The organism is Gordonia insulae (assembly GCF_003855095.1).
GTDB classification, from domain to species: Bacteria; Actinomycetota; Actinomycetes; order Mycobacteriales; family Mycobacteriaceae; genus Gordonia; species Gordonia insulae.
On the sequence record NZ_CP033972.1, the window covers coordinates 1,722,986 to 1,953,671 of the forward strand.

General features: G+C 67.7%; 198 protein-coding genes, 3 tRNA genes, 4 pseudogenes and 1 other annotated feature (3 of these 206 running past the window's edge). Of the genes and pseudogenes, 105 read left to right on the forward strand and 100 right to left on the reverse strand.

Annotated features, from left to right (window positions below; translation table 11 throughout):
- A pseudogene (locus D7316_RS07820) lies at window positions 1–957 on the forward strand (IS3 family transposase) (it extends 287 nt beyond the left edge of the window).
- Window positions 1–93, forward strand: a sequence feature (AL1L pseudoknot); it begins 9 nt to the left of the window's first position. It overlaps the preceding pseudogene by 102 nt.
- A gap of 412 nt (window positions 958–1,369) precedes the next feature.
- Here D7316_RS07820 and D7316_RS07830 read toward each other — a convergent pair.
- A complete protein-coding gene (locus D7316_RS07830; protein WP_124707785.1) occupies window positions 1,370–2,440 on the reverse strand; it encodes a 3-deoxy-7-phosphoheptulonate synthase in 1,071 nt (356 codons plus the stop codon).
- Between the two features lie 261 nt (window positions 2,441–2,701).
- On the reverse strand, window positions 2,702–3,148 hold the full coding sequence (locus D7316_RS07835) for an Lrp/AsnC family transcriptional regulator (RefSeq protein ID WP_124711189.1): 447 nt from the start codon (window positions 3,146–3,148) through the stop codon (window positions 2,702–2,704).
- 97 nt (window positions 3,149–3,245) lie between these two features.
- Between D7316_RS07835 and rocD the strand changes: the two genes are divergently transcribed.
- Together rocD and D7316_RS07845 are read left to right on the forward strand one after the other, a co-directional pair.
- Window positions 3,246–5,294 carry an ornithine--oxo-acid transaminase gene (rocD, locus tag D7316_RS27620; protein ID WP_124707786.1) on the forward strand — a complete coding sequence of 683 codons (2,049 nt, stop codon included), beginning with the start codon at window positions 3,246–3,248 and terminating at the stop codon, window positions 5,292–5,294.
- Window positions 5,291–5,932 carry a histidine phosphatase family protein gene (locus tag D7316_RS07845; RefSeq protein WP_124707787.1) on the forward strand — a complete coding sequence of 214 codons (642 nt, stop codon included), beginning with the start codon at window positions 5,291–5,293 and terminating at the stop codon, window positions 5,930–5,932. Before rocD ends, D7316_RS07845 begins: the two co-directional genes overlap by 4 nt.
- A 12-nt stretch (window positions 5,933–5,944) precedes the next feature.
- Here the strand turns inward: D7316_RS07845 and D7316_RS07850 are convergent, their stop codons facing one another.
- The 8 genes from D7316_RS07850 to mca all read right to left on the reverse strand — a co-directional run bounded on the left by D7316_RS07850 (window position 5,945) and on the right by mca (window position 13,057).
- Window positions 5,945–6,430: a TspO/MBR family protein gene (locus tag D7316_RS07850; RefSeq protein WP_124707788.1), complete on the reverse strand. Its 486-nt coding sequence runs from the start codon at window positions 6,428–6,430 to the stop codon at window positions 5,945–5,947.
- A gap of 10 nt (window positions 6,431–6,440) precedes the next feature.
- Window positions 6,441–7,745 carry an RNA polymerase sigma factor gene (locus D7316_RS07855; protein ID WP_124707789.1) on the reverse strand — a complete coding sequence of 435 codons (1,305 nt, stop codon included), beginning with the start codon at window positions 7,743–7,745 and terminating at the stop codon, window positions 6,441–6,443.
- Entirely contained in the window at window positions 7,714–8,100 is a 387-nt protein-coding gene (locus D7316_RS07860) for a YciI family protein (RefSeq protein ID WP_124707790.1), read from the reverse strand. Before D7316_RS07860 ends, D7316_RS07855 begins: the two co-directional genes overlap by 32 nt.
- A 142-nt stretch (window positions 8,101–8,242) precedes the next feature.
- Window positions 8,243–9,217 (reverse strand): SGNH/GDSL hydrolase family protein, encoded by a 975-nt coding sequence (locus D7316_RS07865; RefSeq protein ID WP_124707791.1) that lies wholly within the window; start codon window positions 9,215–9,217, stop codon window positions 8,243–8,245.
- Window positions 9,218–9,283: 66 nt separating this feature from the next.
- A complete protein-coding gene (locus tag D7316_RS07870; RefSeq protein ID WP_124707792.1) occupies window positions 9,284–9,787 on the reverse strand; it encodes a GNAT family N-acetyltransferase in 504 nt (167 codons plus the stop codon).
- A 3-nt stretch (window positions 9,788–9,790) separates the two neighbouring features.
- A complete protein-coding gene (locus D7316_RS07875; RefSeq protein ID WP_124711190.1) occupies window positions 9,791–11,809 on the reverse strand; it encodes a thioredoxin domain-containing protein in 2,019 nt (672 codons plus the stop codon).
- Window positions 11,810–11,819: 10 nt separating this feature from the next.
- On the reverse strand, window positions 11,820–12,158 hold the full coding sequence (locus D7316_RS07880; RefSeq protein WP_124707793.1) for a hypothetical protein: 339 nt from the start codon (window positions 12,156–12,158) through the stop codon (window positions 11,820–11,822).
- The gene (mca, locus tag D7316_RS07885; RefSeq protein WP_124707794.1) at window positions 12,155–13,057 is read right to left on the reverse strand and encodes a mycothiol conjugate amidase Mca; all 903 of its coding nucleotides are present in this window, start codon (window positions 13,055–13,057) and stop codon (window positions 12,155–12,157) included. The genes D7316_RS07880 and mca overlap by 4 nt, the downstream gene beginning before the upstream one ends.
- Window positions 13,058–13,105: 48 nt before the next feature.
- Between mca and D7316_RS07890 the strand changes: the two genes are divergently transcribed.
- From D7316_RS07890 to greA, 3 genes are all read left to right on the forward strand, one after another.
- Window positions 13,106–13,585, forward strand: a complete 480-nt coding sequence (locus D7316_RS07890; protein WP_124707795.1) for a DUF4307 domain-containing protein — start codon at window positions 13,106–13,108, stop codon at window positions 13,583–13,585.
- Window positions 13,582–14,337, forward strand: a complete 756-nt coding sequence (locus tag D7316_RS07895) for a queuosine precursor transporter (protein WP_232016817.1) — start codon at window positions 13,582–13,584, stop codon at window positions 14,335–14,337. The genes D7316_RS07890 and D7316_RS07895 overlap by 4 nt, the downstream gene beginning before the upstream one ends.
- Window positions 14,338–14,461: 124 nt before the next feature.
- Window positions 14,462–14,956, forward strand: coding sequence for a transcription elongation factor GreA (gene greA, locus D7316_RS07900; protein WP_124707796.1), 495 nt, complete (start codon window positions 14,462–14,464; stop codon window positions 14,954–14,956).
- Between the two features lie 84 nt (window positions 14,957–15,040).
- Here the strand turns inward: greA and D7316_RS07905 are convergent, their stop codons facing one another.
- Window positions 15,041–15,958, reverse strand: a complete 918-nt coding sequence (locus D7316_RS07905; protein ID WP_124707797.1) for a hypothetical protein — start codon at window positions 15,956–15,958, stop codon at window positions 15,041–15,043.
- 197 nt (window positions 15,959–16,155) lie between these two features.
- Between D7316_RS07905 and D7316_RS07910 the strand changes: the two genes are divergently transcribed.
- From D7316_RS07910 to D7316_RS07920, 3 genes are all read left to right on the forward strand, one after another.
- On the forward strand, window positions 16,156–16,476 hold the full coding sequence (locus tag D7316_RS07910) for a hypothetical protein (RefSeq protein ID WP_124707798.1): 321 nt from the start codon (window positions 16,156–16,158) through the stop codon (window positions 16,474–16,476).
- Between the two features lie 76 nt (window positions 16,477–16,552).
- Window positions 16,553–17,521, forward strand: a complete 969-nt coding sequence (locus tag D7316_RS07915; RefSeq protein ID WP_124707799.1) for an ATP-binding cassette domain-containing protein — start codon at window positions 16,553–16,555, stop codon at window positions 17,519–17,521.
- On the forward strand, window positions 17,521–18,354 hold the full coding sequence (locus tag D7316_RS07920; protein WP_124707800.1) for an ABC transporter permease: 834 nt from the start codon (window positions 17,521–17,523) through the stop codon (window positions 18,352–18,354). Before D7316_RS07915 ends, D7316_RS07920 begins: the two co-directional genes overlap by 1 nt.
- Before the next feature lie 18 nt (window positions 18,355–18,372).
- On the opposite strand, the gene D7316_RS07925 is transcribed toward D7316_RS07920, so the two are convergent.
- Window positions 18,373–21,663: a BTAD domain-containing putative transcriptional regulator gene (locus tag D7316_RS07925; RefSeq protein WP_124707801.1), complete on the reverse strand. Its 3,291-nt coding sequence runs from the start codon at window positions 21,661–21,663 to the stop codon at window positions 18,373–18,375.
- A gap of 60 nt (window positions 21,664–21,723) precedes the next feature.
- On the opposite strand from D7316_RS07925, the gene D7316_RS07930 reads away from it, so the two are divergent.
- A complete protein-coding gene (locus D7316_RS07930) occupies window positions 21,724–22,236 on the forward strand; it encodes an SRPBCC family protein (protein ID WP_124707802.1) in 513 nt (170 codons plus the stop codon).
- A gap of 51 nt (window positions 22,237–22,287) precedes the next feature.
- Here the strand turns inward: D7316_RS07930 and ilvA are convergent, their stop codons facing one another.
- The 3 genes from ilvA to D7316_RS07945 form a co-directional block, all read right to left on the reverse strand.
- Window positions 22,288–23,433, reverse strand: coding sequence for a threonine ammonia-lyase (gene ilvA, locus D7316_RS07935; protein ID WP_408610069.1), 1,146 nt, complete (start codon window positions 23,431–23,433; stop codon window positions 22,288–22,290).
- Between the two features lie 84 nt (window positions 23,434–23,517).
- Window positions 23,518–24,690: a cystathionine gamma-synthase gene (locus D7316_RS07940; RefSeq protein WP_124707804.1), complete on the reverse strand. Its 1,173-nt coding sequence runs from the start codon at window positions 24,688–24,690 to the stop codon at window positions 23,518–23,520.
- Between the two features lie 10 nt (window positions 24,691–24,700).
- The gene (locus tag D7316_RS07945; protein ID WP_124707805.1) at window positions 24,701–26,095 is read right to left on the reverse strand and encodes a cystathionine beta-synthase; all 1,395 of its coding nucleotides are present in this window, start codon (window positions 26,093–26,095) and stop codon (window positions 24,701–24,703) included.
- A gap of 99 nt (window positions 26,096–26,194) precedes the next feature.
- Between D7316_RS07945 and D7316_RS07950 the strand changes: the two genes are divergently transcribed.
- Both D7316_RS07950 and D7316_RS07955 read left to right on the forward strand, forming a co-directional pair.
- Window positions 26,195–27,133 (forward strand): SGNH/GDSL hydrolase family protein, encoded by a 939-nt coding sequence (locus D7316_RS07950; RefSeq protein WP_124707806.1) that lies wholly within the window; start codon window positions 26,195–26,197, stop codon window positions 27,131–27,133.
- Window positions 27,134–27,143: 10 nt separating this feature from the next.
- The gene (locus D7316_RS07955; protein ID WP_124707807.1) at window positions 27,144–28,367 is read left to right on the forward strand and encodes an acetyl-CoA C-acetyltransferase; all 1,224 of its coding nucleotides are present in this window, start codon (window positions 27,144–27,146) and stop codon (window positions 28,365–28,367) included.
- A gap of 78 nt (window positions 28,368–28,445) precedes the next feature.
- On the opposite strand, the gene D7316_RS07960 is transcribed toward D7316_RS07955, so the two are convergent.
- The 5 genes from D7316_RS07960 to D7316_RS07980 all read right to left on the reverse strand — a co-directional run bounded on the left by D7316_RS07960 (window position 28,446) and on the right by D7316_RS07980 (window position 35,436).
- Window positions 28,446–29,975, reverse strand: a complete 1,530-nt coding sequence (locus D7316_RS07960; RefSeq protein ID WP_124711192.1) for an MDR family MFS transporter — start codon at window positions 29,973–29,975, stop codon at window positions 28,446–28,448.
- 274 nt (window positions 29,976–30,249) lie between these two features.
- Complete coding sequence (locus tag D7316_RS07965) at window positions 30,250–31,122, reverse strand: Bax inhibitor-1/YccA family protein (protein ID WP_124707808.1); 873 nt, start codon at window positions 31,120–31,122, stop codon at window positions 30,250–30,252.
- Window positions 31,123–31,226: 104 nt separating this feature from the next.
- Window positions 31,227–31,916: a TetR/AcrR family transcriptional regulator gene (locus D7316_RS07970; protein ID WP_124707809.1), complete on the reverse strand. Its 690-nt coding sequence runs from the start codon at window positions 31,914–31,916 to the stop codon at window positions 31,227–31,229.
- Complete coding sequence (locus D7316_RS07975) at window positions 31,870–34,185, reverse strand: MMPL family transporter (RefSeq protein WP_124707810.1); 2,316 nt, start codon at window positions 34,183–34,185, stop codon at window positions 31,870–31,872. Before D7316_RS07975 ends, D7316_RS07970 begins: the two co-directional genes overlap by 47 nt.
- Before the next feature lie 42 nt (window positions 34,186–34,227).
- Window positions 34,228–35,436: an oxygenase MpaB family protein gene (locus D7316_RS07980; protein ID WP_124707811.1), complete on the reverse strand. Its 1,209-nt coding sequence runs from the start codon at window positions 35,434–35,436 to the stop codon at window positions 34,228–34,230.
- 188 nt (window positions 35,437–35,624) lie between these two features.
- On the opposite strand from D7316_RS07980, the gene D7316_RS07985 reads away from it, so the two are divergent.
- Genes D7316_RS07985 through D7316_RS07995 form a run of 3 tightly spaced genes read left to right on the forward strand, consistent with a single transcriptional unit; the run spans window position 35,625 to window position 39,485 of the window.
- Window positions 35,625–36,743, forward strand: a complete 1,119-nt coding sequence (locus tag D7316_RS07985) for a phosphotransferase family protein (RefSeq protein ID WP_124707812.1) — start codon at window positions 35,625–35,627, stop codon at window positions 36,741–36,743.
- Complete coding sequence (locus tag D7316_RS07990; RefSeq protein WP_124707813.1) at window positions 36,744–37,865, forward strand: hypothetical protein; 1,122 nt, start codon at window positions 36,744–36,746, stop codon at window positions 37,863–37,865.
- A gap of 48 nt (window positions 37,866–37,913) precedes the next feature.
- Window positions 37,914–39,485 carry a phospholipase C gene (locus D7316_RS07995; RefSeq protein ID WP_124707814.1) on the forward strand — a complete coding sequence of 524 codons (1,572 nt, stop codon included), beginning with the start codon at window positions 37,914–37,916 and terminating at the stop codon, window positions 39,483–39,485.
- Between the two features lie 35 nt (window positions 39,486–39,520).
- Here D7316_RS07995 and D7316_RS08000 read toward each other — a convergent pair whose 3' ends face one another.
- From D7316_RS08000 to panD, 10 genes are read right to left on the reverse strand one after another with little or no spacing between them, the layout of a single operon-like run.
- Window positions 39,521–47,131: a non-ribosomal peptide synthetase gene (locus D7316_RS08000; protein WP_124707815.1), complete on the reverse strand. Its 7,611-nt coding sequence runs from the start codon at window positions 47,129–47,131 to the stop codon at window positions 39,521–39,523.
- The gene (locus D7316_RS08005) at window positions 47,131–47,949 is read right to left on the reverse strand and encodes an ABC transporter ATP-binding protein (RefSeq protein WP_124707816.1); all 819 of its coding nucleotides are present in this window, start codon (window positions 47,947–47,949) and stop codon (window positions 47,131–47,133) included. Before D7316_RS08005 ends, D7316_RS08000 begins: the two co-directional genes overlap by 1 nt.
- Window positions 47,946–49,007, reverse strand: a complete 1,062-nt coding sequence (locus D7316_RS08010) for a FecCD family ABC transporter permease (protein ID WP_124707817.1) — start codon at window positions 49,005–49,007, stop codon at window positions 47,946–47,948. The genes D7316_RS08005 and D7316_RS08010 overlap by 4 nt, the downstream gene beginning before the upstream one ends.
- Window positions 49,004–50,053 carry a FecCD family ABC transporter permease gene (locus D7316_RS08015; protein ID WP_124707818.1) on the reverse strand — a complete coding sequence of 350 codons (1,050 nt, stop codon included), beginning with the start codon at window positions 50,051–50,053 and terminating at the stop codon, window positions 49,004–49,006. The genes D7316_RS08010 and D7316_RS08015 overlap by 4 nt, the downstream gene beginning before the upstream one ends.
- Entirely contained in the window at window positions 50,050–50,898 is an 849-nt protein-coding gene (locus D7316_RS08020; protein WP_124707819.1) for a siderophore-interacting protein, read from the reverse strand. Before D7316_RS08020 ends, D7316_RS08015 begins: the two co-directional genes overlap by 4 nt.
- Window positions 50,895–52,712 carry an ABC transporter ATP-binding protein gene (locus D7316_RS08025; protein ID WP_164473749.1) on the reverse strand — a complete coding sequence of 606 codons (1,818 nt, stop codon included), beginning with the start codon at window positions 52,710–52,712 and terminating at the stop codon, window positions 50,895–50,897. The genes D7316_RS08020 and D7316_RS08025 overlap by 4 nt, the downstream gene beginning before the upstream one ends.
- A 56-nt stretch (window positions 52,713–52,768) precedes the next feature.
- Window positions 52,769–54,499, reverse strand: coding sequence for an ABC transporter ATP-binding protein (locus D7316_RS08030; RefSeq protein WP_164473750.1), 1,731 nt, complete (start codon window positions 54,497–54,499; stop codon window positions 52,769–52,771).
- 7 nt (window positions 54,500–54,506) lie between these two features.
- Window positions 54,507–55,520, reverse strand: coding sequence for an ABC transporter substrate-binding protein (locus D7316_RS08035; protein WP_164473751.1), 1,014 nt, complete (start codon window positions 55,518–55,520; stop codon window positions 54,507–54,509).
- A 48-nt stretch (window positions 55,521–55,568) separates the two neighbouring features.
- A complete protein-coding gene (locus D7316_RS08040; protein WP_124707823.1) occupies window positions 55,569–65,504 on the reverse strand; it encodes a non-ribosomal peptide synthetase in 9,936 nt (3,311 codons plus the stop codon).
- 8 nt (window positions 65,505–65,512) lie between these two features.
- Window positions 65,513–65,920 (reverse strand): aspartate 1-decarboxylase, encoded by a 408-nt coding sequence (gene panD / locus D7316_RS08045; RefSeq protein WP_124707824.1) that lies wholly within the window; start codon window positions 65,918–65,920, stop codon window positions 65,513–65,515.
- Window positions 65,921–66,037: 117 nt separating this feature from the next.
- On the opposite strand from panD, the gene D7316_RS08050 reads away from it, so the two are divergent.
- Window positions 66,038–67,153, forward strand: coding sequence for an isochorismate synthase (locus D7316_RS08050; protein WP_124707825.1), 1,116 nt, complete (start codon window positions 66,038–66,040; stop codon window positions 67,151–67,153).
- A gap of 156 nt (window positions 67,154–67,309) precedes the next feature.
- Window positions 67,310–69,286, forward strand: coding sequence for a sigma factor-like helix-turn-helix DNA-binding protein (locus D7316_RS08055; protein ID WP_124707826.1), 1,977 nt, complete (start codon window positions 67,310–67,312; stop codon window positions 69,284–69,286).
- Between the two features lie 17 nt (window positions 69,287–69,303).
- On the opposite strand, the gene D7316_RS08060 is transcribed toward D7316_RS08055, so the two are convergent.
- Complete coding sequence (locus D7316_RS08060; protein ID WP_124707827.1) at window positions 69,304–69,978, reverse strand: hypothetical protein; 675 nt, start codon at window positions 69,976–69,978, stop codon at window positions 69,304–69,306.
- A 219-nt stretch (window positions 69,979–70,197) separates the two neighbouring features.
- Here D7316_RS08060 and D7316_RS08065 point away from each other — a divergent pair, with 219 nt between their 5' ends.
- The 5 genes from D7316_RS08065 to D7316_RS08085 all read left to right on the forward strand — a co-directional run bounded on the left by D7316_RS08065 (window position 70,198) and on the right by D7316_RS08085 (window position 73,528).
- Window positions 70,198–70,962, forward strand: a complete 765-nt coding sequence (locus D7316_RS08065) for a helix-turn-helix transcriptional regulator (protein WP_124707828.1) — start codon at window positions 70,198–70,200, stop codon at window positions 70,960–70,962.
- Window positions 70,963–71,149: 187 nt separating this feature from the next.
- Window positions 71,150–71,821, forward strand: coding sequence for an MspA family porin (locus tag D7316_RS08070; RefSeq protein ID WP_124707829.1), 672 nt, complete (start codon window positions 71,150–71,152; stop codon window positions 71,819–71,821).
- Window positions 71,822–71,832: 11 nt separating this feature from the next.
- A complete protein-coding gene (locus tag D7316_RS08075; protein ID WP_164473752.1) occupies window positions 71,833–72,522 on the forward strand; it encodes an MspA family porin in 690 nt (229 codons plus the stop codon).
- A gap of 140 nt (window positions 72,523–72,662) precedes the next feature.
- Window positions 72,663–72,736: transfer RNA gene (locus tag D7316_RS08080), tRNA-Leu, on the forward strand.
- Window positions 72,737–72,868: 132 nt separating this feature from the next.
- Window positions 72,869–73,528 (forward strand): NADPH-dependent F420 reductase, encoded by a 660-nt coding sequence (locus D7316_RS08085; protein WP_124707831.1) that lies wholly within the window; start codon window positions 72,869–72,871, stop codon window positions 73,526–73,528.
- A gap of 18 nt (window positions 73,529–73,546) precedes the next feature.
- Here D7316_RS08085 and D7316_RS08090 read toward each other — a convergent pair whose 3' ends face one another.
- A complete protein-coding gene (locus D7316_RS08090) occupies window positions 73,547–74,293 on the reverse strand; it encodes a LysR family transcriptional regulator substrate-binding protein (RefSeq protein ID WP_124707832.1) in 747 nt (248 codons plus the stop codon).
- A gap of 47 nt (window positions 74,294–74,340) precedes the next feature.
- On the opposite strand from D7316_RS08090, the gene D7316_RS08095 reads away from it, so the two are divergent.
- A complete protein-coding gene (locus D7316_RS08095; RefSeq protein ID WP_124711193.1) occupies window positions 74,341–74,721 on the forward strand; it encodes a DUF5997 family protein in 381 nt (126 codons plus the stop codon).
- Window position 74,722: 1 nt separating this feature from the next.
- Here D7316_RS08095 and D7316_RS08100 read toward each other — a convergent pair whose 3' ends face one another.
- A complete protein-coding gene (locus D7316_RS08100; RefSeq protein WP_124707833.1) occupies window positions 74,723–75,571 on the reverse strand; it encodes an SDR family oxidoreductase in 849 nt (282 codons plus the stop codon).
- Window positions 75,568–76,017, reverse strand: coding sequence for a VOC family protein (locus D7316_RS08105; protein ID WP_124711194.1), 450 nt, complete (start codon window positions 76,015–76,017; stop codon window positions 75,568–75,570). The genes D7316_RS08100 and D7316_RS08105 overlap by 4 nt, the downstream gene beginning before the upstream one ends.
- Before the next feature lie 406 nt (window positions 76,018–76,423).
- Between D7316_RS08105 and D7316_RS08110 the strand changes: the two genes are divergently transcribed.
- From D7316_RS08110 to D7316_RS08120, 3 genes are all read left to right on the forward strand, one after another.
- The gene (locus D7316_RS08110; RefSeq protein ID WP_124707834.1) at window positions 76,424–77,839 is read left to right on the forward strand and encodes an alpha/beta hydrolase family protein; all 1,416 of its coding nucleotides are present in this window, start codon (window positions 76,424–76,426) and stop codon (window positions 77,837–77,839) included.
- A gap of 270 nt (window positions 77,840–78,109) precedes the next feature.
- Window positions 78,110–79,534: an alpha/beta hydrolase family protein gene (locus D7316_RS08115; RefSeq protein WP_232016818.1), complete on the forward strand. Its 1,425-nt coding sequence runs from the start codon at window positions 78,110–78,112 to the stop codon at window positions 79,532–79,534.
- A gap of 63 nt (window positions 79,535–79,597) precedes the next feature.
- Window positions 79,598–79,807 (forward strand): hypothetical protein, encoded by a 210-nt coding sequence (locus D7316_RS08120; RefSeq protein ID WP_124707835.1) that lies wholly within the window; start codon window positions 79,598–79,600, stop codon window positions 79,805–79,807.
- Here the strand turns inward: D7316_RS08120 and D7316_RS08125 are convergent.
- On the reverse strand, window positions 79,804–80,715 hold the full coding sequence (locus D7316_RS08125) for an alpha/beta hydrolase (protein WP_124707836.1): 912 nt from the start codon (window positions 80,713–80,715) through the stop codon (window positions 79,804–79,806). The two genes, D7316_RS08120 and D7316_RS08125, sit on opposite strands and share 4 nt — an antisense overlap.
- Before the next feature lie 73 nt (window positions 80,716–80,788).
- Between D7316_RS08125 and D7316_RS08130 the strand changes: the two genes are divergently transcribed.
- Window positions 80,789–81,949: an MFS transporter gene (locus tag D7316_RS08130; RefSeq protein WP_124707837.1), complete on the forward strand. Its 1,161-nt coding sequence runs from the start codon at window positions 80,789–80,791 to the stop codon at window positions 81,947–81,949.
- Between the two features lie 5 nt (window positions 81,950–81,954).
- On the opposite strand, the gene D7316_RS08135 is transcribed toward D7316_RS08130, so the two are convergent.
- Window positions 81,955–83,121, reverse strand: coding sequence for a TDT family transporter (locus D7316_RS08135; RefSeq protein WP_124707838.1), 1,167 nt, complete (start codon window positions 83,119–83,121; stop codon window positions 81,955–81,957).
- A 90-nt stretch (window positions 83,122–83,211) separates the two neighbouring features.
- Entirely contained in the window at window positions 83,212–83,532 is a 321-nt protein-coding gene (locus D7316_RS08140) for a putative quinol monooxygenase (RefSeq protein WP_124707839.1), read from the reverse strand.
- Window positions 83,533–83,689: 157 nt separating this feature from the next.
- Here D7316_RS08140 and D7316_RS08145 point away from each other — a divergent pair, with 157 nt between their 5' ends.
- Window positions 83,690–85,114 carry an aldehyde dehydrogenase family protein gene (locus D7316_RS08145; RefSeq protein WP_124707840.1) on the forward strand — a complete coding sequence of 475 codons (1,425 nt, stop codon included), beginning with the start codon at window positions 83,690–83,692 and terminating at the stop codon, window positions 85,112–85,114.
- A gap of 165 nt (window positions 85,115–85,279) precedes the next feature.
- On the opposite strand, the gene D7316_RS08150 is transcribed toward D7316_RS08145, so the two are convergent.
- Complete coding sequence (locus D7316_RS08150) at window positions 85,280–86,689, reverse strand: carotenoid oxygenase family protein (protein WP_124707841.1); 1,410 nt, start codon at window positions 86,687–86,689, stop codon at window positions 85,280–85,282.
- A 134-nt stretch (window positions 86,690–86,823) separates the two neighbouring features.
- Window positions 86,824–88,026, reverse strand: coding sequence for a lipase family protein (locus D7316_RS08155; RefSeq protein WP_232016819.1), 1,203 nt, complete (start codon window positions 88,024–88,026; stop codon window positions 86,824–86,826).
- Window positions 88,027–88,287: 261 nt separating this feature from the next.
- Between D7316_RS08155 and D7316_RS08160 the strand changes: the two genes are divergently transcribed.
- The gene (locus D7316_RS08160) at window positions 88,288–89,814 is read left to right on the forward strand and encodes an alpha/beta hydrolase (protein ID WP_124707842.1); all 1,527 of its coding nucleotides are present in this window, start codon (window positions 88,288–88,290) and stop codon (window positions 89,812–89,814) included.
- 39 nt (window positions 89,815–89,853) lie between these two features.
- Here the strand turns inward: D7316_RS08160 and D7316_RS08165 are convergent, their stop codons facing one another.
- Both D7316_RS08165 and D7316_RS08170 read right to left on the reverse strand, forming a co-directional pair.
- Window positions 89,854–90,711 carry an alpha/beta hydrolase gene (locus D7316_RS08165; protein ID WP_124707843.1) on the reverse strand — a complete coding sequence of 286 codons (858 nt, stop codon included), beginning with the start codon at window positions 90,709–90,711 and terminating at the stop codon, window positions 89,854–89,856.
- 21 nt (window positions 90,712–90,732) lie between these two features.
- Window positions 90,733–91,140: a hypothetical protein gene (locus D7316_RS08170; RefSeq protein WP_124707844.1), complete on the reverse strand. Its 408-nt coding sequence runs from the start codon at window positions 91,138–91,140 to the stop codon at window positions 90,733–90,735.
- A gap of 104 nt (window positions 91,141–91,244) precedes the next feature.
- Between D7316_RS08170 and D7316_RS08175 the strand changes: the two genes are divergently transcribed.
- From D7316_RS08175 to D7316_RS08185, 3 genes and pseudogenes are all read left to right on the forward strand, one after another.
- Window positions 91,245–92,216 carry a pirin family protein gene (locus D7316_RS08175; protein ID WP_124707845.1) on the forward strand — a complete coding sequence of 324 codons (972 nt, stop codon included), beginning with the start codon at window positions 91,245–91,247 and terminating at the stop codon, window positions 92,214–92,216.
- On the forward strand, window positions 92,213–92,686 hold the full coding sequence (locus tag D7316_RS08180; RefSeq protein WP_124707846.1) for a MarR family winged helix-turn-helix transcriptional regulator: 474 nt from the start codon (window positions 92,213–92,215) through the stop codon (window positions 92,684–92,686). The genes D7316_RS08175 and D7316_RS08180 overlap by 4 nt, the downstream gene beginning before the upstream one ends.
- Window positions 92,683–93,416, forward strand: a pseudogene (locus tag D7316_RS08185) (pirin family protein). The gene D7316_RS08180 and the pseudogene D7316_RS08185 overlap by 4 nt, the downstream one beginning before the upstream one ends.
- A 1-nt stretch (window position 93,417) precedes the next feature.
- Here the strand turns inward: D7316_RS08185 and D7316_RS08190 are convergent.
- Window positions 93,418–93,945: an ester cyclase gene (locus D7316_RS08190; protein WP_124707847.1), complete on the reverse strand. Its 528-nt coding sequence runs from the start codon at window positions 93,943–93,945 to the stop codon at window positions 93,418–93,420.
- Between the two features lie 65 nt (window positions 93,946–94,010).
- Here D7316_RS08190 and D7316_RS08195 point away from each other — a divergent pair, with 65 nt between their 5' ends.
- The gene (locus D7316_RS08195; protein WP_124707848.1) at window positions 94,011–94,649 is read left to right on the forward strand and encodes a TetR/AcrR family transcriptional regulator; all 639 of its coding nucleotides are present in this window, start codon (window positions 94,011–94,013) and stop codon (window positions 94,647–94,649) included.
- On the opposite strand, the gene D7316_RS08200 is transcribed toward D7316_RS08195, so the two are convergent.
- Genes D7316_RS08200 through D7316_RS08210 form a run of 3 tightly spaced genes read right to left on the reverse strand, consistent with a single transcriptional unit; the run spans window position 94,642 to window position 97,123 of the window.
- Window positions 94,642–95,574, reverse strand: a complete 933-nt coding sequence (locus tag D7316_RS08200; RefSeq protein ID WP_124707849.1) for an LLM class F420-dependent oxidoreductase — start codon at window positions 95,572–95,574, stop codon at window positions 94,642–94,644. The two genes, D7316_RS08195 and D7316_RS08200, sit on opposite strands and share 8 nt — an antisense overlap.
- A 27-nt stretch (window positions 95,575–95,601) precedes the next feature.
- Entirely contained in the window at window positions 95,602–96,573 is a 972-nt protein-coding gene (locus tag D7316_RS08205) for a cation diffusion facilitator family transporter (RefSeq protein ID WP_269462491.1), read from the reverse strand.
- A gap of 49 nt (window positions 96,574–96,622) precedes the next feature.
- The gene (locus tag D7316_RS08210) at window positions 96,623–97,123 is read right to left on the reverse strand and encodes a mycothiol transferase (RefSeq protein ID WP_124707850.1); all 501 of its coding nucleotides are present in this window, start codon (window positions 97,121–97,123) and stop codon (window positions 96,623–96,625) included.
- Window positions 97,124–97,263: 140 nt separating this feature from the next.
- Between D7316_RS08210 and D7316_RS08215 the strand changes: the two genes are divergently transcribed.
- Window positions 97,264–98,652 carry an LLM class flavin-dependent oxidoreductase gene (locus D7316_RS08215; RefSeq protein ID WP_232017153.1) on the forward strand — a complete coding sequence of 463 codons (1,389 nt, stop codon included), beginning with the start codon at window positions 97,264–97,266 and terminating at the stop codon, window positions 98,650–98,652.
- Window positions 98,653–98,680: 28 nt separating this feature from the next.
- Here D7316_RS08215 and D7316_RS08220 read toward each other — a convergent pair whose 3' ends face one another.
- Window positions 98,681–99,469 carry an alpha/beta hydrolase family protein gene (locus tag D7316_RS08220; RefSeq protein ID WP_164473753.1) on the reverse strand — a complete coding sequence of 263 codons (789 nt, stop codon included), beginning with the start codon at window positions 99,467–99,469 and terminating at the stop codon, window positions 98,681–98,683.
- Window positions 99,470–99,581: 112 nt separating this feature from the next.
- On the opposite strand from D7316_RS08220, the gene D7316_RS08225 reads away from it, so the two are divergent.
- The gene (locus D7316_RS08225) at window positions 99,582–101,051 is read left to right on the forward strand and encodes a YibE/F family protein (RefSeq protein ID WP_124707853.1); all 1,470 of its coding nucleotides are present in this window, start codon (window positions 99,582–99,584) and stop codon (window positions 101,049–101,051) included.
- A 17-nt stretch (window positions 101,052–101,068) separates the two neighbouring features.
- Here D7316_RS08225 and D7316_RS08230 read toward each other — a convergent pair whose 3' ends face one another.
- Entirely contained in the window at window positions 101,069–101,947 is an 879-nt protein-coding gene (locus D7316_RS08230; protein ID WP_124711198.1) for a hypothetical protein, read from the reverse strand.
- Between the two features lie 145 nt (window positions 101,948–102,092).
- On the reverse strand, window positions 102,093–102,827 hold the full coding sequence (locus D7316_RS08235; protein WP_197718201.1) for a TetR family transcriptional regulator: 735 nt from the start codon (window positions 102,825–102,827) through the stop codon (window positions 102,093–102,095).
- A 121-nt stretch (window positions 102,828–102,948) separates the two neighbouring features.
- On the opposite strand from D7316_RS08235, the gene D7316_RS08240 reads away from it, so the two are divergent.
- From D7316_RS08240 to D7316_RS08260, 5 genes are all read left to right on the forward strand, one after another.
- Window positions 102,949–104,028 (forward strand): ferredoxin reductase, encoded by a 1,080-nt coding sequence (locus D7316_RS08240; RefSeq protein WP_124707855.1) that lies wholly within the window; start codon window positions 102,949–102,951, stop codon window positions 104,026–104,028.
- Between the two features lie 4 nt (window positions 104,029–104,032).
- Window positions 104,033–105,238: a fatty acid desaturase family protein gene (locus D7316_RS08245; RefSeq protein WP_124707856.1), complete on the forward strand. Its 1,206-nt coding sequence runs from the start codon at window positions 104,033–104,035 to the stop codon at window positions 105,236–105,238.
- 37 nt (window positions 105,239–105,275) lie between these two features.
- Window positions 105,276–105,722, forward strand: a complete 447-nt coding sequence (locus D7316_RS27400; protein WP_232016820.1) for a hypothetical protein — start codon at window positions 105,276–105,278, stop codon at window positions 105,720–105,722.
- A gap of 9 nt (window positions 105,723–105,731) precedes the next feature.
- Window positions 105,732–107,597 carry a DNA helicase RecQ gene (gene recQ / locus D7316_RS08255; RefSeq protein ID WP_232016821.1) on the forward strand — a complete coding sequence of 622 codons (1,866 nt, stop codon included), beginning with the start codon at window positions 105,732–105,734 and terminating at the stop codon, window positions 107,595–107,597.
- 67 nt (window positions 107,598–107,664) lie between these two features.
- Complete coding sequence (locus tag D7316_RS08260) at window positions 107,665–108,168, forward strand: DUF4395 domain-containing protein (protein WP_232016822.1); 504 nt, start codon at window positions 107,665–107,667, stop codon at window positions 108,166–108,168.
- Window positions 108,169–108,181: 13 nt separating this feature from the next.
- Here the strand turns inward: D7316_RS08260 and D7316_RS08265 are convergent, their stop codons facing one another.
- The 5 genes from D7316_RS08265 to D7316_RS08285 all read right to left on the reverse strand — a co-directional run bounded on the left by D7316_RS08265 (window position 108,182) and on the right by D7316_RS08285 (window position 112,700).
- Window positions 108,182–109,315: a Ppx/GppA phosphatase family protein gene (locus D7316_RS08265; protein ID WP_269462492.1), complete on the reverse strand. Its 1,134-nt coding sequence runs from the start codon at window positions 109,313–109,315 to the stop codon at window positions 108,182–108,184.
- A complete protein-coding gene (locus tag D7316_RS08270; RefSeq protein ID WP_124707858.1) occupies window positions 109,312–109,827 on the reverse strand; it encodes a DUF501 domain-containing protein in 516 nt (171 codons plus the stop codon). The genes D7316_RS08265 and D7316_RS08270 overlap by 4 nt, the downstream gene beginning before the upstream one ends.
- The gene (locus D7316_RS08275) at window positions 109,824–110,360 is read right to left on the reverse strand and encodes a septum formation initiator family protein (protein WP_124707859.1); all 537 of its coding nucleotides are present in this window, start codon (window positions 110,358–110,360) and stop codon (window positions 109,824–109,826) included. The genes D7316_RS08270 and D7316_RS08275 overlap by 4 nt, the downstream gene beginning before the upstream one ends.
- 157 nt (window positions 110,361–110,517) lie before the next feature.
- Window positions 110,518–111,801, reverse strand: coding sequence for a phosphopyruvate hydratase (eno, locus tag D7316_RS08280; protein WP_124707860.1), 1,284 nt, complete (start codon window positions 111,799–111,801; stop codon window positions 110,518–110,520).
- Window positions 111,802–111,944: 143 nt separating this feature from the next.
- On the reverse strand, window positions 111,945–112,700 hold the full coding sequence (locus D7316_RS08285; protein ID WP_124707861.1) for a lytic transglycosylase domain-containing protein: 756 nt from the start codon (window positions 112,698–112,700) through the stop codon (window positions 111,945–111,947).
- 152 nt (window positions 112,701–112,852) lie between these two features.
- On the opposite strand from D7316_RS08285, the gene efeU reads away from it, so the two are divergent.
- From efeU to efeB, 3 genes are read left to right on the forward strand one after another with little or no spacing between them, the layout of a single operon-like run.
- Entirely contained in the window at window positions 112,853–113,764 is a 912-nt protein-coding gene (gene efeU / locus D7316_RS08290; RefSeq protein WP_124707862.1) for an iron uptake transporter permease EfeU, read from the forward strand.
- A 13-nt stretch (window positions 113,765–113,777) separates the two neighbouring features.
- Window positions 113,778–114,986 (forward strand): iron uptake system protein EfeO, encoded by a 1,209-nt coding sequence (gene efeO, locus D7316_RS08295; RefSeq protein WP_124707863.1) that lies wholly within the window; start codon window positions 113,778–113,780, stop codon window positions 114,984–114,986.
- The gene (gene efeB, locus D7316_RS08300) at window positions 114,987–116,294 is read left to right on the forward strand and encodes an iron uptake transporter deferrochelatase/peroxidase subunit (protein ID WP_124707864.1); all 1,308 of its coding nucleotides are present in this window, start codon (window positions 114,987–114,989) and stop codon (window positions 116,292–116,294) included.
- Between the two features lie 27 nt (window positions 116,295–116,321).
- On the opposite strand, the gene D7316_RS08305 is transcribed toward efeB, so the two are convergent.
- The 3 genes from D7316_RS08305 to D7316_RS08315 form a co-directional block, all read right to left on the reverse strand.
- Entirely contained in the window at window positions 116,322–117,230 is a 909-nt protein-coding gene (locus D7316_RS08305; RefSeq protein ID WP_124707865.1) for a MazG family protein, read from the reverse strand.
- A gap of 67 nt (window positions 117,231–117,297) precedes the next feature.
- Entirely contained in the window at window positions 117,298–120,888 is a 3,591-nt protein-coding gene (gene mfd / locus D7316_RS08310; protein WP_124707866.1) for a transcription-repair coupling factor, read from the reverse strand.
- 19 nt (window positions 120,889–120,907) lie between these two features.
- On the reverse strand, window positions 120,908–121,417 hold the full coding sequence (locus tag D7316_RS08315) for a GNAT family N-acetyltransferase (protein WP_124707867.1): 510 nt from the start codon (window positions 121,415–121,417) through the stop codon (window positions 120,908–120,910).
- A gap of 89 nt (window positions 121,418–121,506) precedes the next feature.
- Here D7316_RS08315 and D7316_RS08320 point away from each other — a divergent pair, with 89 nt between their 5' ends.
- Window positions 121,507–122,301 (forward strand): dioxygenase family protein, encoded by a 795-nt coding sequence (locus D7316_RS08320; protein ID WP_124707868.1) that lies wholly within the window; start codon window positions 121,507–121,509, stop codon window positions 122,299–122,301.
- Between the two features lie 109 nt (window positions 122,302–122,410).
- Here the strand turns inward: D7316_RS08320 and D7316_RS08325 are convergent, their stop codons facing one another.
- Window positions 122,411–123,139 carry a TetR/AcrR family transcriptional regulator gene (locus D7316_RS08325; RefSeq protein ID WP_124707869.1) on the reverse strand — a complete coding sequence of 243 codons (729 nt, stop codon included), beginning with the start codon at window positions 123,137–123,139 and terminating at the stop codon, window positions 122,411–122,413.
- A gap of 46 nt (window positions 123,140–123,185) precedes the next feature.
- Here D7316_RS08325 and D7316_RS08330 point away from each other — a divergent pair, with 46 nt between their 5' ends.
- The 5 genes from D7316_RS08330 to D7316_RS08350 all read left to right on the forward strand — a co-directional run bounded on the left by D7316_RS08330 (window position 123,186) and on the right by D7316_RS08350 (window position 127,461).
- Entirely contained in the window at window positions 123,186–123,599 is a 414-nt protein-coding gene (locus D7316_RS08330; protein ID WP_124707870.1) for a nuclear transport factor 2 family protein, read from the forward strand.
- Between the two features lie 229 nt (window positions 123,600–123,828).
- A complete protein-coding gene (locus D7316_RS08335) occupies window positions 123,829–124,473 on the forward strand; it encodes an ABC transporter permease (RefSeq protein ID WP_124707871.1) in 645 nt (214 codons plus the stop codon).
- Entirely contained in the window at window positions 124,470–125,738 is a 1,269-nt protein-coding gene (locus D7316_RS08340) for an ATP-binding cassette domain-containing protein (protein ID WP_124707872.1), read from the forward strand. Before D7316_RS08335 ends, D7316_RS08340 begins: the two co-directional genes overlap by 4 nt.
- On the forward strand, window positions 125,735–126,472 hold the full coding sequence (locus tag D7316_RS08345; RefSeq protein WP_124707873.1) for an ABC transporter permease: 738 nt from the start codon (window positions 125,735–125,737) through the stop codon (window positions 126,470–126,472). The genes D7316_RS08340 and D7316_RS08345 overlap by 4 nt, the downstream gene beginning before the upstream one ends.
- A 41-nt stretch (window positions 126,473–126,513) precedes the next feature.
- Window positions 126,514–127,461, forward strand: coding sequence for a glycine betaine ABC transporter substrate-binding protein (locus tag D7316_RS08350; protein WP_124711201.1), 948 nt, complete (start codon window positions 126,514–126,516; stop codon window positions 127,459–127,461).
- Here the strand turns inward: D7316_RS08350 and D7316_RS08355 are convergent.
- Complete coding sequence (locus D7316_RS08355; protein ID WP_124707874.1) at window positions 127,454–128,119, reverse strand: TetR/AcrR family transcriptional regulator; 666 nt, start codon at window positions 128,117–128,119, stop codon at window positions 127,454–127,456. The genes D7316_RS08350 and D7316_RS08355 overlap by 8 nt on opposite strands.
- 95 nt (window positions 128,120–128,214) lie before the next feature.
- On the opposite strand from D7316_RS08355, the gene D7316_RS08360 reads away from it, so the two are divergent.
- Window positions 128,215–129,726, forward strand: coding sequence for a DHA2 family efflux MFS transporter permease subunit (locus D7316_RS08360; protein WP_124707875.1), 1,512 nt, complete (start codon window positions 128,215–128,217; stop codon window positions 129,724–129,726).
- Between the two features lie 81 nt (window positions 129,727–129,807).
- Entirely contained in the window at window positions 129,808–131,325 is a 1,518-nt protein-coding gene (locus D7316_RS08365; RefSeq protein ID WP_232016823.1) for an amidohydrolase, read from the forward strand.
- A 1-nt stretch (window position 131,326) separates the two neighbouring features.
- Here the strand turns inward: D7316_RS08365 and D7316_RS08370 are convergent, their stop codons facing one another.
- The 3 genes from D7316_RS08370 to D7316_RS08380 form a co-directional block, all read right to left on the reverse strand.
- Window positions 131,327–131,968: a chymotrypsin family serine protease gene (locus D7316_RS08370; RefSeq protein ID WP_124707877.1), complete on the reverse strand. Its 642-nt coding sequence runs from the start codon at window positions 131,966–131,968 to the stop codon at window positions 131,327–131,329.
- 163 nt (window positions 131,969–132,131) lie between these two features.
- Window positions 132,132–132,203, reverse strand: a tRNA-Gln gene (locus D7316_RS08375).
- Window positions 132,204–132,331: 128 nt separating this feature from the next.
- Window positions 132,332–133,087 carry an SDR family oxidoreductase gene (locus D7316_RS08380; RefSeq protein WP_124707878.1) on the reverse strand — a complete coding sequence of 252 codons (756 nt, stop codon included), beginning with the start codon at window positions 133,085–133,087 and terminating at the stop codon, window positions 132,332–132,334.
- Between the two features lie 177 nt (window positions 133,088–133,264).
- Between D7316_RS08380 and glmU the strand changes: the two genes are divergently transcribed.
- The 12 genes from glmU to D7316_RS08440 all read left to right on the forward strand — a co-directional run bounded on the left by glmU (window position 133,265) and on the right by D7316_RS08440 (window position 148,139).
- A complete protein-coding gene (gene glmU, locus D7316_RS08385) occupies window positions 133,265–134,743 on the forward strand; it encodes a bifunctional UDP-N-acetylglucosamine diphosphorylase/glucosamine-1-phosphate N-acetyltransferase GlmU (RefSeq protein WP_124707879.1) in 1,479 nt (492 codons plus the stop codon).
- Between the two features lie 29 nt (window positions 134,744–134,772).
- A complete protein-coding gene (locus D7316_RS08390; RefSeq protein WP_124707880.1) occupies window positions 134,773–135,750 on the forward strand; it encodes a ribose-phosphate diphosphokinase in 978 nt (325 codons plus the stop codon).
- 356 nt (window positions 135,751–136,106) lie between these two features.
- Window positions 136,107–137,696 (forward strand): SMP-30/gluconolactonase/LRE family protein, encoded by a 1,590-nt coding sequence (locus D7316_RS08395; RefSeq protein WP_232016824.1) that lies wholly within the window; start codon window positions 136,107–136,109, stop codon window positions 137,694–137,696.
- Between the two features lie 7 nt (window positions 137,697–137,703).
- On the forward strand, window positions 137,704–138,549 hold the full coding sequence (locus D7316_RS08400) for an SDR family NAD(P)-dependent oxidoreductase (protein WP_124707881.1): 846 nt from the start codon (window positions 137,704–137,706) through the stop codon (window positions 138,547–138,549).
- A gap of 39 nt (window positions 138,550–138,588) precedes the next feature.
- Complete coding sequence (locus D7316_RS08405) at window positions 138,589–139,962, forward strand: aromatic ring-hydroxylating oxygenase subunit alpha (protein ID WP_408610070.1); 1,374 nt, start codon at window positions 138,589–138,591, stop codon at window positions 139,960–139,962.
- Between the two features lie 45 nt (window positions 139,963–140,007).
- On the forward strand, window positions 140,008–141,843 hold the full coding sequence (locus D7316_RS08410; RefSeq protein ID WP_124707883.1) for a flavin-containing monooxygenase: 1,836 nt from the start codon (window positions 140,008–140,010) through the stop codon (window positions 141,841–141,843).
- Between the two features lie 39 nt (window positions 141,844–141,882).
- Window positions 141,883–142,818 carry an SDR family NAD(P)-dependent oxidoreductase gene (locus D7316_RS08415; protein ID WP_124707884.1) on the forward strand — a complete coding sequence of 312 codons (936 nt, stop codon included), beginning with the start codon at window positions 141,883–141,885 and terminating at the stop codon, window positions 142,816–142,818.
- Entirely contained in the window at window positions 142,799–144,505 is a 1,707-nt protein-coding gene (locus tag D7316_RS08420) for a thiamine pyrophosphate-binding protein (RefSeq protein WP_124707885.1), read from the forward strand. Before D7316_RS08415 ends, D7316_RS08420 begins: the two co-directional genes overlap by 20 nt.
- Before the next feature lie 36 nt (window positions 144,506–144,541).
- Window positions 144,542–145,975, forward strand: coding sequence for an aldehyde dehydrogenase family protein (locus D7316_RS08425; RefSeq protein WP_124707886.1), 1,434 nt, complete (start codon window positions 144,542–144,544; stop codon window positions 145,973–145,975).
- Between the two features lie 3 nt (window positions 145,976–145,978).
- The gene (locus D7316_RS08430; protein WP_124707887.1) at window positions 145,979–146,812 is read left to right on the forward strand and encodes a TauD/TfdA dioxygenase family protein; all 834 of its coding nucleotides are present in this window, start codon (window positions 145,979–145,981) and stop codon (window positions 146,810–146,812) included.
- Entirely contained in the window at window positions 146,809–147,552 is a 744-nt protein-coding gene (locus tag D7316_RS08435; RefSeq protein ID WP_124707888.1) for an SDR family NAD(P)-dependent oxidoreductase, read from the forward strand. The genes D7316_RS08430 and D7316_RS08435 overlap by 4 nt, the downstream gene beginning before the upstream one ends.
- A gap of 44 nt (window positions 147,553–147,596) precedes the next feature.
- Window positions 147,597–148,139: a carboxymuconolactone decarboxylase family protein gene (locus D7316_RS08440; protein ID WP_232016825.1), complete on the forward strand. Its 543-nt coding sequence runs from the start codon at window positions 147,597–147,599 to the stop codon at window positions 148,137–148,139.
- Window positions 148,140–148,169: 30 nt separating this feature from the next.
- Here D7316_RS08440 and D7316_RS08445 read toward each other — a convergent pair whose 3' ends face one another.
- From D7316_RS08445 to D7316_RS08455, 3 genes are read right to left on the reverse strand one after another with little or no spacing between them, the layout of a single operon-like run.
- The gene (locus tag D7316_RS08445) at window positions 148,170–148,931 is read right to left on the reverse strand and encodes an enoyl-CoA hydratase/isomerase family protein (RefSeq protein WP_124707890.1); all 762 of its coding nucleotides are present in this window, start codon (window positions 148,929–148,931) and stop codon (window positions 148,170–148,172) included.
- Window positions 148,932–148,935: 4 nt separating this feature from the next.
- Window positions 148,936–150,207, reverse strand: coding sequence for an acetyl-CoA hydrolase/transferase family protein (locus tag D7316_RS08450; protein ID WP_232016826.1), 1,272 nt, complete (start codon window positions 150,205–150,207; stop codon window positions 148,936–148,938).
- A gap of 45 nt (window positions 150,208–150,252) precedes the next feature.
- Window positions 150,253–151,428 carry a CaiB/BaiF CoA transferase family protein gene (locus D7316_RS08455; protein ID WP_124707891.1) on the reverse strand — a complete coding sequence of 392 codons (1,176 nt, stop codon included), beginning with the start codon at window positions 151,426–151,428 and terminating at the stop codon, window positions 150,253–150,255.
- A gap of 126 nt (window positions 151,429–151,554) precedes the next feature.
- Between D7316_RS08455 and D7316_RS08460 the strand changes: the two genes are divergently transcribed.
- From D7316_RS08460 to D7316_RS08480, 5 genes are all read left to right on the forward strand, one after another.
- Window positions 151,555–153,027: a class I adenylate-forming enzyme family protein gene (locus D7316_RS08460; protein WP_124707892.1), complete on the forward strand. Its 1,473-nt coding sequence runs from the start codon at window positions 151,555–151,557 to the stop codon at window positions 153,025–153,027.
- Complete coding sequence (locus tag D7316_RS08465) at window positions 153,024–153,803, forward strand: SDR family NAD(P)-dependent oxidoreductase (RefSeq protein WP_232016827.1); 780 nt, start codon at window positions 153,024–153,026, stop codon at window positions 153,801–153,803. Before D7316_RS08460 ends, D7316_RS08465 begins: the two co-directional genes overlap by 4 nt.
- A gap of 92 nt (window positions 153,804–153,895) precedes the next feature.
- On the forward strand, window positions 153,896–154,885 hold the full coding sequence (gene acuI, locus D7316_RS08470) for an acrylyl-CoA reductase (NADPH) (protein WP_124707893.1): 990 nt from the start codon (window positions 153,896–153,898) through the stop codon (window positions 154,883–154,885).
- Between the two features lie 14 nt (window positions 154,886–154,899).
- Window positions 154,900–156,111 (forward strand): MaoC family dehydratase, encoded by a 1,212-nt coding sequence (locus D7316_RS08475; protein ID WP_232016828.1) that lies wholly within the window; start codon window positions 154,900–154,902, stop codon window positions 156,109–156,111.
- 36 nt (window positions 156,112–156,147) lie between these two features.
- Complete coding sequence (locus D7316_RS08480; RefSeq protein WP_124707895.1) at window positions 156,148–157,878, forward strand: class I adenylate-forming enzyme family protein; 1,731 nt, start codon at window positions 156,148–156,150, stop codon at window positions 157,876–157,878.
- A gap of 341 nt (window positions 157,879–158,219) precedes the next feature.
- Here the strand turns inward: D7316_RS08480 and D7316_RS08485 are convergent, their stop codons facing one another.
- The 5 genes from D7316_RS08485 to D7316_RS08505 are packed head-to-tail and all read right to left on the reverse strand — an operon-like array spanning window position 158,220 to window position 163,423.
- Window positions 158,220–159,326, reverse strand: coding sequence for an acyl-CoA dehydrogenase family protein (locus D7316_RS08485; protein WP_124707896.1), 1,107 nt, complete (start codon window positions 159,324–159,326; stop codon window positions 158,220–158,222).
- Window positions 159,326–160,531: an acyl-CoA dehydrogenase family protein gene (locus D7316_RS08490; RefSeq protein ID WP_124707897.1), complete on the reverse strand. Its 1,206-nt coding sequence runs from the start codon at window positions 160,529–160,531 to the stop codon at window positions 159,326–159,328. The genes D7316_RS08485 and D7316_RS08490 overlap by 1 nt, the downstream gene beginning before the upstream one ends.
- Window positions 160,528–161,310, reverse strand: a complete 783-nt coding sequence (locus tag D7316_RS08495; protein ID WP_124707898.1) for an enoyl-CoA hydratase/isomerase family protein — start codon at window positions 161,308–161,310, stop codon at window positions 160,528–160,530. The genes D7316_RS08490 and D7316_RS08495 overlap by 4 nt, the downstream gene beginning before the upstream one ends.
- Window positions 161,307–162,278: an acyl-CoA dehydrogenase family protein gene (locus D7316_RS08500; protein ID WP_124707899.1), complete on the reverse strand. Its 972-nt coding sequence runs from the start codon at window positions 162,276–162,278 to the stop codon at window positions 161,307–161,309. Before D7316_RS08500 ends, D7316_RS08495 begins: the two co-directional genes overlap by 4 nt.
- On the reverse strand, window positions 162,275–163,423 hold the full coding sequence (locus D7316_RS08505) for an acyl-CoA dehydrogenase family protein (protein WP_124707900.1): 1,149 nt from the start codon (window positions 163,421–163,423) through the stop codon (window positions 162,275–162,277). Before D7316_RS08505 ends, D7316_RS08500 begins: the two co-directional genes overlap by 4 nt.
- Window positions 163,424–163,524: 101 nt before the next feature.
- Between D7316_RS08505 and D7316_RS08510 the strand changes: the two genes are divergently transcribed.
- Entirely contained in the window at window positions 163,525–164,328 is an 804-nt protein-coding gene (locus D7316_RS08510; RefSeq protein WP_124707901.1) for a FadR/GntR family transcriptional regulator, read from the forward strand.
- A 7-nt stretch (window positions 164,329–164,335) separates the two neighbouring features.
- On the opposite strand, the gene D7316_RS08515 is transcribed toward D7316_RS08510, so the two are convergent.
- A complete protein-coding gene (locus D7316_RS08515) occupies window positions 164,336–164,899 on the reverse strand; it encodes a hypothetical protein (protein WP_124707902.1) in 564 nt (187 codons plus the stop codon).
- 203 nt (window positions 164,900–165,102) lie between these two features.
- Here D7316_RS08515 and arsC point away from each other — a divergent pair, with 203 nt between their 5' ends.
- Both arsC and asnB read left to right on the forward strand, forming a co-directional pair.
- A complete protein-coding gene (gene arsC / locus D7316_RS08520; RefSeq protein ID WP_124707903.1) occupies window positions 165,103–165,444 on the forward strand; it encodes an arsenate reductase (glutaredoxin) in 342 nt (113 codons plus the stop codon).
- 132 nt (window positions 165,445–165,576) lie between these two features.
- Window positions 165,577–167,418: an asparagine synthase (glutamine-hydrolyzing) gene (gene asnB, locus D7316_RS08525; protein WP_124707904.1), complete on the forward strand. Its 1,842-nt coding sequence runs from the start codon at window positions 165,577–165,579 to the stop codon at window positions 167,416–167,418.
- Window positions 167,419–167,444: 26 nt separating this feature from the next.
- Here asnB and D7316_RS08530 read toward each other — a convergent pair whose 3' ends face one another.
- The gene (locus tag D7316_RS08530; RefSeq protein WP_124707905.1) at window positions 167,445–167,888 is read right to left on the reverse strand and encodes a limonene-1,2-epoxide hydrolase family protein; all 444 of its coding nucleotides are present in this window, start codon (window positions 167,886–167,888) and stop codon (window positions 167,445–167,447) included.
- A 292-nt stretch (window positions 167,889–168,180) separates the two neighbouring features.
- Between D7316_RS08530 and D7316_RS08535 the strand changes: the two genes are divergently transcribed.
- The 4 genes and pseudogenes from D7316_RS08535 to D7316_RS08550 all read left to right on the forward strand — a co-directional run.
- The gene (locus tag D7316_RS08535) at window positions 168,181–168,813 is read left to right on the forward strand and encodes a 50S ribosomal protein L25/general stress protein Ctc (RefSeq protein ID WP_124707906.1); all 633 of its coding nucleotides are present in this window, start codon (window positions 168,181–168,183) and stop codon (window positions 168,811–168,813) included.
- Between the two features lie 20 nt (window positions 168,814–168,833).
- A complete protein-coding gene (gene pth, locus D7316_RS08540; RefSeq protein ID WP_124707907.1) occupies window positions 168,834–169,400 on the forward strand; it encodes an aminoacyl-tRNA hydrolase in 567 nt (188 codons plus the stop codon).
- 20 nt (window positions 169,401–169,420) lie between these two features.
- Window positions 169,421–171,238 carry an SLC13 family permease gene (locus tag D7316_RS08545; protein ID WP_124707908.1) on the forward strand — a complete coding sequence of 606 codons (1,818 nt, stop codon included), beginning with the start codon at window positions 169,421–169,423 and terminating at the stop codon, window positions 171,236–171,238.
- A 158-nt stretch (window positions 171,239–171,396) separates the two neighbouring features.
- A pseudogene (locus tag D7316_RS08550) lies at window positions 171,397–172,398 on the forward strand (beta-ketoacyl-ACP synthase 3); the annotation flags it as partial.
- A gap of 264 nt (window positions 172,399–172,662) precedes the next feature.
- On the opposite strand, the gene D7316_RS08555 reads toward D7316_RS08550, so the two are convergent.
- Complete coding sequence (locus tag D7316_RS08555; RefSeq protein WP_124707909.1) at window positions 172,663–173,424, reverse strand: ABC transporter permease; 762 nt, start codon at window positions 173,422–173,424, stop codon at window positions 172,663–172,665.
- Window positions 173,421–174,446 (reverse strand): ATP-binding cassette domain-containing protein, encoded by a 1,026-nt coding sequence (locus D7316_RS08560; RefSeq protein WP_124707910.1) that lies wholly within the window; start codon window positions 174,444–174,446, stop codon window positions 173,421–173,423. Before D7316_RS08560 ends, D7316_RS08555 begins: the two co-directional genes overlap by 4 nt.
- Window positions 174,447–174,667: 221 nt before the next feature.
- Between D7316_RS08560 and D7316_RS08565 the strand changes: the two genes are divergently transcribed.
- The 4 genes from D7316_RS08565 to D7316_RS08580 all read left to right on the forward strand — a co-directional run bounded on the left by D7316_RS08565 (window position 174,668) and on the right by D7316_RS08580 (window position 178,913).
- Window positions 174,668–175,336 (forward strand): PadR family transcriptional regulator, encoded by a 669-nt coding sequence (locus D7316_RS08565; protein ID WP_124707911.1) that lies wholly within the window; start codon window positions 174,668–174,670, stop codon window positions 175,334–175,336.
- 51 nt (window positions 175,337–175,387) lie between these two features.
- Window positions 175,388–176,404 (forward strand): beta-ketoacyl-ACP synthase III, encoded by a 1,017-nt coding sequence (locus D7316_RS08570; protein WP_124707912.1) that lies wholly within the window; start codon window positions 175,388–175,390, stop codon window positions 176,402–176,404.
- A gap of 96 nt (window positions 176,405–176,500) precedes the next feature.
- Window positions 176,501–178,108 (forward strand): peptide chain release factor 3, encoded by a 1,608-nt coding sequence (locus D7316_RS08575; RefSeq protein WP_124707913.1) that lies wholly within the window; start codon window positions 176,501–176,503, stop codon window positions 178,106–178,108.
- A 7-nt stretch (window positions 178,109–178,115) separates the two neighbouring features.
- A complete protein-coding gene (locus tag D7316_RS08580; RefSeq protein ID WP_124707914.1) occupies window positions 178,116–178,913 on the forward strand; it encodes a hypothetical protein in 798 nt (265 codons plus the stop codon).
- Window positions 178,914–178,927: 14 nt separating this feature from the next.
- Here the strand turns inward: D7316_RS08580 and D7316_RS08585 are convergent, their stop codons facing one another.
- Window positions 178,928–179,932, reverse strand: a complete 1,005-nt coding sequence (locus D7316_RS08585) for an enoyl-CoA hydratase/isomerase family protein (RefSeq protein WP_124707915.1) — start codon at window positions 179,930–179,932, stop codon at window positions 178,928–178,930.
- Window positions 179,933–180,192: 260 nt separating this feature from the next.
- On the opposite strand from D7316_RS08585, the gene D7316_RS08590 reads away from it, so the two are divergent.
- The 3 genes from D7316_RS08590 to D7316_RS08600 all read left to right on the forward strand — a co-directional run bounded on the left by D7316_RS08590 (window position 180,193) and on the right by D7316_RS08600 (window position 183,527).
- Window positions 180,193–181,743 carry an ABC-F family ATP-binding cassette domain-containing protein gene (locus tag D7316_RS08590; RefSeq protein ID WP_124707916.1) on the forward strand — a complete coding sequence of 517 codons (1,551 nt, stop codon included), beginning with the start codon at window positions 180,193–180,195 and terminating at the stop codon, window positions 181,741–181,743.
- Window positions 181,744–181,782: 39 nt separating this feature from the next.
- Entirely contained in the window at window positions 181,783–182,529 is a 747-nt protein-coding gene (locus D7316_RS08595; protein WP_124707917.1) for an alpha/beta fold hydrolase, read from the forward strand.
- A 167-nt stretch (window positions 182,530–182,696) separates the two neighbouring features.
- Entirely contained in the window at window positions 182,697–183,527 is an 831-nt protein-coding gene (locus D7316_RS08600; protein WP_124711205.1) for an SGNH/GDSL hydrolase family protein, read from the forward strand.
- Between the two features lie 30 nt (window positions 183,528–183,557).
- Here the strand turns inward: D7316_RS08600 and D7316_RS08605 are convergent, their stop codons facing one another.
- Together D7316_RS08605 and D7316_RS08610 are read right to left on the reverse strand one after the other, a co-directional pair.
- The gene (locus tag D7316_RS08605) at window positions 183,558–185,375 is read right to left on the reverse strand and encodes an ABC-F family ATP-binding cassette domain-containing protein (RefSeq protein ID WP_124707918.1); all 1,818 of its coding nucleotides are present in this window, start codon (window positions 185,373–185,375) and stop codon (window positions 183,558–183,560) included.
- Window positions 185,376–185,426: 51 nt separating this feature from the next.
- Entirely contained in the window at window positions 185,427–186,539 is a 1,113-nt protein-coding gene (locus D7316_RS08610; RefSeq protein ID WP_124711206.1) for a lipase family protein, read from the reverse strand.
- A 123-nt stretch (window positions 186,540–186,662) separates the two neighbouring features.
- On the opposite strand from D7316_RS08610, the gene D7316_RS08615 reads away from it, so the two are divergent.
- Window positions 186,663–187,403 (forward strand): glycoside hydrolase family 25 protein, encoded by a 741-nt coding sequence (locus D7316_RS08615; protein WP_408609994.1) that lies wholly within the window; start codon window positions 186,663–186,665, stop codon window positions 187,401–187,403.
- Window positions 187,404–187,415: 12 nt separating this feature from the next.
- On the opposite strand, the gene D7316_RS08620 is transcribed toward D7316_RS08615, so the two are convergent.
- The 6 genes from D7316_RS08620 to D7316_RS08645 all read right to left on the reverse strand — a co-directional run bounded on the left by D7316_RS08620 (window position 187,416) and on the right by D7316_RS08645 (window position 192,919).
- The gene (locus tag D7316_RS08620; protein ID WP_124707919.1) at window positions 187,416–188,351 is read right to left on the reverse strand and encodes a 4-(cytidine 5'-diphospho)-2-C-methyl-D-erythritol kinase; all 936 of its coding nucleotides are present in this window, start codon (window positions 188,349–188,351) and stop codon (window positions 187,416–187,418) included.
- A gap of 66 nt (window positions 188,352–188,417) precedes the next feature.
- Window positions 188,418–188,987, reverse strand: coding sequence for a GNAT family N-acetyltransferase (locus tag D7316_RS08625; protein ID WP_124707920.1), 570 nt, complete (start codon window positions 188,985–188,987; stop codon window positions 188,418–188,420).
- A 6-nt stretch (window positions 188,988–188,993) separates the two neighbouring features.
- Entirely contained in the window at window positions 188,994–189,908 is a 915-nt protein-coding gene (gene rsmA, locus D7316_RS08630) for a 16S rRNA (adenine(1518)-N(6)/adenine(1519)-N(6))-dimethyltransferase RsmA (protein WP_124711208.1), read from the reverse strand.
- A complete protein-coding gene (locus tag D7316_RS08635) occupies window positions 189,872–190,990 on the reverse strand; it encodes a resuscitation-promoting factor (RefSeq protein ID WP_232016830.1) in 1,119 nt (372 codons plus the stop codon). The genes rsmA and D7316_RS08635 overlap by 37 nt, the downstream gene beginning before the upstream one ends.
- A gap of 142 nt (window positions 190,991–191,132) precedes the next feature.
- Window positions 191,133–192,020, reverse strand: coding sequence for a TatD family hydrolase (locus tag D7316_RS08640; protein ID WP_124711210.1), 888 nt, complete (start codon window positions 192,018–192,020; stop codon window positions 191,133–191,135).
- A gap of 44 nt (window positions 192,021–192,064) precedes the next feature.
- Window positions 192,065–192,919 carry a PhzF family phenazine biosynthesis protein gene (locus tag D7316_RS08645; protein WP_124707921.1) on the reverse strand — a complete coding sequence of 285 codons (855 nt, stop codon included), beginning with the start codon at window positions 192,917–192,919 and terminating at the stop codon, window positions 192,065–192,067.
- Window positions 192,920–193,136: 217 nt separating this feature from the next.
- Between D7316_RS08645 and D7316_RS08650 the strand changes: the two genes are divergently transcribed.
- From D7316_RS08650 to D7316_RS08675, 6 genes are all read left to right on the forward strand, one after another.
- Window positions 193,137–193,862 carry a GntR family transcriptional regulator gene (locus D7316_RS08650; RefSeq protein ID WP_124707922.1) on the forward strand — a complete coding sequence of 242 codons (726 nt, stop codon included), beginning with the start codon at window positions 193,137–193,139 and terminating at the stop codon, window positions 193,860–193,862.
- A gap of 57 nt (window positions 193,863–193,919) precedes the next feature.
- On the forward strand, window positions 193,920–194,630 hold the full coding sequence (locus D7316_RS08655; RefSeq protein WP_124707923.1) for an HAD family hydrolase: 711 nt from the start codon (window positions 193,920–193,922) through the stop codon (window positions 194,628–194,630).
- A complete protein-coding gene (locus tag D7316_RS08660; protein WP_124707924.1) occupies window positions 194,627–196,978 on the forward strand; it encodes a glycoside hydrolase family 65 protein in 2,352 nt (783 codons plus the stop codon). Before D7316_RS08655 ends, D7316_RS08660 begins: the two co-directional genes overlap by 4 nt.
- 61 nt (window positions 196,979–197,039) lie before the next feature.
- A complete protein-coding gene (gene metG / locus D7316_RS08665; RefSeq protein WP_124707925.1) occupies window positions 197,040–198,602 on the forward strand; it encodes a methionine--tRNA ligase in 1,563 nt (520 codons plus the stop codon).
- Complete coding sequence (locus D7316_RS08670; RefSeq protein ID WP_124707926.1) at window positions 198,599–199,786, forward strand: aminodeoxychorismate synthase component I; 1,188 nt, start codon at window positions 198,599–198,601, stop codon at window positions 199,784–199,786. Before metG ends, D7316_RS08670 begins: the two co-directional genes overlap by 4 nt.
- A gap of 142 nt (window positions 199,787–199,928) precedes the next feature.
- Window positions 199,929–201,203 carry a helix-turn-helix domain-containing protein gene (locus D7316_RS08675; protein WP_124707927.1) on the forward strand — a complete coding sequence of 425 codons (1,275 nt, stop codon included), beginning with the start codon at window positions 199,929–199,931 and terminating at the stop codon, window positions 201,201–201,203.
- Here the strand turns inward: D7316_RS08675 and rsmI are convergent.
- Window positions 201,136–201,935, reverse strand: a pseudogene (gene rsmI, locus D7316_RS08680) (16S rRNA (cytidine(1402)-2'-O)-methyltransferase). The gene D7316_RS08675 and the pseudogene rsmI sit on opposite strands and share 68 nt — an antisense overlap.
- Before the next feature lie 230 nt (window positions 201,936–202,165).
- On the opposite strand from rsmI, the gene D7316_RS08685 reads away from it, so the two are divergent.
- On the forward strand, window positions 202,166–203,686 hold the full coding sequence (locus D7316_RS08685; RefSeq protein WP_232017155.1) for a dolichyl-phosphate-mannose--protein mannosyltransferase: 1,521 nt from the start codon (window positions 202,166–202,168) through the stop codon (window positions 203,684–203,686).
- Here D7316_RS08685 and D7316_RS08690 read toward each other — a convergent pair.
- The 7 genes from D7316_RS08690 to D7316_RS08720 all read right to left on the reverse strand — a co-directional run bounded on the left by D7316_RS08690 (window position 203,622) and on the right by D7316_RS08720 (window position 210,701).
- On the reverse strand, window positions 203,622–205,298 hold the full coding sequence (locus D7316_RS08690; RefSeq protein ID WP_331852564.1) for a BCCT family transporter: 1,677 nt from the start codon (window positions 205,296–205,298) through the stop codon (window positions 203,622–203,624). The genes D7316_RS08685 and D7316_RS08690 overlap by 65 nt on opposite strands.
- Window positions 205,299–205,393: 95 nt before the next feature.
- Entirely contained in the window at window positions 205,394–205,765 is a 372-nt protein-coding gene (locus D7316_RS08695) for a GntR family transcriptional regulator (RefSeq protein ID WP_164473866.1), read from the reverse strand.
- Window positions 205,766–205,787: 22 nt separating this feature from the next.
- Entirely contained in the window at window positions 205,788–207,014 is a 1,227-nt protein-coding gene (locus D7316_RS08700) for an arginine deiminase (protein ID WP_124707930.1), read from the reverse strand.
- Window positions 207,015–207,105: 91 nt separating this feature from the next.
- Window positions 207,106–208,326 (reverse strand): MFS transporter, encoded by a 1,221-nt coding sequence (locus D7316_RS08705; protein WP_124707931.1) that lies wholly within the window; start codon window positions 208,324–208,326, stop codon window positions 207,106–207,108.
- A 10-nt stretch (window positions 208,327–208,336) separates the two neighbouring features.
- A complete protein-coding gene (locus D7316_RS08710; protein WP_124707932.1) occupies window positions 208,337–209,272 on the reverse strand; it encodes a patatin-like phospholipase family protein in 936 nt (311 codons plus the stop codon).
- Window positions 209,273–209,322: 50 nt separating this feature from the next.
- Window positions 209,323–209,769, reverse strand: coding sequence for a redox-sensitive transcriptional activator SoxR (gene soxR / locus D7316_RS08715; protein ID WP_124707933.1), 447 nt, complete (start codon window positions 209,767–209,769; stop codon window positions 209,323–209,325).
- Window positions 209,770–209,840: 71 nt separating this feature from the next.
- Window positions 209,841–210,701 (reverse strand): universal stress protein, encoded by an 861-nt coding sequence (locus D7316_RS08720; RefSeq protein WP_124707934.1) that lies wholly within the window; start codon window positions 210,699–210,701, stop codon window positions 209,841–209,843.
- Between the two features lie 171 nt (window positions 210,702–210,872).
- On the opposite strand from D7316_RS08720, the gene D7316_RS08725 reads away from it, so the two are divergent.
- Window positions 210,873–211,181 carry a hypothetical protein gene (locus D7316_RS08725; RefSeq protein WP_124707935.1) on the forward strand — a complete coding sequence of 103 codons (309 nt, stop codon included), beginning with the start codon at window positions 210,873–210,875 and terminating at the stop codon, window positions 211,179–211,181.
- Between the two features lie 67 nt (window positions 211,182–211,248).
- Here D7316_RS08725 and D7316_RS08730 read toward each other — a convergent pair whose 3' ends face one another.
- Both D7316_RS08730 and mrf read right to left on the reverse strand, forming a co-directional pair.
- Complete coding sequence (locus D7316_RS08730) at window positions 211,249–211,500, reverse strand: type B 50S ribosomal protein L31 (RefSeq protein ID WP_124707936.1); 252 nt, start codon at window positions 211,498–211,500, stop codon at window positions 211,249–211,251.
- The gene (gene mrf, locus D7316_RS08735) at window positions 211,490–212,884 is read right to left on the reverse strand and encodes a ribosome hibernation factor-recruiting GTPase MRF (protein ID WP_408609995.1); all 1,395 of its coding nucleotides are present in this window, start codon (window positions 212,882–212,884) and stop codon (window positions 211,490–211,492) included. The genes D7316_RS08730 and mrf overlap by 11 nt, the downstream gene beginning before the upstream one ends.
- Window positions 212,885–212,981: 97 nt before the next feature.
- On the opposite strand from mrf, the gene rpmB reads away from it, so the two are divergent.
- Genes rpmB through rpsR form a run of 4 tightly spaced genes read left to right on the forward strand, consistent with a single transcriptional unit; the run spans window position 212,982 to window position 213,977 of the window.
- The gene (gene rpmB, locus D7316_RS08740; RefSeq protein ID WP_124707938.1) at window positions 212,982–213,218 is read left to right on the forward strand and encodes a 50S ribosomal protein L28; all 237 of its coding nucleotides are present in this window, start codon (window positions 212,982–212,984) and stop codon (window positions 213,216–213,218) included.
- Entirely contained in the window at window positions 213,218–213,382 is a 165-nt protein-coding gene (rpmG, locus tag D7316_RS08745) for a 50S ribosomal protein L33 (protein WP_124707939.1), read from the forward strand. Before rpmB ends, rpmG begins: the two co-directional genes overlap by 1 nt.
- Window positions 213,382–213,687, forward strand: a complete 306-nt coding sequence (gene rpsN / locus D7316_RS08750; RefSeq protein WP_124707940.1) for a 30S ribosomal protein S14 — start codon at window positions 213,382–213,384, stop codon at window positions 213,685–213,687. Before rpmG ends, rpsN begins: the two co-directional genes overlap by 1 nt.
- Window positions 213,688–213,710: 23 nt before the next feature.
- Window positions 213,711–213,977 (forward strand): 30S ribosomal protein S18, encoded by a 267-nt coding sequence (gene rpsR, locus D7316_RS08755; RefSeq protein ID WP_124707941.1) that lies wholly within the window; start codon window positions 213,711–213,713, stop codon window positions 213,975–213,977.
- A 9-nt stretch (window positions 213,978–213,986) separates the two neighbouring features.
- Here rpsR and D7316_RS08760 read toward each other — a convergent pair whose 3' ends face one another.
- The gene (locus tag D7316_RS08760; protein ID WP_124707942.1) at window positions 213,987–215,795 is read right to left on the reverse strand and encodes a cation:proton antiporter; all 1,809 of its coding nucleotides are present in this window, start codon (window positions 215,793–215,795) and stop codon (window positions 213,987–213,989) included.
- 191 nt (window positions 215,796–215,986) lie between these two features.
- Between D7316_RS08760 and D7316_RS08765 the strand changes: the two genes are divergently transcribed.
- The 5 genes from D7316_RS08765 (at window position 215,987) to D7316_RS08785 (ending at window position 221,078) form a co-directional block, all read left to right on the forward strand.
- Window positions 215,987–217,003 (forward strand): AurF N-oxygenase family protein, encoded by a 1,017-nt coding sequence (locus tag D7316_RS08765; RefSeq protein ID WP_124707943.1) that lies wholly within the window; start codon window positions 215,987–215,989, stop codon window positions 217,001–217,003.
- Between the two features lie 46 nt (window positions 217,004–217,049).
- The gene (locus D7316_RS08770) at window positions 217,050–218,585 is read left to right on the forward strand and encodes a 4Fe-4S binding protein (RefSeq protein ID WP_124707944.1); all 1,536 of its coding nucleotides are present in this window, start codon (window positions 217,050–217,052) and stop codon (window positions 218,583–218,585) included.
- A gap of 57 nt (window positions 218,586–218,642) precedes the next feature.
- On the forward strand, window positions 218,643–219,143 hold the full coding sequence (locus D7316_RS08775) for a hypothetical protein (protein ID WP_124707945.1): 501 nt from the start codon (window positions 218,643–218,645) through the stop codon (window positions 219,141–219,143).
- Between the two features lie 3 nt (window positions 219,144–219,146).
- Window positions 219,147–220,085: an EamA family transporter gene (locus D7316_RS08780; protein ID WP_232016832.1), complete on the forward strand. Its 939-nt coding sequence runs from the start codon at window positions 219,147–219,149 to the stop codon at window positions 220,083–220,085.
- Between the two features lie 186 nt (window positions 220,086–220,271).
- Complete coding sequence (locus D7316_RS08785) at window positions 220,272–221,078, forward strand: maleylpyruvate isomerase N-terminal domain-containing protein (RefSeq protein WP_124707946.1); 807 nt, start codon at window positions 220,272–220,274, stop codon at window positions 221,076–221,078.
- On the opposite strand, the gene D7316_RS08790 is transcribed toward D7316_RS08785, so the two are convergent.
- Window positions 221,079–221,705: a helix-turn-helix domain-containing protein gene (locus tag D7316_RS08790; RefSeq protein WP_124711212.1), complete on the reverse strand. Its 627-nt coding sequence runs from the start codon at window positions 221,703–221,705 to the stop codon at window positions 221,079–221,081.
- Between the two features lie 10 nt (window positions 221,706–221,715).
- Between D7316_RS08790 and D7316_RS08795 the strand changes: the two genes are divergently transcribed.
- Window positions 221,716–222,453 carry an AzlC family ABC transporter permease gene (locus D7316_RS08795; protein WP_124707947.1) on the forward strand — a complete coding sequence of 246 codons (738 nt, stop codon included), beginning with the start codon at window positions 221,716–221,718 and terminating at the stop codon, window positions 222,451–222,453.
- Complete coding sequence (locus D7316_RS08800; RefSeq protein WP_124707948.1) at window positions 222,450–222,770, forward strand: AzlD domain-containing protein; 321 nt, start codon at window positions 222,450–222,452, stop codon at window positions 222,768–222,770. The genes D7316_RS08795 and D7316_RS08800 overlap by 4 nt, the downstream gene beginning before the upstream one ends.
- Before the next feature lie 116 nt (window positions 222,771–222,886).
- Here D7316_RS08800 and D7316_RS08805 read toward each other — a convergent pair whose 3' ends face one another.
- Window positions 222,887–224,314: a DEAD/DEAH box helicase gene (locus D7316_RS08805; protein WP_124707949.1), complete on the reverse strand. Its 1,428-nt coding sequence runs from the start codon at window positions 224,312–224,314 to the stop codon at window positions 222,887–222,889.
- A gap of 239 nt (window positions 224,315–224,553) precedes the next feature.
- Here D7316_RS08805 and D7316_RS27625 point away from each other — a divergent pair, with 239 nt between their 5' ends.
- Together D7316_RS27625 and D7316_RS08810 are read left to right on the forward strand one after the other, a co-directional pair.
- Window positions 224,554–224,676 carry a hypothetical protein gene (locus D7316_RS27625; protein WP_269462493.1) on the forward strand — a complete coding sequence of 41 codons (123 nt, stop codon included), beginning with the start codon at window positions 224,554–224,556 and terminating at the stop codon, window positions 224,674–224,676.
- A gap of 111 nt (window positions 224,677–224,787) precedes the next feature.
- Entirely contained in the window at window positions 224,788–225,282 is a 495-nt protein-coding gene (locus tag D7316_RS08810; protein WP_124707950.1) for an FBP domain-containing protein, read from the forward strand.
- Window positions 225,283–225,291: 9 nt separating this feature from the next.
- On the opposite strand, the gene D7316_RS08815 is transcribed toward D7316_RS08810, so the two are convergent.
- Both D7316_RS08815 and D7316_RS08820 read right to left on the reverse strand, forming a co-directional pair.
- Window positions 225,292–227,034, reverse strand: coding sequence for a putative bifunctional diguanylate cyclase/phosphodiesterase (locus D7316_RS08815; RefSeq protein ID WP_164473754.1), 1,743 nt, complete (start codon window positions 227,032–227,034; stop codon window positions 225,292–225,294).
- 189 nt (window positions 227,035–227,223) lie between these two features.
- Window positions 227,224–227,296, reverse strand: a tRNA-Ala gene (locus D7316_RS08820).
- A gap of 131 nt (window positions 227,297–227,427) precedes the next feature.
- On the opposite strand from D7316_RS08820, the gene D7316_RS08825 reads away from it, so the two are divergent.
- The gene (locus D7316_RS08825; RefSeq protein WP_124707952.1) at window positions 227,428–228,165 is read left to right on the forward strand and encodes a hypothetical protein; all 738 of its coding nucleotides are present in this window, start codon (window positions 227,428–227,430) and stop codon (window positions 228,163–228,165) included.
- A gap of 24 nt (window positions 228,166–228,189) precedes the next feature.
- Here the strand turns inward: D7316_RS08825 and sepX are convergent, their stop codons facing one another.
- The 3 genes from sepX to D7316_RS08840 form a co-directional block, all read right to left on the reverse strand.
- Window positions 228,190–229,431: a divisome protein SepX/GlpR gene (sepX, locus tag D7316_RS08830; RefSeq protein ID WP_124707953.1), complete on the reverse strand. Its 1,242-nt coding sequence runs from the start codon at window positions 229,429–229,431 to the stop codon at window positions 228,190–228,192.
- A gap of 149 nt (window positions 229,432–229,580) precedes the next feature.
- Window positions 229,581–230,240, reverse strand: coding sequence for an SIMPL domain-containing protein (locus D7316_RS08835; RefSeq protein ID WP_124707954.1), 660 nt, complete (start codon window positions 230,238–230,240; stop codon window positions 229,581–229,583).
- A gap of 53 nt (window positions 230,241–230,293) precedes the next feature.
- Window positions 230,294–230,686: the 3' portion of a GNAT family N-acetyltransferase gene (locus tag D7316_RS08840; RefSeq protein ID WP_124707955.1), read on the reverse strand. It continues 264 nt past the right edge of the window; only the last 393 of its 657 coding nucleotides appear in the window; the start codon falls outside the window, past its right edge — the gene reads right to left on this strand; its stop codon occupies window positions 230,294–230,296.

The window sequence follows — 230,686 nt, forward strand, 5'->3', positions numbered from 1 at the left end:
CGCCTCGGAGCTCGACCGGACCACGACGAGATGATCGCGTTCATCGACAAGTTTCGCGATCAGTTCGGGGTCGAGTTCATCTGCCGCACCCTGCGCGCGGCAGGCGTGGTGTTCCTCACCTCGCGAGGATATCGGGCAGCGAAATCCCGCGCCGCGTCGGCACGTTCGATTCGCGATACCGAACTCGTGGCGGTGGTCAAGCAGGTCCACAGCGACAACTATGCGGTGTACGGGGTCAAGAAGGTGCACGCCGAACTGCGCCGCAAGGGTCATGTGGTCGGCCGTGAGCAGACCCGCCGACTGATGCGGTGCGCCGGGGTGCGCGGGGTGCAGCGTTCGAAGAAAGTGTTCACCACCCGCGCGGACCCAGCCGCTGCGGTTCCGGAGGATCGGGTCAAGCGCACTTTTGTTGCCACACAACCGAATCAGCTGTGGGTCGTGGACATCACCTATGTGCGGACCTGGCAGGGATTCGCCTATGTCGCGTTCGTCACCGACGTCTGTACCCGCAAGATCATGGGCTGGCACGTCGCCTCGTCGATGCGGACTGAGGACCTTCCCCTTCCGGCGTTCGATCATGCTGTGTGGCAGGCGAATACCGATCTATCCGGGTTGACCCATCATTCCGACCACGGGTCGCAATACCTATCGCTGGCCTATACCGACCGACTGATCGAGTTGGGAATCACACCGTCAGTAGGGACCGTCGGGGACTCCTACGACAACGCGCTGGCCGAAAGCGTGAACTCGGCCTACAAGACCGAGCTGATCCGCCAGCGTGGTCCCTGGCGCACCGTGGAGCAGGTCGAGTTGGCCACTCTCGAATACGTGTGGTGGTACAACAACCAACGCCTGCACGAAGCCCTCGGCTACGTTCCCCCAGCCGAGTACGAGGCCACCTTGACCGGGGCCTCACACCCCAGCGAGCCAGCCGTCCCGGCCCTCGCAACCACATAGGAACTAAACCTGGGGTACTTCAGTCGATCCCACCGGACACGGCGGATACGAGCATCCACCACCGGGAGCACTGACCTACACCCCATCGCCACGACTACGCCGACACATCCTGTACACGGATCTGACCTGTCGATACCCGTGGTGCAGCAGACCCTCCCACGACTGCGAGCTCGATCATCTCGTCAAATTCCACCACGCCGACCCCCACGCCGGCGGCTGGACCATCGACGCCAACCTGGTACCGATCTGCGCACCCGATCACCACCGCAAACACCTCGGAATCTGGCTACCCACCATGCACACCGACCGCACCATCACCTGGCACAACCCCACCACCGGACAGGACGTGATCACCCACCCACGATGAGCACGCGCAAGATAGGCAGAGCGCCTGCCGAATACAGCTCGGGAGTCAGCTCCGGGCCAGCGCCGCCAGTACGCCGACGCTGGCCTCCCAGCCCATGCACTTGTCGGTCACCGACTGCCCGTAGGTGAGCGGCCGCGCGTCAGGCGACTGTGCACCGGGCTCGAGGAAGCTCTCCAGCATGACACCACTGATCGTGACCTGGTCGCCGTTTTCGCGGGCAGCCCGGACGGCTGCCGCGATCTCTTCGGCAACCTCGGCCTGGCGGACATGATCCTTACCGGAGTTGGCGTGCGAGCAGTCGATCATGACCTGTTGCGGGAGTGATGCTTTCGCGAGTGCAGCGACGGCCGTGGAGATCGACTCCGCATCGAAGTTCGGCCCTGCCGTACCACCGCGCAGGATCACGTGGCAGTCCTCGTTGCCCGCGGTCTCCACCACCGCGCCGTGACCGAAGTCGTCGACGCCGAAGAAGACATGTTGCGCCGCTGCCGCCTTCACACCGTCGATGGCGACCTGGATGTTTCCGTCGGTACCGTTCTTGAAGCCGATCGGCATCGACAGCCCCGACGCGAGTTGACGATGCACCTGCGACTCTGTGGTGCGCGCTCCGATCGCGCCCCACGCGACGGTGTCGGCGATGTACTGCGGGCTGGTCGGTTCCAGGAACTCGCACCCGACCGGCAGGCCCAGGTCGATGATGTCGAGCAGCAGTGAACGCGCGGTACGCAATCCGCGCTCGACGTCGAAGGTGCCGTCCATCCCGGGATCGTTGATCAGGCCCTTCCACCCGACGGTGGTCCGCGGCTTTTCGAAGTACACCCGCATGACGATCTTCAGTCGATCTGCGTACTCCTTCGCCAGCGGCGCAAGCCGTCGTGCGTAGTCGATCGCGGCAATCGGATCGTGGACCGAACACGGACCGACGACGACGAGGAGCCGGTCGTCGGCGCCGGCCAGGATGGCGGCGATCTCGTCGCGGTCGTTCTGAACTGTGATCGCGCGGCGCGCCGTCAGCGGCAGTTCGCTGCGGATGGTGTCCGGCGAGGGAATGGATCGGAAGGACTTGATCCGGCGGTCCGAAGTCGATTCGGCGGTCAAGTCGGGGATGGTGGTCACGTCATGCCTTTCGGGGTCAGGCCCGGTCGTTCTGGGTGGGCACCCCTGGTTGTCGCGGAGCTGATGCTCGTGATGTCCGGAGGCCCTGAAATGACGAAAGCAGCGACCACAGGTCGCTGCTCGGGCTCCGGGTGTTTACGCGCGCGAAGATCAGTACGTCATCGCGGCCCCACCCGGAGCCTCGATAAAGCGCCAATAGGCGCGCGCGGTGATCATCACGGCGACCAGGCTAGCACGACCCCCGGCGCCGACAAACCACCCTCACGGGTGGCCACGATCGATGAGCTGGCTGAGCACGATGATCGACTCCGAATGGTCGACCGGGCCGGCGCTGCGAATACGCTCGAGCGCCTGTTCGAGATGCCGGACGTCGCGAGCCCGCACCCGCAGGATCGCGTCCGCCGTACCGGTGATGGTGGCCGCGCTGACCACTTCGGGGATCGGCTCCCAGGCCTCCTTCAGCGCCTCGGGCAGGATGTTGCCGCGACAGGACACCTGCACATAGGCCTCCGTCGTCCACTGCATCGCGTACGGGTCGATGACGGCGGTGAACCCCTTGATGACGCCTTCGTCGAGCAGCCGGTCCACTCGACGCTTGACGGCCGGGGCCGACAGGCCCACCTCGTCACCCACCTGTGCGTACGTGGCGCGAGCGTCTCGCGTCAGGCAGGCGAGTACCTTTTCGTCCAAGTCATCGAGTCCGCGCAACATATCCCTACGGTAGACCACCGGAACATGACTTCATTGCATATATGCGCAATGAACGGCGATTGATTGCGTCAGGGCAGGAAGATAGCGTCGATCCATGACGATGACGAGCCCGGCCTTTGCGCCCGCGACCGCCCGGATGCCGCGCCTGCGCACCTATGCGATGACCCCGCCGATCCACTACACGGTGACCTACGCCATCAACCCGTGGATGGATCCGTCGACGCCGGTGGACACCGACCGCGCGATCGCCCAATGGCTCGCCCTCCGGGAGGTGTACGAATCCCTCGGGCACTCGGTCCACGTCGTCGACCCGCAACCCGGGCTCCCGGACATGGTCTATGCCGCCAACGGGGGCCTGAGCGCGGGCAACCGCACGATCGCCGCCCGGTTCGCGTTCCCCGAACGCGGCCCCGAAGGCGACCACTACGCCGACTGGTTCGAGGCCGGCGGACTCGGCCCGGTGCATCGGACCGACGGAATCCAGGAGGGCGAAGGCGACTTCCTCGTGATCGGCGACCGCATCCTGGCCGGCACCGGTTTCCGGACCCACCGCGACACCCACGCCGAGGTGGCGGCGATCACCGGAATGCCGGTGACGACGCTCGAACTGATCGACCCGCGCTTCTACCACCTCGACACCGCACTCGGCATCCTCGACGACGAGCACATCGCGTACTACCCACCCGCCTTCTCCTCCGCATCGCGCTCAGTGCTCGCCGACCTCTTCCCCGATGCGATCATCGCGACCGACGCCGACGCCGCGGTCCTCGGACTCAACCTGGTCTCCGACGGGCTGCACGTCGTGATGACCGACGCCGCCCCGGACCTCACCGCAGCACTGCGCGCCGCCGGGTACGAGCCGATCGGCGTCGATCTGTCCGAGCTGCTCAAAGGTGGCGGCGGCATCAAGTGCTGCACCCTAGAATTGAGGAGCACCGACAAGGAGGTCGCCGTGCACACTCTCGCCGAACCACATGTGGCACACAACTATTCACCGCTTCCGGTCACGGCGGCGTCGGCCGAGGGGGCCTGGATCACCGACGTCGACGGCCGTCGCTTCCTCGACTGCCTCGGCGCCTACTCCGCGGTGAACTTCGGCCACCGCAACCCGCGGATCGTCGCGGCCGCCATCGAGCAACTCGACCGCGTCACGCTGACCAGCCGCGCCTTCCGGTCCGATCGCCTCGAGCCCTTCTGTGCGGCGCTGGCGGCGTTGTGCGGCAAGGACATGGTGCTGCCGATGAACACCGGCGCCGAAGCGGTCGAATCGGCGATCAAGGTGGCCCGCAAGTGGGGCTACGACGTCAAGGGCGTACCGGACGGTCTCGCCAAGGTCATCGTCGCCGGCGGCAACTTCCACGGTCGCACCATCAGCATCATCAGCTTCAGCGACGATCCCGACGCCCGCAGCGGATTCGGTCCGTTCACACCGGGTTTCGTGAGCGTTCCCTACGGCGACGCGGAGGCTATGGCCGCCGCGATGGACGAACACACCGTCGCGGTACTCGTCGAACCGATCCAGGGCGAGTCCGGGATCATCGTGCCGCCGGACGATTACCTGCCCCGGGTGCGAACGATGTGCACCGAACGCAACGTGCTGATGATCGCCGACGAGATCCAGTCGGGACTCGGACGGACGGGCATGACCTTCGCCGTCCAGCACTGGGGTGTCGAACCGGATGTGTACACGCTGGGCAAGGCGCTGGGGGGCGGGATCCTGCCGGTATCGGCGGTGGTCGCGAATCACGACGTCCTCGGCGTACTCCACCCCGGCGAGCACGGCTCCACGTTCGGCGGCAACCCACTGGCGGCCGCGGTCGGGCACACCGTGGTGGAGATGCTGGCCGAGGGCACCTGGCAGGCGCGGGCCGCCGAACTCGGCAACCGGATGCACTCCGGGCTGCGCGAGCTCATCGGCCACGGGGTGATCGCCGTCCGCGGTCTGGGTCTGTGGGCGGGCATCGACGTCGACCCGGCACTGGGCAGCGGCAAGGAGGTCTGCCTGCGACTGGCCGACCGCGGCGTCCTGGCCAAGGACACCCACGGCTCGACTCTGCGCCTTGCGCCGCCCCTTGTCATCACCGAGGAGGAGATCGATTGGGCGGTCGCGCAGTTGGCGGACGCACTACGCTCGGAGCGGTGACCACCGCCGAACCAGTCGCAACCACCCGCCCGAACCGCCGCGTCCTGCTGATCCGCCACGGTCAGACGGAATGGTCGTTGTCGGACCGACACACCGGTCGTACGGACATCGATCTGACGGCCCGCGGCGAACAGGATGCCCGGGCACTCGTCGGCATCGCCGACCGTCTCGGTGTCGTCGATCCGTTCGTGTTCGCCTCGCCGCGTCGTCGTGCGCAACGCACGGCCGAGCTCGCCGGCGTCACCGTCGACGCGACCGACGACCGGTTCGCCGAGTGGGACTACGGCGACTACGAGGGGCTCACGCGCGCGCAGATCCACGCGGACGGCGATCCGGATTGGGCGATCTGGACGTCCGGTGGGCCGAACGGCGAATCGGTGGACGACATGACGCGTCGTGTCGATTCGGCGGTGGACGCAGTGGAGGAACGACTCGCGGTCTCCGATGTGATCGTCGTGTCGCACGGGCACTTCTCCCGCTCGTTCGTCTGCCGATTCCTCGGTTGGCCGATCCATCAGGGCGCGAACATCGACCTACGTCCGGCCGGTGCCGCGCTCCTGATGCAACTCGGCCAGGATCGACGCCTGTGCGCACTGGTCGGACCCGAAGGGGCCGCGGCAACGCATATGGCGATCTGATCGCCCTCGGGATCACCGATCACGGTTGAGCCACCACGTGCTCGTCGACAGCACGGTCGCGAACGCACACCAGGCGGGGTACGCCGCGAGCGCCGCTCCGCTACGAGCATCGACCTGTGCGGTGCGCCGCGCCAGGTCAGCGCTGCTCACAGCCAACGCGCCCGCGACGACGGATGCGGCACCAAGCCGATGAGCCCCGAAGTAGACCCAGGTCCACCCGGCGTTGAGCGCCAGATTGGCGCCCAGCGCGCCCAGATACGCGCGCCGGCCCGAGTCGTCGCCGGCGTCGTCAAGCCTGTCGATGGTGGCCGCCGACGTCACCGCGACGTCGGCGTACAGGGTGGTCCACGCCACCGGGAACACCCAGTTCGGTGGGGTGAAGGCGGGTTTGCGCAACGTCGGATACCACGTCTGCACCGCGGATTTGGTGACGACGCTGCCGAGCGCCGCGGCGGCGGCCGAGGCCACGGATGTACCGATCAATGTCGAGATACGCACATTCTCCGTTCTACTCCTCGACGTCGGTCTCCGACGGGCTGCACTGATCGATCCGGCGGCGCAGATGCCGACGCTCCGCGGGATTCTCCGCCAGCTCGAGTGCCCGGCCGAAGGCCGCGACGGCACCGCCGAGATCCCCTGACCGCGCCAACAGCTCGCCGCGTGCGGCGTGCCACAGGTGATAGTCGACGAGCCCGTCGATCGCGTCGAGCAGATGCAGGCCACGTTCGGGGCCGTCGACCATCGCGACCGCGATCGCATGGTTGAGCGCGACGACGGGCCCGGGATCGATACGCTCCAACATCCGATACAGATCCACGATGACCGGCCAGTCCGTCTCGGCCGACGTCGCGGCACGCATGTGAACCGCCGCGATGAGCGCTTGGATGCGGTAGACCCCCACGCCCGGCAGTGTGACGGCGCGGCCGAGGACTTCTCGCGCACTGTCGATCATCGTTGCGTCCCAGAGACTTCGGTCCTGGTCCTCCAGCACGACGAGATCGCCTGCGACATCGGTGCGGGTCACGAAACGCGCTCGGTGGAAGAGTTCGAGGGCCAGCAGACCGCGCACCTCACCGTCGTCGGGGACGAGATCGACCAGCTGCCACGACAATCGGATCGCCTCGTCGGCGAGATCGACACGGACAAGCGACGACGGCGACCGCCGGGCGAGATAGCCCTCGTTGAAGATCAGGTACAGCACACCGAGCACGGCACCCACCCGGCCGTCGAGATCGTCCGGGATGGTGAGTGGGATCCGAGCATCACGGATCTTGCGTTTGGCCCGGACGATCCGTTGGGCCAGAGTCGATTCCGAGACCAGAAAGGCGGCGGCGATCTCCGCGGTGCTCAGGCCGCCGACCAGGCGGAGGGTGAGCGCGATCTGGGTCTCACGATCAAGGGCGGGATGACAGCACAGCAGGATCAGGCGTAACCGTTCGTCGCCGATCTCACGGTCGTCCACCACGAGTGGTGTGCCCGGCCGCGGATCGGACTCGGGTATCAGCTCGGACGCCGACGCGGCGAGCCGGCGTCGGGAGGCCGCCCGCCGCCGCAGCTGGTCGATCATCCGGTTGCGCGACACCGCGTACAACCACGCGGCCGGATTGTCGGGAACCCCGTGCGTCGACCAGGTCTCGACCGCCTGGAGCAGTGCATCCTGCACACAGTCGTCCGCGAGATCGACGTCGTCGAACCGTGCGGCGAGGAGAGCGAGCACCCGCCCGCTCTCCTCACGCGCCACCTGTGTGATCGCGGCGCCGACGGTGTCGGTCACCGCGCGGTCACGACTGGGCCGGCGTCGGCGTCCCGTCATCGGCGGCGAACAGCGCCACCGGGCGGACCTCGACGACACCGAACGGCAGGGGAATCCGGCCCGCCCAGTCCAGTGCCGCATCGAGGTCGGGGGCATCGATCCGGTAGTAACCGGCCAACTGTTCCTTCGCCTCGACGTAGGGTCCGTCGGTGACCGTCGGCGAATGCCCCAGGGTCAGCCGCACCGTCGTGGCCGACCCGCTGGGAGTGAGGCTGGCGCCTTCTATCAACACCCCGGCCGCGGCGAGCGCCTTACCGTAGCCCGCCCACGCGGCCGCCGCCTCATCGAATCCCTCGTCACCCGGCTGCGGCCCCGGCACACTCTCGTCCACGGTGATGGTCAGCAGATACTGCATGTCAGATCCTCTCTCGGCTGCCTCGACGGCAGAGGATGGGGCCCGATTGCCGCCATCTGCCCCTATGACGCAGCGATCCTGCGGGATCGACAGCACTCACGAAGGAAATTCTGGCAGAAACTTCTCGCTTCACCCGGGAAAGTCAGGAACGCAGACCTTCGCGTTCCCGGATGTAGCGCACCAGGACCGCGGCGCTCGCGCGCTGCCCGGCGATCGTGGGGTGGTAGCTGCCGAGGATCCAGTGCCGGAACTGCAGTCCGTCGGGCGCGTGCTGCGGAGCCGCAACCCGCGGTCCCCACTCCCACGCATCCGCGGCACACAGGTCGTGTCGGTCGTTCCAGCCCGATCCCGGGCGGGCGAGGTCGACGAATGTCTCCCCCGCACGTCGCGCATTGTCGCGGGAGATCTCGTTGACCTTCCCGATGAAGCTGTTGAGCAGGCGCACCTCTCGGTCCGACAGGAACCAGCCACACCGCGTCCGATACTCCTGCCCGACTCGCGGGACCACCTGGGGCGCACCGAGGGTGTAGATGTGGGCACGCGGCGCCCGGGCCTTGACCTCCCGATAGATCCGGCGCTCGTGCAGGCGTTGGCCCACGTCGAGCACTCGCAGGGACTTCTCGACAGTCCGCGGATCGCACTCCCCCAGTTGGACACATCCGACGACCTTGATGAACTCCGGATTCCCGATCACCTGCATCACGACGACGTCGGAGTCGGCGGGCAGGTGGTCGATCTGACGGCCTTCGTCGAATTGCACCGTCTGATCGATGTGACGAGGCTCCGAGTTCGCACACGTGGCGTTGGTGAAGCGGGCACCGAGTTCGCGAGCGACCACCTCGACGGCCGCGTGTCTGCTGCGGAAACAGTAGTTGTCGGGCCCGGTGGTGCCGGCGCGATACGAGGACATGTCGGCCGGGATCGTCTGATGACTGTCCGCGCCCTGGCCCGAGAGGTACGAGTTGCCCATCGCGAACATGCGCAGCCCTGGCGAGGCATGACCCTGCGGCGCAACCGAAACCGTCACCACGGCGACGAGCGGGACCGCGAGGAGCACGCCGACGAGATGCACAAGAAGGGCGCGACGGGTTCCGGTACGCCCGGATTTTGACGCCATCCGGTCACGATACTGAGCGCCCGAACCCCGGGGCAATGGTCCGTCCGGACGACACCCCGGTCGACGTCATTGCAGCAACAACCCCATCTCGACGACGTCCCACAGCTCGCCGTTGCGGCGTCGGTAGTGGCCCCGCCGCACACCCTCACGCACGAATCCATGTGCGGTGTAGAGCCCGATCGCCGCCTCATTGTGCGGCCACACCTCGAGAATCACCTTGTGCGCACCGCGATCTCGGCTCCACGCCAGCACCGATCGAAGGAGGAGGCCGCCCGCGCCCTGCCGACGGGAGTCGGCCGCCACGTTCATCCCGAAAGCGATCACCCCGGGCAACACCGTGAACATCCCCGCGCTGCCCACCACGGTGTCGGCATCGTCGACGGCGACAACGGCGTGCGCACTGTCGTCGGCCAGCACGTCATGAAAGTTCCGGATCAGACCTTCGACATCGACCGGGGCCTCCATCCCGATCCAGCGCCCTTCGGCGGCCACCCGGGCGCGGAGTTCCGACACCGGCACGGCGTCGTCGGCGACGGCGTCCCGGACGCGGAAACGTTCGGCCGCGGACACCGGTCACTCCAGCTGCTGCGCCAGTGCATCGCCGTCGGTGACCGGCAGCCCACACACCGTTCCCCGGCACACGTACGCGGCGTCGGCCCCGTCCACCGGCCCCCGGCCGTCCAGAAGCGGTAGCGAATCCCGTTTGCCCGCAACGATGATCGTGCCGCCGGGCGCAAGGCGGCGCGCCTGTGCCGCGAGCGCACCCGAGCTGTCCACCCCCTGCGCGACCGCGATCTGCAACGGTCCCGACCACCGCGCCCACGCGACCGCCAGCCAGTGGCCGGCCGAGCGCGGCACCTTCGCCAGTAACACCACCGCACGGGCAAGGGTCTGGTCCAGCAGCTCGGCGTATCGGGTCGCCGGACCGAACGGCGCCAGCGCCGACGCGATCAGCAACGCCTCGGCGAGCAACGACGCCCCGGCCGGGGTGGCACCGTCGACCGGATCACGCGGCCGCGTGATCAACCCGTCCCCCGCGGCATCGAACCAGGTACCGGGCTCGGCCGGATCGGCGAACCGTTCGATCGTGTTGTCCAGCAACGTGAATGCTTCATCTCGCCACGACAGTTCACCGGTGGCCTGATGCAGGGCGAGCAGTGCGGTGACCAGGGCCGCGTGATCGTCGAGCGCAGCCATCGGCCGGCCGACCACGCCACCCAGGGACGAGCGGTGGAGACGCCCGTCGACGATGTGGTTGTCCATCAGCACTCGGGCGCACCACGCGCCCAACTCGACCCAGTCGGGACGGCCCAGCGCAGCACCGGCCTCCACCAACGCCGTGACCACGAGCGCATTCCACCCGGTCACCACCTTGTCGTCGCGAGCGGGTTGCGGTCGCGCGCCCCGCGCGGACAGCAGACGGTCGCGAACCGAGGCGAATCGGACCGGGTCGTCGGGGTCGCGGAGCAGCCGTAACGTCGACGTGCCGTGTTCGAATGTCCCCGCCGTCGTCACTCCGAAAATCTCTGCGGCCCAACGGCCATCATCGTCACCGAGCACCCGCGTCAGCTCGTGCGGCGACCAGACATAGGTCAGGCCCTCGACCCCACTGGTATCGGCGTCGAGTGAGGACGCGAAGCCCCCGGCCACCTGCAGGTCGCGGCGCAGAAAGCCGATCGTCTCCTCGGTGATGCGGAGCGCGAGTGGATCAGAGGTCCGGCGCGCGAGGTGTGCATAGACGCGCAACAGCTGCGCGTTGTCGTAGAGCATCTTCTCGAAATGCGGTACCACCCACTCGTTGTCGACCGCATAGCGTGCGAAACCACCGGCGAGCTGGTCGTAGATACCGCCCCGAGCCATCGCCGAGCACGTGCGTTGCACCGCATCGAGCGCCGTGCGGTCGCCGGTACGCTCCGACGCTCGGATCAACCCCTCCAACAGTGTCGACGGCGGGAACTTCGGCGCACCTCCGAAGCCGCCGGACACGGTGTCCTCGTCGTCGAGGGTCGTCGTGACCGCATGCGCGAGCAGCCGGTCGTCGATCGCCGCATCCGCGAGGGGCAGCGCCGCGGTGTTGGCCTGTAGATGTTCACGGACCTTGGCGCCCATGGCGTCGATCTCGGCACGCCGTTGCGTCCACGCCTCGGTGACGGCAGCCATGATCTGGACGAACGACGGCATGCCGCCCCGGGCCGTCGACGGGAAGTAGGTGCCGCAGTAGAAGGGATCCCCAGACGGTGCGAGGAAGGCGGTCATCGGCCAGCCGCCCTGTCCGGTCATCGCGACCGTGGCGTTCATGTAGACGGCATCGATGTCGGGCCGCTCTTCGCGGTCGACCTTGATGCAGACGAAATCACGGTTCATCACCGCGGCGGTCGCCTCGTCCTCGAAGGACTCGTGCGCCATGACATGGCACCAATGACACGCGGCGTAGCCGATGGACAGCAGGATCGGGACGTCACGACGGCGAGCCTCGGCCATCGCATCCGGACCCCATTCCTGCCAGTGGACCGGATTGCCGGCGTGCTGGCGCAGGTATGGGCTCGTCGATGCGTCGAGGGCGTTGCGGTGCGACGCCGATTCCGGTCCCATCACATCCGGGTCAGGTCTCGGCGGACTTTCGTTCATCGGCCTGCACCTCGTCCGGCGTCCGCGCTGTGCCCGACGTCGCCGGTGCCGCCCCGTCGCGCGGAGGCCCGGAATCGGGAGACACGGAGTCGGTTCCGTCGTCGAACGCCTGATCCGGCTCGGGATGCTCGCTGTCGAAGGTCTTCGGCAGCTTCTTCAGCTGCGAGTTCATCGACCTGATCAGCAGAGCTGTCGCGACCAGGAGCACGATGATGATGAGCAGCCCCAGTGGCGAGGCCTTGCCGAACTCCGGGCCTTCGGGTTCCTGCGCAGCCAGGACCTCCAGTCCGGCCGCGACGGTCATCGGGTTCATGGTTCCTCGATTCCGGCGAACAGATCGGATTCGGGTATCGACGTCTTCACCCGAGTCTTCGCCAACTCGAACTCCTCGGTCGGCCACAGACGCTGCTGCCATTCGAGGGGTACGGCGAAGAACACGCCGTTCGGGTCGATCTGTGTCGCGTGTGCGCGGAGTGCGTCGTCACGCTGGGGAAAGTATTTGCCGCAGTCGACCTGGGTGGTCACCCGTCCCATCAGGTCGCCACGACTCGGGTCGCGCTCCCACCGTTCGAGCCATTCCTTGAACGGGCTCTCCTGGCCGTGGCGCTCGAACTCGTCGGAGAACAAGACCATGCGGTCCTTGATGAAACCGTGCGTGTAGTAGAGCTTCGAGACGGTCCACGGTTCGCCGGCGTCCGGATAGGCGTCGGGGTCACCGGCACGCTCGTACGCGGCGACCGAGACCTCATGGTCCCGGATGTGGTCCGGATGCGGATAGCCGCCGTGCTCGTCGTAGGTGATCATGACGTGCGGCCGGAACTCCCGGACCACACGGACAAGGGCCTCGACCGCCTCATCGAGGTCGATGGCCGCGAACGACCCCTCCGGCACCGGCGGCAACGGGTCGCCCTCGGGCAGGCCCGAGTCGACGAATCCGAGCCACATCTGGTCGACACCGAGCGCCGCCGCCGCGTTGGCCATCTCTTCCTTGCGGATGTCACTCATCCGCTCCTTGACCCCCGGCCGGTCCATCGCCGGATTGAGGATGTCGCCACGCTCACCACCGGTGAGGGTGACCACGAGCACGTCATTGCCCTCGGCGGCATACTTCGCGGTGGTCGCGGCCCCCTTGCTGGACTCGTCGTCCGGGTGAGCATGCACGGCCATCAGACGGAGACCGGCGTGGGGTCCACCTGTGTGAGATTCGGTCACGCTTCCTCACCTTCGGATCGATACTCCTCCCATGGTAGGTATTGACGCGTGAACAGTTCAGACGGGGGCACCGGCGCAGCATCCGGCGCCGGCGAGGACCGGCCACGCAGCGGGCCCCGCGCCACCTACCCCACCGCGCAGACGGCATCGAGTCGGCGCGGCTGGTTCATCGTCCTGTCCGTGCTGGTCGTCGTGGTCGGCGTCGGCCTCGCATTCCTCGGGTTCACCAAGTTCGCCACGCCCGACGTCTCGGGGGAGGCGACCGGCTACCAGATCCTCAACCCGTCCACGGTGTCGGTGCAGTTCACGGTCACCCGCAGCGATCCCGGCCGGCCCGCGGCCTGCGTGGTGCGCGGACGCTCGCTCGACGGCGACGAGACCGGGCGCCGCGAGGTCCTGATCCCGGCCGGCTCGCAGGGCCAGATGGGTGTTCGCACGGAGGTGACCACCTCCAAGCCGCCGGTGATCGGTGAGGTCTTCGGCTGCACGACCGACGTGCCCGCCTATCTGACCTCCTCCGCCCCGTGACGACTCCCGTCCGTCAGCGCGCGGTCTTCGCGACCATCTCGACGCCGTACTACGCCTATCTGTTGGCGATGTTCGTCGGCGTCATGCTCATCAGCAACATCACCGGCACCAAGGGTGTCATCCTGTTCGACGATTGGCTGCACCTCTCCGCGGGACCGATTCAGCTGAACGGCCTGGTCACCGACGGCGCGTTCTACCTGTTCCCGCTGGCCTATGTCCTCGGTGACGTCATCAGCGAGGTCTATGGCTTCCGGGCCATGCGCCGCGCCATCTTCGCCGGGTTCGTGGTGCTGTTGATCGCGTCGATCTGCTTCTGGCTCACCATCGAGCTGCCCGCGGCCGACTTCTACGAGGGCCAGGAGGCCTTCCGGACCGTGGCCGGTGTCGTGCCGCAGTTTCTGCTCGCCGGACTCGCCGGCTACCTCGCCGGCGAGTTCCTGAACTCGTTCGTGCTCGTGAAGATGAAGGAGCGCGCCGGCGAACGCCGACTCTGGGCCCGGCTGATCAGTTCGACGGTGGTCGGCGAGTTCGCCGACACGCTGGTCTTCTGCGCGATCGCGGCAAGTGCCCTGGGCATCTCCACGTGGGGTGATTTCATCAATTACACCGTCGTCGGATTCGTGTGGAAGACGTTGGTGGAGATCGTCATCATGCCGGTGACCTACCTCGTCGTCGGGTGGCTCAAACGGGTCGAACCGAGCTATCAGGAGGCGCTCGACCACGCTCGGACAAACGGCACCGATGTGCTTTAGCTCTCAGTCACTGGTACCCTGTATCGATACACGGCTCCGCGAGGGGTCGTGTTGCTGCATTTAGAGCAGTCCATATGCCCAGGTGAAGAAATCGTCTGTGCGCGGACAACACGAAGGAGTACCGATGACCGACACACAGGTGACGTGGTTGACCCAGGAGTCGCATGACCGCCTGAAGGGCGAGTTGGATTCCCTGATCGCCAATCGACCGGTCATTGCTGCGGAGATCAACGAGCGACGCGAAGAGGGCGACCTCAAGGAGAACGGCGGCTACCACGCCGCCCGCGAAGAGCAGGGCCAGCAGGAGGCGCGGATTCGCCAGCTCCAGGAACTGCTGAACAACGCCAAGGTCGGCGAGGCGCCCACCCAGTCGGGTGTCGCTCTCCCCGGTTCGGTCGTCAAGGTCTACTACGACGGCGACGAGTCCGACACCGAGACCTTCCTGATCGCCACCCGCGAGGAGAGCGCCAAGGGCGGGTCCATCGAGACCTACTCCCCGAGCTCACCGCTGGGCGCGGCACTGATCGACGCCAAGGTCGGCGAGACACGCGAATACAACGTTCCCAGCGGCGCCGTGGTCAAGGTGACCCTGGTCAGCGCCGAGCCGTACCACGGCTGATCTGCGACAGTAAGACACTGCGGTAGCGGCCGATCTCGGGATGCCCGAGCTCGGCCGTTACGTCGTCTTCGGGTCGTCACCCACTCAGCTCCCCGACACCACCGACACCGACTCCACCGGTTCCAGTTCCGGCCAGCCGGCCTTCACGAAACTCTGTTTTGCCGCGGGAATCGCCTGCTCGCTGATCGACACACGGTCCTGCACATGAATCGCGGCGCAGAGTCGGCCGAAGAACGTGATGGTCGTCCAGAGTTCGGACTCGCCGTCGTCGGGTTGGAAAGGCGTACTCCACGGGAGGACGACCGACGCACCATCGACTGCGACCGGCAACCGCCAGGCGTCGTGCAGGTGATGGCGCACGTTGCGGGCGCGCGACAGGATGTGGAACACGAAGCTGTCGTCGATGTCCTCGTCTTCGGCCTGCTCGCCGCCGAAATCCTCGATCTCCGAGGGATCTTCGTCGCCGTCACTGTCGATCAGGTCATGCCGCGCGCGCCACCAGAAGATCCCGTCGATGTCGAGATCCACACTTTCGGGAACCGGCTCACCATTCTCGTCGAGGGGCCGAAACACATAGGTGCCCAACGGAATCTCGAACAGCGCGATGCCGCAGTCCACATCCGGGAGCAGCGCTTCCGGACTCTCCGCGGTGAACGGCTCTGCCGCGATCGCCGCCATCGCGGATCGGTCCACCCAGATGACCCCGCTGCCACCGACGAGTTCACCCTCCACCGTCGCCAGCGCCGCGTTGGCATCGTAGGCATCCAGTGTGTCCATGGCCTCGACACCGAGTTCGTCGAGGCGATCCCGCTCCGCATCGTCCACAGACGGGTCCAGGTTCTCCAGATCCTCGAAGAGCGCATCCACATCCGGCTCCAGTTCGGAGGTCAGCATCCGGTAGTCGCGTGCCAGCTCCGCCAGTCCGAACGCCAGCCCCGCCCGGATCTTCGCCGCGTTCTGCGGGCTCCAGGCAGGTTCTTGCTCGCGATTCCGACGTCCCATGTCGTGTGAGGCTACCCAGGTGCGTTCCGCGGAACGTCGTCATGCGACAGATACACCTACGGCGGACGCACATACCCGGAACGGTAGGCGCGATCGGCGAGTCCGACGGAGATCCATCCACACCCCCGCAAACCATCCACAGCCAACCCACAGCAATGCCTCAGACCGTCTCCAACCTGCGGCATCATCCTTGGATCATGAGAAAGAACACACGCACCCCCACCGTCCCCCTGATCGTTCTCGACGGCGATCCCGCCGTCCTCGACCACGCCCGCGCACTGTTCCGTCACGACATCCCGCTCGGTGTCGTCAGCAGTGAGTACTCCGGCGTCGTGCCGTTCATGCTCGGCAACAACGGCCACACCGTCGCGCTGGTCGCCGACGTCGACGACCCGGGCCAGCTCGCCGAGGCGATCGTGCTCGTCGAGCAACGACTCGGGCGCGTCAGCTCCGTCATCCGCTACCCCGCCGACCTCCCCGCCGGCACCGATCTCCGCGCCACCGCATCCGCCGCCTGACGTGCAGCAAGGCTCTGTGATCGCCGCGTAAGCCGCTGTAAGCCCGACGACAGCACCGCCGGGCAGTCTTCCCGGCATGACCACAATCACCTCGGCCGGCCTGGCGATAGAAGCGCATGGGCTGGTCAAACACTTCGGATCGACCCGCGCCGTCAACGGCGTGGATCTGGCCGTCCCGACAGGTTCGGTGTACGGCGTGCTCGGCCCCAACGGCGCCGGGAAGACCACCACCGTCAGCATGCTCGCCACGCTGCTGCGCCCCGATGCCGGCGCCGCGACCGTGTTCGGCTACGACGTCGTCTCCGATGCCGTCGCGGTCCGCTCACTCGTCGGGGTCACCGGACAGTACGCCTCGGTCGATGAGGACCTCACCGCGACGCAGAACCTCGTCCTGTTCGCGCGACTACTCGGATTCTCCCGCCCGTCGGCACGATCCCGCGCCGACGAGTTGCTCGAGGAGTTCTCCCTCACCGAGGCGGCCAACCGCCCGCTGAAGAACTTCTCCGGCGGAATGCGCCGTCGCCTCGACCTCGCCGCGAGTCTCATCGACACTCCCCCGCTGCTCTTCCTCGACGAGCCGACCACCGGCCTCGACCCCCGCACGCGCGCCCAGATGTGGAACACCATCCGCAATCTGGTCGAGCAGGGTTCGACGGTCCTGCTCACCACGCAGTATCTCGACGAGGCCGATCAGCTCGCCGACCGCATCGCGGTCATCGACCACGGCCGGGTGATCGCCGACGGCACCGCCGACGAACTGAAGCAGTCGGTCGGCTCGAGCACATTACAACTCGTCCCGGTCGACCATGCCGATGCACCGCAGGTGTGCCGGATCGTCGAGTCGGTGCTGGGCGAGACGGCGGTCCTCAGTCCCGAGGCCGCGCGGATATCGGTCGGATTGCAGCGACCCGACCTCGTCCCCGATGTGCTGATCAGCCTGCGCGAGAATCAGATCGCCATCGACGAGATCAACGTCCAGAAGCCCAGTCTCGACGAGGTGTTCCTCACCATCACCGGCAAGCCCGCAGAAGAGGAGGCGGCCTGATGACCACAACCATCGATCGCGGCACATCATCCGCGATCACCACCACAAGCGCTCGGCCCGAGGCGAAGACATCGGTCAGCCTCGCCGAGACGATCAAACAGTCCTTCTCCATGGCGTACCGGGGCGTCCTGAAGATCCGGCACAATCCGGAACAACTCTTCGACGTCACCATCCAGCCGATCATCTTCACCCTGATGTTCACCTACATCTTCGGTGGTGCGATCAGCGGTAACGTCCACGACTACCTCCCGGTCATCATCCCGGGCATCCTCGTGCAGACGGTGGTGATGACCTCGATCGTCACGGGCACCCAGCTTCGCGAAGACATGGACAAGGGCGTCTTCGACAGATTCCGATCGCTGCCGATCGCCCGGATCAGTCCGCTCGCAGGTGCCCTGCTCGCCGACGTGATCCGCTACCTCATCGCCACCGTGCTGACCATCGTCATGGGCGTGATCATGGGATGGCGGCCCGATTTCTGGGGTGCCGTCGCATCGGCACTGCTGGTCATGGTCTGCAGCTTCGCCGTCTCGTGGATCTTCGCCCTGATGGGCTGCCTGATGAGCAAGGCCTCTGCCGTGCAGGGCATCTCGATGCTGATCATGTTCCCACTCACGTTCATGTCGAACGCCTTCGTGCCGGTCGACACCATGCCAGGTTGGTTGCAGGGCTTCGTCAAGATGAACCCGGTGAGCCACCTGGTGACCGCGGTCCGTGAACTCACCGCGAACGGGCACGCCGGCGTGCACGTCCTGTGGGCGCTGCTCGGCGCGGCGGTGATCATCGTCGTCTTCGCGCCGCTGGCCGTCCGTGCCTATATGCGCAACACCTGATCCGCCCGGCGGGACGGTTCAGCCACGTCGCGGCGCCAGGAGCTTGCGGACCTCGTCCGTCGCCTGGCGTCGCGACAGCTGTGCCACCGCTTCGACGATCGACTCCCACTGTGCCGCAGGTAGTCCGGAGATCATCGGCATCTCGGTGTAGACGAAGTCCAGTCCCGGATGATCACGACGCGCCCCGAGTCGCCGGGACAACGCCAGCAGGCGCGGGCCATCCGGGTCGCCGTGATCCTGTTGGCACAGGGTGTATCCCGCGGCCATCGCCATGGTTCCCGCCTGCGGCTGATCGTGCCAGCCGATCGCACCGAACGTCGCGTTGACCCCGTCGGCCAGGAGCGCGAGGAAGTCGCCGGTACGGTCCGGTCGCCCGGCCCGCACCAGCCCGACCACTGCAGCACTGATGAGCATCACCATCCCCGGGTCCTGGGCGCCGAGTGGGTGGTCGGCCTTCACGAGTCGCGCAGCGCGCCAATAGATGTCCGCCGACCGCGCGATCCGCCCACGCGCGTATTCGAGCTCGGCGTAGCCGAGCATCATGCCCCCGATCACCTCGGGATTGCCTTGAGGGTCCGGATCGTCGGGCCCCCACCCGTCCGCGACGAGGGCGAGTTCGTCGCCTGCTTCGTCCAGCCGTCCGAGCGCGACGAGCGTCGCGACCAGGTAGCACCGGGCCTGCAACTCGTCGTCGCGGGCACCGAGTTCCACGAGATTGCCGATCCCCGTGCGGTAGAACCCGACTGCGGTTTCCCATTGCGCCTGCTGGCCGTAGAGGCTGCCGATCGTGACATGGGTCATCGCCGACATCCACGCGTTGCGGTGCCGGAACGCGATATCGCGCAGCGCCAATCCGTCCGACAGGGCCTGCGCGAGATCGCCGAAGTTCTCGCGCGCGTTCATGCGGATCGACAGCGCAGCGGTCCGGACCTCTTCGTCGTCGGCCCGCGTGGCGCGGGAGACGAGGCGCATCGCACCGAGCGGACCTCTGCTCAGAACGCAGGCCGACAGCAACTCGGTCGGCCTGTCGAAGATGTGGTCGGGGCGATGCAACAGCCTGATGTAGTAGCGCCCGATGGCGACCCCGCGCAGCTCCCGCCGCAACAGCAGGTGCGCCATCGACGCGAGGACGGTGAACTGCCAACGGCGTCGCATGGCGTCGTCGAGATCCACCGGCGGCTTCGACAGCGCGTAGAGCAGGCGCGCACCCCATGACATCACCTCCCCGTGCAGGCCACGGGCCATCCAGAAACCGCTCAGGGTCGGGAACACCGACACGATGGTCTCGACGGCGTCGGCGGAGTGCTCCTCCTCGGCGCGGCCGACACAGCGACGCAGAACCCACACGAGGTTGTCGGCGTCTGCCGCGATCCAGGTGAACAGCCGGTCGTCGACCGCCGTTTCGTATGCGGCCTCGGCCTCGGCGGCGAACCCACGGGCCCAACGCGACATCGCGCGGTCGACGTCGTCGGACTCGTCCGACTCGTCCGATCCCGCCGGTTCGGCCGACCCTCGCAGTTTGTCCTCACCGAACTCACGGACCATCTCCAGCATCCGATATCGGATCCGGTCGTCGTTCTCGGAGACGGTGAGCAACGACTGATTGACCAACGCCTCGAGGGTGTCGACGAGGCGGTAACCCCGCTGGCCGACAACCACCGCCGCGGCGTCGGCGGTGAAACCTGCCGGGAACCGGCACAGTCGCCGCATCGCCGACCGGGCATCGGTGTCGAGGAGATCCCAACTCCATTCGATCACCGCGTAGAGCGTGCGATGACGGTCCGGCGCAGTGCGATCGGCGCCACGGAGCAACGAGAAACGCTCGGCGAGCCGGGAGGAGATCTCCGCGACCGTCATCGTACGGATCCGGGCGGCGGCGAGTTCGATCGCCAACGGCAATCCGTCGAGGTGCCGGCACAGTTCGGCCACCTCATCTCGAGGCAGCCGTGCGGCCGGGCGGATCGCGCGTGCCCGCCGCTCGAACAACTCGACGGCCGCCCCACGCTCCCCGACGTCGAGCACCGGCAGCAGGTGAATCCGTTCCGCGGGGAGCATGAGTGGCGAGCGACTGGTGGTCAGGATCGACAATTGTGGTTCGGCGGCAAGGAGATCCGCGACGACCCGGGCGCAGCGTTCGATGACCTGCTCACAGTTGTCGAGGATGAGTACTGCCCGCTGACCCCGCACCGCGTCGACCAACCGGTCGCCGAGATCCCCGACCGCCAGTCGTGGACGACCGCCGCCACCGATGTCCGTCTCACCAACTCCGAGCGCCGCGGCGATCGCCGGGACGACATCGTCGCCGTCACGGATCGGTGCGAGCGACACATAGAACACCGGTCGGCCGGATTCCGCCATCACGTCGCCGATGCGATGCGCCACCCGCGTCTTGCCGACACCGCCGGGACCCTGGATCGTGACGAGTCGATGACCCTCGAAAAGGGTGACCACAGCTGCGATGTCGTCCTCTCGACCGACGAGGTCGGAGGCGTCGACCATGAGTCCGACGGTGCGCGCCCGGGCGGGACGCCCAACGCGCGCGGTGTCGGGAGACGCAGTCTCCGCAGCCGCAGGATCACGGTCGTCGGCCACCAGTTGCGCATTGAGAGCCACCGCCTGCGCTCCGGGGTCCACGCCGAGCTGCTCGGACAGTGCACGACGCAGTCGTGCGAACACCGACAGGGCGTCCGCGGTGCGCCCTTCACCCGACAGTGCCCGCATGAGGGCGACGTGCGCCGATTCATCCAATGGGTCTGCATGACAACGCCGGTCGGCGATCTCGCGGGCAGCGGCGAAGTCGCCGGACGCCAAAGCGGCCGCCAGACGTCGCTCGTCGAGCGCATCCCGGAGGCGGTCCGTCCGCGCGCGCAGGTCGGCGTCGAGGCCCGCTCCGGCGTCGTCGCCCAGATCGTCGCCGGGGGCACCACGCCACCAGCCGTCCGCCTGATGGAGAGCGTCCGGCCCGCCCCGTTCGATGAGTTCCGCGACGATGTCGAGGTCGGTCCGGCACCCGATCAGCCGATACCCGCCGGCGACACCCTCGAGACGACCGGCCCCGAGCAGGGGCCTCAGCCGCGAGATCTGGGTATGTAGGGCGGAGGCGGGCGAGCGCGGCGGCAGATCGCCCCACACATCGTCGATCAGCCGCTCCGCGGACCGCGTCCGCCCGTCCGCGAGAGCCAGCGACACCAGCAGGCGGCGCGCGCGAACACCCGGCACGGGCACCAGGAGCTCCGGCGTGCTGCAGTGGTCGCCGACCGCGACGGGACCCAGCAGGCCGATCACGGTCGCGCTGTCGGACGCGGACACCCAGTCAGGTTAGCGCCACACCGGTCCGGCGATCCGCGTCGGACGTGTAGAAATGTAGCCATGGCGCGCAGCTACTCCCTCGAGGCGATCGACGTCGACTTCTTCGAATCGGCACCGGTCACCTATCGAATCGACGTGAATCTGCCGGTGACACCCCAACGGGCATGGGCCGAGTTCACCCGGCAGAACACGCTGAACTGGTGTCGGGCAATCAAATCCATCGAGTTCACATCGCCCCCACCGTACGGGGTGGGCACCACCCGCAAGGCATCGCTCGGGCTCGCCGGGCTGTCCGAGCACTTCTTCGTCTGGGACGAGGACGCCACCACCGGCAACTACCGCAACGCCTTCCACGCGGTCACGGCCACCACCCCCGGCCTCAAGCGATTCGGTGAACTCACCGAGATCCGACCCGCCGATGTGGGCTGCCGATTGATCTGGCTGTTCGCGCTCGAACTCGCGACGTCGGCCAAGGCGGTCACCGCCTTCTCCGGCCCCACCGCCGCAACCGTGTTCAAAACGGTCGAAACCGACACGGTGCGGCATTTCGCGAAGTTCACGCCCCAGAGCTGATTTCACCCCCAGAGCTGATCACTCCAGAGCTGATCACCGAGACCGGTTCTCTCACTCCCGGAGGAAACCCGCCTCGGACAGCGCGCGACGGACCTCGCGCTGGTGCTCGGGACCGCGGGTCTCCACGCTGACGGTCACCTGCACCTCGTCGAGGTAGAGATCGTCGGCGACCCGCGAGTGGACGACGTCGACGACGCTGGCACCCCGGTCGCGCAGCAACTCCAGCAGCGCGATCAATCCGCCGGGCCGATCAGAGACCGTGGCGGTGACGGTCAGGAACCGCCCCGCAGCGGTCAGACCGTGCGTGGTGACATGGCTGAGCAGCAGCGGATCGATGTTGCCGCCCGACACGACCACACACACCTTGCCGGCGAGTTCGAGACGACCCGCGGTCACCGCGGCGACCGCGGCCGCTCCCGCCGGTTCGACGACGAGCTTGGCCCGCTCGAGCATCAGCAGCAGGGCGGTGCTCAGTGACTCCTCGCTGACCGTCACGACCGAGTCGACCAGTTCGCTGATGTGCGCGAACGGGACGTCGCCCGGCCGGGCGACCGCGATGCCGTCGGCCATCGTGTTCATCGAGATGGCGGCCACCGGATGTCCGTCGGCGAGCGATCGCGGCCAGGCGGCGGCCTGGGCGGCCTGCACGCCGATGATGGTGACGTCGGGGCGCTTGCGCTTGACGGCCGCGGCGATGCCCGCGAGCAGACCGCCGCCGCCGAGAGGGACGACGATCGCATCGACATCGGGCATCTGGTCGAGGATCTCCACGCCGACCGTCGCCTGGCCCGCGACGATGTCGGGGTGGTCGAACGGATGGATCAGCACCGCCCCGGTCTCCTCGGAGAACCGTCGTGCGGCGATCAATGCCTCGTCCACGGTCGAGCCCTCGAGGACGACCTCCGCGCCGTAGGCCTTGGTCGCGGCGATCTTCGGCAGCGCCGCCCCGGTCGGCATGTATACCCGCGAGGTGATGCCGAGTTGCTCGGCCGACCACGCGACGCCCTGTGCATGGTTGCCCGCACTCGCGGCGACGACCCCGCGGGCCCGCTCCTGCCCAGACAGCCGTGAGATCCGCAGGTACGCACCACGGGGCTTGAATGAGCCTGTGCGCTGGAGGTTTTCGCATTTCAACCACACATCGCAGCCGATCTTCTCGGCGAGCACCCGCGAGGCGATCATCGGGGTACGGCGCATCACGGTGGACAGCGCGGCGGCCGCGTTGTCGATCTCACCTTGAGTCAGCAACACGGCGTCCGCCGATCCGTCAGCACCGATCCGTCAGCTCAGCGCGTTCTCGAGATCACCGAGCAGATCGGCGATGTCCTCGATCCCGACCGACAGCCGGACGAGATCCGCCGGAACCTCCAGCAGCGAACCTGCCGTCGATGCGTGGGTCATCGCCGCCGGATGTTCGATGAGGGATTCGATGCCGCCCAGGGACTCCGCGAGGGTGAACACCTCGGTGCGGGCGCAGAACTCCTGGGCCGCGACCTGTCCGCCCTTGACGCGGACCGACACCATGCCGCCGAAACGTCGCATCTGCTTGCCCGCGACCTCATGACCCGGATGGGTCGGCAGGCCCGGGTACAGCACCGAGTCGACCTTGGGATGCGTGGACAAGAAGTCGACCACCTGCTCGGCGTTGTCGCAGTGGCGATCCATTCGGACCGCGAGGGTCTTGATACCGCGCATGGTGAGGTAGGCGTCGAACGGGCCGGGCACCGCGCCCGCCCCGTTCTGCAGGAACGCCACCGCATCGTCGAGCTCTTCGCTGTTGGTGACCAGCGCGCCGCCCACGACATCGGAGTGGCCGCCGAGGTACTTGGTCGTCGAGTGCAGCACCACGTCGGCGCCCAGGGTTATCGGCTGCTGCAGGTAGGGCGACGCGAAGGTGTTGTCCACCACCAGCTTGGCGCCTGCCTCGTGCGCCACGGCGGCGAGCGCCTCGATGTCGCCGACGTTGAGCAGCGGATTCGTCGGGGTCTCGATCCAGACCAACTTGGTCGCGGGCGTGATGGCTGCCCGGATCGCGTCGACATCGGAGACCGGCGCCGCGGAGTAGGTGATGCCCCACTGCGAGAACACCTTGTCGATCAGTCGGAAGGTGCCGCCGTACGCGTCGTTGGGGATCACCAGGTGGTCGCCGGGGCGCAGGGTGGCCCGCAGCAATGCATCGGTCGCGGCCATGCCCGAGGCGAAACCTCGCCCGTAGGTGCCTTTTTCGATCGCGGCGAGGTTGGCCTCGAGTGCGCGGCGGGTCGGGTTCCCGGTGCGCGCGTACTCGAACCCGTCGCGCATCCCCCCGACACCATCCTGCGCGAAGGTGGAACTCGCGTAGATCGGTACGTTCACCGCACCGGTCTGCGCATCGGGCTCGTAGCCGGCGTGGATCGCCTGGGTGGAAAAACCTTGCCAGCGGCTCGAATCCGCGGCGCTGCGGTGCTCACTCATGGTCGCTCTCCTATCCGACGATGGGGTGGGTGCTGACGAAGGCCAGCAGATCGTGCCGGGTGATCACGCCGATCGGCTTGCCGTCCTCCACCACCATCAGCGCATCCGATTCGGACAGTGCCTTGGTCGCGGCCGTGACCGGTTCACCGGAACCGATGAGCGGGAACGGATCACCCATGTGCGCCGACACCGGGTCGGCCAGGTTGGCGCGGCCCTCGAACACGGCACTGAGCAGGTCACGCTCGGTGACCGCACCGGCGACCTCGCCCGCCATCACCGGCGGTTCGGCGCCGACCACGGGCATCTGCGAGACCCCGTACTCACGCAGGATCTCGATGGCGTCACGCAGCGTCTCCTGCGGGTGGGTGTGGACCAGATCGGGCAGTGCGCCGGTCTTTCCGCGCAACACGTCCCCGACCAACGACTCGCGCGCCTTCCCGTCGAGCGGGCTGCGCAGGAATCCGTAGCTGCTCATCCACTCGTCGTTGAAGATCTTGCCCAGGTAGCCGCGGCCACCGTCGGGCAGGAGCACGACGACGAGCGAATCAGGCCCCTCACGCTCGGCCACCTGGAGTGCCGCGACGACCGCCATGCCACACGAACCACCGACCAGCAGGCCCTCCTCGCGGGCGAGGCGTCGCGTCATGTCGAACGAATCGGCGTCGGAGACGGCGATGATCTCGTCCGGGATCGACGGATCGTAGGCGGACGGCCAGAAGTCCTCACCGACACCCTCGACGAGGTACGGCCGACCGGTGCCGCCGGAGTAGACGGAGCCCTCCGGGTCGACGCCGACGACCTTCACCTTTCCGTCCGACACCTCCTTGAGGTAGCGGCCGGTACCCGTGATGGTGCCACCGGTACCGACGCCCGCGACGAAATGCGTGATCTTGCCGTCGGTGTCCGCCCAGATCTCCGGACCGGTGGTCTCGTAGTGGCTCTGCGGTCCGGCGGGATTCGAGTACTGGTCGGGCTTCCAGGCGCCGTCGATCTCGCGAACCAACCGATCGGAGACGCTGTAGTAGCTGTCGGGATGGTCGGGGGCGACCGCGGTCGGACACACCACGACCTCGGCACCGTAGGCACGCAGGACGTTGCGCTTGTCCTCACCGACCTTGTCGGGGCACACGAATACGCACTTGTAGCCGCGCTGCTGCGCGACCAGCGCCAGACCGACGCCGGTGTTGCCCGACGTCGGCTCGACGATGGTGCCACCCGCCTTCAGCGCACCGGACTGCTCGGCGGCGTCGACCATCCGCACGGCGATCCGGTCCTTGCTGCTGCCGCCCGGATTGAGGTATTCGATCTTGGCTGCGACCAGGCCAGAACCGGGATTGGTCACCGAGTTGAGCTTGACCAGCGGGGTGTTGCCCACCAGGTCCACGACATGATCTGCGATGCGCATGTGTCCATCGTCCCAGAGGCGCGGAATCGGCGAGAACCCGGACTAAGCTGGCAGCCGTGCCCGAGTTCAGGTCGCCAGGTTTCGGATAGTCGGCCCACCATGGACAACAATCGCCTCCTCCGTGACGTCGGTGCGACCGTGGCGGCCACCGCCGCCAGCGCGGGCGCCTCATGGGCTGCCTACAACTATCTGAACGGTCAGGCGGCCGAGGCGCGCACGGTGATCCCGCACCGCACCGACGACGCCCCCAACGGCGACGGCATCTATCTGCCGGACGGCACGGGCCCGCATCGATACACCCGGGACAGCACAGTCGACCTGCACCTGGTGGTCTTCGGCGACTCGACGGCCGCGGGTCTGGGCGCGGACACGGCCGATCAGACACCGGGGGTCCAGGTGGTCCGGCGCGTGTCCGCCGAGACCGGCAAGGTCATCCGCTACGGCAACAAAGCGATCGTCGGCGCGACATCCAAGGGTCTGGTCGCCCAGATCGAGGCGATGCTCGTCACCCGTGAACGCCCCGACGTCGCGGTGATCCTGATCGGCGCCAACGATGTCACCGCCAGCAACGGGATCCGGTCGTCGGCACGACGCCTCGGTGAGGCGGTCGCCCTGCTCGTGGAGAACGGCGCGAAGGTCGTCGTCGGTACATGTCCGGACTTCGGGGTGATCACCGCGATCCCGCAGCCGCTGCGCAGTGTGCTGCGCCGGTGGGGGTTGCAGCTCGCCTCGGCTCAGCGGGGTGCCGTGCGCGCGGCCGGCGGTCGGCCGGTCCCGATGGCCGATCTGCTGGCCAAGGAATTCCTGGCGAAACCCGAGCACATGTTCTCGCCGGACCAGTACCACCCGTCGGCGGCCGGCTACGCGCTGGCTGCGGACATCCTGATCCCCGAGGTGCTCGAGGCGATCGGCGAATGGGGTCCGGCGCCGCTCCCGGAGCCGCCGGAGGTATCCGAATCGGTGGAACAGAATCGACTGGTCAGTCGGCTTCGCCGCCTGGTGGGACGGCCCACTGACCAAGCAACTGCTAGGGAGTAATCTGACGCTCATGCCTGAAGCAGTCATCGTCGCCCATGCCCGCTCCCCGATCGGCCGTGCCGGCAAGGGGTCCCTCAAAGACATCCGCCCGGACGAGCTCTCCCGCCAGATGGCGGCCGCCGCGCTCGCCAAGGTGCCCGAGCTCGACGTCGCCGACATCGAGGACTTCCACTGGGGCATCGGTCAGCCCGGCGGTCAGGGCGGCTACAACATCGCTCGTGTGATCGCCGTTGAACTCGGCCTCGACCACGTCCCCGGCGTGACCGTCAACCGCTACTGCTCGTCGTCGTTGCAGACCACACGGATGGCGCTGCACGCCATCCGCTCCGGCGAAGGTGATGTGTTCATCTCCGGTGGTGTCGAGAGCGTGTCGAGCTTCGGCATCTCGGGGGCTGCCGACGGCGCACCGAACTCGAAGAACCCGGTGTTCGACGAGGCGCAGGCCCGCACCGAACAGACCACCCAGGGTGGTGCGCCCGCGTGGACCGACCCCCGGGGGCAAGGCCTTATCCCGGATGTCTACATCCCGATGGGTCAGACCGCCGAGAACGTCGCCAGCTTCACCGGCATCTCCCGCGAGGACCAGGATCACTGGGGCGTCCGCAGCCAGAACCGCGCGGAGGAGGCCATCAAGTCGGGCTTCTTCGCCCGCGAGATCGATCCGGTCACCCTCCCCGACGGCAGCATCGTCGACACCGATGACGGCCCGCGCGCGGGCACGACCTACGAGAAGATCTCGCAGCTCAAGCCGGTTTTCCGGCCGGACGGTACCATCACCGCCGGCAACGCCTGCCCGCTCAACGACGGTGCGGCCGCGCTCGTCATCATGAGTGACACGAAGGCCAAGCAGCTCGGCCTCACCCCGCTCGCCCGCGTCGTCGCGACCGCCGCGACCGGCCTATCGCCGGAGATCATGGGCCTCGGCCCGATCGAGGCGATCCGCAAGGTGCTCAAGGTGTCCGGCATGTCGTTGTCGGACATCGATCTCGTCGAGATCAACGAGGCCTTCGCCGTGCAGGTACTGGGCTCGGCGAACGAACTCGGCATCGACCACGACAAGCTCAACGTCTCCGGCGGCGCCATCGCGCTGGGTCACCCGTTCGGGATGACCGGCGCGCGCATCACCACCACCCTGCTGAACAACCTGCAGACCCACGACAAGACCTTCGGCATCGAGTCGATGTGTGTGGGTGGCGGTCAGGGCATGGCGATGGTGCTCGAACGCCTCAGCTGAGACCACTGGAATCGAGAAGGGCCGGCCGGAGTTCGCTCCGGCCGGCCCTTCTCGTCGTGTGCGGTGCAGACCCGCCCGTCAGACCGGATCCGGCTCCCGGAGATCGACGTCCGACGCATCCGCTCGTGTCTCGGCGGCGACCGGTGCGGGGATCTCCTGCCTCTCGTCGGCGTCCGGGCGTCGCAGGAACAGGACGATGACGATCAGCGCGAAGCTGAGGAAACCGGCGACCGTGAAGACGCGCTGGACACCGTGGCTGATGGCCTCGGTCTCGGCGACACCGGCGTCCTGGTCGGCGGTCGAGACCACGGTCATCACCGTGATGAACAGGGCCGTGCCCGCGGCGCCCGCGACCTGCTGGAAGGTGCCCAGCACTGCGGAGCCGTGCGAGTACAGGCGGGGTTCGACGGACCCGAGCCCCAGCGTCATCAACGGCGTGAACGTCGCGGCCAGACCGAGGCACAGCATGGCGTTCGCCCCGAGCAGCCACCACACCGACGTCGACGGGCTGACGAACACCAGCATCCACACCGCGGCGCTGACGATGATCGCGCCCGGGACGGCCAGGATCCGCGGGCCGCGCAGGTCATAGATCCTGCCGACGATGGGACCGGCCAGACCCATGATGAGACCGCCGGGAAGAGTGAGCAGTCCGGTCGTGAGCGGGTCCAGCTGGAGCACCGTCTGGGCGAAGTACGGCACCACGATGAAGGTGCCGAGCATGGTCCCCATCGCGACCACCATCGCACCCATCGCGAGGGAGAACTGCCCCGACCGGAAGACCCGGAGATCGAGCAACGCACGGTCGTGTCGTTGCAGCGCCAGTTGTCGGCCGATGAACGCAGCCAGGGCGAGCACGCCGACGGTGAACGGAATCCACACGGGCACACCCGAACCGTCCTCGGCGGACTCGCCGATCCCGGCGAGCCCGTAGACCAGTCCCCCGAATCCGAGAATCGCCAACGGCACCGACACATAGTCGATCGGGGATTTGATCCGCTCCCCGACCGGCCGGATCAACACACCCCCGACGATCAGTGCGGCAAGGGCGATCGGGGCGACGAAGCCGAAGATCCATCGCCAGCCGAAGTGATCGAGGATAAACCCGGACACCGTCGGGCCGAGCGCGGGTGCCACCGCGATGACGACCGAGATGTTGCCCATCATCACGCCGCGGCGGTGTTCGGGAACCACCGTCATGATGGTGGTCATCAGCAGCGGCAGCATGATCGCGGTACCGATCGCCTGGATCACCCGCGCACCGAGCAGCACCTCGAATCCGGGTGCGGCGAAAGCGATCACCGTGCCGGCGGTGAACGCCGACATGGCGAACACGAACAGCGTGCGGGTGCCCGCCCGCTGGATGAGGAAACCGGTCAGTGGGATGACGACCGCCATCGTGAGCATGAATGCGGTGGTCAGCCACTGACCCACACTCGGCGGGACGCCGAGATCGCGCTGGAGCACCGGGATGGCGATGCTCATGACGGTCTCGTTGAGGATGACGACGAACGAGGCGACCAGCAAGACACCGATGACGACCAGGTTCTCGCGCGACAATCGGTCGTCGGCGGGTGCGGGATCGGACGGCACAGCGGGATCGGACACAGCGGGATCGGACACAGGTTGGTTGGCAGCGGTCACGGAGGGGTCCTTCCGGGAAAGTGCATCGGGCGCTCTGGCACTGGCGTCGGTTCGATGCCGTTGGTTGATCTGACTCGAATGGGCGACCGATCTCATCGGTTGCCGTGCCGCTGCTCACCACATGGGGACGAACGCTACCAATCCGGTCGGACACCGCGCGAGTGATTTTCTCCGTGGCCGACAGAGACCGATGGCCCCGCGCCCAGGTGGGTGCGGGGCCATCGGCCGGTGAAAACGTCTAGTCGGAGTTGAAGTAGCTCAGCAGACGCAGGATCTCGACGTACAGCCAGACCAGGGTGACGGTGAGGCCGAGAGCCACACCCCACGCGGCGCGCTCGGGCGCTCCGGCCCGGATGAGCCGGTCCGCGGCGTCGAAGTCGAGCAGGAAGCTGAACGCGGCCAGGGCGATGCAGACGAGCGAGAAGATGATCGCCAGCGGACCACCGTTGCGGAGTCCGAAGCCTTCGCCACCATTGAACAGACCGATGACGAGGTTGCCGAGCATCAGCACGATCACGCCGATCATGCCCGCGAAGAGCATCCGGGTGAAGCGAGGCGTGACGCGGATGGCGCCGACCTTGTACACGAGCAGCATGCCGAAGAACACGCCGAAGGTACCCAGGACGGCCTGCCCGATCAGTGCGCCTGCCGACGTGTCCCCGGCGACCACCATGTTCGCGAAGACGAACGAGATGGAGCCGACGAACAGACCCTCGAAGAGGGCGTAGGCGAGCACGATCGCGGGATTGTCCTGCTTGCGACCGAACGTGGCGACCAGCACCAGGCCCAGTCCACCGAGGGCGCCGACCAACATCAGCGGCATCGCCAGGCTCGTCTGAGCAGCCTCGGTCGCCCGACTGCTGATCGCGAAGTAGGTGATGATCGCCGAGATGGTCAGCACGCCGAGCGTCATGGCGGTCTTGGTGACCACGTCGTCGATCGTCAGCTGACGGCTGACCGGTGGGGCCTGGGTGTACGGATCGGTCTGCTGCCCCTGCTGACCCCACATGGCACCCTGACCGGCGGCGGCCGCTCCGGCGCCGAAACCGGCGTAGCCGGTCTGGTTATCGCGGACGACACCGCGCATAACCGGATTGCTGCTCTCTCGCACCTAGTGCTCCTTTTGCTTGTTGTATCTGCGTTGTCAACGAGAACGGTGGCTGTCGAGTTCCGACTTTACCTTCTCTTGACTTTGGTGTCGTGTGACAGCAGGAGTCACGGCCGCGTCGTGCGCTGTTCGCGCAGCCACGCCCGCACATCGCCGGCGTCGTGGCGCGCACCGAGGAGGTCGCGCGTCGCGCGGCCCAGGCACACCGAACGCATCAGAGATTCGGCGAGAGCGAGGTCATCACCCCAGGGCAGACCCGGTTTGGCCAACATCAGCGAGGCGACGCCGTGTGCCGCCGCCCAGAACTCGAGCAGCACCTCGGTGACGTCCGAATCCGGGAAGAAGCCCTCTGCGGCGAGTTCGGCCACCGTCGCCGACATCCGGTTGAACGCCGACGTCGCGAGCACCTCGTCCACCTTGGACGGGCCGTCGGGGCCCGACTGCCGGAACGCGATGCGATAGAGCACCGGCGTGGTCACGGCGAACCGGACGTAACCCAATCCCTGCTGGAGTGCCCGCTCGAGTGGATCGTCGATCCCGGCCGACACCTCGGCCATCACGCCGTCGAGCTGCTCGAAGTATCGCGCGCACACCGCGTCGAGCATCGCGTCCTTGTCGGCGAAGTGGAGGTAGATCGACGGCGGGGTCACACCGACCCGCGCGGCGACCGCGCGTACCGACACCGCGGCATCGTCACCGTGCTCGAGCAGCAAGGCGTTGGCCGCCTCGATGATCTCCTCGGCCAGCAGCTCACCGGAACCGCGGGGCGACCTGGTCCGTCTCGTCGTGCTCGACACGGCTCTCCTCGTCGACTGAGGTTCCGGCCGGGGCCGGAACGGATGGTCGGGTGCTGATCGACTCCGACAGTCCGATGCGATCGTGGAGTCGTCGGAGGGGTCCCGGCGCCCACCAGTTCGCACGCCCGGCGAGGCGCATGAACGCCGGGACCAGCAGCATGCGGATCAGGGTGGCGTCCATCAGGACGGCCAGGGTCAGTCCCACCCCGAACATTCTCATGAACGACACCTCCGACGCCGCGATCCCCGCGAACACGATGCTCATCAGCAGCGCCGCGGCGGTGACCACCCTGCCGGTTCGTGCGATGCCCACCGCCACGGCGTGATCGCTCCCTTCCCTGCTGCCGTCGGAGTCGAGCCATTCCTCGCGGATTCGGCCGAGCAGGAACACCTCGTAGTCCATCGACAACCCGAACGCGATGCAGAACATCAAGACCGGGATGGTGGCCACCAGGTATCCGGTCGCGGTGGTGCCGAGCCCGCCGAGATGCCCGTCCTGGAAGAACCAGACCATCGCACCGAAGGTCGCGGACAGCGAGAGCACGTTGAGGACAAGGGCCTTGAGCGGCAACACCACGCTGCCGGTGAACAGGAACAGGAGGACGAAGGTCGCGAGCGCGATCATCGTCAGAACCCACGGCAGGTGGTCGTAGATGGCGTTCACCGTGTCCTGGTTGGTCGCCGCCAGCCCGGTGAACAGGACACCGACACCGGCCGGGACCGCGACGGCGCGCATCCGGTCGAGTTGGGCGAGCCCCTCGTCACGCATCGGCTCGAGATCGGTGGACACCGAGATGAGTGAGGTGGTGCCGCGGGTGTTCGCCGGGTCCCCGGGGCCCACCTGTCGACCGTCGACGAATGTGCCCGCCGACGACGACGCCGAATCCACCTGCTCGACCTCGGACAGCGCGGCGGTGTATCCGGCCAGCGTCGGGCCATCGGGAAGCCCGGACGCGACGACCGTGACCGACGCGGACATGTTCTGCGCGAAGTCGTCCCGGATCTCCTGCTGGATCGCATGCGATGACGCCGTCGGCGGCAACACCCGGTCGTCCGGGAACCCGAAGCGGATCCCGAGGAAGGGCGCACCGAGGACGAGGAGCAGGGTCGTCACCACCAGGGCCACCGGCAGCGCGTGCCGGAGGACGAACTGCACCAACCGATACCAGCGGGTCTCCTCGACGGCACGCGGCGCCGGCGTTGGTCGGCGGAAGATCCTGCGCAGGGGACGACGGACATCGAGCGCGTCCACGCGCGGTCCCAGGACCATCAGGATCGCCGGTGTGAGGACGAGCGCGGCGAGCGATGCCACGATGACCACCCCGACGCCGGCGTAGGCGAACGAGCGCAGGAAGTACATCGGGAAGATGGCGAGCGCCGCGAGGGACAACGCGACGGTGACCGCCGAGAACGCCACCGTCCGACCGGCGGTCGCCATGGTCGTCGCGATCGCGGCGGGACGGGGGGCGCCGCCCGTGACCTCCTCGCGGTAGCGCGTCACGATCAGCAACGTGTAGTCGATCGCAAGGGCCAATCCCAGTGCCGTGGTGAGGTTCAGCGCGAAGATCGAGACGTCGGTGAATTCCGCGATGAGGCGCAGCAGTGCGAAGGTGCCCACGATGGCGACGATGCCGATGACGACCGGTAGAGCAGCCGCCACCAGACCACCGAACACGACGATGAGCACCACGAAGCTGATCGGGATCGCGATCCCCTCGGCGACCGCCAGGTCCTTCGTCGTCTGCGCGTTCACCTGGCTGAACACCAGGCCCTGACCTCCGACGCGGACGGAGATCCCCTGTCGCTCACCGGTGAAGCGCTCGTCGATCTGCTGCGCGTACGCCGGTGCGTCATCCTCGCCCCCGGCCAGCGTCAGCACGATCAGCGCCGATGAGGAGTCCTCGCTGACCAGCGCCGGCGCCAGGTCCGGGTTCTGCCAGACCGACAGGATGGGTCGCTGGACGTGGTCGACGGTCTCGAGTTCACCGACGATGCCGGTGCCGACCTCCCGCGCCGTCGGGTCGGTGGCCATGTTCATCCCGGCGGGTCCGTCGAGCTTCACCACCACCTGCAGTCCACCTCGGTCGAAGGTCTCCTCGAGGACGCGGTCGGCCCGTGAGGACTCCGATCCGGGGTCGCTGTAGCCACCGGCGAGCAGGTGCTGCGCGGCAGTGGCGCCGTAGAGCCCGGCCAGGATCAGCACGAGAAACGCGACACCCAGCACCGCCCGGGGCATCTTCAGGATGAATCTGGTCAGTCTCGCCGGCATGCGCACTCCCCACAGTCGCTTATCGGCGTTAAGTTACCAGCATTAACCAACAGCGGTCAATTGATCGTTCCCGGCGTCGGGCAGGCCCAGACCACGACGGACCGTGCGCAACTCACGACGGACGACGGCACGCTCCGACCCCAGCAGACCCGTCGCCCGCAGCACCTCCCTCAGCCGCACCGCCGGGCGGGCGACGTCGACGAGGTGATGGAGCGGCGTGCGCCGCAGACCCAGCGCACCCGCCGCGGACTCCTCCATCCAGCGGGTGCTGATCGACGAGAACGACGTGGAGAGAACGGGTTTGATGACCACGCCCATCATCGTGACCACGGGCCCCGGCAGCGGGATCGCATCCCGCAGGTCGTAGCCGTCTCGCAACAGGGCGTGCGTCAGGCGTTTCGACACGGCGTCCGGCTCGAGTTCGAACTCGGCGGCGATCGTGAACAGTTCACGTGCAGCGGCGAAGTCGGCGGGCAGACGCTCGTCGTCGACACCGATCACCCAACCGATCCAGCGCCACAGGTGCGTGATCGCCGCCCGCTCGGCACTGCTGTACCGGATGCCGAGATCGCGGGCGATGGTCAGCGGCAACACCAGGAAACCGCCGCTGATCGTCAGCGCCGAGTACGTCTGGTTGATCGGCACGCCCCAGGCGTCGACGTCCCAGACGTCGCCGGAGCCGGCACGGTCCCGGAGGAGGTGATCGCGGATCAGTGCGTGGAGCAATCGGATACGTATCGTGGCGACCCAGCCGGGCGCACCCGGCCGCATCGAGCCCGGAGTGGTCGCCTCCGCGACCCACCGCGCCGTGTTCTGCACACGTTCGAGGGTGCCCTCCCCGAGCCGCCCGGTGGCGGCGAGCGGACGGACGAATCCCTGGGCCTTGTATCCGTAGATCAGAGATTGATAGAGCGTCGACGACTGCAGTGTGCCGAATCGCCACCACGCCCGGGCGCCGGCCTCGGCGAGCGACGGGTCGAACCATGCCGGTGGCGTGCTCGCCGATCGGATCAGCGCACCGAGCGCCGGCGGCATCGCCGGGTCGTCGGGGTCGTCGGGGTCGTCGGGGTCGTTGCCGACCATCGCCAACAGTTGCGTCCAGCCGATCCGCCGCTCGTGCATCTCGGCGATCACCGCGTCGGCGACTTCGTCGGAGCGCGCGAGTCCGTCCTCCAGGCGTGCGACGACCTCGGGGTGACGCTCGGCGACGGCATCCCAATTACGCGCACCGGTGATCGACGCGGCATCCATGCCTCCATGGTGGGCGCGGCATGTGCGCTGGTCAAGCACCACTCTGCCGCCCGGCACGCGATGTCGTGTGGGACGTTCGGTGCAGACGTCCGCCCCAATCCCGATCCCGCGGAGTCGGCACGCCGTCGAGGTGAAACGTGTTCTAATTCACCTCCGTCAACACCCGTACGAGTCCGATGGATGTCCTGATGCCGAACAACGATTCCCTGAACGCCAACGAGGTCGCGCGGCCCACGTCGTCGCGACGCGACCCCGACTGGCTCCGCGGCCGACTCGCCGATTGGCTGCCGACCGTTGTCGGCGCCCCGGCCACCATCACCCGCCTCGAGATCCCGTCGGCCAACGGGATGTCGAGCGAGACCATCGTGGTCGACGCCGAATGGGAGGGCGTCGCGCATCCACTCGTCGTCCGGGTGGCGCCGATGCCGGAGAGCGACCCGGTGTTCCCCAGCTACGATCTCGATCGTCAGTTCGCGATCATCGGCCACGTCGCGTCGAGCACCTACGTCGCGCTACCGTCCCTCTACTGGTCCGAGCCCGACCCTGCGCGTCTGGGTGCGCCGTTCTTCGTCATGGGACGTGTCGACGGGCTGGTTCCACCGGACGTGATGCCCTACACCTTCGGATCCTGGGTCACCGAGGCCGGTGCCGAGCAACGGGCCACGCTGGCAGAGAAGACGATCGAGACCCTCGCGATGATCCATTCCGCGCCGCCCCCGATGGAATCCCTCGACCTGCCGGCCCCCGGCGAGACACCCTTGCGGGCGCACGTCCGACGACTGCGCGAGTTCTACACGTGGGCCAGTGCGGGGCGAGCCGGCTCCGGCCTGATCGAGCGCGGATTCGCCTGGGTGGACGCGCATTTCCCCGTCGAGTCGGATGCGGTACTGACCTGGGGCGACGCCCGCATCGGGAATGTGATCTACCAGGACTTCACACCCGCGGCGGTGCTCGATTGGGAGATGGCGGCCTACGGTCCGCGCGAGCTGGACGTCGCATGGCTCATCTTCCTGCACCGGTTCTTCCAGGACCTCGCCGAGATGGCCGGCCTGCCCGGATTGCCCGATTTCCTACGGCGCGACGACGTCGCCGAGGCCTACCGGCGCACGTCGGGCCACGAACCTCGCGACCTCGATTTCTACACCACCTACGCAGCCCTCATCCACGCGGTGGTGATGTTCCGTATCCAGTCACGCGCAATCCATTTCGGTCAGGCGGAGGAACCCGCCGACACCGACGACATGATCCTGCATCGGGCCACACTCGAGGCGATGCTCGCCGGGACGTACTGGGAGAAGGTGCGATAGATGCTGTCACCGATGGACGACCACCCCATTCACCAGGTCGCCGAGGTCATCCGCCACGTACAGACCTCCGACCGCAACTTCTACGACCGCTACTACTTCAACTGCCATGGTCCGGAAGAAGATTCACCGTGGCTGATCTTCGGCCTCGGTGTGTACCCGAACCTGGGTGTCACCGACTGTTTCGCCGTCGTGCGCCGTGGCGATGATCACATCGTCGTACGCGCGTCCCGCGCACTCGGCGCCGACCGCACCGACATGCGGGTGGGGCCGTTCACCCTCGAGGTCCTCGACGGTCTGCACCGACTCCGCGTCGCCCTCGAGCCCGGGCACGGCGACCTGTCCTTCGATCTCACGTTCACCGCGACGAGCCCCGCCGCCTTGGAGCCGAGACACTTTCAGCGCCAGATCGAGCGGGTGACCTTCGATACCCAGCGGTTCGTCCAGACCGGGGACTGGTCGGGCGAACTGACGGTCGACGGTCGTCGATTCGGGGTCGAGCCCGGTCCGTGGCGCGGCAACCGCGACCGGTCGTGGGGTGTGCGCCCGGTCGGTGAGGCGGAGCCGCCGGGCCGCAGAGCCGACGCGAAGATCTCCGGCACGTTCTTCTGGATCTACTCGGTCATGCGCTTCGCCGACTTCTCGGTGGTCGTGGTGGTGCAGGAGACCGAGACCGGCGAACGGGTGATGGACGATGCCCGGCTCATCTGGGACGACCCCGCACACGAGCCGGAGTGGCTCGGGCACGTCACCCACGAGATCACCTTCATCCCCGGTACCCGTGAAACCGCCGAGGCCACTCTGCGTTTCACACGTCCATCGGGCAAGGTCGTCACGGTCACCTGCAGTCCGCAGCTGGCGAACCACCTTGCCTTCGGCACCGGATACGGGCTCGAACCCGACTGGCGGCACGGCATGTGGCAGGGCGAACTCAAGGTCGAGGATCTGCATCTCAAGGTCTCCGAGCTCGACCCGACGATGAAGATGTTCTGTGTCACCGACCATTTCAGCCGTTTTGTCCTGTTCGACGGAGAGAACGAGTCCTTCGGCGACGGATTGTTCGAATTCGCGGCGATCGGACCACACGAGCAGTACGGTTTCGCCGAGTACACTGACCCCGCCTGACCGCCCAGCAGGCGCGTCATCGGCGCAGTCGTCATCGCCAGGAGATCCATGTCGAACACACCGTTTGCCGGTCTGTCCCGTCGCGAGTTCCTCACCCGGGTGGGTGCTGCCGGTGGTGGGGCGCTCCTGACGTCGTGGGCCGCGCCGATCATCGACAACGCCTATGCCTCCGCTGATCCGGCCGGTACCGGGTCGCTCGAGGACATCGAGCACATCGTCCTGTTCATGCAGGAGAACCGCTCGTTCGACCACTACTTCGGAACCTATTCCGGCGTCCGCGGATTCGGAGAGCAATCGGCAGCATGGAAGCAGCGTGGCTGGGCGCCAGGAGTCGGCCCCACCCGCCGCGGCCACACCCTGCCGTTCCGGCTCGACACCGCCCACGATGCCAATCTCGACGGCGAGTGCATCAACGACCCCGACCATTCGTGGGAGGGCATGCATCAGGCGTGGAACCGGGGGCGCAACGACGGTTGGCTCCCGATGTCGATCCGGTCGGTGGGGCCCGCCAACGCCCCCGCGCTGATGGGTTACTACGAACGCGAGGACATCCCCGTCCACCGGTCGCTGGCCGAGGCGTTCACGCTCTGCGACAACTACCACTGCTCCGTTCTCGGCCCCACCGACCCCAACCGTCTGTACTGGATGAGCGCCAACCTCGACCCGGGCGGCACCCATGGCGGGCCACTGCTCGAAACCCCCACGCTGATACCCAAATTCGTGTACACCTGGCGCACCATGCCGGAGAATCTCCGCGACGCCGGGGTGAGCTGGAAGATCTACAACAACCGCGACCTCGGGCCGGTGTCCAGTGTGGTCCTCGACGGCATGATGGGCTGTTTCAAGCAGGCCCAGAACCCGAACTCCGAGCTGGCCCGGCGTGGGATCGCACCGACCTACCCGACCGATTTCGCCGCAGATGTGGCCGCCGACCGGCTGCCGAAGGTGTCCTGGGTGATCCCGTCGGCACTGAACTGCGAGCATCCCGCGCTGCCCGCCGCGCTCGGTGCCGTGGGTATCGTCGAACTCCTCGACATCCTCACGTCCAATCGCAAGGTGTGGGAGAAGACCGCATTGATCATCTCCTACGACGAGAACGGCGGATTCTTCGACCACGTGACGCCGCCGACCCCGCCGCCGGGTACCCCAGGCGAGTTCGTCAGCGTGCCCGACATCACCAAGGTCTCGGCATCCAAAGGCATCCGCGGTCCGATCGGGCTCGGCTACCGGGTGCCCTGCTTCGTGATCTCCCCGTACAGCAGAGGCGGGCTGGTGGCCTCCGAGACGTTCGACCACACATCACAGCTCCGCCTCATCGAGGAGCGCTTCGGCGTCGACGTGCCCAACCTCACGCCGTGGCGTCGCGGGGTCGTCGGGGACATGACCTCCACGTTCGACTTCGCGCGCCGACCGAATCCGGCGCGGCCACGTTTCGGCGATCCCCTCCCGGGCGCCCAGAACGCCCTGATCCAGTGCGGACCGAATGTCGCCGCGGGCACTCTCGGCAGGGGTCGGCCGTACCCGGTGCCGCCCAACCGGATGCCGCGCCAGCAGCCCGGGAGCCGACGGGCGCCCAGCGGGGTCGTCGCCGCGGCAGAACCCGGCGGCGGGGCATCCTGAGTCCAGATCTCCGGCGGTCGCCGGTGACAGGAGCGTCACCCGCCGACGCTGTCCGCGACCGCTCCCACCCATCCGCCGACCAACTCGCGCGCGGCCGCGGCATCGGGCGCGATCACCGTGAGCTCGGATTCGCCGGTCGCCGGATCACGCCGGAATCGGGCGACGGTAGCGTGATCGCGCTCCCCGCCCTCTCGACAGTCGGAACGCGCCACCTCGCCGAAGACCTCGGTCAGTAGAACCGGGGCGTCGCGGAGGCGCTTGAATGCCTTGCGTACCGCACGATCACCATGTCGGAGCACGGCGAACCACTCCCCTGACACGCCGGCCAGGTCGACGTCGCCTCCGTCGGCGGTGGTGGAGGGATGGATCGCCGTCAACGACCCCATCGTGTCGGACGCGGCATCGCCCGCGAGGAGGACCCGCAGGTCCGCGTCGACGTCGAAGGACGCGTCGCCGCGGAACTCCCGCAGTGCGGTGACGAGACCGGCCCGCAGGATCGCCCGATCAACCGACCGCGCCACCCCGACCGCCTCACACGCGGACGCCCGTCCCATGGGCTCGACTGCGGGCCGGGCGGCCAGCAGTTCACCGGACCGTGCCACCAGCTCGTCGATGTCTTGGTCGATCCCTCCCCCGCGCGCACGTGAGTCGAGAACCGTTGCTGCGGCGGTGAAAGCATCGGCAGAGCCCCCTCCGGCCGCGAGATCGCCACCGCCCGCGACCGCCACGGCAATGCGATGGAGCGAGCGCCGGTCGAGCGCCGCCCGATGGGCGGCGAGTACCACTGCGCAGCCACGTGCGCTCTCGACCACCTCGACGGCCAGTGGGCGGCCGTCGGTGATCCGCACGCGGCCGGCGACCCGGGCCGCGACGTCCCCGATCCCGGCAGCGTCGATCCTGGCAGCGTCGATCCCGGCAGCGTCGATCCCGGCACTGTCCACACTCGCAACCGCGTCACGCACGACGCAGGACGGTGCATCGGCATCCGGCGGCAACACCTCCGCGACCCAGATGAGCCTGTTCTTCGGAGTGACCCGCAGACGAAGCGCGTCGTGCCGCCGAACCGCCGCATCGACCGTGGCGACATCGACGTCCTCCACCTGGATGACCTCGGTGATGATGTGATCGTCGATATGGTTGTCGGACAGACGTATCCGATGCAGCGCGGGTGTCGGCGGAACCGCGACGGGCTCCGTCATCGCAGTCGTGACGTCGCCGCGACCGGGTTCCTCGACGTCGTGCGTCGCGACCGCTGCCAGCGCCGCGACCGTCCGCAACTCCAACATCTGCCGCGAGGTGATCGCGATTTTCGACCGAACTGCACCGGCCACCACCCGCAATGACGCGATGCTGTCGCCGCCGAGTTCGAAGAAGTCGTCGTCGATGCCGACCGTGTGGAACTCCTCGTCGTCGAGTCCCAGTTCGCGGGCGAAGATCTCCCGCAGGACCGCTTGGGTTTCCGTGGTGGGTTCCCGATGAGCGGCACCGTGTTCCGCACGTGGCGCCGGCAGCGCCCGCCGGTCGATCTTCCCGTTCGGATTGCGCGGGAATCGATCCAGGATCACCACGGCCGCAGGGATCATGGCGTCAGGCAGACGACCGATCAGCGCCGCCCGCAGCCCGGCGCCATCGGACACGTCCGCGTCCGAGAGCCCAGACCGCAAGGTCACATACGCGACCAGCATCGTCGCGCCCGTCGTCTCCGCGGTCACCGGCACGACCACCGCCCCCTCGACGTCGTCGAGTGATTCGAGCGCCGACGAGATCTCGGCGGGCTCGATGCGGACACCACGAAGGGTGATCTGGTCATCGGCGCGACCCGCGACGTGCAGCACGCCGCCGCGGTCCCATCGGGCGAGGTCCCCGGTGCGGTAGAGCCGCGCACCCGGCTGCGCGGCAAACGGATTCGGCACGAAACGGACCGCGGTGTCCGGTGTGCGACCGTGGTAGCCGTCGGCCAGGTGAAGGCCGCCGACATACAGTTCACCGACCACCCCGGGCGCGGCCGGGTGCAGCCACCGGTCGAGAACGTAGAGCGAACAGCCACGCAGCGGCCTGCCGACCGGGATCGCCGCTGCAGCGCCGACATCCGACGTCTCGACGCCCTCGTACCCGGCGACGTCCCCGCACACCTCGGTGCTCCCGTACAGGTTGACCACGCCCGCGTCGGGTGCGGCGACAGCGATCCGGCGCACGGTCTCGGCGGTCAGCGTCTCCCCCGAACACACCCATCTGCGGGCGGACCCCAGTGTGTCGGTCGAACTCTCGGCGAGCACACGCGCCACGGTCGGTACGGTCACCAGGTCGGTGACGCGATGCTCGACGATCTGCGCACCGAGCAGTGCCGGGTCGCGTGCCGTCTCGTCATCCGCGATGACGACCGTGCCACCGGCGCAGAGCACCCCGAACAGTTCGGTCGACGCGTCCACGAAGCCGACGGCGGACTTGGCGACGCCCACCGAGGACGCCCCGATGCCGAAGTCGGACGCCGCCAGACTGATCCGATGTGCGAGTGCCGCATGCGACAGTGTCACCCCCTTCGGGTTGCCGGTGGATCCAGACGTGTAGAGCACCATCGCGGTCGCGGCGGGGTGCGGCGGTGAGGTCCGTGCGTTGTCGGCGGCCGCGTTGTCGGTCAGCATCGACCGATCCAGACAGATCGTCTGTCGACCCGACAGCGTCTGTGCCTGTGCGGCTTCCGTGGTGGGGTCGGTGAGGACCACGGTGGCGTCGCAATCGTCGAGGACGAATCCGATGCGAGCGGCGGGATGGGCGGGATCGACCGGCACACATGCCGCGCCGACCCGCATGACTCCGGCGATCGCCGCGGGTAGCAGTTCGCTGCGTGACAACAGGACGGCGACGCGGTCCCCGGCCCGGACACCGGTGGCGGCGAGCACACCGGCGACGGCGGCGATCGATGCGCCGAGGTCGGCGTAGGCGTGAATTGCGCCACGGAAGACGATCGCCGTCCCGTCGGGATCCCGGGCGACGGCCGCGCGGAGCAGCGTGTCGACGGTCGTCGGACCTTCGAGGAGCGACTCCGGTCCGTGCGCCCACCGGTTCAGGACCCGATCGCGTTCGGGGCCGTCGAGCGCATCGACATCCGACAACCTCGTGTCCGGCGACGACCCCAGGAGGTCCAGCATCGTGGTCAGCCGGCGGGCGATCCGCTCGATCGTCGCGGCATCGAAGAGTGCTGTCGCATAGTCGATCCGTACGTCGATCGCACCGGTGTCGGCGTGCTCGGTGGCGTCGACCGTCAGGTCGAACTTCGCGGTCCCCGGGTCGATCGGCGTCACATCCGTCGGCAGACCGGCGAAGTCGGGTATCCCCCAGGCCGCGCGATACTGCACCAGCACCCCGAACAGCGGATGACGGCTCATGGATCGCACCGGGGCGACCGCGTCGACGACCGCCTCGAACGGGACATCCGCCCCGTCCATCGCATCGAGATCCCCGTCGCGGACGCGCTCGATCACCTCGGCGACCGTCGGGTTGCCACCGAGGTCGGTGCGCAGCACGACGAGGTTCACGAAGAACCCGACCAGTCCGTGCAACGCCGCATCATTGCGTCCGGCCACCGGCGTACCGACGACGATGTCGTCGCCGGCCCCCTCGCCGGCGAGGGTCAATGCGACCGCGGCATGCATCAACATGAACATCGAGACCCGCTGTGCCCGAGCGACATCACCCAACCGTCGGGCGAGGTCCTCGTCGAGCCGGAAGGACTCGCGGCCACCCAGGTAGGTCGTCATCGGCGGACGCGGACGGTCGTACGGGAGGCTGAGTTCCTCCGGCGCGCCGGCGAGTCGACGTCTCCAACGGTCGATTCCCTTGACCGATCGCGGATGATCCCTCAGGGAGCGTTGCCAGTGCGCGTATGCCCGATAGGACACCGGAAGCGGTGCGAACACGGGCGCATGCCGTGCGACACGGGCCTGGTAGGCACGCGACAGATCGGCAACGAGGAGTGGTGAGGACCATTCGTCGCCCGCGATGTGGTGGATCAGCACGAGCAGTGCGCAGGGGCCACCAGTGTGGTGGGGATCATCCTCGCGGACCAGGACGACCTTGATCGGGATGTCCGCGCCGAGATCGAATCCGTGTGCGGCGCAGTCTCGCAGCGCCGCGTCGGTACCACCCGGTTCGGCACACACCTCGGCGCACGCCGACGGTACCCGGGACATCGGCAGCACCCGCTGCCAGGCCCGGCCGGCGGCGTCGTCGGCGATCACGGTCCGCAACGTCTCGTGACGTTCGATCACGTCGCGCACGGCGGCATCGAGCGCTGCCGGGTCGGGCGTTTCGGGCAGGCGCAACACGATCGGGATGTTGTACGCAGCGGTGGCGCCCTCGAGCCGGAACAGGAACCACAGTCGTTCCTGCGCCGCCGACAGTGCCGCCTCGGCCGGATGGCCGGCGTCCGCACCGAGTGCCGGAAAGCGGTCATCATCGCTTCCTGCCCGATGTTCGTCGATGAGGCGGGCGACGTCGGCGATCGTGGGATGGTCGAAGACGTCGCGCATCTCGAGCGATGCCCCGAACACATCCCCGATCCGGTTGAGCAACCGGGTGACGAGCAGCGAATGTCCGCCGAGCGCGAAGAAGTCGTCGGTCAGTGATGATCCACCGCGACCGAGGATCTCGGCGAACGCCTCCGCCACCGACCGCTCGGTGACGCTCGTCGGCGGCGGCCCGCCGGACTCCGTGCCGGGCCACACCGGAGTTGGCAGGGCACGCTTGTCGACCTTGCCGTGTGCCGAACGCGGGATCGTCGGTATCGCCATCACGACCGATGGCACCATGTGTGCCGGAAGCGTTCTCGCGACGTGTGCGCGGACCTGATCGACATCCGGCACCCCCGGACGCGGGTCGGACGCCGACGGGGTCACGTAGGCGACAAGCATGACCTGGTCGTCCGGGCCTTCCCGGGACGCCACCACAACCGCTTCTCCGACGTCCGGCGCATCCGCGACCGCCCGTTCCACCTCGGCCGGTTCCACCCGGACACCGCGGATCTTCACCTGGTCATCGGTTCGGCCGAGCAGCCGCACACGGCCGGTTCGGTCGCGGACGGCGCGATCGCCGGTGCGGTAGATCCGCTCGCCACTTCCTTGCGGGTCGGCGACGAAACACCGGGCCGTCCAATCGGGACGCTCGAGATAGCCACGCGCGAGCTGGATGCCGCTCACATAGAGGTCGCCGACGACGTCTGCGCCGACCGGCCGGAGCCAGCCGTCGAGGATCGTCACGCCGGTCCCGGGTACCGGGGTGCCGATGGTGACGTCGCCGCGCATGGCGTCCTCGGTGGTCACGTCTGCATACGTCGCGTCGCCGGTGACCTCGGTCGAGCCGTAGGAGTTGACCAGTCGGGAATCGGGGGCCGCCTCGATCAGGTTCCGCGCGAGCGATGCCGGCAACGCTTCACCGCTGGACACCCAGAGGTCGAGATGCGGTACGGCGCGAGCATCGCGGCCCGCCCGGTGCCGGTGGACGATCTCACGGATCAGCGACGGCACCGCGGTGAGGTGGGGTGTGCGATGCCGGCGCAGCAAGTCGGCGAGGGCCCGCGGGTCGCGCCCGGACGGCGCGTCGGCGAGCACGATCCGATCCCCACGCACGAGCGCACCGAGGATCTCGGTGATCCCGTCGATGAATCCGACCGGACTCTTCCACAGGGAGGTGCGGATTCGTGCCGCGCTCGCGCGGTCACCGTCATCGCCGAGCCAGTCGCGGGCCGCCCACCGAAGGCGGTTCACCATCGCCTCGTGGGTGACCATCACGCCCTTCGGCACGCCCGTCGAGCCCGATGTGTAGGCGATGCAGGCGAGATGGGCCGGCAGTACCGTCGGTCGCTCGGCGGCCTCGAGCGGCGCGCCGGAATATGCCCCGAGCCGGGCGATCGCGTCGGGCGCGTCGAGGGTGAGGATGCCCGCATCGTCACGTCCTCGACCGAACTCTGTGTTGCTGAGCAGGACCCGCGGCCGTGCGTCGGCGAGGATGTGATCGATCCGGGCGCGGGGGTAGGTCGGATCGATCGGCAGCACCGCCGCGCCGGACAGGATCGCTGCCGCCATGGCGACCACCGCGGACTCGTCGCGAGGTAACACCACCGCGACCCGATCGTCCGATCCGATGCCGTCGGCGATCAGCATGCGCGCGAGTCGATGCACGCGGGTTCGCAACTCGCCGCGGCTCACCGTCACGTCGGCGGCGAGGACCCCCACATCGTCGGGACGACCGCCGAGGGCATGGTGCAACCAGTCGCACAGGGTCGGTGGCGCCGCCACCGCGGGCCGGCGACCCTGCACGGATCCGGCCTCGGTACCGACGGGGAGTCGTCCGATCGGTTGCTGCCACGCATCCGGGTCCGCGGCGGCCCGCAGATGGGCGGCGAGGTCTGTGCCGACGCTGCGGAGATCGTGCTCATCGAACACGGAATCGTCGGCGTCGAGTTGCAGCTCGATCCCACCGTCGCCCGTGCGGCGAACCGTGATGGTGAGTTCCTCGACCGGCCCCCTGGCCAACGAATGGACGGTGACGTCGACGTCGCCGAACCGGAGTCGATCGTCGATCGCCTTGACGTTGAGCCAGATCCGGGGCCGGCCCGGTCCACCGGAACGGGTGATGTCCTCGCCGCGCATCCGGGCGTGCGGCCGGATGCGCCGTACGGCGGCACCGGCCCCGGCGGCCACCTCCGTCACCGTCGCCCAGGGCGTCACCGGGACGCGCAGCGGGACCACGTTGACCACCATGGTCGGTACCGACACGGCCGGCGTGCCCAGGCGATTCATCATCGGATAGCCGAGCACCACATCGTCGCTGCCCGATCGCCCGCCGACGAACGTCGCGACCAGACCGGTCACGGCGTCTGCCCACGATCCGCCGCCGTCGGCACCGAGGCCCGCCAGATGATCGGCCGTCGACGCGTCGACCAGCTCGGTGTGTGACCGTACCGACCGTGTGCGATGCGGTCGCGCGGGTCCGGTCGCCAGGCTCGACACGTTGCCGAGTCCGGCGATCTCCGCGGACCAGAATTCCTTGTCCCGCTGATGATCCGGCGATAGTCGATAGCGCGACTCGTACTCGGTCACATCGCCGACGGGGCCGAACCACGCCGGTCGGCCGGGGGAATCGGTCACCGCGGCGGCGTACAGCTCACCGACGCGTCGGCCGAGGAGGCCGAGACCGTAGAAATCGGCGACGATGTGGTGCGCACGCACGTAGACCACGGCATCGGCCGGCTCGTCTCGGTGCGCTGCGAGGCACAGCACAGCCGCTTCGAGGCACGGAGCGGTCATCGGGTCGAGAGCGGTTCCCGTGCGTCGACGCATCCACTCCCATGCCGCGCCGCGCGGATCGTCGGCTGATGAGAGGTCGACCACCGCGACGTCGGTGACATCGTGCGCCCCGGTGAATTGCACGACTGCGTCGTCGAGCGTCCCGAACGCACAGGACAGTGCGGGCGCCTCCTCGACGGTGGCGCGGATCGCCGCGACGAGGTCGGGGATGGAAACGGCCTCATGGCATTCCCAGGCCTGGGCGACGACGAAGGTCGCCGACGGACCGATCAGTTGCTGCCCGTACCAGACGCCGGCCTGCGCGCCGGTGACCGGTGAGGATGTGGTCAGCTGCGCGGTCATCACGCTCCTCTCACCCGCGGGATGACCAGCGGTGTATGGGATTCGGGGTCGTCGATGATCCGGCACCGGAGGCCGAAGACCTCCTCGATCAGCGCGGCGTCGACGATGTCGGCCGGCCTGCCCTGCGCGACGATGCCGCCGGCCTTCATGGCGACGACGTGGTCGGCATACCGGAACGCGTGATTGAGGTCGTGCAGGACGGCCACCATGGTGCGACCACGATCTCGGTTGAGTTCACTGCACAGATCGAGCAGCTCGATCTGGTGTGCGATGTCCAGGAAGGTGGTCGGCTCGTCCAGCAGGACGAGGGGGGTCTCCTGCGCCAGGACCATCGCCACCCACACCCGTTGTCGCTGGCCACCCGAGAGTTCGTCGACCAGCCGGGCGCTGAGATCGGTGATCGCGGTGGCCGCCATCGCCTCCTGCACGGCCGCCTCGTCCTCCGGTGTCCATTGGCGAAACATCGACTGGCGGGGAAAGCGGCCGCGGGCAACCAGTTCGGCCACCCGGATGCCCTCGGGTGCGACCGACGTCTGCGGAAGCAGGCCGAGACGTCGGGCCACCTCCTTCGCCGGATACGAGCTGATCGACTTCCCGTCGAGGATGACCGACCCGGATCGCGGCTTGAGCAGTCGCGAAAGTGCCCGCAGCAGAGTCGACTTCCCGCACGCGTTGGGGCCGACGATCACGGTGAACTCGCCGTCGGGGATGTCGATCGACAGCGACTCGCTGATGACCCGATCGTCGTAGCCGATGGTGATGTCCTCGGCGCGCAGCCGATTGTCGTGGCGCACCGTCGATTGTGGTGTCGTACTCATTGTCGTCGCGCCTCCTGCGCCAAGAGCCAGACCAGATACACGCCGCCGATGGACGCGGTCACCACACCTACCGGCAACTGCGTGGGTGCGAATGCATGTTGGGCGATGTAGTCACTGCCCACCAGGAGGACTGCGCCCATCGCGGCCGCCGGCGCCAACGCCACTCCCGCGCTACGTGTCAGTCGTCGGGCGAGTTGCGGTGCGGCCAACGCGACAAAGGCGATCGGGCCCGCGACGGCGGTCGCGACCGCCGTCAGCGCGACGCCCAGCACGATCACGAACAGCCTCGTCGGCTCCACCCGCAGACCGAATGCCCTAGCCGTGTCATCGCCCATCTCCAGTACCGGACCCAGGTAGGCGGCGACCATGACGAACGGCACGAGGACGACGGTGACGATCAGCGCGGGAGTCGCATCCGCCCAGGTGATCCCGTTGAGCGAGCCGGCACCCCAGGTCGCCGCCGACAACGCGTCGTCGAGGTCGGCCTTGAGGATGAGCCAGGTGTTCAGCGATGCGAGCATCGCGCTGACCCCGATACCGACGACGATCAGCCGGAATCCCTGGACACCTCGGGTGAACGCGATGACGTAGACGGCGAGAGCCGTGCACACACCGCCCAGCAGCGCGCCGGCCGCCGTACCGTAACGGTGATCACCGCCGATCAGCAGCATGACGACCAGCGCACCGGTGTACGCACCCGTGTTGAATCCGATGATGTCGGGACTACCCAGCGGATTCCGCGTCAGCGACTGGAAGACGGCACCGCTGACCCCCAGCGCGGCACCGAGTACCAGCGCACTCGCCACGCGGGGCATCCGCCATTCGGTGATCACCAGGTTCTCCAACCGGTTCCCGCCGCCGAACAGCGTGTCCAGCACCCGCAATGGCGGCACGTGGAAGTCGCCGGTGCCCAGCGACAGCACGGTGATCAGTGACGCGACGCAGATGAGGAGCAGGACCACCACTGACGAGCGGACACCGATACGGAGCGACGGGGCGCCGCCCGGGCCACGCACGACCAGCACGGAGCGTCCGAAGTCGATCGCGGTCTCATTCACAGCCCACTCGCATTCGCCCTGCGCACCAACACGATCAACACGGGCGCGCCGATGAAGGCGGTGACGACGCCGACCTGCATCTCCCCCGGACGGATCACGACCCGTCCGACGACGTCGGCCAGCAGGACCAGTGTGGCCCCGCCGAGCACGCTGTACGCGACGATCCACCGCTGATCCGGTCCGACGATCCAGCGGGCGATGTGCGGGATCATCAACCCGACGAAGGAGATCGGACCGGCTGCGGCCGTCGCCGCACCGCACAGCAACGTCACCGCGACGGTGCCGAGCACCCGGGTCCGCCCGACGTCGGCGCCGAGTGACCGTGCGGCGTCGTCGCCGAGCGCGAGCGCATTCAGCGAACGTGCCACGAGGACGGCGAGGATCAGACCGACGGCGATGAACGGGAGCACCGCCCCGGTGATCGACAGATCACGTCCGGCAATGGAACCCGCACGCCAGTAGCGCATCTCGTCGAACGCCTCGGGGTCGAGCAGCGTGAGCCCCAGGGTGATCCCGGTGAGCAGGGCGCTGACCGCCACCCCTGCGAGGGTCAGCCGGATCGGCGATGGCGCCCCGCGGCCCATCGAGCCCAGCAGGTAGACCATGACGGCGATCAGTGCGGCGCCGGCGAAGGCGAACCACATGTACGACCAGATGCCGGTCAAGCCGAGCAGGCCGACGGCGATCGCCACGAAGAACGCTGACCCGGCGTTGACGCCGAGCAGTCCGGGGTCGGCGAGCGGATTGCGGGTCATGCCCTGGATGAGCGCGCCACCCACGCCGAGCGCCACACCGACGACGAGCCCGAGAACCGTTCGCGGGAGGCGCAGTTCCCGGATGATGATCTGGTCTGCGGAGTGGTCGTAGGCGAAGAGCGCATGCCACACCGTCTCCAGCGGGATGGTCTTGGCCCCGATGGCGACGCTGAGCGCGCACACCACCAGGAGCACCCCGAGCCCGACGATGGCCCCGACCGCGCGGCGGGTGTTCGATGCGGTGACGGAGAACTCCTCGGCGGTGGCCTCTCGGGCGACGACGGCCGTCATTCGTCCTCGTCGCCGGGATCATGGTGGTCGAGGTTGACGGTCCCGTTGCGCCAGTAACCGTCGACCTTGATCCGGGACTTGGGGACCCCGAGTTCGCGTCGCAGGTGCCGGCGGATCGGCTTGAGGGTGTTGGCCTCTCCCGCGATCCACGCGAAGAACTCCCCGTCCGGGAAGTCGAAGTCGCGGATGGCCCGCTCGAGTAGTCGGCTGTTGCCGGCCTGGCCATCACCCCGATGCAGGTAGTGCACCAGCGCCCCCTCGCGCGGTGCGAGCGCGACCTCCTCGGTCGGGCCGGCCACCTCGATGAATGCGGCGATCCGCTTGCCATCGGGAAGTTCCTCGAACCACCGCCCGATGGCGGGCAGCGCCGTTTCGTCGGCGGCGAGCAGATACCAGTCGTAGCCGGTCGGGTAGATGTGCGAGCCGCGTGGACCGAGCATCCCCAGGCGGTCGCCGGGCGATGCCGTGGCCGCCCATGAGCCACCGACGCCGTGGGTGTGCAGGACGAAGTCGACGACGACCTCCGCACGGTGCTCGTCGAACGCGCGGACGGTGTAGTCCCGGTAGATCGGGCGGGGACCGTCGATCGCCGGCCGGATTCCGTCCGGGCCGATTCCGGGCATGACGATCTCGTCGGTACCGGGTTGCGGGAAGAAGAGCTTCACGTGTTCGTCCGGAGCCATCGGCACGAAGTGGAAGCCCTCGGGATCGGTGCAGGAGAACGTCACCCGTTGCATCTGCGGGGTCAGCGTCTCCGACCGCATCACCTCGATGTACCTCGGGGTGAGGCCGTACATGACCAGGTTGATGTCGGTGTCGTGAGGATCGAGCCGGGCTGTGCTCATCTCATCTCCCTCTCGTGGTTGACCTTCTGGTGGATGGATTTCTCGTCTGCGGGACTCTCGTCTGGGACTCGGACGTCGTCCCCGGACCGGTGTTCGTGCCAGAACCGCACGTATCGGTCACTGCGCGAGAGCAGTTCGTCGTGGGTTCCGACGTCGCCGACGGTACCGCCGTCGAGGAACACGATCTGATCGGCCGCCCGCACGGTCTGCAACCGATGCGCGATGATCAGCCGCGTGCGCCCGTCACCGAGGTGTCGCAGAGCGTCTCGGACCGCTGCCTCGTTCTCCGGGTCGAGCGCCGACGTCGCCTCGTCGAGCAACACCACCGGCGCATCCTTGAGCAGTGCGCGTGCGATCGAGACGCGTTGTCGTTCCCCACCGGACAGCGCGGTCCCGCGATCGCCGACCGGGGTCTCCCAGCCGAACGGGAGGCGGTCGACGATCTCGTCGAGCCGGGCGAGACGGGCGATCCTCACGAGGTCGGCGTCGTCGGCGTCCGGGCGGCCCATGAGCACGTTGTCGCGGATGGTGCCGTCGAACAGGTACACGTCCTGGAAGACCACCGAGATCTGGGCCATCAGGTCCGCTGTACGCAGGTCACGGACATCGACGCCCCCGACCAGAACCTGCCCGGCGTCGACGTCGAAGAATCGCGCGGCCAACCGCACCAGAGTGGTCTTGCCGGAGCCGGACGGGCCGACCACCGCGCACACCCCACCGGGCGGGATGCGCACCGACGCATCGTCTATCACGGCCGTATCCGCGTGGTACCGGAAGGTCACGTTCCGGAACTCGACGCTCGAATCGGTGATCGCCACCGGGTTCACCGGCTCCGCGAGCGGCTCGGTGTGCAGGATGTCGCCGATCTCCTGCAGCGTCTGTTCGGATGCCCAGATCACGCTGCCGGTCCGTCCGAGCGCGGCCACGGCGTCGACGATCAGCGCGGCGAGCACGACGAGCCCGACCGCGACGGCGACGGTGATCTCGCCGAGACCCAGCCGCCACCAGGCGATTCCGAGTACTCCGCCGAGCAGTATTGCCGTTCCGACGGAGAACGCGGTGACGCCGATGATCGCACCGCGGAAGTAGGTGGAAGCCGCACTGCGCATCTGTTCCAGGGCCGCCCGCAACTCGGTGTTGGCGTCGCCGAGCCGACCGTGCGCGCGCAACACCGGCTGCTGCTGGGCGAATTCCAGTACCTGTGCGCCGATCTCCTGGGTCGCGGCGACAGTGCCGCGGTTGCCCGCCCGGAGCAGACGGGCCGCGAGCCGGTAGACGATGGCGAGCAGGACGAGCCCGACGGCGGCCACGGCGGCCGTCGGGAGGTCGACGACGGCGATCACCATCCAGAGTGCGGCCGCGGTGGCGATGGCGCGCACATTGATCGCGGCGATGGCGTTCAACAGCACCGCCAACGAGGTCGTCGCCTCGGTCAGCAACCGGTTCAACGCATCCTGCTGCGCGGGCGTGAACCAGCCGAGCGGCAAGGTCATGACGTGGTCGCCGACACGATGGTGCAGGGTGGCCACCACATCGGTGGTGACCGCGCGCTGTGTCCTCAGCGCCCGACGTTCCAGGGCGAGGGCGAGCGCCGCCGCCACCACGAACATCCCGGCCCACCACCAGGCCCGCGGAAAACGATCGGCGAACAGGTCGACGAGCAGCGGGACCAGCAGCGCGAAGCAGGCGGCTTCGAGAATCGCCGCGACCGCGATCCCCGTGAGCGCGCCGCGCAGGCGCCGGGTCGCATCCGCTCCGACGACGGGCAGGAGGGCACCGATCAGGCCGCCGGACCTCCTCCCATCTGTCGGCATCCCGCCTCCTGCCATCCCGCCTCTTGCCATCGCACCGTTTCTCATCGCACCGTTTCTCATCGCAGCGCCACCCGATCCGCACGCCACATCCGGGCGTACCGTCCACCGGCACGCACGAGGTCGTCGTGCGTACCGATCTCGGCGATCCGGCCGTCGTCGAGAACGACGATCTGATCGGCGCCGGCGATGGTACTGAGCCGATGCGCGATGGTCAGCACGGTTCGGCCGGCCATCAGCCGTGAGAGTGCCGCGCCGACAGCCGCTTCCGACTCAGGGTCGGCCGCCGACGTGGCCTCGTCGAGGACGACGACGGGGGTGTCGGCGAGGATGGCCCGGGCGATGCACACGCGTTGCGCCTCGCCGCCGGACAGTTGGGCGTCGACACCGACCGTCGAGTCGTAACCGCGCGGCAGCCGGGTGATCCGGTCGTCGATGTGCGCGGACCGAGCCGCCGCCCGCACATCGGCGATGTCGGCGTCGGGTCGCGCCAGGCGGATGTTGTCCGCGATCGACATGCGCAGGAGCGCCACGTCCTGGAAGACGAAGGCGACGACACGATAGAGATCCTGTGGCGCGATGTCGCGAACGTCGGTGCCGTTGAGCGTGATCGTCCCTCCATCGACGTCCCAGAACCGCGGGATCAGCCGGGCGAGGGTGGACTTCCCCGATCCGGATGCGCCGACCACCGCGGTTGTCGTCCCCGGCGCCAACGTGACGTCGATGTCGGTGAGAACAGGGGCGCCGGTCGTGTATCCGAATGCGACGCGGTCGAATCGGAGGGCCACCGGCCCCGGCTCGGGTGGCCGCGGCGTCTCGGGCGTGGGCAGCGGCGGTTCGGCGAGGAGTTCGTCGACGCCGCCCAGCACCATGGAACTCCGGCGCCACGTCATCAAAGCGGTGGGTACCGCCCAGACCCCGCGCGAGACGATCCACGCCAGCAGCAGAAACGCCACCAGGTCGACCGGCGCGAGCAGGCCCGCCGACACGAGCGCCGTGCCGACGAGCACGACCAGCCCGATCACCGACATCCAGGACGCCAGTACGGCAGTCATGCGCCCCCGCCGCAACTGATCGTTCTCGCGGCGGATGTAGCTGTCGGCGTAGTCATCCGCGGCGACGCGGAACCGGTTGTTCTCCCGGTCGGCCAGACCGTAGACCTTGGCGACCGCGATCCCCTGGCTGAGTTCGGTGGTGCGGGCCGCCAGCGTCGTCCTGGCCTCCTCGTACCGGCGGTCCGCGGCGGACGTCGCGCCCATCCGCCGCCATTCCAGCGCCGACGCGATGGCGACCGGGACTGCGATCACGAGCGCAAGCACCCACGACACCGTGAAGAGGTACACGAATGCGGCGGCGGTGACGGTGACGTAGCGCGTGAGGTTGGGCAGGGCCTCGCCCACCAATCCGGTCACCGTACCGACATCGGTGTTGACCGATGTGCGCAGACGGGTCACCGCGTTGCCACCGGTGAACCAGCCCAACGGGATTCGCGAGACATGGTCGACGACCTCGCACCGCAGCCCGAGCTCGATGCGCCTGCTCGCGGCAAAGCTCAGGGCGTAGGAGATGGCGTGCACGACCGGTACGCCGAGCAGCAGGACCACGGCCACGACGACCGGCGTCCACGAGATCTCTCCCGTGTCCACCGGTCGACGTACCGAGTCGACGATCGCCACATACGCGCCGACGACCATCAGTGCGCACACCGCCTGCAGCGCCATCGCGGTGCCCACCCGGAGGCGGGCCGGGCGGATGGTGCGTAGCAGTGACGCGGGTCCGATCTCAGTCAACGGTGCGTCAGTTCCCGTTGCTCGCCGCGGGGAGCTTGTCGAGTGCGGCCGACAGAGATCCGAGGCTCTTGATCGCACCGGCATAGGTCTCGGACGACGCGTAGGCGACCGGCACGACGTTGCCCGCACGGACCGCCGGCAGGTTCTTCCACGCCTCCGAGTCGAAGACGGCCTGCATGCGCGGATACTTCAGCGAGCCATCCGGATTGACCTGGTACACGATCACATCGGCATCCGCGAGATCGGACAGTCGCTCGATGGACACTATCTCCGACGTCTTCTTGGGGGTGCCGCCGGGGAAGGAGATCCCGATGTCGTTGGCGATGTTGGTGGTGAACGAGTCGTCGTACTCTCGCTGGTACGAATCGGCCTGCGTCGAGTTGAACACCGACAGGGCCGCGAACTTCTTGCCCGCGACGGTGCCCTGGTACTTCTTCTTCAGGTCCGCGGCCAACTTCTCGTACTCGGCCTTCTGCCGGTCGAACTCGTCGGTCTTGCCTGCGGCGTCCGCCGCCTTCTCCCCGACCTCGCGCCATTCGGTGGGGGTCGACGGCCCCAGGCTCAAGGTGGGTGCGATCGCCTGGAGCTGCTCGTCACTGATGCCGGACTTGTAGGCCTTCTGCGGGAAGCCCGAGATGATCAGGTCGGGCTTCAGGGCCGCGATCTGCTCGTACGAGAGTTGGGTACCGCCACCGGCATTCGTCTTGGCCGTACCGGTGGACAGCGTCGCGACGTCCTGGTATCGGGTGATCGCGTCCTCGTCGACGATCGTGCTGGTGTCGTAGCCGCTCGTCGCACCGATGACCGGGGCGTCGGCGATGAACAGCGATGGGATGACGCGTGACAGCGCGACGATCCGCTGCGGCTGCGCCGGGATCTCGAAGCTCCCGTTGGCGGCCGCGAAGGTTCGGGTCGTCGCCGAACTGTCCGCACTGTCCGATGCACCGGATGAGCAGCCGGTGGCGACCAGCGCCGCCACGGCGACGCCGCTCGCCATCACCAGTCGAAGGTTTCGTCGCATTGTCCTCGGTTCTCCGTCTCTTTCTCGACGCCCGGGTCGGGCGAACATCTACGTCTGTGACCGCGAATCCGGATGTCGGCTGCTGCGCCACAGGGTCTCCACCCGGGAGACCCAGCGGCTCACCGAGTCTGCGTCGAGGAGCCGCGCGTGCGGTATCGCGTGCTCACCGACGACGCGGATGTCGTCGAGGTGCGGACCCCAGGCCTCGGCGATCGAGGGCATCTCGGCGGGCCGCCCGGTCGTCGAGCCGATCAGCACCGATGGCACGTCCACCGATCCGGCGGTGCCGTGTGACAGCATCTGCTCGCAACGGGCGTACGCATCGAACATCGCACGAAGATCGTCGGCGTCCACCGAACCGTCGCCGACACCGGAGACGTTGCCGCCGAGCATCAGTCGTACGAGTTCCGCATGATCGGCGTTCTCGTCGGCACCGGTGGCCTGCCGCAGCCCCTGTTCGGTCAGCGCGATGGCCTCTGCGGTGGTCAGCGGACCGGGTGCGCGCCGTGGCACCGGGTACGCGTCGACCACGGTGAGCGAACCGACCACATGGCCGCGGCCGATCAACTCGCCGGCGAGCGCGAACGCCAGGTGGCCGCCGTAGGACCAGCCGAGCAGATCGACGCCGTCGGGACCGGCGAGCGTGCCGGCTTTCTCGAGGCTGTCGGCATAACGGGCGACCAGCTCACCGATGTCGGCATACGGGGGTTCCGAGTCGACCTGCGCGGGATCGCGCAGTGCCGTGAGCCCCCAGCCGTCGGGAAGGTGCGGCAACAGTGCCGCGTAGGGGATGACGAGTCCGAAGCCCTCCGGGAGGCAGACCACCGTGCGGCCGGATCCGGCCTCGGCGAACTCCAGGATGAGCGGACTGGTCGCACCGACAGCGTCGGAGACCTCGGTCGGACCGACGTCGATCCGCTGGGCGATCTGCCGGATGGTCAACCCGGACAGCAGGTCCCGTACGCTGACCCGATCGCCACCGGGCAGCTCGGCGAGTCGTGACACGAGCCGCATGATCACCAGCGAATTGCCGCCGGCGTCGCGGACCGATGTGGTGACCGACACCGATTCCACGCCGAGCAGTTCCGTGACCACCGCGCACACCTCCCGCTCGCCGTCGGTCGCCGGCGGCTCGTGATGCTCGTCGGCAACGGTGATCTCGGGAAGCGCGCGGGTGTCGACCTTGCCGTTCACGGTGAGCGGAATGGCATCGACGCCTGCGATTGCCACGGGAATCATGTAGTCCGGCAGGCGATCACGCAGGTACTCGCGCAGTTCGCATTCGTCGACACGTCGCAGATCGTCGGTGGACACGACGAAGGCGTGCAGTTGCGGCTGCCCGGTCCCGCCGGTCCGCGCGACCACCGCGGCGCGCGCCACGCTCGGATGTGTGGCCAGGGCGTCGGCGATCTCACCGGGTTCGATCCGATAGCCACGGATCTTCACCTGGTCGTCACCGCGACCCAGGTAGTCCAGCGCCCCGCTCGTCCGCCACCGCACGAGATCACCGGTCCGGTACATGCGTTCCCCCGGTGTACCCCACGGGCAGGCGACGAACCGGTCCGCAGTCTTCTCGGACTGCCCCAGGTAGCCGCGCGCCATCCCGGCGCCGGCCAGGTAGAGCTCCCCCACGACGCCGGGCGGGACCGGTCGCAGCCCGCGGTCCAGGACGTAGGCCCGGGTGTTGGCGATGGGCCGGCCCAGCGTGGGATACGGCGTGTCGGCCAGGTCGGCACCGAGCGCATTGATGGTGTATTCCGTAGGGCCGTAGAGGTTGTAGGACTCGACGCCCGGTGCGTCACGCAGCTTCTGCCACAACGCCTCGGGCACGGCCTCACCGCCCAGGGAGACGAACACGACTCCCACGCCATCGGCGGCGGTCGACTTCCCGGCGGGTCGTTCCCGGTCCAGGAGTCCGTTCTCGACGAGTACGTCGATGTAGGACGGTGTCGCATCGAAACCGTCGACCGACGTCGCGTCGTAGTGACTCAGCAGTGCCGGCGGCTCCTTGCGCATCTCCTCGTCGATGATGTGCACGTGGTGTCCGGTGAGCAGCCAGAACAGCTGCTCCCACGACGCGTCGAAGGAGAACGAGGTGGTGTGCGCGATGGCGAGCCGTCGCCCCTCTTGATGGGCGACGACGCGATCGAAGATCTTCTCCTGGTGATTGACGTACATGTTGGTCAGGCCGCGGTAGCCCACCGCGACCCCCTTCGGACGCCCCGTCGAGCCTGACGTGAAGATGACGTACGCGAGGTTGTCGGGATGCACGCGGCCGCGTTCGCCCGGCCCGAGGGTTCCGCCGTCCCGGGTCGCCAGTTCACCGCGGACCGCGTCATCGTCGAGCAGCACCGACCCGACCTCGACGCCGTCGATCAGCCGAGTCAGTGTGGAGGTGGTGACCACCACGGTGGGCGCGGCGACCCCGATCATGTACTCGATGCGGTCCACCGGATGGTCGGGGTCGATGGGGACATACGCCCCGCCTGCGGCGAATACCGCGAACATCGACACGACCATGCGTTCGTCGCGCGGCAGCAGCAGGGCCACGCGGCTCTCGACGCCGACTCCGCGGGACCGGAGCAGACGCGCCAATCTGTTGACCTGCGAATGCAGTTCGGCAAACGACATCCGGACGTCTCCGGCGATGACGGCCGTCGCATCCGGGGTGCGCGCCGCTTGCTCGTCGAAGAGGTCCGCGACGGTCCGGGTCGATTCGTCACGCGCCGTGTCGTTCCAGTCGGTGACGACGCGGCGCGTCTCGTCCGGGGTGATGACGTCGAGACCGCCGACGGTCGTCATCCGGTCGGTGGCCATCGCGTCCAGCACGGCGACGAAACGGTCGGTGAGCGTGACGATCTCGGCGTCGTCGAACAGGTCGCCCCGATACGCGCAGCGCAGGTGGATGGTGTCACCGGGATGGGCGGCGAACGACACCGGATAGTGCGTCGAGTCGTCGAGCACGGTGTCCGTCACCCGGATGTCCGCGCCGTCGGGTCCGTAACGGCGATCGGTGTCGGTCGCAGGGTGGTTCTGGGTGATGAACAGCGTGTCGAACAGTTGATGCAGCCCGGTGTCGCGGGTGATGTCGACGAGGCTCAGGTACGGGGCGTCGACCACATCGATCTGTGCCCGGTGCTGCCGCGTGAGCAGCGTGTCGACGTCCTCCCACGGGTCCACCACAACCCGGACCGGGACGGTGTTGAACAGCAGGCCGACGATGTTCTCGGAACCGGGCAGTTCCGGGGGACGTCCGGACACGGTCGTTCCGAAGGCCACGTCCGACGAGCCGGTCAGGCGTGCCAGGGTGACCCCCCAGGCCGACTGCAGGACGGTGCTGACGGTGGTGCCGGTGGACCGGGCGAGCGATCGCACGCGATCGGTGAGATCTCGCGACAGGTCGCGGTGGTGGTCACGTGCTGCGCTCGGATCGGCATCGCGACCCACCGCATCGGGCCGGAGCAACGACGGCTCGGCGAATCCGGACAGGTACCGCCCCCAGGCCGAGCGGGCGCCCTCGACGTCCTGCGTGGCGAGCCATGCGCAATAGTCACGGTACGGCGTGGGTGCGGGGAGAGTCGCGCCTGACGGGTCGTCATAGAGGGCGAGCAGCTCACCGAGTACCAACTGGTAGGACCAGCCGTCGATCAGGATGTGTTCGAAGGTGATCGCCAGAAGCCAGCTGTCCCGGTCGAGCTCGATCACCAGGAAGCGGATGAGTGGCGGCTGCGCTGCGGAGAACGGCCGGGCGCGTTCGTCGCGCAGGAGGTCGACGGCCGCCGGCTCGTCCGCCGCCACCTGTACCCGCATCGGTACGGGCGTTGCGCGGGGCACCACCTGCAGACTGCGGTCGCCGGTGGTGACGAATCCGGCGCGCAGGTTGGGATGTCGGCTCAGCAGTTCGGACACCGCGGCCCGCAAACGCTCGATGTCGGGCGTGCCGCGAAGGGTCAGCCGTGCCTGCGACGCGTAGAGGTCGGGCACGCCTTGCTCGGCGGCCATCCGCAGGTGGAACAACAGCCCTTCCTGCAGGGGGGACACCGGCAGGACGTCCTCGAGAGGCCCGAAGAGTTCGGTACACGTGCGGGCCTGCGCCGGCGGCAGCGTGACGAGGGGCGTGATCTCGTTGGACTGCAATGCATTACGCGCACCTAGGTCGACGAGGGCACGCAGATCGTCAGCGGGCCCGACGCCGAGTTCCGCGACCGTCTGCGTCATGGCCGGCAGGTCGATGCTCCCGGCGGCGCCACCTCCGACACCGATCGCGGTCAGGCGGATCATCCGACGACCATCCGTCTCGTCGCCGACATGGGCGGTCACCACGAGGCCGTATCGACCCAGTTCCGCGGGCGCGTCAGCGATCTCGACCTCGGAGTCGAACACCTGCAGCAGGATGTCGGCGTCCGGGGCGTCGTCGAACATGTCGCGGGTGTGCACGTTCTCGTGCCGCAGCAGCTGATAGACCTTCGCCTGTTCCGCGGGGACGCGGACGCCGGCAACCGAGTGGTACGCCGCACCCGGCTCGTCGAGCAGTACGTCGGTCGCCAACGCCACCGGGTGTCGGTGCACCACACGGCCGGGCGTGCACGCGATGTCGGCGTCGCGGGCAGAGGTCTCCAGGTCGACCACCACGGTGTCGGCGTCGCTCGATGCCACACGGGCGCCGAGCATCACGGCCAGTGCAGTGAGCACCGTGTCCGCGGTGTCGCGGCCGGTCACCGGGGCCGCGGCCGCGGCCGCGCGCCGGACGACGTCGGTGGCGTGCACCGGCTCGGCCTGCCCGACCGCCTGATCCTCCGTGAGTCGGAAGACGTCTGCGTCGACGTTGTCCTCGACGAAGTCGACCCAGAATTCGTTGTCCAGCAGCTCGTCGTCGGCGGCGATGTCCGACCACCGACGTCGGACCACGCCGGGATCGGGTAGCACCGGCATCTCCGGCCGGGACACATCCGCGGTGAGGTCGTGCGCCAGCGTCATGAGCATGCGGGCGGTGGTGTCGACCATCACGGGGTCGCCGTAGCGCATGCACAGGCGCCCCGCGGTGACATGACCCGTGTCGTCGATGTGACAGCCCACACCGACCCGCGACGGCCACGGGTGCGTGACACCGTCGGAGGTGTACCGCACCGCGGAGAATCCGCCGGCGACGGCCATCGCTCGTTCGGCCTGCACCGGACACAGCGGGTCGGGCGTGACCCCGTTCCCGGTTGCGTCCGATCCGCCGAAGATGATCGGCGCGCACGCGAGATAGGCGCGCCGCAGCGCCCACACCGGGACCGGGTCGCCGATGGGCAGGTCGATCTCACCCACGTTCGGCGACAGGTCGGCGCCGGCTTCCCGGTCCGCCTCGGCGACGGTGTCGACGGGATCGGGGGTGGCGGTCACCGCCGCAGCGGACAGCCGGGTGAGTTCGTCGACGGGCAGCGACTCGTCGGTGGCGATGGCCACCGCGACCGCGGCAACGGTCTCCATGATCCCGTCGATGGTCTCGACGTCGAACAGTTCGCGGGCGTAGTCGACACCGACGACCCAGGTCCCCTCAGATGTCTCCTCGACACCGAAGACGAGCTCGAACTTGGCCGCGTCGGAATCCGGCGACAGCCCGATCCGGTCGTACATCTCGGCCCGCTCGACGTGGCGCAGGGTGTCGCCGCCGAGGTCGAACTCGCGCGGCATCGCGCCGTCGCGGTAGGCGACCATCACCTGGAAGAGTGGCGATCTCGCCCCCGCACCCGCCGCCTCGGGGCGCTGGTCGCGCATGGCATCGACGACGAGCTGGAACGGGGCCGTCCGATGCGCGACCGCGGACAGATTATCGTCGCGGACACGGGCGAGCGCGCCGATCACGTCGGTGTCGCCGGACAGGTCGACCGTGAAGACGACCGTGTTGACGAAGAACCCGACGACGCCGGCCAGCCGTTCGTCATCTCGCAGGGTCACCGGACTGCCGAACCTGACCTTCTCGCCGGCGCCGTACGCCCGCAACGCGATCGCGATGACGACCTCGGCCAGCATCAACGGGCTGGCCGCGTGTCGGTTCCCGAGATCGCGTAGCGCGCTCCCCACGTCGGCGGACAGGCGCACACGTCGACTCGCGACGGTGTACCCGCGACCGGGCTCTGGCGGAACGGCGTGCGGCAATGACGTCGTCGGCGGCCCGCCGGCCAGGCGGTCGCGCCAGAACTCGAGGTCCTTGGCCAGCGCCGATCGGGGATCGTCGGGGTTGCCGAGGCGATCTCGCTGTCGCAGCGCGAATTGACCGTACGTCACGGGCAGCGGGGTCCACCGGGGCGAACGGCCCGAGCTGCGCGCCCGGTACGCCTCCACGAGCCCCGACACCACGTGTGGGAACGAACCCTCGTCTGTCGCGATGTGATGCCCGGAGAGCACCAGTGTGGTTCGGTTGCGACCGCGCACCAGCAGGAGCCGGAGCGGGATGTCGGCGGACAGGTCCATCGGACGTGCCAGGAACTCACGCACGGCCGCGGCGGCGCCGGCGTCGTCGTCGACGTCGCGGGCGGTGACGATCTCGTGGCCGGGCAGGTGCGCGGTGTCGAGAACCTGCTGCCCCAGTTCCGCGCCGTCCCAACGGAAGACGGTGCGCAGTGCCGGGTGGTGGTCGACGAGGTCGAGCAGCGCCGCGGTGAGGGCATCGATGTCAAGCGGGCCGTCGGTGTCGAAGAGCCCGCCCACGCGGTAGGCCGACCTGTCCCCCGACATCTGCTCGGTCAGCCATAGTGATTGCTGGCCATAGGATGCCGGGGACACCTCGCCGACATCGATCAGGGCGAGGTCGTCCGCGGAGTCGGCGGCACCGACCGCATCCACGGATTCGTTGTCGGTGGACAGTCGCAGGGCCGCGGCGAGCCCGGCCGGTTCCGGGTTGTCGAAGATCTGCTGGATGTCGGTGCGGATGCCGTGGGTGGCCAGTCGCGCGACCAGTCGGTTCGCCGACAACGAATGCCCGCCGAGCGCGAAGAAGCTGTCCGTGGGAAGCACCGTCTCGATGCCCAGGATCTCCGCAAAAGCGGTGCACAGCAGCAACTCCAATGCCCCGACGTCGCCGGGCATCGCCGCCGGCGGGTGCGGCGGTGGGGTCGGCAGCGCATTCCGATCGACCTTGCCGTTGGCGTTGCGCGGCAGCCGATCGAGAATCATCACGGTGGCGGGCACCTGGTGACGAGGGAGGGTGTCGATGACACGTGTCCGGATCTCCGACGGTGTCGGCGCATCCATCGGATCCGCAACCGTGACGTAGGCGACCAGAACGGGCTCACCCGCCACCAGTTCGCGGGCGACGACCACGGCCTCGGTGATCGTCGGCACAGCGGTCAGCGCACTCTCCACTTCGCCGGGGTCGATCCGCAAGCCGCGCAACGATATCTGATGATCTGCGCGGCCGAGGAATACCAGCCGACCGCCGGACCAGGCGACCAGGTCGCCGGTTCGGTAGAGCCGCCCGCCTGCACGCTCCGACCAGGGGTCGGCGACGAACCGACTCGACGTCGCCGCGGTGTCGCCGAGATATCCGAGCGCGAGCTGTGCGCCCGCCACATAGAGTTCGCCGGGCACCCCGGCGGGCACCGGTCGAAGCCACGAATCCAGGACGTGCACCGCGGTGTTGGCGACAGGTCGCCCGATACTGAGCTCGGCATCCGGATCGGCGAGGTCGGCATAGGTCACGTCTCCGGTGACCTCGGTCGACCCGTATGAGTTCACGATCGCCGCCGGGGCCAGGGAGCGCACGCGGTTCAGCGTCGGCTCTGGTAGTTCCTCGCCACTCAGGATCCACCGGCGCAACGACGCGGGTCCGGGGTCGTTCGAGCGGGCCGACTCCCGTTCGCCGAGAAGCTCCTCGGCCACCGAGGGGACCACGGTGAGGGCGGTGGCCGATGCCTCGTCGGCGACTGCTCGCAGCCTGGCCGGGTCCGCGACCTCCTGCTCGTCTGCGATGATGACGCGCGCACCGGCGTGCACACCCGCGAGGAGCTCGGTGACGCCGTCGATGAAACCGATGGAGGACTTGGCGATCCGGACGTCCGGTCCGTCATCCGACCAGTCGCGGCGTGCCCAGGTCAGTCTGTTCGCCAGAGCCGAGTGGGAAATGGCAACGGGTTTCGGTCGTCCGGTGGAGCCCGAGGTGAAGATCGTGACCGCGGTGTGCATCACATGCAATGGTGCGCGCCGCTGGTCGTCGGTCACCGGCCGGGACGAGTACTTCCCCACCTCGGCGGGCAGATCGTCGAGGAGCACGGCGTCCCGGTCGTCGCGCAGCAGTCCGCGTTCCACGACGGGGCGATGGGTGAGGACCACTCGTGCCGCGGCCGACTCCAGCAGGAGCCGGATTCGTGCGTCCGGCGCCGAGGCGTCGATCGGTACACACACGCCGCCGGCTTCGAGTACCGCGAGGACCGCGACGGCGAGATCGTCGGTGCGCGGCGGGATCACGGCGACCGGGACGTCGGGCCCCACGCCGCGGTCGATGAGCAGTCGGGCAAGCCGGGCCACCCGGGTACGCAATTCGGTGGCCGGTACCTCACCGGCTCGGGTCACGAGCGTCGGACGGCTCTCCCCGTCGAGGACGAGGTCGATCACGGAACCGGACGGGACATCCTGGTACTCACCACGTGTCGGCGCGTCCTCGACGGCCTGCTCGTCCGACTCGGCCAGGGCGATGCCCGCGATCGGTCGATCCCAGTGGTCGTCCCGGATCGCTGCGGTGACGAAGTGGGCGAGATGGGCACCGAGGCGCCGCAGTTCGTCACCGTCGAACCGCTGGGCATCCGCATCGAGCACGAGCTCGAGCGCACCCGATTCGGTCAGTCGACGTCCGGTGACGGTGAGCTCGGCGACCGGGCCGCGCGCCAGCGAGTGGATCGTCGCCGGTACGTCGCCGAACCGGAGTTCGTCACCGAACGGCTTGATGTTGATCCATACGCCGGGTCGGCGACCGTCGCCGTACCGGGCGATCTGCTCGCCGCGCAGCTTGGTGTGCGGCCGGACTTCGCGGATCGCGTCGCGCGCCCGGGTCATCGCCGCGTGCGGGGTGGTCTCCGGCCCCACGGCCAGATGTACCGGAACCACGTTGACCGCCGTCATTGGCACCGTCAATGCCGCGGAGCCGAAACGGTTCATCACCGGGAAGCCCACGGCGATAGGCGTTTCCGATGACGCCGCGGTCTCGGCGGCGATCCAGCCGCCGATCAGCGCGGTGAGCGCGTCGCTCCACGTCGCGGAGTCGACCGCGGCACGCCGGGCGAGACCATCGCCCACCGACGCGGGCAGGTCTACGACGTGCGACCGTACCTCCGCGGCGATCGGCGCATCGGCATGGCGACGCGCCAGTGCGGCGATGTCGTGTGGTGCAGCGGCGAGCGCGCGCCAGAACTCATCGTCGGCCCGATATCGTGGCGACGTCCGATACCTCTGCTCCTCGTCGACGACGTCCCCGAGCGCACCGAATGAGCTCGGCGGCTCCGGCTCTCCGGCCGAGCGCGCCGAGTACACCTCGGCGGCACGGCGGCCGATGAGGGTGAGCCCGAACGCATCCGCGACGATGTGATGGGCACGGAGACAGACGATCCGATGGTCGGGCGCCACCTCGAGAATCGCAGCGGTACAGCATGGTCCGGTGGCCAGGTCGATCGCGAGGTCAGATTGGTCACGCATCCACGCGAATGCGGCATCCCGGTCGTCGACCGATACGAGTGCGATCCGGTCGATCCGACCGAGGTCGTGCGTCCACAGCTCCTGCACCACCGAACCGGCCTCGGCAGCGAACACCGCCGACAGGCCTTCCGCTTCGGCCAGCGCGCTCGCCAGAGACCGCCGCAGCAGGTCGCCGTCGACCGTGCCGCGCAGTTCCCACGCCTGCGCGACCACGAAGGTGGCGGATCGACCGGGCAGTTGCTGGCCGAACCACATCGCGGCCTGCGCCTCGGTGGCCGGTACCCGACGGACGGCGGAGAGAGTGGATGACGACATCGCAGTCCTCAGCGCGACGACAGCTGATCGACGGCGCCGGGGACGGGCTGGGCGGGATCGTTGCCGAGCGCGACGATCTGGTTGTCGCCGTTGACATGGACCACCTTCGGCTGATGAGCGATCAGCTCGGTCTCGTCGAGTTGCAGAAACGACATGATGATCACCAGGTCGTCGGGGTCCACCAGGTGGGCCGCGGCTCCATTGATGCAGATGACGCCGGTGTCCGCGGGTCCGGTGATGACGTAGGTCTCCAGACGTGCACCGTTGGTGATGTCGACGACCTGAACCTTCTCCCCCTCCACCAGGTCCGCGGCGCGCATCAGCGTCTCGTCGATGGTGATCGATCCGACGTAGTGCAGATCGGCCTGGGTGACGGTGGCTCGGTGGATCTTTCCGTTCACAACGGTACGCAGCATTTGTCAGCTCTCCCTCGGTTGGGCGGGTCGGCAAGGCGGCTGGGTTCCCTCCCATGGACCCGCCTTGGCAGCAATTAAGCCTATCGTAGAACAACCTGAGTTGGTAGATTGTGGCGCATGGGTGATGACGAACTGCGCCACGATCCGGTGTTCCTGCTGTCCCGGCCGGACGAGCACGTGATCGCAGCCGGCGCGCATCGCCGCTTCGACCACCTCGGCGACGCCCGGACACACCTGCGCAGTGGCGACGGCTCGGCAATTGTGGGCGCACTCCCCTTCGACCTGCGACGTCCGTGCGCACTCACCGCACCCGTGGAGTTCCATCGACGGACTGGCCGATGGCGCGGTCGGCAACCGACCGGAGCCGTCGCGGCCCGCGTGACCGAGGCACACCCCGAACCCGCGCAACATGTCCGGCGCGTGGCACATGCGGTCGCCACCCTCGCCGACCCCTCGAACGGGATGGACAAGGTGGTGCTGGCCCGCAGGCTGTCCCTGGAATCGTCGGACCCGTTGTCGCCGTGGGAGTTCGCCGCCCGTCTCAGCGCACGCGACCACGCCGGCAACGCATTCGCTGCCGACCTCTCCCCGGCCGGGCCAGACTTCGACGGCCACCATCTGATCGGATCGAGCCCCGAGGTACTCGTCCGCAAGGACGGCGACGTCGTCACGTGTCATCCGCTCGCCGGTTCCACGCCACGCAACGCCGATCCCGCGGTGGACACGGCCAACGGACATCGACTGCGGAGATCGGCCAAGGACCGTCGCGAGCACGGCTATGTGGTGGACGCCCTGGCGTCGGCGTTGGCCCCGCTCTGTCGCGAACTCGATGTGCCCGCCGAGCCGACGCTCACGACCACCCCGACGATGTGGCACCTGGGTACGCCGATCCGCGGTCTCATCACGGACCCCGATATCACCGCGCTGGACCTGGCGGCAGCGGTCCACCCCACACCGGCGATCTGCGGCACCCCGACTCCCCGAGCACGCGACCACATCCTCGCCGTGGAGGGCGACCGCGGCTTCTACGCCGGTGCCGTCGGGTGGTGCGACAGCACCGGCGACGGCGAATGGATGGTCAGCATCCGCTGTGCCGACCTGGGTCCCGACGGGCGGCAGCTCGTCACCTGGGCCGGCGGCGGTATCGTCGCGGATTCCGTACCCGCGGACGAATTGGCCGAGACATCGGCCAAGTTCCGCACGGTGTTGTCGGCGCTCGACGTCGCCGGGTGAGTTCTTCTGCAACCGAGGCCGAACGACGATAGGCTATCCTGGGCCACGGACCCGGCGTCTGCGGCCTCGTCGGATCCCGCCGTGAATCGCGCTCTCGAGCAGCCCTCGGTACGCGACCGCGGACGGCCCTCCGATCGACAGTCAGGGATGCCACCGATGTCTCCGTCCTCCGAGGTACTCACCTCAGCCGAGGCCACGGTCCCCGACGACGAGGAGCTCGCCGAGCGCCTGCGCGGTGAAACCCTCTCCGAGCGACCGTGGATCGAACTGCTGCCCTGGTTGGCCGAGTACCGACAGGGACCCGGACTCCTCGCCGATGACGAGATCGTCGTCAACGCTTGGATACCCAGCAGCCCCGCGGAAACCCTGACCGACGCAAACCAGGAACGCTTCTGCCACCGCATCGCCGAGCGCTATGTGGCGGACCGGCCGTCTCGGACGCTCATCGACGATTTCCCCCAGGTGCGGGCGGGAGCCGAGCCCCTGCCCCTGCCCCGCGCAGCCCGAGAAGCACTGACCACCAACGGTGTCGACACCATCGCCGAGCTCATGACCCGGTCCGTCGGCGACATCGGGCGACTACCGGGCATCGGGCCGATCACACTGGTCAATCTCGTTGCACGGCTCGTCGCGAGATCGGCGGTCATCCACGCCGACCCGTCCGACTCCGCAGTCCCGGCGGACGCCGAGTTGCGGGCGTTTCTGACGTCGCTGTCCGAGCGCGACCGACTCGTTCTGTACGACCGAATCCTGGCGTCACGGCCCAGAACCCAGTCGGAACTCGCCGGGATGCTGGGTACCTCACGGGAGCGCGTCACCCAGATCGACCGCGGTCTGCGGCAGCGCCTGGCCCGGTCGCTGGCCGCGACACCAGGTCTGCGGGCACTGGAGGCGGAGATGATCCGACGTGCCGATCCGGTGATCGAGATCGATTCGCTCATGGACGACTTCCCGACCCTCGGTACGTCTGTGGGCGAACCCGGCATCCCACTGTGGCATCTGCTGACCGCCGCAGCACCGAACCTGATCGCCGTCGACGACTGGATCATCCGGGGCACCCTCAAAGCGGTCGCCGCCGCGACCCGGGCCACCGTGGACTCGCTCGCCAATCCGGAGGATCTGGCGCCGATCCAGGCCGTCGCGGACAGGCTCGGCCTGTCCCTCGAGTCGACCCGGAGATGGTTGCGACGCAGCGGATACGCCTTTCTCGGTGACCATGCGATCCCGTCGACCGCATCCACCGGCGACCTGGTCGCCGCGTACTTGTCCACCGCGGACGCATCGCAGACCTTCGACGAGATCGTCGCCGGCCTCACCGCTTTCCCACGCGCGCCGTCGTCGATACGCAACGCCCTGGTGTCCGACGACCGGATCGTGAAGACGGACCGGAACAGCTACGGACTGCAGCGCTGGGGCATGCAGCAGTATGTTCCGGTGCACGTCCAGATCGACCGTATCCTCGCTGCTGCTCGCGGTCCGGTCGCCCTCGCCACGGTGATCGACGAGATCACCGGCGCCTACGAGGTCACCGAGGCCAGCGTTCGTGCGTACGCCAGCGCAGGAGATTTCGTCACCCGCGACGACATGGTGATGCGTCGTACCCGCCCCTACTCGCCGCGCAAATCCCCCACCCGCACGCGTGGCCTGTACCGCGACGGCGACACCATCCACTGGTCGACCACGGCGACCGCCGCCCACGTCAAGGGCTCCGCATTCAACCTGCCGTCCGCCCTGGCCGGCATCGTCGGGATCGCGCCGGGCACACCCGTACAACTGGCCACCCGACACGGCCCCCAGTCGTTCATGTGGGTCTCCGTCCAGGCCAGATCCGGAACGATCAAGCGATTCATCACCGAACTCGGCCTCGCCGAAGGAGATCCGATCGTCCTCGACTTCATGCCGGGCAGGTTCGATGTGCGTGCCGCCGACGTCGACGCCACCGGCTCGCCGACGTCGCAGATCCTCGCCCGACTCGGACGCCCCCGCCGAGGACGCGTGTCAAAGGCCGCGATATCGGAGATCCTGCAGGAATCACTCTGGCTTCCCGATGCCGATGCCGGCTCCATCGTCGCGACCCTGCGGCAGCGCAAGGAGTTCGACCTCGCCGATCTCGTCGAATCCGTATTGCGCTGACCGACGTTCCCACCGCGTCAGCACACCGAGAGCAGCGGCCCCTCGTGCTGCCAACCGTCTCGGTCGATCACCGGCACCACCTCGACGCCATCCGCTGTCGGCGCCGACGCGCTGTCGACACGTGCACACGCTCCGCGGGCGGCACAGGCGATGATCAGCAACATCGTCGGCCGGGTGTTCAGCGGACCGCCCAGTTGCACACAGACGCCGGGCCACAGACCGAGTCGCCGACCGATGCGGTCGGCTTCGCGGAGCAGGTGATCGGTCGTCTCGACCCTGCCCGAGGCCAGGTCGGCCACCAGGCCACCTCCACGTGTGCGGGCCACCCCCGCGCCGACGTCGACGAGTGCGAACTCCTCCGCGACACGGAACACGGGGATCGCCGTCTCGCCGGTGACGAACTCGTCGATCGCGTCCTCCAGGACGTCGTTGTGGGTCTCGTGCGCGAGAAGGAAGTCGAGGTCGAGGTCGCGCGCCTGATCGATCGACGCGTCGTCGCACAGATCGACCGGAACGACGACCGCGTCTATCGCCACGAGTGCATGCCAGGTGAGCACGAAGATCCAACCCGACTGCACCCCGAGCCCGATCCGGCACCCCGAGGCGACCCCACAAGCCTGCAGATCCGCCGACAGGTACTCGACGGATTCCGCGAATCTCTCGAAGTCGACGGGTTCTCCGTCGACCGTCACGGCAGGGCTGAATCCATAGCAATCCTGCGCATCGCTCAACAAGGAGCACGGTTCTACCAGCTGCGTCACTACCATCCCCGTCGCGTTCACAACACCGAAGCGGTGTCCGTTTCGTCGATTTCGCCCGGTTCCCCTGACCGTGGCGGGTGTCGCTCGGTTTTGTAAGGCTATCTTTACCTAACCTCACTATCCCGACGCAACCCGACAGGAGTTGTGCACATGACGCCAACCTCACGCGTCGATGGTGACGTTCCGTGGATCGCACGTCTGCCGGACACGGCGGGAATCCCCCCGACGACGGTGACCAATCGCCTCCACCCGTCATCGCACGCACTCCACTGGCAGGTCTGCGGTCATACCGACTTCGACGTCGACGCCGGCACGGTCACGCTGCCGAGCGATCACGCCATCTGGATCCCCGCCGGAACCCGCCACACGATGACGATCAGCGCCGACTCGGTTGTCGTACCGACCTTTTTCGACTCGTCGATCACCTCGTCGCTACGCAGCGCGGATGTCATCGCCGTCGACTTCCACTTCCGCGCACTGGTACTCGCGCTCGTCGGCGCCGCATACGCTCCCCACCTCGCACCGGAAACCGAACTGCGCCGGCAACTCCTGTCGGTGATCGAGCAAGCCGCTCCCACCGGCGCGCTGAGTCTCACGATGCCGAACGATGGCCCCGCACGTGTGGTCGCCGAGGCACTGCGCACCAACCCCGCCGACGGCCGCACCATCGACGAATGGGCGCGGCACACCCATTCGTCGGCCCGGACCATCGAGCGGGCATTCCGCCTGCAGACGGGTGGCACCTTCCAGCAGTGGCGCACGCACTGCCGGATGGAGACCGCCAAGGCTCTCCTGAGCAGAGCGCAATCCGTTGCGGCAGTATCACATCGCGTCGGATACCACAGTCAGAGCTCGTTCGCACGCGCCTTCCGGGCTCACTTCGGACGGCCACCGGGCGAGTTCATCATCGACTGATCTGGGCGGCAGTGGCGACGCCGTGCCACCTGCTGCGATGATCGCGGTCACATTAGACTTTCATAAGTCTTCCATATACGGTACTCATGCTTGCAAGGCGGGACGCCTGGAACCGGTGGTGACACACCCGATCCGGGCACGGTCGGGGACTCGTGTCGCTCGACGCCGCGAAAACGAGGAGGAGTGGATGAGTAATAGGCACACAGCCTTTCGCATGGCCGGCGTGAGCGCCGTGGCCGCGGGGGCGGCGGCGGGCGCAGTGGTGGCCGGCATCGGTTCGGCGGGTGCGGACGCATTCGTCAAACTGCCCGGCGGTACCGCCCACGGGGTAGGGGTCACGCTGTCCCGGAGCGGCGAGAGCGCTCAGGTGTCACCGTCGATGGCGGGCAACCCCGCGTCGCGGACGGCGTGGGTGAGCGGCACCGTCACCCTCAAGGCACCGAAGCTCAAGCCCGCCAAGGCCGGGCCGAGTTCCGGGCCGGCGGGCGAGTCGGAACTGCCCGGCAGCAACGGCACCATGACCAATGGTGCGGCGGCGACTCTCTCCACCGGTTACATCGTGGGCTGTCAGGTCGACATCAAGGGACTCTCCGGCGACCTGTCGGCCACCCTCTCGGCCTCACCGTCGGCAACGGCCAGCCTGTCGGTTCCCCTGGCCGCAGGCCAGGTCGCGTTCGTGCAGGTGTCCCGGAAGAACATCGAGAAGCCGGGGACTTACACCATCGGATATGACCGTGCACAGCTGACAGTCCAGAACTGCGGCGGCTACGCACAGGCGCGCGCCTTCAGCACCGTCGAGACGACGGGCAAGTTGCATCAGAAGGTGAACCTGTACGGCAAGCCCTTCTCCATCGGATGACAGAGGTCGACATGAAAAAGATTCTCCCCACGCGATTCTCGCGCAATGCCTGCCGTGCCGGTGCCCTGACGGTTGGTGTGCTCGCCTCGGTCCCGCTGCTCGGACAAGGCGTCGCGCACGCCGACACCGACGTCCGGCTGCCCAACCAGACCGTCACCAAGACGCTGGCCGACGGCACCAAGGTGACCATCGCGCGGACCAACGAGCGCGCCCGCATCAACCCGTCGCTGGGTGGCACACCGCTGCACCGCAACGCATGGGTCTCCGGTCGCTATGACGTCAAGTCGTCGGACAAGAAGGCCAGGCTCGGCGTCGGCTCCGGATACATCGTCGGTTGCCAGCTCACGCTGGGCGGCAAGAGCACGACGACGGCGACCGGCAAGCCGGACACCAGCGCCGGGGCCCCGGAGGTCGCCATCACCGGCACCGCGCAGACCGGAGCCGCGGTGACGCTCGGACCGGGCCAGGCCGCCAACTACGTCATCAACGACATCGAGTACCAGGACGAGTTCGGCTCCCGGGCACACGAATCGGCGGTCAAGTTCCGTGGTGAAGGTGCCGTCGCCTACACCAACGAGACGATGATGATCAACGGGTGCGCGGGCTACGCCCAGGCGCGCTCCTATGCGAAGGTCGTGGTCCAGACCGAGCGCACCACGCAGGTCGTCTGGCTGTACGGGAAGCCGTTCAGCCTCGGCTGAGCACCACCTCGAACCTTTCTCACAGGCCCGGGGCTCCACGCGAATGCGTGGAGCCCCGGTGTTCGTCTGCCCACTTCTCGCATGACATCCTGGTGGGGTGTGATTCCTGCTCAGTGCACGATTCCGGGCGGGGCACGCCGGCCCCTATAGCCCAATTGGCAGAGGCAGCGGACTTAAAATCCGCCCAGTGTCGGTTCGAGTCCGACTGGGGGCACACTTCAGCGCTGGTAGGGCTGTTCCTGCGTCTCGTCCGTCAGATCTCGCCCGGTCCGCTCACGATGAAATAACCGCGCGGAGTCCCGGCGTTGCACCACAGGTCAGAATCGTCGAACAACGAGGTGTGATTGTGAAAATCGGGATCATCGGTGCCGGATATATCGGCGGGACGCTGACGCGTCGACTCACCACACTGGGTCATGAGGTGCGCGTGGCCAACTCCCGAGCTCCCGAGACGCTCACCGAACTGGCTGCGGAGAGCGGTGCCACCGCGGTGTGGGCCGCGGACGCCGCGCAGGACGCCGACCTGGTCATCGTCAGCATCCCGCAGAAGAACACCCCTGATCTCGCCCCGGGAATCCTCGACGGACGCAAGGTCGGCGCACCGGTGATCGAGACCAACAACTACTACCCGCAGCAGCGGGACGGGAAAATCGATGGCATCGAGAACGGCACGCCGGAGAGTGTCTGGGTGTCCGACCAGCTCGGTGCGCCGGTCTACAAGGTGTTCAACGGTATCTACTGGAAACACCTGCTGAACAAGGGCGTTCCGGCCGGAACCGAAGGCCGCATCGCGCTGCCGATCGCCGGCGACGACGCCGACGGCAAGAAGATCGTGTCCGAGCTCGTCGATGAGCTCGGCTTCGACCCGGTCGACGGCGGAACACTCGCGGACTCGTGGCGCCATCAGCCGGGAACGCCCGTCTACGGGAAGGACTTCGGCGTCGACGACACGATCAAGGCGCTTGCGGACGCAACGCCCGAACGTACCGAGGAGTGGCGCGCCTGACGGCCTCGCCGGGGCTCGTCACCGTCTTCTCGGACGTCCGGTGGCCCGTCGTGCACCTTTGCCGGGCACCTTCCCGGCGGCCTCACGCGCCGCCCGCTTGGCCGCGGCCTTCTCCTTCGCCGAACGCTTCGCCGTCGGCTCGGAACGACCGCGGGACGAGGTCGACTTGCGTCCACGCACGATGCCGATGAACTCGTCGACGAGATCCGTTGTGGGCGATCGCCATAGTAGGCCCACGGTTCCGACCGGGGCGTCGATCACCGGCCGGTAGGTGAGGTCTTTGCGGTGGTGCAACCGCGCCAGGGATTGCGGCACGAGCACCAGCGCAATCCCCGTGGCGACAAGTTCTATTGCGTCACCGGTTGTTTCGGGTCGATGATCGACGGCGCGGCCAGGACGTTGCGCGACGGTCACCGGCTCGTCGAGCGGCCACAGGAACTGCTCGTCGTCGAGGTCCGCGAGCGTGATCTCCTCGGCCGCGGTCAAGACGTGGTCCTTCGGTACCACCGCCACCGTCGTCTCGTCGTACAGTTCGATCGTGTGGTGCGCGCCGACGTCACCATGGCGGAGCGCGTCGGGCAAGCGGGTGATCGCCATCTCCACCCGGCCGTCGCGGACTGCCTCCGCGCAGCTCTGCACATCGAGGGCGACCAACTGCAGCGCGACTTCGCGTCGGCGTTCGGCCCAGATGCGAGCCCACTTGTTCGGGGTCACACCCGGGACGTACGCCAGACGAAAGGCGGGGACGTCGTCGGGTGTGGTCACCCCCGAAGGCTACCGCCGGATACGCTCGGGGTATGAGCTCGCAGTCGATGAAGCCGGCGACGGCCGCCAAGAAGCTGGACGTGTATCTGCCGGCCACGCCTATCGAGTTCCGGGACGGGTCCATCACCCGCGCGGAGCTCACCGCGCTCCAGACCGATCCGCCGGAATGGCTTCGCACTCTCCGCGCCGACGGCCCGCATCCGAAGAACCTGGTGGCCGCCAGACTGGGGATCTCCAACTCCGGCCTCATCCGAGGCGGGATCACCGAGGCGCTGACGACTGCGCAGATCGATCAACTGCTGCGTGAGATGCCCGAGTGGCTGGCCGCGGAACGCGCCACCCGGGCGGAGGGCCGCCGGGAGGAGCGCCGGGTCAAGTCCCTTCGCGCGGACGAGCGCCGGGCCGAGGAGTCCACTGAGGATCAGTGAGTCATTCGGCCGAGGCATTGACCTGCGTTTGCGGGCCACGCACGGCCGCGCACAGACCTCCGTCGACCAACAGATCGGTGCCGTTGAGGAAGCTCGCCGAATCCGACAACACGAACTCCACGACCGCGGCGACCTCGTCGGCTCGTCCGAGTCGACCGAGTGGTGTCTGCTCGGCCCATGCGGCCATCCGCGGATTGTCGGCGGCCTCCTGCCTGCCCTGCGGGGTGTCGATGAGACCGGGCGAGATCGAGCAGATGCGACCTCCCGCCGGACCGAGCCGCACGGCCTCCTGCTGAACGAACCGGGTGACCCCGAGCTTCGCCAGCGAGTAGGCGACGCCGGGATGCTCGACCATCGGTCCGAAACTCTCGCGGACCCGTTCGAGAAAGTCTTCGTGCAGTGGATCGTCGAGCACGGCGGCGGTGGCGGCGTCGACCTCGATGCCGCCGATGACCGGCGCCATCGACGCGAAGCAGACCCAGGCCGTACCGGCGACCGCGAGTGGCCGAAGCGCGTCGGCCAGCAGCGCCGTCCCGATCAGGTCGACGGTGAAGATCCGTTGCCACTCGGCCATGGTGGGTGAGATCCCCGCGACATGGGCGATCGCCCGCAGCGCGCCGAGCTCACGGAGTCGCGCGGCCAACCGATCGAGCCCCTCGACGTCGGTGACGTCGAGAACGAACGGCTCGACCACGGCGCCTCCGTCGGCGGACAGGTCTTCGGCGGCTGCGGTAACCGCCGCACCGTCGAAGTCCACCAGCACCAGAGCGTCGACCGACGTGGTGAGCCGCCGCGCGCACTCGAGGCCCATGCCACGCCCCGCACCGGTGACGACGCCGACGGTGGTCATGATCGATCCGCCCAGCACTGTCGCAGCGATGGTTCCGCCGCCCTGGTCACGAGCTCCATCCGAAAGCCGGTGTCACTACGCATGAATACGAAGAACGGGGAACCGTCGGGGGCGCTGCGGGTGGCCTCGGTGACATATCCGAGTCTCTCCAGCTCGGCGGCGTCGGCGCCGACGTCGTCGGACCAGTAGCCGACGTGGTGAAGCCCTGAGCCGCCCACCGTTTCCCAGAAGGTCCCCGGCACACTGCGGATGACCTCGAGTCGCGGCGTCGTGGTCGAGTAGGCGCAGGTGATCTCCACCGTCGCCGGCCCGTCCGCGAGGGTCACCTCGATGGGGGCGCCGATCTCGGGGCCCCATTCGTAGTGCAGGAGCGCCGAGAGCTGCGCCCGCGTCGCGTCCAGATCGTCGGTGACGATCCCGACATGGAACAGGTCGTCGGCCTTCATCACCGATGCACCGATTCAAGAACTCTGTTCTGGTTCACAAGAATGATGTTCTCATACGTGCGTCCCGAATTCGGCGCGACCTCAACATCCGCTGTAATCCACCACGGCATCACGTCATCACACATGATTCGACTTCCCTTATGTCGGATCAGTTTCGGCAAACTTCTTATACGCTCGGGTCATCGCCGCCGGCATTCGTCGACATCACCGATCGACCCGGTGTCGGTCTCGATTCCGCGAAGGAGATGCCGTGGCCCGCACCAGAGTCGGTCGACATCGGAGGGACGACTCGAGGCGTTCGCATCGTCGAGCGATACCGTGGGCACTCACCGCGACCTCGGCGGCGGTCTGCACGGTGTGCATCGGGTTGGTCGCTCCGGCAGCGACGGCATCTGCCGATCCACACATGCCGTCGTTCATCGACACGATGATCGGCGACGGCACCATTTACGACGGGACCCGCGCCGACAACCTCCGGGACATGTTCCCCGACATCCCGACCACCACCGTCATGGTGGTCACGCCCGGAACCGATGACCTGCTGCTGTTCCCCCGAAACGACCTGATCGTCGGTTGCCGACCGACGTACGTCGTCAACTACCCTCAGTCGATCTGGCCGATCATCTCGGGCCGATCGGGACGACTGTCCATCTTCTCCCCTGGCTATGACGACTCCAAAGACGTTGCCGTCGAGCTGAATCTGCGCATCATGGCGGCGTTCGCCGGCCTGGGCCAGGATCGACCGCCGGCCTTCTACACCGGGTTCTCGCAAGGAGCGGATGCGCTCGGGGACGCCCTGGCCCGCGGGGTCGCCGACGGCGTCCTCGACCCCGGCACCACGCGCGCGATCCTGGTGTCGGACCCTCGCGGCCCGTGGGGATTCAAGTCGTGGATTCCCGACATGCCTTTCCTGTCACAGTTCTTCGGCGCGATCGGCGCCGATCCGAACGGCGCCAGAGACCCGGCCGCCACCGGCGACATCGACGTCACGTCGGTGGTCATCGTCGGCGATCCGGTCGCCGACTTCCAGTGGGTCTGGAATCGCCCGTTCGCATCCCTGGCCGTCAACGGTGCCGGATTTCTCGCGATCCACACCGGCCTCGGCAGCCAGACCTACGCCGACCTCGACGAACTCGGCGATCCGACGACCTACCGGAGCGGCAACACGACCTACGAGATCTATGACGCGCATCATCCGCTGACCCTGCTGCAACAGATGGTGCACGACGGCCTCAGGATCCCCTACACCGCCGACGATCTCGACACCTGGGATCAGGCCGCCGAGGAGTTCTACCCGATCCGGCGACCGACCCCGGAGAACGCCGCGATACCGGTGGCCCCCGCACCGTCGATCCGTCACTCGCAGGGCGAACCCCGCTCACCCGGCTACCACGTCACGATCCCGTCCTCCGTCGCGACAGGCGAGAAGACATCGACCACACCGTCCCCGGAGTCCCCGGCGTCCCCCGCCTCAGCAGCGACCACGAGCCACACCGAAACACCCCCGCCCGAGTCGACGACCGCGACGCCGACCGCAGATGATTCGACCACCGGCGATGATTCGACCACCGGATACTCGACCGGCCGTGTGCCGAACACGGATACGGCTGACGCCGAGACCCCCGACCGCGAGTCCCCTGACCCCGATACTTCCAGCCCCGATACTTCCGGCCACGAGGTGGGGAACGACGCGGAGCGCGCCGACACCACCGAGCCTGGCGACCGCGGCGACAACGGCGACAACGGCGACAACGAATCATCCGCCGACAGCGGGTCGTCGTCGAACGACGATTCCGGGTCCGGCCCCAGCGCCGACAACTGACCGTTCCTGCAGACCGGCACAGCCGTGTTCGGCCACCGTGCACAGAATTAGTCTTTATGGACTATCGATCCGTGATAGCAAAGCGGGCTACGGTGTCCATGCCTGACTCCGACGACGACACTTCCCGGGCGTCGATCGGCACAGGACAAGGAGGACGCGGTGGCCACGTACAGCGGCAGGCATCGGGCGGATGGTCGACGTCCGGTTGTCGAGAGCCGAAGGCGTGCAACGCTGTTGGCCGCAGCATCAGCGAGTGCATGTGCCCTGTGCATGGGGTCCGTTGCCCCGTCCGCGCTGGCATCCACCGGGTCCGCTGCCGCGGTCGGCGGTCTCATCGCCGATGGGACCGTGTCGGACGCGACGTATCCCGACAACCCGCGCGACATGTTCGGCACCCTGCATCCGGACACGATCGTGGTGGTCACGCCCGGTACCGACGACCTGACCCTGCTCCCCCGCAACCACGCCTTCATGGGCAAGCGGCAGACGCTGATCATCAACTACCCGCAGTCCTTCTGGCCGATCATCGCGGGACAATCCGGCTCCCAACCGTTCCTCTCGCCGACGTACGATGACTCCAAGGCCACGGCGATCAGCCAGAACATCCGGGTGATGCGGGCATTCTCGGATCTGTCGGGCGACCGCCCCTTCGTCATCTACACCGGGTACTCCCAAGGCGCGGACGCCCTCGGCGATGCCGCCGAGAAGGCGGCCGACGAAGGACTGCTCGACCCCGCGAGCACCAAGATCGTGCTGGCGTCCGATCCACGCAGCCCCTGGGGCATCAAGTCGTGGCTGACCGGCATGCCGTTGCTGCCCCAGGCGGCGGGTGTCATCGGCATCGACTCGAATGGTGCGCGCGACCCCGCCGCGACCGGCGAGGTCGATGTGGTGTCGGTGATCGTCGTCGGAGATCCGGTCGCCAATTTCCAGTGGATCTGGTACCGCCCGATCTCTTCGCTGATCGTCAACGGCGCGGGCTTCCTCACCATTCACTCCGGCAACGGCAGTCAGTCCTACGCCAACCTCTACGACCTGGGTGATCCGACGATCCTCGTGAGTGCCGAGGGCAACTCGACCTACGTGGTCTACGACGCCCACCATCCGTTGACGCTTCTGCTGCAACTCATCCACGACGAGCTCGGGATCGGGTACACCTCAGACGATGTCCGGCAATGGGACCGGGCGGCCGAGGCGTTCTACCCGATCCAGGCGCCCGCCGTCGCGTCCGCGGCGGTACCGGTGCACGCGGCCCCGTCCACCCCGGCACCCGCGCCGTACAGCGTGACGATGCCGTCGGCGACGGCGACCGGACATGACACCGGCGCCCGGGCCTCGACACCGCAGGTGACGGAGACCTCGGATCCCGAGACCCACAGCTCGGCACCGACACCCACAGCACCGGATTCGACCGCACCACCTGTCGGCGACGGGTGGTCGCCGGCCGAAGCGGCGCCATCCGATGACGGCGCGTCCGACGGATCGGCGGCCCCTGACACAACGGCGCCTGATTCGTCCCCGTCTGATTCGTCATCCCCCGAATCGACATCGACGAGCGAATCCACCGACGACGACTCCACGGGCGAGACCGCGGACGCCGACGGTGGCTCGGACGGGCCCAGCGGCGATTCCGCCGATTCAGACGCTGATGCAGCAACATCCGGCAGCGAGTCGTCGAGCGACGCCGACAGCTGACCCGCGATCTGCCCGCCCCAAGGTGCCGTCGGCGCCTCTGTGCAGTCGTGATCTACTCGACTCATGACCACGAACCTGGCCATGGCCGATGCGAATGCAGCCGCCCTCACGCTCGGCATCGCCGTCTACGCCGCGGCCATCCTCATCGGCATCGGTGTCGGCATCAACGCCCTCACTCACCACCGCAGGAATCGGGCGATCGGGGCGTTCGCGGTGGTCGGCGTCCTGACCGTCGCGGGGGTGGTCATCGCGGTCGCCAGCAGTATCAGCTAGCTCTGCGCCTCGAAGGACGCCCTCAGCGCGGCGGTCTGCAGGCGGAAGAACTCCCGGGACACCGGCGCTGTCGGGTTCACCAGGTCGAATCCGTGGAAAGCTCCCGGGATCGTCTCGATCTCGCAGGAGATACCCGCGTCCCGAAGTCGCTGCGCGTACGCCAGATCCTCGTCGTGGAACAGGTCCAGCGTGCCGACACCGATCCAGGCCGGCGCGAGTCCGGACAGGTCGTCGCATCGCGCCGGTACCACGTCGGCGGGGTCGGCGGCGCCGAGGTAGCCGGCCCATCCGTAGCGGTTGGACGTGCTGCTCCACATCCGCAGGCTGTCCTCCATGCTCGATGCACCGTCGGCGCCCGTGCGGTCGTCGAGCATCGGATAGACGAGCAACTGGAGTACCGGCGTCGGTTCGCCGTTGTCCCGAATCCGCAGGGCGAGTTGCGCGGCGAGCCCGCCGCCGGCGCTGGCTCCGCCGATCGCGATGCGCGAGTGGTCCACCCCGTCCAGTTCGCGCACCAGCGCCACGGCAGCATGGCAATCGTCGAGTGCCGCCGGGAACGGGTGGTCGGGAGCGAGTCGGTAGTCGACTGACACCACAACTGCACCCGCATTACGGCTGAACCGCCGACAGAGCGCGTCGTCCTGCTGGGCCTTGCCGATCAGGTAGCCACCGCCGTGCATCCACACCAGGGCGGGTGCGTCACCGGCGACGTTGTCGGGCCGGAAGATCCGGACGGCACCACCCGTCGACAGCGATCGCACCTCGACATCGGCGGCGCGCTGTACCCGTGCCATACCGTTCTGGACCAGCCGGATGACCGGGAGGGTCCGCGGGCCGACGACTGAGCGCGGTAGGAACCGCGCAGTGCGGGCCAGATCCGGGTGGAACCCGTGTTCGTCGACGGTCATCGATGACGCCTCCCTGCTGCCGACCGATCCTCGGTACGTTGCGCCAACCCTATAACCGGCAGAATCACATCCGATGACCACCGCCGCTACCGCCCCCAGACGTTTCGCGCTGCCCGCCGTCCTGATGGTGCTGTTCACCACGGGCTGGGGTGCCAATCATTTCGCTTCGATGATCCCCGTGCTCAAGGCCGACGAAGGACTGTCCGCGACCGTCCTCGACGGCGCATTCGGCATCTACGCACTCGGGCTGCTGCCCGGACTGTTCGGCGGCGGCACGCTGTCCGATCGGGTCGGGCGCCGACCGGTCGTCCTGACCGGCGCGGTCCTGGCCGGTCTCGGCAACCTGATGATGATCGTCTGGCACGACCAGGCCGGGGTGCTCATCGGCCGACTCGTGGTGGGACTCGGCGCCGGGCTGACGATCAGCGCCGGCACCGCGTGGGCGGCCGACCTCCGGGGCCGGTCGGGGGCGACGCTCGCCGGTGCCCTGCTGACAACGGGTTTCGCGCTCGGCCCGGTCATCACGGGGGTGCTTGCCGAGTTCGCCCCGCACCGCCTGGAGGTGCCGTTCGCGGTGAGCGGTGTGGTGTCGCTGCTCGTCGCCGCGGCCGCACTGGCGTTGACGCCGGCCGTCGATCCCGACCACACCGCGGGCACGTCCGACATCACCGACATCGGCGAGCGGTCGGTGGGGCTGGCACTGTCGTGGTCGGTGCCGATGGCGCTATGGGTGTTCTCCTCGGTGACCGTGGCCGTGGTGGTGATGGCGGCCCGGATCAGTGATCGCTTCGACGGTGCATGGGTGCCTGGCGTGGCGGCCGCGCTGAGTCTCGGCTCCGGCGTGCTGATCCAGTTCGTGGTGCGCCGCGCCCACACGGGGCAGATGACCGGTGTCGTCGGCGCCGCGCTGGCGGCCGTGGGCTTCGTCCTGGCCGCGGTCGCCGGCGCCCACCCGACGATGCTGCTGTTCGTGGTGACGTCCGTCGTGCTGGGCCTCGCCTATGGGCTGTGTCTGCGGGACGGTCTGATGGACGTCGAGGCGATGACCCCGCGCCACCACCGCGGCGCGGTCACCGGGATCTTCTATGTCGCCTGCTATCTCGGTTTCGGGCTGCCGGTGCTGATCACCACGATCACGCCGTCGGTCGGCATCGTCGCGCCGATGGTCGTACTCGCGGTCGCCGCCGGCGTCGCGTCGGCGGGACGCGCGCTGCGTATTCGCCGTCGCGGCTGAGAAGGCTACGCCGCGAGGAAGGCGCGGCCGGTGAATGCTGCGTGTGCGGTGCGGGTCGCGACGATCACCCAGGCGGTGAGGAGTACGACGTAGAGCACCTCGGAGGCATCCTGGATCGGGCCGGCGCCGAGGGCGAGACCCAACGCGCTCAGGCCGGTCACGCAGGTGCCCACCGGGAAGGTGAAGCTCCACCAGGTGAGGGCGAACGGCATACCCGCGCGGATCGACCGCACCGTGACCGCGGTCGCGAGTGCGAACATCGCCACACCGAAGCCGGCCATCGCCAAGCCGAAGATCATGCCGAAGATCTTGCACCCCAAAGCGATCGGCGCCTGATCGCCACTGAAAACCAGGTCTGCGTGCGCGCCCAGGAGGTTGGCTGCGGTGATCGACTGACCGATGATGCCGAGGGTGATCCAGATCGTCGGTGCGGACGTCGAGACCGGCACCCCGCCGTGCAGCAGTCGGGCATAGATCATGGCCAGCGTCATCATCCCGAACACGAGACTCATCCCGAACAGTGCGTAGCAGCCGGCCAGTAACGCGAGGCGTGCCTGACCTTCGGGCACGAACTCGATGAGGGCGGCACCGGTTGCGGCGGAGACCATCGGCGGCACGACCGGCATCAGCCAGGCCGGGAGCGCACGGACCTCGTGGCGTCGCTCCGCGGTCATCATCGAGAACGGCACCCACACGCACGTGACCAGGCCCGCAGCGGTTCCCAGGGCCCAGAGCGCGCCGCCGATCCACACCGCCGGGGTCTGCCCGATCAGCGGTGCGCCCAGGTGCAGGGTGCCGGCCCCGACGGTGAGCAGCGCCATCGGGATGGCGCCGTAGAACTGCGACATCACCGGGTGGGAGGCGTAGTCGCGGGCGTTCTGCGGGTGGCGGACCCAATGCGCGATGAAGCCTGCGGAGATGGTCGTCAGCATCAGGGCCGCGATCACCCACACGACGGTCGCGAACCCGACGAGCGCCGCCGAATGCAGTGGCAACGCCACCGCAGCATTCGCGACGATGCCCGTCCCCATCACCGCGCCGAACCAGTTCGGCGTCAGGTGCTCGACGACCTGCCCGCGTGAGTCGAGTGCTCCCAGAAAGCGCCGGCGCGCGGATCCGGCTCCTCGGGGAGACTCCGTCGGGCGAGCGGGGCGGTCGAGTGTTGCGGTCATGATTCAAGGGTCGGCGAGACCGAGGATCAGCGGAAGACGCCCCGACCTTGTGCAGCCACAAGAAATTGTTGTGGCATCAGCTCCGGGTTGTCAGTCGACCGCCATCTCGCCCAGCTGCGACCAGGCGTCCTGTTCGAGCGAGAAATTGATGATGTCCGGCGTCCGCTGGAGGTACTTCGGCAGCTCCGTCGTCGCCGTGGTGAAGTGCGCGCTGGTCACGTGCGCCTCGGCGGCATCGTCGTCGAAGGCCTCGACGAGGACGTAGACGTTCGGGTCCTCGAGGCTGCGCGACCACTCGAACCACTTGTTCCCCGGCTCGGCCCGGGTGGCCTCGGTGAAATCCTTCACGAGATCCGGCCACTCCTCGGCGAACTCGGGCTTGACCGGCCATTTTGCGACGATGAAGATCATGGCACCAGCCTAGTGATCGCCGGCCCGGACCCGACGGATTCCCCGTCTCAATTCGAGAATTCCATCTGACAACGAACGTTTCCTCAAAGGCTCGCCACCGAGTCCCGGAACGGGCATAGTGTGGTGTGGACAACACCGCGTCAAGACGGAGGAACACATGCGCGAGATCACGAAGTTCTACATCGACGGCCAGTGGGTGGAGCCCACCGAATTGAATCTGGTCGACGTGATCAACCCCGCCACCGAGAAGGCCGCCGGCCACGTCGCCCTCGGTACCGCAGCAGATGTCGACGCCGCCGTCGACGCAGCCCGCAAGGCGTTCACCACGTGGAGCCAGACCAGCGTCGAGGACCGGGTGAACATCCTGAACGCCGTCGTCGCCGAGTACCAGAAGCGGATGCCCGACCTCGCCGCAGCGGTCACCGAGGAGATGGGCGCTCCGAGTGGGCTGTCCAACAACGTCCAGGTGCCCATCGGATTGGCACATCTCATGACAGCGGCGGCACAGCTGCCCACCTTCACCTTCAGTGAGGATCGCGGGACGTCGCGCATCGTCAAGGAACCGATCGGCGTCTGCGGCTTCATCACGCCGTGGAACTGGCCGCTCAACCAGGTGATGGTCAAGGTCGCGCCGGCTCTGGCCACCGGCTGCACGATGGTTCTCAAGCCGTCCGAGATCGCACCTTTCAGCGCGGCCATCGTCGCCGAGATCTTCGACGCCGCAGGCGTTCCCGCAGGTGTGTTCAACCTGGTCAACGGTGACGGCCCGGGCGTCGGTGCGGCCATCTCGTCGCATCCCGGCATCGACATGGTGTCGTTCACCGGCAGCACCCGTGCCGGCATCGAGGTCGCCAAGAATGCCGCACCGACGGTGAAGCGCGTCTCGCAGGAGCTCGGCGGCAAGAGCCCGAACGTGATCCTCGACGACGAGGACTTCGCAGCCAACGTCGCGGGCGGCGTCGCCGCGGTCATGATGAACTCGGGGCAGTCCTGTAACGCACCGACCCGCATGCTGGTGCCCGCGGCCCGGCTCGCGGAGGCCGCCGAGGCGGCGAAGTCGGTGCAGGACACCCTGACCGTCGGCGACCCGAGTGGCGATGTGCGCCTGGGACCGGTGGTGTCGGAGGCACAGTTCGACAAGATCCAGGGACTCATCGAGCGGGCCGTCGGCGACGGCGCGAATGTGGTCTTCGGCGGAGCGGGCCGTCCCGATGACCTGCCGACCGGCTACTACGTGAAGCCCACGGTCTTCTCCGACGTCACCAACGACATGGAGATCGCCCGCACCGAGGTGTTCGGACCGGTGCTGGTGATGATCGGCTACGACTCGGTCGACAGCGCGGTCGAGATCGCCAACGACACCGAATACGGTCTCGCCGGCTATGTTTCGGGTAAGGACGTCGACGAGGTGCGCAAGGTCGGGTCCCGCATCCGAGCCGGCTCCATCTCGCTGAACGGCGCTCAGCTCGATCCCGTCGCACCATTCGGCGGCTACAAGCAGAGCGGCAACGGCCGCGAGTGGGGCGACTACGCCTTCGACGAGTTCCTCGAGGTGAAGTCGTTGCTGGGTTACGACGCCTGACCTGAGCCAGGGAAAAACGCCCCGGAAAACCGCCCGCCGTGGGGCCGTCGTCGACGATCTGTCGATGGCAGCCCCACGGCGGGCGCATTTCCGGGGCGCATTTCCGGGAGGACGGGCCCGGGCGCATTTCCGGGAGAACTTGCCGTAGCGGTTACCCTGCCGTCCTCACTGCGCGGGCAGCCAGGTTCCGTGCAGGCCGGCGGGCACGCGGATGGGCATCCGGACGGTGGCCAGCGGTCCCGCCGCCGGGTCGTCGGCGGCGAGCACATAGAAGTACGACGTCAGGTCCGCCGGGTCCGTCCCGAACGCGCCCCAGTAGTCCTGGTCGGCGCCCGGCATGTAGATCGGCTCGCCGATGGCAACATCGGAGCGCCAACAGGTTTCGCTTCCCGTGCCGAGGTCGTGGAACCACAGGCTCTCCCGTCCCCCGACATCGCCGTCGCTCCGGCCGACGGTGGCGATCCGGGAATGCGGGCGGGTCAGCATCCGGTCGTCGACCCTCGGGAACTCGACATCGGCTCCACCGCCGAGCGTGGTGCGGGTGATGGTCCCGCGCACGGGGTCCAGCACCGCGCGCACCAACGCCGATGTGGCCGGGGCGGATTCGCGGGCGAAGGCACCCGGGTACGTCCACTCCACGTAGTCGACGGTCACCGAGTCGGCATCCGGGTTGTCGAACGCGTTCGCGAAGTGCCACACCCACATCGGAACCGAGTCGATCCACCGGATGGCTCCCCCGTCACGCGGGACGAGCGCGATGCGGGTGCCACGGTCCGGCTGCCATTGCAGGAGGCCACCACCGGAGACCATGCCCTCGATGTCGAAGACCAACGGGCACAGGAAGAGAACCACGTACCGCGAGGTCAGCGCCATGTCGTGGATCATCAGTGGGACGTCGACGCCGTCGACCGGGGTCGGTGGTCGACGGACGAGTCCGTCCGATCCCAGCACCGACCAGGTGAGATAGGGCGCCTCGAACACGTAGTTGAAGATGACGAGCTCGCCGGTGGTCGGATCGATTTTCGGATGGGCGGTGGTCCCCGCCGGCATGGCGCCGCCGAAACTCTCGCGGCCGATCGTGGCGAGGTCGGTGCAGTCGATCCGGTACGGCTGGTCTGATTCGGCCATGGCCAGCAGCCGACCTGCGTGCGACACGATGTTGATGTCCGGCAGCTGCCGGAACGTGCCCGCGAGGTCGGGACCGACCTCGGCGGCCGGCGGCGTGTACCCGTCGGTGAGTCCCGACCAGATCGCGTGTCCGGCCGCCTCCTCGGCCACCACCATCGGGGTCCGGACGAATCGATTCCGGTAGTGCGCCTTTCCGTCGCCGAGCTGGAGCCGGTGGACCATGGCGTCGCCGTCGAGTGGGTAGACGTAGGAGCCGATCGGGTCGAACCGCGGATTGGGTCCGTTGCGCAGGTAGGCCCCGGTGAGGTCGGCCGGCAACTCGCCGACGATGTCGAGGTCGTCGATGTCGACCTCGTCCCGCTGGGGCGCGAACACCCCGGACAGGTGGGCATGGTGTGCCATGTCGATCGGCGCCGGTCGGGCCGGCGTGGGCGAGGTGGTGGTCATCGGTGGCTGCCTCTCGGGACGTTTCACGCGGGAGGTGCTCATCCCGCGCCGTGATCCCAGAATGCGCCTCCCTGTGCCCGCAGACATCCGCGTTCCGACGTAGATTCCTGTGCCACCCGACGCAGGCCCGCGGGTCAGCAGCCTCCGGTCGGCCGTCCCGCGAAGCGCTCGTTGAGGAAGATCGCCGCGTCCCGCTCGAACGGGATGAACGCCGTGCTGTGCGAATCACCGCCGTAGCGATGGAATTGCGTCGGCACTCCCTGCGCACAATACCGACGGGCCAGTCCCGCGACGTCGGCGGTGACCATCACTCCGTCACCGATCGAATCCTTTTGTCCCACACCGAGCATCATCGGCACGCGGGGTCGGCCCACCGAGCCCATGACGTTGCGGGCGATGGCTGCCCGGACCGACGGGACCTGCAGAAAGCCCCGGTAGGGCGCACGGACCATCTGGCCGTCGGTGAGACCTGGATAGTCAGCGGCGAAGTCGATGATGCACTGGTTGCTCACGGTGTTGACCAGCCTCAGCCCGTACGGGGACAGGAACGACGAGAGATCGAGGCCGTAGGCACGTTGATAGGCGACGACCAGTGCAGGCATCACCCCAGCCCAGTCCTTGCTACCGCTGATGTAGGGCAGGTTGTGCGCCAGGTTCACGGGGACCCCACCGGCCGCCGCGCCGACGATCGCGAGTTCCGGTGCGTACTTCGGTGCCAGTTCGGCGGCGAAACCGGTGGGCACCGACCCACCCGAGTAGCCGACCATCCCGACCGGAGTGGACCGTGGCACACGCAGCACCGACTCGGCGGCGCGGATCCCGTCGAGGGCGAGATGACCGGACTGTCGACCGATCGTCCACTCCTGTTGCTGTCCTTCGTAGTCCGGGACGACGACGGTGTAGCCGGCCGCGAGATACCCGCCGATCGCGATCTCCTCGAACTGCCCGGCCCGACTGGGCTTGTTGCCCTGCAGCGTGTAGGACGGGTCGCATTGTGGACCGAGCGCGTCGTAGGCCATGTGGAAGGAGACGATGCGCCCGTTGGCCGTCGCGGGCCGAAGTATCGTCGTCATCCCGGCAATCGGTGCGCCGAGGTCGTCGTTGCTGCGGTAGAGCACCTGGGTCGCGGTGACGGGGACCGTGACACCCGACGTCACGAACGCCACCGGCCGGGTCCGCAGGACCGCGCCCGGACGCGCAGCGGCGAGATCGGCACCCGGCCGATAGAACGGATCCGCACTCGGTAGCGGCGTCGCCTGCGCCACGGATGGCGTCGACACCACTCCGCAGATCAACGCGAAGGCCGCACCGACCACCAACAGACAACGTCGTATCACTGCGGTCTCCTGTTTTCTCGCGCCGCGTCGATCACAGCGTTCCGAAGGCAAACTTGCCACACACGCGCCGGGTTTGCCCGAGAACGGACGGGCGACCCGGCCGATCGACGAATCCGCCCACCTCACAGGGATTTCACAGGTGTCGTCGGAGGCCAGATCTGTAACAGCCGGCCCCCCTCCGACGACAGATCACACAGCACGGACGACTATGCGTCGGATGACCGTGCGTCGGGGGAAATCACGAATGACTTCAGGAGTCCTATGTCCACGCCACCGGAATCCCCGGATTCGAACTTGATCGCCGATGGATGGCAGGTGGCGCCCGACGCCGCCGACGTCACACCGGATCGGCCTGCGGGCCGCAGCGGTCGACGACGCCTTGCCGGTGTCGCCATCGTCGTGGCGCTGAGCCTCGGCCTGTTCGGCATCAGTTCGCTGATCTCCGGTGGCAACGAGGCGTCGGCGCTGACCGGCCACCCGGAGGTCCTGCGGAAGGGCTGCACCTGGGACAAGTCCGGCAACTACGTCCAGAACTGCAAGGTCTGGTCGCAGTCGCAGAACAAATACGTGATCGTCCAGATCCGCGCGTCGAGCGGCAGCGACAACGGCGTCTATCTGCTCGACGGCATGCGCGCCAGCGAGGAACGCTCCGCGTGGACCACCGACGTGCAGGCCGCGAAGGTCTATGACGCCAAGAGCGACACCACCTTGGTCATGCCGGTGGGTGGCGCGTCGTCGTTCTACACCGACTGGGATGCGGGCGCGGGTGACAAGAACACCACCATCAAGGAAGAGACTTTCCTCACCGACGAGCTACCCGACTATCTCGCCGAGAACTTCGGTGTGAGCAAGAACAACAACGCGATCATCGGTCTGTCGATGTCCGGTGGACCGGCCGTCACCCTCGCCGAGCGGCACCCCGAGCAGTTCAAGGTGGTGCAGGCGATGTCCGGGTACTACCAGACCGACAACCCGCTGGGCGCACTCGGCGTGTTCGGATCGCAGACGTTGGTGTCGAACTACACCAACGGCATCGTCAACATGTGGGGCCAGCCCGGCAGCCAGCGATGGACGGACAACGATCCGTCGAAGAACGTCAACAAGCTCAAGGAGAACGGCCAGACCCTGATCATCTCGTCGGGCAACGGATTCCTCACCCCGAGCGAGATGGCCAAACTGTCGCAGCAGGATCAGATCAGCGCGATGGCGCTGGAGATCCTCTCGGCGGTCTCCACGGTCCTCATGCAATTGCAGGCCGCCCAGTCCGGCGCATCGGTGATCTCGCTGCCCAACTACGGCGGGCACACCTGGGAGAACTGGGGACGCGGACTCGCCGACGGCAAGGATCACGTCCTGGAGGCGTTGCGGGCGACACCGCCGGTCACCGACAAGGTGCAGGTCGTCAACGCGTCGGGAAGCCCGGAACCCGAGGGCGCCGCCAAGGCCACCCAGGCGGCTCTGGTCGCCGCGAAGGCCTCACCGGCCTTGACGCCGGAGGTCCTGGCGGCGACGACCGAGGCATCCGAGTCGGCATCATCGTCGGTGTCATCGACGACGAGCACCGAGTCGAGCGAGGCGCCCACGTCTGCGGTCGACGCGATCCCGTCGACCGACGCCGGCACGAGCGTCCCCGCCGCGCCGACCGACGTGAGCGCAGATCCCGCGACGACCGCCCCGCAGACCTCGGAGGCACCGTCGGCCATCGAGACGCAGGTTCCCACGACGTCGTCGTCGACTGTTCCCGACCCGAGCGCGCCGGTCGCACCGACCACCACGCCCGCACCCTGAGATCACCGTCCGCGGCCGGCATCGGCCGCGGACGGCCGGTCAGGTGCGTTGCGTGTGCCCGGTCAGCCAGTCGGTCACCTCGGCGAGCACCTCATCCTGCTCGGGCTCGTTGAAGATCTCGTGGTACAGGCCCTGGTAGATCACCAACGTCTTGTCGGTGGAGCCGGCCAGCCGTTCCACCATCTCGCTCCCGGCGGGACTGGTGAGAGCGTCGGCGCTGCCGTGCATGACCAGCAGTGGTAGCCGTAGACCGGGCAGGCGGCGCGGAAACGACTGCATCGTGGACAGCATCGCGGCGCCGAGCACGGCCGGGATCTTGCCACGCGTGACCAGTGGGTCGGCGTCGTAGTCGGCCACCACCTGCGGATCGCGCGAGATGCTGGCGGAATTCAACGCGGTGGTCGGCAGGCCGGGTGCGACGCGGGCGAGCAGCGGTGCCAACTTGATCGCGATCGGCGACAGATCGTCGCCGGGCACGACGGCCGCACCGGACAGCACCAGGCCGCTCAGTCGATCCTGATGGTCGAGCGCATAGTCGAGAGCGATACAGCCGCCCATGCTGTGGCCGATCAGGAAGGTCGGCCGCGCCGGCGATTCGCCCGCCGTTTCGTCGTCGGAGACCTCGCCGACGATTCTGTCGAGGTCGTCGGTGAAGTCCGAGAATCGTTGCACACGTAGCCGTTTGCCGCCTGACCGACCGTGCCCCACGTGGTCGGGTACCGCGACCAGATAGCCTGCGTCGACCAGTCGTGCCACGACATGCCGATAGCGGCGACCGTGTTCGCCGAGGCCGTGCGCGATCACGACGCTCCCCCGGACATCGCCGTCGGGCCGGCTCACGTCATAGGTGATCGTCTCGCCGTGCCGGCCCTGAAATGACCGCTCTTCCACTGCCATACCCGTCATCATCGCCCCCGATCAGCTGAGTAGTCCGAGTCGCGAGGCGACGCTGCGGCCCGCGGACTCGATCGCGCCGAGCGGACGCATCGCGGCTTCCCCGATCCCGACGAGGATCTCCACCCGCCCCACCACTCGTTCGAGCCGGTCGACCACGTCGACCATCGCGACGACCGTCGAGTCGACCTGGTCCAGCGTTCCGGACAGCCGCGACAATGTGCTGTCGAGCGTGTCGATCGCACCGTCGAGGCCACCGATGGTCTTGTTCATGTCGACCAGCACGTCACCGAGGTCCACGAGGATGCTCTCGACCTGGTCCACCGTGACGTCGGCGTTCAGCGCCGCCTGCGCGAGCTTCTTGAATCGTTGCCGCTCCTGCGGTCGGTCGTCACTGCCGGTTCCCCGATTCCCGATATCTCTGTCCGCCATGTCCCGATTATCACCGGTCGGCGACCTCCACCGGGGAATACCGCCGAAGCGCCGTCGGTTGGATGCGGTATAGCTCAAAATTGAGCTACCGAGAGGAGCCCATCATGCCCGCTGTCTCCGCCGACACATTGACCCTGCCGCGGTTGCGCGCCGCCACACCCGACCAGACCGAACGGCCGGTGAAGTCGGTGACCACCGGCCCCCGCGGCTTCGAGGGCGAGGGATTTCCCGTGGTCCGGGCGTTCGCCGGCGTGTCGAGTGCCGACCTCGATCCGTTCGTCCACATGGATCAGATGGGTGAGGTCGACTATGAGCCCGGCGAGCCGAAGGGCACGTCGTGGCATCCGCATCGCGGGTTCGAGACCGTGACCTACATGATCGACGGTCGCTTCCAGCACCAGGATTCGACCGGTGGTGGCGGCCTGATCGAGAATGGGGCAACGCAATGGATGACCGCGGGCGCCGGCATCCTGCACATCGAGACGCCGCCCGCCGAACTCGTCGACTCCGGCGGCCTCTTCCACGGCATCCAGCTGTGGGTGAACCTGCCGGCCGCGGACAAGTTCATCACGCCCAAGTACCAGAACCTCGAGGGCGGCCAGGCCGCGCTGCTGACCACCGACGACGCCGGCGCGCTGATCCGCATCATCGCCGGAGAGGTCGAGGGTAACGCGGGTCCGGGGTCCACCCACACACCGATCACGTTCGCGCACGCCACCGTCACACCCGGCGCGCGGCTGTCGATGCCGTGGCGCCCGGACTTCAACGCACTGGTCTACGTGCTGTCGGGACGGGGCACGGTCGGCCCCGACGCCCGGCCTGTCCAGCAGGGACAACTCGTCGTGTTCGGCAAGGGCGATCGGATCACCGCGACCGCCGACGCCGGTCAGGACTCGAACCGTCCCGCACTGGAGTTGCTGGTTCTCGGTGGTCGGCCCATCCGCGAGCCGGTCTTCCAGTACGGACCGTTCGTGATGAACACCAAGCAGCAGCTCGTCGAGGCCATCGAGGACTTCAATGCCGGGCGGCTCGGGGTCATCCCGCCGGATGCGCTGATGCCGCATACGTCGCGGTGAGTCGAACCACCCCCGACCCGCGTCGCGACGCCTGGCAGGTCTTCATCGAGACCAGCGCTCGCCTTCAGACCGTCCTCGACGACGATCTGAGGGCGAGCGCCGGCATGTCTCTCGCGGACTACCAGGTGCTCATGCTGCTCCACGATGCCCCGGGACGTCGGCTACGGATGCGCGAACTCTCGGAACGGCTGGTGTTCTCGACGTCGAGGCTGTCGTACCAGATCGACACCCTCGTGCGCCGCGACTGGCTGTGCCGTGAGCGGGCCGACGAGGACCGCCGCGGGAGTTATGCGGTTCTCACCCCCGGCGGCACGGATGCGTTCCGAGCGGCGGCACGCGATCACGCCCGCTGCGTGAGCGCACTGTTCGTCGACGCCCTGACCGAGGAGGACGGTATGGCCTTGTCCGACATCATGTCCCGGCTGTCCGACCATCTCACTTCCGAACAGGCACACGGAGCGAGACGATGATTCGGATCATCCGGGCAGCCGAGCGAGACCACTGGCGCAATGAATGGCTCGACTCGCGACAGTCCTTCCCCGCCACCGGGAATTTCGATCTCGCCGCCAACGCCCACGGCGTCCTGATGGTCCACAACGACGATCGTGTGCAAGCAGGCGAAGGGCTCGACACCCACCAGCACCGCGACGCCGAGATCCTCACCTGGGTGGTGGACGGGACCCTGCGGCACCGGGATTCACACGGCAACACCGGAACCCTGGCGCCGGGCATGGTGCAGCGCATGACCGCGGGCCGCGGCATCCGACATGCGGAGGGCAACGCGTCGTCACGAGACGAGGATCAGCCCCTGCGGGTGATCCAGATGTGGGTGGCACCGGAGTTCTCCGGGCTCGAACCCGGTTATGCCGAAAAGATCTCACCACTGAACTCGAGCTCGGAACACTGGTCGTGATCGCCTCCGGCATGCCTCGCGACGTCGACGGCCCGGGGGTGTCCATCGCGAACAGCCATGCCGCGTTGCACGCGGCCCGGCTCACCGACAGCCGGTCGGTCACGTTGCCCGCCGCACCCTTCGGTCACCTGTTCGTGGTGCGCGGCACCGTCGAGCTGCCGGGCAGCGAGCGCCTCGCCGAGGGCGACGCCGTGCGACTGACCGACCACGGCGAGATCCCGGTGGCGGCAACCGGCGACGCCGAGATCCTCTTCTGGGAGATGCACACGTCATTCGGGCGGACCTGAGTCAGCGCGCGACCTTGTCGGCACGGACGGCCTCCCGCTTGGCCCGCAGACACTTCAGCAGGTAGCGCGGCGTCGGCGGGACCCACCCCAATTGTTCACCCATACCCATGTCGTCGCGATTGGCCCAGTGTTCGATGCACAAGCCGTCCCGCATGCGGACCCAATGCGTCTGCGTGACCGCGAAGGTCCGACCGGTCGGCGCGAAAGCGTGCTTCACGGAAGCATTCTCGTCGTAGACGACGAACGGGCCGGTGTGTCGCCCCGACATCGTCGTATGGATGACGACGAGATCACCCTCCGCGACCACCTCATGCGGCTCGTGATGCAGGTCCGCGAAGGCCGACCGCAGCCACAGTGCCGTCGCCCACACCGCGTCCGGCCCGGTGCCCCGACACGCCGGCGGCTCGTCGATCGCCTCCCGATTCACCATGTCCTGATGCGTGACCGCCTCGATGTCGGCGCGGGTGCCCGTGCCCATGATCGTCACCGCCCGGACAGCGACGTTCACCGCATCCGATGTCTGCGTCATGACGACCTCCGTGATCCATTTTCATTCCAGTCACCCTGTATTGAAAATCGAGTATTCATTACAGGGTGACTGGAGTCAATGGGCAGCGGGGCTACGACGCCACCGGCCGGCGGGATCGCGCACGACAGCGCCGTCGCGAGATCGTGCTCGTCGCGACCGAGATGTTCGAGCGGCGTGGGTATGCAGTCACCGTCGCCGATATCGCCGAACGAGCGGGGGTCTCCCCGGAGACGATCTACAAGTCGTTCGGCGGCAAGGCCGGACTGCTGAAGGAGGCGTTCGATCAGGCTCTCGCCGGCGACGACGAACCGGTCGCCGTTGCCGATCGTCCCGAATCCCGGGCGATCGACGCCGAACCCGACATCACCACCAAACTGTCGATGTACGCCACCGTCGCGGCCACCCGAAGCCACCGGGCCGGACGGCTGATGCTGGTGATCCGCGATGGTGCGCGGTCGGACGACGCGCTGGCGACACTATGGGCGGACGCGCTGGGACAGCGACTTCGCGGTATGACGATGCTGGCGACGCATCTCGCGGAGACCGGCGATCTGCGGACCGGCGTATCCATGGAGGACGCGCGAGACACGTTGTGGACCTTGATCTCTCCGGAGATCTACGAGTTGCTCGTCGTGCAGCGCGGGTGGTCCGTCGACGGGTATCGGGACTGGATCACCCGCGCGATGATCGCTGAACTCATCTGACGAGCTGCGGCGCGACCTCGTTCGCGACCAGCTCGAGATGGTCGAGATCGGCGAGGTCGAGGGTCTGCAGATAGAGTCGCGTGACCCCGACCTCCCGGTAGCGTTCGATCTTCGCCACGACCTCGTCGGGGGTACCCGCAACACCGTTCTCGCGCAGCTCGTCGACCTCCCGGCCGATGGCCTCCGCACGCCGCGCGAGCTCGGCATCGGTCCGACCGCAGCACAGCACCTGAGCGGCCGAGAACGTCATCGTCTCCGGCCGGCGCCCGGCCTTCGCGCAGGCGGCGCGGACCCGCCCGATCTGCTCGTTGGTCGTCTCGACGGGAGAGAAGGCCGAATTGAACTCGTCGGCGAAGCGCGCGGCGAGCGCCGGCGTACGTTTCTTGCCGGCACCGCCGACGATGATCGGTGGACGCGGCGACTGGACCGGCTTCGGCAGGGCGGGCGAATTGCTGAGCTCGAAATGTGGACCCTGGTGGTCGAACTGACGGCCCGCGGGGGTCTGCCAGAGACCGGTGATGATCTCGAGAGATTCCTCGAGGCGATCGAAGCGTTCGCCGAGCGGCGGGAACGGAATCCCGTAGGCGGCGTGCTCGGCCTCGAACCATCCTGCGCCCAGGCCCAACTCGACTCGCCCGCCACTCATCTGGTCCACCTGTGCGACCGAGATCGCCAACGGTCCGGGGTGGCGGAAGGTGGCCGAGGTGACCAGGGTGCCGAGCCGGATCGCCGAGGTCTCGCGAGCGAGTCCGGCCAGCGTGAGCCACGCGTCGGTGGGCCCGGGCAGGCCGTCGACGTTCATCGCGAGGTAGTGGTCGGAGCGGAAGAAGGCGTCGAAGCCGAGTTCCTCGGTCGCCTGCGCCACCCGGAGGAGATCGTCGTAGGTGGCGCCCTGTTGGGGTTCGGTGAAGATTCGGAGGTCCACGCCTGACAACCTACGCCGCGTCCGCGGTCAGGGCGTCAGCGACGGTTCGTCGGCGGTGGACAGGGTCAGCACCGCCTCGACGATGCTCTCGTCCTGCTCGATCTCGCGCTCCACCTTGCGCAACCGGACGGCGAGGTCGTGCTCGGCCAGGTCACCGGTCATGTCGACCGCGGCAACCAGGTAGTACTGCACCGGACCGACGTACTCGACATGCAGATAGGTGACCCGATCGATCTCCGGACGCGCCAGGAGGGCGGTCAGGATCCCGGTCCGCGTGCCCGGAGTCGCGGCCTGGCCGAGCAGGAACTCACCGTTGCGCTTGATGAGGAACACCGCGATGAATCCGAGCAGGATGCCGACGAGGATCGATCCGATGGCGTCCCACACCGCCTGCCCGGTGATCTGGTGCAACGCCATGCCGGCGGCCGCGATGGCCAGGCCGATCAACGCCGCGGCGTCCTCGAAGAAGACGGCCCGCAACGTCGCATTGGACGTGCGGCTGACGAATCGGAGCGGGTGGATCGAGAATCGCTGCCCGCCCGCCGAGGCCTGCCGCACGGATTGGAAGAACGACACCCCTTCCAGCAACGCCGAAATCGCGAGCACCACGTAGCCGATGAGGTAGTCGGTGTCCTCCTCGGGCGCGGTCAGCGCGGAGATTCCGTGCATCACCGAGACCGCGGCACCGACCGCGAACAGGCCGAACGCGGCGAACATCGACCAGATGTAGGTCTCGCGGCCGTAACCGAACGGATGACGGCCGTCGCGACCCCGACCGCCCCGGCGTTCCGCGATCAGCAGGAAGATCTCGTTGCCCGCATCGGCCCACGAATGTGCCGACTCGGCCACCATCGACGCCGAGCCCGTCAGCGCCGCCGCGATCGACTTGGCCACGGCGATCAGGATGTTCATCGCGAACGCGAGGACGACGGTGAACAACGAATCGTTCGAGGACTCGGCGGCCGACTCATCCGGGGAGGTCGGCGGCGATTTCGTCACACAGGCATGGTCTCACGCCCTACCGCGGTGGACCCGATGCGCACCAATTTCAGCGCCGCAGGCCCCGGACATAGGCCGCCTGCCCCACGTGCTGGGCGTCGTCGTCGACGATGCTGACCAGCCGGACACCCAGCGTCACCGGCGGATCCCAGTTCTCGTCGATCACCGTGTCCAGGTCGGCGTCGGACAGGCTCGTCAGGTAGCCGACGGATGCCTCGTGGGTCGCGTCGTAGTACTGGGCGAGCAACGCCGCCTCGACGACCACCTGCGCGACCTCGTCGGAGGACTGTCCGTAGCCGGATGCCGAGGGCGGGAACGGCAGGCCGAACCGCTCGTGAAATCCCGCGGCCGTCCATATCTCCTCGGTACCGGCGACGCCGGCGATCTGCGCATCCTGTGCGCGCGTGAGGTGCCAGATCAGCCAGGCGATCGTGTTGGCATCGGGTGCGGGGCGAAACGTGAGCTCTTCGGCGGTGACCCCGTCGAGGACGGCGTGGACATTCTCCGAGACACGGGTGAGGCCGTCGATCAAGACTTCGGTGGATCGCATACCTCCACTACTACTCCTGCCATCTGCCGTCCGCCTTTGATTCGCGCTGCGCGCAAACCTGGCGTCGACGCCATCGACCTCGCACCATCGCACGAGTGTCCGAACACTCCCACCGCCAGATCCGTTTCAACGCTTTCGACATGAACTGCGTCGCCCACCAGTCGCCCGGCCTCTGGCGACATCCCGCCGATCGGTCCTGGGACTACAACACGCTCGACTACTGGGTCGACCTCGCGAAGTTGTTGGAGACGGGCGGCTTCGACGGCCTGTTCATCGCCGACGTGCTGGGTACCTACGACGTGTACGCCGGCAACGACGAGGCGGCGATCCGGCAGGGCGCCCAGATCCCGGTCAACGACCCGCTCCTGCTGGTGTCCGCGATGGCTTACGCGACAGAACATCTCGGCTTCGGCATCACCACGGGGACCGGATTCGAACACCCCTACCCGTTCGCCCGCCGACTGTCCACGCTTGATCACCTGACCCGCGGACGCCTCGGCTGGAACGTCGTGACCGGCTATCTGCCGGCCGCCGCGCGGAACATGGGCGCCGACGATCAACTCGCGCACGACAGCCGCTATGACCAGGCCGACGAATACCTCACCGTGCTCTACAAACTCTGGGAGGGTTCGTGGGAGCGCGACGCCGTGCTCCGCGACCGAGCGCAGGGCGTGTTCGCCGACCCCGCCAAGGTCCATCACATCGGGCACCGGGGCGAGCACTACACGGTGCCGGGCATCCACCTGGCAGAACCGTCCCCGCAGGGGTCACCGGTGATCTATCAGGCCGGCGCGTCGCCGCGCGGTCGTCGCTTCGCCGCGCAGAACGCCGAGGCGATCTTCGTCGCCGCTCCGACGAAAGCCATCCTGCGCGAGGTGGTCTCGCAGATCCGCGAGGAGCTGGTGGTGGCCGGCCGAGACCCCTACGATGCGCGGATCTACACGTTGTTGACGATCATCACCGACGCCACCCCAGAGGCGGCACGCGCCAAGGCCGCCGAGTACCAGCGATACGCCAGCGACGAGGGATCACTGGTGTTCATGTCGGGCTGGATGGGTATCGACCTCGCGTCCTACGACCTCGACGAACCGATCGGGAACGTCGAGAGCAACGCCATCCAGTCTGCGGTGGCCGCGTTCCGTCAGGCGTCGGAGTCCGGCAAGGAATGGAGCGTGCGCGACATCGCGGCGTGGGGCGGCATCGGCGGCATGGGTCCGGTTCTCATCGGCTCCGGAGACGAAGTGGCGCAAGCACTCCAGGACTGGGTGGACGAGACCGACGTCGACGGGTTCAACGTCGCCTACGCGGTCACACCGGGCTCGTTCGAAGACATCGTCACCCATGTCGTCCCGGCACTCGAGAAGCGCGGCGTCTACGAGCGCGCGTACGAACCGGGCACGTTGCGACACAAGCTGTTCGGTCGCGGCGACCGACTCCCGGACAACCACCGGGGCGCGTCGTACCGGGTCGGCGGCGCGCTGTCGACGATCGACGACTCCATCCGCTACGCCGGCAGCGCCGCACACTGACCGTCGAAGACCGAGCGATCCTGCGGCATCACGCGTAGTGGGCCACCGCGCCTGCGGCGAGTTGTATGCCGTTGACGCGGTGGCCGGATTCGGAGAACCAGGACGGCCGTCCGTACGCGATGGTGTGCTGTCCGTCGAACAGATACCCGCGGAGCCAACCCGGCGCTTCGGCGTAGGCCTGCCAGAACTCCGGCCTCCACCAGTTGGCCTGGATCTGGGTCGCCTGTTGACCGTTCAGCTGGGCGATCATGTCGTCGAACCATTCGACCGCCCCCTGCTGAGTGATCGAAAAGGACCGGATCTTGTCCGCGACAACCCGCAACGGGGAATCGGCGGGCGCCGACGTGATGCCGTCGACCGGGTTGGCGATCTGGTAGACATCGATCCCCGGTGGCCACGGCGCATGCTGACCGTCCAGACCGAAACCGAACGAAGGTAAGCCGTAGGAGTATCCGGCTCGACGTCCCGGGTCGGCCACGTTGACGACGGCGACCACCATGCAGTCCGCGAACGCCCCGCGCGCCTTGGCCACCAGAAAGTCGGAGACCACGAGAGCGCCGAGACTGTAACCGGACAGGACCACGAGGTGTGGGGTCGCACGTATCGCCGCGGCCAGATTCGCGACGCCTCGACGTCGCGATTCGGCCTCTGACACACCGGATATGTCGCCATACGGGTTGAAGCAGGCGATCGACGCCGGGTAGTCGAGGTCGTGATGATCGACCTGCCCGCCCAGTCGTGCGGCCACCTGATTCAACATGTTGCCGGGCACTCGGGCGTGCTCACCGGTACCGCACACCGTGATGTAGGTGATCATCGCGTTCCCTCTCGTCCGTGAGGCCCGCTGCACCGAGGATAGATCGTCCGACACGCGCGGGGCGGTGATTGCCGACATGGTGAACGCCCCGGCGAGCACATAGGGTGTCGTCGTGAGCCATCCAGGACACGGGCACGGACATTCCCACAGCCTCGCCGAGATCCCGGCGGTGTTGTCGCCGTTCGCCAGATGGGTTGTGATCGTCAGCCTGACCGTCATCGGTCTCGGGGTGGTCGTCGGCGCGGTGGCTCTGTGGCCATCGGGCAGCGACCACGCCATCCCGATGCAGTTCCGCTCCGCCGACGGCGGTTCCATCCGCACCGTCGACGGTCATGTGGTCGACCAGGAGCGTGCGGATTGTCTGAATCCGTTGGCGGGCACCGTCCAGGACGATGCCGTCTTCCAGATCGAGGGCGTCGGAGCGCAGGCACCGTGCATCCAGAGCACTGTGCAACTCGACAGCGGCGACGACAGTGGCCGACACACACTGCTGGAGGTGCCGACCAACCGGGCCCAGTCGGGCACGGAGCCCGGCGCCGCGCCGCCCCCGCAGGGGTCGCTCGACGAGCCGCAGGCCGGCCAGCCGACCCTGCATGTCGGCGACCGGATCAAGCTCAGCATGGTCCCGGGACCCGACGGCAACACCCGGTACACGTTCTTCGACTTCCAGCGGACAGTCCCGACCTTGATCTGGGCGCTGCTGTTCGTCGGTGCCGTGGTCCTCGTGGCCGCGTGGCGCGGTCTCCGCTCGATCATCGGCCTGGCGTTCGCGTTCCTCGTGCTGGGCGTGTTCACCCTGCCCGCCATCCTCGACGGCGAGTCACCCGTCGCCGTGGCGGTGGTGTCGTCGGCCGCGATCCTGTTCGTCGTGCTCTATCTCGCGCACGGTGTCAGCCTGCGCACCAGTTCGGCGCTACTGGGCACCCTCGTGTCGTTGGTGCTGGCCGGGGTGTTGAGCTGGCTCGCGATCGACACGATGCATCTGACCGGACTCTCCGGCGATCAGACCACCAATCTGCAGGTCTACCAAGGAACCATCTCCATCAGCGGACTGCTGCTCGCCGGCTTCATCATCGGCACGCTCGGCGTCCTCAACGACGTCACCATCACCCAGGCGTCGGCGGCGTTCGAACTGGCGGCAGCGGGCGAGCCGACCCGGTTGGCGACGTTCCGCGCGGCGATGCGCGTCGGCCGTGACCATATCGCCAGCACCGTGTACACCCTCGTGTTCGCCTACGCGGGCAGCGCGTTGCCGTTGCTGTTGCTCTTCTCGGTGGCCCAGCAGCCTTTCGGTTCACTCATCACGACCGACGCGGTGGCCGTGGAGCTCGCACGGTCCTTCGTCGGTGGCATCGCCATCGCACTGTCGGTTCCGCTGACCACCGTCATCGCCGCCGCGCTGGCCCGGCCGGCAGGTCACCCTGCGCAGACCGCGGTCGGGCACACAACGGTCGAGCCGGAGCCCACACCCGCGCGACCACGCGTCCGCGACCGTCGTGCCGCACAGATCGAACCGGTGGAGCCGCCCCCGACCATCACCTCGACCGGCCGCCACGCGAAGGTCGACGACGACCAGGTGTGATGTCGATCGGGGTGCGATCAGCACCTTCCCATGGGCAGCTGAACGAGGTTGCGTCCCAACCAGTCCCCCATCCGATTGAGCATCTTGGTGCCATCGGAGAACGAGCCGCTCCGCGGCACCGCCGCCATCGACACCGCGACCTGACCACGCGTGGTGGTGATGACACCCAGCTGGCGCACCAGGTACCCGGCCGACTTCGACGTCGCGGGACCCCAGCCGCCCTTGACGGCAGTCACCGCACCCTGGCTGCGGCCGGTCTTCGCAACGCCCCATTGCTGATTCGCCGCAACCGAACTCATCAAGCGGATCACGTGCTCACTTCCGGGCAGGCACGGGAGATGCGCGCCGAAGCGCGCCTGGTCGGCGAGGGCCCACGGCGTGTAACCGGGGTAGGACGGCGGGTCGTCGGCTTCGGAGGTGACCTGTGTCCGGGCGTCGTGTCCTTCACGCAACACCTCGGTGACCGCGTCGACCGAACTGCGGCCGCCGCCCAACGACCCCCACAGGTCGCCGGCCGCGTCGTTGTCGGAGAACTTGATCGCCTTGTCCTCCTTCATCGCGACCGCGGGCCCGTTCTTGCGCTGCGCCGCGAGCGAGACCGGCACCTTCAGCGTGGACCACGCCCGACCGGTCTTGAGAGTGCCCATACTCATCGCCTGATCGGAGCCGATCGGCACGATCGCGAGCCCCACCTGGCCCGGCAACGACTTCCGCATCGACTTCTGGAGTGTCGCGAAACTCTTCGTCAGCTTCTTCTCGATCGGGACCGGCGGCTCGAAAAGCCGTGCGACCTGCGGCGGAAGGGGCGGTAACTGCGTCGGCCACCAGGGTGGCGATGCAGCTGTGGCGGATGCCGTGCCGAACACGACCGAGCACACGACGGCCAACGCGGTCATCCCGACAGCCAATTTCACACGAGTCACTTGCATCTCCTGAGTCACTTCCGTAACAGGAGGATAGGACGGTTCCGCGTCGGCTACCAGCGACGATGCGGATTTGTATCTTTAGGTGGGGAGAATCGACACCTTGCTTGCGGACCGGTCAGTCCGATCGCGCTCGCCACCGGCCCATCCCGAGGAAGACCATCACCAGCTGACGTTCGGTGCGTTCGACGATCTCGCGCTCAGCCCCACGGCCACGATGATCGTTGTCCAGGAGATCGGCGACCGCGGTGAGCATGATCGTCACGATGAGCTCGGCCGCGATCTCGAGATCTTCCGGCAGCCACGCCGCGAGATCGGGCAGTCGCGACAGGTCGATCGCGAGCTCTTTGGAGAACAGTCGCAGCTCGGTGTCGATGGCGCGTCGGATCTCGGCTATCCCGCCGTGCTGTTCGCGGATGAGGAATCGGAACTGGGACTCGTTGTCGTGGACGTGGCTCAGCAGGATCGCCAGGGAGCTCTGGGCCGTGGGCAGCGCCTGACGCGCCGCCAGATCACGCCGCCCCTCCCGCAGGGTGCGCCGCAGCACCCGCATCGAATCCTCCACCAAGGTGACGCCGAGATCCTCCATCGAGGCGAAGTGACGATAGAAGGCGGTGGGCACGATGCCCGCGCCGCGAGCCACCTCACGCAGGCTGATGCTGGCAAAGCTCCGATCGGCCACCAATTCCATGGTCGCGTCGAGCAACGCCTGACGGGTCCGGTTCTTGCGCTCCGCCCGGGTCTCCGAATCGCCGTCGGCGCGCGATGAGCGCGGACGAGCGGTGTGTCGGGACCTGGTCACGTTCCGAGTGTAGGTCGCGGGCGGATGGAGATCGGTCACGCCTCGCCACATCGCACCCCTCAGGTGACTGCCCTCACAACCTTTTCCGCTTGACGGGCCGACCCGCACCTGTGTCACACTTGTTTGTGTACAGATGTTCACTGAACATTGACACCCGAACGGAGCCCAGCCCATGAGCATCCGAATTCCCGACCTCGTCGGATCCATCGTCGAGGCCGCCCTCTCCCCTCACCCGGTCGACCGTTATCTCGAACTCGTCGACCCGATGATGACCTGGCGCGATCTGCGCGCCAAGGTCGTCGCGGTCGATCACCCGACCAGTCGAACCGTGCGCCTGACATTGCAGCCCACCCGGCAGTGGCAGGGCCACTCCGCGGGACAGTATGTGCAGCTCAGCACTGTTATCAACGGCGTACGTCACGTCCGCTGCTTCTCGCCCGCGAATGCGGCGAACACCCCTTCCGGCGCGCTCGAACTCACCATCACCGCGCACGACGACGGGTTCGTCTCCAGCCACCTGCGTGAGCACGCCCACGCGGGGATGGTGGTCGGTCTGAGCCAGGCCGCGGGCGAGTTCACCCTGCCCGACGATCGGCCCCGCTCGGCGGTCTTCATCAGCGGCGGCAGTGGGATTACACCCGTACTCTCGATGGTGCGCACACTCGTCACCGAAGGTTACCCGGGACCGATCACCTTCGTGCACTACGCACGTACCCCGGCCGATGTCGCGTACCGGGCAGAACTGACCGCACTCGCGGGCGCCACCCCGGCGTTCGATCTTCGACTGCATTACACCCGCGGGGACGATGCCGAGCACTTCACCGCGGCCCATCTCGCCGACATCCCCCGCTTCGACGACGCACACCTGTTCGTCTGCGGCCCGCCGGCGCTGATGAACGCCGTCGACGAGTTCTACGACACCAGCGGACTGACCCAGCCTCTGCACAGCGAGGCGTTCACCCTCGCCGCACCGATCGCCGTCGATCCAGACGCCCCGGTCGACGGCGAACTGACATTCCTGCGTTCCGGCCGATCGGCGACCAACGACGGTCGCACCATCCTCGACCAGGCGGAGTCCGCCGGGCTCAGCCCGGAATCCGGCTGCCGGATGGGGATCTGCTTCTCCTGCACCGCCATCAAGAAATCCGGCTGCACGCGCAACGTGCTGACCGGAGAAACCGACACCGAAGCCGACACGCAGATCCAGCTCTGTATCAACGCGCCTGTCGGCGATGTGGAAATCGAGGTATGAGCACATGACCATCACCAGCAACTCCACCGAAATCGTCCCGACCGCAGTCACTTCCGACCGCGAGTTCGACGATCTGATCACCGACGTCCGCGACCCCAAGCACATCACGTTGAGCTATGAGCAGGTCGAGGCACTCGGCCGCGACCTCGACGAGCTGCGCGCACGCGTCGTCGCCGACCTGGGCGAGAAGGACCGCGAGTACCTGTACTCGGTCATCCGGGCGCAGCGCGGCTTCGAGATCGCGGGCCGCGGCCTGATGTACCTCGGGTTCTTCCCACCGGCCTGGATCGCCGCGGTGGGCGCACTCTCCGTGTCGAAGATCCTCGACAACATGGAGATCGGCCACAATGTGATGCACGGCCAGTACGACTGGATGCGCGAGGACACCTACAACTCCCGCGAGTTCGAGTGGGACACCGTGTGTCCCGCCGACCAGTGGCGACACAGCCACAACTACATGCACCACACCTTCACCAACATCCTCGGCGAGGACCGCGACATCGGTTACGGCATCCTGCGGATGGCGCGCGATCAGAAATGGAACCCCTACTACCTCGGCAACCTGGCGTATGCGACGGGCCTGATGCTGCTCTTCGAGTGGGGCGTCATGCTGCACGACCTCGAGGTGGAGAACATCGTCGCGGGCAAGCGCAAATGGTACGACGTCAAGGGACTCGTGAAGGGCATGTGGCGCAAGGCCGGTCGCCAGGTACTCAAGGACTATGTGGTGTTCCCGGCGCTGACCGGACCGCTGTTCGTCCCGACGCTGGTGGGTAACGCCACCGCCAACCTGGTCCGCAACGTCTGGACGTACTCGATCATCTTCTGCGGCCACTTCCCCAGCGGCGCACAGACCTTCACCTCGGAGGAGTGCGAGAACGAGACCCGCGGACAATGGTACCTCCGCCAGATGCTCGGTTCGGCCAACATCACCGGCAGCCCGCTGTTCCACATCATGAGCGGCAACCTGTCGCACCAGATCGAACACCACCTGTTCCCCGATCTGCCGGCCAGCCGGTACCCGGAGATGTCCGGCGAGGTGCGCGAGATCTGCGAGCGGTACGGCCTGCCGTACAACACCGGATCGTTCAGTCACCAGCTCGGCTCGACGTGGAAGAAGATCGCCAAGCTCTCGTTGCCGAATTTCATGACCCGCGACGACGATGACCTGGTGGTCACCGTGGAGCGTTCGAAGTCGGCGGCTGCGTGACCCCCGGGGTCGTGGCGCCGATGGCACAATGAGCACCATGGTCGACCGCATCGAACGCAACAAGGACCTGGTCCAGGAAGTGGTGGAGTCGACGGCCACCCACGTGGGTCGGATCGCCACCATCATCACCACGGCCGTGGCCGACGTCGCGCGAGAGGTCGGTGACCTGTTCACCGACGGATTCGAGATGCGCGACGCGGCCCGCAAGGCCCGCATGGACGAGCAGCGCGGCATCCTCGACGCGGAACTCGCCGATCCGGAGTCCGAGGCGGAGCCCTCGATCACGGCCGGTGCGGAAGCACTCTCCGCGCCGGCACCAACCGCCACCACCGACGAGGTAGAGGTCGAGGACACGGCAGAAGTCGGCGCAGCCGTCACGCCGGATGCCCGGGACTCGGAACGTGACGTCGAGGACATCCCACAGCCCAGCGTGCCGGTCAGCCCGGAGGTCGAGGCCGAGATCGAGTCCGAATACGACGGATAGACTCGCGCGGTGATCGACGGATCCCAACTCTCCGAGGAACAACTCGCCGGAACGCCTCTCGAGGTGCTCCGGCGAGTTTTCGGGTACTCCGAGTTCCGGCGTGACCAGGCCGCGATCATCGACCAGGTCTGCGCCGGTGGCGACGCCGTCGTCCTGATGCCCACCGGTGGCGGAAAGAGCCTCTGTTACCAGGTGCCCGCCCTCGTTCGCGACGGGTGCGGGGTCGTGGTGTCGCCACTCATCGCGCTGATGGCCGATCAGGTGGCGGCGCTGCGGGACAACGGGGTGCGCGCCGCCTACCTCAATTCCACCCAGTCTGCCGACGAACGCGCCGAGGTGGAAGCCGCATACAAGGCGGGGACGCTCGACCTCCTCTATGTCGCGCCGGAGCGGTTGAACACCTCGGGCACACGACATCTGTTGCAACAAGGCACGATCGCGCTGTTCGCGATCGATGAGGCACATTGCGTATCGCAGTGGGGGCACGACTTCCGCCCCGATTACCTCGCGCTCGGCGAACTGGCCGAATTGTGGCCGGACGTGCCTCGGATCGCATTGACCGCGACCGCCACGAAGCGCACCCACGCCGAGATCACCGAACGCCTGCACCTCGGCAACGCCCGGCACTTCGTCGCGAACTTCGACCGGCCCAATATCACCTACCGCATCGTCACCAAGTCCGACGAGCGCCGACAGCTCCTCGAGTTCATCCGTGCCGAAGGGGTCGTCGACGGTGTCCCGGCGACGGGCATCGTGTACGCGCTCAGTCGTGCGACAGTGGAGAGGACGGCGGAGTTCCTGGTGTCCCAGGGAATCGACGCGATGCCTTATCACGCCGGCCTCGACCGTCACGTCCGACACCGCACCCTGGAACGCTTCCTCCGCGCCGACGGTGTCGTCGTCGTCGCCACCATCGCCTTCGGTATGGGCATCGACAAGCCGGACGTGCGTTTCGTCGCGCACATCGACATGCCCAAGAGCGTCGAGGGCTACTACCAGGAGACGGGGCGAGCGGGACGTGACGGCCTGCCGTCGGTGGCCTGGATGACCTACGGGCTCAAAGATGCGACCCAGCAGCGACGGTTCATCGATCAGTCCGACGGTGACCTCGCCCACAAGCGGGCCCAGCATCAGCACCTCGACGCCATGCTCGCCCTGTGCGAGACCGTGACGTGCCGACGAGAGCAGATGCTCCGCTATTTCGGCCAGGACGCGCAGCCCTGCGGCAATTGCGACACCTGCCTGAATCCACCGGTCACCTGGGACGGCACGATCGCGGCGCAGAAGCTGTTGTCGACGATCGTGCGACTCCAGCGCGAGTACCGGCAGTCGTTCGGCGCCGGGCACCTCATCGACATACTGCGTGGCGCGGACACCGAGAAGATCCGCTCGTCGGGCCACCGGCAACTCACCACGTATGGGATCGGAAAAGAGTTGGACCGTGGTGGGTGGAACTCGGTTGTCCGACAGCTGATGGCGTCCGGAATCATTGCGCCGCAAGGTGATTACGGCGTGCTGGTCCTCACCGAGAAGAGCGGGCCGGTGCTGCGCGGCGATGCCGAGGTCATGCTGCGCACCGACCCGGTCCGGCCCGCGGGTGGCCGCACCAGGACCGCGAGCCGTGCCGCCGACCTGCCCGAGGCCGACCGCGGCATGTTCGAGCACCTTCGGGCGTGGCGGAAAGCCGAGGCATCCCGCCAGGGTAAGCCGCCCTATGTGGTGTTCACCGACGCGACGCTGCGCGAACTCGCTGCCCGGCGTCCGTCGACCTCCGCCGACCTGCGCACCGTTTCCGGGGTGGGCGACGCCAAACTCGAGCGGTACGGCGATGACGTACTGGCGGCGATCGCGAACTTCGAATTCGACCCAGCGTGAGCTCAACGGTTGGCGACAATCGCCTCCATGTCTACTGTGGGGTTGTCATCCCCCAGGAGGTTGTTTCGTGGCCCGTTCGCTGCCCTCGGCGTTGACGTTCCCCAATCCGGTCAACGACTACGCCGCTCGATCGACCGCTGGACTCGTCATCGTCCTCGCCATCGTCACCGTCGCGGTGAACAACCCGCTGCTCTACGCGCTGCTCGCGCTCGGCTTCCTGCTGCGGGTCATGGCCGGCCCGCGGTACTCCCCGTTCGGACAGCTCTCGGTCCGGGTGATCGTGCCGAAGATCTGGCGCAAGACGAAACTCGTACCGGGCCCGCCCAAGCGGTTCGCCCAGACCATCGGGCTCGTCTTCAGTGGCACCGCCCTGGTGCTGTCCCTACTCGGCCTCGGGTTGGCCGCGCAGATCGTCATCGGCGGGCTGATCATCGCCGCCACCCTGGAGTTCGTGTTCGGCCTCTGCCTGGGCTGCACCGCCTTCGGGTTCCTGCAACGGCACGGCGTCATCCCGGAGACGGTCTGTGAAGCCTGCAACAATCTGTCGCCTCGGGTTCCGGCCGCGAACTGAATCGTCGGATTCCTCAGTCCAGCAACCCCATCGCGATCCCGTCGAGGATGTCGTGCTCGCTCACCACGAGTTCGGTGATCCCCGCTCGTCGCGACAGCACCCGCGCCAGCTCCATCGTCACCAATGACCCACCGCCGATGACGTCGACTCGGCCGGGGTGCATGGGACCGAGCGCGGCACGGTCGGCGCGGGTCATCGCGACGAGTCGGCGGCACACCACACCGAGGTCGTCCAGCGAGATGCGAGACAGATGGATGATCTCGGGGTCGTACTCGCTCAGCCCCGCACCCAGCGCGGCCAGGGTCGTCATCGTCCCGGCGACGCCCACCCACGTGCGGGCCCCTTCGACGGGGACCGCGGCGAACGCGGGATCGAGTCGGGCACGGGCGAATTCGCTGGCAGCGGTCACCTCGTCGTCGGTGGGAGGGTCCGACGGCAGGCATCGCTCGGTCAGCCGGACGCATCCGATGTCGGCCGAGTAGGCCGCGCGGACGCCATCCGCGTCGCCGACCACCACCTCGGTCGACCCACCCCCGAGATCCGTGACCACGAACGGCCCACTCGCAGGATCGAGTTCACCGACCGCACCCTGGAACGACAGACGGGCCTCCTCGTCGCCGGTGATCACCTCGGCGGAGGCGCCGGGGACCACGCGGCCGAGGAGTTCCGCGGTCATGGCGAAGAACTCGTCGCGGTTGGCGGCATCCCGGGTCGCCGACGTCGCCACCATCCGGACGCGTTCCACGCCGGCCGCGACCATGATGTCGACGTAGTCCGCCAATGCTTTTCGCGTGCGCTCGATGGCCGCGGGGGCGAACCGGCCGGTGGCGTCGACACCCTCCCCGAGCCGGACGACCCGCATCTCGCGGTGGATGTCGACGAGTGGGGCGGGTGGGTGATCTCGATACGCCTCCTCGCTACGCTCGTCGGCTACTCGATCAACGGGCAGGAACGAGTCGGCCACTCGATCAACGGGCAGGAACGAGTCGGCCACTCGATCAGCGGGCAGGAACGAGTCGGCCACACCGTCAGCGGGCAGGGACGACTCGGCCACTCGATCAGCGGGCAGGGACGAGTCGGCACGTGCGATGAGCAGACGGATCGAGTTGGTGCCGCAGTCCACGGCACCGACGACCGGTGCGCTCACGTGTCATCTCCGTCGGCGAGCCGAGGCCAGTCGGACGGGATCGCGGTGCCGCGGAGATGTCCGACGGCGGCGAGGGCGACGGCCTCGTCGCCGAGTGGATTGACGCCGGGCCCCTTCGCGAGCGAATGGGCGATCAACACGTGCAGGCACTTCACCCGGTCGGGCATGCCGCCGCCGGTGAAGTCGGTGCCCAGGGACTCGATGGCATCGCGTTCGGCCAGATAGGACTCGTGGGCGCGGCGATAGGCCGCCGCGAGATCCGAGTCAGTGGAGAGCCTCGCGGTCATCTCCTTCATCACGCCCGCCGACTCCTGGCGACTGGCCTCCGCGGTGAGTCGCGGGTCGGTGAGGTAGTAGAGCGTCGGGAACGGCGTACCGTCGGGCAGCCGCGGAGTCGTCTTGATGACCGCGGGCGCACCGTCGGGTGTTCGGTAGCTGACCTCGATCACGCCGCGCGGTTCCCGACCGAGCTGCGTGGTGATCGTGGCCAGGTCCGTCGCCGAAATGCTCACTTGGTGCCGGGTGGGGTCGACACCGACTCCCACAGGTTGCCATACCACGGATTGCGTGCACGCTGCTCCGCCTGCTTCTGTGCGGCCGCCCGCGCGTCGTCGCCGGGGAACATCATCACCAATGCCTTCTCCCCCGGCCGGACGAACTGCAGTCGCTCACGCGCTTTCGCCTCGATGTAGGCCGGGTCGCCCTGTTCGTTCACCTTCTGCTGATAGTCGGTGACCTCGGTGCGCAGCCGATCGTTGCTCGCCCGGAGCTGGTCGAACTCGGCACGCTGCGAGAAGTAGGTCCGCACGGGCATCGCCAGGGTCAACGCGACCACGCTGACGACGAGTGCGAGCACGATCGCGCGTTTGGCGTCGAGCCCTTCCCAACGCGCCGCCAGCGACGCGCGATCGAGCCGGCGTCGCGTGCGCTGACGCCTGATCCGCGCAGCGCTCGACGACGTCGGCTCCACCTCCGCGACGTCCGGCTCCGTCGGGTCCAACTCGGCGTCGAACAGTTCCTGTTCACCGGTCTCGGTCACCGACATGCGTGCCGAGCGCGTCGGCCCCGGACTCACGCCCGGCGATCGGGGCCGGGCGTGACCGCGTGTGGCGCCGGCACGGTCGTAACCGCGCGCGGCACCGCCACGACGGTCCGCCCGAGCCCGATGACGCCGCCTGCCTGATGTCATGGGGTCCAGCTAATCACGAACCGAACGAGAAACGTGGGAACGCGAGGTCCCCCGCATACCGTGCCGCGTCGCCGAGACCCTCTTCGATCCGCAGGAGCTGGTTGTACTTGGCGACACGCTCGCTTCGGGCGGGCGCGCCGGTCTTGATCTGTCCGCAACTGCACGCAACGGCCAGGTCGGCGATGGTGGTGTCCTCGGTCTCACCTGACCGGTGGCTCATCATCGTCTTGTAGCTGTTGTTGTGTGCCAGCGCGACCGCGTCGAGCGTCTCGGTGAGCGATCCGATCTGGTTCACCTTCACCAACAGGGCGTTGGCGACACCCTCGGAGATGCCCCGTTCGAGGCGTTCGGGATTGGTGACGAAGAGGTCGTCGCCGACGAGCTGCACCTTGTCGCCGATCGCCTCGGTCAACGCGGCCCAGCCGGCCCAGTCGTCCTCGGCCAGACCGTCCTCGATGGAGACGATCGGGTAGTCGGTGACCAGCTTCTCGAAGAAGGCGATCATGTCGGCCGACGAGCGGTCCTTCTTCTCCAAGTTGTAGACGTCGTTGGAGAAGAACTCCGTCGCGGCGGCGTCCAGTGCCACAACGACGTCCTGGCCGAACTTGTAGCCGGCCTTCTCGACAGCCTCGCCGATCGCCGCGAGCGCGGCCTCGGTGTGCGGCAGGTCGGGGGCGAAGCCGCCCTCATCACCGAGTGCGGTGTTCATGCCCTGCTTGTGCAGCACCGACTTCAGTGCGTGATACACCTCGGCACCACACCGCACGGCCTCCTTGAACGTCGGCGCACCGACGGGCGCGATCATGAACTCCTGGAAATCGATCCCGTTGTCGGCATGCTCACCACCGTTGATGATGTTCATCATCGGCACCGGCAGGATGTGCGCGTTCGGTCCGCCGAGGTAACGGAACAGCGGTAGACCCGCCGACTCCGCGGCACCCTTGGCCACCGCCAGCGACACACCGAGGATCGCGTTCGCACCGATCCGCCCCTTGTCGGGGGTGCCGTCGCAGTCCAACAGCGCCTGATCCACGAGGCGCTGATCCTCGGCCTCGAGACCGATGACCGCCGGGGCGAGTTCGCCGAGGACGCCTTCGACGGCCTTGGTCACGCCTTTCCCGAGGTAACGCTCACCACCGTCGCGCAACTCGACGGCCTCGTGCTCACCGGTCGAGGCACCGGAGGGAACCGCGGCGCGGGTGAAGGTGCCGTCGTCGAGAACCACTTCGACCTCGACGGTCGGATTGCCGCGCGAATCGAGAATCTCGCGTGCACCGACCTGCTCGATCATTGCCACAGCTGTGCCCCTTTATGGTCGACGGGGTCGACGCCATCGCGACGCCGACAGGTACGGGTGAAAGCCTAATCGGTGGCCGCGGGGTACACGTGGCAAGGGACGGACTGGTCGAGCCGACAGACATCGGGCCGTCGCGGATGAGGTCAGTACCGGACGTTGATCGAGTAGGCGTTGGCCCGGTCACGGACGTCGAGGACGTACTGGGTCGAGTTGTTGTAGACCTTCACCGCGTTCTCCCAGCCCTCCGGAGTCGTCATGTCACCACCGGAGGACACACAGAGGTAGCGGGCCGCCGACAGCGCGGCGTCGTCGATGTTGTCCGGGTCGGCCTTGCCGTCGCCGTTGGCGTCGACGCCGTATCGGTTCCAGGTCTCGGGGATGAACTGGAAGGGGCCCATCGCCCGGTCATGGGTGGCGTCACCGTCCATCCGGCCACCGTCGGTGTCGTGGATCTGCATGTTGCCCTTGGTCCCGTCCAGCGCCACACCGCGGATCGGCGGCGAGGTGTCCCCGTTCGCCGCGATGTCGGTGCCGTGATGCGTGCCGTGTTTGCTCTCGACGGCCGCGACGCCGGCCAACGTCGTCCAGGCGAGACCGCATTCCGGGTGCTGCTGGCGCTGGATCTCCGCTGCGTTGCCGTACGCCTCGAGTGCGATCAGCGGGATACCCGTCGAGTCGGCGATGGGACCCGCCCACTCGCGCATCAGCTCGGCGGTCCGCCCCGGGGCGTTGATGTCGATGTACGGGGTGGGCGCGCCGGCACCCGGCGGGATGCCATCAGGGATGTCGGGCCGGTTCATCGACGGCAGATCCAAGCAGGCCGAGGCGACCAACGCCGTCGCCCCGATGATCACCGGAGTCAGCAGCAATCGCCTGCCGGCTCCATGCCTCACCCTCATCCACCCTCCACATGCCGTCCTTGGGACCTTTGTCCCGTTCTCCATGACAACTTTGCGATACGACTTTCGGTTCCCGGACCCCGGGGGCTACTGTCACCTGGTTAGCCTCACCAAACCTGCATCACGGCGTGATGCGGTCATAGAGAGTTCCGATGGAGTATTTGGCTGCGGGCGGCGCGCCCTCGATTTTCGCGCAGATGTTCGGCAGCGGACTGATCGGACTTCGCGAAGGCCTCGAAACGGGCATCGTGGTGATGATCCTGGTGGCCTTCGTGGTGAAGTCGGATCGCCGGGACGCCCTGAAATGGATTTGGACCGGCGTGGCCGCGGCCCTGGTGATGGTGGTCGGGATCTTCTTGATCATCCACCTGGGTACGTCGACGGTGACCACGCTGACCGCCGAGTTGATCGCGGGTCTGGCGTCGCTGGTCGCTGTGGCGATCGTCACGTTCATGGTGCTGTGGATGAGCAAGGCCGCCGTGCACATCTCCTCGGACCTCAAGAGCGGGATGTCGGAGGCGCTCGTGGCCGGCGGTGCGTCGGTGCTCACGTTGTCGTTCCTGGCGGTCGGCCGGGAGGGTTTCGAGACCGCATTGTTGATGGTCGGCTACGCCGAGAGTGTCTCCGGTGGACTATGGCCGCTGCTCGGACTGGTGCTGGGCATCCTGGTCGCGGTGATCGTGACGGTGTTGCTCTATCGCGGTGCGGTGCGACTCGACTTCCACAAGTTCTTCCTCTACACGGGGATCTTCCTGATCTTCGTCGCCGCGGGCATCTTGTCCTACGGTGTCCGCGCCCTGCAGACCGTCGGCTGGCTGCCCGGGTCGAACTCCCTGGCCTTCGACATCTCCGAGCACTACGACCAGTCGTCCTGGTACGGCACGGTGTTGGCGGGCATCTTCAACGTGCGCCCGGACCCGACAGTGCTCCAGGTGGTCGCGTGGTGCCTGTACGTGGTGATCGTGCTGTTCTTCTTCCTCCGTGCGAACCGGCCGCGTCGGGCAGCCCCACCGACCAGCGGTTCGCCATCGCAAGCCCCGGCAGCCACTGACGCCGGTACCTGAAAGGAATGACAGGGTGAATCCGAGAATCACCACGCCGATCGCGTTGCTGTCGCTGGGTGTGGCCGCGCCGCTGCTGCTGGCCGGCTGCACATCCAAGGAGGGCACCGATGATGCGATCGCCGTGACCTCGACCAACGATGCGTGTGACCTCGCCTCCAGCGAGGCGCAGACCGGCAACGTGAACTTCGCGGTGACCAACAACGGCTCCAAGGTCACCGAGTTCTACGTGTACGGCAACAACAATCGCGTCCTCGGCGAGGTCGAGAACATCGGTCCCGGCCTCTCGGGCAACCTGACCGTGGATGTCACCGACCCCGGCACGTACACGGTCGCGTGCAAGCCGGGCATGGTCGGCACCGGTATCCGCAAGGAGATCACCGTCACCGGCGAGAAGAAGGCCAAGGAAGAGGTCCCGGCCGACGTCAACGCCGCCAAGGCCCGCTACCTCGACTATGTGCGTGGCCAGGTCAACGGGCTGGCCGCGCAGACCCAGATCTTCGTCGACCACGTCAACGCCGGCGAACTCGACCAGGCGCGCGCCATGTTCGGCCAGGTACGCACCTTCTACGAGCGCATCGAACCGGTCGCCGAATCGTTCCCCGACCTCGACCCCGCAGTCGACATGCGCTGGGATGACACCGAGGACGGTCAGCAGCCGTTCACCGGTTTCCACCGCGTGGAACGCGGTTTGTGGCCGCCGCAGCCCGCCGAGGTCGGCGAGGCACCCGGCCAGATCGCACCCGCCGACGCCGCCAACGCCAAGGCGCAGGACAACGAGGCCGCCATCAAGCAGGCCGCCAACGATCTGCTGGCCAATGTGAACAAACTCAAGACCGAGGTCGACAAACCCGACTTCACCTTCGAGACAAGCCAATTCGTGCAGGGACCCCAGGCGCTGATCGACGAGATCGCCGCCACCAAGGTCGGCGGCGAGGAAGACCGCTACTCCCACACCGACCTGTGGGACTTCGCCGCCAACGTCGACGGCGCCGAAACCCTGATCGCGGAGATGCAACCGATGATCTCGGCCAAGGACCCGGCGCTGATGGACAAGATCACCGCCCAGTTCGCCGACGTCCGCACCGCCATCAACCAGTACCGCGATGGCGACGGGTACGTCACCTACACCCAGGTCACCGAGGCGCAGCGCAAGGAACTGTCCAACAAGATCGACGCCCTGTCGGCATCACTGTCGCAGGTGCCGGGACTGGTGCTGGGATAGATGTCCGAGACCACCCCGCCGCCGGACGAACCCACCGGGCGCCAACGCTTCTCGCGTCGCGCCCTGCTGGGCGGGGCCGGCGTCGGGGTGGTAGCCGCGGCCGCGGGCGGCGTCGCCATCGGTCGTGCGACGGCCGCCGAGGACACAGCGGGTTCGCAGGTCGTCGTTTTCCGCGGCGACCACCAGGCCGGCATCATCACCGCCGCACAGGACCGCCTGCATTTCGCCAGCTTCGACGTCATCACCCGGTCGCGGGACGAGCTGGTCGCCCTGCTCAAGGCGTGGACGACGGCCGCCGAGCGCATGACCCGCGGCGAGGAGACCGCACCCGATGGTGCTGTCGGTCTCGGTGACTACACGCCGCCCGCGGACACCGGTGAGGCACTCGGTCTGGGTGCCGCCAATCTGACCTTGACCATCGGGTTCGGCCCAGGATTGTTCGGCCCGAGCTCATCCGATCCGGACCGTCCGGACCGGTTCGGCATCGCCGACCGCAAACCGGCTGCGCTGGTGGACCTCCCGGCGTTCGCGGCGGAGAAGATCGAGTCGTCCCGCTCCTTCGGCGACATCTGTGTGCAAGCCTGCGCCGACGATCCACAGGTCGCCGTGCATGCCATCCGCAACCTGGCCCGGATGGGACTCGGTGTCGTCGCGGTCCGGTGGTCGCAACTCGGATTCGGCCGGACGTCGGCCACCACGCAGTCCCAGGAAACCCCGCGAAACATGTTCGGATTCAAGGACGGGACCGCGAACCTGCGGGCCGAACAGACCGATCTGCTGAACCGATGGGTCTGGATCGACCAGCAGGACAACCCGCCGGCCGCACAGTGGATGACCGGCGGAACCTATCTCGTGGCTCGCCGGATCCGGATGGACATCGAACCGTGGGATCGGGCCAATCTGCTGGAACAGGAGCAGATCATCGGCCGGTTCAAGGGTTCCGGTGCACCGTTGGGTCAACAGGGCGAGTTCGACACCCCCGACTTCAACGTCACCTCGTACGGCGCTCCGATGATCCCGCGTACCGCCCATGTCCGACTCGCACATCCGGACAACCTCGGCGGCGTGCAGATCCTGCGACGCGGCTACAATTTCACCGATGGTTCGGACGGCTTCGGACATCTCGACGCCGGACTGTTCTTCATCGCGTTCAACCGCGACACCGGCAAGCAGTTCGTCCCCATGCAGCAGGTCCTCTCCCGGCAGGACGCGATGACCGAGTACCTCATCCCGAACGGGTCGTCGGTGTTCGCGATTCCGCCGGGGCTGGGACCCGGCGAGTGGTGGGGTCAGGGACTCTTCGGCTGAGCCGGCCCCCGACCTCGCCCCCCGACCTCAGCCGCCGACGTTGCCCATCGCGGCGAGCCAGGCGTCCCGTGTGCTCGGCACCGTCCCGTCGGTGGCCGCAGCACGTTTCTCGACGTCGCGGACCGCGGCCATGAACGCCCGGACCCGTTGTCGGGCAATCTCTTCGATACTGTCCCCGCCGGGCTCGACCGCCACGGCGGTGATCGCCGGGTCGATAGTGTCGAGCGGGTAGCCGGCGGCGGACAGCCGCTCGAGCACCTTCTGGGTCAATGCGAGCGCAGGGGCCGTCGTCGCGACACCGTCGAGTACCGATCCGCGGTTCTTCTCCGCGGCCTTGCGCTCCTCCCATTCCCGGATCTGTGTTTCGAGATCGGCGTGCGCACCCGACAGGACCCCCGGTGTACGTCCGGTCACCTTGGCGGTGAAGCTGCGTGCCACATCGTCGATGTCGAAGGAGCCGTCGGCGTCGTCGGCGGCGATGCGTGCGTGGAACAGCACCTGCAACAACAGGTCTCCGAGTTCCTCGCGCAACAGATCGGGATCGTCGTCGTCGATGGCGTCGAGCAGCTCGTAGCACTCCTCGAGCAGGTAGCGCCGCAATGACGCGTGCGTCTGTGTGCTCTCCCACGGCCCGTTGCGGCGCAGCGTGTCCATCAGCGCCACCGCCTCCAGCAGCGCATCGCCGGGCACCCGCCGAGCGGAGATGACCTGCTCGCCGCGCTCCATCCGCGCCCGCACGAACGGGTGCGAGCGGTCGCCGGTCAGGAGCGTGGACGCCGGGTCGTCGACCTCGGCCCAGCTCGCCGACGTCTGGCCCAGGTCCCACAGCGTCGCCGGATGGACGTCCTCGGTGATCACCACCGGCCCGGAGAGAAACGGGAACGCCCGCAACGGGATCACGTCGGGGCGAAGTGGATCGAGAAGCACGACGGTCATCGAGGCGTCCTCCGGTTCGGGCTGCGGATGTCACGACCGTAACCCAGGACGGGGTCGGGCCGTGCGGTCAATCGGCGTGTGGACGCAGTGCCAGGAGGAAGCCATTGAGGTAGTCGATGACCTCCTCGTCACGCAGGCGCGCCGATCCGACGCCACCCGTCCGCGGGATCGGCAGTGTGATCACCGACGTCGTGGCGCGATATGCGGCGGCCGGATACAGCCGCTTGAGGCGCACCTGCTCACTGTCGAGCAACGTCATCGGCGAGATCTTCACGCTCGTACCGGCCAGGCCCAACTCGGTGACTCCCCGCTCCCGACAACGCAGACGGAGCCGCGCGATGGCTGCGAGCCGTCGCGTCTCCTCCGGCGGCTCACCGTAGCGGTCGGTGAGCTCGGCGAGCACACCGTCGACGGCCTCGTCGTCGGTCGCCGACGCGAGCTTGCGGTAGGCCTCGAGGCGCAGACGGTCCGAGTCGACGTACTCGACCGGGATGTGGGCGTCGACCGGGAGGTCGATGCGCACCTCGGCCGGCTCCGACGACGTCACCGGGTTGCCGTCGGCCGCCGCCCGGTACGCCTCGACGGCCTCACCGACCAGGCGGACGTACAGGTCGAAGCCGACGCCCGCGACGTGGCCGGACTGTTCGGCGCCCAACACATTTCCCGCGCCGCGCAGTTCGAGGTCCTTGAGCGCGACCGCCATCCCCGCGCCGAGCTCGTTGTTCTGCGCGATCGTGGCGAGGCGGTCGTAGGCCGTCTCGGTCAGCGGGCGGTCGGGGCTGTACAGCAGGTAGGCGTAGCCGCGCTCACGACTTCGTCCGACCCGGCCGCGCAGCTGATGCAGCTGGGAGAGACCGAAGTTCTCCGCGCGGTCGACGATGAGGGTGTTGGCGTTGGAGATGTCGAGGCCGGTCTCGATGATGGTGGTGCAGACCAGTACGTCGTACTCGCGGTTCCAGAATCCCGCGACTGTCCGCTCGAGTTGGTCCTCGCCCATCTGTCCGTGCGCGACCACGACCCGGGCCTCGGGCACCATGTTCGCGATGTCGCGCGCGGCCTTGTCGATGCTCGACACCCGGTTGTGCACGTAGAACACCTGACCGTCGCGCAGCAACTCGCGCCGGATCGCCGCCGCGACCTGCTTGCCCGCGTAGGCACCCACATAGGTGAGGACGGGGTGGCGTTCCTCGGGCGGCGTGAGGATCGTCGACATCTCCCGGATGCCGGCCATCGACATCTCCAGGGTCCGCGGGATCGGCGTGGCCGACATGGTGAGTACGTCGACGTGGGTCCGCAGTGCCTTGATGTGCTCCTTGTGCTCGACGCCGAACCTCTGCTCCTCGTCGACGATGACCAGACCGAGGTCTTTCCAGGTCACCCCGCTCTGCAGGAGCCGATGCGTACCGATCACGATGTCGACGCCGCCGCCGGCCATCTCGCCGATGATCTCCTTGGAGTCCTTCGGATCGGTGAACCGCGACAACCCGCGTACCTTGACCGGAAAGCCGGTCATGCGTTCGGTGAACGTCTGCAGATGCTGTTGCGCCAGAATGGTCGTCGGCACCAGGACCGCGACCTGCTTGCCGTCCTGCACGGCCTTGAACGCGGCGCGGACCGCGATCTCGGTCTTGCCGTACCCCACGTCGCCGACGATCACCCGGTCCATCGGGACCGCGCGTTCCATGTCGGATTTCACCTCGCCGATCACGGTCATCTGATCGATCGTCTCGGTGAAGTCGAACGCGTCCTCCATCTCGCGCTGCCACGGCGTGTCCGGGCTGAACGCGTAGCCGGGGGCCGCGTGGCGTGCGGCGTAGAGCTGGACCAGCTCGCCCGCGATCTCCCGAACCGCCTTGCGCGCTTTGCGTTTGGTGTTCTGCCAGTCGGACCCACCAAGTTTCGACAGCGACGGTTGCTCGCCGCCCACATAGCGCGACAACTGGTCGAGCGCGTCCATCGGAACGAACAGACGATCACCCGGCTGGCCCCGCTTGCCGGCCGCGTACTCGAGGACGAGGTACTCGCGACGAGCCCCGGAGACCGTGCGCTCGATCATCTCGACGAACTTGCCGATGCCGTGCTGATCGTGCACCACCAGGTCGCCGGCGGTCAGCGCGAGCGGATCAACCTGGTTGCGGCGCTTGGCGGGTAGTCGCCGGCCGTCTTTCACCCCGGCGACGCGGTTGCCCGTCAGATCGGTCTCGGTGACGATGACCAGACGCGCGTCCGGGCACACCACGCCGGCGCGCAGGGTGCCGTGGTAGACCGAGACCTGGCCGGGCTGCGGCCGCGCGCCCGGCTCGACGATCTCGGCGGGTACCTCGGCCTCGGCGAGGCGTTCGCCGACGCGTTGCGCGGTGCCCTTGCCGGCCACCACGATCGCCGCCGATCCGCCGGTCGTGACGTGGGCGCGAAGGCCGGCGAAGGTCGTCGCGATCTCGTCCTCGTTGCCCCGCGGCGCGGGACCGGCGCTGAGATCGAGCGCGAGCTCGTCGTCGTCGCCGGTGGCCAGTGGACTGATCGTCCACCACGAACGTCCCGATGTGAGCGTGGTCTTCTCCACCTCGTCCAACGACCGATAGGCACTCGCCTGCAGGTCGATACCGGTGCCGTTGTTGCCGCGACCGTCGACCGGCGCATCGGCGCCCATCGCGGCGGCGGTCCACGAGGCCTCGAGGAACTCCGCGCCGGTCTGCGCGAGGTCGGCCGCTCGGGTACGGACCTTCTCCGGGTCGAGCAACAGCACGCCGGTGCCCGCTGGCAGGACCTCGGTGAGGATCTGCATCTGGCCGTCGACGAGCATCGGGATCAGCGCTTCCATGCCCTCCACGGGCATGCCCTCGGCCAGTTTCGTCAGCATCTCGACGAGAACCTGTTCGTCGGCGCGCTCGGCGGCGAGATCGGCGGCGCGTGCCCGCACCTCCGGGGTCAGGATCAGCTCGCGGCCGGGATGGATGCGGACCGTCGACGCGTCGATCTCGGGCTGGCTGCGTTGGTCGGCCACCGAGAAGGCACGCATCTCGGAGATCTCGTCGCCCCAGAATTCGACGCGGACCGGGAACTCGGCCGTCGTCGGGAAGACGTCGAGAATGCCGCCGCGCACCGCGAACTCGCCGCGACGGCCGACCATGTCGACCCGCTCGTAGGCCATCTCGACCAGATCGGTCAGCAGGACCTCGAAGTCGAGCTCGAGGCCCTCGCGCAGGGTGATGGTGCGCACCCCACCCAGGCCGGGCGCCATCGGCTGGACCAGGGAGCGGACCGTCGTGACCACGACCCGCAGTGGGGAGCCCTCCCCCGGGTGGGCGAGGCGATGCAGCACCGCGAGTCGCTGACCGACGGTGTCCGCACTGGGCGACAGCCGCTCGTGGGGCAGCGTCTCCCACGACGGGAACTGGGCGACGGCGTCAGCGTCGTCGAGGAGTTCGGCGAGCTCGGCGGTCAGGTCGTCGGCTTCCCGCCCGTTGGCGGAGACGACGAGCAGCGGCGCCGAACCGGCGTCGCCGGCTGCGGCGAGACATGCGACGACGAATGGGCGGGCGGCGTCGGGCGCCGTGATGTCGAGTCGATCCTGACCCCGCCGACCGACCAGTTCCGCGATTGTCTTGTCTGCGCATGTGACCGCGGCGAGCCCGTGCAGGGCGGGGGTTGACGACACTCCAGCGATTCTAGTGCCGTCAGGCGACAGGTCGGTCGAGCGGTCGTTGCATGTAGACGCAGTCGATCCACTGGTCGAATTTGTATCCGACCTCCGGGGTGCGGCCGACCTCGACGAAACCGTGTCTGGCGTGCAGGGCGATCGATGCGTCGCCGCCCGTCGCGGAGATCACGGCGACGATCTGCCGGACGTTGGCGGGGTCGGCGGCGTCGATCAGCGCGCCGAGCAGCGCCGACCCGAGACCGCGACCGCCCGCGTCCGGGTGGAGATAGATGGTGTCCTCGGTGGTGCGCTCGTAGGCCTTCTTGTCGCGGAACGATCCGAGGTAGGCGAACCCGAGGACCACGCCCTGCTCCTCGACCACCAGGAACGGACGCCCGGCAGCGACGACCGCGGCGAGTTTGGCCTCCCATGTCGCGACGGCGGGTGCCTCGTAGTCGAAGGTGGCGACAGTGTGCTCGACGTAATGTCGGTAGATGTCGGCGACGGCTGCACAGTCCGCCGGAGCCGCGGGACGGATGGTGACCATGGGCTCGATGATGCCGGATCGGCGTCGCCGGCGAGCATCTGCCCACCCACTCCCGGAATCAACCGGACCACGGTCCTGTTAGCTAGGATATGAGCATGTCAGAGCCCATTCATCGTCAGCCTGCGTTGTTTCTGAGCCACGGCGCACCGCCGCTGGTCGACAGCGAGCGATGGGTGGGGCAGCTCACCGGGCTCGCCGGCCGGCTGGACCGGCCGTCAGCGATCCTCGTGGTGTCCGCACACTGGGAGGCGGCGCCCCTGACGATCGGGTCGACCGACCCCACCGCACCCCTCACCTACGATTTCTGGGGGTTCCCGGACCGCTTCTACCAGACGACCTACTGGTCGCCGGGTGCCGGCGATCTCGCCGACCGGGTCGCGTCGATGATGCCCGACGGCGAGCCGATCGCCCACGATCACCGGCGTCGCCTCGATCACGGCGCGTACGTGCCGCTCACCGTCATGTACCCCGATGCCGACATCCCGGTGCTCCAGATCTCCCTGCCGACACTCGACCCCGAGCGCTTGCTCGAACTCGGTCGACGCCTCGCCCCGCTCCGCGACGAGGGCGTGCTCATCATCGGGTCCGGGTTCACCACGCACGGCTTGCCCTACTTGACCGACCCTCGGGCCGACGCCACCCCGCCGGGGTGGTCGAAGGAGTTCGACGCCTGGGCGCACGAGCGGTTCGCCGCAGGCGATGTCGAGTCGTTGATCGACTTCCGGAATCGGGCACCGGGCATGCCGTACGCACACCCGACGATCGAACATTTCTCCCCCCTGTTCGTCGCGCTCGGCGCCAGCGACGATGTCGAGCAACGCCCCGATCAAGTCATCGACGGATTCTGGATGGGGTTGGCCAAGCGAAGCCTGGTACTGAACTGATGCACTCCGGATCTGCCGGTGCGGTGCCCTACGAGATCCGTTGATCAACAACATGATCGAGTCGCGTCCAGTCGGCGATCCCGGCCAGACCGGACGCCGAGGGCCCGAGCTACTCCCCCGTCGCTTCGCTCGCCCCGGTCACATCCTCATCCACAACGGTTCGGTCGCGTGGCTCCACGTAGTCCGGGCCGACGAGTTCCGGTCGGGGATCGAGCCGGGTGAGACCGTTCCAGCAGAGGTTCACCAGGTGCGCGGCGACGACCTCCTTGGACGGCTCGCGGACGTCGAGCCACCATTGCGCGGTCACCGAGACCATCCCGACCAGGGCCTGCGCATAGAGCGGAGCCAGCGTGGGATCGAAGCCGCGGCGCTCGAAATCGCTCGCAAGAATGTGCTCGACCTGACTGATGGCGTCGTTCAGCAGACTCGAATACGTGCCGGGTTCGCTTGTGTTGGTGCGGTCGCCGCGCACGAGGATGCGGAATCCGTCGGTGCGCTCCTCCATGTACGTCAACAACGCGAGGGCGACCTGCTGGATGCGGTACAGCGACCGGTTCTTGGTCAGCGATGAGGTGACCATCTCCAAGAGGGTCTCCATCTCGCGATCGACCACGACCGCATACAGGCCCTCCTTGCCGCCGAAATGCTCGTAGACGATCGGCTTGGACACCCCGGCACGCTGGGCGATCTCCTCGATCGAGGTGCCCTCGAAACCCCGCTCGGCGAAGAGCCCGCGTGCGACCTCGATCAGCTGCAACCGACGCTGGGCGCCGGTCATCCGGGCCCGGGGTGCGCGCTGCACCTCTCCGGACTTGTCGGTCGGGCGGCTCACTGCCATACCGACAACACTAACGATGCGGCAGACATCCTGGTAATCAGTAGACATGCTGACCATCGAGGAGATCTCCGCCCGGCTCGAGATCCAACAGGTGCTGACCGACTACTCGACGGCCGTCGACTCCGGCAGGTTCGACGACCTCGATCAGGTGTTCACCACCGACGCCGTCGTCGACTACAGCGTGATGGGCGGCATCACCGGCGACCTCGCCGAGGTGAAAGCATGGCTCGCGCAGGTGCTCCCGGCGTTCTCCGCGTACTGCCATCTCGTCGGCAATCACGACATCCGGATCGACGGCGACTCCGCGGAAACCCGGTCACTGTGTCTGAATCCGATGCAGACACCGGACAAGTCGACGTATCTGTTGGGGCTCTGGTATTCCGACACCTGGCGACTGACCGATGACGGCTGGCGTATCCGCACGCGAACATTGGAAAAGTGTTTCGACGCGCAACTCTGACTCACCGTGAGCCGAAGTCATCATTCTTTCGTCAATCGTTACCTTGTCGGTATCCGCACAGCTCAGAGCACACCGAGTGGCCGTCTCGCACAGTATTGATCGTCATCGAAATCGCGCAAAACCTTCGGCGAACCCATATTCGGCGATAAGCTTCGACACGGTTCAGCTCCGGATTCCGGCCACGGTTGACGACTGACCACCGTCGGGGCCGACTACCAGGGGGTTCGGTTTGCAGCTGTGGGATTACGTACAGGGGCACGCGTCCTCCCTGACGTTCCTCACGTATCAGCACGCCTCGCTCGCCTTCCAGACCGTCCTGGTGGGCACGCTGGTCGCGGTGCTGATCGCCGTCCTGGTCTATCGGCTTCCATTCATGTCGGCGTTCACGCTGACGAGCAGCCGGGTCGCGTTGACCATTCCTTCGCTGGCGCTCCTGGCACTGCTCATCGTGCCGTTCGGACTCGGTGTCGTCCCGTCATTCATCATGCTCGCCTTCTTCGCGACGATGCCGGTGATCGGCAATGCGATCGTCGGGTTGCGGTCGGTTCCCGCATCGGTGATCGAATCGGCGCGGGGAATCGGCCTGTCGCGCTGGCGCATCCTCCTCACCGTCGAGCTACCGATCGCGTGGCCGGTGATCCTCACCGGGATTCGGGTGTCGACGCAGATGATCATCGGCGTCGCCGCCATCGTCGCCTACGTCCTCGGACCCGGCCTCGGCTCCCTGATCTTCAGCGGACTCTCGCGCCTCGGCGGAGCCAACGCACTCGAGATGACCCTCGCCGGAACGATTCTCATCATCATCATCGCCCTCATATTCGACGGTCTGCTCGTTCTGCTCGGGCGCCTCACCATCTCCAAAGGACTGCAATGACCGAATTGTCCACCGCGTCCTCGCAGCCCGAGCGTACCGTCACCGGTGCGTCGATCCAGCTCGACGGAGTGATGAAACAGTATCGCGGCCAAGACAAGCCGGCCGTCGCGGAACTCGATCTCGAGATCGAGGCCGGCGACATCGTCACCTTCGTCGGCCCCTCGGGCTGCGGCAAGACGACGACGTTGAAGATGATCAACCGGCTGATCGAACCCAGCGAGGGACGGATTCTCATCGACGGTCGCGACGTGACCCACGAGAACCCGGACAAACTGCGGCAGGGCATCGGTTACGTGATCCAGTCCGGTGGCCTCTTCCCCCACTGGTCGGTCGAGAAGAACATCGCTGCCATCCCACGAGTCCTCGGCTGGGACAAGAAGCGTATCGCCGAGCGCACCGAGTACCTGCTGGACCTCGTCGGGCTCGACGCCGCAACCTTCGCCCACCGCCTGCCCAAGGACATGTCCGGCGGGCAGCAGCAGCGCGTCGGCGTCGCGCGTGCCTTGGCCGCCGATCCGCCCATTCTGTTGATGGACGAGCCGTTCGGTGCAGTCGACCCGATCACTCGTGTCCGATTGCAGGACAGCCTGATCGCCATCCAGCACGAGTTGGGCAAGACGATCGTGGTGGTCACCCATGACTTCGAGGAGGCGACCAAGCTCGGGGACAAGGTGCTCATCCTGTCCGAGGGCGGCCACATCGAGCAGTACGCCGCACCGGAGGAGATCCTCGCCAACCCCGCGACACCGTTCGTGGAGGACTTCATCGGCTCCGGGGCCACGCTCGCCCATCTGACCTTGTCGCGCGTGCGGGACGTACCGCCCGAAGGTGTCACCACGGCCCAGGTCGGGGAGACCTCGGAGACGGTCATCAGGCGAGCACGGGCCGCGGGCCACACCTGGGTCGTCGTGGTGGACAACCTGGGCCATCCCCGCGCGTGGCCGTCCCTGGACGAACTCGCGGCCAAGCCGCAGGTCTCGGACTACATCGATCGCCGCCTCCCCGTGGTCGCCCGGTCGTCCACCCTCAACGACGCCCTCGACTCCATGCTGGCGGCCAGCCAGGGAGGTGTGCTCGTCACGGACGGACGCGGTGCGGTGATCGGGTCGCTGTCGATCGGGACGGTCATGGAGATCATCCGCGGGCAGCTGTCCGAGGCGCGCCCGGAGGAAGAGCACACGAACTACGTCGAGCACCCGGAGGGCACCCACAGCGGCGAGATGCCGGTCATCGTTGCCGCGGACGAACCCGACGAGCCGGCATGAGACGATTCCGCAACCTCCCCATCGACGTGTGGCTGGAACCACTGCTCATCGTCGTGCTCCTCGCCGGTTACATCATCTGGTACCAGAACACCACCCTGACCGAGACCGAGGCCGCCGCCCTCGGCTGGGACAACCTGCGTATCACCATCTTCGACCACATCAAGCTGACCGTCACGGCAACCGTGATCGTCATCGCCATCGCGATCCCACTCGGCATCCTGCTGACGCGACCATCGATGAAGTGGCTCAACCCGATCGCGATCAACATCGCGAACGTGGGCCAGGCGGCGCCCGCTGTCGGCCTGCTCGTGCTCTTCACCTTCTGGCTCGGAACGGGATTCCGGACCGCGGTGATCGGTCTCGTGGTCTACGCGATCCTGCCGATCCTGCAGAACACCATCGTCGGACTGCGGCAGGTGGACCAGCGCACCGTCGAGGCCTCGCGCGGCATCGGCTATTCGGGGGCCCGCACACTCATCCAGGTCGAACTGCCGCTGGCGGTCCCGGTGATCCTCAACGGCGTCCGCACCGCCCTGGTCATCCTCGTCGGCACCGCGACGCTGAGTACCTTCATCGGTGCGACGAGCCTGGGCACGCTGATCACCACCGGCGTCACGCTCTTCTTGCCGAAACTGCTGGTGTCGGGCGCGGTCCTGGTCGGACTCTTGGCGCTGACGATCGATTGGCTCGGCCGACTCTTCGAACTCTTCGCGACCCCCCGGGGACTGTCGTGAACCGCCATGCCCGCCGACGCGGGCTCCTCCGGGCGACGCTGATGGTCGCGTCGTTCGTCCTACTCCTCGCCGGCTGCGGCCTGGTGAGTTCGTCCGGCACCTTCAAGGTCGCATCGTTGCCCGACGGTCAGAAACCGTTGGAGGGCGCCAAGATCACCGTCACGTCGAAGAACTTCACCGAGAGTGTGCTGCTGGGCAAGATCGCGGCCACGTATCTCGCGGCCGCGGGCGCCGACATCACCGACCTCACCAACGCTCCCGGTTCCGCGTCGTCGCGGCAGGCCCAACTCAACGGCGACGCAGATCTGTTGTGGGAGTACACCGGAACGGCGTGGGTGACCTACCTGCACGAGACCGACGTCATCCCCGATCCGCAGGAATTGTGGCAGAAGGTGCACGACGCCGAACTCGAGCAGAACAATCTGGTGTGGCTGCCGCCGGCGGAGTTCAACGACACCTACGCGTTCGCGGTGTCCGGCCCGACGGCGAAACGGCTGAACGTGAAGACGATGTCGGACATCGCCAAGTTGCCGGTCAACGAACGCACGTTCTGCATCAACGACGAGTTCTTCAGTCGTCCCGACGGATTCCTGCCGATGCTGCAGACCTACGGGATGCCGTACAACACCCCGAACGGCGTGCCCGCGGGCAACGTGACCCAGATGGATTCCGGCGTCGTCTACACGTCGACGGCCAACAGCGCCCCCTGCAACTTCGGCATGGTGTACACCACCGATGGGCGCATCAAGAATCTGCAGCTCACCGTTCTCGAGGACGACAAGAAGTACTTCCTGCCGTACAGCGGAACCGTGGTGGTCCGCAAGGAGACACTCGATCAGTACCCGGAGATCAAGGAACTGATGGGCACGGTCTCCGAGCGGCTGACCGACGATGTGATGCAGGAGCTGAACGGCCGCATCGACATCGATGGTGAGGACCCCGCAGATGTCGCGTACGACTGGCTCAAGAGCGAGGGGCTGATCAGCTAGCGGCGCGAGCCTGCTGGATCGCGCGGATCTGGTCGTCGGTCAGCGGCGGCGTCGTCAGGACGTCGTGCGCGGGGTCCGCGTGAATCGCACGGAGCAGCAGTTCGAGGTAGCGGCGCCACGCCCCGGGTACCACCGGTCGGGTGACGTCGGCGACCGCCGAGATCATCGTGAAGATGCTGAAGAAGTCCGTGCTGGCGACGTCCGGCCGCAGGACACCCGCGCTCTTGGCCCGCGCGAAAACCTCTTCCATCTGCCCGGTCAGATCTGATTTCACGGCCTCGATGTCGGGGTGCGAGTGATCGATCCGCATCATGATCGCAGCCAGACCACGGTCCTCGGCGATGACCGAGCAGAACCAAGTCAGCAGGTCGACGACCGCCGCCCACGGATCCGGGTCGTCGAGGGCGTCCCGCGTCCGCCCCGCGACGCCTTTGAGGTGTTCGGTGAAGACCCCGATGATCAGCTCATCGCGATTGTCGAAACGTCGGTACACCGTTCCCACGCCGACCCCGGCGTGGGCCGCGACGTCATCCATCGACACATCGAGACCGCGCTCGGCGAACAATTCGCGGGCCGCGGCGATGATCTTGAGCCGATTGCGTTCGGCATCGGCGCGCAGCGGGCGGAGGTCGGCGTCGGACGCCGGGGACGTGCTCATGCTCACAGTTTACAACCGGAGGAATGATCTCCGGTTGCGGGTCGTTGGACCCTCAGTAACCGGAGGATGTTCCTCCGCCTGTCCTTGGAGGTTTGATGAGTACCCTCAACGAAATCGACGTACCGGTCGTCGAGAAGGAGTCCGACCAGGCTCGGCACCACCGCCTGCGGTGGGTGGTCCTGGGTGTGCTGGCGCTCGCGCAACTGATGGTCGTCCTCGACGCCACGATCGTGAACATCGCGCTGCCGCACGCGCAGGCCGACCTGGGCTTCGACAACGCCGACCGACAGTGGATCGTCACCGCATATGCATTGGCCTTCGGCAGCCTGTTGCTCCTCGGCGGGCGACTGTCTGATCTGTGGGGCCGCAAGATCACGTTGATCATCGGGCTCGTCGGCTTCGCGGTGATGTCCGCGATCGGCGGCGCCGCGGTGAACTTCGACATGCTGGTCGCGGCGCGTGCCGGCCAGGGCGTCTTCGGTGCACTGCTCGCGCCGGCCGCCCTCTCGCTGCTGACCACCACCTTCACCGACCCGTCGGAGCGTGGCCGTGCATTCGGCATCTTCGGCGCGATCGCCGGTGGTGGCGGAGCGCTCGGCCTGTTGCTCGGCGGCATGCTCACCGAGTGGGCCGACTGGCGCTGGTGCCTGTACGTCAACCTGGTGATCGCCGCGATCGCCCTCGTCGGTGCAGCGTTGTTCATCGGCGCGCACCGCTCGGAGCATCGTCCGCGGCTCGACATCCCCGGTGTCGTGACGGTCTCGATCGCACTGTTCTCCATCGTCTACGGCTTCTCGAACGCCGAGACCAACGGCTGGGGCGACTGGGCCACCATCACGTGGCTCGTGGCCGGTGCCGCCCTGCTCGGCGTGTTCCTCTGGCTGCAGTCCCGAACCGATCACGCCCTGCTGCCGCTCCGCGTGATCCTGGACCGCACCCGCGGCGGTTCGTACCTCGTCGTGTTCATCGCCGGGATCGGCATGTTCGGCATCTTCCTGTTCCTCACCTACTACCTGCAGCAGAACCTCGGATTCAGTCCCATCCGCACGGGCCTGGCCTTCCTGCCGATGATCGGCATGCTGATCGTGACCGCGACGACGTCGACGGCGGTGATCCTCCCCCGGTTCGGCCCGCGCTGGCTGATGACCGGCGGATTGCTCATCGCCGCAAGCGGAATGGTGTACCTGACCCAGATCACCGAGACGAGTTCGTATGCGACGGACATCCTGCCCGCGCTGCTGATCCTGGGACTCGGCATCGGCGCATCGATGGCCCCGGCCATGCAGGGCGCGATCTCGGGTGTCTCCGCCGAGGACGCCGGTGTCGCATCGGCGACGGTGAACACCATGCAACAGGTCGGTGGTTCGGTCGGCACGGCGTTGCTGAGCACCATCGCCGCCAGCTCCGCCTCGGCCTATGTGACGACTCATGCTGCGCACGTGGTGAATCCGGCCGAGCTCGCGCAGCTGGCCGCGGTGCATTCCTACACCACCGCGTTCTGGGTGGCAGCCGCGGTGTTCGCCGCCGGCGGCGTGATCGCCGGATCGGTGGTCCGCAGCGGCAAGCTGCCGGCCGCCGCGGACGGTGCCGTCGCGTTGGCGCACTGACCGCTGACATCGGGCCCGGACACACCTCCTCGGTGTGTCCGGGCCCGTGCCATATCGGCACACATGGTGGAGAGTGTTGACGTGAGCACGTCGACCCTCATCCGCACCGTCCGCCCCGTGCCCGTCCGCACCCGCCGGCCGTACACCGGCCCCGTCGACCTCCGCATCCGCGACGGTCGGATCGTCGACCTCGCACCGGAACTCGCGCCGGCGCCGGACGACATCGTCGTCGACGCGGAAGGCCGATGGGCGATTCCCGGCCTCTGGGACCAGCACGCACACATGACCTGGTGGGCGCAGTCACGGTCACGCCTGGACGTGTCGTCGGCGCGGTCGGCGGCCGATGTCGTCGCACTCGTCGCCGACCATCTCGAGCGACTGGACTCGCCACGGCGCGACAGCCCGATTCTGGGGTTCGGATTCCGACCCGCACTGTGGGCGGCTCAACCCCGGGTCGCCGATCTCGACGGCGTCAGCGGCGACCATCCGGTGATCCTGTCCAGCGGTGACGGACACACCGGGTGGCTCAACTCGGCGGCACTACGACTTCTGGGACTCACGCCCCGAACCGGCGCGATCACCGAAACCCTCTGGTTCTCGGTGCAATCCGCGATCACCGAACTCACCTCGAGCACCGACGACACCGACGAACTGGTGCGCGCCGCGGTGGCCGACGCCGCCGCCAGGGGCGTGGTCGGAATCGTCGACTTCGAGTTCGCCGGCAGCATCTCGTCCTGGCGACGTCGCTTCGCCATGGGCATCGACGACCTTCGGGTGCGGGCCACGGTCTACCCGGCGGGACTCGACGATGCCGTCGCCGAATCACTGCGCACCGGAAGTGAACTCGACGACCGCGGGCTGCTTGCCGTCGGCCCGCTGAAGATCTTCGCCGACGGATCGCTGAATGCACGGACCGCGTTGTGCTTCGAGCCCTACGCCGACGCCGACGACCTGGCACACCCACGCGGCGAGCAGATCTACACGGTCGACGACCTCACCGCTCTCGTCCGCCGCGGACACCGCAACGGTTTCGCGATCGCACTGCATGCGATCGGCGACCGCGCCGTCGACGTCGCCCTGAGTGCGTTCGAGACCACCGGGGCACAGGGCGGCATCGAACACGCCCAACTGATCCGGCCGATCGACATCCCCCGGATGCGTGCGCTGGGCGTACGCGCGAGTGTGCAACCCGCGCATCTCCTCGACGATCAGGTCGTCACCCGGCAGTGCTGGCCGGACCGGATGGACCGCTGTTTCGCGCTGCGGTCACTGCTGCGCGGCGGCGTCGACGTCGCGCTCGGCTCCGATGCGCCGGTGTCGGCACTGGACCCGTGGGTGGCGATGGCGGCGGCGGTCCACCGGGCGGCCGGTGACGACGAACCATGGAACGTCGGCGAGAGCCTGACGGTCGGCGAGGCGCTCGCGGCCTCGACCGATGGTCAGCCCACGCTCGCGGTCGGCGGCCGCGGTGATGTGGTCCTGCTCGACGCCGACCCGCTGCGCCCGGCGCCGACCGCGGCCGAGAGTGCCCGTCGCCTACCCGAACTCCCGGTCGCGGCGACCTTTGTCGGCGGACGGATCACCCACAGCGCGCTGTGACTCAGCGCAGGTGTCGCGGCAACATCGAGACCGGCGCGATCAGCGTGTTGCGATCGGAGCTGCCCGCCGAGAGGATGCCGACGACCCGGCCGCTCGCGTCCCGCACACCCGCACCGCTGTCCCCGGACCGCGACAGGAGATCCGACCGCACGGAGTAGGTCGGGTACTCGATCAGAAACGGTGGTGCGAAAGAGAATCCGCGCGCGGTACGCAACGTGGGCTTCGGGTCGGTCACGACGCCCCGCCCGAACCCGGTCGTCACACCCGCCTTGGAGACGGCCCCGCCTTGCCGGAACGTCGACGTCCAGTCGATGACGTCGCGCTGGACGCGCGTCCGCGGCGCGAGAGCGATCACCGCGATGTCGAGACGCCTGGTGATCCGGTTGGCGCTGATCGTGCCGATCCGCACACCGGCGTTGTCCCGGACCACCTGGCCGACGTTGCCGCAGTGCCCGGCGGTGATCGCCTTCGACCGGGAGATCACCGCACCCAGAGTGCAGTGTGCCTCGGTCACGATCGACTGGTCGACACTGATCCGCATCCCGGATCGGACCGACGGCGCGGCCGCATCGGCCGTCACGGCCGGCGCCGCCACCACACCCAGGGCTGTGAGCACCAGCGCGACAAGCATTTTGATCCGCATTTTCGTCCTCCCGAGCGCATGCATCACACGACTCGATGGATCCGACTCCGTAGGTGCGCTCCGGTCACGCCGTGGGAGGTGAGATTAACACGCGTGCACTGCAGTGAACCGGGCTTGGGAGGAGTGGCCAGGGACAAGTTGCCAGGGACAAGTGCCATGGAAGCTCCCCCACCAGGACTCGAACCTGGAATGCCTGAACCAAAATCAGAAGTGTTGCCGATTACACCATGGGGGAATACTGCGCAGACGATTGTGCCACAGGCTGTTGGTGGCGGTCCGCGCCTGCTCCCGCTCCCCCATTTCGTTCCCGCGCACTCGATCGAAGGAGCGCGCACGAAATGAGGGAGCGGGAACCGGGCACGATCAGTCCTTCGGACCGCCGGCGACGTAGACGACCTGGCCGGAGACGAAGCCCGCACCCTCGGAGATGAAGAACGACGCGGTGTGCGCGATGTCCTCCGGCACCCCGGTGCGGTTCACCGGGATCTGGGATGCGGCCGCTTTCTTGAAGTCCTCGAACGGCACGCCGACACGTTCAGCGGTTGCGGCGGTCATCTCCGTCTCGATGAAGCCGGGGGCGATGGCGTTCGCGGTGACGCCGAACTTGCCGAGCTCGATGGCGAGGGTCTTGGTGAAGCCCTGCATCCCGGCCTTCGCCGCGGAGTAGTTCGCCTGGCCACGGTTGCCGAGGGCGGAGGTGCTCGAGAGGTTGACGATGCGGCCCCAACCAGCGTCGACCATGTGTTTCTGCGCGGCCTTGGTGACATTGAAGGCCCCGCGCAGATGCACGGCCATCACCGCGTCCCAGTCGTCGACGGTCATCTTGAACAGCATGTTGTCGCGGATGATGCCTGCGTTGTTGACCACGACGGTCGGCGGACCGAGCTTCTCGACGATCGTGGCGACGGCAGCGTTGACCGACTCCTCGTTCGAGACGTCGGCGCCCACGGCGATCGCCTTCCCGCCCGCCTCGGTGATGGCCGAGACGGTGGCGGCACACGCGTCCGCGTCCAGATCGAGGACGGCAACGGCGAGGCCGTCGGCGGCCAGTCGCTTGGCGACACCTGCGCCGATGCCGCGCGCGGCTCCGGTGACGATCGCGACTTTCTGAGAGCTCATTCGATGTACCTCCGTTTGTCCGTGGTAGGTCTGATCACCTCTCTGTTTTGTATCAGGCCTGCAGTTCGGCGGGTGAGCGCGCTCGCGCCGACTACCGGTGCGTAACATCGGGCGCGTCGCCGCCTGCCGCCGAGGAGCCGTGGTCGACGAACCCGAATCCCGACAGCGGAGGTTGAGATGCCGTCTTCACCCACAACCGCCGTGATCGTGCTGGCCGCCGGCGCGGGAACCCGGATGAGGTCCAAGACCCCGAAGATCCTGCACGAGCTCGGCGGGCACTCGATGCTCTGCCATGCGCTGCGTGGAGCCGCCGCCGTCGATCCCGAGCACGTGATCGCCGTCGTCGGCCACGAGCGCGAGCGCATCAGTGCCGCGGTCGAGGCCATCGCACACAACATCGGCCGCACGATCTCGACCGCGGAGCAGGACAAGCCGCGCGGTACGGGCGACGCCGCCCGGGTCGGGTTGTCCGCACTGCCCGCCGACTTCAGCGGCACGGTCCTGGTCACCGCGGGCGATGTGCCCCTGCTCGACGGCGAGACCCTCGCGCAGATCCTCGCGACCCACCGAGCCGGCCCCGGGGCGGCGGTCACGGTCACCACCTTCATCGCCGCGGACCCCGCGGGCTACGGCCGAATCCTGCGCACCGACGACGGCGCGGACGTGCGCGCGATCGTCGAAGACCGGGACGCCACCGAACAGCAGCGCGCCGTCACCGAGGTCAACGCCGGCGTCTACGCGTTCGATGCGAACACCCTGCGTGACGCGCTGACCCAACTCACCACGGACAACAAGCAGGGCGAGCACTACCTGACCGACGTCATCGCGATCGCCCGCGCCGCCGGCGGGATCGTGCACGCGCACACCGTCGGCGACCCGCACCTCGTCGCCGGGTGCAACGATCGGGTGCAACTCGCCGAACTCGGCGCCGAACTCAACCGCCGCATCATCCGCCGCCATCAGTTGGCGGGCGTGACCGTCGTCGATCCCACCAGCACCTGGATCGACGTCGACGTCACCATCGGGGAGGACGTGCGCATCGAACCGGGCACGCACCTACTCGGGACCACCACCGTCGCCGACGACGCACTGCTCGGCCCCGACACCACCCTGCGCGATGTCGCGGTCGGCACCGGCGCATCGGTGATCCGGACACACGGCAGCGACTCGGAGATCGGTGCGTTCGCGAGCGTCGGACCGTTCGCCTACCTGCGGCCCGGCACCCGCCTCGGCACCGAAGGCAAGATCGGCACCTTCGTCGAGACCAAGAAGGCCGACATCGGTGCGGGCACAAAGGTGCCGCACCTCACCTACGTCGGCGACGCGACGATCGGCGACCACTCCAACATCGGCGCATCGAGTGTGTTCGTGAATTACGACGGCGTGGCGAAGCACCGTACGGTGATCGGGTCCCATTGCCGCACGGGTTCTGACAACATGTTTGTCGCACCTGTGCAGGTCGGCGACGGCGCCTACACGGGAGCGGGTACGGTCTTGCGGGAAGATGTTCCGCCCGGGGCCCTCGCGGTGTCGGCGGGCCAACAACGAAATATCGAGAACTGGGTGGTGCGCAAGCGCCCGGACAGCGAGTCGGCCCGCGCCGCGCTCGATGCCCAACGGAACGACGGTTCCACCGACAGCCAGCCCGGCAACTGACCGCTGTACATCTCAACAGAAGAGTTTTCATGACCTGGACCACGGACAACCAGAAGAACTTGATGCTGTTCTCTGGCCGCGCTCATCCCGAACTCGCACAGTCGGTCGCCGACGAGCTGGGCATCAAGGTGACCCCGCAGACCGCCCGCGACTTCGCCAACGGGGAGATCTTCGTTCGCTTCGAGGAGTCGGTCCGTGGTTCCGACGCCTTCGTCCTACAGAGCTGCCCCAACCCACTCAACCAGTGGGTCATGGAGGCGCTCATCATGATCGACGCGCTCAAGCGTGGTTCGGCCAAACGCATCAGCGTGATCCTCCCGTTCTATCCGTATGCGCGTCAGGACAAGAAGCACCGCGGCCGCGAGCCCATCTCGGCACGGCTGATGGCCGATCTGTTGAAGGCCGCCGGCGCCGACCGCATCATCACCGTCGACCTGCACACCGACCAGATCCAGGGCTTCTTCGACGGCCCGGTCGATCACATGCACGCGCAGGGACAGCTCGCCGACTACGTCCGACAGAACTACGGCACCGACAACGTGACCGTCGTGTCACCGGACTCCGGTCGTGTGCGCGTCGCGGAGAAGTGGGCCGACGCCCTGAATGGTGCACCGCTCGCATTCATCCACAAGACTCGCGACCCGCTGGTCCCCAACCAGGTCAAGTCGAACCGCGTCGTCGGCGACGTCGACGGCCGCACCTGTGTGCTGATCGACGACATGATCGACACCGGCGGCACCATCGCGGGCGCGGTCAAGGTCCTCAAGGACGCGGGCGCCGGAGACGTGGTGATCGCGACGACCCACGGCGTGTTCTCCGACCCCGCCGCAGAACGGCTGGCGAACTGTGGTGCACGCGAGGTCATCGCGACCGATACGCTGCCCATTCCCGAAGAGAAGCGATTCGAGAACCTGACGGTGCTGTCGATCGCCCCGCTGCTGGCCCAGACGATCCGCGAGGTCTTCGAGAACGGATCTGTCACCAGCCTCTTCGACGGCAGCGCGTAGAAACCGAACACTCCGACCACACCTCAACGGGCCGCCGCGACGAACTTCGTCGCGGCGGTCCGTTGTCATGTCGGCCCGCGATGTCGCCGGCGCGATGAGGCGTCGGCGTGATCGGCGTGCAGGCGACGCCCTGAAGTCGCTGACTGCGCAACGTTCCTCCCGATAATCTGACTTCACCTGACCGAGAACTCAGTTTCTATCCTGTCAAGGATAGCAATACTTGTAAATCTTGCGCGCTCCGGTTTAGACTCCGACGCGAGCGAAATTGTGGCCTGAATCACGCCCGTCCGAGGGTCTTCCGTCGACGCCAGGACACCTCGCCATCACTGATCTCCCCTCAGGACAGGAGGCCCACCTTGACTCAGGCGGCCCGCTTCACCAGCTCTGCGCCTCTCGCACTCGCCGATGGATGGCGTCTCGAGCGCCTCACCGATCCGAGCCGCCTGTTCGGCGCGAACGGCATCCGATCCGGCCCGGACGGACGGATCTACATCGCTCAGGTCGCGGGGAGTCAGATCAGCGCCCTCGATCTCGACTCGGGTGCGCTGGAGACCATCAGCGCCAAGGGCAGCGACATCATCGCTCCCGACGACGTGGCCTTCGACGACCGAGGCGACATGTACGTCACCGAGTACTACGACGGACGGGTCAGTGTCCGTGCGTCCGGCGGCGCAACCCGAATGCTCCGGGACGACCTCCCGGGCGCCAACGGGATCACCATCCATCAGGGCCGGCTGTTCGTGAACGAGTGCCGACCCGGCGGCCGACTGATGGAGGTGAATCCCGATGGCGGGTCACCGAAGATCCTGCTCGAGGACCTGCCGATGCCCAACGGCATGGAGGTGGGCCCCGACGGCAAGCTCTACTACCCGCTGCTCGGCGCCAACGAGATCTGGCGGATCGATCCCGACGGCGGTGAGCCAGAAAGGGTCGCAACGGATCTCGGCGGGCCGGACGCGGTCAAGTTCGACTCGGACGGGTTCATCGTGTCGACCCAGGTGGCATCGGGACAAGTGCTGCGGATCGATCCCCGCACCGGTGATCAGACGCTGCTCGCCCAGCTGTCCCCCGGCCTGGACAACCTCACATTCGCCGGCGATCGGCTGTTCGTGTCGAGCTTCACCGGCCAGATCACCGAGATCCTCGCCGATGGTGCCACCCGCACGGCGCTCGCAGACGGCCTGACCTGGCCGCTCGATCTCGCCGTCGGACCGGATGGCACCCTCTACATCGCCGACGGAACCTTTCTGCTCGCCTACCGCGGCGGCGAATTGAGCACCCTGGGAATGCTTTTCAGCCCCGGCTACCCCGGCTACATCCGCGGCATGGCCGCCATCGGCGACGGCGAGCTGATCGTCACCGGCAACGGATCGGTGTCGCGCTACCGACCTGGCGCGGCCGAGAGCGAGGTGCTCGTCGACGGGCTCGATCAGCTCTACGGCGTCGCGGTCTCGACGACCGGCGCGATCGCCGTCGCCGACCTCGGCTCCGGCTCCGTGTTTGCCGTGCAGTCCGGACGGGCCGACGTCCTGGCGAGCGGACTCGACCGTCCGATGGGCGTGGCATTCACTGCCGACGGCACCTGCCTGGTGACCGAGTCGGGCGCGGGACGAGTTGCGGCGGTGACGAATTCGGGAACCGACACCCTGGTCGACGGACTCGAGTCACCCCAGGGCATCGTGGTCGTCGGCTCGCAGCTCTACATCGTCGACGCCGGGAGCAAGTCGTTGGTCAACGTCGATCTGGAGACCAAGAGTCGCCAGGTCGTCGCCACCGGACTGCCCGTCGGCGCACCGCCCGGAGTCACGCCCAAGCCGCTGCTCGGCCTTGTGCCGTTCTCCGGGCCGCAGGGACCCTTCGCCGGAATCAGCGCGGGGCCCGATGGCACGTTGTACATCTCCGCCGACGCCGACGGCAGCGTCGTCGCACTCCGGAAGGGGGCCTGATCACCGCATGGACGACAACCCTGTGGGACTGAGCGGCCGGATCGTGATCGTGTCCGGAGCCGCGGGTGGTGGCATCGGCACCACGGTGACACGGATGGTCGCCGCGGCCGGTGCGACCGTCATCGCGGTGAGCCGATCGAAGGAGAACCTGGACACGCACATCAGTCCGCTGGTCGCGGAAGGTCTTTCCGTGATCCCGGTGAGCGCGGACGCCTCCATCGACGAGGGCATCGCGACCGTGATGGATCAGGTGGCGGTGACCGACGGCACGCTCTATGGCCTGGTCAACGTCGCCGGCGGCGCGGCACCCACAACCTGGATGCCGGCGACCAGGGTCACCCGCGAAGACTGGCGCGACCTGTTCACACAGAACCTCGAGACGATGTTCTTCATGAGTCAGGCCGTTGCCGCCGAGCTCAAGTCACAGAGCCTGCCGGGGTCGATCGTCTCGATCTCCTCGATCAGCGGCATGAACACCGCACCGTTCCACATCGGCTACGGCACGGCCAAGGCCGCGTTGGTCGCAGCCACCAGGACGATGGCCGTGGAATTGGCCACCGACGGCATCCGTATCAACGCCGTCGCCCCCGGCGTCACCGCGACGCCGGCCTCGCTCACCTACGTCGACGACGACGTCGAGCGGGACCGGCGCGCCATCGCCATGGGCCGTCGTGGCCGCCCCGAGGAGCAGGCCGGCGCGATCCTCTTCCTGTTGTCGGACCTGTCGAGCTACATCACCGGCCAGACACTGCTCGTGGACGGCGGACTCAACCTGAAATGGACGCACATGGGCGCCGACCACACGTCCTTGTTTCTCAAGGATCAGGCCTTCCGTGAAGCAATCAGCCACTGAACCAACAATTTTCATCGGGAGAACGTCATGACTGACACAATCGACGACGTCCAGAAGACGGTTCGGACCTCGACCGACGAGCCGCCCACCACACCACTCGAGATCGGCGTCGAGGCCTACATCTCGAGAGATTATCTCCGCGCCGAGCGGGACAAACTGTGGAACAAGGTGTGGCAGCAGGTCGGCCGGGTGGAGGAGATCCCGAAGGTCGGCGACTTCCTGACCTACGAGATCATGGACGACTCGTTCATCATCGCCCGGTCGGCGCCGGACACGATCAGCGCCTATCACAACGTCTGCTCCCATCGTGGCCGCCGTCTGGTGGACACCCCCGAGGGCAAACGGGAGGCGAAGGGCAAGTGCCGCACCTTCGTCTGCGGATTCCACGGCTGGACCTACGACCTCGAAGGCCGCAACACCTGGGCGGCCGAACGCGAGGACTGGCCGACCGGTCTCACCGAGGAGAAGACCCGACTGCGCACCGTGCAGGTGGACACCTGGGGCGGGTGGATCTGGATCAACATGGACCCCGACTGCGAGCCGCTACGCGATTACCTCGAGCCGGCCGCAAGTCTGCTGGACCCCTTCCAACTCGAGAACATGCGGTACCGGTGGCGCAAATGGCTGGTCTTCGACTGCAACTGGAAGATCGCCCTCGAAGCCTTCATGGAGACGTACCACGTTCCTTACACACACCCCGAGTTCCGTTCCTACGGAACGTTTCTCGGGTGGTCGAGGGCACAGGGCAAACACAGCAACATCGGCTACGACGCGCCGAAGGGGATGGAGGACAACCAGGCCAAGCTGCGTGTCGCCGACGGTCCGGACGCCCGCATCTCGACGATCGACCTACAAAACTTCACCTGGGAGAACGCGAACACCAACACCACGCGCACCCTGGTGGACGCGGCTCAGCGGCTGATCGACGAACTCCCGGAGGGCACGCCGGCCAACGAGGTTCTCGCGCATTGGCTGACGTCGGCGCGACGCGACGACGCCGAACGGGGCGTGATCTGGCCGACTGTCGACAACGAAACCGTCTCCAAGAGCGGGACGGCCTGGCAGATCTTCCCCAACTTCCAGATCGGCCATGCGCTCAACAACATGCTCTGTTACAGCGCGCGCCCGTACGGTGACGATCCGGACAAATGCTATTTCGAGGCGGCAGTCTTCGAACTGTTCCCCGAAGGTGAAGAGCCGGAGACCGAATGGGAGTTCACCCCGGAGAACGACCCGGGCTGGCGCACGGTTCTGCCCCAGGACTTCTCCAACATGGCCGCGGTCCAGAAGGGCATCAAGTCCCAGGGGTTCTCGGGCGCCAAGCCCAACCCGTACCGCGAGCGCAGCGTCGTCAACCTGCACCACAACCTGGCCAAGTACATGGGTACGGGAGCCCCCGAAGACCTCGCCTGATCAATTCTTCACCCCTCATCACCAGCGCCCGAGCAAGGAAACATCATGCAGAACTGCGAACCCACGCAGACACCCGACGTCGACATCGCCGCTCTCCACGAGAAGTACCTCCACGAGCGCGACAAGCGCCTGCGCTCCGACGGTCAGGCCCAGTACCTGGAGGCCGAGGACGATTTCGCCGAATTCTACGAGGGCGATCCGCACCTGCCTGTGGTTCCTCGGCAACCGATCACCGACGACATCGATGTGGTGATCCTCGGTGGCGGCTTCTGCGGTCTCATCACCGCACATCGGCTGCAACAGGCCGGCGTCACCGACTTCAAGATCGTCGAGCTCGGCGGCGACTTCGGCGGTGTCTGGTACTGGAATCGCTACCCGGGCATCCAGATCGACTCGGATGCCTATTGTTATCTGCCGCTGCTCGAGGAGACCGGCTTCATGCCGAAGGAGAAGTTCTCCAAGGGGGACGAGTGTTTCGAACACGCGCAGCGCATCGGCGAGCACTTCGGCCTGTACGACCACGCGCTGTTCCACACCCTCGTCCAATCCCTGCAGTGGGACGGTGAGATCAACCGGTGGCAGATCACGTCCAATCGGGGTGACGCGATCCGCGCCCGGTTCGTGATCATGTGCCAGGGCCCCTACAACCGGCCGAAACTCCCGGGCATCCCGGGGATCAAGGACTTCAAGGGACACACGTTCCACACCGCCCGCTGGGACTATGACTACACCGGCGGCGACCTGCACGGCGGGCTGGACAAGATCGGTGACAAGCGGATCGCCGTGATCGGCACAGGTTCCAGTGGTGTCCAGGCGATCCCGCATCTGGCGCGCGGAGCCAAGCATCTCACGGTCTTTCAGCGCACTCCGTCCTACATCTTCGAACGGGCCAACTACCCCACCGACCCGGAATGGGTGCAGACCCTCGAACCGGGCTGGCGGGCCGCGCGGCAGCGCAACTTCCACAATGCGGCATTCGCCTTCTACAACCCCGGCGAACCCGACCTCATCTGTGACGGGTGGACCGAGGTCGCCCGCAACATGGCGGCAAAACTCAACGCGACCGAGAACTTCGAGGGCTGGGCCGCGCTCGCTGATCCGGCGAAGTTCATGGAGCTCAAGGAGATCGAGGACTACCGGTCGATGGAGCGGCTCCGGCAGCGGGTCGAGCAGATCGTCGAGGACCCCGAGACCGCCGAGACCCTGAAACCCTACTACCGCAACATGTGCAAGCGTCCGGTCTTCAACGACGAGTATCTGCCCACCTTCAACCGGCCGAACGTAACGCTCGTCGATGTCTCCGAGACCAAGGGAGTCGAGCGGATCACCGAGAAGGGCGTCGTCGCCAACGGTGTCGAGTACGAGGTCGACTGCATCGTGTTCGCCAGCGGCTTCGAGATCACCACCGCGCTGGAGCGGCAGTTCGACATCACGCCGTTCGCGGGACGCGACGGGGTGTCACTGTACGACCACTGGGGCAAGGGTTTCCGCACCCTGCACGGCGTGATGGCACACGGCTTCCCGAATCATTTCGCCACCGGGTTCGTGCAGGGAGGTGTCACCGCGTCGACCACCCTGATGTTCGAGCAACAGGCCGACCACATCTCGTACATCATCGGTGAGGCCCTGCGCCGCGACGCCACCTTCGTCGAGCCCACACCCGAGGCCGAGGAGGGCTGGGTGCAGACCATCCGCGAGTTCGCCGTGGACAACAGCACCTTCACCACGGAATGCACTCCCGGCTACTACAACAGCGAAGGCGAGCCCAACGGGAGGTCGTTCCTGGGCGACCCGTTCTGGGGAGGGTTCTATGAGCTCAGCGACCGGCTGCAGGCGTGGCGCGACACCGGCGAACTCGACGGGCTGGTGCTCGACAAGTGAGATGTGATCGTGAACCATACTGTCGGGAAGAGTCATTCGATGCCTGAGCTCAGGTTCGACAACCGGGTCGCGGTGATCACCGGCGCCGGGCGTGGATTGGGACGGACCTATGCCCTCCTGCTCGCATCCCGCGGTGCCAGGGTCGTCGTCAACGATCCCGGAAGCAGCATCAGCGGCGAGGACACCGATGCGGGACCGGCCGCCGACGTCGTGCAGGAGATCAGGGACGCCGGTGGCGAGGCGGTGGCGTGTACCGAATCGGTGGCGACGGCCGAGGGCGGGCGCGCGATCATCGACGCCGCGATCGATGCCTTCGGTCGAATCGACGTCCTCGTCCACAACGCCGGCAACAACCGGTACGCGTCCCTGTCGGAGATGAGCTACGCGGACTTCGACGCCGTACTCGACGTCCACCTGCGCGGGGCGTTCCACGTTGTCCGCGCGGCGTTTCCGTTGATGTGTGAGGCGGGGTACGGGCGGGTCGTGCTGACGTCGTCGATCGGCGGGATATACGGGAACAAGAACGTCGCCAACTACGGCGCGGCCAAGGCCGGGATCATCGGACTCTCCAACGTGGCCGCTCTCGAGGGGTACGACCACGGGGTACGTTCGAACGTCATCATCCCGGCCGCCATCACACGACTGGCCGAGGGACTCGACACGTCCGCCTACCCGCCGATGGGCCCGGAACTCACCGCGCCCGCCGTGGGATGGCTGGCACACGAGTCCTGTTCGATCACCGGCGAGATGTTGGTGTCGATCGCCGGCCGGGTGGCCCGCGCCTACATCGCCGAGACGGAGGGCGTCTATCAACCCGAGTGGTCTGTCGAGGACGTGGGTGAGCGTATCGCGGAGATCCGCGACACCACGGATTCCTGGCTCCTGCCGGTGGTCCCGTCGGGTCACGTCGACCACATCACGAAGAGTTTTGCACTAGCGACGGAGGGAAGCGCGCGTGTCAGTCAAAGTCTATGAACGAATCCTGGACCTCTTCGAGGCCGAGGGCATCGACACGATCTTCGGTATCCCCGATCCGAACTTCGTACACCTGTTCCACACCGCGGAGGAACGTGGATGGAATGTCGTTGCGCCCCATCACGAGGAGACCGCCGGCTTCATGGCCGAGGCCGTGTCACGGATGACCGGGAAGGCGGCGGTGTGCATCGGCACCCTCGGCCCCGGCATCGCCAACATGGCCGGCGCCGTCATGTGCGCCAAGGTGGAGAACTCGCCGGTCATCTTCCTGGGCGGTCAGCGCGCGCGGATCACCGAACAACGGGTCCGCCGCGGCCGGATCCAGTTCGTCCAGCAGTCCGGGCTGATCGAACCGTCGGTGAAGTACAGCGCCAGCATCGAATACGCGGACCAGACCGATGAGATCATCCGCGAGGGTCTGCGCCGGGCACTGTCGGGAACACCGGGTCCGGTCTACATCGAGTATCCGTCGCACGTCATCCAGGAAGAGCTCGACGTACCTCCCGTGTTGCCCCCCAGCCGGTACCGCCTCGTCGGGCAGACCGCAGGCCAGGAACAGATCGAGGAGGCCGTGCGACTGATCGGCGCGGCGAAGCAGCCGATCCTGCTGGTCGGTCACGGTGTGCACACGGCGCGCGCCGGCGCCTCGGTCAAGGAACTCGCCGACCTGATGGCCTGCCCCGTGATCCAGACCTCCGGTGGTACATCGTTCATCGAGGGACTCGAGGATCGCACGTTCCCATACGGATTCTCCACGGCCGCCGTCGAGGCGGTGGTGACGTCGGATCTCTGTCTGGCCATCGGCACCGAGCTCGGTGAACCCGTGCACTTCGGCAAGGGACGGCATTGGCTCGAGGGCGAGGCCAACCGCAGCTGGTTGTTGATCGAGCAGGACCCGGCGGCGATCGGGGTCAACCGTCCCATCGACGTCCCGTTGGTCGGTGACCTGCGTGCGGTGGTTCCGCAACTCGTCGAGGCGCTCAAGGGTTCGCCCCGCACCCCGACGCCGGAGCTCAAACGATGGATCTCCGAGGACGCCGCACAGTTGGCGGAACTGGCCGAGACCGCCCCGTCCGGCTCGTCGCCGGTCCACCCGGCACGGTTGATCGTCGAGGCCACCAAGGACTTCCCGGCCGACGGGATCATGGTGCGCGACGGTGGTGCGACCACCATCTTCGGCTGGACCTACTCCCAGGCCAAGCCGCACGACGTCATGTGGAATCAGAACTTCGGGCACCTAGGCACCGGACTCCCCTATGCCGTCGGGGCGGGCGTGGCCGACGGCGGCAAGCGTCCGATGATGCTGATCACCGGGGACTCGTCGTTCCAGTTCCACATCTCGGAACTGGAAACGGCCGCACGCCTGAATCTTCCGCTGGTGTGCGTCGTGGCCGTCGACTACGCGTGGGGCCTCGAGGTCGGCGTGTACAAACGCACCTACGGGCAGGGCTCCCTCGAGACAGGCGTGCACTGGAGCGAGTCCACCCGCCTCGACAAGGTCGCCGAGGGATTCGGATGCTACGGCGAGTACGTGGATCGAGATGAGGACATCGCGCCCGCGATCAAACGCGCGTACGCCAGCGGTCGGCCCGGCGTCATCCACGTCGCGGTCGATCCCAAGGCGAACTCCGAGGAGATGCCGAGCTACGACGAGTTCCGTACGTGGTATGCCGAGGGCCAGCAGTGAGACTTCTAGTTGCACGACAAGAGAATTGGGGATGTCATGCGTGAGTACCGCACGTTCTACATCGGTGGCCGATGGGTCGAACCCGCCCAGTCGGCGACCTTCGAGGTCATCAATCCGGCCACCGAGGAGGTGTGCGGCACCGTCGCCACCGGCACCGCGGCCGATGTCGACAAGGCGGTCGCGGCCGCCCGTCAGGCCTTCGACTCGTGGTCGGTGAGTTCCGTTGCCGACCGGATCGAGTTGCTGCAGAACATCTCCGCCGAATACCAGAATCGCAGTGGCGACCTGGGCGCGGCACTCACCGAGGAGATGGGCGCGCCGTCGGCGCTGGCGAACGGCTTCCAGGTCGGGCTGGGCGCCGGCCACCTCGGCACCGCGATCGAGGCACTACAGAAGTTCACCTTCGAGGAGCAGCGGGGTGAGTCGCTCATCGTCAGGGAACCGATCGGCGTGTGTGCGTTGATCACCCCGTGGAACTGGCCGATGAACCAGATCGCGGTGAAGGTCTTCCCCGCTCTGGCGACCGGCTGCACGATGGTCCTCAAACCGTCGGAGCGCTCACCGTTCACCGGCCAGATCTTCACCGAGATCCTCGACGCCGCAGGGGTGCCCGCCGGCGTGTTCAATCTGGTGCAGGGCGACGGACCGGGCGTGGGCGTGCCGCTGTCCGGACATCCGGACGTCGACATGGTCTCGTTCACCGGTTCCACCCGCGCGGGCATCGACATCGCGAAGAATGCGGCAGCCGGCGTCAAGCGGGTCACCCAGGAACTCGGCGGCAAGGGACCCAACATCGTGCTCGACGATGCGGATCTCGCCGAGAACGTCGCGAAGGGTGTCGTCACGATGATGCTCAACTCGGGACAGACATGCAGCGCGCCATCGCGCATGCTGGTGCCCAATCATCGGATGGAGGAGGCGATCGACGCGGCGAAGGGCGCCGCACCCACGGTCACCGTGGGCGACCCGGCCGGTGACTTCGCCATCGGTCCGGTCGTCTCGAAGTCGCAGTTCGACAAGATCCAGAATCTGATCAAGCAGGGTGTGGACGACGGCGCGACCCTGGTCGCCGGCGGGCCCGGGCGACCCGAAGGGCTCACCAAGGGTTACTACGTCCGGCCGACCGTCTTCGCGGATGTCAAGAACGACATGGCGATTGCCCGGGAGGAGATCTTCGGCCCGGTGCTGACGATCCTCGGCTATGACAGCGTCGACCACGCGATCGAGATCGCCAACGACACCGAGTACGGTCTCGCGGGTTTCGTCGCGGGCGCCGACCTCGATCAGGCCCGTGCGGTCGCCCGGCGAATCCGCGCCGGTTCGGTGGCGATCAATGACGCCTTCGACTTCTGCGCGCCGTTCGGTGGTTACAAGAAGAGCGGCAACGGCCGCGAGTGGGGTGAGTTCGGCTTCGACGACTACCTGGAGATCAAGGGCATCCTCGGCTACGCACCGGAAAAGGGGGACTGACCAATGAGCACGATCAGAACGGAAAGGCTCTCGGAGAACGTCGGCGCAAAGGTGCTCGACGTCGACGCCGACCGACTCAGCACCGACCCCGACCTGCCCACCGCGGTTGCCGAGGCGCTCGAGAAGTACGGGGTGCTGCTGTTCCCCGAACTCCACGCCACCGACGAGGCGATGGCCGGGTTCTGTGCCAGACTCGGCACGCTGATCGACTTCTCACATCGTCCCCCCGCGAACGAGAAGGTGATGGAGATCAGTTTCGATCCGTCCAACCCGAACGCGGAGTACCTGCGCAGCAACGAGTTCTGGCACATCGACGGACTGCTCGACGAGATCGCCCCCAAGACCTCGATACTCACGGCCCGGGTCACCTCCGCCGAGGGCGGGGAAACAGAATTCGCCAGTACCTACGCGGCCTACGACGAGCTGTCCGACGAGGAGCGGCAGCGCTTCGCCGAGTTGCGGGTCGTGCACACCTTCGATGCCGTTCAGCGCATGACCTACACCGACCCGACACCGGAACAGCTGGCCGACTGGGCCACCCGCACCGCTCGGGAACATCCGCTGGTCTGGGAGCACGATTCCGGACGCCGATCACTCGTCCTGGGCGCGACGGCATCGCACATCGTCGGCATGGACGTGGACGAGGGCAAGGCGCTGCTCGCCGAGCTGCGCGACCGTGTCACCGGCCCCGGCAAGGTGTGCAGCCACAGCTGGACCGAGGGCGACACCGTGTTCTGGGACAACACGGGTCTGGTCCATCGGGTACGCGAGTTCGACCGGGACAAGCCCCGGGTCATGCATCGACTCACGGTCGCCGGCGAGGAGAAGATCAAATGAGCGGACGCACAGCCATAGTCACCGGTGGCGCGTCCGGAATCGGTGGTGCCATCAGCGCGCGGCTGGCGTCCGGCAACGATCAGGTCGCGATCTTCGACATCAACGGCGACGCCGCCGAGGCGGCCGCCCGGGCGATCGAGGATGCCGGTGGCAAGGCGATCGGCCTCGCCGTCGACGTGACCGACCGTGCTCAGATCGATGACGGCGCCGAGCAGGTCCGCGCACGACTCGGCCGACCGACCGTGCTCGTCAACAGTGCCGGCGCCACGCTCGCCACCCCCTTCCTGGAGATCACTGCCGATACCTGGAACCGTGCGCTCGCCATCAACCTCACCGGCACGTTCGACTGCTGCCAGGCCGTGCTCCCCGACATGCTCGAGGAGGGCTGGGGCCGCATCGTCAACATCTCGTCGTCGAGCGTGCACAGCGGCTCGCCGGGATTGGCGGGATACGTCACCGCGAAGTCCGGGGTGGTCGGTCTGACAAAGGTTCTCGCGCTCGAGTTCGGGCGACGGGGAATCACCGTGAACACCATCCCGCCCGGCTTCATCGACACACCCATGCTGCGCAGGACCGTGGACTCGGGGATGGTCGACGTCGACACCCAGATCGCGAAGACACCGGTCGGCAGAATCGGGCGACCCGAGGATGTCGCTGCCACATGCGCGTTCCTGGTCAGCGACGAAGCCGGGTACATCACCGGGCAGATCATCGGGGTCAACGGCGGGCGCAACACGTGACCGCGCGGATACCGCCGGCGTGCAGGGAGGACTGGTCTCCTCAGATGCGGGACTTCGTGGACGGGTTCCGGTCGTCGGTGAAAAGCGTCAGTCCCGATCACGAGCGGCAGGCCGGGGACAATCTGCTCGGCACGCTCGCCCGCTATCCGACCCTGGCGATGGCGTTCCTGACCTTCAACAAGCATCTGCTCGCCGGATCGGCATTGTCGGCGCGGCAACGGGAACTGCTGATCCTGCGGGTGGCGCACATCCGGCAGGCGGACTACGAATGGGCCCAGCACGCGATCCTCGCCGCGCGTGCCGGGATGACCGCCGACGAGATCGAGAGGGTCGCCGAAGGTCCCGACGCGCCCGGGTGGACGCCGGATGAGCGCGCGCTTGTCGTCTCCGTCGACCAATTGCTGAACGCCGGCACCATCGGGGACGAGACGTGGGAGGTGCTCACCGCACAACTCGACGAGCAACAACTGATGGACGTCGTCTTCACCGTCGGCTGCTATGCGATGCTGGCGATGTCGTTGCGTTGCTTCGGAATCGAACCCGAGCCGAGTTTGACCGCCCATCTCCCCAGGGACCACGCCAGATAGGCCGTCCGGGGCTCCACGAACTCTCTGCTGTCAGCGACCCCGGTAGCGGGGAGTTCGCTTCTGGGCGAACGCCGCCGGCCCCTCCTGGGCGTCGTCACTGCGATAGCAGTGCTCCGACGCCGCCCGCGCGGCCTGCAGGGCCGCGGACCGACCCATCTCCGTCGAGAGCATGACCGTCTCCCGCGCGGCGCGGACCGACAATGGCGCGCCGGCCAGGATCTCCCGAGCCAGTTCCATTGCCGTGCCCAGCACGTCTCCCGACTCGGCTATGCGATTGACCAACCCGATCTCGTAGGCACGCTGCGCCGTGATCGGCTTACCGGTCAGCAGGATCTCCATCATGATGCGCTGCGGGATCATGTGGATCAGCGGCGATGCCCACGGTGAGCTCCTGCCGACCTTCACCTCGGTCACCGCGAACTTCGCCCGGCTGTCGGCGACGCAGAGGTCGCACGCCTGGGCGATCATCCAGCCGCCGGCGAATGCGGCACCATTGACCGCCGCGATGGTCGGCTTGGTCAACTGCACCGTGTCGTAGGGCAGGGCGAACATGTTCCGAGGTGGCACCTGCATCCCGGTCGCCACCATCTCCTTGAGATCTCCACCGGCGCAGAACGTCTCCCCGGTTCCCGTGAGAACGGCAACGCGCAGTCCATCGGTGTGCTCGAATCGATCCCACGCCTGCGCCAGTCCGTCCCGGACGTCCTCGGACAGGCAGTTCCGGGAATCCGGCCGGTTCAGCGTGATGATCGCGATCTCGTCGTCGACATCGAACAGGACGGCGTCACTCACTGGCTTAGTACCTCCGCTGCTGGATCGGATGGGCCGCCCGCGCCAGGTCCTCCTGGAAGTCGGGGTGGGCGATGGCGATCAGGCGACGGGTTCGTTCGGCGATGCTGGAGCCTCTGAGCTCGGCCGCACCGAACTCGGTGACCACCACGTCGACCTCGCTGCGCGCGGTCGTCACCGGACCAGACAGCGTCGAGGTGATCCGACTGACGGTGCCGCCCTTCGCGGTCGACGGGAGGGCCACTATCGAATGCCCACCGCGCGACCGCGCGCCGGCCCTCACGAAGTCGACCTGTCCGCCGGTGCCCCCGACGTAGGTCGAGCCGCTCTGCTCCGCGTTCACCTGTCCGGTGAGGTCGACCTCGACAGCGGAGTTGATCGTCACGAGCTTGTCGAGCCGGCCCATCACCCCGGCATCATGGGTGTACGACGTCGCGCACATCCGCATATCCGGGTTCCGGTGCGCGAAGTCGTAGAGGCGCTGCGTACCGATCAGTGCACCGGTGACGGTCACTCCCGGATCGATCCGCTTGCGCGCGTTGGTTACCGCACCCGCCTCGACCAGGTCGACCAACCCGTCGCCGACCATGCCGGAATGCACGCCGAGGTCCGTACGGTCGACGAGCAGTTGCAGCATCGCGTCGGGCACCGCGCCGACACCCATCTGGATGACCGAACCGTCCTCGATGTAGGCGGCCGCGAACCCGGCGATGGCACGATCGGTGTCCCCGATCCTCGCCGGACTGACCTGGATCGGCGGGCGCGAAACGTGCACCATGTGATCGATCTGCGACGCGGGCAGGAGCTCACCGAGCGTGTAGGGCACCTGATCGTTGACCTCGGCGATGACGACCCGTGCCGTCGTGACTGCTGCCCGCACGTAGTCGCTGATCAGCCCGAAGCTGTGGTCGCCGTTGGCATCTGCCGGGCTCACCTGGACGAAGGCCACGTCGCACGGCAGGTGCCCCGTGACGATCATCGGTGCCACCTGACCGACGTGACACGGGATGATGTCCAACACGTGGTCCTTGGTCATCGATCGCAGGGTGCCGATCGCGCCCATGCTCGACAACCGTACGGCCCCCGCTGACGCCGGGGTCAGGGTGCCGGAGAAGCTGGTCGCGACAAAGGCGCGCAGACCGCCGATGTCGGCGCCCTGCGCGACGAGCGCTTCGAGCAGCGTGGTCGGCTCACCGCACGCCTGGCCGATCACGATGTTGTCACCCGGACGCAGCAACATCGACAGATCGACACTCTGGGAGGGGGTTTCGACCGTCACGCGAGGTGCTCCGCCGAGGGCGTGGACGCCGAATGTGTGCCCATCTCAATCACGCTCTCGGCCACCGTTTACCTCTCGCGCTCGCAGCCGCATCTCGTCGAGCACCTCCTCGGTGTCGCCGCCCAGCCGGGGAGCCGGACCCGCCACCCGACCCGGAGTGCGTGAGAACCAGGCCGGAGTCCCGGGGAAACGCACTGTCCCGTTGGGGGTTTCCACATCTTCGAAGAGGCCGACGGCGTTCAGGTGGTCGTTGTGGAACAGGTCGTCGAGACTGTTGACCGGCGCGGCCGGGATGTCCAGCGAACGCAGCAGATCCAGCCATTCCTGTGTGGTTCGTTCGGCGAACGTCTCGCCCAGCAACGCGTAGACGGTGTCGATCCGGGCGGCCCGCTGCGCGAGAGTCGCGAAATGATCACCGGCCCACGGTGGATTGACCGCCTCGACGAACACCGACCACTGCTTGTCGTTGTAGACGAGGGCCGAGATGTGGCCGTCCTTGGTGCGATACGGCTTTCGATTCGGCGATACGGCCCGGGGATACGCGGCCGGACCGAGCGGCGGATCGAACATCGCGCCGTTGGCATGCTCGACGAGCATGAATGCCGCCATCGTCTCGAACATGCTCACCTCGACCTCCTGCCCGTCACCGGTCCGCTCGCGATGGAAGAGCGCCATCATCGTCGCGTACAGCGCCGTCATGCCGGCGACCTTGTCGGCCATGATGGTCCCGACGTAGCCGGCCTCCCCGGTGAGTTGCTCCTGAACGAACGGCAGGCCGCATTCCGCCTGGATGGTGTCGTCGTAAGCGGTTCGGTCCGCGTCGGGGCCGCGACGCCCATAGCCGTAGCAGTTGGTGTAGACGATCGACGGATTGATCGCGGCGACCTCGTCGTAGGCGAACCCGAGCCGCGCGATCGCCGACCCACGCATCGAGTGGATGAACACATCGGCGTCGGCGATCAGTCCACGCAGCGCGGACCGGCCGGCGTCAGAGCGTAGATCCAGTACCGCACTGCGCTTCCCGCGGTTCACGTTCACGAACACGCCCGCCATGCCCGGCTCCGGACCCACCGAGATGTAGCGGGTGTTGTCACCCGCGGGTGGCTCGATCTTGACCACATCGGCGCCCATGTCAGCCATGATCTGGGTGCAATACGGACCCATGACCATGGCCGTCAGATCGACCACGCGAACCCCACAGAGGGGACCTGTGTGCTTCATCCGCCCTCGATCCCGCATGCCGCGGCATCGTGTTCGCCTGCCATCACCGGACACAAGCTATCAGATCAATCCTTACAAGGATAGTGGTATTAGTAGCGGGTGGAGAATTTCAAGACGATAGGCACCGTGCTGGACCCGACCCTCTCGTCGAGGCCTGATTCCCCGGCCGTCGAGGCTGCATCCGGCGTGTGGTCGTACGCCGAGCTCGATCAGCAGGCGCGTCGGGCCGCCGGCGCACTCTGGGCACTCGGGGTACGCCCCGGCGACCGAGTCGCGGCCTGTCTGCCCAACGATCTCGACATCGTCGCGGCATTCCATGGCACACAACGTATCGGCGCCATCTGGGCCGGCATCGGGGAGGCGTTGACGGAGGACGAGCAGCAGGGCGTTCACGACCTCGTCGAGCCGTCGGTGACGTTGGCCGGCACCCGCTGTCGGGTCACGTCGGCAGGACGCGTCGATCCGGCACGATGGTCCGACCTCCTGGCCGGTGACGAGAACGCGCCCGCCGTCGACGTCGACATCGACGCACCCGCGGGCATCGCGTTCACCAGCGGGACGTCGGGGCGCCCCAAGGCCGTGGTGCACAGCCAGCGCAACATGCTGCTGCCCGGGGCGGCGCTCGGTGCCGACCGCGGCTGGGGGCCGGGCCTTCGCAAGGGCGACAGCTTCCCGCTCACGATCCTCAACCTCATGGTGCTGTCGACGCTGCTGACCGCCCAGTGCGGGGGTTGCGCGGTCGTGATGGACCGCCGCGACGTCGACGGCGTCGTCGAGTGGATCACCAGCCGAGCGGTGACCGTATGGAACGGTGCGCCGGCCCAGCTCTACGACCTCGCCCGTCGACCGGAGGTCGACCTCGGTGCGCTCGTCGAGGTCTGGAGCGGCGGCAGTGACACCTCCGATGAGCTGCGCCGCGATTTCGCCGCGGCGCATGGCATCGTGCCGCGCGCCACGTACGGACTCACCGAGGCACCGACCGTCGTGGCGATCGACCCACGGGGCAACGAGTGGCGCACCGGCGCGAGTGGTCGGGTGCTGGCCCATTTCGATGTCGCGGCCTATGACGACGACGGACGGCGCCTACCCGCAGGAGAGCTCGGCGAGCTGAGATTGTCGGGCCGCTCCGACGGTCCGTGGGCAGGTGCGTGGCGGCCGATGCTCGGCCATTGGGAGCGTGACGGCCTGCAGCCTGCCGGTCCCGGGCCAATGGCCACCGGCGACGTCGGAACGGTCGACGACGAGGGCTGGCTCACCGTCCTGGACCGAAAGAAACTGGTCATCATCAGGGGCGGCGCCAACGTGTACCCGCTCGAGGTGGAACGCATCATCGGCGCCGATCCCGATGTCGCGCGGGTCGCCGTCTACCCGGTTCCCGACGATCGCCTCGGCCAGCGCGTGGCGGCGGTCGTCGAGAGCACAGGCCGACCCGTCGATTTCGAGGCGCTCGCGGAACGGTGCCGAAAGGCGCTCTCCCCCTATAAGGTTCCGGAGATCTGGACCCTGGTCGATGAGCTCCCCGTGAACGCCATGGGCAAGGTGCGGCGAACCGAGCTCGCCGATCTCGTCGCCGCATCGACGGCGCGAGGCCCGGCGTGAGCGTCGATCGGGGTCTACCTGCCGCCGAGATGTTCGGCCTCGACGGCCGGGTGGCCATCGTGACCGGGGCATCCTCGGGACTCGGCGTCGCCGTGGCAGAGACGCTGGCCTCTGCCGGGGCGCGGGTGGCGGTGGTGGCCCGTCGTCGAGAACGGCTCGCGGAGATCGCCGCGAGAGTGGACGGGCTCGCCGTCACCTGCGACCTGTCCGACCTCGACCAGGTGGGCGACATCGTGCCGCAGGTGATCGACGGCCTCGGTCCACCGGAGATCGTCGTCAACGCCGCCGGCACCATGTTCACCGAGGAACGGGCGGAGTCCGAGCCGATCGACGCGATCCGTTCCACCATGTCCCTCAATCTGATGGCGCCGCTCGTGCTCGCGCAGAGCGTCTTTCCGCACATGCGTGACGTCGGACGGGGATCGGTCATCAACATCTCATCGATCAGCGGCCGGGTCGGCATTCCGGGCATACCGCAGGCCTCCTATGCGGCGAGCAAGGCCGGACTCTCCGGCCTGACGACCGAGTTGGCCGTGCAGTGGGCGAGGCACTCGATCCGGGTGAACACGGTGGCGCCCGGCTTCTTTCGCAGCGAGATCACCGAGCCGCTGTACACCGCCGAGCGTGCCGCCGAGTACCTCCGCCGCAACACCCCGCTACCGATGCAGGGAACCGCGCAGGACATCGTCGGAGCGGTCCTCTGGCTGGCCGGCGACGCCGGCGCCTACGTCACCGGCCAGACCATCGTCGTCGATGGCGGGTGGACCGCACGATGATCGGACGGGCTTAACCATCAAGTATTGCTATCCTTGTGAGGATTGACGTAACGTCGGCTGCAACGACATCTCTCCCTTGGGAAGGAACGGCTTTGCAGAAGTTTTCGGCTGTTGTCATCGAGAAAGGCGAGGCCGGACAGTCGGTCTCGGTCCAGAACCTGGAGACGTCCGACCTCCCCGCGGGCGACGTCGAGATCGAGGTGGACTATTCGTCGCTGAACTTCAAGGACGCGCTCGCCATCACCGGGAGTTCACCGGTGGTGCGTGCGTTTCCGATGGTGCCCGGCATCGACCTCGCCGGCACCGTCGTCGAGAGTTCGCACGCGGAATGGAGGACGGGTGACCGTGTGCTACTCAACGGTTGGGGTGTCGGCGAAAAGCATTGGGGCGGTTTCGCTCAGCGCGCCCGGCTCGACGGCGACTGGTTGATCCCCGTCCCGGCCGGGTTCACCTCGCGACAGGCCATGGCGATCGGCACCGCCGGTTACACCGCCGCTCTGTGCGTCGACGCGCTGCTCGACGGGGGTGTGACGCCCGATCAGGGCGAGGTTCTCGTCACGGGTGCGACCGGTGGCGTGGGCAGTGTGGCGATCGCCCTGCTGACCAAGGCCGGGTTCTCGGTCGCCGCATCGACCGGGAAGACCTCCGAATCCGCTTACCTCGAGCAGTTGGGCGCGACCACGATCGTGGACCGCGCCGAGCTGGCCGACAAGGGCAAGCCGCTACAGAAGGAACGCTGGGCAGGTGTCGTCGACTCGGTCGGCAGCCACACCCTGGCCAACGCGTGTGCTCAGACCCGCTACGGCGGCGCGGTCGCGGCATGCGGTCTGGCCCAGGGCATGGACTTCCCGGCCTCGGTCGCACCCTTCATCCTGCGCGGCGTGTCCCTGCTGGGTGTCGACAGCGTGATGGCACCCAAGCCGCGGCGGATCACCGCCTGGGATCGGCTGGTCCGCGACCTGGACACGGATGCGTTGGAGTCGATCGCGCGCGAGGTCTCCCTGCGGGAGTCGATCGCCGCCGCCAGGGAACTCATGGACGGGACGGTCCGCGGCCGGATCGTCGTCGACGTCAATCGATGAAGCGGGAGCATACGTTGAGCAGCACGACCGAAAGCACGAGCGAGACCGCATCCGAGGTCACCGAACTCGACCTCTCCGATGTCGATCACCGGGTGGGCAAGCCGATCGGTGGTGGGCAGCTGTGGGATCCGTGCAGCACGTCCGACATCCGCCGTTGGGTGATGGCGATGGACAATCCCAACCCGATCCACTGGAACGAGCAGTTCGCGCGGGAGTCCCGCTACGGAGGCATCATCGCGCCCCAATCGATAGCGGTGGCACTGGATTACGGACACGGTGCGGCGCCCGCGTGTGTCGGGCACATCCCCAACAGCCACCTCATCTTCGGTGGCGAGGAGTGGTGGTTCTACGGCACACCGGTGCGCCCCGGCGACAAACTCTTCCAGGAACGTCGCTTTCACGACTACAAGGTTGCCGACACCAAGTTCGCCGGACCCACGATGTTCTCCCGCGGCGACACCACCCACACCAATCAGCATGGCGCGCTGGTGGCGCGCGAACGCTCGACCGCCATCCGATACCTGACGGCCGAGGCGACCAAGCGCGGCATGTACGACAACCAGATCGGTGTCGTCAGGCGATGGACGAACGACGAACTGATCGAACTCGAGGCGCTGCGCCGCGAATGGCTCCTGTCGAACCGGCTGGGCGTCTCACCGCACTTCGACGAGGTGAAGGTCGGCGACAAGCTCCCGCGGCGGGTGATCGGGCCGCACAGCATCGCATCGTTCACCACCGAGTACCGCGCCTTCCTGTTCAACATCTGGGGGACGTTCGAATGGGTTGCCCCCGAGGGCATCGACGATCCGTGGGTCTACCAGGACCCGGGGTGGGGCGAGGGCTTCGGCTTCGACGAAGAGGACGCCAAGATCGACCCTCGCAAACGTGACGGCCTGTACGTCGGCCCGTCGCGTGGTCACATCGACGCCGAGAAGGCCGGTGAGGTCGGGATGGCCCGCGCCTACGGCTACGGCGCGACGATGGGCGCCTGGTGCACCGACTTCCTCGCCAACTGGGCCGGTTACGACGGCATGGTGCGCCACACCAAGGCCGACTTCCGCGCGCCCGCGTTCGAGGGCGATGTCACCTATTTCGACGCCGAGATCATCGACAAACAGGCCCAGTCCGAGTGGGGTGTCCCACTCGTGCAGATCAAGCTGAAACTGACCAACCAGGACGGTGACGGACTCGTGTCCTGCATCGCCGAGGTCGAACTGCCGCTCTGACGCGGCGCCCCCTGCCCGATCACAGCGAGGTCAGCCATGAGCACCCTGTCCCCCACCACTGTTCCGGCCACCGCCGAATCGGCGTGCGCCGCGCCGTCGATCGCCGCAGGCGCACCGCTGGACGACGAACCCGGTCTCGGAACCCTCACGCTGCCCGGCTTTCTGCGGGAGGTGACGGAGAGGTTCGCGGAACGGGAGGCACTCGTGATGCGGACGACGCAGGGCACCGTGCGGTGGTCCTACGCCGATCTGTGGGAACGCTCGATGGAGGTCGCACGCGCGCTGCGTGCACGCGGCGTCGGCAAGGACAGTCGGGTGGGGGTGTTGATGACCAACCGGGCCGAGTGGCTCTCCGCAGTCTTCGGCACGTCATTGGCCGGCGGTGTCGCCGTCACGCTCAGCACGTTCTCGACACCGGCCGAACTGGATCACCTCGTGAAGGAGTCCGGCATCTCGGTGTTGCTGTTCGAGCGTATGGTCGCCAGAACTGATCTCGCCGTTGCCCTCTCGGAGCTGGAGCCACTTCTGACGACAGCGCCACCCGGCACCCTGCGCTCAACGTCCTTTCCATTCCTGACCTACCTGGCGATGGTCGGTGACGCCACGGGTCACGCCGGTATCGACGACTGGGAGACCTTCCTGGGTCTCGGGGGCACCGAACCGCGCGAACTGATCGAGGCCACCGCTGCGAGCACCCGACCCAGCGACACCGCGGTGCTGTTCTTCTCCTCGGGCTCGACGAGCAAGCCCAAGGGCATCCTGAGCGCCCACCGCGGCGTCACGATCCAAATGTGGCGCTTTCGCCGCATGTACGGACTCTCGCCGGACGACAACGTGCGGTGCTGGTCGGCCAACGGGTTCTTCTGGTCGGGGAACTTCGGGATGGCGCTGGGCTCGACCCTGGCCTGCGGTGGCTCGCTGGTCCTGCAGTCGACCTTCGACGCCGCCGAGGCGCTCGACCTCATGGACACCGAACGGGTCAACTTCCCGGTGGCCTGGCCGCATCAGTGGACCGCGCTCGAAGCCGCACCGAACTGGGACACCGTCGACCTGAGCGCCATGCACTTCGTCGACCGGAACACACCGATCGCCCGCCATGCCTCGGTGACGACGACCTACACCGAGCCCGGGCACGCGTACGGGAACACCGAGACCTTCACCATCACCACGTGTTTCGCGGCGAACACACCGGACGATGCGATCGGCGGCAGCAGCGGCGAGCCGCTGCCGGGTAACACGGTGAAGATCGTCGACGCACTGACCGGAACCACCGTCCCGGTCGGTGAACGCGGGGAGATCTGTGTCAAGGGCCCCACCCTGATGCTGGGATACCTCGGCACCCCGCTGGCCGAGACCGTCGACGACGAGGGCTTCTTCCACACCGGCGACGGCGGATACCTCGACGACCGGGGCCGGCTGTTCTGGGAGGGACGGCTCACCGACATCATCAAGACCGGCGGCGCCAATGTCTCTCCACTCGAGGTCGACGACGTGCTGGTCGCGCATCCAGGAGTGAAAGTTGCTCGGACCGTTGGTGTCCCGCACGACACCCTCGGCGAGGTCGTGGTGTCGTGCATCGTGCCGCACGAGGGCGCCGACCTCGAGGCCGAACGAATCCGCGGATATCTGCGCGAACAACTGGCCAGCTACAAGGTGCCGCGCCGCGTCCTGTTCTTCCGCGACGACGAGATCAGCCTCACCGGCAGCGCCAAGATCAAGTCGTCCGACCTCCGCGAACTGGCCACCAAGCGCCTCACGGCCACCTGACCCTGACGCGGCGACCGTCGTCAGTTCGATCGAGGGTTCCCGCCACCCGCCGGTCGAGTAGACGAAGTTCCCCACCACCCGCCGGTCGAGTAGCCGAGACTCCCCACCACCCGCCGGTCGAGCAGCCGAGACTCCCCACCACCCGCTGGTCGAGTAGACGACGAGCCGCTAGGCGAGGAGTCGTATCGAGACCACTTGCACCGCAGATGGTCTCGATACGCCGCTCGCCTAGCGGCTCGCGCCTACTCGACCAGCGGACGGGTAACATCGGGCGGCTCGCGCCTACTCGACCAGCGGTCAGGGCTCGCGCCCACTGGGCCAGTGGGCGACGCGGCTCGCGCCTACCCGACCGGCGGGGTCGCCACGAGCGGACGGTAACGCTCGGCGATCCTCGCGCGATGCCGGGCAGCGGATCCGAACAGTGACCGATTCAGTGTCGCGCGCTTGAGGTACACGTGGACACCGCTCTCCCAGGTGTAGCCGATGCCACCGTGCAGCTGCATCGCCTTGCCCGCGACCCGCACGGCCATCTCGGCGGAGTACGACGCCGCCATGGCGGCTGCCACCGACGCCCCCGGCGTCCCGTCGGTCACCTGCCGCACCGCCGAGTCGACGAGCTTGCGGGCCACCGTGATCTCGACGAGCATGTCGGCGCACGCATGCTTGACCGCCTGGAACGACCCGATCTTGCGTCCGAACTGTTCCCGCACACCGACGTACGCGACGGTGGTGTCGAGCATGGCCTCGGCGAGGCCCAGGCTGTCGCAGGCCACGGCGACCGCCGCGCGGTCACGGAGCAGCCCGGGTAGGTCGCCGATCCCGGCGCGGATCGGCCACACCGCCTCGGCCGCGACATCGACATCGACGGCGGCGACCCGGCCGAAGGTCCGCGTGTCGTCGACCACCGGCCGAGGTTCCACGGTCACGCCGGTCGCGGCCGGGTCGACGACCACCAGCCGGCCGCGGCCGTCGGGTGTGACTACCGGTACGAGCAGGTGGTCCGCGGCAGGGGCATCGAGCACGAAGTCTGCCGATCCGCCCAGCACGAATCGGCCGTGCGGCGTGGTCTCGAGGTGGAACCTATTGCCGCACAGACGCTCTCCCTCGAGCACAATGATCGGCACGGACTCACCCGCGACGGTGTGGCGGACCATGCGGTCCCGCGCCTCGCACGTGACGGTCGCGTCGAGCGCGGCGATCGCGAGGCCGGCAACCGCCGGATAGCCGCCGCGGGCCGCCGCCCGGCCGATCTCGCGCAACACCACGGCAACCTCGGCGAACGTCGCATCCGCGCCGTCGAGGGCCCCGGGGACCTCGAGGCCGAGCCACCCGGCGGACGCGACGACACGCCAATCGGCCACGCCACCGGGAGTGGCTCCGAGAACGTCACGCGCCACCGCTGCCAGGTCCCCGTGGAGTTCGGCCAGTTCGTCGGTCGGCGTCGACATCACGACCCCTTCGGCTCGCGGGGCAGACCGAGGCCACGTTCCCCGATGATGGTTCGCTGGATCTCGCTGGTCCCGCCCGGGATGGTCCATTCCCACGATCCGATGAAGTCGAGGACCCAGTTGCCGGACTCCCAGCCACTCGAGAGTGGCTTGCGCAGCCGCGTCTGGGCGTCGAGTCCACCGATCTCGGCACCGAAATCGGTGACCCGCTGCAGGACTTCGCTGTAGTAGAGCTTGACGACCGAGGCGTCGGCCGGGCCCCGGCCGCCGGCTACGAAGTCGGCGCAGAGCAGGCGCAGCCCGGTGATCTCGGTCTCCAGTGCGGCGAGCCGGTCCGCCACGCGCGGGTCATCCAGCGGCCGTTCACCATCCGGACCGGAACGGGCACACAGATCGACCAGCCAGGGAAATCCGCCGTGCCCGAGCCGCTCGGCGAGTTCGAGCATGGTCATCCCCCGCTCGGCGCCGAGCGTCTCCTGCGCGACGCGCCAGCCGTCGTTCTCGGGACCGACGAGCGCGGTGGCGGGGATCTCCACGTCGTCCAGGAAGATCTCGCAGAAGTGCGACTCCCCGGTGGCCTGCCGGATCGGCCGGACATCGACGCCGGGCGTGGACATGTCCAGCAGAAAGTAGGAGATCCCCTGCCTCTTGGGTGCATTCGGGTCGGTGCGCGCGAGTAGCAGGCACCAGTCGGCGTGCATCGCACCGCTCGCCCAGACCTTCTGTCCGTTCACCACGTACACGTCCCCGGTCCGCCGCGCCGAGGTGGTCAGCGCCGCCATGTCGGAGCCGGCCCCGGGTTCGGAGAAGCCCTGGCACCAGATCTGACCGTCGAGGATCGCCGGCAGGTGACGCCGTCGTTGCTCCTCGGTGCCCGCTGCCAGCAGTGTCGACGCGGCGTGGTGGATCGACACGAACGGGAGCACCAGGCGGGGTGCGTCGTGTGCGGCGAGTTCCTGGTACAGCACGATCTGATCGTCGACCGACATCCCGCCACCCCACTCCGCAGGCCAGTGGGGTACCGCATAGCCGGCGCCACGCAATGTGGCGAACCAGTTCTTCTGGAAGTCGACGAAGGTCGTGTCGGACGCCCCGGACTGCGTTGTCCGCCAGTCCGGCGGGACATGCTCGCGACACCACTCCCGAACCGCGGAACGGAACTCGGCATCGTCGCGGGACCGGACGGCGGGGATGGCGACGGTCATCGCCGGGCCGCCCTACCCGCGACCGCGAGTAGTCGTTCCCGGTGCTCGTCGGACTGCATGGTGACCACCTCGGCCGCGAAGCCGGCCTGCAACGGGCCACCGAGCGCCTGGGACAGGTGCATGTTGACGATGCGCTTGGTGCTCTGTAACGCGGCGCGCGGCTGAGCCGCCAGGCGTCGGGCGAGTTCGGTTGCCTCCGTCAGCAATTCGTCGGGTGTGACGGTGCGCGTCGCGAGCCCGAGCTCCACCGCGGTGGCCGCGGCGATCCGATCGCCGGTGTAGAGGTACTCCCGAGAACGCAGAATCGGGGTGAGCAACGGCCAGAACGCCGCACCGCCGTCGCCGGCGACCAACCCGACGGCGACGTGCGGGTCGGCGAGATGTGCCCGCTCGGAGATGAGCACGATGTCGCAGAGCACGGCCATACTGCAGCCGAGTCCCACGGCCGGACCGTTGACCGCCGCGATCACCGGCAACGGGAAGCGCAGCATCTCGTCGATGATCTCGGCGCCCTCGCGGATGCTGTCGTCGCGGGCGACCGGATCGTCGAGAAACGATGTGATCCAGTCGAGATCACCACCGGCGCTGAAAGCGCGGCCGGCTCCCGTGAGGATCACCACGGCCGCCTCACGGTCTGCAGCGATCTGTCGCCACACGTTGGCCAACGCCCAGTGCAGGGACTTGTTGACCGCGCCGAGCTCGTCGGGCCGGTTGATCGTGACGATCCGGATCGGACCGTCGCTGTCCACCCGCAGTTCGTCGGGCAGGTCATAGCTCACGGCGCGACCACCTCTCGAACCTGCGTCGTCTGTTCCGCTGCGCCGAACAGCCCGGTCAGTCCCCGTCGGCCGAGGTGCCGGGTCAGCGCCTCGCCGGTTCCCGACAGCCCGACCGGCAGCCGGCGCATCGCGAGGCTGTGGCGGGACAACCACGAGAGGGTCGTCTCGTCGCAGAATCCGCTCGCACCGTGTAGTTGATGCGCGACACGGAACACGATGTCCGCGGCCTCTATCGCCGCCAGGCGAAGGGCCAGCGCATCGTCGAGCGCCTCGGCGTGTCCCGATTCGATGCTCCAGAGCGCATATTTCGCCAGGATCTCGACTCCGGCCCGCTCCACCTCAGCATCGGTGAGCTGGAACTGCACGCCCTGCAGCTGCGCCAGCGGCCGACCGAACTGCTCGCGGAGCAGGACATGGGCTCGGGTGAGTTCCAGTGCGCGATCGAGCATCCCGAGCAACGTCCAGACCGGCAGGACCAGCCCGAGGGCAACGTCGTCGGCGCCATGTTCGTCGAGCGGATCCAGCTGCAGCCGGGAGACGAAGCCGGATGTGCGGGGAGATTCGTCCGACGGCACCGCGATGGCCCGGCTGCGGCGTCCGGTCAGGGATACCGCCACCAGGGTGAGGTCGAGACCGGCGATCGTCGCCGACGGGTCGTGATCGGACACCACCACGAGCGCATCGACGTCGAGATCGGCAGGGCGCGCGAGGCGTTCGGCGATCGGATACGGAACGGCCCAGTAGCCGGCGCTGCGGCACAGTGCCGCCGCCGCCTCGAGTTCGTCTGCGTCACCACGGGGTTCGAGCTCCCACGCCCCGAGCTCGGTCAGAATCGGCTCCACCGCGGCCGCTCGCCCTACCGGGTCACGTTCGGCCGTCTCGACGATCTCATCGCCGCCGGCAGACGCGAACGCCCCCAGTGCGGCGGCCCCGAAATCGAGTGCCTCGGCGGACAGGTCGATGTTCATGAGGCCGCCAGCAGCTCGCGGGCGAGCAGGATGCGCTGCATCTCGATGCTCCCCGACGACACGGTGGCCGCCTGCGAGTAGCTCCAGTGGTCACGCACGTCGAGGTCGAATCGTCGCGCGGCCTCGTCGTCGCCGGCCAGATGGGAGGCGATCTCGACGAGAACCTCGGCACTCGATTGATCAAGGGTGGTCACCGCGATCCGGTACAGCGCGGAATCACCGGGACGCACCCTGCCCTCGGCCTGCATCGACACCACCCGGTAGGCCAGCAGCCGCGCCCGCCGACACCGCACCAACTCCCGTGCCCATCGCTCCCGCAATCCGGCGGGCAGCTGGTCCCACCTGTCCCCGAGCACGGTCGGCGCCTTTTGCAGGAGGAGTTCGCATCGCGCGTATCGAGCGATGCCGACGCGTTCGAAGGACAGCACCTCCTGCACGACTGCCCAGCCCTGGTCGACGGTGCCGAGCACCTGGGCGTCGGTCACCCGCAGGTCGTTGATGAACACCTCGTTGAGATGGTGGGGGCCCAGCATCGCGCGAATCGGTCGCACCTCGATACCGGGGTCGGACATCGGCACCAGGAACACCGTGAGCCCCTGCTGTTTGCGCTCCCCGGTCGAGGTTCTGGCCAGTAGGAAGCACCATTGCGCCATCGTGGCGTAGGACGTCCAGATCTTCTGGCCGGAGATCCGCCAGCCGTCACCGTCGCGTCGGGCCGCAGTGCGCAACGACGCCAGATCGGAACCCGAGCCGGGCTCGCTGAATCCCTGGCACCAGATCACCTCGCCCCGCGCGATCGGCGGTAGATGCCGACGCTGTTGCTCTTGGGTGCCGTGGCGCATGATCGTCGGTCCGACCCAGTTCACCCCCATGTACTGGGCCCCCCGCGGTTCGTGATGCGCCCACATCTCCTCACGGACGACGGTCTGCTCCCAGACCGTGGCACCGCGTCCGCCGAACTCTTCCGGCCAGGCGAGGCACAGCAACCCTCGATCGGCCAGGAACCGGCAGAAGTCCTGTGCCACGTCGAGATCACCCGGGTCGTCGGTGAAGGCACCGCGGAAATCGTCCGGTACCAGATCGGCGATCAGAGAGCGCAACTCTCCGCGCAATCCGGCCGCGGATTCGCCCATCGAGAAGTCCATGCGACGCACATTACTTCAATCCTAACAAGGATTGGAATACTTGAATGGTAACCGCTGCCTGTGGTGGATTAGACTCGCGGCATGAACGAATCGCGGGTCGCGTGACGAGCATCAGGAACGGTCGCGTTCCGCAGCGGCGTATCGCCGAGACGGTGGCCGCCGAACTTCGCGACCTGATCCTGGATGTCGAGGACTATCGACTGCCCACACAAGAACAGTTGGTCAAGGATTTCGGCGTCAGTTACCCGTCGATCCGAGAAGCCCTGAGAATACTCGAGACCGAGGGCCTGGTGACGGTCCGCCGCGGGAACGTCGGCGGCGCGGATGTGCACCGGCCGGATGAGACGTCGGCCGCCTATCACCTCGGCCTCTCCCTGCAGGCAGGCAAGGTCACGTTGCACGACCTCGCCGATGGTCTGCGGATGCTCGAACCGCTGTGCGCCGCCGAATGCGCCAAGCGCGACGATCGAGCCGAGGTGGTCGTCCCGGCGCTCACCGCGGCGATCGACGCGTCGATCGGACTGGTGACCGACGGCGTGGAGTTCACCCACACCGCGCGCGATTTCCACGATCTGGTCGTGTCGTTCGCACCCAACGCCACCATCCGGTACGCCGTCGGCAGCTACGTGGCGCTGTGGTCGGCGCAGGAGGAGGCCTGGGCCGAGGCCCGCACACGACATGGTGAGTACCCGTCCCAACTGGAGGCCGAGGAGGCCGTCCGCGCACATCGCCGACTGGTCGAGGAGATCGCGGCGGGCAACGCCGACGAGGCCGAGCGCCTCGCCCGTGCCCACCTCGCGGCAACCCAGTCGCTGGTGCTCGAGAAGTATGGCGATCGGATCGTGAACGCCTCGGCGGCGATGTCGCGACAGGCCATCCACCCCGGTCGCCGATCCCGGATCTGACGCCCGCTCAGTCCTGGGGCTCCGGTCGCGACCGCCGTTGGCGCACACGCCACCACATGATGCCGCCCGGGACTGCCACCAGCGCGGCGAGCGCCACGAACGCCCCGACGACGGCGGGTCGCGGTTCGCGGGAGTCGTCGGCGGCGTACGGCTGGATCGACGGGCCGGCATACCGCACGGCGTCCGCCTGGCCGATGTCGGCGGTGTTCTCGCACAGCGAGGCACCCCAGTCGTCCTGCCCCGCGGCCACTCCCCCGGGAGTCCGCCCGAGTACCAACAGCCGTTCGGCCCCGATCTCGAGCGGGACACCGCACGCCGCCGAACTCGACGACGTCAGCACCGTGATCGTCTGCGGTACCCGCTGTTTGTAGCTCTGCCGAACCTCGAACCGGTACCGGACCGCGGAACCGTCCGCCACGCGCGACACCGGAATACCGAGCACCACCGCGGATGCGTCCTTGATGACCGCGGCGGTCGGTCGTGCGGCACAACTGCAGGCGCACGCGGTCCCCGGGGTCAGCGAGAGCACACCGAGCGCGGCAGCGAGCACGAGGACCGTTCGCATCACCATGTCGAGACCTGCACGCCGAACTCGATCGAGCTGCTCGGTGCGCTCCCGGCGCCGCGCTGTGCCATCCTCATCCGGTCACCGTAGTCTCGTGCGCCGGGCGCGGTCTCGTGTCCTCGCATTCGCGCTCACCCTGCGATTTCCGACGGTGCCGTCGGGACGGGCGGCCGGGAGTGGATCCGGCGCCTGACGAGTATGGTGTCCACGTGGACGCGACGATCTATCACAATCCCAAGTGCTCGACCTCTCGCAAAGCACTGGAGAAACTCCGCGACGCGGGGATCGAACCGACGATCGTGAAATACCTCGACCAGCCGTACACGCGCGACCAGCTGACCAGGCTGATCGCCGACGCGGGCCTGACCGTCCGCGAGGCCGCGCGCAAGCGCGAGTCGCTCTACAAGGAACTCGACCTGGCGTCCCTGCCGGAGGACAAGCTGCTCACCGAGATGGTCGCGCATCCGATCCTCGTCGAGCGTCCATTCGTGGTGACGGACAAGGGTACCCGGCTCGCTCGTCCGGTCGACACCCTCGACGAGATCCTCTGACACCACACGACACGACCTTTCGGACATACCTCGCGAGAGCGAAAAGACGCGTCGCCCGCCGGATTAGTTCCGTGTTACAACGGAATTGCTGATGTCTTTCAGCATCGCCGATCACCGAAGTGGGGTGCGTCCATGTGCGGAATTACCGGCTGGGTGGGCTACACCAGCGAGATATCGAGCAAGAGAACCATTCTCGACCAGATGACCGCGACGATGAGCGACCGCGGCCCCGATGACGTCGGCACCTACGTCGATCGCCACGTCGGTCTCGGACATCGACGACTGGCCATCATCGACCTGCCGCTCGGCCATCAGCCGATGGTGTTCGACACCGGGAACGGTGATGTCGCGATCGTCTACAGCGGCGAGACGTACAACTTCCGCGAGCTGCGTGGTGAGCTCTCGGCCGCCGGCCACCACTTCCACACCGACAGCGACACCGAGGTCGTCCTGCATGGATACCTGGAGTGGGGCACCGAGGTGGTCGATCGCCTGAACGGCATGTACGCCTTCGCGATCTGGGACGGTCGCACGGAGCAGCTCGTGATGGTACGAGACCGCCTGGGCATCAAGCCGTTCTACTATTCACAGACCGACGACGGCGTGGTGTTCGGTTCGGAACCCAAAGCCCTGCTGGTCAATCCGCGGGTACCGCGCACCGTGGACGCCGATGGGTTCCGCGAACTGTTCGCGGTCACCAAGGCACCAGGATGGTCGATGTGGAAGCACATCCGTGAGGTCGAACCGGGCACCGTGGTGACCGTGTCGCGAGAGGGCTGCGCCACCCGGACCTACTGGACGCTCCCCGCGCGTGGGCACACCGACGACATCGACGGGACGGTCGATCACGTGCGGGAACTGATGACCGACATCGTCGATCGCCAGCTGATCGCGGATGTCCCGCGCTGCGTATTGCTCTCGGGCGGTCTGGATTCGAGCGCACTCACCGGACTCGCCGCCGCACGACTCGGCGCCGACGGTCACCGCGTCCACAGCTATGCGGTCGACTTCGTCGACCAGGAGGAGAACTTCCGCCCGGACGAGATGCGGGGAACACCCGACTCCCCCTTTGTCCGCGACGTCGCGACACACGTCGGATCCATGCACCGCGACGTCGTGCTCGACCCCGCCGACCTCACCGATCCCGCGATACGCCGGGCAGTGATCGGGGCCCGTGACATCCCGGCCGGCCTCGGCGATATGGACAGCTCGCTCTACTTGCTGTTCAAGGCGATTCGAGCAGAGTCGACCGTAGCGCTGTCCGGTGAGTCCGCCGACGAGGTGTTCGGCGGCTACCGCTGGTTCTTCGACGACGACGCACGCGGCGCGCAGACGTTCCCGTGGCTCGCGTTCGGCAGCGCGCTGACCCGTTCGCGGTATTCCATGCTCACTCCGGAGATGCAGAAGATCCTCGACATCGACTCCTATGTCGGCGACCAGTATGCGACGGCCCTGACCGCGGTCCCCGTGGTCGACGGCGAGTCATCGGAGGAGCGCAGGATGCGGATCATCTGCCACCTGCATCTCACCCGGTTCGTCCGAATGCTGTTGGACCGCAAGGACCGCGCATCGATGGCCGTGGGGCTGGAGGTGCGTGTCCCGTTCTGTGATCACCGCCTCGTCGAGTACGTCTACAACACCCCGTGGGCCTTCAAGACGTTCGACGGTCGCGAGAAGAGTCTCCTGCGGCATGCGACGAAGCACGTGCTCCCACAGTCGGTGGTCGATCGGACGAAGAGCCCGTACCCGTCCACCCAGGACGTCAAGTACACGGCCACACTGCAGCAGCAACTCGAGGACGTGGCCGCCGAACGCGACCACCTGGTGTTCGATCTCGTCGACCGCCGGGCTGTCGCCGCGATGACCGCCACCGACGCGCACGACGTCGCACCCGAGGTGCGGACACAGATGGACCGGGTCCTCGACCTCTACCACTGGATCGACATGTACTCGCCGGAACTGCAGGTGGCGTGACGTCGGGTTCTGCGTGACGTCGGGTTCTAGCCGGCGACGGCTTTCGCCGGCAACGGCTTCTGTACCGCGGGGATCACCGCGGCGAGCAGGCCCCGGATGAGCCCCTTGGCCATGTCGAAATAGTCGAAGTAGTCGCGCCACACCGTGATCCGGCCCTCGGCGACCTCGAAGCGCCCGCAGACCCAGAACTGCATGACCACCGGGCCCATCCGCAGTTCGTCGACGCGCTCGGTCAGGACCACGGGCCCGTCGGACGACACGTTGACCATGCGGTAGTTGAAACCCGCCCACGAGAGCTTGTCCATCCCACCGAAGATCTTCGCCACCTTGCGTTTACCGTGCACCGTCGGTGTCGAGACATTGGTGTAGGCGATGTGCTCGTCGAGATCGTCGAGGGCAGCCGCCACGTTCCCGCGCGCCAGGTCGTCGAGGAATTCGGTGACGATGTCGATCGGTGTCTGCGATGTCATGGTGTCAGTATGCCTGTGACGGAGAGTCACGGAAATACCTCCACGACGGCCCCATCCCTCCCCGCCTACGCGCGGCCACCAGGCGCGATGTGACATCCGCCCAGGCCGTCGGCTATTCTCTTCTGCGTTGTCTCGGCGAGGGTGAGTGATCACCGTTATCGGCGCGGCCATCACGGAAACTCCTCCGCGGGCGTCTGCATCGCCCGCCCGGTCGGTTCCGGTCGATGTCGCTCGCTGCGACCCGCCAACCGAACCACCGCGGTCATCGAGCCGCAGAACGAGGAGAAACACCATGGCAACCGAAACCGCCAAGCTCGCGGTCACCACCCGCACCGAAAAGGGCAAGGGCGCCGCCCGCCGCGCACGTCGCGCCGGCCAGGTCCCCGCCGTGCTCTACGGCCACGGCACCGACCCGCAGCACCTCAGCCTGCCGGCTCTCGAGCTCGCGGCGATCCTGCGTAACAGCGGCACCAACTCGATCATCGACCTCGACATCGAGGGCACCAGCCAGCTCGCGCTGACCAAGCAGATCGACGTCCACCCGATCCGCAACTACATCGAGCACGTCGACCTCCAGGTGATCCGCCGCGGCGAGAAGGTCACCGTCGAGGTCACCATCGTCGTCGAGGGCGACGCCGCCCCGGGCACCTTGGTCACCCAGGACGCGAACTCCGTCGACATCGAGGCCGACGTGCTGTCGATCCCCGAGCAGATCGTCGTCAGCGTCGAGGGCACCACCGCGGGCAACGCCGTGCACGCCTCGGACCTGGAGCTGCCGGAGGGTGTCACCCTGATCAGCGATCCCGACACCCTGATCGTCGCCATCAACGAGGCCCCGACCGCATCCGACCTCGAAGAGGAGGCCGAAGAGGCCGGCGCCGAGACCCCGGGCACCGACGAGGATGCCGCCGAGTCGGCCGAATAGGTCCATTCGTCGACTGATCGATGAAACTGATTGTCGGGCTGGGTAACCCAGGTCCGAAGTACGAGAAGACGAGGCACAACATCGGCGCGATGGTCGCCGATGGCCTCGTCGCCTCGGCCGGCGAGCGGTGGAAGCTGCACAAGAAATCGGGTGCGGAGGTCGCCCCGATCACCCTCGCCGGCCGTCAGGTCCTGGTCGCCAGGCCGCGGACCTACATGAACGAATCGGGACGCCAGATCGGCCCGCTGGCCAAGTTCTATTCGATACCCACAGAAGACATCATCGCGCTGCACGACGAGCTCGACATCGACTTCGGGCTGGTACGACTCAAACGCGGCGGTGGTGAGGGTGGGCACAACGGGCTCCGTTCGATCAGCCAGTCCATCGGGACGCGTGACTACCTGCGGGTGCGACTGGGCATCGGCCGGCCGCCGGGCCGCCAGGACCCCGCCGACTTCGTGCTGAAACCGTTCCCGTCGTCGGCACGGACCGACGTCGAACTCCTGATCACCCACGGCGTCGACGCCGTGGAGCTGCTGGTCGCCCACGGACTCGAACCGGCGCAGAACACCGTGCACGCCTGGTAACTCGGTGCGACGATGAGGCGGTGTCGGATGCAGCCCTGAGCCTGATCATCCTGGGCGTCACCGTCGCGCTGTTCGTCATCAACCGGCTTCCCGTCGGAGTCGTCGCGATCGCGTCCGCACTCGCCCTCTATTTCTCCGGCCTGGTCAGTGTGGAATCGATGACCAGTGGGCTCGGTGCGACGGTCATCGTGTTCATCGCGGCCCTCTTCGTGGTGAGCGAGGGACTCGAGGCCGCCGGCATCACCGCCTGGGTGGGGCACACGATGAACCGGATCGCAGGCACCACGCGGATGCGGGTGCTGGCGTCGATCATGGTGCTCGGCGCTCTGCTCAGCGCCCTCATCACCGTGAACGGCGCGGCCGCGGCGCTCGTCCCGGTCACCGTCGCGATCGCGCGGCATGCGGGAATGCTGCCGTCGCGCGTGCTCATCCCATTGGCCTACGGATGCAGCGCGGGCTCGCTGCTGACCCTGTCCGGCAGCCCCGTCAACGTCATCGTCGACGAGGCGATGGTCGACGAATCCGGCAACGGCTTCGGCTACTTCGAGTTCGCGGCGGTGGGCATCCCGCTGGTCCTCGTGACGGTCGCGATCACCGCGCTCATCGGCGAACGCGCACTCCCCAGGCGCGAATCGACCGCGCTGCCCGACGATTTCAGCGACTATCTCGGCACCGTCACCGAGTACTACGGCCTCGACGACCGGATCTACCGGCTACACGTGGGACCGGAATCGTCACTGATCGGCATGAGCGTGCGGGACCTGCGTACCGATGACTCACCGGTGCACGCCGTCGCCGCGCAGCGAGCACAGGGGGCGACGGTCCTCGACTCCGCCCAACCCCTGGCCGAGGGCGACGCCGTCGTGGTCTCCGGGCCCGGGCCCGACGTCGAATCACTGGCGCGCGACCACGGACTCACCGTGGAGGATGTGGCGGGCCGACACGGCCGCGCCGGCAGGCTCATCGACCGCGACCTCGGTCTCTCCGAAGTGGTGATCCCACCCAGGTCGGAATGGATCGGCAACCGCGTGTTCGCGGGCATGGTGCGCGGCGAGGACGGACTCCTCGTGCTCTCGGTGCGGCGGCGTAATCGCGACATCGGCCCGCGGGTCGTCGACCTCGCCGAAGGGGACACGTTGCTCGTCCACGGTCCGTGGCGGGCCGTCGACGCCCTCTCGGCCGACCGGCAGGTGCTGGTGGTGGCCTCGTCCGAGCAGGTGCGTCGCCAGACCGTTCCGCTCGGCCGGACCGCACCGCGCGCGGCACTGATCCTGGTCGCGATGATCGTGCTGCTCGCCACCGGCGTCGTCCCGGCTGTCGTCGCCGCCCTGCTGGCCGCGGTCGCGATGATCCTCAGCGGCGTCATCACGTCCGAGCACGCCTACCGTGCGGTGTCGTGGCCGACGCTCGTGCTGATCGCGGCGCTGATCCCGATGTCCACGGCCATCACCGACAGCGGCGGGGCCGAGTTGGTCGCGCGGCCCATCGTGGACCTGGTGTCCGATCACAGCCCGTATGTCCTGCTCGTCGCACTGTTCCTGTTGACCGCCATCCTCGGTCAGTTCATCTCGAATGCCGCGACGGTCCTCATCGTGATCCCGATCGCGCTCGCCGCCGCAGCCGAGGTCGGCGTGGATGCGCGCCCGATCCTCATGCTCGTGTGTGTCGCCGGGGCGGCATCGGTGCTGACCCCCATCGCCACCCCCGCCAACATGATCGTGATGGCACCGGGCGGGTATCGGTTCGGCGATTACTGGCGCCTCGGTGTACCGGTGATGTTCGGTTGGCTCGTCGTCGCGATGCTGGTGATCCCGGCCGTCTGGCCGCTGTCCGGGTGATGGACCCTGCGACCGGGGCTGACGTGGTGCGACGACAATGGGACCAAAGGCTTCTTACTTCGCGGTAATGTACGCCTACAATCACAGTCGGCCGATCATCGACGAAACGGAGAACTGTGGTGGGAATTGCGGCGCGGACCGGACACCAGAATGTGGCAATGCTCGGCATCGGTGCGTACCGACCCACACGACTCGTCAGCAACGACGATGTCCGCCAGGTTCTCGACTCCACCGACGAGTGGATCTTCGAACGCAGCGGCATCCGGAACCGTCGCTGGATCAGCGGTGACGAATCGGCACGTTCGATGGCGGCGGCCGCCGCCGAGCGGGCCATCCGCAATTCAGGCGTGCCGAAGGAGAAGATCGGCGCGCTGATCCTGGCCACCAACAGTTGGAAGACCAAGATCCCGCACGGCGGGCCCATCGTCGCGTTCGACATCGGACTCAACGGCATCCCGGCCTACGACGTCGCGGCCGGGTGTGGCGGTTTCGGTTACGGCCTCGGCATCGCCGCCGACACGATCCGCGCCGGATCGGCCGAGTATGTGCTGGTCGTCGGCGTGGAGACGATGTCGGTCGTGATGGAGCCGACCGACCGCAACACCGCCTTCATCTTCGGCGACGGCGCCGGCGCCGTGGTGGTCGGGCCCAGCGAGGAGAACGGCATCTCGCCGACCGTCTGGGGCAGCGACGGCGAGAACGCCGAGGCCATCGGACAGAACTGGGACATCCCCGAATACATGGATCGCGCCGAGGAGTTCCAGCACAAGGACCCCGAGGCCGAGCCGGTCGGACGGATGTTCGTGACCATGCAGGGACCGCGCGTGTTCCGCTGGGCCGCGATCACGCTGCCCAAGGCGCTGACCTCGGTTCTGGAGACATCCGGAGTCGGCATCGAGGACATCGAGGTGTTCGTCCCGCATCAGGCCAACGCCCGTATCAACGAGCTGATGAAGAAGAACCTCGGGCTCGCCGACGACATCCCGATGGCCAACGACATCGAGAACACCGGCAACACGTCGGCGGCCTCGATCCCGCTGGCCATGGAGGAGATGCTCGCGAGCGGGAAGGCAAAGGGCGGGCAGACCGCCCTGCTGCTCGGCTTCGGTGCCGGCCTCAGCTACGCAGGGGCCGTCGTGACACTCCCCCGGCTCCCCAGGAGACCAGCCTCGACGGCCCCAACCGCTGATCGAGTAGCCCGGAGCGCCAGCGAAGGGCGTATCGAGATCACCTCTCACACAACAAGAGTGGTCTCGATACGCCGCTCGGCTAGCGCCTCGCCGCTACTCGACCAGCGGACGGCTCGGCTTCGGTGCCGGCCTCAGCTACGCCGGGGCCGTCGTGACACTCCCCCCGGCTCCCCAGGAGACCAGCCTCGACCAGGCTCTACCGTCCACCAACCGCTGATAAGGCGACGCCCGACCCTACGCGTTCTCCTTACGGAAAACGGCGGTGCCCCACCAGGTTCCGAGGGCACCGAGGATGATCGCGGTCAGCAGGCCCCAGGCGACGGTGGACGTCATGATGTCCCCCGCGAACGATCCGCGGACCGCATCGACGATCCATTTGAACGGCATGAAGTCGCTCAATTTCTGCAGCCAGGTCGGCCCCAGGGTCATCGGGAGCAGGATGCCCGACAACAGCAGGACCGGCATCATCACCATGTTGATGACCGGCGCCATCACGTCCTCGCTCTTGGTGGTGAGCGCGAGCGCGTTCGACGCCGCGGCACAGGCACCGCCGACGATCAGCGTGATCAGGATGCCGACGACGATTCCGGTGAACGATCCACGCATGCCCATGATCAGTCCGAGCAGCACCAGGATGACCGCCTGCACGAAGAGTTGGAGGACGTCGCGCCAGAGCCGACCGGTCAGCAGGGCGGTGCGACTCGCGGGCGTGACCCGCTCCGCCTCGATGACGCCTTCGCGCCACTCACCGATCAGGCTGAAGCCTGCGAAGAACGCACCGAAGATGCCGAGCTGGACCAGCAGCCCCGGGACGAGGAAGGTGTACGCATTGTCGGCACCACCGGGAAATTGCGAGACGAGCGGGGTGAGCAGCGGGCCGAACAGCAGCAGATAGAGGACGGGCTGCATGACCCCGATCAGCACCCACGCGGGATTGCGCAGGTTCATCCGGATCTGGCGGCGGAAAACGATGTGACTCTCGCGGAGAAAGGTCATGACTGCGACACTCCTTGGACTGGGACCCCGTCGGCCACCTCGGCCTCGTCGGCGGGCTGTTCATCCTGGGCATCGCGTAGCGAGCGTCCGGTCAGGGTGAGGAAGACGTCGTCGAGCGTGGGTCGGATCACCTCGATCGAGTCGAGGTTCACCCCGGCGGCGTCGAAGTCCCGGAGCAGTCCCGGGACCGCTCGGCCGGCGCGACGAACCCGGCCCCGGACGTGGCGACCATCGGTCTCGACGTCGGTCGCGATGGCACCCAGCTTCTCCGCGGAGACGGGAACCATCGCGTCGTCGGCGATCTCGAGGTCGACCAGGTCACCGGACACCTTGGCCTTGAGGTTGTCCGCGGTGTCGGCGGCCACGATCTGGCCGTTGTCGATGATGATGATGCGATCGGAGAGTTCGTCGGCCTCGTCGAGGTAGTGCGTGGTCAGGAAGACCGTCGCCCCGGCATCGGTGCGGAGACGCCGGATGTGTTCCCAGAGATTGGCCCGGGCCTGCGGGTCGAGACCGGTGGTCGGTTCGTCCAGGAACACCAGCGTGGGGTCGTGGACGAGACCCATGACGATGTCGAGTCGACGCTTCTGTCCGCCCGACATGTTCTTCGGCATCCGGTCCCAGAGCCCGTCGAGCTGGAGTTGCGCGAACAGGTCCTTCCCGCGCCGGGTGGCGGCCGCCCGCGACATCCCGTAGAGCATGCCGTGGTCGACGACCTCGTCGCCGGCCTGCGCCTGACTGAACGTGCCGCCGGCCTGCGACACGTAGCCGATGCTGCGCCGGACCATCACCGAATCCTTGACGACGTCGTACCCGTTCACCGTCGCCGTGCCCGCGGTCGGCCTGAGCAGCGTGGTCAGCATCCGCAGCGTCGTCGTCTTGCCCGCCCCGTTCGGTCCGAGGAAACCGACGACCTCCCCCTCCGCGATGTCGAGGTCGACGCCGTCGACGGCGCGCACCTCCCGTTTCTGTTTCCCACGGCCGGTGTGAAATGTCTGTACCAGCCCACGTGCGTGGATCATCGAACTCCCCTCTACATCCGTCGGGCCCGAGACTGCGTTCACGGTCTTCTATTCAAGTTTGAATACCGGTGCGAGTTTTCCAGTGTGTACATCGGAAGTCAACGGTGAGATCCGACGCCGCCGTCTCGGACAGACTGACTCGCCCGAGTACGAGGATTCATCGAATTGCGGTCAACGACGGTCCTGGTATGCGGATGATTCTCGACCTACCCTCGTCAGACATGGGAGCGACCACCACCCGACTGTTGTTACTGGGTGCCGTCGCGCTGTTCGAACCGGTCAACGGCTACCAGATCCGACGAGAGCTGATGTCCTGGCAGGTCGATCAGTGGGCCAACGTGAACCCGGGGTCGATCTATCACGGGCTGGGCAGCCTGGTGTCGACGGGCCTGGCGGTCCGGCACGACCTCACCGACGGCTCACGCGAGGTCGCCGTCTACGAACTCACCGGGAGCGGCCGCGCCGAGTTCGAGAGACTCCTCACCGAAGCGATCGTGACCGTCAACGTGTTCGACCGCCGCGACTTCCATGCCGCGTTCGGACTGGTCCCGCTCCTGGAGACGAGTCGAGCGGCCGAGCTCCTGCAACGGCGACATGACGCACTCGCCGCCGAGCTCTCGGAGTTCCCCGTCGACACGACCCCTGCCGACTTTCCGCATGTCCCGCCGCACGCGGTGCGTGGCATGCAGTTGTGGGGCGCCGAGGCGCGTGCCGAGCTGGGCTGGTTGTCGGAGGTGCTCGACGACGTCCGGGACGGTCGACTCGAGTTGCGGCCGCACACCTGGACGCCACCGGCCGACGACCCCGGCCACCAGATGACCGCAGACCGTGAGCGGTACCGCGCCATGATCGAGGGCACCGAGCAACGTCGGGGGGCTACTTCCCAGTAAGGCCGCGATGTGAGACCGTCTATGGCGGGTCGCATAGCGGAAGGGACACTCATGGCTGTCATCGCGGACACTGCCGGTATCAACAACATCGGCATGCTCGGCATCGGGGCATACCGGCCGGAACGGGTCGTCACCAACGATGAGATCTGCGAGCAGATCGATTCGTCGGACGAGTGGATCTACACCCGCACCGGCATCAAGACGCGGCGCTTCGCCCGACGCGACGAGACCGTCATGGAGATGTCGGTCAACGCGGGCCGCAAGGCCATCGCGAACGCCTTGCTCTCCGGGTCGGACATCGACGCGGTGATCCTGGCGACCAACACGCACCTGCTGCTGACACCCGCCGGTGCCACCAAGGTCGCGACCGAACTCGGCGCCAATGGCGTCCCGTCGTTCGACATCACCGTCGGTTGCGCCGGCTTCGGCTACGGCATGGCGGTGGCCTCGGACATGATCCGCGGCGGCAGCGCCACGCACGTCCTCGTCATCGGCGCCGAGCAGCTGTCGATCACCATGGACATGACCGACCGCACCAACTGCTTCATCTTCGGCGACGGTGCCGGCGCGGTCGTGGTGGGCCCGACCGAGGACCAGCAGCTCGGACCGGTGATCTGGGGCAGCGATGGTTCGCAGTTCAACGCGATCCGGCAGGACATCGACTGGGTCACCTTCCTCGACAGCGACCGCACCCAGCGCCCCTACCTGCGCATGGAAGGCACCGCGGTCTTCCGCTGGGCAGCCTTCGAGATGGGCAAGGTCGCCCAGCGCGCGCTCGACGCCGCCAAGATCGGCGCCGAGCAGCTCGACGTCTTCGTACCGCACCAGGCGAACTCGCGGATCAACGACCTGCTCGCGAAGAACCTGAAACTGCGCGAGGGCACGGTTGTCGCCAACGACATCGAGCACACCGGCAACACCAGTGCGGCGTCGATCCCGCTGGCCATGGAGGAACTGCTCTCGACCGGCGCCGCGAAGCCCGGCGACACCGCGCTCCTCCTCGGCTACGGTGCCGGGCTGAGTTACGCGTCGCAGGTCGTCAAGCTTCCGCCGGTTCCGTTCGAATAGTCCGGTCGCACGCCGACGTTGCCGGTCGGTCCGCTGGGCCGAGCGGCGACTTCCCCGGTTTTGCCCTGGCCAGGGCCCGAACGGTAGCCTTCTCGGGTGAGTTCTGAAGCCGTTGCACGTGAGGTGAAGCGGCGTCGTACCTTCGCCATCATCAGCCATCCCGACGCCGGTAAGTCGACGATGACCGAGGCGCTGGCGCTGCATGCCCGCATGATCAGCGAGGCGGGCGCGATCCACGGCAAGGCCGGCCGCAAGTCGACCGTCTCCGACTGGATGGAGATGGAGAAGGCCCGCGGCATCTCGGTGAGTTCGACGGCCCTGCAGTTCAACTACAGCAGCGAGCACTCGGACTCCGACGTTCCCAACGTCATCAACCTCGTCGACACCCCCGGGCACGCCGACTTCTCCGAGGACACCTACCGGGTGCTGACCGCGGTCGACGCCGCGGTGATGCTCATCGACGCCGCCAAGGGCCTGGAGCCGCAGACGCTCAAGCTCTTCCAGGTGTGTCGCCATCGCGGCATCCCGGTGATCACGGTGATCAACAAGTGGGACCGTCCCGGACAGACGCCGCTCGAACTGATCGACGAGATCGCCGAACGCATCGGCCTCACCCCCACCCCGCTCTACTTCCCCGTCGGTATCGCGGGCGACTTCCGCGGCCTGCTCGACCGCCGCACCGGCCAGTACATCCGCTTCACCCGGACCGCGGGCGGTGCCAAGGTGGCGCCGGAGGAGATCATGGAGGCCGATGCCGCGGCGACCCGTGAGGGCGACGAGTGGACGACGGCGCTCGAGGAGAGCGAACTGCTCACCGAGATGGGTCAGGACCACGAACAGGAGATGTTCCTCGCGGGCCAGACCTCGCCGATGATCTTCGCGTCGGCGATGCTGAACTTCGGTGTGCGCCAACTACTCGAGACGCTCGTCGAGCTCGCGCCGCCACCACAGGGACGCGCCGACGTGGACGGCGACGTCCGTGAGGTCACCGACCCCTTCAGCGCGGTGGTGTTCAAGGTGCAGGCAGGCATGGACCAGAGCCATCGAGATCGTCTGGCGTACATGCGAATCGTCTCCGGTGAGTTCGAGCGCGGCATGGTGGTCACGCATGCCCAGACGGGAAAGCCGTTCGCCACCAAGTACGCCCAGGCCGTCTTCGGCCGGGACCGCTCGACCGTGGATCTCGCCTATCCCGGCGACGTCGTGGGTCTCGTCAACGCCATGGCACTCGCACCGGGCGACACGCTGTACATCGAACCCCGGGTGCAGTACCCACCGATCCCTTCCTTTGCCCCGGAACACTTCTCGGCGCTACGCGTCAACACCGCGGACAAGTACAAGCAGTTCCGCAAGGCGATGGACCAACTCGACAGCGAGGGCGTGGTACAGGTCCTGCGCAATGACCTGCGCGGCGATGCGTCACCGGTGCTCGCGGCCGTGGGCCCGATGCAGTTCGAGGTCGTCACCGCGCGGATGAAATCGGAGTTCAACGTCGCCACCACGATCGAACCGCTGGGCTACAGCCTCGCGCGCCGCACCGACGCCGAGAGCGCGGTCGAGCTCGGACGGCAGCGGGGCGTCGAGGTCTTCACCCGCACCGACGGTGCGTTGCTCGCCTTGTTCAGCGACAAGTGGCGCCTGCAGTACGTGGAGAAGGAGCATCCGAATCTCACGCTCGAACCCCTTGTCGCAACCGCGGATTGAGCATCCGGTGCCACGATCTCCGCGGCGCGCGGTCCGGTCGGCCGCCGCTCTGCTCACCGTGACGTTCCTGGCCGCGTGCGGGAGCACCGAGACCCCCACCGCGCCGACGTCGTCGACCGAGGCAGCGGCGCCCACCGCCTCGGCCCGCCTCGCCGCGGCGGAATGCCGAGACGAACCCGCGAAGGGTCGTATCGACCGCACCGCACACGATCTCGCGTTCCGTTCCGGCGACTTCAGGGTGGCCATCGGCAGTTCGATGACCACCGCCCGCGACACTCCCGGCGGCGTGCCGACCTCTGCCACACCGGACGACCAGGACCTCGCGTGCTACGGATTCACCAAGTGGGGCAACCCGAATCCCGAGGTCCCACCGGACACCCTGCTGTTCACGTTCAAGGGCCCCGGCACCGACGGCGCGCAGGTCGAGTTCCTCGTCGGGGAACTGACCGGCGGAGTCCTGCCGCCCATCGGATCCGCGCGTCCGACGGTCGGCCCGCTGACGAAGCCGATCACTGCCACGATCGGCGTCTCGGTGGCCGGCACCTACTACCAGTCGACGTCATGTGTCCTGAAGATCTCGTCGATGGCGACGGCACGCGCATCGGCCACCTTCACCTGCCCGACCGCCACCCGGGCGGACGCGAATCCCTTTGCCCCCGACGACGACGTGTCCTACGACGTCGATGAGTCGGCGACCACCCAGAGCGCACCGAGTGGCGCGCGTCGTGGGCAGGCCCCGACGTCGGCGGCCCTCAACCCGCCCGCCACGGTCACCCTCACGGGATGGTTCCAGATCGAGCCCTGACCCACCCGCTCAGGTCACACCGCACCGATGATGCGGGCCACCAGTTCCGGGTCGACGTCGTCGATCGACGACGGCTCGAAACCCGGGCGGCGGTCCTTGTCTACCAGTACCGCTCGGACGCCCTCCGCGAAGTCGGGTGTTCGGGTGATCTGTTCCGCCGCATGCAGTTCCCGATCGAAACACTCGTCGAGCGTCGATGCCGAACCCGCTTCGATCATCGCCGCGGCAACCCAGAGGCTCGTCGGCGACGCGTTCTCCAGCAGGCCGATCATGTCGGCCGCCCAGTCATCGCCGACGGCGCCTCGCAACCCGCCCAGGATGGCGGACACGTTCTCGTCGGCGAAGTACTCACCCACCTTGCGTAGCGGCAGGTCAGAGGTCGGGCGGTCACGGTAGGGGCCGAGAACCTCGACCAGCGGCACCCCGGCGCGCAGTTCGTCGGTGACATCACCGAGATGCGCGGACTCGACGTAATGCGTTGCCAGGCCGATCTCCACCGCATCTGCGCCGCGCACGCGGGCACCGGTCAGGCCCAGCCACATACCGACACCTTCGGGCAGGCGCGGCAGGAAGTAGGTGGACCCGATGTCGGGGAAGAACCCGATCGCGGTCTCCGGCATGGCGATCAACGAGCGCTCACTCACCACGCGGACCTCGCCGTGCACGCTGATGCCGAGTCCACCGCCCATCGACGCACCATCGATCACGGCGACGTAGGGCTTCGCATAATTCGCCACCAGTTGATCGAGCCGATACTCGCTGCTGAAGTAGCGACTGATCGCGTCGGTGTCACCGTCGACGGCATACTCGCGGATCGCCCGGATGTCGCCGCCGGCGCAGAACGCACGCTCACTCGACGATGTCACGAGCACGGTCTCGATGGCGTCGTCGTCCTCCCACTCGGAGAGCACGCGGTGCATCTCGTCGATCATGGTCTGGTCGAGCGCATTGAGGGCCTTCGGACGGTCGAGGATGACCTCCCCGACCCCGTTGGCGACCGAGGTGCGGATGAACGACATGGGAGCCACCGTAGCGCCCCGCGCCACCCGTCGGGTCGGACGCCTGCCGGGTCCGTCGGGGACGCCCGGTGACAAATGGTTGGCGCGCACTCGCACGACCGAGTTACGGTGGAGAGGTCGGCATCGCCGGCGCCCATCGACCCGAGCAGTACGGTCCCGAGGAGTGATGTCGCAGTCATGAACAACTGAGGTCGGCCCGATCCCGCCGCCGCGTGTGCGCACGCCCCGCGGCGCCCGCTCACCACCTCAGGAGTCGTCTCATGACCGTATCCTCATCCGGCAATCAGCCGAATCCCTCCATCACCCTGTCCGACGTCTCGTTCGCCTGGCCGGACGGCACGCCGGTCTTCGATCATGTCTCGATGACGGTGCCGGACGCCGCATGTTCACTGGTGGGCGCGAACGGAGCAGGCAAGAGCACACTCCTGCGTCTCATCGCCGGGGAACTGACCCCGCAGTCCGGCAGTGTGTCCGTGCGCGGCGACGTCGGTGTGGTGCAGCAACATCCGTACGACAACCCGGACCTGTCGATCGCCCGGGTCCTCGCCATCGACGAGGTCCGCGCGGCGTTACGCCGGATCGAGGCCGGTTCGGTCGACGAACGCGACTTCTCGATCGTGGGCGACGACTGGGATGTCGAGGACCGTGCCGTCGCCCAACTCGCGGCGTTGGGACTGCCGATCGATCTCGACCGGACCATCGGCAGCCTGTCCGGCGGCGAGGCGACGCTGTTGGCGATCGTGGCGCAGTTGTTGCGCCGGCCGGCGGTGCTGTTGCTCGACGAACCGACAAACAATCTCGACTCCGCTTCTCGCACAAGACTGTTCGATGTGATCGACCGGTTCGCGGGCACCATCGTGGTGGTGAGTCACGACCTCGAACTGCTCGAGCGGGTCGATGCGACGCTCGAACTGTATCGAGGCGAGATCCGGCTCTTCGGCGGCCCCTACTCGCTCTACCGGGAGACCCTCGACGCCGAACAGGACGCCGCCGAGGCGGCGGTCGCGACCGCCGCCAACGACGTGCGCAAACAGCGCCGGGAGATGGTGGAGGCGCAGATCAAGCTCGATCGCCGGGCGCGCACCGCCGCCACCGCCGAACGCGAGAAGCGCGTGCCGAAGATCATCGCGCATCTACGCCGCGATGCCGCACAGGTCTCGGCGGGCAAGTTGCGCAACGCCCATCGCGACGACGTCACCGCGGCCAACTCGCGGCTCGACTCCGCGCGCGACGAGGTCCGCGACGACCGGACGGCACGGATCACGATGCCGGCGGCGGATCTCGCGACACGCGCGCAGGTGATCGACGACGATCGGCTGCGCATCGACGGACCCGAACGGATCGCCCTGGTGGGCCGCAACGGATCCGGGAAGACGACGCTGATCGCCGACGTGATCGCGTCCGGCCACGTCGTGGTGCCGTTCGCGTATGTCCCGCAGCGCATCGTGTTCGACGACGGCCACCGGTCGATCGCCGCCGCGGTCATCGACGCCCATCCAGACCTACCGGTGCAGGAGGTACGGGCACATCTGGCGCGCTTCCTGTTCCGCGGGGCGGCGGCGGACCGAGAGTTGCGCGAACTGTCGGGCGGTGAGCGTCTGCGTGTGGCGATGGCCTCCGCATTGCTCGCCGATCCCACCCCGAAGCTGCTCATCCTCGACGAACCGACCAACAATCTCGATCTCGACACCACCGAGGAATTGGTCTCCGCGATCCGGGAGTGGACCGGCGCGCTGCTCGTCGTCTCCCACGACGCCGGTTTCCTCGACCGGATCGGCATCGCCCGGACCGTCGAATTGCCGTCCGGCTGACCGCGACAGGACGTCCGACGACGGGCATACTGACTGCCGATGAGCTCAGCGCCTGAGATGTCGCCCCTGCCCGGTCCGGTTCCGGTCGTCCTGGTCCACGGACTCCGGGTGAGCGGGTCGTCGCTGCACCGGATCGCCGCCGCGATCACCGACCGGGCGGTGATCGCCCCCGATCTGCCCGGGCACGGGAAGCGCGCCGACGAGACCTTCACGATGGACGGTGCCGTGGCGGCCGTGCTCGACGCCATCCGCGACGTCGGCGCGCCTGCCGTGGTGGCGGGGATGTCCCTCGGCGGCTACGTCGCGATGGCCACGGCGGGCCGCCATCCCGGATCAGTCGCCGGCCTGGTGGCGATGTGCGCGACCACCCAGCCGAGCCGGCTCCTCGCGTCGCCGTTCCAGGCGTTCGGCGCGGCCACGGCGCTGTTGCCACGCCAGGCCGCGGTGATCAGCAAAGGGCTCACCAGGGCCGCCGTCGGTTCGCGGGTCGCCCAGGACATGGAGGCGGGCGGGCTCGCCCTGCACTCGATCCGCGACGTCGTCGGTGAACTCGCACGTTTCGACGCGCTCACCGAACTCGGCGACTATCCCGGGCCGATCGAGTTCCTCAACGGCGGGTGGGACCAGTTCCGTATCCACGAGCAGCGATTTCTCGGCGTCTCCGATCGCGCGGAGTTGACCGTGATCCCGCGTGCCAGCCATCTCTTCCCGCTCATCCAGCCGACGACGACCGCGGAGATGATCACCGACTTCGCCCTGCGGTGCGACGCCGTGTGCACCGCCTGAGTGAGACCGATCGGTCCATCATCGCGCCGGGGCGCGCCGTCTCGCCTACACTCCCAGGTGGTCTGCGGTAGCGGCCACCGGGTTGAGCAGATGTCGTGTTGTGAGGTGGATTGGTGGGTCGGCGCAGAGTGCGTGGTGCGGCAGTGGTGTTCGCGCTGTCGGTGACAATGGTGGTCCTCGCGGGCGTGTCGAGGGTGCCGGCCGCACAGGCCGATCCGGTGCCGACCCCGGTGCGCTACACCGGCGGCGCCTACGTGGCGATGGGCGATTCGCGAGCCTCGGGCGGATTCTTCACACCGACCCCCGACTACTTCCTCGGATGCAAGCGGTCGGCGATCAACTACCCGTCGATCGTCGCGCTGCTGACGCTCCCCCGGCATTTCATCGACACCTCGTGCGCCGGCGCGCAGGCACCGAATCTCTACCGCACCGGCCAGCACACCAACTTCGGCTACAAGCCGCCGCAGATACGGATGGTGCCGCGCGACGCCCAGGTCGTCACCGTCAGCATCGGCGGCAACGACATGCGCTGGGGCGCACTCGTCGGTCAGTGCACCACCGCCCCGTTCACCGACCGGTTCTGCCGACACCGCCTCAACGGTGAGGCCGCGTGGCGCATCGCGCGCATGGAGAACCGCGTGACACCGGCCCTGCGCGCGATCCGGGCCAAGGCGCCGCGCGCCCAGATCATCGTCGTCGGCATCGGTGGGTTCATGGGCAACCACGGTTGCTGGCCGATGGTGCCGATCAGTGATCCCGATGTGCGCTGGATGAATCGGGTGTTCAACCGTGCCGGCGACGCGCTGCGCCGTGCGACGGCCAAGGTGGACGGCACGTTCGTCGACGCCAACCGACTGTCCGCCGGACATGACCCGTGCAACCTGATCAACCCGTGGTACGAGAGCGCGCTCTCCCGAACCATCGCCTACCCGTACCACATCAATCAGTCGGGCGCCGTCGCGATCGCGGCGATGGTCAACGGCGCGATCCGGCGCTGACCTGGCCGTCCGCCGGGCATGACCCGGCGGTCACTCGACCTTCTCGGCCACCTCGAGCCATTCGCCCTCGGCGGTCTCCTTGGCGTCGACCACGTCCTTCAACTCGGCGTTGAGGGTCATCAGCTTGTCGGGGTCGGTGGCCGCGTCGGCCAACTGCGAGTGCAACCGCGCCTCGCGTGCGTCGAGCTGTTGGATCTGTCGTTCCAGCCGGTTCATCGCTTTGCGCGCCTCGCGATGCTCGGCCGCGCTGATCGCCGGGACCGACTCGGCGGAGCCCGTCGACGCGGATGGCGCCGGAGTGTTCGACGGGGACGCCCGACGCGGCGCCGATGCAGCGATCTCGCGACGTCGCCGGAGGTACTGCTCGATGCCACCCGGCAGGTTGGTGAGCTCTCCGTCACCGAACAGCGCCCAGGTGCTGTCGCAGATCCGCTCGATCAGATATCGGTCGTGACTGATCACCACCAGCGTGCCCGCCCACCCGTCGAGCAGATCCTCGAGCTGTTGCAGGGTGTCGATGTCGAGGTCGTTGGTCGGCTCGTCGAGCAGCAACACGTTGGGTTCGGCCATCAACACACACGTCACCTGCAGCCGACGGCGTTCACCGCCGGAGAGGTCGCCGACCGGTGTCCGCTGACGTGCGGGGGTGAACCCGAGCCGTTCGGCCAGCTGACTCGCGGAGATCTCCTTGTCCCCCAGCATGATCCGCGACGCAACCGCCTCCACTGCGTCCAGCACCCGCTGATCCTCGTCGAGATCGTCGAGTTCCTGTCGCAGCCAACCGATCGAGACCGTCGTCCCCTCCTTGCGCCGGCCCGGGGCGACGTCGATCTCACCGGCCAGCGCGCGCAGCAGGGTGGTCTTGCCGGAACCGTTGACGCCGACGAGACCGATGCGTTCACCGGGCGTCAGCCGCCAGGTGAGGTCGTCGAGCAGGACGTCGTCGGCAGGTGTGGCCACGCGGGCATGCTCGAGTTCCACGACGACCCGGCCCAGGCGTCGTTTGGCGAACGCGGAGAGGCTGACGCTGTCGCGCGGCGGCGGGACGTCGGCGATCAGCTTCTCGGCGGCCTCGATCCGATAGCGCGGCTTGGAGGTGCGGGCCGGCGGACCGCGCCGCAGCCAGGCGAGTTCCTTGCGGGCCAGGTTGCGTCGACGCTCCTCCATCGTGTCGGCCAGGCGCGTGCGCTCGGCCCGCGCGAAGATCCAGTCGTTGTAGCCGCCCTCGTACTCGTCGACCCGCCCGGAGTGGACCTCCCAGGTGCGGGTGGCGACGGTGTCGAGGAACCAGCGGTCGTGGGTCACGACGATCAGTGCACTGCGCCGCGACACCAGGTGCTCGGCGAGCCACTGCACGCCCTCGACGTCGAGGTGGTTGGTCGGCTCGTCGAGGATCAGCAGGTCGGCGTCGGAGACCAGTGCGGTGGCCAGGCCCACGCGTCGTCGCTGACCCCCGGAGAGTTCGTCGACGCGCTTGTCGAGCAGACCGTCGACGCCGATGCCGCTGAGGATGCCCCGCACCCGCGGGTCGCCGGCCCACTCGTGCACGGCGGTGTCCGGCCCACCGACCACCGTCTCGGCAACAGTGGCGCCGGCGGGCAACTCGCCGCGCTGGGTGACGGTCGACACCCGGATGCCGCCGGCCCGGGAGATGCGCCCGCTGTCGGGTTCGGTGATGCCGCCCAGGATCTCCAGCAGGGTCGTCTTGCCGCCCCCGTTGAGGCCGACCACGCCGATGCGCTGACCTTCGTGAACGCCGAGAGACACCGATTCGAGCAGGGGTTTGATGCCGAAGCTCTTGCTGACGCGGTCGGCGTTGATGAGCGCGGACGGATTCGAAGGTGCCACTCGGTAGAGCCTATCGTCCCGGCCGTGGTCGCCTCCGACCGCCGAGTGGGGTCAACCCCGCGCGAAGTACCCGGCGACGGTCCGGAACGCGTCGGCACTACCGGCCCGTACCACCTGCATGTGGTTCACCCCCGGGTACGGGACGAGACTGACATCTGTTCCAGCCGTTCGCATCTGCGACACGAGTGCGAGGCTGAGCGGGAACGGGACGGTCGTGTCGGCGACGCCGTGCTCGATGCGGATCGGTGTCCGGTAGCCGCCGGCCGGGACGGCCAGGTAGTCGGCGAGGGCGGCGGTGAACCGCGGATCGGTGAACGGTTTGGCCACCAGCGTGCCGGGCGGGACGTCGGCGAGCGCCGTGGAGAGCTCGAAGACACACAGGCCGCGCGCCCGCTCCAGCCAGGCCCGGCCGCTCGGCGTGAGATATCCGGTGACGTTCAGATCGGGTCGCGCATGGTCGAGGCCCGACAAGATGTAGAGGATCAGACCGCTGAACGCGTTGTAGCGCCCCAGATCGGGCACACCGGGCGCCATCAGCGGCACGACACGTTCGATGTTCGACGCGGGCGCGAACGCCACGGTGCCGAGCAACGGCAACTCGGGCGCGTACCGCGGTGCCATGTGCGCCGCCCAGATCGCGGAGTGACCACCCTGCGAGTGCCCGCTCGACACCCACCGTCGGGACAACGACGGATCCACCGCCCTCGATGCGCGGATCATGTCGATCACCGAATACGCGGCGGCGCGACCGCCCAGATACTCTGCGGTGCCCCCGCTGCCCAGTCCGGGATAGTCGGTGGCCGTCACCGCGTAGCCGGCACGGAGGGCGGTACCGATGGTGGGTTCGAGCTCGTCTCGCCGCGCGCCCGACGACATGCTCGGTGAGCACTTGTCGGAGATCCCGCTGGTGCCATGCGCCCAGGAGAAGACCGGCCATCCGCCCGCGGGCGCCCGGCCGGGCGGCAGATACAGGGCTCCGGTGCTGGTCACAGGTCGACCGGCCTGATCTCGCGTCACGTACAACAATCGTCGGCCCTCGCCGGCACCGGACGGCAGCTGTGCCGCCGGCAGCGCCGACTGTTGCAGCACCGATCCGGCCCGGGCCGGCGGTGCGGCGGCAGCGACACCGACCACCCCCGCCGAGATGACCGTGACGATCACCATCGCCGACGCGAACGATCCACCCAACCTCGTGAGAACCCGCACGGTGGGGACCCTACGCACCGATCGCGGTCCGGACTGCCGAATGGTCAGCGAAGGTCGGCAGACTGACCTAGCGTGAAGCCGGTGATCCTTCGTCGAATGATCATCACCGCGACCATCGCCACCACCGTCGGCCTCACCGCCACGATGGGGGTGACTCCGGCGGCGTCGGCGGCACCGCAGGTGGGACCCGACGTCTCGAGCCATCAGCATCCCGGCGGCGCATCGATCAACTGGTTTGCGGTGCGTGCGTCGGGGCAACAGATCGCGATGGTCAAGGCAACCGAATCCACCTGGTACGTCAACCCGTATTTCGTCTCCGACAGTCTGGCCATGCGCGCCGCCGGGCTGATCCGCGGCACCTATCACTACGCCGACCCGAGTCGTCCGGCCGCGCCGCAGGCGATCTTCTACGCGACGGTCGTACTGGGACAGAACGGCATCCTCGACCTGCCGCCGGTGTTGGATCTCGAACATTCCGGCGGTCTCGGACCGCGCGCCCTGGCTGCCTGGACACGAGAGTTCTTCGCCGTCCTCGAACCACTGACCGGCCGCAAGACGATCCTCTACACCTACCCGAACTTCTGGAACACGGCGATGGGCGCGACCCGCGAGTTCGCCGACCATCCGCTGTGGATCGCGTCGTACAACGGCCGCAGCGCCCCGCAGATGCCCCGCGGAGGGTGGCGGACGTGGCGGTTCTGGCAGTTCACCAGCTCCGGGTACCTGCCGGGTGTGCCGACGCGGGTCGACCTCAACCGCTACAACGGGTCCATCGCATCGCTACGCGCATACGGCAACGCGATCAACGTGTTCGGGAGCTGAGGACCGGGGACGCTACTCGACGACGACCCGTGCGCCGGGCACCGGTCCCTTGGCCGTCCGCACGGCGCGCGCGACGCCCGCTCCGGACAGTTCGGCGGCGACGTTGACCGCAGACGTCTCGTCGGCGCAGAGGAAGGCGCAGGTCGGTCCCGACCCGGACACGATCCCGTTGAGCGCGCCGGCATCGATACCGGCGCGCAGGGTGCGACGTAGCGCGGGCTGCAGGCTGAGGGCGGCCGGTTGCAGGTCGTTGCGCAGCAGTGGTGCGACCACGCGCGGGTCCCCGGAGGTGAGCGCGGCCATCAGCGCATCGGGCCGTTCGGTCTCGACGTCGGTGACAGAACGGTTCTCCCGCAAGCGATCCAGTTCGTGGTAGACCGCCGGCGTGGACAGCCCGGACCGCGAGATCGCCAGCACCCAATGGAACTCGCCTCGCGCCAGGATGGGCATCAGCTGCTCCCCGCGTCCGGTACCCAGTGCAGTGCCGCCGTGCAACGCGAACGGGACGTCGCTACCCAGGCCCGCGGCGATCTCGGACAGTTCGGTGCGCTCGATACCGAGATCCCACAGATCGACGACACCGACCAGCGCGCCGGCGGCGTCGGCGCTGCCACCGGCCATCCCACCGGCCACCGGAATCCGTTTCGTCACCTCGATGGCGACCTTCGGCGCCCGCTCCGCCCGACGCGCCACCTCGGTGACCGCGCGGGCGGCGAGATTGGTGCCATCGGCGGGCACCTCGGCGGCGCCCTCCCCCTCGGTGGTGATCCGCAGTTCGGTGGACGGGCTCACCCGGACGTCGTCGTAGAGCGACAGCGCCTGGAACACCGTCATCAGGTCGTGGTAGCCGTCCTCGCGAAGAGGGCCGACACCCAGGTAGAGATTCACCTTTGCCGGAACACGCACGGTGACGGCGTCGGACACCACCGACAACGAGGCTCGAGACACAGTGACCCAGGATAATCGACGGCCACCGCAACCCGCCCGCGAGATTCGCGGTCGGGGAATCGACGCTCACCGTGAGGTGCCGAGGACCTCCGGAGGCCACGGCTGAGGCGTTCGCGGGTCGACCGCGAGCAGTACCGCCGTGTGGACGTCGTCGGTGCGGTCCCGCAGCGTCTCGGCGCGGAGTCCGGTGTAGCGGAAGCCAGCCGAGGCGGCGAGGCGCGCCGAGTACACGTTGCCGACCAGCGCACTCCAGCGCACACGGTCGATGCGCAGCGTCGTGAACGCGTGGTCGAGGACCGCCGTGACGGCCTCACCGAGGTATCCACGCCCGCGCAGCGCCGCCGCACACCAGTAGCCGATGGACGTCACCCTCTCGTCGCCGACGGGACGGGTGTGCATGCCGACGACGCCGACGAACGTGCCGTCGAGGGTGCGGATCGTCCATGTGTACGACATCGGATCAGGGGCCAGCACGTGCACGAAATGCTCTGCGTCACCGCGGGTGTACGGGACGGGGATCAGGGTGTACCGCTGGATGTCGGGGTCCTGGCAGGCGATGAGGATCGCCTCGATGTCCCCGTCGTCGGGCTGTCGCAACCGTAGGCGTTCGGTCCGCAGTTCGTCGACGTCGCCCATCGCAGATCAGTCGACCGACGCCAGCCGGACGAAATCGTCGACACCCAGCCGCTCGCCACGCACACCCGGATCGATGCCCGCCGCTCGCAGTCGGCGCTCGGCCTCCACCGGGCTGCCGGCCCACGTCGCCAACGCGGAGCGCATCGTCTTGCGGCGCTGCGCGAACGCGGCGTCGATGACGGCGAAGACCTTGGCACGGACGGCGGGGTCATCGGACTGATCGTGGGTGCGGTCCACCCGGACGAGTCCGGACTCGACCTTCGGTTCGGGCCAGAACACATTGCGTCCGACGGCGCCGGCGCGCTTCACGGTGCCGTAGTAGCGCGCCTTCACGCTCGGCACCCCGTAGACGCGACCGCCGGGGCCGGCCGCGAGCCGATCGGCGACCTCTGCCTGAACCATCACCAGAGATGTTGCGATACTGGGGAATTCGCCGAGGAGATGCAGCAGCACCGGCACCGCGACGTTATACGGGAGGTTCGCGACGAGTGCTGTCGGCGCGACCGGCAGATCGGCACGGCGCACCGACATCGCGTCGGCGGTGATCACCTCGAACGACTCCGCCTGGGCCGGCGCGTACTCGGCGACCGTGGTGGGCAGTCGTCCGGCGAGTGTCGGATCGATCTCGACCGCGATCACCCGCCCGGCCGCTCCGAGCAGTGCGAGCGTCAACGAACCCAGACCCGGCCCGACCTCGAGGACCACGTCGTCGGGGCCGACGCCGGACTCGGCGACGATCCGACGCACGGTGTTGGCGTCGTGGACGAAGTTCTGCCCCAGTGTCTTGGTGGGCCGCACGGCGAGCTCAGCGGCGAGCTGCCGGATCTGCGCGGGACCGAGGAGCCTCGGTTCCCGGCGCCCGGAGCCGGTCGGATCGTCGTCGCTCAGCGCAGGCCCAGCTTGGACGAGCAGGACGGCCAGGCGCCCCATCCCTGCGCGGCCTGGGTCTTCGACGCGACGGCGATCTGCTCCTCACGGGTGGCGAGGTCTGCACGCGGTGCGTATTCCAGTCCGCCCCAACGCTCCCAGGTGTTCTGGTCGAACTGCACGCCGCCGTAGAAGCCGTTGCCGGTGTTGATCGCCCAGTTGCCGGTGGCCTCGCACTCCGCGAGCTGATCCCACACTCCGTGCGGCACGAACGGCGCACCGGGTTTGGTGCCGATCCGCACGGTCGCGGCGAGCGGCTCGGTGAGGACCTCGGCGCCCACCTTCTCGCGCTTGACGACCTTGCCGTTGACCATGGTGAGTGTGTAGGTCACCTTCTGCTCGCCCGGCTTGCCCTTCTTGAGGACCACCTTGCGGTCGCGGACGAGGGTCGGATCTTCCTTCTTGATCTCCGGCGGCGCCATGTCCTCGGTCACCGTGGTGTCCATGGTGCGGATGCGGGTGACCTTGATCCGCATGCCGGGGGTCACCGGGGTGTCGGCGGCGGGCACGACCTTGTCGTCGCCGGCGAGCGGCTTCCCGGTCTCGGCGAGCAGGTCTCCGACGGTCTTCGCGGGGACGGCCGGCCGGTAGGTCACGGCACCGTCGGTCAGGACGACCTTCTTGGGGGTGGTGACGTCGATGACGCCGCCGTCGACCGGCAGCGACCCGGCGCGCGGGAAGTTCGTGTCGTTGGCCCCGGCGGCCAGTCCGTGGTCGGCGAGCAGCTGGGGGAGGCTGGCCGCGGTGGTCTGCACTTCCTTGCGCTGGCCGTCGACATCGAGGACGACCGTCTTCATTCGGTGCAGGGTGATCGTCTGACCGTCGCCGACACCGGAGTCCAGCGACGGGGAGACCTGGTCACCGGACGCGGGTTCGAAACCCTGCGAACGCAGCACGGAGTCCACCGACATCGCCATCGTCGAGACGGTGCGCACCTGGCCGTCGACGTTGATCTTGACGTCCTTCTGCATGGCGACGCCCATGATGCCGCCCGCGGTGAGGGTGGCCAGCACGGCGCCGACAGCGACACGGGCACGCGTCGACTGCGACTGGTTGATGCGAGCGAGAACAGACAAGGTTAGACATCCTGTTAGGGGACAACTGCGTCCGCGCTGCAACCACAGAGCGATTCGGAGCCCCCCGGACTACACAGCCCAAATCCGGCCGGAATCGCTGCCCCAGGCAGCGGGATCACAATACGATAACGAACCGGCGTGATTACTGCAAAGGCAGCCGGTAGACGCGCCGGGCGTTGTCCCCCAGGATTCGTGCCATCTCGATGTCGTCGATGCCGCGCACCTCGGCGAGCGCGCGAGCCGTGTAGGGCAGGCAATACGACTGATTCGGCTGGCCACGATAGGGATGCGGCGTCAGGAACGGCGCATCGGTCTCCACCAGGATCTGGTCATCGGGCACCAGTTCGGCCGCCGCACGCAGCTCGGCGGCGTTCGCGAAGCTCACCGTGCCGGCAAAGCTGAGGATGAACCCGCGGTCGACACATTCGCGTGCAACGTTTCGGTCACCGGAGAAGCAGTGCATGATCACGGTCTCCGGCGCCGTCGTCTCCGCCAGGATGTCGAGCAGATCGCGGTCGGCCTCCCGGTTGTGGATCATCAGCGGCTTGCCGATCCGCTTCGCGAGGTCGATGTGCCAGCGGAACGCCTCGGCCTGCGCATCGGGGCTCGCGCACGATTCGGACTTGCCGGGCCAGTAGTGGTCGAGCCCGGTCTCCCCCACCGCGACGACCCTCGGATCGGCGAGCATCTGCTCCAGCTCGGCCTTCGCGGCGTCGTCGAGTTCGGCCGCATGGGTCGGGTGCAGCGCCACCGCGGCGAACGCCCGCCGGTCCCAGTGCGCCGCCTCGACCGCCCAGCGGGCGTCGACCATGTCGTCGGCGACGGTCACCACCTGACCGACGCCGACCCGCTCGGCGTGATCGAGGATGGCGCGGACCGATTCCGCATCCCGCCCACCGCACGCGGCGAGGTGGGTGTGCGCGTCCACCAGGCCCGGCAACGGGATGGGGTCCGGCGGCGGCTCCCGGCGACGACGCTTGCGGGCGGCCTTGTTGCTCTCGGTCTCGGTCCCCGCGTCGACGCCCCCCACACTCCGCGCGGCAGCAGGGGTGTCGACGGACCCGGAAGTCTCGGTCACAGCTCCACTGTGCCAGCGATGACCGTCGTGGCCGCACCGCCCACCCAGATGTCGGTCCCGTCGTCGGTGACGTGAACCCGACCGGCCCGGCCCAATGCCGTGCCCTGGGCCGTCACATAGGACGCCGGCGCCAGGCCGTCGCGGCGCAACCATGTCGCGATACCCGCGTTGAGGCTCCCGGTCACCGGGTCTTCGGCGATGCCGAAACCGGGCGCGAACGCCCGGACCTCGAAGACCACGTCGGGTTCACCGGGCAGGCCGTCCGGATGCGGCCCGATCAGGCCCACCTCGTGGGTGCCGAGTGCCGCCATGTCCGGCTCGACGTCGATCACCCGCCGCCCCGACGACAGCATCAGCGCCATCCAGTCGGGGCCGTTGACGACCCACTCCGCGCCGACGACCTCCTCGGGGCCGATGCCCAGCGCCGCGACCACGTCCCGGACGATCTCGTCGTCGACCGGCCCCGACCTGCGCAGTGGTGGCGCCGCGAAGGCGAGTCGAGCGTCGGCGTCGCCGCTCCCCCGCTGGATCGGCACCAACCCGACGCCGCACTCCTGGACGATCCGGTCACCCTTCGGGATTCCGCCGGCCTCGAGCCACGCGTGTGCCGATCCCAGCGTCGGATGCCCGGCGAACGGCAACTCGCCGGCCGGGGTGAAGATGCGCAGTCGGTAGTCCGCGTCGGGATCGGTCGGCGACAGGAGAAAGGTGGTCTCGGAGAGGTTCGTCCAGCGCGCGAACGCCGCCATCTGGTCGTCGGTCACGCCGTCGCCGTCGATGACGACAGCAACCGGATTCCCCGCCACCGGAACGGAGGAGAAGACATCAACCTGAGCGAATCGACGAGTCATCGGTCCATCCTCACCGTGCGACCCGTCGGGGGCCAACCGAATATGCGTGGACGCGCCGGCCGACCAGGTATGTGATTTCATATATCCCACCTCGGGCCGGTACCGTCTCGGCCGGGGCGGATCACAGTCACGGTCGGGGTGACTGTGTCCACCCGTCCGCACCGCGAGTGGAGAGAACCGTGATGGTTGACGCGTCGGCGACGAACCCGAGGCATCGATGAGCCGGACAGCGCTGCGCCGGACGCAACTCACCGACGATGTCGCCGAGCACCTGAGGCACCGGATCATGACAGGTGATCTGCGTCCCGGCGAGTTCATCCGCCTCGATGAGACCGCGACGACGCTCGGGTGCAGTGTGACACCGGTGCGCGAGGCGTTGGTCGCCTTGCGTGGTGAGGGCCTGGTGCGGTCCTCCCCGCATCGCGGGTATGTCGTCGAGACCTTGAACCGCGGCGACATCGAGGACATCTTCTGGATGCAGGCCGAACTGTCGGCGCGCCTGGCATCCCATGCCGCCGGGAGTCCCGCGCTCGACACCCATCTCGCGACGATGCGGGACACCGTCGACTCCCTGGCGGACGCCGTCGAGGCAGGCGACCATGCCAAGGTCCTGGCCGCCGAGTTCGCGTTCCACCGCCAGGTCAATCTCACCGCCGACAGCAAGAAGCTCGCCTGGTTCGTCTACTCCGCCGGCAAATACACCCCGTACTCGCTCTATGCGCGTGACCGCGAGTGGGGCCGCCAGGCCGTCGACAGCCATCGGAGGCTGATCGGCCACCTGTCCTCGGGCGACTCCGCGTCGATCCGCGCGGAGATCCATGCGCGGTTCGCCGACGCGCGTGACCGACTGATCCGACAACTGGATTCGATCGGCTTCTGGGACCAGACGGAGCCCGGGAGTGCGTCCTCCGCGACCTCCGAGCCCGCCACCGAAACGGCCTGACCTCCGATCCGGCCGCATGCCGCGCCAGCCACCGCTCGGACAGGTAGCGTTCCCTCCGTGTTGGGTTTGCCAGATTCCACATCGGTCGCGCTGTTCGATCTCGACGGCGTGTTGACGTCCACCGCGGTGCTGCACCGCAACGCCTGGAAACAGGCGTTCGACGCTTTTCTGTCCGAACGGGATCCGGACGGCTTCGTCCCGTTCACCGAACAGGACTATCTCGACCATGTCGACGGCCGCCGCCGCGAAGACGGCGTGCGCGCCTTCCTGCACTCGCGGCAGATCGACGACGTCGACGCCGACGCCCTCGCCGCCATCGGCGAGGGCAAGAACGAACTCTTCACCGCGACACTGGAACGCGACGGCGTCGATCCCTACCCTGGGTCGGTGCGATACCTGGAAGCCGCACGACAGGCCGGATTACGCATCGCCGTCGTCACCTCGTCGAAGAACGGAGCAGCTGTGCTGGATGCCGCAGGTCTCAGTGAGTTCGTGGAGCTACGAGTCGACGGACTCGAGACCGCCGCGCGAGGATTACCGGGCAAGCCCGCCCCCGACTCCTTCCTCCTCGGCGCCGACCTGATGGGGGTGACACCCGACGGCGCCGTCGTGTTCGAGGACGCGATCTCCGGGGTACAGGCCGCGGTCGCCGGGAAGTTCGGCTACGTCGTGGCGATCGACCGGGTCGGCGGTGGACAGGCCGACGCGATGCGCGAGGCCGGCGCCGACATCGTCGTGAACGATCTCGACGAATTGCTGTCCGCATGAGCCCCAGCGCGATCGAACACGGCTTCGACGTCCACCCCTGGCAACTGCGGTGGCGCGGCCTCGACATCGACATGCTCGGACGCACCGAGACCCTGTTCGCCCTGTCGAACGGGCACATCGGTCTGCGCGGCACGTTCGAGGAGGGCGAGCCGGTCGACCATCCCGGCACCTACCTGAACGGCTTCTACGAGCAGCGCGGGCTGCCGTATGCCGAAAGTGGTTACGGCTACCCGGAATCCGGCCAGACCGTGGTGAATGTGACCGACGGCAAGATCCTGCGGCTACTCGTCGAGGACGAGCCGATGGACCTCCGATACGGACGCACCGAGGAGCACGAACGCGTCCTCGACTTCCGGACCGGCACACTGCGCCGCAACACGTTGTGGACCTCACCCACCGGCCGTACCGTCCGCATCCGTTCCGAGCGCCTGGTCTCGTTCACCAAGCGGACCATCGCCGCCATCCACTACGAGGTGGAGCCGATCGGTGAGGACATGAAACTGGTCCTGCAGTCGGATCTGCTGGCCAACGAACCCGTTCCGGCGCCGGGTAACGATCCGCGCCTGGCCGCCGCACTCGATCAGCCACTGGTCTCGGACCTCTCGGCCTGCCGCAACTACTGGGGCATGCTGGTGCACCACACCAAGAAGTCGGGGCTGCACGTGGCGGCCGGCATGGACCATGAGATCGACTTCCCCGACAAGGCCGACACGTTCATCCGCGCCGACTCCGACCTCGCGCGGCTCACCGTCGCCGCGAACGTGCCGCAGGGCAGCAAACTGTCCGTGACGAAGTACATCGGTTACGGCTGGTCGGCACGCCGATCGGTGCCCGCCCTGCGCGCGCAGGTCGACGCCGCTCTGGCCATGGCCATGGAGACCGGCTGGGACGCCCTCAAGGCCGACCAGATCACCTATCTGGAAGATTTCTGGCGAGACGCCGACGTCGAGCTCGACGGCGATCCAGAACTGCAGCAGGCCGTACGGTTCGCCCTGTTCCACGTGTTGCAGGCCGGCGCGCGCGGGCAGGACCGCGCGATCCCCGCCAAGGGACTGACCGGCCCCGGCTACGACGGCCACACCTTCTGGGACACCGAGAGTTTCATCCTCCCGATGCTCACCTACACCGTGCCCGCGGCCGCCGGCGCCGAGCTCCGATGGCGGCACGCGACGATGGACAAGGCGAAGAGTCGCGCCGCCGAGCTCGGACAGCGCGGCGCGATGTTCCCCTGGCGATCCATCAACGGCGACGAGTGTTCGGGCTACTGGCCCGCGGGCACCGCGGGCGTGCACGTCAGCGCCGACATCGCCAACGCCACGGCCCGCTATCTCCGCGCGACCGACGACGAGCAGTTCGAGACCGAGTGCGGCGTCGAGCTGCTGGTCGAGACGGCCCGTTTGTTCGCCGGCCTCGGACATCACGACGTGAACGGCCGATTCCGCATCGACGGCGTGACGGGTCCGGACGAGTACACCGCCGTGGTGAACAACAACGTGTTCACCAATCTCGCTGCGCAACAGAACCTTCGGGATGCGGTCGCGGCAGTGCACCGCAGGCCCGACCTCGCCCGCGAGTACGGTGTGACGGTCGCCGAGGCGGCACATTGGGAGTCCTGCGCCGACGACATGACGATTCCGTTCGACGAGGCGTTGGGGGTCCACCAGCAGTGTGAGTCCTTCACCCTGCTGAGCGCCTGGGACTTCGAGGCCTCGGTCGGCAAGTACCCACTGCTACTCAACTATCCGTACTACGACCTCTATCGCAAACAAGTGGTCAAGCAGGCCGACCTCGTGTTCGCGATGTACAACTTCGGCTCGAGCTTCACCCCCGAGCAGAAGCTGCGCAACTTCGACTACTACTACCCGTTGACCGTGCGCGATTCGTCGCTCTCGGCATGTTGTGAAGCGGTCGTCGCGGCCGAGGTCGGCTACCTCGACCTGTCCTACGATCTGATGTGCGAGTCGGTGTTCACCGACCTGCACGATCTGCACAGCAACGTCTCGAGTGGCCTGCACATCGCCGCGCTCGCCGGTGCCTGGACCGACTGCGTGGCCGGCTTCGGCGGCATGCGCGACTTCGGCGGCAAGATCACCTTCGCACCGCGCCTGCCGAACCGACTCTCCTACCTCTCGTTCCGGATGACGGTCGGCGAGACGAAGATCGTCGTGGCCATCGATCGCGAGACGGCGACCTATCGCCTCCTGTCGGGTCCGCCGATCGATCTCGCCCACCACGGCGAGAAGTTCACGCTCGCGTCGGCGCCGGTCACCAAGCACATCACCGAACTCGTCAAACGCGAGGCGCCCAAGGCGCCGCCGGGTTGCGAGCCGTACCGCCGGTTCGACTAGGTGCGGGTGCGACCCACCACGCCCGCACCATCGAACGACCACCAAGTATTCTGGCGGCACCATGACCGACGATCCGAGCAGCCCCCCGCACGGCGCTGGTGAACCGTTCTACATCACCACCGCGATCGCCTACCCCAACGGTGCTCCGCACATCGGGCACGCCTACGAGTACATCTCGGCGGACACACTTGCGCGGTTCAAGCGACTCGACGGCTTCGACGTGCGGTTCCTCACCGGCACCGATGTGCACGGGCAGAAGATGCAGCAGACGGCGGAGGCCGAGGGCATCGCGACGGCGGACCTGGCGAACCGGAACTCCGATCGGTTCCAGAAGCTGCAGGAACGACTCGGTTCGAGCTTCGACCGCTTCATCCGGACCAGCGACGCCGACCACAAGGTCGCATCCGAGGCGATCTGGCAGCGCATGTCCGACGCCGGCGACATCTACCTCGACGCCTACTCGGGCTGGTACGACGTGCGTGACGAGAGCTTCTACGCCGAGGCCGACACCACTGTCGACGAGGCCGGGAATCGCGTGGCGTCCGACACCGGACACGTCCTGACGTGGACGGAGGAGCAGACCTACTTCTTCCGGCTGTCCGCCTATCAGGACAAGCTGCTCGAGCTCTACGAGACGCACCCGGAGTACCTGCGTCCCGATGTCCGCCGCAACGAGATCGTCAGCTTCGTCAAGGGCGGCCTCACCGACCTGTCGATCTCCCGCACGACCTTCGACTGGGGCGTTCCCGTACCCGGCCATCCCGATCACGTCATGTACGTGTGGGTGGACGCCCTGACCAACTACCTGACCGGTGCCGGCTTCCCCGATGACGCCGCCACCTTCGACCGCTACTGGCCGGCCGACCTGCACATCATCGGCAAGGACATCATCCGGTTCCACTGCGTGTACTGGCCGGCGTTCCTGATGAGCGCGGGCATCGAACTGCCGAAACGCGTGTTCGCCCACGGCTTCCTGTTCAACAAGGGCGAGAAGATGAGCAAGTCGGTCGGCAACGTCGTCGACCCCGACAACCTCATCGACGAGTTCGGACTCGACCCGGTGCGCTACTTCTTCCTGCGTGAGGTCTCCTACGGGCAGGACGGCAGCTATTCCACCGATGCGATCATCAGCCGGATCAACGCCGACCTCGCGAACGAGTTCGGCAACCTGGCGCAGCGGACGCTGTCGATGATCGGCAAGTACTTCGACGGCGTGGTGCCCACCCCGGGCGGACAGACCCCCGAGGACACCGTGCTGATGGAACGCGCCGAGGGCCTGTTGCCCAGGGTGCGTGACCATTTCGACGTCCAGGCAATCCATCTCGGCATCGAGGCGATGTGGTCGGTGCTCGCCGACACGAACCGCTACATCTCGTCGCAGGAGCCCTGGAAGCTGGCGAAGACCGACCTCGATCGCACCGCCACGGTCCTCTACGTGTGCGCCGAGGTGGTCCGGATCGTCGCGCTGCTGGCGCAGCCGGTGATGCCCGAATCGACGGCGCGACTGCTGGATCAACTCGCCGTCGATGCCGACAACCGCCGGTTCACCGCCGTCGACGATCGGCTCGTCGCGGGCACACCGCTCCCCAAACCGTCGCCGGTCTTCCCCCGCTACGAGGCGTGACCGCACCGGCGCTCGACGTCCTGCGTGCGCTGCATGCGCACACGGTCTCGTCCGGGATGCCGCCGCCCGCCGCCCTGATCGGCGACTGGTGGGGCGCCGACGCCGTCATCGCGCCCTCGATCCACCTCCGCCCGGGATTCGCCCCGCCCGACGACCCCGAACGATTCTGGTTCGGCTATCTCGGATTCCCGGTCCGCACCACGGAATCCGCGCTGCCGGCCGCGGTCGGCGGACTCACCGACCAGATCCTCGTCCTGGCCGACGGACGATGGCGATACGAGAGCGTCGACGGGACCCCGTGTCCCGCATGGGTCGAGGATGCCCTGGCACACCCTGTACCGCCGCGCGACGACGCGTGGTCGGCGACCTGGACGGCACCCCGACGCGAACCACACCTGGCCGCGATCGAGCAGTGTCTGGCGGCCATCCGCGCCGGAGAGGTCTATCAGGCGTGTGTGTGCACGAGGTTCACCGGCACGGTCACCGGCGACCCCCTGGAGTTCTTCGGCGCCATCACCAGCGCAACGTTGCCAGCGAAATCTGCTTACCTGCAAGGTCATTGGGGTACGGTGGCGAGCTTCTCGCCGGAGACATTCCTGCGCAGGACCGGCAATCTGATCATGTCGGCGCCCATCAAGGGCACCGTACCGGCGGACGCGGCGCCGGAATCGTTGTCGGCGTCGGCGAAGGACGTCGCCGAGAACGTGATGATCGTGGACCTGGTGCGCAACGACCTGAGTCGCCTCGCGGTCACCGGGACGGTGCGTGTCGCCGAACTCCTCTCCGTGGTGCCCGCCCCCGGCGTCTGGCATCTGGTGTCCCGGGTCGAGGCGATCCTCGACCCGGCCGTCGGGACCAACGAACTGCTGCGGGCGACGTTTCCGCCGGCGTCGGTGACCGGCACGCCGAAACTGCGGGCGGCCGAGTTGCTCGCCGAATGGGAGTCCCACCCGCGCGGCGTCTACTGCGGGGCGATCGGGATGGCCGGGCCCGGCCACGGTCTCGATCTCAACGTCGCCATCCGCACCGTCGCCCTGGCACCCGACGGTTCCGCGATCCTCGGTGTCGGCGGCGGCATCACGATCGACTCGGACCCCGAACGCGAATGGCAGGAATGCCTGGACAAGGCGGCCACCATCGTCGGCGCGAGCAGCGCGACCGGCCCGCCGGGCCGCGGCCGCTGACCCGTGACTGCCCGACCGCTCGGCGCACGACACCGCACGTCCGGCGCCGGGCCGGTGCCGTTCGGCGCGCCGATGCGCACGTTCGTTCGAAAGTCCGACGGACAGTCGGCGGTGCCGACGACCCCTGGGGTAGCATCGGGATATGCGCCAATCCATACTGGCAGGTACGGACGGCACGGGGGGCGCCGGCGGGATCGGTGACCAGCGCGCGGCCGAGATCACCGTCGACCTCCCGGTCCCGAGCACCCGGGCCGAGGTCGTCGCGTCCTGGCAACGCGTGGTCGATGCCGGGGCGGACGCGGACAACCACGCCCCCGCGCATCTCTCGGCGCCGGACGTCAGCGACCGCCGACGGGACAATCCCCTCGGGGAGAGTGCGCAGCGACTCCAGCGCGTCTTCGTGGAGGCCACCGACGACTCCGACCTGATGATGGGCGTCTTCGACGCCGACGGTGTCCTGCTGTGGCGTGGCGGGACCCCGCGTTGGCTGACCGTCGCCGACGACCTCGAACTCGTCGAGGGCAGCCGATGGGACGAGGAATCGACTGCGACCACCGCGGTCAGTCTGGTGATGTCGGATCATCGCGCAACCCGCCTGGTGGGTTCCGAGCATTACAACAGCGCGCTGCATGCGCTCTACTGCGCCGCCGCGCCGATCCATCATCCGCGGACCGGCGCGATGACGGGCATCGTCGGACTGGCCGGACCCATCGGGTCGTTCCAGCCGTCGTCGACGGCATTCGCGGTGAGCATGGCCGCGCTCGGCGAACACGAGATCGCCGCTGCGCACACCCGCTCGCTGGCCGATCTCCGCAAGAACGCAGGCGCTCGCCTGGCCGGGATCCGCGGGCCCGCGCTGCTCGTCGACAGCGACGGTTGGGTGGCCGACAGCCGGGGGTGCACCGCGCCGGACGCCGTGGGCGCGCCCGCCGAGGGGATGCATCAGTTCGTGCCCGGGATCGGCGCCTGCGTCGCCTCGGCGGTCGGCCGCGGATGGCTGCTCCGTCCGGTCGGACCCGCGAGTCCCATTGTCGCCGAACTCGATCTGCGCGGCGAGCCGTCCCTCACGGTGGCCGGCGACGGTGACGAATGGCGCACGGTGCTCACCCGTCGCCATGCCCAGATCCTCCTGCTGCTGGCCGAGGCGTCCGAATCCGGCCTCACCTCGGCACGGTTGAGCCGACTCATCTTCGGTGACACCGGACACGTCGTGACGGTCCGCGCGGAGATGTCCCGGCTGCGTCGCGCCGTCGGCGCCCTGCTGACCAGCCGGCCGTATCGCCTTGCCCCGGGCGTGACCCTGCACATCGCCACCGAGTCGACGGCGGCGGGCGACGGGCGCCGTTTCGTCAGTCCTGCCGATGCGCCAGGACCGCTTGATACAGATCACGGCGGGAAGCACCGCCGTCTCGCGTGACCTGAGCGCACGCGTCCTTGAGTCGCGTTCCGCCGGCGACGAGTTCCTCGACCTCGGCGACCAGATCGGCCATGTCGCGGCGGCGGGGCGCGCCACCCGCGACGACGACGGTGATCTCCCCCGGACGCCGCCCGCCGCCCACTCGGCGAGCTCGCCGACGGTTCCGCGACGCACCTCCTCGTAGGTCTTGGTGAGTTCGCGGCAGACCGCGGCGCGCCGGTCGGGCCCGAGGATGTCGGCGGCAGCGGCGAGCGTGTCCGCCAGCCGATGCGGCGATTCGAAGAACACCGTGGTCCGGGGTTGGTCGATCAGTCCGGTCAGCCAGTCGCGACGCGCTCCGGATCTCCGGGGGGCGAAACCGTCGAAACAGAACCGCTCGGACGGGAGCGCGGAGACCGCGAGCGCTGTGGTCACCGCCGACGGCCCGGGCAGGCACGTCACCGGCAATCCGGCGTCCGCGCAGGCGGCGACCAGCTTGAACCCGGGGTCACTCACCGACGGCATACCGGCATCGGTGATGAGCAGCACCGTCGAGCCCGCGCCGATCGCCTCCACGAGTTTCGGTGTGCGCGCCGCCTCCACCTGGTCGTAGTAGCTCACCAGACTCCCGCCGATCACCACGTCCAGCGATGCGGCGAGGCTGCGCGCGCGGCGGGTGTCCTCGGCGGCGACGATGTCGGCGGAACCCAACGCGGCACGCAGGCGCGGCGACGCATCGCCGGCCTGGCCCATGGGGGTCGCGGCGAGGACCAACCGCCCCTCGCCCGGCCCGTCGTCACCGTCGAGCGGGGGGCGGATCGTCGGGTCGTCGGCGACCTCGTCGGCCGGTTCGCGTGAGTTCATCACTGGTCAGCTTACGAGGGGCCACTACGATCGGACGCGTGACCAACTCCGCCGTCCTCGATCGTCGTCGCGAGGACCGCGGTCTCCCCCGTGGCGACGACCACGGTCGCGCCGAGGATCTGGGTACCCGTCCCGTCCCGGAGATCCCGGCCCCGCTGTTCGGTGCGCCCGACCGGCGACGCGGATTCCTCGTCGGGCTGGTGATCACCGCGGTGGCCGCGCTGACGCGCTTCTGGGGTCTGGCGCATCCCACCGATCAGGGCACCCCGGTCTTCGACGAAAAGCACTATGTCCCGCAGGGGTGGCAGGTGCTGACCGGCGGCAACTGGATCGAGGACAATCCGGCCTACGGTTTGGTCGTCCACCCGCCGGTGGGCAAATGGCTGCTGGCCGCGGGCGAAGCGGTCTTCGGGTACGGCCCGGTCGGCTGGCGGATCACCCCGGCGATCGCCGGGGTGGCGATCGTGGTGTTGATCTACATCGCGGTACGGCGGTTGTCGCGCTCGACGATGGTCGGCGCGATCGCCGCCGTGTTCGCGATCTGCGACGGCGTGCTGTTCGTCCAGTCCCGGATGGGCATGCTCGACATCTTCCAGGCGGTCTTCGTGGTCGCCGCCATCACCGCCCTGATCGCCGATCGCGACCAGGTGCGGGCGCGGATGCACCGCGTCTATCTCGAAGGCCGCATCCACGACAGCGACTTCGGGCCACGGCTCGGTTTCCGGTGGTATCGGTTCACCGCCGGCGTGATGCTGGGCCTGGCGTGCGGCACCAAGTGGTCGGGCGTGTACTTCGTGGTCTTCTTCGCCCTGCTCGCCATCGGGTTCGACGTCGCGGCACGCAAGGCGTACCACGTCCGCCGGCCGTGGCTCGGTGTCCTGCGCCGGGACCTGGTCCCCGCCGGGATGAGCCTCGCGGTGATGCCGATCGTCATCTACTTCGTGAGCTTCATCCCGTGGTTCACCAGCGAGACCGCGGTCTACCGCTACGAGGTGGGCAACCAGATCGGCGTCGGCGGACCGTTCGCCTGGGTGCCCGGCGCGTGGCGGTCGCTCTGGTTCTACGAGGCGGGAATCCTGCAGTTCCACGCCGGACTGACGAACTCGGCGGGCAACCACCATCCGTGGGAGTCAAAACCCTGGACGTGGCCGATGAGTCTGCGGCCCATGCTGTATGCGATCGAGAACGGCCCCGATCAGTGTGGGGGCGGTGAATGCATCCGCGCGCAGATGCTGATCGGCTCACCCGCCCTGTGGTGGGTGGCGCTGCCGATGCTGGCGTGGGGTCTGTGGCGCTGGCTTGTCCGTCGCGATTGGCGCTACGCCACCGTGCTGACCGGCTACGCCGCGGGACTGCTCCCCTGGTTCGCCGACCTCGACCGCCAGATGTACTTCTTCTACGCGACCGTGATGGCGCCGTTCCTCGTGATGGGCCTGGCCTTGTGCTGCGGGGATCTCCTGCGCGCGGTGGCCGCGAGAGCGAGGGCACGTCCCGAAAGACGTGCCCTCGGCATCCTCGTGGTCGCGATCTACGTGGGACTCGTGGTGGCCAATTTCATCTGGCTGTGGCCGATCCTCACGGCGAGTCCGATTTCCCCGGCCCAGTGGCATCAGCAGATCTGGCTGCCGAGCTGGAGCTGAGGAACGTGTCGACGGGCGACGCCGTGGATGGGGCGGACCCGTTCTCGCTCAGGTCGACCGCGGAGAACTCGCCGGTGGAGATCTCGATCGCCTGCTGACGGATGTGCTCGTCGACCTGGTCGCGGAGTTCGAGTCGGGCCACGATCAGCGGATCGTTGCGCAGGTCCTTGTAGAGCGCGAAGCACATCAAGATCATCACGACGACGAACGGCAACGCCGCGATGATCGCCATCTGTTGCAGGCCGCTCAATGCGTCGTCACCGCTGATGGCCAACAGCAGCGCGGCGACCGTGCCGGTCAACACGCCCCAGAAGATCGTCACCCATCTCGACGGGTCGTGTGCCCCGCGTTGGGACAGGGAGCCCATCACCAGCGATGCGGCGTCCGCGCCGGACACGAAGAAGATCGCGACCAGGAACATCACCAACGCGGACGCGATGCCGGTCCATGGAAGGTTGGCCAACACGTCGAACAGGGTGTCCTCCGAGTTAGCGGTGTCCGGATTGAAGTTCATCACGCCGTCGGTCTGCTGCCGGATCGCAGTACCGCCGAACACGCAGAACCAGACCAGCGAGACCGTGGTCGGAACAACCATCACGCCGATGACGAACTCACGGATGGTGCGGCCCTTGCTGATCTTGGCGAGGAACAGGCCGACGAAGGGGGTCCAGGACACCCACCACGCCCAGTAGAAGATCGTCCACGAGGCGAGCCAGGACTGGCCGTCGGCGTCCACGGTCGCACCGGAACGCGCGGACAGGAAGGGCAGATCGTTGAGGTAGGCGCCCAGTGTCGTGGGCAGCAGGTTCATGATGAACACGGTCGGCCCGACGACGAACACGAAGATGGCCAGGATGAGCGCCGCCACCATGTTGATGTTCGACAGCCACTGGATACCGCGGGCGACGCCGGACACCGCCGAGGCCACGAAGGCCGCGGTGAGGATGGCGATCACGGCGACCAACAGCATCGTCGACGGCTCGTCCACCCAGCCGACCTTGGCCAGGCCCGAACCGATCTGCAGTGCACCGAGTCCCAGCGACGCGACCGTGCCGAACAGGGTGGCGAAGATGGCGAGGATGTCGATGACCCGGCCGATCGGACCGTTCTCCCGCCCACGCAGGAACGGCGCGAACACCGCACTCATCAACTGTCCACGCCCGCACCGATAGGTGCTGTAGGCGATCGCGAGGCCGACCACCGCGTACATGGCCCACGGGTGGAATCCCCAGTGGAACATGGTGGTCGCCATCGCCGCGCGGATGTCGGCCTCCGCCATCTCCGGCGGTGCCACGACGAAGTGGAAGAGCGGTTCGTAGGCGCCGAAGAACATCAGGCCGATGCCCATGCCGGCGCTGAACATCATCGCGATCCAGCTGATCGTCCGATACTCGGGCTTGTCGTCGTCCTTGCCCAACGGGATTCGGCCGTACTTGCTGGCCGCGAGATAGATCGCGAAAACGACGAAGCCCGTCGCCGACAGGATGAAGAGCCACCCGAGATTGTCGGTGATCCAACTGAGCGCGTTGTCGCTGGCCGTCTTCAGGCTGTCCTTGTCGGCGATGCCCCAGATCACGAAGCCGATGACGATGACCGCGGTGACTCCGAACACCCACGGATCGATTCCGACGGCCTTCTTCGGCCGTCCCCCTACCGTTCTTGGTTCTGTTATCACTGCTTAACAGAACCAAAGAATGTGCTGTGACTTCAAGTCGATGCTGTTGCTTGTGTCACCAATGTGATAATTGTGGCGTCCGCGATGCCCAGTTCACGCAAGGTTTCCACGAACTCGACCGTGGCCTGTTGGGCCCGGTCGATCGTCGCGTCCGGCCCCGCCTTGATGAACGACCCGTGCCGGCCCCGGGTCTCGATGACCCCCGCGGACTCCAGCTCGCGATAGCTCCGAGCGACGGTGTTGGTCGCCAGGTCGAGGTCGGCGGCCAGCTTCCGGACGGTCGGTAATCGCTGTCCGACCAGCAGTTCCCCACGACCGATGAGATCGACGACGCCCGCGCGCACCTGCTCGAAGGGTGGCGCCGCGCCCTCGTCGTCGATGGTCAGCAGGGCCGCCAGATCCACGGGCACACGGACCTCCTCGGTGTCAGAGCTCGTCCCGCGCGAGCGGACACGACATACAGCGCGGGCCGCCACGGCCGGAACCGAGCTCCCGTCCCTCGATCTCGAGCACCTCGATCCCCGAATCCCGTAACCGCTTGTTGGTCTCGACGTTGCGGTTGTAGGACACGACCACTCCGGGCGAGAGCGCCAGCGTGTTGTTGCCGTCGTCCCACTGTTCGCGCTCGGCGGTGATCGGATCCAGTCCGGTGTCGATCACCCTCAGCTTCTCGATCTCCATCGCATCCGCGGCCGCCTCGACGAACGGCCGTGACCCGGTGACGCTGACCGCGCCGTCGGAATGCCGCAGGGTGAACGCCGACATCGACTCGGCGATGTTCGGGTACATCACCACCGCGTCCTGGTCGACCATCGTGCACACGGTGTCCAGATGCATGAACGCCCGCGCCTGCTCGATCGGCACCGCCAACACCGTGTGGGCCAGACCGTCGTCGAACAGGCTGCGCGCCAACGCTTCCGCACCCGCCGGGGTGGTCCGCTCCCCCACGCCGACGGCGACCACACCGGGCGACAGCAGCAAGACGTCGCCACCCTCCACGGGCGCCACCTGGGATTCGTACGCACGCCGTGCGCCGGTGAACCGCGGATGGTGGGCGTAGATCAGGTCGGTCAGCGACGTCTCGCGCACCCGTGCCGGCAGCGCCAGGGACGTGATGGCGAACCGTGGTCCGATCCAGAACGAACTGTCGCGGGTGAACAACAGATTGGGCAGGGGTTCGATGGCGAACTCCGGCCCGTGATGCATCCGCCGGACCAGGGATGATGATGCGGCCGCAGGCGTGACCGGCAGTTCGTCGAAGGTCATCCCGGCGGTCAGCACGTGCGCGAGTTCGGCCGCCGGCAGTCCGCGGAGGTGACCGGCCAGGTCGTCGGCGAGGTGCGTGCCGAGGCGCCGGGCACTGACCGCGGCGGCGATCCCTTGGATGCGGGCCGCGCCGCTGTGTTCGATCGTCTCGGCGAGCAGGTCACCGAGGAGGAAGACGTCGACCCCCTTGGACCGCAAGAGCTCGGCGAACGCGTCGTGGTCCTCCTGCGCTCGATCGACCCAGGGCAGCCCGTCGAAGAGCAGCTGATCGTTGTTGCGCGGTGTCAGCCGGCGCAGTTCGTCGCCGGGACGGTGCAGCATCACCGCACGCAACCTCCCCACTTCGGAGGTCGAACCCAGGGCGTAGTCGGCGGCGGCGCTGCTCATGGACCAACGGTAATTCGTCGGCGTCGATCTCACCCGCTTTGTGGGCACTGAGGTGTCGCGCGTCCGACGTCGGGCACCGGGCCGGGTGACACTAGGTCGTGTCGCGATCCATGTCGGTCAGGTGCGGACCGCCGCCCACCACCGCGGGCGCCGTCTCGTCGGCGAGGCACCACATGCCGAACGCGACGGCCGTCACCACGCCGGTGAGCACGAACGCCGGGCCGAAGCCGGCTCGGTCGGCGACGAACCCGACCACCACGGGCCCGCTCACCGCACCGAGATCCGAGCTCATCCCGTAGGCGGCCAGCGCCGACCCGCCCTGCTGCCGATTGCCCAGCACGTCGGCGAGCGCCGCCTGATGCGTCGGTGCGAACAGACCCGATCCGACACCCGCGACGAGGCAGAGCAGCAGTGCCACGAGCAGATTCGGCGCGAACCCGAGGCCCGCGGTGGCCACCGCGGCGATCGCCAGACCGGGCAGCATCACCGGCCGCCGACCGAAGCTGTCGGACAGTCGACCGGCCGTCACGATGGCCGCGACGTTGCCGACGGCGAAGACCGCAAGCGCCACCCCGGCCATCGCCGGCCCCTCGCCGAGCCCGTCGGTGATGAACAACGGGACCACGGCGACCCGCACCCCCATCGACGACCAGCCCTGGACGAAGTTCGATGTCAGGATCGCGCGGTAGGTGTTGTCCCGCAACGCGGTACGGAACGCCATGACACCGGCTGCCACGACGGTGGTCGGGTCGGGCCGCCCACCCTGGTCGCGGAGCTGGGTGGCGACCACCACCGACGCGATCACCAGCGCGATCGAATAGACGACGAACGGCATCCGCAGCCCGAAATTGACCAGGGCGCTGCCGATCAGCGGTCCGGTGATGTTGCCGATGAGGAAACCGGCACTGAAGTAGCCGGACACGCGGCCGCGGATGTCCCCGGGCGACATGCGGATCAGCAGCGCCATCGCCGACACGGTGAACATCGTGGAGCCGACGCCACCGGCGGCCCGGAACAGCAACAGCTGCCAATAGCCCTGGGCGAACGCGCATGCGAACGTGCTGCCCGCAACGATGAGGAGGCCGATCAGATAGATGCGGCGCTCGCCGAACATGGTGACCAGCCGCCCCGTGGCGGGGGCGAAGAGCAGCCGCATCACCGCGAACGCGGACACCACGGCCGATGCCGCCGTGAAGCTCACGTTGAAGCTGCGCGCGAACGCCGGCAGCGCCGGCGCGATCAGTCCGTATCCGAGCGCGATGACCACGTTGGCGGCCAACAACACCCAGATCCCGCGGGGAATCCGTCTCACGATGGCGCCGTCACTGGGTCAACTCGGGTAGTTGGTCGAGGGCGTGGGCGGTCAGCGACCGCCCGATCGCGATCATCTCGGTGCCCTTGTGGAAGTCGAGGGTGCGCACCGACTTCCGCGGGATCCGGATGAGGATGTCGGGCGGGTAGCCGGCCACCTGATACCGGGTCAGTGCTTCCTGCATGATGTCCAGCGACCGGCTCAGCACCTCGATGCGGCCCATCTTCGCCGGCTCGGGTCCTGCATCGGCCCCGGCGTCGTCGGTGCCGGGGAGTTCCATACCGAACCGATCGCGCACCGAGCGCACGAAGTCGCTGTCGAGGATGGGGGCGACGTTGCGTCGCAACAGGCGCTTGGTCTTGGGCTCTCGGGTCGCGCCCTGATCGGGGCCACCGTCGGCGCCGAGGACGACGCCGATGGTGACGTCACTGGTGACCGCGGACGTCGGCGCGACGGGCAACGGATCGAGGATGCCGCCGTCACCGAGCAGCCGTCCGTCGTACTCGTGGGGGCTGATCACGCCGGGGATGGCGATCGATGCGCGGATCGCGTCGACGAGGCTGTCCCGCTGGAACCAGACCGCGCGGCCGGCGTTCAGGTCGGTGGCCACCGCCGTGAACGGGGTCCGGAGATCTTCGATACGGATGTCGTCGAGGATCTCCCGCACCCGGGTGAGGATGCGTTCGGCGCCGATGACCCCCGACTTGGACAGGGACACATCCATCAATCGCACGACGTCGAGTTGGGAGAGCCCGGTGACCCAGTCGACGTACTCGTCGAGTTTGCCCGCGCAGTGCAGTCCGCCGACCAACGCGCCCATCGACGATCCGGCCACGGTGACGATCTCGAATCCGCGGTCCTCGAGTTCGGCGATCACACCGATGTGGGCGTAGCCGCGAGCCCCACCGCTGCCGAGGGCGAGCGCTACGCGGGTCGATCGGGCCATGAGGTCGAGCCTATCGATGCAGTCCCGGGCGACGCAGGCAGGGACGTGTCCTAACCCCGCATGAGCCGTCGCGGCCCGGGGCCGAGTTTGTTCATCTCGTCGCCGGGATTGAGCAGATGACACTCGCCGAGGGACAGGCAGCCGCACCCGACGCACGAGCCGATCATGTCGCGCATGTTCTCCAGCAGCGCGATCCGATTGTTGATGTCGTCGATCCAGCGCCGGGACGCGGCCTCCCACATCGATTTCGGCGGGGACTCGTGATCGCCGAGTTCGGACAGGACGTCGGCGATCACCGCGAGCGGAATCCCCGCGGTCTGCGATGCCCGGATGAACGCGACCCGTCGCAGCATCGCGCGGTGATACCGACGCTGATTACCCGACGTCCGTCTGCTGAAGATCAGACCCTGATCCTCGTAGAAACGCACCGCCGACGGCGCGATCCCCGCCCGCTGCGCCAGCTCGCCGACGGAGAGTTCGAGCTTCTTGAGAGACACGAATCCCATCGTAGGCGAGTTCAAGTGAACTTGAAGTCAGGCGCCGCGGGTGTGGCGCTGGAGTGGCGGCGCTAGCTTCGTACCACCATCACCGGGCACTCCGCCTGGTGCAGGATCTTCTGGCTGGTCGAACCGAGCAGCAGACCCTTGAAGCCGCCGCGGCCCCGGCTACCGACGACGATCAACTGCGCGTTGGCATCCGCGGCGTCGAGCACCGCCTTGGCCGGCTCCTCCGGGATCACCACGCGCTCGATGACGACGTCCGGATAGTCGGCGCTGTAGCCGGCCAGCCGCTCGGACACCGCCTCGACGGCCTCCTGTGACATCCGCGCGATCTCGTCGGGCTCGATCCCGTATCCGTGCAGCGCGTCGACGTCGAGGGGCGTCCAGGTGTGCACGGCCACCAGCGTGGCGTTGCGCAGCGACGCCTGCCGGAAGGCCTCGGCCACCGCCGCGTCGCTCACCGGCGAGTCGTCGATGCCCACGATCACCGGGCCGTCCCCGCCGGGTGCGGCGACCACGACGACCCGACCGTGGAAATGGGCCGCGACCGTGGTGCTCACCGAGCCGAGGAAGAGTCCCCGGATCGAACCGAGGCCCCGGGTGCCGAGCACGATGGTGCCGGCGTCCTTGCCGAGTTCGAGCAGCGCGCGGGCGGCGTCACCTTCGACCAGCGAGGTCTGCACCGACGCCGCGGGCGCGGCCTGCTTGGCCAGCTCGGCGGCCGCGTGGACCGCATCGGTGGCATCCTGCTTGATCGCGTCGACGACATCCTGCGGGATGATCAGTCCCGGGGCGTAATTGCTGGTGCTGATGTCGTAGACGCCGACCAGTTTCAGATCGACCTCTTCGACGGCAGCCGCCTTGGCCGCCCATCGCACCGCCGCATTCGAGGCGTCCGACCCATCAACACCGACGAGTATCGCGCTCATTACCGGTCATCTCCTCACTCGGTCACCCTGGTGGCCCACCATTCCGTGGCCCTGTCCTCCATCCTGCCCTGCCCGGCACCTACCGGCAATGAGGAGAAGGTCCCGGTCACAGTACTTTTCGTCACCGAGTAGGCTGGAGTGGAGATGAACGATGAGCGAACACGAGTAGCCATGACCGAACCCGACAAGCCGCAGACCAACGGCGACGAACTCCGGCAAGCTGTCGTACACGGCGCCGTCACAATAGGTTTCGGGATCGCAATCCTGCTGGTGGCGCTGGCGTCCAGTGGCGCGATCCGGACCACGCTCATCGTCGTGGCGCCGGTCGTCGTCCTGATCGGCGCGCTCGCCGCACTGTGGCGGACCTATCGCAACTGGCGCGCCGGTGGCCGCTGGCAGGTGTGGCAGGGCGCCTCGTGGTTCCTCCTCGCGATCTTCATCGTCTTCCTGTTCGGCACCGGACCGACCCTCGTCACCTGATCGCCGAACGGCGCGACTCCGATCGAGAACATCTGGCCGCGTTGGTATCCCACGCTGAGCGTGGAGGTCAGCGGCGCAGATCCGGATAGCGCCGGCGGAACCGTTCGACCCGTCCCGCGACATCACGCACCCGCGCGACGCCGGTGTAGAACGGATGCGATTCGCTGGTGACGTCGACGGTGATACGTGGGTAGACGCCGCCGTCCTCCCACGTCACGCGATCATCGGACGTGGCGGTCGACCGGGTCAGGAACTCGGTGCCGGTCGAGGCGTCCCGGATGACGACAGGGTGATAGTCGGGATGGATCTCAGGCTTCATGGCCGTCCTCTCGATGGGGTGTGGCGTCCGAACCGTGGCCGTCGGTGCGGACGATGGCGTCGACGGTGGGCAGCTCGGGAGCGTCCAGATCGTCGCAGGGGTCGGCATGGAACTGCCCGAACGGATCGTCGAAGGTCGCCCAGAACTCGGGCCCGGCGTCGAACTCGACCTCGTTGAGACAGGCCGCGCGCAACGCCTCCTGCACCTCGTTTCCGGCGGCCCGATGGACCAGCACGACCATCGACGTGTGCCGGTCGCCGAAGTCCTCCGACCAGCGCAGGGCACCCATCGCGCGGCGCTCCGGGTCGACCTCGGCCCGCTCGTCCTCGTCCATCGCGGCGAGCCACCGACCGCCGGGCGCGACCCGCAGACCACCGCCGGCGGACTCCAGCCACAACGCCTCATCGGGTTGCGTGGCCAGCCACAGCCGTCCGCGGGCGCATACGACGCCGTCGAGCAAGACGTCGATCGCGTCGTGCAGGCGACCCGGGTGCAACGGTCGGTCCGCCTGGAACTCGACCCACACCACACCGCAATCCGCTTGCAGCGGTGGCTGATCGCGCAGCAGCGGATCGTGCGGACCGTCGATCCGGCCCCGCCGGGCGCGCGGATCGACGGCGGCGAGGAGACGCTCGATCAGGACGGGTCCGACAGTGCGCTGCGGTAGCTCCAAGATCATCGGCGCACGCGGGGTGAGGCGTTTGAGAACCGCGGTCAGCCGGGCCGACTCCCAGGCATCGCGCATCGCGGGATCGCACCCCTCGACGACGAGTGCATCGGCGAATCCGACCTGCCCCACCGCCACCTGCGCGAGCGTGCGGTCGTCATCGACGCCGTCGAAACCGGCCTCTGCCAGGGTCAGGTCCCCGGTCGCGGCCTCCAGCCAGTCCTGTTCGGCCACACAGGCGATCGTCGCGTCGATCCGGACGTCACGCCCGGCCGGGCCGTCGACGAAGCCGGGCATGTCCGCGACGACGACGTGCTCGATCGCCCAGGAGATCCGCTCCGGCTCCAGGATCGGGTCGAGGGTCACCACGATCCGGCGGACCGCCGACTGCCGGTGCAGCCGCCGTAGCAACGGGAGCAGATCCTCTCGCAGCGTGCACGAGACGCATCCGTGGGCCAGCTCGACCTCGGTGACCCGGTCCCGGCGCCGTCCGTCGGGGTCGATCCAGGTCAGCCGGCGCGTGACCCGCCCGTCGGTGACCCTGGCGAGATCATGGTGGACGTGGGCGGTTCCGGTGACACCGTCCTCACCAACCAACGCCGACCCGACCCGGGCGACCGCCGTCGACCCCAGCCCGGTCACCAGGACGATCGGCGTGCGGTGGTCCCCGCCGAAGGCTCCGATCGGGTCGGCCGCGTCTCCGTCGTTCACATCCACTCCCTTATTGGCAACAATTTCCATTTGCTGTCGCCCGACGCTACCGTGGCGGGAGCACTAATGCCAATCGTTTCCAATAAGACGAGAAGGAGTCACCATGTCCAGACGGTGTCAGGTCACCGGGCGCGAGCCCGGCTTCGGCAACCGCGTCTCCCATTCGCACAGACGGACATCACGACGCTGGAATCCGAACATCCAGCGCCGTCGGTACTACGTCCCCGGCGAGGACCGCTACGTCACACTGCGGGTGAGCACCAAGGGAATCGCCACCATCGACAAACTGGGCATCGAATCGGTGCTCGCGACGATTCGTCAGCGCGGCGAGAAGATCTGATGGCCCGCAACGAGATCCGGCCCATCGTGAAGCTGCGCTCCACCGCGGGCACCGGATACACCTACGTCACCCGCAAGAACCGTCGCAACGACCCCGATCGGATGGTGTTGCGCAAATACGACCCGATCGCCCGCAGACACGTCGACTTCCGAGAGGACCGCTGATGGCCAAGAAGTCCAAGATCGTGCGCAACGAACAGCGCCGCGCGACCGTCGCGCGGCACGCGGAGAAACGCGCCGCGTTCAAAGACATCGTCCGGGCGGCGTCCTCGACGCCGGAGGAACGCCTCGAGGCCATGCGCCGACTGCGGGCACTCCCCCGCGACGCCAGCCCCACCCGCCTGCGCAATCGCGACGCCGTCGACGGACGTCCGCGCGGCCACATCCGGAAGGCAGGCCTGTCGCGGGTGCGCTTCCGCGAGCTCGCCCATCGCGGCGAACTGCCCGGCATCCACAAGTCCAGTTGGTGACCACCCAGTCCCTAGGAGAGACAATGGCTCGCAACCCCAACCGCCGAGGCCCCGCCGCGGACCAGGCCAAGCGCGCACGAAACCTACTGTCCACGAACGGTGTCCGCGTCAACGGCGCCCACCCGGTCGACTACAAGGATGTCGCACTACTGCGGCAGTTCCTGTCCGACAAGGGTCGTATCCGGGGCCGACGCGTCACCGGACTGACGCCCCAGCAACAGCGTCAGGTCGCCACGGCGATCCGCAACGCCCGGGAGATGGCGTTGCTGCCCTACGATTCTCGTCGGTGAGCGTGGACGTCACTCGTCGTCGAGCCGGAGATCGAGACTGATCTCCTCCGCATCGAGCTGCTGGAGCTCCTGGGTCAGCAGCGAGGAGTGGTAGGTGCCGTTGTCGCGCATCCGGAGCAGGGTCTCGCGCTGCGCGGCGATGGTAGCCCGGCGGACCTCCTCGAAAGCCTGGCGATAGGCGAGGTCGATCCCGGTGGCGTTGCCGTCTTCCTCGGCCTGCTCCTCCATCCGTTGAATCCGTTCACGGACCCACGGATACCGGGCGGCCAGGTCGGAGGAGGACAGCACATCCTGCGCGGTTCGACTGAGCTCTGCGCGCAGTCGATCATGTTCTGCCGCACGGTCGTCGGCGATGTCGGCCAGACGCAGCCGCCGGATGACCCAGCCGAGGGTGCCGCCCTGGAGGATGAGCGACGCGGCCGCGACCACGAAGGCGATGAGCACCAGCAGAGCCCGCGACGGCGTGTCGTCGGGCAGGGTCTGGGCGGCGGCGAGGGTGACGACACCACGCATCCCGGCCCACACGACGATCGTCCCCTCCTTGGGCCCCATGGGCGCCGCCGTGTAGTAGTCGATGTCGGCGATCCGACGGGTGATCCGGGTCCGATAGTGCTGGACGGCAGCGGGATTGGCCGCGAATGCCTCCGTGGTGATCTGCGGCCGGTCGCCGTCGCGACGCTGTCCGCCCGGCCGGGGACGTAGGCGCAGGCGGCGAGGGGGCCGCTCATCCGCGGCGTCGCTCGGTATCTGATCGGGGATCTTCTGCGCCTTCTCGCTGATCTTCGCATCCATGTTCTGCAGGTACGGGCGAATCGCCGTACCCCGCCGAGCGATCCGGTCGAGCCACCAGATCATCGGCGTGACGTAGAGCGAGCGGACGACGAGCGTGATCGCCAGGGCCGCGAGGCCGATCCACACCGCGGTGGTGATCCCGCCGTGTTCGTCACGTACCGCGGCGATCAAACCGGACAGTTCCAATCCCATGAGCAGGAACACGCCGCCCTCGAGGAGGAACTCGACCGTGCGCCAGTTCTGGGTGTCGGAGAGTCGATGCTGCGGTGACAGGTACTTGACCGCGCCGGCACCCGTGATGAGGCCGGCGGTGACCGCGGCGACGAGTCCGGAGGCCCCCAGCTCCTCTGCCGGCAGGTAGGCCAGGTAGGGCACCGTGAACGAGATCGCCGTGTTGACGGTGGCGTCGGAGAGGCGTCGTCGGACCCAGAGATTGAACCACCCGATCACGCCGCCGACCACGACCGCGCCGAGCACCGCCCACACGAAGCTCAGCGCGACGACGCCGAAGGAGATGCCCGCGGCCGTTGCGGCGACCGCGGCCCGCAACAGGACCAACGCGGTGGCGTCGTTGAGCAGGCTCTCCCCCTCGAGGACCGCGATCACCCGGCCCGGCACGCCGAGCCTCTTGGCGATCGAGGTCGCCACGGCGTCGGTCGGCGACACGATCGCGCCGAGCGCGATCCCGGTCGCGAGGCTGATGTCGGGCAGCACCCAGTGGAAGAACACGCCCAGAATGACGGCGCTGACCAGCACCAGTACGACCGACAGCGCGCTGATCGCGGTGAAGTCGCGGCGGAAGTCCATCGTCGGCATGGAGACCGCGGCGGAATAGAGCAGTGGTGGGAGCACGCCGACCAGGATCCATTCCGGGTCGATGTCGAGGTCGGGCACGAACGGCAGGATGCCGACCAGCGCTCCGACCACCACCAACAGCAACGGGGGCGCGATGCGGATGCGTGGACCGAGGACATGGGCAGCGGCGATCCCGAGGACCGCGACGATCACGAGGAGGATTTTCTCCATGCCGACCATCCTGACGCACGCGGCGACGACAGGGTCCGGCACGCAGTGCCATCCTGGATTGTGACATTGAGTGTTGACAAATGATCGAGCGTCCAATTACGTTCGGATCATCAGCACGCGTCCCCGGTCAGGCCGGTGGACCGCCCCGGAATCGCCCGGATCACCTCCGACGACGAGAAGGGTCATCAGGCATGACCAACACCCTGCATCAAGTGGGACAGTCCTATGTCCCCGAGCACGACAAGTCGCGTTCGGACGACGATTACACCCAGGTCCTCGACGACCTGTCGGCCGCGTCGGTCCATCGGAACTTCGACCCGTACATCGACATCGACTGGGACTCGCCGGAGATGGCGATCGTCCCCGGCGACCACCGGTGGATTCTGTCGAAGGAGGTCGACCCGGTCGGCCGCCATCCGTGGTACCAGCAGCAACCCGTCGACAAGCAGATCGAGATCGGCATGTGGCGCCAGGCGAACGTGGCGAAGGTCGGCCTGCAGTTCGAGTCGATCCTGATCCGCGGGCTCATGCAGTACAGCTTCAAACTGCCCAACGGGGCCAAGGAGTTCCGCTACACCACGCACGAATCCAAGGAGGAGTGCAACCACACCCTGATGTTCCAGGAGTTCGTGAACCGCACCGGCATGGACGTGCCGGGCGCGAAGATCGGCTACCGGCTCGTCTCCCCGTTCGTGCCGTTGGCGTCGACGCTGTTCCCCACCATCTTCTTCTTCGGGGTACTCGGCGGCGAGGAACCGATCGATCACATCCAGAAGGACTTCCTCCGGACCCGCGCCACCCTGCACCCCACGATGGCGGCGGTCATGCAGCTGCACGTGGCCGAAGAGGCGCGGCACATCTCGTTCGCGCATCACCTCCTCCGGGAGACGGTCCCGCGCAAGGGCCGTGTCCAGCGCTTCCTGCTCTCGCTCATGTTCCCTCTCACCATGCGCATCCTGTGCGGCGCGATCGTCGTGCCGCCGAAGAGCTTCCAGAAGCGGTTCGACGTTCCCGACGAGGTGATGCGCGACATCTTCTGGCGGTCGGACGAGTCGAAGAGGTTCCTGCGCAATGTCTTCGGTGATGTTCGGATGCTGGGCGAGCAGTGCGGCCTGATGAACCCGGTCTCACGCCTGCTCTGGAAGATCCTGGGCATCGGCGGTCGCCCGTCGCGGTTCCGCAGCGAGCCGACCTACACCGCGGCCTGATCGCGCTCCCCCTCACAACGCAGTTCCCCTCACAGACGGATCCGACATGCCCCACGTTGTCACCCAGGCGTGTTGCGGCGACGCCTCGTGCGTCTACGCATGCCCGGTCAACTGCATCCACCCCACGCCCGAGGAGCCGGGTTTCGGCACCTCGGAGATGCTCTACATCGACCCGTCGACGTGCGTCGACTGCGGCGCGTGCGTCAGCGCGTGCCCGGTGGGCGCCATCGTCCCCGGACATCGGCTGACCGACGATCAGGCTCCGTTCGCCGACCTCAACGCCGCGCAGTTCGATTCCACCGGAGACGGCGCGGCGAGCTTCCCGGTCGATCCGGCCCGCCGGCTGCCCCTGGCTCCGATCGACAAACCTCGTCGCCTCGCGGTGGACGGCCCGCTGTCGGTCGGCATCGTGGGATCGGGTCCGTCGGCCATGTACGCCGCCGACGAATTGCTGCGTCATCCGCAGGTGACGGTGACGGTGTACGAACGGCTGCGCCGTCCGTTCGGCCTGGCCCGCTACGGCGTCGCGCCGGATCACCTGGCGACGCGCTCGGTGATGCGCCTGTTCGACGACATCGCGCGCAACCCGCGGTGCGACATCCGGCTCGGCACCACGATCGGCCGGGATCTGACCCTCGACGACCTCCGGGGCCGTCATCAGGCCGTCATCTGGGCGGGCGGCGCGCCGACCGACCGTCGACTCGTGATCGACAATGCCTCTGCGCCAGGAGTATTGAGCGCGACAGAGCTGGTGGGCTGGTACAACGACCATCCCGACCACGACAACCTCCAGGTCGACCTCTCCTCGTCACGGGCCGTCGTCATCGGCAACGGCAACGTGGCCCTCGACGTCGCCCGCATCCTCACCGCGGACCCGGAGGGACTCACCGATACGACGATCTCCCGGCACGCCCTGCGCGCGCTGCGTACCTCGGCGATCGAGGAGGTCGTGGTCCTGGGTCGCCGTGGGCCGGTCCACGCGGCGTTCACGCTGCCCGAACTCATCGGCCTCGACACGAACGCGAACATCGTCGTCGACCCTGCCGACGTGCCGGACAGCGGTGATACCGCGGTGATCGACCCGACGACGAGCGCGAAACTCGACCTGCTCGCGGAGATCGCCGCACGCCCCGCGCGACCTGGACGCCGTATCCGCTTCGTGTTCCACCGGTCACCGTCGGCCATCAGCGTCGACCCTGGGGGTCACGCCGACGGCGTGGTCGTCGCGCACAACGTGGTCAGCGGTACGGACGGCATCGAACCGACCGGTGTCACCGAGACGATCGACGCCGGCCTCGTGCTCACCTCGATCGGCTATCGCGGGGTCCCGGTGCCCGGGCTGCCCTTCGACGACACACGCGGGGTGATCCCCCACGACGCCGGACGGGTCCTCGACCACGACGGGCCGATACCCGGCATGTATGTGACGGGCTGGATCAAACGCGGGCCGTCGGGGTTCATCGGCACCAACAAGACCGACTCGGCGGAGACGGTCGCCGCGCTGCTCACCGACTTCGAGGGCGGGATGCTGTCCGGCCACGAGACACCGCCACGCAGACGGTTGCTCAGCCGACTGGGCTGACGGCGCAGCGGCCGGACCTGACGCCCGATCGTCGGTGTGCGCCGTAGATTGACCCCCATGGCTCCCCGGTACGAACGCAGTACGGCCCCCACCGACATCGATGCCCTGCCCACCGACATGCGCGCGGCTCTCGACGCCTATGCCGTCCGCCATCAGCTCGCGCTGGCCGAAACCCTGCCCGCCTGGCTGACCCGCAGCGTCAACCCGCCGTCGACAACGTTGTTGGGCAGGCTGTTTCACCGTCGAGCCAATCCCACCGATCCTGATTCGGAGCATCAGACGGTCACGGTCCTGCACCCCAGCGAGCTGATCATCATCGTCTCCGGGGCCCGTCGCGGTGTGACCGTGTTGTCGGTGCCGTTGGCGTCGGCGTCCTTGTCGCCGGGACCGGCGGTCGGGAGCGCCGGCGGGTCCGACGACAACAGCGTCTCGGTGTCCGGTTTCCCCGGCGACGACGGCCGACCCGGCACGTTCTACCTGGGCTTGGGACCCGAGCCCGCCGGAAGGGAATGCCGGGAGTCGCTGCGAGCCGCGATCACCGCGGCGCGGAACCCCTAGGCCGTGCCCGTCACCGACTCCCGCCCCACCACGACCGGACTCGTGCTGGCGTTGGCCTCCTCGGCATCGTTCGCGCTGTCCGGCGTCCTGGCCCGCGCCATGATCGACTCCGGCTGGAGCGCCGGAGCGACCGTCACCGTGCGTATCGCCATCGGCGCCGCAGTGCTCATCGTCCCCGGGCTGCTCGCGTCACGCGGCCGATGGCGGCGTCTGCGTGGCGCGTGGCCCGTGCTCGTCGGGTACGGCGTCCTGGCGGTCGCGACCTGCCAGCTGGCGTACTTCTACGCGGTCACCTATCTGCAGGTGGGCGTGGCATTGCTGATCGAGTACACCGCGCCGGTCGCGGTGATCGCGTGGATGTGGCTCCGGCACGGGCAACGCCCTGGGCGTGGCACGGTGATCGGCGCCGTCGTCGCGATCGCCGGACTGGGCCTCGTCCTCGACGTCGGCGGCGCCGGGATCAATGCCGTCGGCGTCGCGTGGGCTCTCGTCGCCATGGTCGGCGCGGCCGCCTACTTCGTGATCTCCGCCGACGACCGTGTCGACATCCCACCGCTGACACTGGCCGCGGGCGGACTGGTGGTCGGCGCGGCCGGACTGGGGATCGCCGGCCTGATCGGGGTTCTGCCGATGCGGGTCGCCACCGTCGATGTCGATCTGGCCGGACTCACGGTGTCGTGGTGGGTTCCGTTGGTGTTGCTCGGTGTCGTCACCGCCGCCCTCGCCTACTCCCTCGGCATCGCCGCCGGGCGTCGACTGGGCTCACGGGTCATGTCGTTCGTCGGATTGTCCGAGGTGCTGTTCGCCGTCGTGTTCGCCTGGCTGGCACTCGACGAGCTCCCCACCGTCGTACAGCTCGCGGGCGGCGTGCTGATCGTCGCCGGAGTGGTCATCGTCCGTGCCGGCGAGGCCACCACCCGGAGCGACGAACCGGTGATCTGAACCCACACCGGCGAGGTCACCTGGGTCGGTTGACCCAGTGGGTCCGACCTCGGCAGATGCGAAATGTCGCTGTTCACAATTGAATACAGCTCACCACATCAGGGAACAGTTGGGTCACGAACACCCTGCCATGGGGTGTAACCGTGGTTATGCTGAGGCCCTGTTCATCTGGGGGGGTGGCGACGGGTGAGGACCATGTTCTCGCGGTTTGACTACATCGACACCGCACGTGAGACCGGCGGTCGGTTCGTCGAATTGGTGCGGTCGGTCGCCGACGCGGAGACCCGACTCGGCGGTACGCCCGGCTGGACCATCGCCGACTGTGTGGGCCACGTCGCGTGTGCACCCGCCCGCTACCGAGAACTTGCCAGAGGCGAGGGCTCGTGGCCGTCGCGCGCCATCGACCTCCCCGATTTCAACGCCAAACAGATCGCCAACCTGACGACCCGCGACGTCACGCTGCTCACCCAGAAGCTCCTCGACGACCTCGACTGCCTACTCGACCAGGTGTGCCATTTCGGCGCCCGGGTGCCGGTGATGAACTTCGACGGCGACACGAGCGTCCGGGCCGACGCCGCGCTGGGCATCCTGATCGGCGAGTTCGTGGTGCACGGATACGACGTCGCGGGTGCGGTCGGCGCCCCCTGGCCGATCGACCCGGCGATTGCGCCCTTGATCGCGCGCGGCCGGCACCCGATCCTGCCCGGCTGGATCGACGACGATGCCTGCGCAGGCCACTCCGCGACCTACGACATCCGATTGCGGGGCTGCACCGAACGCTTCACCTACGAGTTCACCGACGGCCGGCTGGAGATCGATCCGGCGGAGCCGCGTCGCGCCGACGTGCACATCAGCGTCGACCCGGTCGTCGCGCTGCTGGCCGCCTACGGCCGGGTGTCCCCGGCCTGGGCCGTACTCACCGGCCGCGCGTTCGCCTGGGGTCCGAAGCCATGGCTCGCCGCCGGATTGTGCGGTCGTTTCACGCCGCCGTGATCAGCTCGACTCGCTGATCAACACCGCCACCGTGCCGCGCTCGAGTGCCGCGAACACGTGTTCCACGTCGCCCGCGTAGGAGATGTAATCGCCGGGTCCGAGTTGGACCTCGGCGCCGGTCGGTCCGAGTCTCGCCCGTCCGGACGTGATCACCACATGCTCGACGACCCCACGCGAATGCGGTGCCGCGATTCGCGGATCGCCCGGTTCGGCCCGGATCAGGTACATGTCGCGCCGCGTCCCCGGGCGGGCCGTCGAGAGCAGGGTGGCCGAATAGTCTGCCGCTCCCGCCGGGATGACCGGGCCGTCGCCGAATCGGATCACCTCAACGGGTTGCGCCGGGGCATCGAGCAGCGCGGAGAATTGCACACCCAGGGCAGTGGACAGCGCCCACAGTGTTTCCACGCTGGGATTGCCGTCGCCCGACTCCAGTTGTGAGAGAGTCGATTTGCCCACTCCCGCGCGGCGCGCGAGCTCGCCGATGGACAGACCGGCGCGCGTGCGTTCGCGTTTGAGCGACGCGGCCACCACCTGATTCGGATTGAACGCCGAGGCGCTCACGAAACCACCCCCGTTCGATGTACCGGACGATCGTCCTTCTTGACGAACACCGTCTTCAGTGTCCATCATAGTGGACATGCGTTCGTTCTGGAGAACACTTGATGGGTCGGCGGTGCGCGCTGTGCTGGTCATGAGCGCGTCCGTGCTGGTCATCGGCGCTTCATACGGTGTGGCCGCGCACTCCGCGGGGCTGGTGTGGTGGCAGATTGTCGCCATCGCGACGGTGGTCCTCGCAGGTTCGTCGGAGTTCGTATTCGTCGGGATCATCGCGGCCGGTGGCGCTCCGCTGCTCGCCGCGCTCGCCGGCCTGCTCGTGAACACCCGCAACTTCGGCTACGGGCTCTCCGTCGGCAGACACCTCGGAGGTGGACTCCCGCTCGCGATCGGCGCGCACTTCATCAACGACGAGACCGCGGTCGTCGCGGCCTCCGAGAGCGACTCGCGGCGTGCCCGCGCGGTGTTCTTCCTCTGTGGCGCAGGGATTCTGATCAGCTGGCCGCTCGGGTCGGTACTCGGCGCGGCGATCGGCGACGTCGTCGCGAGCCCGGAGTCACTCGGACTCGATGCCGCGTTCCCGGCCCTGCTCGCCGCACTCGCCCTACCGGCCCTCCGCGATCGTCGGACACTGGCCGCCGCGGTCGTCGGCGGCGCGATCGCCGTGTCGGCCACGCCGTTCCTCCCGGCCGGACTCCCGATCCTGGTGAGCCTCGTCGGCCTGGTCGTCGTCGAGGTGGTGCGTCGCCGTCGCGCGCCGTCGGCGGACCCCATCCCGAACGACGGTGCGACCGACCTCGTCTCCCGCGGTGCGCGATGAGTGGCACCGGGCTGCTCGCAGGTGTCGCCGTGCTGGCCGTCGGCACGTACCTCATCCGACTGGCCGGACCGGCACTGCGCAGCCGATTCGAGGTGAGCCGGCAGACCGCGGCACTGCTCGATCGTGCCGCGATCGTCCTGTTGGTCGCGGTGGCCGCCACCGGGGCCCTGTTCGTCGGGCACGACTTCATCGGATGGGCCTGCCCGGCCGGCGTCGTTGTCGGCGTGATCGCCGCGCTGCGTCGCGCACCCCTGGTGGTCGTCGTGATCCTGGCGGCGGGAGTCGCCGCCGGTCTACGCGCCGTCGGGGTCGCCTAGGGTCACGACCTGCCAGGTCGGCACAACGGGCGCGATGTCCGCACACACGACGGAACCCACCCTCGCACAGCGAGGGTGGGTTCGGTCAGTTCAGTGGGTCGCGTGCGACGCGATCGTCAGCGGGCACCGGCCGGCGCGCCGGCCCGGGTGGCCCGACGCCGCTGCTGGTTCGCCGGACGACGACCCTGCGACGACTCGCCGGTGTGCGGCTGCGCCTGCGCGGTGGCCGAGCGGCCCGTCCCGCGACGACGCTGACCCGAATGTCCGGCACCGGTCCGGTCGTTCGCGGACTGACCACCGCGCCCGGCGGGGCGGCCGCGACGCTGGCCGTTGGAGGACTTGGGCGCCTGTCGCTGGACCGGCTTCTCGACCGGTGCGACGAACTCGGCGCGGGGGCCGACCAGGGTGTCGACCTCTGCGGACTTCGCGTCCACGCGGGTCGGGGCGACCTTGATGCTCGCCCTGCGCAGCAGGACCGCGAGATCGCGACGCTGATCGGGCAGGCACACGGTCACCACGTCGCCACTGCTGCCCGCGCGCGCCGTACGGCCCGAACGGTGCAGGTAGGCCTTGTGCTCGGCCGGCGGGTCGACGTGCACCACCAGCTCGACGCCATCCACGTGGACGCCGCGGGCCGCGACGTCGGTGGCCACCAGCACGTTGACTCCCTCGCCACCGAAGGCCTTGAGGTTCCGGTCCCGCTGGGCCTGACTGAGGTTGCCGTGCAGGTCGACGGCGGGGATGCCCTCGTCGGTGAGCTTCTTGGCCAGCTTCTTGGCCTGGTGCTTGGTGCGCATGAACAGGATGCGCCGTCCCTGGCCCGAGGCCAGTTCGCGGACGAGCGCGTTCTTGTCGGCCGCAGTGACCTCGAAGACGTGGTGGGTCATCTCGACGGGCGCCGACGTCTCCTCGGTGGAGTGCACCTTCGGATTGTCGAGGAAGCGCTTGGCGACCTTGTCGACGCCGTTGTCGAGGGTGGCGGTGAACATCATCCGCTGGCCGTCGCGCGGGGTGGCCGCGAGGATGCGGGTGACGCCGGGCAGGAAGCCGAGATCGGCCATGTGGTCGGCCTCGTCGAGGACGGTGATCTCGACGTCGTCGAGGCGGACGATGCGTTGCTGCATCAGGTCCTCGAGGCGTCCGGGGCAGGCGACCACGATGTCGACGCCACGCCGGAAGGCGTCTTCCTGGCGCTTCTGGCTGACACCGCCGAAGACGGTGGTCACGGTCAGGTTCATCGCACGGGCGAGCGGCGTGACGACGGCGGCGATCTGGGTCGCCAGCTCACGCGTCGGCGCGAGGATCAGGCCGGTCGGTGCGCCGGGACGGCGCTTGATGTCGAGCTCGGCGAGGCCTGCGACCATCGGGATCGCGAAGGCCAGGGTCTTACCGGAGCCGGTCTTGCCGGAACCGATCACGTCATCACCGGCGAGGGTGTCCTTCAGGGTTTCGGCCTGGATGCGGAAGGGCTCGGTCTTGCCTTCGGCGGCAAGAACTTTCACGAGTTCGGCGGGCACGCCGAGAGAAGCAAAGGTAGTGGACAAGGTCCGTGTCTTTCTCTAGTGGACACGCCACAGCAGCATTGATCGGCCCTGCGAGGTGTCGATGGCGAAGACGCATCTGTGCGTATTCGTTCGCCGTATGAAGTCAAAGAGCAGGCGGCTGGCCTGTCGAAGATGCGTTCTACGACGCGTTGACAGCACCTTCTCGGTGCATCAATTGAACTCCACGGTACGCGACCGGACGAAGTCGTGGCCAATCGGGTGACGCAGGTCATGGTCGCGTGTCGCCGCTTATCCGGTTGACCATCGGCCTCGGCGAGGGCAGCATGCACACCGTGTATCAATCCATGTCGTCGCCCGCGGGGCGTGGGGAGGTCGTCGGCGTCGTGCACGCCGGCAACTAGCGACACCGCCCCGATCGACGCGATCGTCATCCGCCTCGGATGGCCCGCGTCGGTCGAGCCATGTCCCCATCATCGACACATCCACCCACCACACCGGGAAGCCCGATACACATGCGCGCCCTCACCGAATCGCAGATCCGTAAGTCCTTCGTCAACGCCTCTCTGCGCGAACGCAACTCCGTCACCCTGCCACCGGGATTCGCCGAACTCGACTGGGCGGAAATCGATTTCCTCGGTTGGCGAGACCCCAAGCTGGCCATGGTCGGGTACATGGTGATCCCGGTCGACGACGCGCCGTCGGGCATCATGCTGCGCCTCGGTGGGCGACAGCCCCGGACCCGGCCACAGTGCTCGTTCTGCCAGGACGTCCAGTTGCCCAACGACGTCGCGTTCTACAGCGCACGGCTGGCGGGGCCGGCGGGCCGCAAGGGCAACACCGTCGGAACCCTCGTCTGCGCGAACTTCGAGTGCTCGGCCAATGTCCGGGTGCGTCCGTCCAGCATCTTCGGGGGCGATCACCCGGAGGCCATCCGCGACCAGCGGATCGAGACGTTGCAGACCCACCTCGACGGCTTCGCACGGCGGGTGCTGGGCACCCCGAGCTGATCGGCCGGCTCAGCCGATGTTCGCCAGCCGCTGCGGATAGGCGTAGAAGTAGCCCTGCGCGAAGTCGCATCCGACCCGCTCGATCGCTGCCGCCTGCCGCGAGGTCTCGACGCCCTCGGCGATGACCTGCACACCCATGGCGTGTGAGGTGGCGACGATGCCGGAGAGCATCATCTCCGCGCGGTCGCCGTCGTCGAGGGCATCGACGAACGCCTTCGCGGTCTTGATGATGCTGATCGGCAGCCGATAGAACTCGCTCAATGTCGAAGCGCCCGTGCCGAAGTCGTCGATGGCGACCTGGCAGCCCATGGCACGCACAGCGGCGAGGGTCGCCAACACCCCGGCGTTGTCGTCGGCCGCCAGCACCCGCTCGGTGATCTCGATGCACAGACGGCCCGGCGGGAGGTCGTTCTCTCCCAGCGTCATCTCGAGCTGCGGCAGGAAGTGCGGGTTGGCCAGCTCTCGGCGGGAGAAGTTCAGCGACAGTGAGAGACCCGCGGTTCCCTCGTGTCCGGTGAACTCCCGGACGGTGGTGTCGAGGACGTGACCGCCGAGGAGTTCGATGAGTTCGCTCCGGTCGGCGATGGAGAGGAACTCACTGGGAGATACGAGTCCGAGTTCGGGGTGTCGCCACCGCACGAGCGCCTCCAGCCCGACCGCCCGGTGACCGTTGTTGATGTCGATGATCGGGTGATAGTCGAAGTACAGCTGCCGGGGCTCGGCCGTCAGCGTCTCCCGGAGTTCGTGCTCGATCCGCTGTCGCCGCTGCAGATCGAGTCGGTACTCGGGCCGGAACCGCACATAACGCCGGCCGCGGGAGGTGGTCCTGGCCTGGAACAGCGCGATATGGGCGTCCCGCAGCAGGTCGGTGGCGCTCGGGTGATCGGTGCCGGCACGGACCACGGCGATACCGATGCTGACACTGACCCGCACGCTGTGGTCGTCGACCTCGATCGGGTCGTTCACTGTGCGATGGATGCGCGATACCTCGCCGTCGAGACGGGCCGCGGGGTCGTTGTCGACGAGCCGGACGACGACGAACTCGTCCCCACCGATGCGACCGATCGCCGCATCGTCACCCAGGGTGCGCTGCAGTCGGCGGCCGACCTCCTTGAGCACCTCGTCACCGACCGTGTGCCCGAGCGAGTCGTTGATGATCTTGAAACTGTCCAGGTCGAGGTAGTGGACGACCACGGAATCCCCGGGTGACGTGAGGCGTCCCGAGAACGTCTCGATGGCGCGGACGATCCCCGCGCGATTGAGGAGGCCGGTCAGGAAGTCGTGAGTGGCCTCCCAGTCCAGTCGCGTCGCCTCCCACTCCAACCGGGAGGCCTCCTGGTGGCTGTCGGTGATGTCGACGATCGAGACCATGACCCCGTCTGCGCCGTCATCGAGCGGCCGGCAGCTGCACGACAGCCATCGACGGCCGGCCGGGGCGATCATCGTCGCCATTCGGCCCTCGACGGCGACGCCACCACGCAGACATTCGTCGATCGGCGACTCGTCGGCGCCGGAGAAGTCGAGGGCCAGATCACGCACGAGGGCGCCCGGTACGGCATCCTCACCGAGGCCCAGCATGCTGACCGCCACGGGGTTCGCCAACTCGACCCGGCCGTCCGCGTCGACGACGATCACCGCCTGATCCAGGGCAGCGAAGATCGCCGCATACCTACCGTCCGTCGGGGAATCGTCGGCGGACTCGGCAGCTGACGTGCCGAGGAACTCCTGCTCGGCCGGGTCGCTGTCTGTCATATTCGCTGCAGAATATCCGACTATTCGTCGGATGCGGGTGGAGTCGGCGAAGGATGGCCTGGCGGTTCTTCCCCCGGGTCTTGTCTCGTCCCCCGCCTGCATGCGGAGGACGAAGCGATACCCGGGGGAAGAACCCGGCGACAGCTCCCGAGCCTCCCAGGTTGGCATGTAGCTCGCCTGTCTGATCTGTGGAGCTATGGGGAATCGAACCCCAGACCTACTCGATGCGAACGAGTCGCGCTACCAACTGCGCCATAGCCCCGGGCGATCATCAACTGATCGGCCGTTGGCCACTTTAGCAGCCCACCGCGCCGATCTCCCAAACCACCACCGTGCCGAACTGCGGACGGCCGGAGGCGTTTGACCCGGCGGCTGCCCGGATAGTCTCGGCGCATGGCAGACATGACAGATGCGCAGGTCGTCGCGGTGCTCGGCCGCGCGGTCGCCGGCATCGACCCGGTGCTAGACACGCTCGCGGAGCGCGACCCACTCGGTCTCAAAGCGCACACCTTTCACGACGACCCGCACACCGGCTCGAAGATCCAGCAACTGCTCCACCTGCTCGCCGAGGGCCTCGACCTCACCGATTGGCCGGGTACCAGAGGCTGGACGGAACGTTCGACGAGGAGTCGCGCCGACTGGTGGATCACCCGCATCGGAACCGTCAACACGATCGCCGTCGCCTATCCGGGCGTGTTCGGCGCATGGAGTCGACGACTGCCACTGACCTCGGTGCTCGGTTTCGCGAATCAGGCGATGGTGCTGGTCGCCATCGCACGCGAGTACGGCGTGACCGACCGTGCGCACCAGGTCGAGATGCTGGCATCGGTGCTGTGTGACCGCACCGTGGGAGCCGGCACCGGGGGTGCCGACCCCACGAACCAGTCGGGCGATACCGATCAGCGCCGCAGCCTCATCGGAGCGGTGTGGGAGACGGCGATGACCCTGCGCAGTCTGTCGGATGAGTTCGAACGCCGTCCGCAGCCGATTCTGCCGCTGCGCATGCTCGCCTACATCCCGATCGTCGGGGCACCGGTCCTCTACGTCGGCGAACGGTTCGCGCTGTCACGGGCAGCCGCACTGGGGCGCGCGTGGATCGCCGATCACCCGGCCGCGGTCACCGCACAGTGATCTGACGGTCAGCCGATCTGACGGTCAGCCGGCGACGCGCCGCAGGCCGTCGTCCTCGCGCATCACGCGACGACGCTGGAACGGCGGTAGGTGGTCGAACACGGGATCCTCGTCGTCGATCTCCAGCACGGTCGCGCCGCCGGGACGTCGCAGACGAGGCGGCGGCGGAGCGGACGCGAACTCCGGCACCGACTCCTGGCGACGTCGACGCTCGGCCTGGTCACGCTCCGAACGCCGGGCCCGCGCCGCACGCTGGGCGCGAATCCGGGCTTCGGTGGCCGCGGTACGTCGCAGGTACGCGAGGTAGGTGAGCACGATGACGCCGACGACCCCGGTCGCGATCCAGCCGACCATGCCCAGGAAGATCCCGGTCGCCGCTGCGCCGATCAGCAGGATCATCAGCCCGATCAGCACTCGCTGCCGTTCGCGGTAGCGCATCTCCGTGCGCTGTGCGTCAGGCGAGTAGGACGTGCGGCGACGTCGGACGGGCGCGGGTTTCGCCGGCACCACGTCCTCGGTGTCGTCGAGGATCTCGTCGGTCGAGTCCTCGTACTCGTCGTCATAGTCGTCGTACTCATCGTCGACGTCATAGTCGTCTTCGGCGTCGTCGTAGTCGTCGTCGTAATCGTCTTCGGCGTCGTAGTCGTCGTCCGCGTACTCATCTGCGACGTCCTCGGACTCGTCGGTCTCGAGGTCGTCGGATTCCAATTCTTCCGCGGATGCGATCTCGGCATCCTCGACGTCGTCGTCGTGCGCGACGTCGTCGCGCTCCGGATCGATGAACTCGCCGTCGACGGTGACCTCGTCCTCCAGGGACTCGGCGGTGTCGTCGTCGGCGACGACCTCGCGATCGGCCGCCTCGACGTCGGCGTCGTGCTCGTCGTCGGTCTCCGCATCGTCCGCGGCCTCGTTGACGACCGGAGCCGTCACCTCTGCTGTCGTGGCGCGACGGGTCGTCGGGGCCGGCGACTCGTCATCGTCGGAATCCGTTGCGTTCGCGGTCTTCTCGTCGTCGTCGAGGACCGCGGTGCCCGCACGTGTGGTGGAGCGCTTGGCGCGGTCGGACGTCCACGACGGGTCATGCGGGTGCGCCCCCGAGGAGCGACGGCGCGCCGTCCGGGTGCGCGTGCCCCCACGGTGCAGCAGCCGGGTCTCCTTGGCGGCATCAGTGGTCTTCCGCATCTGCGGTCGCCCCTTGATGACCATCGGAACCAGCACGAAAAGCCATACGGCAACAAGGCAGACCCACAAGACTGAGTTCGGCATGCGACTCTCCCTTCTTTTCACTCTGGTTACACGACGCCACTTCACAATCTAGGGGCGTCCACGTCGCGGCCAGCGCAGACGCGCCGGGCGTCGGCGACATTCGACGAATTCACAGAGCGCTCTCAGGGATGACCGGGAGCTTGCGCGGATCAGTCCGCGACGAACCTCGCGTCAACCGCGACGGCGATCTCGATGTCCTCGGATCGCAGCTCGAGGGCCGGGGCCGATCCGCTTCCGTCTCCGGGAATGCCCAACGGATCCGACATTGCGCGCGCGGACCGCGATGTCGACAGCATGTTCGGGTCGGCCAGCTGAGTGGCCGTCACCGCTCCCCTGCCGACGGCGTCGGCGTAGGCCTGCGCCTTCGCCACGGCGTCATCGACCGCCTCTCGCCGCAGCTCACGTTCGTACGTGCGACGGTTGTCCTGGGGGATGCCCCACTCGACATGACCGACGTCGACGCCGTCGACCGCCGCCCAGCGGTCGATGAACTTCGACAGCTCCTCGAAGTCGGTGAACTCGGCGTCGACCTTGATGCGGGTGGAGTAGACCGGGTCGCGCCGGTTGCCGTTGCTGTCATACGGCCGGTAGCTGTACACCCGTAGCGTGTCGCTGGACCATTCGTCGACGACGTCGCGGGCGAGGAGTTCCTTCAGCGATTCGACCACGGCTCCGTGCATCGTGGTGGCGTCGCGGTACACGCTCTCTCGTGCCCGCCCTTCCAGGTGCACGGTCAGGTCCAGGATGGCCCGCTCCGGCCGATACTTTCGGCGGGCGACCCCGCGTACGACGATCTCCAGTGGTGACATGCGGCAGAGGGTACGTGACCGGCCCGACACCATTGGGTCGTTCGGTGGCCCCGTCAGTGGAACGAGGCTCGGCCCGCGCGGACGAGTGTCTCGGCCGCGCTCCCGACGACCTCCTCGGCGGTCAGCGCGAACAAGATGTGATCGCGCCAGCGCTTGTTGACGTCCATGTATCGCTCGAGGAGGCCCTCCCGACGGAAACCGATCTTCGTCAGGACCGCCTGCGAGGCGACGTTCGCCGGTTGCACGGTGGCGTCGAGACGATGCAGACCCACCGGCCCAAAACAGTGATCGACACCCAAAGCGACTGCGGCGGTGGCAATTCCCTGGCCGACGTGCTGCGCGTCGACCCAGTAGCCGATCCACGCGCTGCGCACCGCACCGCGCTGGATGTTGCCGACGGTGAGCTGACCGATGTATTGGCCGTCCAACTCGATGACGAACGGCAG

Bases quoted from the DNA above. Each gene is read 5' to 3' on its own strand.
- rocD (WP_124707786.1), top strand. From the start codon at position 3,246: ATGACGATGACGAGCCCGGCCTTTGCGCCCGCGACCGCCCGGATGCCG.
- D7316_RS07855 (WP_124707789.1), bottom strand. From the start codon at position 7,745: ATGACGGGACGCCGACGCCGGCCCAGTCGTGACCGCGCGGTGACCGAC.
- D7316_RS07860 (WP_124707790.1), bottom strand. From the start codon at position 8,100: ATGCAGTATCTGCTGACCATCACCGTGGACGAGAGTGTGCCGGGGCCG.
- D7316_RS07865 (WP_124707791.1), bottom strand. From the start codon at position 9,217: ATGGCGTCAAAATCCGGGCGTACCGGAACCCGTCGCGCCCTTCTTGTG.
- D7316_RS07875 (WP_124711190.1), bottom strand. From the start codon at position 11,809: ATGGGACCGGAATCGGCGTCGCACCGCAACGCCCTCGACGCATCGACG.
- D7316_RS07880 (WP_124707793.1), bottom strand. From the start codon at position 12,158: ATGAACCCGATGACCGTCGCGGCCGGACTGGAGGTCCTGGCTGCGCAG.
- greA (WP_124707796.1), top strand. From the start codon at position 14,462: ATGACCGACACACAGGTGACGTGGTTGACCCAGGAGTCGCATGACCGC.
- D7316_RS07905 (WP_124707797.1), bottom strand. From the start codon at position 15,958: ATGGGACGTCGGAATCGCGAGCAAGAACCTGCCTGGAGCCCGCAGAAC.
- D7316_RS07910 (WP_124707798.1), top strand. From the start codon at position 16,156: ATGAGAAAGAACACACGCACCCCCACCGTCCCCCTGATCGTTCTCGAC.
- D7316_RS07915 (WP_124707799.1), top strand. From the start codon at position 16,553: ATGACCACAATCACCTCGGCCGGCCTGGCGATAGAAGCGCATGGGCTG.
- D7316_RS07920 (WP_124707800.1), top strand. From the start codon at position 17,521: ATGACCACAACCATCGATCGCGGCACATCATCCGCGATCACCACCACA.
- D7316_RS07930 (WP_124707802.1), top strand. From the start codon at position 21,724: ATGGCGCGCAGCTACTCCCTCGAGGCGATCGACGTCGACTTCTTCGAA.
- ilvA (WP_408610069.1), bottom strand. From the start codon at position 23,433: ATGCGCCGTACCCCGATGATCGCCTCGCGGGTGCTCGCCGAGAAGATC.
- D7316_RS07940 (WP_124707804.1), bottom strand. From the start codon at position 24,690: ATGAGTGAGCACCGCAGCGCCGCGGATTCGAGCCGCTGGCAAGGTTTT.
- D7316_RS07945 (WP_124707805.1), bottom strand. From the start codon at position 26,095: ATGCGCATCGCAGATCATGTCGTGGACCTGGTGGGCAACACCCCGCTG.
- D7316_RS07950 (WP_124707806.1), top strand. From the start codon at position 26,195: ATGGACAACAATCGCCTCCTCCGTGACGTCGGTGCGACCGTGGCGGCC.
- D7316_RS07955 (WP_124707807.1), top strand. From the start codon at position 27,144: ATGCCTGAAGCAGTCATCGTCGCCCATGCCCGCTCCCCGATCGGCCGT.
- D7316_RS07975 (WP_124707810.1), bottom strand. From the start codon at position 34,185: ATGCCGGCGAGACTGACCAGATTCATCCTGAAGATGCCCCGGGCGGTG.
- D7316_RS07980 (WP_124707811.1), bottom strand. From the start codon at position 35,436: ATGGATGCCGCGTCGATCACCGGTGCGCGTAATTGGGATGCCGTCGCC.
- D7316_RS07985 (WP_124707812.1), top strand. From the start codon at position 35,625: ATGCCGAACAACGATTCCCTGAACGCCAACGAGGTCGCGCGGCCCACG.
- D7316_RS07990 (WP_124707813.1), top strand. From the start codon at position 36,744: ATGCTGTCACCGATGGACGACCACCCCATTCACCAGGTCGCCGAGGTC.
- D7316_RS07995 (WP_124707814.1), top strand. From the start codon at position 37,914: ATGTCGAACACACCGTTTGCCGGTCTGTCCCGTCGCGAGTTCCTCACC.
- D7316_RS08000 (WP_124707815.1), bottom strand. From the start codon at position 47,131: ATGACCGCGCAGCTGACCACATCCTCACCGGTCACCGGCGCGCAGGCC.
- D7316_RS08005 (WP_124707816.1), bottom strand. From the start codon at position 47,949: ATGAGTACGACACCACAATCGACGGTGCGCCACGACAATCGGCTGCGC.
- D7316_RS08015 (WP_124707818.1), bottom strand. From the start codon at position 50,053: ATGACGGCCGTCGTCGCCCGAGAGGCCACCGCCGAGGAGTTCTCCGTC.
- D7316_RS08020 (WP_124707819.1), bottom strand. From the start codon at position 50,898: ATGAGCACAGCCCGGCTCGATCCTCACGACACCGACATCAACCTGGTC.
- D7316_RS08025 (WP_164473749.1), bottom strand. From the start codon at position 52,712: ATGCCGACAGATGGGAGGAGGTCCGGCGGCCTGATCGGTGCCCTCCTG.
- D7316_RS08035 (WP_164473751.1), bottom strand. From the start codon at position 55,520: ATGCGACGAAACCTTCGACTGGTGATGGCGAGCGGCGTCGCCGTGGCG.
- D7316_RS08040 (WP_124707823.1), bottom strand. From the start codon at position 65,504: ATGTCGTCATCCACTCTCTCCGCCGTCCGTCGGGTACCGGCCACCGAG.
- panD (WP_124707824.1), bottom strand. From the start codon at position 65,920: ATGCTGCGTACCGTTGTGAACGGAAAGATCCACCGAGCCACCGTCACC.
- D7316_RS08050 (WP_124707825.1), top strand. From the start codon at position 66,038: ATGGGTGATGACGAACTGCGCCACGATCCGGTGTTCCTGCTGTCCCGG.
- D7316_RS08055 (WP_124707826.1), top strand. From the start codon at position 67,310: ATGTCTCCGTCCTCCGAGGTACTCACCTCAGCCGAGGCCACGGTCCCC.
- D7316_RS08065 (WP_124707828.1), top strand. From the start codon at position 70,198: ATGACGCCAACCTCACGCGTCGATGGTGACGTTCCGTGGATCGCACGT.
- D7316_RS08070 (WP_124707829.1), top strand. From the start codon at position 71,150: ATGAGTAATAGGCACACAGCCTTTCGCATGGCCGGCGTGAGCGCCGTG.
- D7316_RS08075 (WP_164473752.1), top strand. From the start codon at position 71,833: ATGAAAAAGATTCTCCCCACGCGATTCTCGCGCAATGCCTGCCGTGCC.
- D7316_RS08095 (WP_124711193.1), top strand. From the start codon at position 74,341: ATGAAGCCGGCGACGGCCGCCAAGAAGCTGGACGTGTATCTGCCGGCC.
- D7316_RS08100 (WP_124707833.1), bottom strand. From the start codon at position 75,571: ATGACCACCGTCGGCGTCGTCACCGGTGCGGGGCGTGGCATGGGCCTC.
- D7316_RS08105 (WP_124711194.1), bottom strand. From the start codon at position 76,017: ATGAAGGCCGACGACCTGTTCCATGTCGGGATCGTCACCGACGATCTG.
- D7316_RS08110 (WP_124707834.1), top strand. From the start codon at position 76,424: ATGCCGTCGTTCATCGACACGATGATCGGCGACGGCACCATTTACGAC.
- D7316_RS08115 (WP_232016818.1), top strand. From the start codon at position 78,110: ATGGGGTCCGTTGCCCCGTCCGCGCTGGCATCCACCGGGTCCGCTGCC.
- D7316_RS08120 (WP_124707835.1), top strand. From the start codon at position 79,598: ATGACCACGAACCTGGCCATGGCCGATGCGAATGCAGCCGCCCTCACG.
- D7316_RS08125 (WP_124707836.1), bottom strand. From the start codon at position 80,715: ATGACCGTCGACGAACACGGGTTCCACCCGGATCTGGCCCGCACTGCG.
- D7316_RS08130 (WP_124707837.1), top strand. From the start codon at position 80,789: ATGACCACCGCCGCTACCGCCCCCAGACGTTTCGCGCTGCCCGCCGTC.
- D7316_RS08135 (WP_124707838.1), bottom strand. From the start codon at position 83,121: ATGACCGCAACACTCGACCGCCCCGCTCGCCCGACGGAGTCTCCCCGA.
- D7316_RS08140 (WP_124707839.1), bottom strand. From the start codon at position 83,532: ATGATCTTCATCGTCGCAAAATGGCCGGTCAAGCCCGAGTTCGCCGAG.
- D7316_RS08145 (WP_124707840.1), top strand. From the start codon at position 83,690: ATGCGCGAGATCACGAAGTTCTACATCGACGGCCAGTGGGTGGAGCCC.
- D7316_RS08150 (WP_124707841.1), bottom strand. From the start codon at position 86,689: ATGACCACCACCTCGCCCACGCCGGCCCGACCGGCGCCGATCGACATG.
- D7316_RS08160 (WP_124707842.1), top strand. From the start codon at position 88,288: ATGTCCACGCCACCGGAATCCCCGGATTCGAACTTGATCGCCGATGGA.
- D7316_RS08165 (WP_124707843.1), bottom strand. From the start codon at position 90,711: ATGGCAGTGGAAGAGCGGTCATTTCAGGGCCGGCACGGCGAGACGATC.
- D7316_RS08170 (WP_124707844.1), bottom strand. From the start codon at position 91,140: ATGGCGGACAGAGATATCGGGAATCGGGGAACCGGCAGTGACGACCGA.
- D7316_RS08175 (WP_124707845.1), top strand. From the start codon at position 91,245: ATGCCCGCTGTCTCCGCCGACACATTGACCCTGCCGCGGTTGCGCGCC.
- D7316_RS08190 (WP_124707847.1), bottom strand. From the start codon at position 93,945: ATGACGCAGACATCGGATGCGGTGAACGTCGCTGTCCGGGCGGTGACG.
- D7316_RS08210 (WP_124707850.1), bottom strand. From the start codon at position 97,123: ATGCGATCCACCGAAGTCTTGATCGACGGCCTCACCCGTGTCTCGGAG.
- D7316_RS08215 (WP_232017153.1), top strand. From the start codon at position 97,264: ATGAACTGCGTCGCCCACCAGTCGCCCGGCCTCTGGCGACATCCCGCC.
- D7316_RS08220 (WP_164473753.1), bottom strand. From the start codon at position 99,469: ATGATCACCTACATCACGGTGTGCGGTACCGGTGAGCACGCCCGAGTG.
- D7316_RS08230 (WP_124711198.1), bottom strand. From the start codon at position 101,947: ATGACCGCGTTGGCCGTCGTGTGCTCGGTCGTGTTCGGCACGGCATCC.
- D7316_RS08235 (WP_197718201.1), bottom strand. From the start codon at position 102,827: ATGTGGCGAGGCGTGACCGATCTCCATCCGCCCGCGACCTACACTCGG.
- D7316_RS08240 (WP_124707855.1), top strand. From the start codon at position 102,949: ATGAGCATCCGAATTCCCGACCTCGTCGGATCCATCGTCGAGGCCGCC.
- D7316_RS08245 (WP_124707856.1), top strand. From the start codon at position 104,033: ATGACCATCACCAGCAACTCCACCGAAATCGTCCCGACCGCAGTCACT.
- D7316_RS27400 (WP_232016820.1), top strand. From the start codon at position 105,276: ATGGTCGACCGCATCGAACGCAACAAGGACCTGGTCCAGGAAGTGGTG.
- D7316_RS08275 (WP_124707859.1), bottom strand. From the start codon at position 110,360: ATGTCGGTGACCGAGACCGGTGAACAGGAACTGTTCGACGCCGAGTTG.
- D7316_RS08285 (WP_124707861.1), bottom strand. From the start codon at position 112,700: ATGAGGGTGAGGCATGGAGCCGGCAGGCGATTGCTGCTGACTCCGGTG.
- efeU (WP_124707862.1), top strand. From the start codon at position 112,853: ATGGAGTATTTGGCTGCGGGCGGCGCGCCCTCGATTTTCGCGCAGATG.
- efeB (WP_124707864.1), top strand. From the start codon at position 114,987: ATGTCCGAGACCACCCCGCCGCCGGACGAACCCACCGGGCGCCAACGC.
- D7316_RS08305 (WP_124707865.1), bottom strand. From the start codon at position 117,230: ATGACCGTCGTGCTTCTCGATCCACTTCGCCCCGACGTGATCCCGTTG.
- D7316_RS08315 (WP_124707867.1), bottom strand. From the start codon at position 121,417: ATGGTCACCATCCGTCCCGCGGCTCCGGCGGACTGTGCAGCCGTCGCC.
- D7316_RS08320 (WP_124707868.1), top strand. From the start codon at position 121,507: ATGAGCATGTCAGAGCCCATTCATCGTCAGCCTGCGTTGTTTCTGAGC.
- D7316_RS08325 (WP_124707869.1), bottom strand. From the start codon at position 123,139: ATGGCAGTGAGCCGCCCGACCGACAAGTCCGGAGAGGTGCAGCGCGCA.
- D7316_RS08330 (WP_124707870.1), top strand. From the start codon at position 123,186: ATGCTGACCATCGAGGAGATCTCCGCCCGGCTCGAGATCCAACAGGTG.
- D7316_RS08340 (WP_124707872.1), top strand. From the start codon at position 124,470: ATGACCGAATTGTCCACCGCGTCCTCGCAGCCCGAGCGTACCGTCACC.
- D7316_RS08345 (WP_124707873.1), top strand. From the start codon at position 125,735: ATGAGACGATTCCGCAACCTCCCCATCGACGTGTGGCTGGAACCACTG.
- D7316_RS08350 (WP_124711201.1), top strand. From the start codon at position 126,514: ATGGTCGCGTCGTTCGTCCTACTCCTCGCCGGCTGCGGCCTGGTGAGT.
- D7316_RS08355 (WP_124707874.1), bottom strand. From the start codon at position 128,119: ATGAGCACGTCCCCGGCGTCCGACGCCGACCTCCGCCCGCTGCGCGCC.
- D7316_RS08360 (WP_124707875.1), top strand. From the start codon at position 128,215: ATGAGTACCCTCAACGAAATCGACGTACCGGTCGTCGAGAAGGAGTCC.
- D7316_RS08370 (WP_124707877.1), bottom strand. From the start codon at position 131,968: ATGCGGATCAAAATGCTTGTCGCGCTGGTGCTCACAGCCCTGGGTGTG.
- D7316_RS08380 (WP_124707878.1), bottom strand. From the start codon at position 133,087: ATGAGCTCTCAGAAAGTCGCGATCGTCACCGGAGCCGCGCGCGGCATC.
- glmU (WP_124707879.1), top strand. From the start codon at position 133,265: ATGCCGTCTTCACCCACAACCGCCGTGATCGTGCTGGCCGCCGGCGCG.
- D7316_RS08390 (WP_124707880.1), top strand. From the start codon at position 134,773: ATGACCTGGACCACGGACAACCAGAAGAACTTGATGCTGTTCTCTGGC.
- D7316_RS08400 (WP_124707881.1), top strand. From the start codon at position 137,704: ATGGACGACAACCCTGTGGGACTGAGCGGCCGGATCGTGATCGTGTCC.
- D7316_RS08410 (WP_124707883.1), top strand. From the start codon at position 140,008: ATGCAGAACTGCGAACCCACGCAGACACCCGACGTCGACATCGCCGCT.
- D7316_RS08415 (WP_124707884.1), top strand. From the start codon at position 141,883: ATGCCTGAGCTCAGGTTCGACAACCGGGTCGCGGTGATCACCGGCGCC.
- D7316_RS08425 (WP_124707886.1), top strand. From the start codon at position 144,542: ATGCGTGAGTACCGCACGTTCTACATCGGTGGCCGATGGGTCGAACCC.
- D7316_RS08430 (WP_124707887.1), top strand. From the start codon at position 145,979: ATGAGCACGATCAGAACGGAAAGGCTCTCGGAGAACGTCGGCGCAAAG.
- D7316_RS08435 (WP_124707888.1), top strand. From the start codon at position 146,809: ATGAGCGGACGCACAGCCATAGTCACCGGTGGCGCGTCCGGAATCGGT.
- D7316_RS08440 (WP_232016825.1), top strand. From the start codon at position 147,597: ATGCGGGACTTCGTGGACGGGTTCCGGTCGTCGGTGAAAAGCGTCAGT.
- D7316_RS08455 (WP_124707891.1), bottom strand. From the start codon at position 151,428: ATGAAGCACACAGGTCCCCTCTGTGGGGTTCGCGTGGTCGATCTGACG.
- D7316_RS08480 (WP_124707895.1), top strand. From the start codon at position 156,148: ATGAGCACCCTGTCCCCCACCACTGTTCCGGCCACCGCCGAATCGGCG.
- D7316_RS08485 (WP_124707896.1), bottom strand. From the start codon at position 159,326: ATGTCGACGCCGACCGACGAACTGGCCGAACTCCACGGGGACCTGGCA.
- D7316_RS08490 (WP_124707897.1), bottom strand. From the start codon at position 160,531: ATGACCGTCGCCATCCCCGCCGTCCGGTCCCGCGACGATGCCGAGTTC.
- D7316_RS08500 (WP_124707899.1), bottom strand. From the start codon at position 162,278: ATGAACATCGACCTGTCCGCCGAGGCACTCGATTTCGGGGCCGCCGCA.
- D7316_RS08505 (WP_124707900.1), bottom strand. From the start codon at position 163,423: ATGGACTTCTCGATGGGCGAATCCGCGGCCGGATTGCGCGGAGAGTTG.
- D7316_RS08515 (WP_124707902.1), bottom strand. From the start codon at position 164,899: ATGGTGATGCGAACGGTCCTCGTGCTCGCTGCCGCGCTCGGTGTGCTC.
- asnB (WP_124707904.1), top strand. From the start codon at position 165,577: ATGTGCGGAATTACCGGCTGGGTGGGCTACACCAGCGAGATATCGAGC.
- D7316_RS08530 (WP_124707905.1), bottom strand. From the start codon at position 167,888: ATGACATCGCAGACACCGATCGACATCGTCACCGAATTCCTCGACGAC.
- D7316_RS08535 (WP_124707906.1), top strand. From the start codon at position 168,181: ATGGCAACCGAAACCGCCAAGCTCGCGGTCACCACCCGCACCGAAAAG.
- pth (WP_124707907.1), top strand. From the start codon at position 168,834: ATGAAACTGATTGTCGGGCTGGGTAACCCAGGTCCGAAGTACGAGAAG.
- D7316_RS08555 (WP_124707909.1), bottom strand. From the start codon at position 173,424: ATGACCTTTCTCCGCGAGAGTCACATCGTTTTCCGCCGCCAGATCCGG.
- D7316_RS08560 (WP_124707910.1), bottom strand. From the start codon at position 174,446: ATGATCCACGCACGTGGGCTGGTACAGACATTTCACACCGGCCGTGGG.
- D7316_RS08565 (WP_124707911.1), top strand. From the start codon at position 174,668: ATGGGAGCGACCACCACCCGACTGTTGTTACTGGGTGCCGTCGCGCTG.
- D7316_RS08570 (WP_124707912.1), top strand. From the start codon at position 175,388: ATGGCTGTCATCGCGGACACTGCCGGTATCAACAACATCGGCATGCTC.
- D7316_RS08585 (WP_124707915.1), bottom strand. From the start codon at position 179,932: ATGTCGTTCATCCGCACCTCGGTCGCCAACGGGGTCGGGGAGGTCATC.
- D7316_RS08590 (WP_124707916.1), top strand. From the start codon at position 180,193: ATGACCGTATCCTCATCCGGCAATCAGCCGAATCCCTCCATCACCCTG.
- D7316_RS08595 (WP_124707917.1), top strand. From the start codon at position 181,783: ATGAGCTCAGCGCCTGAGATGTCGCCCCTGCCCGGTCCGGTTCCGGTC.
- D7316_RS08600 (WP_124711205.1), top strand. From the start codon at position 182,697: ATGGTGGTCCTCGCGGGCGTGTCGAGGGTGCCGGCCGCACAGGCCGAT.
- D7316_RS08610 (WP_124711206.1), bottom strand. From the start codon at position 186,539: ATGGTGATCGTCACGGTCATCTCGGCGGGGGTGGTCGGTGTCGCTGCC.
- D7316_RS08625 (WP_124707920.1), bottom strand. From the start codon at position 188,987: ATGGGCGACGTCGACGAACTGCGGACCGAACGCCTACGGTTGCGACAG.
- D7316_RS08645 (WP_124707921.1), bottom strand. From the start codon at position 192,919: ATGACTCGTCGATTCGCTCAGGTTGATGTCTTCTCCTCCGTTCCGGTG.
- D7316_RS08650 (WP_124707922.1), top strand. From the start codon at position 193,137: ATGAGCCGGACAGCGCTGCGCCGGACGCAACTCACCGACGATGTCGCC.
- D7316_RS08660 (WP_124707924.1), top strand. From the start codon at position 194,627: ATGAGCCCCAGCGCGATCGAACACGGCTTCGACGTCCACCCCTGGCAA.
- metG (WP_124707925.1), top strand. From the start codon at position 197,040: ATGACCGACGATCCGAGCAGCCCCCCGCACGGCGCTGGTGAACCGTTC.
- D7316_RS08675 (WP_124707927.1), top strand. From the start codon at position 199,929: ATGCGCCAATCCATACTGGCAGGTACGGACGGCACGGGGGGCGCCGGC.
- D7316_RS08700 (WP_124707930.1), bottom strand. From the start codon at position 207,014: ATGAGCAGCGCCGCCGCCGACTACGCCCTGGGTTCGACCTCCGAAGTG.
- D7316_RS08710 (WP_124707932.1), bottom strand. From the start codon at position 209,272: ATGGCCCGATCGACCCGCGTAGCGCTCGCCCTCGGCAGCGGTGGGGCT.
- D7316_RS08720 (WP_124707934.1), bottom strand. From the start codon at position 210,701: ATGAGCGCGATACTCGTCGGTGTTGATGGGTCGGACGCCTCGAATGCG.
- D7316_RS08725 (WP_124707935.1), top strand. From the start codon at position 210,873: ATGACCGAACCCGACAAGCCGCAGACCAACGGCGACGAACTCCGGCAA.
- D7316_RS08730 (WP_124707936.1), bottom strand. From the start codon at position 211,500: ATGAAGCCTGAGATCCATCCCGACTATCACCCTGTCGTCATCCGGGAC.
- rpmB (WP_124707938.1), top strand. From the start codon at position 212,982: ATGTCCAGACGGTGTCAGGTCACCGGGCGCGAGCCCGGCTTCGGCAAC.
- rpmG (WP_124707939.1), top strand. From the start codon at position 213,218: ATGGCCCGCAACGAGATCCGGCCCATCGTGAAGCTGCGCTCCACCGCG.
- rpsN (WP_124707940.1), top strand. From the start codon at position 213,382: ATGGCCAAGAAGTCCAAGATCGTGCGCAACGAACAGCGCCGCGCGACC.
- rpsR (WP_124707941.1), top strand. From the start codon at position 213,711: ATGGCTCGCAACCCCAACCGCCGAGGCCCCGCCGCGGACCAGGCCAAG.
- D7316_RS08760 (WP_124707942.1), bottom strand. From the start codon at position 215,795: ATGGAGAAAATCCTCCTCGTGATCGTCGCGGTCCTCGGGATCGCCGCT.
- D7316_RS08765 (WP_124707943.1), top strand. From the start codon at position 215,987: ATGACCAACACCCTGCATCAAGTGGGACAGTCCTATGTCCCCGAGCAC.
- D7316_RS08770 (WP_124707944.1), top strand. From the start codon at position 217,050: ATGCCCCACGTTGTCACCCAGGCGTGTTGCGGCGACGCCTCGTGCGTC.
- D7316_RS08775 (WP_124707945.1), top strand. From the start codon at position 218,643: ATGGCTCCCCGGTACGAACGCAGTACGGCCCCCACCGACATCGATGCC.
- D7316_RS08790 (WP_124711212.1), bottom strand. From the start codon at position 221,705: ATGGACACTGAAGACGGTGTTCGTCAAGAAGGACGATCGTCCGGTACA.
- D7316_RS08795 (WP_124707947.1), top strand. From the start codon at position 221,716: ATGCGTTCGTTCTGGAGAACACTTGATGGGTCGGCGGTGCGCGCTGTG.
- D7316_RS08800 (WP_124707948.1), top strand. From the start codon at position 222,450: ATGAGTGGCACCGGGCTGCTCGCAGGTGTCGCCGTGCTGGCCGTCGGC.
- D7316_RS08810 (WP_124707950.1), top strand. From the start codon at position 224,788: ATGCGCGCCCTCACCGAATCGCAGATCCGTAAGTCCTTCGTCAACGCC.
- D7316_RS08815 (WP_164473754.1), bottom strand. From the start codon at position 227,034: ATGACAGACAGCGACCCGGCCGAGCAGGAGTTCCTCGGCACGTCAGCT.
- D7316_RS08825 (WP_124707952.1), top strand. From the start codon at position 227,428: ATGGCAGACATGACAGATGCGCAGGTCGTCGCGGTGCTCGGCCGCGCG.
- sepX (WP_124707953.1), bottom strand. From the start codon at position 229,431: ATGCCGAACTCAGTCTTGTGGGTCTGCCTTGTTGCCGTATGGCTTTTC.
- D7316_RS08835 (WP_124707954.1), bottom strand. From the start codon at position 230,240: ATGTCACCACTGGAGATCGTCGTACGCGGGGTCGCCCGCCGAAAGTAT.